The 222,910-nt window shown below is 64.9% G+C and carries 222 protein-coding genes, 2 pseudogenes and 1 riboswitch (1 of these 225 running past the window's edge); of the genes and pseudogenes, 118 read left to right on the top strand and 106 right to left on the bottom strand.

The window, feature by feature from the left end:
* The first annotated feature begins 92 nt into the window (after positions 1-92).
* On the top strand, positions 93-599 hold the full coding sequence (locus AB7245_RS40660) for a GFA family protein (protein WP_041954128.1): 507 nt from the start codon (positions 93-95) through the stop codon (positions 597-599).
* Here AB7245_RS40660 and AB7245_RS40655 read toward each other — a convergent pair.
* On the bottom strand, positions 553-984 hold the full coding sequence (locus AB7245_RS40655) for a TfoX/Sxy family protein (RefSeq protein WP_085403415.1): 432 nt from the start codon (positions 982-984) through the stop codon (positions 553-555). The two genes, AB7245_RS40660 and AB7245_RS40655, sit on opposite strands and share 47 nt — an antisense overlap.
* A 151-nt stretch (positions 985-1,135) precedes the next feature.
* Here AB7245_RS40655 and AB7245_RS40650 point away from each other — a divergent pair, with 151 nt between their 5' ends.
* Positions 1,136-2,797, top strand: coding sequence for a thiamine pyrophosphate-binding protein (locus AB7245_RS40650; protein ID WP_085403414.1), 1,662 nt, complete (start codon positions 1,136-1,138; stop codon positions 2,795-2,797).
* A gap of 229 nt (positions 2,798-3,026) precedes the next feature.
* Here AB7245_RS40650 and AB7245_RS40645 read toward each other — a convergent pair whose 3' ends face one another.
* Positions 3,027-4,406 (bottom strand): LLM class flavin-dependent oxidoreductase, encoded by a 1,380-nt coding sequence (locus AB7245_RS40645; RefSeq protein ID WP_085403413.1) that lies wholly within the window; start codon positions 4,404-4,406, stop codon positions 3,027-3,029.
* Between the two features lie 284 nt (positions 4,407-4,690).
* Between AB7245_RS40645 and AB7245_RS40640 the strand changes: the two genes are divergently transcribed.
* The 6 genes from AB7245_RS40640 (at position 4,691) to AB7245_RS40615 (ending at position 10,424) form a co-directional block, all read left to right on the top strand.
* Positions 4,691-6,076, top strand: a complete 1,386-nt coding sequence (locus AB7245_RS40640; RefSeq protein WP_085403412.1) for a M20 family metallopeptidase — start codon at positions 4,691-4,693, stop codon at positions 6,074-6,076.
* Positions 6,077-6,176: 100 nt separating this feature from the next.
* Entirely contained in the window at positions 6,177-7,088 is a 912-nt protein-coding gene (locus tag AB7245_RS40635; RefSeq protein ID WP_063985668.1) for an amino acid ABC transporter substrate-binding protein, read from the top strand.
* 116 nt (positions 7,089-7,204) lie between these two features.
* On the top strand, positions 7,205-7,936 hold the full coding sequence (locus AB7245_RS40630; RefSeq protein ID WP_085403411.1) for an amino acid ABC transporter permease: 732 nt from the start codon (positions 7,205-7,207) through the stop codon (positions 7,934-7,936).
* Positions 7,937-7,940: 4 nt separating this feature from the next.
* Positions 7,941-8,633, top strand: coding sequence for an amino acid ABC transporter permease (locus AB7245_RS40625; protein ID WP_063985666.1), 693 nt, complete (start codon positions 7,941-7,943; stop codon positions 8,631-8,633).
* A gap of 12 nt (positions 8,634-8,645) precedes the next feature.
* Entirely contained in the window at positions 8,646-9,377 is a 732-nt protein-coding gene (locus AB7245_RS40620; RefSeq protein WP_014491857.1) for an amino acid ABC transporter ATP-binding protein, read from the top strand.
* 186 nt (positions 9,378-9,563) lie between these two features.
* A complete protein-coding gene (locus AB7245_RS40615; RefSeq protein ID WP_063985665.1) occupies positions 9,564-10,424 on the top strand; it encodes a D-amino-acid transaminase in 861 nt (286 codons plus the stop codon).
* 143 nt (positions 10,425-10,567) lie between these two features.
* Here AB7245_RS40615 and AB7245_RS40610 read toward each other — a convergent pair whose 3' ends face one another.
* The 3 genes from AB7245_RS40610 to AB7245_RS40600 all read right to left on the bottom strand — a co-directional run bounded on the left by AB7245_RS40610 (position 10,568) and on the right by AB7245_RS40600 (position 13,953).
* Complete coding sequence (locus AB7245_RS40610; protein ID WP_007615070.1) at positions 10,568-11,029, bottom strand: carboxymuconolactone decarboxylase family protein; 462 nt, start codon at positions 11,027-11,029, stop codon at positions 10,568-10,570.
* A gap of 40 nt (positions 11,030-11,069) precedes the next feature.
* Positions 11,070-12,686, bottom strand: a complete 1,617-nt coding sequence (locus tag AB7245_RS40605) for an MDR family MFS transporter (protein ID WP_085403410.1) — start codon at positions 12,684-12,686, stop codon at positions 11,070-11,072.
* Positions 12,687-12,801: 115 nt separating this feature from the next.
* A complete protein-coding gene (locus tag AB7245_RS40600) occupies positions 12,802-13,953 on the bottom strand; it encodes an HlyD family secretion protein (RefSeq protein ID WP_085403409.1) in 1,152 nt (383 codons plus the stop codon).
* Between the two features lie 141 nt (positions 13,954-14,094).
* On the opposite strand from AB7245_RS40600, the gene AB7245_RS40595 reads away from it, so the two are divergent.
* Positions 14,095-15,003 carry a LysR family transcriptional regulator gene (locus AB7245_RS40595; RefSeq protein ID WP_085403408.1) on the top strand — a complete coding sequence of 303 codons (909 nt, stop codon included), beginning with the start codon at positions 14,095-14,097 and terminating at the stop codon, positions 15,001-15,003.
* Positions 15,004-15,253: 250 nt separating this feature from the next.
* Here AB7245_RS40595 and iaaH read toward each other — a convergent pair whose 3' ends face one another.
* Complete coding sequence (iaaH, locus tag AB7245_RS40590) at positions 15,254-16,672, bottom strand: indoleacetamide hydrolase (protein ID WP_085403407.1); 1,419 nt, start codon at positions 16,670-16,672, stop codon at positions 15,254-15,256.
* Between the two features lie 76 nt (positions 16,673-16,748).
* Complete coding sequence (locus AB7245_RS40585) at positions 16,749-20,198, bottom strand: indolepyruvate ferredoxin oxidoreductase family protein (protein ID WP_085403406.1); 3,450 nt, start codon at positions 20,196-20,198, stop codon at positions 16,749-16,751.
* Between the two features lie 152 nt (positions 20,199-20,350).
* On the opposite strand from AB7245_RS40585, the gene AB7245_RS40580 reads away from it, so the two are divergent.
* Positions 20,351-20,806, top strand: a complete 456-nt coding sequence (locus AB7245_RS40580) for an Lrp/AsnC family transcriptional regulator (RefSeq protein WP_014491864.1) — start codon at positions 20,351-20,353, stop codon at positions 20,804-20,806.
* A gap of 245 nt (positions 20,807-21,051) precedes the next feature.
* On the opposite strand, the pseudogene AB7245_RS40575 reads toward AB7245_RS40580, so the two are convergent.
* From AB7245_RS40575 to AB7245_RS40565, 3 genes and pseudogenes are all read right to left on the bottom strand, one after another.
* Positions 21,052-21,823, bottom strand: a pseudogene (locus AB7245_RS40575) (fumarylacetoacetate hydrolase family protein).
* Positions 21,824-21,837: 14 nt separating this feature from the next.
* The gene (locus AB7245_RS40570; RefSeq protein ID WP_085403404.1) at positions 21,838-23,205 is read right to left on the bottom strand and encodes an LLM class flavin-dependent oxidoreductase; all 1,368 of its coding nucleotides are present in this window, start codon (positions 23,203-23,205) and stop codon (positions 21,838-21,840) included.
* Between the two features lie 19 nt (positions 23,206-23,224).
* Positions 23,225-24,277 carry an Ldh family oxidoreductase gene (locus AB7245_RS40565; protein ID WP_085403403.1) on the bottom strand — a complete coding sequence of 351 codons (1,053 nt, stop codon included), beginning with the start codon at positions 24,275-24,277 and terminating at the stop codon, positions 23,225-23,227.
* Positions 24,278-24,572: 295 nt separating this feature from the next.
* Between AB7245_RS40565 and AB7245_RS40560 the strand changes: the two genes are divergently transcribed.
* A complete protein-coding gene (locus AB7245_RS40560; RefSeq protein ID WP_085403402.1) occupies positions 24,573-28,688 on the top strand; it encodes a bifunctional diguanylate cyclase/phosphodiesterase in 4,116 nt (1,371 codons plus the stop codon).
* On the opposite strand, the gene AB7245_RS40555 is transcribed toward AB7245_RS40560, so the two are convergent.
* The 5 genes from AB7245_RS40555 to AB7245_RS40535 form a co-directional block, all read right to left on the bottom strand.
* Positions 28,662-29,003: a hypothetical protein gene (locus AB7245_RS40555; RefSeq protein WP_063985656.1), complete on the bottom strand. Its 342-nt coding sequence runs from the start codon at positions 29,001-29,003 to the stop codon at positions 28,662-28,664. The genes AB7245_RS40560 and AB7245_RS40555 overlap by 27 nt on opposite strands.
* A gap of 223 nt (positions 29,004-29,226) precedes the next feature.
* Positions 29,227-30,219 carry a UDP-glucose 4-epimerase GalE gene (gene galE, locus AB7245_RS40550; protein WP_085403401.1) on the bottom strand — a complete coding sequence of 331 codons (993 nt, stop codon included), beginning with the start codon at positions 30,217-30,219 and terminating at the stop codon, positions 29,227-29,229.
* Positions 30,220-30,238: 19 nt separating this feature from the next.
* Positions 30,239-31,045, bottom strand: a complete 807-nt coding sequence (locus AB7245_RS40545) for a WecB/TagA/CpsF family glycosyltransferase (RefSeq protein ID WP_085403400.1) — start codon at positions 31,043-31,045, stop codon at positions 30,239-30,241.
* The gene (locus tag AB7245_RS40540; RefSeq protein ID WP_085403399.1) at positions 31,038-33,416 is read right to left on the bottom strand and encodes an exopolysaccharide transport family protein; all 2,379 of its coding nucleotides are present in this window, start codon (positions 33,414-33,416) and stop codon (positions 31,038-31,040) included. The genes AB7245_RS40545 and AB7245_RS40540 overlap by 8 nt, the downstream gene beginning before the upstream one ends.
* 282 nt (positions 33,417-33,698) lie before the next feature.
* On the bottom strand, positions 33,699-34,499 hold the full coding sequence (locus AB7245_RS40535; protein WP_085403398.1) for a class I SAM-dependent methyltransferase: 801 nt from the start codon (positions 34,497-34,499) through the stop codon (positions 33,699-33,701).
* A gap of 396 nt (positions 34,500-34,895) precedes the next feature.
* Between AB7245_RS40535 and AB7245_RS40530 the strand changes: the two genes are divergently transcribed.
* Positions 34,896-35,924, top strand: coding sequence for a glycosyltransferase family 2 protein (locus AB7245_RS40530; protein WP_085403397.1), 1,029 nt, complete (start codon positions 34,896-34,898; stop codon positions 35,922-35,924).
* A gap of 6 nt (positions 35,925-35,930) precedes the next feature.
* On the opposite strand, the gene AB7245_RS40525 is transcribed toward AB7245_RS40530, so the two are convergent.
* The gene (locus AB7245_RS40525) at positions 35,931-36,917 is read right to left on the bottom strand and encodes a glycosyltransferase (RefSeq protein ID WP_085403441.1); all 987 of its coding nucleotides are present in this window, start codon (positions 36,915-36,917) and stop codon (positions 35,931-35,933) included.
* A gap of 248 nt (positions 36,918-37,165) precedes the next feature.
* Here AB7245_RS40525 and AB7245_RS40520 point away from each other — a divergent pair, with 248 nt between their 5' ends.
* From AB7245_RS40520 to AB7245_RS40510, 3 genes are all read left to right on the top strand, one after another.
* Entirely contained in the window at positions 37,166-38,233 is a 1,068-nt protein-coding gene (locus tag AB7245_RS40520; RefSeq protein WP_439035592.1) for a glycosyltransferase, read from the top strand.
* Positions 38,234-38,272: 39 nt separating this feature from the next.
* Positions 38,273-39,625, top strand: a complete 1,353-nt coding sequence (locus AB7245_RS40515) for an O-antigen ligase family protein (RefSeq protein WP_085403396.1) — start codon at positions 38,273-38,275, stop codon at positions 39,623-39,625.
* Between the two features lie 117 nt (positions 39,626-39,742).
* Positions 39,743-40,885, top strand: a complete 1,143-nt coding sequence (locus tag AB7245_RS40510; protein WP_085403395.1) for a GNAT family N-acetyltransferase — start codon at positions 39,743-39,745, stop codon at positions 40,883-40,885.
* Between the two features lie 21 nt (positions 40,886-40,906).
* Here the strand turns inward: AB7245_RS40510 and AB7245_RS40505 are convergent, their stop codons facing one another.
* Complete coding sequence (locus tag AB7245_RS40505; RefSeq protein WP_085403394.1) at positions 40,907-41,446, bottom strand: RBBP9/YdeN family alpha/beta hydrolase; 540 nt, start codon at positions 41,444-41,446, stop codon at positions 40,907-40,909.
* Positions 41,447-41,568: 122 nt separating this feature from the next.
* Between AB7245_RS40505 and AB7245_RS40500 the strand changes: the two genes are divergently transcribed.
* Positions 41,569-42,045 (top strand): Lrp/AsnC family transcriptional regulator, encoded by a 477-nt coding sequence (locus tag AB7245_RS40500; RefSeq protein ID WP_014491880.1) that lies wholly within the window; start codon positions 41,569-41,571, stop codon positions 42,043-42,045.
* A gap of 113 nt (positions 42,046-42,158) precedes the next feature.
* The gene (locus AB7245_RS40495; protein WP_085403439.1) at positions 42,159-43,043 is read left to right on the top strand and encodes a protein-L-isoaspartate O-methyltransferase family protein; all 885 of its coding nucleotides are present in this window, start codon (positions 42,159-42,161) and stop codon (positions 43,041-43,043) included.
* 265 nt (positions 43,044-43,308) lie between these two features.
* Here AB7245_RS40495 and wrbA read toward each other — a convergent pair whose 3' ends face one another.
* From wrbA to AB7245_RS40480, 3 genes are all read right to left on the bottom strand, one after another.
* Positions 43,309-43,908 (bottom strand): NAD(P)H:quinone oxidoreductase, encoded by a 600-nt coding sequence (gene wrbA / locus AB7245_RS40490; protein WP_071909485.1) that lies wholly within the window; start codon positions 43,906-43,908, stop codon positions 43,309-43,311.
* A gap of 165 nt (positions 43,909-44,073) precedes the next feature.
* Positions 44,074-44,772 carry a pirin family protein gene (locus AB7245_RS40485; protein ID WP_085403393.1) on the bottom strand — a complete coding sequence of 233 codons (699 nt, stop codon included), beginning with the start codon at positions 44,770-44,772 and terminating at the stop codon, positions 44,074-44,076.
* Positions 44,773-44,822: 50 nt separating this feature from the next.
* Entirely contained in the window at positions 44,823-45,575 is a 753-nt protein-coding gene (locus AB7245_RS40480; protein ID WP_028147961.1) for an SDR family NAD(P)-dependent oxidoreductase, read from the bottom strand.
* A gap of 118 nt (positions 45,576-45,693) precedes the next feature.
* On the opposite strand from AB7245_RS40480, the gene AB7245_RS40475 reads away from it, so the two are divergent.
* Together AB7245_RS40475 and AB7245_RS40470 are read left to right on the top strand one after the other, a co-directional pair.
* The gene (locus AB7245_RS40475) at positions 45,694-46,632 is read left to right on the top strand and encodes a LysR family transcriptional regulator (RefSeq protein WP_085403392.1); all 939 of its coding nucleotides are present in this window, start codon (positions 45,694-45,696) and stop codon (positions 46,630-46,632) included.
* A 129-nt stretch (positions 46,633-46,761) separates the two neighbouring features.
* Complete coding sequence (locus tag AB7245_RS40470) at positions 46,762-47,283, top strand: REP-associated tyrosine transposase (RefSeq protein WP_085403391.1); 522 nt, start codon at positions 46,762-46,764, stop codon at positions 47,281-47,283.
* A gap of 128 nt (positions 47,284-47,411) precedes the next feature.
* On the opposite strand, the gene AB7245_RS40465 is transcribed toward AB7245_RS40470, so the two are convergent.
* The gene (locus AB7245_RS40465; RefSeq protein WP_085403390.1) at positions 47,412-47,669 is read right to left on the bottom strand and encodes a hypothetical protein; all 258 of its coding nucleotides are present in this window, start codon (positions 47,667-47,669) and stop codon (positions 47,412-47,414) included.
* 150 nt (positions 47,670-47,819) lie between these two features.
* On the opposite strand from AB7245_RS40465, the gene AB7245_RS40460 reads away from it, so the two are divergent.
* On the top strand, positions 47,820-48,806 hold the full coding sequence (locus AB7245_RS40460; RefSeq protein WP_085403438.1) for a tripartite tricarboxylate transporter substrate binding protein: 987 nt from the start codon (positions 47,820-47,822) through the stop codon (positions 48,804-48,806).
* 95 nt (positions 48,807-48,901) lie between these two features.
* Positions 48,902-49,255 (top strand): hypothetical protein, encoded by a 354-nt coding sequence (locus tag AB7245_RS40455; RefSeq protein WP_085403389.1) that lies wholly within the window; start codon positions 48,902-48,904, stop codon positions 49,253-49,255.
* An 87-nt stretch (positions 49,256-49,342) separates the two neighbouring features.
* Here the strand turns inward: AB7245_RS40455 and AB7245_RS40450 are convergent, their stop codons facing one another.
* The 3 genes from AB7245_RS40450 to AB7245_RS40440 form a co-directional block, all read right to left on the bottom strand.
* The gene (locus tag AB7245_RS40450) at positions 49,343-50,194 is read right to left on the bottom strand and encodes an adenylate/guanylate cyclase domain-containing protein (protein ID WP_439035591.1); all 852 of its coding nucleotides are present in this window, start codon (positions 50,192-50,194) and stop codon (positions 49,343-49,345) included.
* 193 nt (positions 50,195-50,387) lie between these two features.
* On the bottom strand, positions 50,388-50,855 hold the full coding sequence (locus tag AB7245_RS40445) for a YbaK/EbsC family protein (RefSeq protein WP_014491890.1): 468 nt from the start codon (positions 50,853-50,855) through the stop codon (positions 50,388-50,390).
* Between the two features lie 41 nt (positions 50,856-50,896).
* Positions 50,897-51,628 carry a haloacid dehalogenase type II gene (locus AB7245_RS40440; protein ID WP_085403387.1) on the bottom strand — a complete coding sequence of 244 codons (732 nt, stop codon included), beginning with the start codon at positions 51,626-51,628 and terminating at the stop codon, positions 50,897-50,899.
* A 533-nt stretch (positions 51,629-52,161) separates the two neighbouring features.
* On the opposite strand from AB7245_RS40440, the gene AB7245_RS40435 reads away from it, so the two are divergent.
* Genes AB7245_RS40435 through AB7245_RS40425 form a run of 3 tightly spaced genes read left to right on the top strand, consistent with a single transcriptional unit; the run spans position 52,162 to position 53,959 of the window.
* A complete protein-coding gene (locus AB7245_RS40435) occupies positions 52,162-52,758 on the top strand; it encodes a superoxide dismutase (protein ID WP_028147969.1) in 597 nt (198 codons plus the stop codon).
* A 5-nt stretch (positions 52,759-52,763) separates the two neighbouring features.
* Positions 52,764-53,423: a hypothetical protein gene (locus AB7245_RS40430; RefSeq protein WP_354113968.1), complete on the top strand. Its 660-nt coding sequence runs from the start codon at positions 52,764-52,766 to the stop codon at positions 53,421-53,423.
* A 38-nt stretch (positions 53,424-53,461) separates the two neighbouring features.
* Positions 53,462-53,959: a GlcG/HbpS family heme-binding protein gene (locus tag AB7245_RS40425; RefSeq protein WP_085403385.1), complete on the top strand. Its 498-nt coding sequence runs from the start codon at positions 53,462-53,464 to the stop codon at positions 53,957-53,959.
* Between the two features lie 98 nt (positions 53,960-54,057).
* On the opposite strand, the gene AB7245_RS40420 is transcribed toward AB7245_RS40425, so the two are convergent.
* Complete coding sequence (locus tag AB7245_RS40420; protein WP_028147972.1) at positions 54,058-54,942, bottom strand: amidohydrolase family protein; 885 nt, start codon at positions 54,940-54,942, stop codon at positions 54,058-54,060.
* Positions 54,943-55,272: 330 nt separating this feature from the next.
* On the opposite strand from AB7245_RS40420, the gene ykgO reads away from it, so the two are divergent.
* The 3 genes from ykgO (at position 55,273) to AB7245_RS40405 (ending at position 56,546) form a co-directional block, all read left to right on the top strand.
* Positions 55,273-55,398 (top strand): type B 50S ribosomal protein L36, encoded by a 126-nt coding sequence (gene ykgO / locus AB7245_RS40415; RefSeq protein ID WP_006611362.1) that lies wholly within the window; start codon positions 55,273-55,275, stop codon positions 55,396-55,398.
* Between the two features lie 106 nt (positions 55,399-55,504).
* A complete protein-coding gene (locus tag AB7245_RS40410) occupies positions 55,505-56,161 on the top strand; it encodes a tetratricopeptide repeat protein (protein ID WP_094184308.1) in 657 nt (218 codons plus the stop codon).
* A 124-nt stretch (positions 56,162-56,285) separates the two neighbouring features.
* Positions 56,286-56,546, top strand: a complete 261-nt coding sequence (locus tag AB7245_RS40405; RefSeq protein WP_028147974.1) for a hypothetical protein — start codon at positions 56,286-56,288, stop codon at positions 56,544-56,546.
* A gap of 7 nt (positions 56,547-56,553) precedes the next feature.
* On the opposite strand, the gene AB7245_RS40400 is transcribed toward AB7245_RS40405, so the two are convergent.
* The gene (locus AB7245_RS40400; protein WP_063986707.1) at positions 56,554-56,736 is read right to left on the bottom strand and encodes a hypothetical protein; all 183 of its coding nucleotides are present in this window, start codon (positions 56,734-56,736) and stop codon (positions 56,554-56,556) included.
* Between the two features lie 329 nt (positions 56,737-57,065).
* Here AB7245_RS40400 and AB7245_RS40395 point away from each other — a divergent pair, with 329 nt between their 5' ends.
* Entirely contained in the window at positions 57,066-58,022 is a 957-nt protein-coding gene (locus AB7245_RS40395; RefSeq protein WP_085403384.1) for an alpha/beta fold hydrolase, read from the top strand.
* Between the two features lie 118 nt (positions 58,023-58,140).
* Here the strand turns inward: AB7245_RS40395 and cycA are convergent, their stop codons facing one another.
* On the bottom strand, positions 58,141-58,536 hold the full coding sequence (gene cycA / locus AB7245_RS40390; protein WP_014491900.1) for a cytochrome c-550 CycA: 396 nt from the start codon (positions 58,534-58,536) through the stop codon (positions 58,141-58,143).
* 264 nt (positions 58,537-58,800) lie between these two features.
* Between cycA and AB7245_RS40385 the strand changes: the two genes are divergently transcribed.
* Both AB7245_RS40385 and AB7245_RS40380 read left to right on the top strand, forming a co-directional pair.
* Positions 58,801-60,294, top strand: a complete 1,494-nt coding sequence (locus AB7245_RS40385) for an FAD-linked oxidase C-terminal domain-containing protein (protein WP_085403383.1) — start codon at positions 58,801-58,803, stop codon at positions 60,292-60,294.
* 26 nt (positions 60,295-60,320) lie between these two features.
* Positions 60,321-61,484, top strand: a complete 1,164-nt coding sequence (locus AB7245_RS40380) for an acyltransferase family protein (protein ID WP_085403382.1) — start codon at positions 60,321-60,323, stop codon at positions 61,482-61,484.
* A gap of 45 nt (positions 61,485-61,529) precedes the next feature.
* On the opposite strand, the gene AB7245_RS40375 is transcribed toward AB7245_RS40380, so the two are convergent.
* Positions 61,530-62,015, bottom strand: a complete 486-nt coding sequence (locus AB7245_RS40375) for a putative quinol monooxygenase (protein WP_094184315.1) — start codon at positions 62,013-62,015, stop codon at positions 61,530-61,532.
* Between the two features lie 221 nt (positions 62,016-62,236).
* Between AB7245_RS40375 and AB7245_RS40370 the strand changes: the two genes are divergently transcribed.
* The 4 genes from AB7245_RS40370 (at position 62,237) to AB7245_RS40355 (ending at position 66,719) form a co-directional block, all read left to right on the top strand.
* Entirely contained in the window at positions 62,237-63,475 is a 1,239-nt protein-coding gene (locus tag AB7245_RS40370) for an FAD-binding protein (RefSeq protein WP_085403381.1), read from the top strand.
* Positions 63,472-64,794 (top strand): glycolate oxidase subunit GlcF, encoded by a 1,323-nt coding sequence (glcF, locus tag AB7245_RS40365; RefSeq protein WP_085403380.1) that lies wholly within the window; start codon positions 63,472-63,474, stop codon positions 64,792-64,794. Before AB7245_RS40370 ends, glcF begins: the two co-directional genes overlap by 4 nt.
* 68 nt (positions 64,795-64,862) lie before the next feature.
* On the top strand, positions 64,863-65,237 hold the full coding sequence (locus tag AB7245_RS40360) for a histone (RefSeq protein ID WP_439035590.1): 375 nt from the start codon (positions 64,863-64,865) through the stop codon (positions 65,235-65,237).
* A 450-nt stretch (positions 65,238-65,687) separates the two neighbouring features.
* Positions 65,688-66,719 carry a TorF family putative porin gene (locus tag AB7245_RS40355; RefSeq protein ID WP_071909500.1) on the top strand — a complete coding sequence of 344 codons (1,032 nt, stop codon included), beginning with the start codon at positions 65,688-65,690 and terminating at the stop codon, positions 66,717-66,719.
* A gap of 255 nt (positions 66,720-66,974) precedes the next feature.
* Here AB7245_RS40355 and AB7245_RS40350 read toward each other — a convergent pair whose 3' ends face one another.
* A complete protein-coding gene (locus AB7245_RS40350) occupies positions 66,975-68,738 on the bottom strand; it encodes an ABC transporter ATP-binding protein/permease (RefSeq protein ID WP_085403379.1) in 1,764 nt (587 codons plus the stop codon).
* Between the two features lie 307 nt (positions 68,739-69,045).
* Between AB7245_RS40350 and AB7245_RS40345 the strand changes: the two genes are divergently transcribed.
* Together AB7245_RS40345 and AB7245_RS40340 are read left to right on the top strand one after the other, a co-directional pair.
* Positions 69,046-70,710 carry an L-lactate permease gene (locus tag AB7245_RS40345; protein ID WP_439035589.1) on the top strand — a complete coding sequence of 555 codons (1,665 nt, stop codon included), beginning with the start codon at positions 69,046-69,048 and terminating at the stop codon, positions 70,708-70,710.
* Between the two features lie 242 nt (positions 70,711-70,952).
* A complete protein-coding gene (locus tag AB7245_RS40340) occupies positions 70,953-71,351 on the top strand; it encodes an META domain-containing protein (protein ID WP_063985629.1) in 399 nt (132 codons plus the stop codon).
* A 135-nt stretch (positions 71,352-71,486) separates the two neighbouring features.
* Here the strand turns inward: AB7245_RS40340 and AB7245_RS40335 are convergent, their stop codons facing one another.
* The 3 genes from AB7245_RS40335 to AB7245_RS40325 all read right to left on the bottom strand — a co-directional run bounded on the left by AB7245_RS40335 (position 71,487) and on the right by AB7245_RS40325 (position 74,878).
* Entirely contained in the window at positions 71,487-72,698 is a 1,212-nt protein-coding gene (locus AB7245_RS40335) for a hypothetical protein (RefSeq protein WP_135214806.1), read from the bottom strand.
* A gap of 143 nt (positions 72,699-72,841) precedes the next feature.
* On the bottom strand, positions 72,842-74,473 hold the full coding sequence (gene groL, locus AB7245_RS40330; protein ID WP_071909505.1) for a chaperonin GroEL: 1,632 nt from the start codon (positions 74,471-74,473) through the stop codon (positions 72,842-72,844).
* A gap of 108 nt (positions 74,474-74,581) precedes the next feature.
* Complete coding sequence (locus AB7245_RS40325; RefSeq protein WP_014491914.1) at positions 74,582-74,878, bottom strand: co-chaperone GroES; 297 nt, start codon at positions 74,876-74,878, stop codon at positions 74,582-74,584.
* A gap of 329 nt (positions 74,879-75,207) precedes the next feature.
* Between AB7245_RS40325 and AB7245_RS40320 the strand changes: the two genes are divergently transcribed.
* Positions 75,208-75,729 (top strand): hypothetical protein, encoded by a 522-nt coding sequence (locus AB7245_RS40320; RefSeq protein WP_063985626.1) that lies wholly within the window; start codon positions 75,208-75,210, stop codon positions 75,727-75,729.
* Between the two features lie 208 nt (positions 75,730-75,937).
* On the opposite strand, the gene AB7245_RS40315 is transcribed toward AB7245_RS40320, so the two are convergent.
* On the bottom strand, positions 75,938-76,717 hold the full coding sequence (locus AB7245_RS40315) for a protein phosphatase CheZ (RefSeq protein WP_028157918.1): 780 nt from the start codon (positions 76,715-76,717) through the stop codon (positions 75,938-75,940).
* Between the two features lie 314 nt (positions 76,718-77,031).
* Here AB7245_RS40315 and AB7245_RS40310 point away from each other — a divergent pair, with 314 nt between their 5' ends.
* Positions 77,032-77,847 carry a L,D-transpeptidase gene (locus AB7245_RS40310; RefSeq protein WP_085403376.1) on the top strand — a complete coding sequence of 272 codons (816 nt, stop codon included), beginning with the start codon at positions 77,032-77,034 and terminating at the stop codon, positions 77,845-77,847.
* A gap of 73 nt (positions 77,848-77,920) precedes the next feature.
* Here AB7245_RS40310 and AB7245_RS40305 read toward each other — a convergent pair whose 3' ends face one another.
* The 6 genes from AB7245_RS40305 to AB7245_RS40280 all read right to left on the bottom strand — a co-directional run bounded on the left by AB7245_RS40305 (position 77,921) and on the right by AB7245_RS40280 (position 83,427).
* A complete protein-coding gene (locus AB7245_RS40305) occupies positions 77,921-78,781 on the bottom strand; it encodes a DUF2076 domain-containing protein (RefSeq protein WP_085403375.1) in 861 nt (286 codons plus the stop codon).
* A gap of 125 nt (positions 78,782-78,906) precedes the next feature.
* A complete protein-coding gene (locus tag AB7245_RS40300) occupies positions 78,907-79,752 on the bottom strand; it encodes a ChbG/HpnK family deacetylase (protein ID WP_085403374.1) in 846 nt (281 codons plus the stop codon).
* The gene (locus AB7245_RS40295) at positions 79,749-80,795 is read right to left on the bottom strand and encodes a glycosyltransferase family 2 protein (protein ID WP_063985621.1); all 1,047 of its coding nucleotides are present in this window, start codon (positions 80,793-80,795) and stop codon (positions 79,749-79,751) included. The genes AB7245_RS40300 and AB7245_RS40295 overlap by 4 nt, the downstream gene beginning before the upstream one ends.
* 85 nt (positions 80,796-80,880) lie before the next feature.
* The gene (gene hisG, locus AB7245_RS40290; RefSeq protein ID WP_028153072.1) at positions 80,881-81,858 is read right to left on the bottom strand and encodes an ATP phosphoribosyltransferase; all 978 of its coding nucleotides are present in this window, start codon (positions 81,856-81,858) and stop codon (positions 80,881-80,883) included.
* Between the two features lie 3 nt (positions 81,859-81,861).
* Positions 81,862-83,013: an ATP phosphoribosyltransferase regulatory subunit gene (locus tag AB7245_RS40285; protein WP_028157923.1), complete on the bottom strand. Its 1,152-nt coding sequence runs from the start codon at positions 83,011-83,013 to the stop codon at positions 81,862-81,864.
* A 195-nt stretch (positions 83,014-83,208) separates the two neighbouring features.
* On the bottom strand, positions 83,209-83,427 hold the full coding sequence (locus tag AB7245_RS40280) for a hypothetical protein (protein ID WP_225048619.1): 219 nt from the start codon (positions 83,425-83,427) through the stop codon (positions 83,209-83,211).
* Positions 83,428-83,627: 200 nt separating this feature from the next.
* Between AB7245_RS40280 and AB7245_RS40275 the strand changes: the two genes are divergently transcribed.
* Both AB7245_RS40275 and AB7245_RS40270 read left to right on the top strand, forming a co-directional pair.
* On the top strand, positions 83,628-84,134 hold the full coding sequence (locus AB7245_RS40275) for a hypothetical protein (RefSeq protein WP_063985619.1): 507 nt from the start codon (positions 83,628-83,630) through the stop codon (positions 84,132-84,134).
* A gap of 172 nt (positions 84,135-84,306) precedes the next feature.
* Positions 84,307-85,155 (top strand): helix-turn-helix domain-containing protein, encoded by an 849-nt coding sequence (locus AB7245_RS40270; protein WP_223153846.1) that lies wholly within the window; start codon positions 84,307-84,309, stop codon positions 85,153-85,155.
* Positions 85,156-85,206: 51 nt separating this feature from the next.
* On the opposite strand, the gene AB7245_RS40265 is transcribed toward AB7245_RS40270, so the two are convergent.
* On the bottom strand, positions 85,207-85,971 hold the full coding sequence (locus AB7245_RS40265) for a 16S rRNA (uracil(1498)-N(3))-methyltransferase (RefSeq protein WP_085403371.1): 765 nt from the start codon (positions 85,969-85,971) through the stop codon (positions 85,207-85,209).
* A 211-nt stretch (positions 85,972-86,182) separates the two neighbouring features.
* On the opposite strand from AB7245_RS40265, the gene AB7245_RS40260 reads away from it, so the two are divergent.
* Positions 86,183-86,842 carry a hypothetical protein gene (locus tag AB7245_RS40260; RefSeq protein WP_439035588.1) on the top strand — a complete coding sequence of 220 codons (660 nt, stop codon included), beginning with the start codon at positions 86,183-86,185 and terminating at the stop codon, positions 86,840-86,842.
* Positions 86,839-87,771 carry a 4-hydroxybenzoate octaprenyltransferase gene (ubiA, locus tag AB7245_RS40255; protein WP_063985616.1) on the top strand — a complete coding sequence of 311 codons (933 nt, stop codon included), beginning with the start codon at positions 86,839-86,841 and terminating at the stop codon, positions 87,769-87,771. Before AB7245_RS40260 ends, ubiA begins: the two co-directional genes overlap by 4 nt.
* A gap of 113 nt (positions 87,772-87,884) precedes the next feature.
* Here the strand turns inward: ubiA and AB7245_RS40250 are convergent, their stop codons facing one another.
* Complete coding sequence (locus AB7245_RS40250) at positions 87,885-88,403, bottom strand: DUF6101 family protein (protein WP_071909513.1); 519 nt, start codon at positions 88,401-88,403, stop codon at positions 87,885-87,887.
* A gap of 276 nt (positions 88,404-88,679) precedes the next feature.
* Between AB7245_RS40250 and AB7245_RS40245 the strand changes: the two genes are divergently transcribed.
* The 7 genes from AB7245_RS40245 (at position 88,680) to AB7245_RS40215 (ending at position 94,840) form a co-directional block, all read left to right on the top strand.
* Complete coding sequence (locus tag AB7245_RS40245) at positions 88,680-90,083, top strand: TldD/PmbA family protein (protein ID WP_071909514.1); 1,404 nt, start codon at positions 88,680-88,682, stop codon at positions 90,081-90,083.
* On the top strand, positions 90,070-90,888 hold the full coding sequence (locus AB7245_RS40240) for a 3'(2'),5'-bisphosphate nucleotidase CysQ (protein ID WP_085403368.1): 819 nt from the start codon (positions 90,070-90,072) through the stop codon (positions 90,886-90,888). Before AB7245_RS40245 ends, AB7245_RS40240 begins: the two co-directional genes overlap by 14 nt.
* A gap of 60 nt (positions 90,889-90,948) precedes the next feature.
* A complete protein-coding gene (locus AB7245_RS40235; RefSeq protein ID WP_014491932.1) occupies positions 90,949-91,191 on the top strand; it encodes a DUF4170 domain-containing protein in 243 nt (80 codons plus the stop codon).
* Complete coding sequence (locus AB7245_RS40230; protein ID WP_085403367.1) at positions 91,188-91,901, top strand: lysophospholipid acyltransferase family protein; 714 nt, start codon at positions 91,188-91,190, stop codon at positions 91,899-91,901. Before AB7245_RS40235 ends, AB7245_RS40230 begins: the two co-directional genes overlap by 4 nt.
* A complete protein-coding gene (locus AB7245_RS40225; RefSeq protein ID WP_085403366.1) occupies positions 91,864-93,198 on the top strand; it encodes a 3-deoxy-D-manno-octulosonic acid transferase in 1,335 nt (444 codons plus the stop codon). The genes AB7245_RS40230 and AB7245_RS40225 overlap by 38 nt, the downstream gene beginning before the upstream one ends.
* Entirely contained in the window at positions 93,191-94,207 is a 1,017-nt protein-coding gene (gene lpxK / locus AB7245_RS40220; RefSeq protein ID WP_071909517.1) for a tetraacyldisaccharide 4'-kinase, read from the top strand. Before AB7245_RS40225 ends, lpxK begins: the two co-directional genes overlap by 8 nt.
* 297 nt (positions 94,208-94,504) lie before the next feature.
* Positions 94,505-94,840 carry a GYD domain-containing protein gene (locus tag AB7245_RS40215; protein WP_063985608.1) on the top strand — a complete coding sequence of 112 codons (336 nt, stop codon included), beginning with the start codon at positions 94,505-94,507 and terminating at the stop codon, positions 94,838-94,840.
* Positions 94,841-95,223: 383 nt separating this feature from the next.
* Here the strand turns inward: AB7245_RS40215 and AB7245_RS40210 are convergent, their stop codons facing one another.
* Complete coding sequence (locus AB7245_RS40210) at positions 95,224-95,421, bottom strand: hypothetical protein (RefSeq protein WP_223153847.1); 198 nt, start codon at positions 95,419-95,421, stop codon at positions 95,224-95,226.
* 510 nt (positions 95,422-95,931) lie between these two features.
* Here AB7245_RS40210 and AB7245_RS40205 point away from each other — a divergent pair.
* A complete protein-coding gene (locus AB7245_RS40205; protein WP_085403365.1) occupies positions 95,932-96,246 on the top strand; it encodes a hypothetical protein in 315 nt (104 codons plus the stop codon).
* 146 nt (positions 96,247-96,392) lie between these two features.
* On the opposite strand, the gene AB7245_RS40200 is transcribed toward AB7245_RS40205, so the two are convergent.
* On the bottom strand, positions 96,393-96,620 hold the full coding sequence (locus AB7245_RS40200; protein ID WP_014491939.1) for a DUF2093 domain-containing protein: 228 nt from the start codon (positions 96,618-96,620) through the stop codon (positions 96,393-96,395).
* 194 nt (positions 96,621-96,814) lie between these two features.
* Here AB7245_RS40200 and AB7245_RS40195 point away from each other — a divergent pair, with 194 nt between their 5' ends.
* The 3 genes from AB7245_RS40195 to AB7245_RS40185 all read left to right on the top strand — a co-directional run bounded on the left by AB7245_RS40195 (position 96,815) and on the right by AB7245_RS40185 (position 99,350).
* Complete coding sequence (locus AB7245_RS40195) at positions 96,815-97,639, top strand: dienelactone hydrolase family protein (protein WP_085403364.1); 825 nt, start codon at positions 96,815-96,817, stop codon at positions 97,637-97,639.
* A 225-nt stretch (positions 97,640-97,864) separates the two neighbouring features.
* Positions 97,865-98,014, top strand: coding sequence for a hypothetical protein (locus AB7245_RS40190; RefSeq protein WP_008130160.1), 150 nt, complete (start codon positions 97,865-97,867; stop codon positions 98,012-98,014).
* Positions 98,015-98,174: 160 nt separating this feature from the next.
* Positions 98,175-99,350 carry an IS481 family transposase gene (locus tag AB7245_RS40185; RefSeq protein ID WP_085398134.1) on the top strand — a complete coding sequence of 392 codons (1,176 nt, stop codon included), beginning with the start codon at positions 98,175-98,177 and terminating at the stop codon, positions 99,348-99,350.
* A 119-nt stretch (positions 99,351-99,469) separates the two neighbouring features.
* On the opposite strand, the gene xseA is transcribed toward AB7245_RS40185, so the two are convergent.
* Positions 99,470-101,092 (bottom strand): exodeoxyribonuclease VII large subunit, encoded by a 1,623-nt coding sequence (xseA, locus tag AB7245_RS40180; protein WP_085403363.1) that lies wholly within the window; start codon positions 101,090-101,092, stop codon positions 99,470-99,472.
* A gap of 136 nt (positions 101,093-101,228) precedes the next feature.
* Between xseA and AB7245_RS40175 the strand changes: the two genes are divergently transcribed.
* From AB7245_RS40175 to AB7245_RS40155, 5 genes are all read left to right on the top strand, one after another.
* Positions 101,229-102,239: an alpha/beta hydrolase gene (locus AB7245_RS40175; protein ID WP_085403362.1), complete on the top strand. Its 1,011-nt coding sequence runs from the start codon at positions 101,229-101,231 to the stop codon at positions 102,237-102,239.
* Positions 102,236-102,790, top strand: coding sequence for a hypothetical protein (locus tag AB7245_RS40170; protein ID WP_135214809.1), 555 nt, complete (start codon positions 102,236-102,238; stop codon positions 102,788-102,790). Before AB7245_RS40175 ends, AB7245_RS40170 begins: the two co-directional genes overlap by 4 nt.
* A gap of 3 nt (positions 102,791-102,793) precedes the next feature.
* A complete protein-coding gene (locus AB7245_RS40165; RefSeq protein WP_085403360.1) occupies positions 102,794-103,093 on the top strand; it encodes a winged helix-turn-helix domain-containing protein in 300 nt (99 codons plus the stop codon).
* A 223-nt stretch (positions 103,094-103,316) separates the two neighbouring features.
* On the top strand, positions 103,317-104,600 hold the full coding sequence (purD, locus tag AB7245_RS40160) for a phosphoribosylamine--glycine ligase (protein WP_439035587.1): 1,284 nt from the start codon (positions 103,317-103,319) through the stop codon (positions 104,598-104,600).
* A 215-nt stretch (positions 104,601-104,815) separates the two neighbouring features.
* Complete coding sequence (locus tag AB7245_RS40155; protein ID WP_085403434.1) at positions 104,816-105,718, top strand: alpha/beta fold hydrolase; 903 nt, start codon at positions 104,816-104,818, stop codon at positions 105,716-105,718.
* Between the two features lie 142 nt (positions 105,719-105,860).
* On the opposite strand, the gene AB7245_RS40150 is transcribed toward AB7245_RS40155, so the two are convergent.
* On the bottom strand, positions 105,861-106,319 hold the full coding sequence (locus AB7245_RS40150) for a nucleoside deaminase (RefSeq protein WP_071909524.1): 459 nt from the start codon (positions 106,317-106,319) through the stop codon (positions 105,861-105,863).
* Positions 106,320-106,438: 119 nt separating this feature from the next.
* On the opposite strand from AB7245_RS40150, the gene AB7245_RS40145 reads away from it, so the two are divergent.
* Together AB7245_RS40145 and rsmD are read left to right on the top strand one after the other, a co-directional pair.
* The gene (locus AB7245_RS40145; protein ID WP_439035586.1) at positions 106,439-108,598 is read left to right on the top strand and encodes a pseudouridine synthase; all 2,160 of its coding nucleotides are present in this window, start codon (positions 106,439-106,441) and stop codon (positions 108,596-108,598) included.
* Positions 108,599-109,153 (top strand): 16S rRNA (guanine(966)-N(2))-methyltransferase RsmD, encoded by a 555-nt coding sequence (gene rsmD, locus AB7245_RS40140; RefSeq protein WP_085403357.1) that lies wholly within the window; start codon positions 108,599-108,601, stop codon positions 109,151-109,153.
* 104 nt (positions 109,154-109,257) lie between these two features.
* On the opposite strand, the gene mutL is transcribed toward rsmD, so the two are convergent.
* Entirely contained in the window at positions 109,258-111,069 is a 1,812-nt protein-coding gene (gene mutL / locus AB7245_RS40135) for a DNA mismatch repair endonuclease MutL (RefSeq protein ID WP_135214811.1), read from the bottom strand.
* 241 nt (positions 111,070-111,310) lie between these two features.
* On the opposite strand from mutL, the gene AB7245_RS40130 reads away from it, so the two are divergent.
* Positions 111,311-111,628, top strand: coding sequence for a ribbon-helix-helix domain-containing protein (locus AB7245_RS40130; protein WP_085403355.1), 318 nt, complete (start codon positions 111,311-111,313; stop codon positions 111,626-111,628).
* Positions 111,629-111,888: 260 nt separating this feature from the next.
* Here the strand turns inward: AB7245_RS40130 and AB7245_RS40125 are convergent, their stop codons facing one another.
* Genes AB7245_RS40125 through AB7245_RS40110 form a run of 4 tightly spaced genes read right to left on the bottom strand, consistent with a single transcriptional unit; the run spans position 111,889 to position 114,863 of the window.
* The gene (locus AB7245_RS40125) at positions 111,889-113,457 is read right to left on the bottom strand and encodes a GMC family oxidoreductase (RefSeq protein ID WP_085403354.1); all 1,569 of its coding nucleotides are present in this window, start codon (positions 113,455-113,457) and stop codon (positions 111,889-111,891) included.
* 29 nt (positions 113,458-113,486) lie between these two features.
* Positions 113,487-114,035: a hypothetical protein gene (locus AB7245_RS40120; RefSeq protein WP_063985596.1), complete on the bottom strand. Its 549-nt coding sequence runs from the start codon at positions 114,033-114,035 to the stop codon at positions 113,487-113,489.
* Positions 114,036-114,080: 45 nt separating this feature from the next.
* On the bottom strand, positions 114,081-114,476 hold the full coding sequence (locus AB7245_RS40115) for a VOC family protein (RefSeq protein ID WP_085403353.1): 396 nt from the start codon (positions 114,474-114,476) through the stop codon (positions 114,081-114,083).
* Entirely contained in the window at positions 114,477-114,863 is a 387-nt protein-coding gene (locus AB7245_RS40110) for a c-type cytochrome (RefSeq protein ID WP_085403433.1), read from the bottom strand.
* A gap of 302 nt (positions 114,864-115,165) precedes the next feature.
* On the opposite strand from AB7245_RS40110, the gene AB7245_RS40105 reads away from it, so the two are divergent.
* Positions 115,166-115,471 (top strand): hypothetical protein, encoded by a 306-nt coding sequence (locus AB7245_RS40105; RefSeq protein WP_085403352.1) that lies wholly within the window; start codon positions 115,166-115,168, stop codon positions 115,469-115,471.
* A 70-nt stretch (positions 115,472-115,541) separates the two neighbouring features.
* On the opposite strand, the gene arfB is transcribed toward AB7245_RS40105, so the two are convergent.
* The 7 genes from arfB to AB7245_RS40070 all read right to left on the bottom strand — a co-directional run bounded on the left by arfB (position 115,542) and on the right by AB7245_RS40070 (position 124,563).
* Complete coding sequence (gene arfB / locus AB7245_RS40100; protein WP_063985592.1) at positions 115,542-115,961, bottom strand: alternative ribosome rescue aminoacyl-tRNA hydrolase ArfB; 420 nt, start codon at positions 115,959-115,961, stop codon at positions 115,542-115,544.
* Between the two features lie 116 nt (positions 115,962-116,077).
* Complete coding sequence (locus AB7245_RS40095) at positions 116,078-117,445, bottom strand: M16 family metallopeptidase (RefSeq protein ID WP_085403351.1); 1,368 nt, start codon at positions 117,443-117,445, stop codon at positions 116,078-116,080.
* Positions 117,442-118,836, bottom strand: coding sequence for a M16 family metallopeptidase (locus AB7245_RS40090; RefSeq protein ID WP_420480971.1), 1,395 nt, complete (start codon positions 118,834-118,836; stop codon positions 117,442-117,444). Before AB7245_RS40090 ends, AB7245_RS40095 begins: the two co-directional genes overlap by 4 nt.
* Positions 118,837-119,040: 204 nt before the next feature.
* Entirely contained in the window at positions 119,041-119,763 is a 723-nt protein-coding gene (locus tag AB7245_RS40085; protein ID WP_085403350.1) for a hypothetical protein, read from the bottom strand.
* A gap of 106 nt (positions 119,764-119,869) precedes the next feature.
* A complete protein-coding gene (gene lspA, locus AB7245_RS40080) occupies positions 119,870-120,364 on the bottom strand; it encodes a signal peptidase II (protein WP_085403349.1) in 495 nt (164 codons plus the stop codon).
* A 9-nt stretch (positions 120,365-120,373) separates the two neighbouring features.
* The gene (gene ileS / locus AB7245_RS40075; protein WP_135214812.1) at positions 120,374-123,373 is read right to left on the bottom strand and encodes an isoleucine--tRNA ligase; all 3,000 of its coding nucleotides are present in this window, start codon (positions 123,371-123,373) and stop codon (positions 120,374-120,376) included.
* A 218-nt stretch (positions 123,374-123,591) separates the two neighbouring features.
* Complete coding sequence (locus AB7245_RS40070; protein WP_085403347.1) at positions 123,592-124,563, bottom strand: bifunctional riboflavin kinase/FAD synthetase; 972 nt, start codon at positions 124,561-124,563, stop codon at positions 123,592-123,594.
* A gap of 230 nt (positions 124,564-124,793) precedes the next feature.
* On the opposite strand from AB7245_RS40070, the gene AB7245_RS40065 reads away from it, so the two are divergent.
* Positions 124,794-125,189, top strand: a complete 396-nt coding sequence (locus AB7245_RS40065) for a response regulator (protein ID WP_007596883.1) — start codon at positions 124,794-124,796, stop codon at positions 125,187-125,189.
* A gap of 215 nt (positions 125,190-125,404) precedes the next feature.
* Here AB7245_RS40065 and AB7245_RS40060 read toward each other — a convergent pair whose 3' ends face one another.
* The 3 genes from AB7245_RS40060 to AB7245_RS40050 form a co-directional block, all read right to left on the bottom strand.
* A complete protein-coding gene (locus AB7245_RS40060; RefSeq protein WP_063985586.1) occupies positions 125,405-126,259 on the bottom strand; it encodes a TIGR01459 family HAD-type hydrolase in 855 nt (284 codons plus the stop codon).
* A gap of 15 nt (positions 126,260-126,274) precedes the next feature.
* Positions 126,275-127,750 carry an EAL domain-containing protein gene (locus tag AB7245_RS40055; RefSeq protein WP_439035585.1) on the bottom strand — a complete coding sequence of 492 codons (1,476 nt, stop codon included), beginning with the start codon at positions 127,748-127,750 and terminating at the stop codon, positions 126,275-126,277.
* Between the two features lie 230 nt (positions 127,751-127,980).
* The gene (locus AB7245_RS40050) at positions 127,981-129,543 is read right to left on the bottom strand and encodes a winged helix-turn-helix domain-containing tetratricopeptide repeat protein (RefSeq protein WP_085403346.1); all 1,563 of its coding nucleotides are present in this window, start codon (positions 129,541-129,543) and stop codon (positions 127,981-127,983) included.
* Between the two features lie 120 nt (positions 129,544-129,663).
* Here AB7245_RS40050 and AB7245_RS40045 point away from each other — a divergent pair, with 120 nt between their 5' ends.
* Complete coding sequence (locus AB7245_RS40045) at positions 129,664-130,503, top strand: class I SAM-dependent methyltransferase (RefSeq protein ID WP_063985583.1); 840 nt, start codon at positions 129,664-129,666, stop codon at positions 130,501-130,503.
* Positions 130,504-130,552: 49 nt separating this feature from the next.
* Here the strand turns inward: AB7245_RS40045 and AB7245_RS40040 are convergent, their stop codons facing one another.
* From AB7245_RS40040 to uvrC, 7 genes are all read right to left on the bottom strand, one after another.
* Complete coding sequence (locus AB7245_RS40040) at positions 130,553-131,683, bottom strand: YihY/virulence factor BrkB family protein (RefSeq protein WP_085403345.1); 1,131 nt, start codon at positions 131,681-131,683, stop codon at positions 130,553-130,555.
* A gap of 1 nt (position 131,684) precedes the next feature.
* A complete protein-coding gene (locus AB7245_RS40035; RefSeq protein WP_085403344.1) occupies positions 131,685-132,272 on the bottom strand; it encodes a hypothetical protein in 588 nt (195 codons plus the stop codon).
* 90 nt (positions 132,273-132,362) lie between these two features.
* Complete coding sequence (gene prmB / locus AB7245_RS40030; protein WP_071909540.1) at positions 132,363-133,322, bottom strand: 50S ribosomal protein L3 N(5)-glutamine methyltransferase; 960 nt, start codon at positions 133,320-133,322, stop codon at positions 132,363-132,365.
* Complete coding sequence (locus tag AB7245_RS40025; protein WP_071909541.1) at positions 133,322-133,819, bottom strand: molybdenum cofactor biosynthesis protein MoaE; 498 nt, start codon at positions 133,817-133,819, stop codon at positions 133,322-133,324. The genes prmB and AB7245_RS40025 overlap by 1 nt, the downstream gene beginning before the upstream one ends.
* Positions 133,820-133,822: 3 nt before the next feature.
* The gene (gene moaD / locus AB7245_RS40020) at positions 133,823-134,074 is read right to left on the bottom strand and encodes a molybdopterin converting factor subunit 1 (protein WP_015688556.1); all 252 of its coding nucleotides are present in this window, start codon (positions 134,072-134,074) and stop codon (positions 133,823-133,825) included.
* On the bottom strand, positions 134,071-134,688 hold the full coding sequence (gene pgsA, locus AB7245_RS40015; protein ID WP_014491974.1) for a CDP-diacylglycerol--glycerol-3-phosphate 3-phosphatidyltransferase: 618 nt from the start codon (positions 134,686-134,688) through the stop codon (positions 134,071-134,073). The genes moaD and pgsA overlap by 4 nt, the downstream gene beginning before the upstream one ends.
* Positions 134,689-134,784: 96 nt before the next feature.
* Complete coding sequence (gene uvrC, locus AB7245_RS40010) at positions 134,785-136,848, bottom strand: excinuclease ABC subunit UvrC (protein WP_085403343.1); 2,064 nt, start codon at positions 136,846-136,848, stop codon at positions 134,785-134,787.
* A gap of 249 nt (positions 136,849-137,097) precedes the next feature.
* On the opposite strand from uvrC, the gene AB7245_RS40005 reads away from it, so the two are divergent.
* Positions 137,098-137,721 carry an outer membrane protein gene (locus tag AB7245_RS40005; RefSeq protein ID WP_014491976.1) on the top strand — a complete coding sequence of 208 codons (624 nt, stop codon included), beginning with the start codon at positions 137,098-137,100 and terminating at the stop codon, positions 137,719-137,721.
* 85 nt (positions 137,722-137,806) lie between these two features.
* On the opposite strand, the gene AB7245_RS40000 is transcribed toward AB7245_RS40005, so the two are convergent.
* The 4 genes from AB7245_RS40000 to AB7245_RS39985 form a co-directional block, all read right to left on the bottom strand.
* Complete coding sequence (locus tag AB7245_RS40000; RefSeq protein ID WP_063986700.1) at positions 137,807-138,022, bottom strand: cold-shock protein; 216 nt, start codon at positions 138,020-138,022, stop codon at positions 137,807-137,809.
* A gap of 254 nt (positions 138,023-138,276) precedes the next feature.
* Entirely contained in the window at positions 138,277-139,137 is an 861-nt protein-coding gene (locus AB7245_RS39995; RefSeq protein ID WP_085403342.1) for a 23S rRNA (adenine(2030)-N(6))-methyltransferase RlmJ, read from the bottom strand.
* 179 nt (positions 139,138-139,316) lie between these two features.
* Positions 139,317-140,036, bottom strand: coding sequence for a ribonuclease T2 family protein (locus AB7245_RS39990; RefSeq protein ID WP_085403341.1), 720 nt, complete (start codon positions 140,034-140,036; stop codon positions 139,317-139,319).
* Between the two features lie 122 nt (positions 140,037-140,158).
* Positions 140,159-140,620, bottom strand: a complete 462-nt coding sequence (locus AB7245_RS39985; RefSeq protein WP_439035584.1) for a hypothetical protein — start codon at positions 140,618-140,620, stop codon at positions 140,159-140,161.
* A 183-nt stretch (positions 140,621-140,803) separates the two neighbouring features.
* Here AB7245_RS39985 and AB7245_RS39980 point away from each other — a divergent pair, with 183 nt between their 5' ends.
* Both AB7245_RS39980 and AB7245_RS39975 read left to right on the top strand, forming a co-directional pair.
* Positions 140,804-141,097 (top strand): hypothetical protein, encoded by a 294-nt coding sequence (locus AB7245_RS39980; protein ID WP_063985576.1) that lies wholly within the window; start codon positions 140,804-140,806, stop codon positions 141,095-141,097.
* A 30-nt stretch (positions 141,098-141,127) separates the two neighbouring features.
* Complete coding sequence (locus AB7245_RS39975; protein WP_063985575.1) at positions 141,128-141,658, top strand: DUF3617 domain-containing protein; 531 nt, start codon at positions 141,128-141,130, stop codon at positions 141,656-141,658.
* A 257-nt stretch (positions 141,659-141,915) separates the two neighbouring features.
* Here AB7245_RS39975 and AB7245_RS39970 read toward each other — a convergent pair whose 3' ends face one another.
* The 4 genes from AB7245_RS39970 to AB7245_RS39955 all read right to left on the bottom strand — a co-directional run bounded on the left by AB7245_RS39970 (position 141,916) and on the right by AB7245_RS39955 (position 145,635).
* On the bottom strand, positions 141,916-142,875 hold the full coding sequence (locus tag AB7245_RS39970) for an IS5 family transposase (RefSeq protein WP_085398127.1): 960 nt from the start codon (positions 142,873-142,875) through the stop codon (positions 141,916-141,918).
* 82 nt (positions 142,876-142,957) lie between these two features.
* Positions 142,958-144,346: an ATP-binding protein gene (locus AB7245_RS39965; RefSeq protein ID WP_028151545.1), complete on the bottom strand. Its 1,389-nt coding sequence runs from the start codon at positions 144,344-144,346 to the stop codon at positions 142,958-142,960.
* Between the two features lie 18 nt (positions 144,347-144,364).
* Entirely contained in the window at positions 144,365-145,096 is a 732-nt protein-coding gene (locus AB7245_RS39960; protein WP_028169830.1) for a response regulator, read from the bottom strand.
* On the bottom strand, positions 145,093-145,635 hold the full coding sequence (locus AB7245_RS39955; protein ID WP_063985573.1) for a MarR family winged helix-turn-helix transcriptional regulator: 543 nt from the start codon (positions 145,633-145,635) through the stop codon (positions 145,093-145,095). Before AB7245_RS39955 ends, AB7245_RS39960 begins: the two co-directional genes overlap by 4 nt.
* Before the next feature lie 336 nt (positions 145,636-145,971).
* Here AB7245_RS39955 and AB7245_RS39950 point away from each other — a divergent pair, with 336 nt between their 5' ends.
* The 5 genes from AB7245_RS39950 (at position 145,972) to AB7245_RS39930 (ending at position 150,357) form a co-directional block, all read left to right on the top strand.
* Positions 145,972-147,054, top strand: a complete 1,083-nt coding sequence (locus tag AB7245_RS39950) for a branched-chain amino acid aminotransferase (protein WP_085403340.1) — start codon at positions 145,972-145,974, stop codon at positions 147,052-147,054.
* Between the two features lie 138 nt (positions 147,055-147,192).
* Positions 147,193-147,717 (top strand): YegJ family protein, encoded by a 525-nt coding sequence (locus tag AB7245_RS39945; RefSeq protein WP_085403432.1) that lies wholly within the window; start codon positions 147,193-147,195, stop codon positions 147,715-147,717.
* Positions 147,718-147,801: 84 nt separating this feature from the next.
* Positions 147,802-149,454: a histidine--tRNA ligase gene (hisS, locus tag AB7245_RS39940; RefSeq protein WP_085403339.1), complete on the top strand. Its 1,653-nt coding sequence runs from the start codon at positions 147,802-147,804 to the stop codon at positions 149,452-149,454.
* A 55-nt stretch (positions 149,455-149,509) separates the two neighbouring features.
* Complete coding sequence (locus AB7245_RS39935; protein ID WP_071909549.1) at positions 149,510-149,758, top strand: tautomerase family protein; 249 nt, start codon at positions 149,510-149,512, stop codon at positions 149,756-149,758.
* A gap of 206 nt (positions 149,759-149,964) precedes the next feature.
* Positions 149,965-150,357: a thioesterase family protein gene (locus AB7245_RS39930; protein WP_063985570.1), complete on the top strand. Its 393-nt coding sequence runs from the start codon at positions 149,965-149,967 to the stop codon at positions 150,355-150,357.
* A 150-nt stretch (positions 150,358-150,507) separates the two neighbouring features.
* On the opposite strand, the gene proC is transcribed toward AB7245_RS39930, so the two are convergent.
* Positions 150,508-151,344: a pyrroline-5-carboxylate reductase gene (proC, locus tag AB7245_RS39925; RefSeq protein WP_244623315.1), complete on the bottom strand. Its 837-nt coding sequence runs from the start codon at positions 151,342-151,344 to the stop codon at positions 150,508-150,510.
* A gap of 191 nt (positions 151,345-151,535) precedes the next feature.
* On the bottom strand, positions 151,536-152,036 hold the full coding sequence (locus AB7245_RS39920) for a YbjN domain-containing protein (protein ID WP_028169834.1): 501 nt from the start codon (positions 152,034-152,036) through the stop codon (positions 151,536-151,538).
* A 387-nt stretch (positions 152,037-152,423) separates the two neighbouring features.
* A riboswitch (FMN riboswitch) is annotated at positions 152,424-152,599 on the top strand.
* A 74-nt stretch (positions 152,600-152,673) separates the two neighbouring features.
* Between AB7245_RS39920 and AB7245_RS39915 the strand changes: the two genes are divergently transcribed.
* The 9 genes from AB7245_RS39915 (at position 152,674) to AB7245_RS39875 (ending at position 162,088) form a co-directional block, all read left to right on the top strand.
* Complete coding sequence (locus AB7245_RS39915) at positions 152,674-153,231, top strand: 6,7-dimethyl-8-ribityllumazine synthase (RefSeq protein ID WP_071909551.1); 558 nt, start codon at positions 152,674-152,676, stop codon at positions 153,229-153,231.
* 100 nt (positions 153,232-153,331) lie between these two features.
* Entirely contained in the window at positions 153,332-154,534 is a 1,203-nt protein-coding gene (locus AB7245_RS39910) for an MHYT domain-containing protein (protein ID WP_085403431.1), read from the top strand.
* A gap of 365 nt (positions 154,535-154,899) precedes the next feature.
* Positions 154,900-155,763: an FAD binding domain-containing protein gene (locus AB7245_RS39905; protein WP_439035583.1), complete on the top strand. Its 864-nt coding sequence runs from the start codon at positions 154,900-154,902 to the stop codon at positions 155,761-155,763.
* A 13-nt stretch (positions 155,764-155,776) separates the two neighbouring features.
* Positions 155,777-156,277, top strand: a complete 501-nt coding sequence (locus AB7245_RS39900; RefSeq protein ID WP_063985567.1) for a (2Fe-2S)-binding protein — start codon at positions 155,777-155,779, stop codon at positions 156,275-156,277.
* The gene (locus AB7245_RS39895; protein ID WP_085398486.1) at positions 156,274-158,694 is read left to right on the top strand and encodes an aerobic carbon-monoxide dehydrogenase large subunit; all 2,421 of its coding nucleotides are present in this window, start codon (positions 156,274-156,276) and stop codon (positions 158,692-158,694) included. Before AB7245_RS39900 ends, AB7245_RS39895 begins: the two co-directional genes overlap by 4 nt.
* Before the next feature lie 2 nt (positions 158,695-158,696).
* Positions 158,697-159,563: an AAA family ATPase gene (locus AB7245_RS39890; RefSeq protein WP_085398487.1), complete on the top strand. Its 867-nt coding sequence runs from the start codon at positions 158,697-158,699 to the stop codon at positions 159,561-159,563.
* Entirely contained in the window at positions 159,560-160,768 is a 1,209-nt protein-coding gene (locus AB7245_RS39885; RefSeq protein WP_085398488.1) for a vWA domain-containing protein, read from the top strand. Before AB7245_RS39890 ends, AB7245_RS39885 begins: the two co-directional genes overlap by 4 nt.
* A gap of 11 nt (positions 160,769-160,779) precedes the next feature.
* Positions 160,780-161,619, top strand: a complete 840-nt coding sequence (locus AB7245_RS39880; RefSeq protein ID WP_085398489.1) for an XdhC family protein — start codon at positions 160,780-160,782, stop codon at positions 161,617-161,619.
* Positions 161,620-161,629: 10 nt separating this feature from the next.
* Positions 161,630-162,088: an SRPBCC family protein gene (locus tag AB7245_RS39875; RefSeq protein ID WP_085398490.1), complete on the top strand. Its 459-nt coding sequence runs from the start codon at positions 161,630-161,632 to the stop codon at positions 162,086-162,088.
* A 145-nt stretch (positions 162,089-162,233) separates the two neighbouring features.
* On the opposite strand, the gene AB7245_RS39870 is transcribed toward AB7245_RS39875, so the two are convergent.
* The 4 genes from AB7245_RS39870 to AB7245_RS39855 all read right to left on the bottom strand — a co-directional run bounded on the left by AB7245_RS39870 (position 162,234) and on the right by AB7245_RS39855 (position 166,309).
* Positions 162,234-163,268, bottom strand: coding sequence for a D-alanine--D-alanine ligase family protein (locus AB7245_RS39870; RefSeq protein WP_063985561.1), 1,035 nt, complete (start codon positions 163,266-163,268; stop codon positions 162,234-162,236).
* A complete protein-coding gene (locus tag AB7245_RS39865) occupies positions 163,265-164,293 on the bottom strand; it encodes a putative zinc-binding metallopeptidase (RefSeq protein WP_063985560.1) in 1,029 nt (342 codons plus the stop codon). Before AB7245_RS39865 ends, AB7245_RS39870 begins: the two co-directional genes overlap by 4 nt.
* Before the next feature lie 254 nt (positions 164,294-164,547).
* A complete protein-coding gene (locus AB7245_RS39860; RefSeq protein WP_028151562.1) occupies positions 164,548-165,501 on the bottom strand; it encodes a ribose-phosphate pyrophosphokinase in 954 nt (317 codons plus the stop codon).
* 193 nt (positions 165,502-165,694) lie between these two features.
* Positions 165,695-166,309 carry a hypothetical protein gene (locus tag AB7245_RS39855; RefSeq protein ID WP_085398491.1) on the bottom strand — a complete coding sequence of 205 codons (615 nt, stop codon included), beginning with the start codon at positions 166,307-166,309 and terminating at the stop codon, positions 165,695-165,697.
* A gap of 87 nt (positions 166,310-166,396) precedes the next feature.
* Here AB7245_RS39855 and AB7245_RS39850 point away from each other — a divergent pair, with 87 nt between their 5' ends.
* Positions 166,397-166,969 carry a hypothetical protein gene (locus AB7245_RS39850; RefSeq protein ID WP_135216021.1) on the top strand — a complete coding sequence of 191 codons (573 nt, stop codon included), beginning with the start codon at positions 166,397-166,399 and terminating at the stop codon, positions 166,967-166,969.
* Between the two features lie 38 nt (positions 166,970-167,007).
* On the opposite strand, the gene pgeF is transcribed toward AB7245_RS39850, so the two are convergent.
* From pgeF to AB7245_RS39830, 4 genes are read right to left on the bottom strand one after another with little or no spacing between them, the layout of a single operon-like run.
* The gene (gene pgeF / locus AB7245_RS39845) at positions 167,008-167,775 is read right to left on the bottom strand and encodes a peptidoglycan editing factor PgeF (RefSeq protein WP_085398493.1); all 768 of its coding nucleotides are present in this window, start codon (positions 167,773-167,775) and stop codon (positions 167,008-167,010) included.
* Complete coding sequence (locus AB7245_RS39840; protein ID WP_085398494.1) at positions 167,772-168,890, bottom strand: class I SAM-dependent methyltransferase; 1,119 nt, start codon at positions 168,888-168,890, stop codon at positions 167,772-167,774. The genes pgeF and AB7245_RS39840 overlap by 4 nt, the downstream gene beginning before the upstream one ends.
* Positions 168,891-168,911: 21 nt before the next feature.
* Positions 168,912-169,757: a prolipoprotein diacylglyceryl transferase gene (gene lgt, locus AB7245_RS39835; protein WP_085398495.1), complete on the bottom strand. Its 846-nt coding sequence runs from the start codon at positions 169,755-169,757 to the stop codon at positions 168,912-168,914.
* 14 nt (positions 169,758-169,771) lie between these two features.
* On the bottom strand, positions 169,772-170,503 hold the full coding sequence (locus tag AB7245_RS39830) for a dienelactone hydrolase family protein (RefSeq protein WP_085398497.1): 732 nt from the start codon (positions 170,501-170,503) through the stop codon (positions 169,772-169,774).
* Positions 170,504-170,670: 167 nt separating this feature from the next.
* Here AB7245_RS39830 and AB7245_RS39825 point away from each other — a divergent pair, with 167 nt between their 5' ends.
* From AB7245_RS39825 to ychF, 4 genes are all read left to right on the top strand, one after another.
* The gene (locus tag AB7245_RS39825; RefSeq protein WP_071909564.1) at positions 170,671-170,931 is read left to right on the top strand and encodes an accessory factor UbiK family protein; all 261 of its coding nucleotides are present in this window, start codon (positions 170,671-170,673) and stop codon (positions 170,929-170,931) included.
* A 198-nt stretch (positions 170,932-171,129) separates the two neighbouring features.
* Positions 171,130-171,846, top strand: a complete 717-nt coding sequence (locus AB7245_RS39820; protein WP_071909565.1) for a 50S ribosomal protein L25/general stress protein Ctc — start codon at positions 171,130-171,132, stop codon at positions 171,844-171,846.
* Positions 171,847-171,907: 61 nt separating this feature from the next.
* Positions 171,908-172,513 (top strand): aminoacyl-tRNA hydrolase, encoded by a 606-nt coding sequence (gene pth / locus AB7245_RS39815; RefSeq protein ID WP_085399290.1) that lies wholly within the window; start codon positions 171,908-171,910, stop codon positions 172,511-172,513.
* A gap of 54 nt (positions 172,514-172,567) precedes the next feature.
* Positions 172,568-173,665: a redox-regulated ATPase YchF gene (ychF, locus tag AB7245_RS39810; protein WP_135216022.1), complete on the top strand. Its 1,098-nt coding sequence runs from the start codon at positions 172,568-172,570 to the stop codon at positions 173,663-173,665.
* A gap of 160 nt (positions 173,666-173,825) precedes the next feature.
* Here the strand turns inward: ychF and AB7245_RS39805 are convergent, their stop codons facing one another.
* Positions 173,826-174,122 carry a DUF4282 domain-containing protein gene (locus tag AB7245_RS39805; RefSeq protein ID WP_063985551.1) on the bottom strand — a complete coding sequence of 99 codons (297 nt, stop codon included), beginning with the start codon at positions 174,120-174,122 and terminating at the stop codon, positions 173,826-173,828.
* Between the two features lie 156 nt (positions 174,123-174,278).
* On the opposite strand from AB7245_RS39805, the gene AB7245_RS39800 reads away from it, so the two are divergent.
* The 3 genes from AB7245_RS39800 to AB7245_RS39790 all read left to right on the top strand — a co-directional run bounded on the left by AB7245_RS39800 (position 174,279) and on the right by AB7245_RS39790 (position 175,556).
* Positions 174,279-174,731, top strand: a complete 453-nt coding sequence (locus tag AB7245_RS39800) for a MaoC family dehydratase (protein ID WP_085399292.1) — start codon at positions 174,279-174,281, stop codon at positions 174,729-174,731.
* Positions 174,731-175,210 carry a MaoC family dehydratase gene (locus AB7245_RS39795; protein ID WP_085399293.1) on the top strand — a complete coding sequence of 160 codons (480 nt, stop codon included), beginning with the start codon at positions 174,731-174,733 and terminating at the stop codon, positions 175,208-175,210. The genes AB7245_RS39800 and AB7245_RS39795 overlap by 1 nt, the downstream gene beginning before the upstream one ends.
* 199 nt (positions 175,211-175,409) lie before the next feature.
* On the top strand, positions 175,410-175,556 hold the full coding sequence (locus tag AB7245_RS39790) for a hypothetical protein (protein WP_166103493.1): 147 nt from the start codon (positions 175,410-175,412) through the stop codon (positions 175,554-175,556).
* 42 nt (positions 175,557-175,598) lie between these two features.
* Here AB7245_RS39790 and AB7245_RS39785 read toward each other — a convergent pair whose 3' ends face one another.
* The 6 genes from AB7245_RS39785 to AB7245_RS39760 form a co-directional block, all read right to left on the bottom strand.
* Positions 175,599-175,736, bottom strand: a complete 138-nt coding sequence (locus tag AB7245_RS39785; RefSeq protein WP_014492018.1) for a hypothetical protein — start codon at positions 175,734-175,736, stop codon at positions 175,599-175,601.
* Between the two features lie 171 nt (positions 175,737-175,907).
* Positions 175,908-177,083 (bottom strand): IS481 family transposase, encoded by a 1,176-nt coding sequence (locus tag AB7245_RS39780; protein ID WP_085398134.1) that lies wholly within the window; start codon positions 177,081-177,083, stop codon positions 175,908-175,910.
* A gap of 346 nt (positions 177,084-177,429) precedes the next feature.
* On the bottom strand, positions 177,430-177,852 hold the full coding sequence (locus AB7245_RS39775; RefSeq protein ID WP_071909569.1) for a hypothetical protein: 423 nt from the start codon (positions 177,850-177,852) through the stop codon (positions 177,430-177,432).
* A gap of 215 nt (positions 177,853-178,067) precedes the next feature.
* The gene (locus tag AB7245_RS39770; RefSeq protein ID WP_085399294.1) at positions 178,068-178,991 is read right to left on the bottom strand and encodes a hypothetical protein; all 924 of its coding nucleotides are present in this window, start codon (positions 178,989-178,991) and stop codon (positions 178,068-178,070) included.
* Positions 178,992-179,372: 381 nt separating this feature from the next.
* Positions 179,373-179,813, bottom strand: a complete 441-nt coding sequence (locus AB7245_RS39765; RefSeq protein WP_063985546.1) for a nuclear transport factor 2 family protein — start codon at positions 179,811-179,813, stop codon at positions 179,373-179,375.
* Positions 179,814-180,050: 237 nt separating this feature from the next.
* Positions 180,051-180,503 carry a nuclear transport factor 2 family protein gene (locus tag AB7245_RS39760; protein WP_085399295.1) on the bottom strand — a complete coding sequence of 151 codons (453 nt, stop codon included), beginning with the start codon at positions 180,501-180,503 and terminating at the stop codon, positions 180,051-180,053.
* 292 nt (positions 180,504-180,795) lie between these two features.
* Between AB7245_RS39760 and AB7245_RS39755 the strand changes: the two genes are divergently transcribed.
* Positions 180,796-181,032: a hypothetical protein gene (locus AB7245_RS39755; protein ID WP_028151579.1), complete on the top strand. Its 237-nt coding sequence runs from the start codon at positions 180,796-180,798 to the stop codon at positions 181,030-181,032.
* 97 nt (positions 181,033-181,129) lie between these two features.
* Here the strand turns inward: AB7245_RS39755 and uvrB are convergent, their stop codons facing one another.
* On the bottom strand, positions 181,130-184,102 hold the full coding sequence (gene uvrB, locus AB7245_RS39750; RefSeq protein WP_135216023.1) for an excinuclease ABC subunit UvrB: 2,973 nt from the start codon (positions 184,100-184,102) through the stop codon (positions 181,130-181,132).
* Positions 184,103-184,347: 245 nt separating this feature from the next.
* Here uvrB and AB7245_RS39745 point away from each other — a divergent pair, with 245 nt between their 5' ends.
* On the top strand, positions 184,348-185,904 hold the full coding sequence (locus AB7245_RS39745) for a hypothetical protein (RefSeq protein ID WP_135216024.1): 1,557 nt from the start codon (positions 184,348-184,350) through the stop codon (positions 185,902-185,904).
* Positions 185,905-185,919: 15 nt separating this feature from the next.
* On the opposite strand, the gene AB7245_RS39740 is transcribed toward AB7245_RS39745, so the two are convergent.
* The 4 genes from AB7245_RS39740 to AB7245_RS39725 form a co-directional block, all read right to left on the bottom strand.
* Positions 185,920-186,816, bottom strand: a complete 897-nt coding sequence (locus tag AB7245_RS39740) for an HAD family hydrolase (RefSeq protein ID WP_085399298.1) — start codon at positions 186,814-186,816, stop codon at positions 185,920-185,922.
* Between the two features lie 104 nt (positions 186,817-186,920).
* Positions 186,921-187,151 carry a hypothetical protein gene (locus AB7245_RS39735; RefSeq protein ID WP_063985544.1) on the bottom strand — a complete coding sequence of 77 codons (231 nt, stop codon included), beginning with the start codon at positions 187,149-187,151 and terminating at the stop codon, positions 186,921-186,923.
* A gap of 54 nt (positions 187,152-187,205) precedes the next feature.
* Positions 187,206-187,433 (bottom strand): hypothetical protein, encoded by a 228-nt coding sequence (locus tag AB7245_RS39730; RefSeq protein ID WP_439035582.1) that lies wholly within the window; start codon positions 187,431-187,433, stop codon positions 187,206-187,208.
* A gap of 124 nt (positions 187,434-187,557) precedes the next feature.
* On the bottom strand, positions 187,558-188,475 hold the full coding sequence (locus AB7245_RS39725; protein ID WP_063985542.1) for a LysR substrate-binding domain-containing protein: 918 nt from the start codon (positions 188,473-188,475) through the stop codon (positions 187,558-187,560).
* Between the two features lie 307 nt (positions 188,476-188,782).
* Between AB7245_RS39725 and AB7245_RS39720 the strand changes: the two are divergent.
* The 3 genes and pseudogenes from AB7245_RS39720 to AB7245_RS39710 all read left to right on the top strand — a co-directional run bounded on the left by AB7245_RS39720 (position 188,783) and on the right by AB7245_RS39710 (position 190,669).
* Positions 188,783-189,561, top strand: a pseudogene (locus AB7245_RS39720) (TSUP family transporter).
* Positions 189,558-189,788 carry a hypothetical protein gene (locus AB7245_RS39715; RefSeq protein WP_085399300.1) on the top strand — a complete coding sequence of 77 codons (231 nt, stop codon included), beginning with the start codon at positions 189,558-189,560 and terminating at the stop codon, positions 189,786-189,788. Before AB7245_RS39720 ends, AB7245_RS39715 begins: the two are co-directional and overlap by 4 nt.
* Before the next feature lie 185 nt (positions 189,789-189,973).
* On the top strand, positions 189,974-190,669 hold the full coding sequence (locus AB7245_RS39710; protein ID WP_439035581.1) for a glutathione S-transferase family protein: 696 nt from the start codon (positions 189,974-189,976) through the stop codon (positions 190,667-190,669).
* 172 nt (positions 190,670-190,841) lie between these two features.
* Here AB7245_RS39710 and AB7245_RS39705 read toward each other — a convergent pair whose 3' ends face one another.
* Positions 190,842-191,060 carry a cysteine-rich CWC family protein gene (locus AB7245_RS39705; RefSeq protein WP_085399301.1) on the bottom strand — a complete coding sequence of 73 codons (219 nt, stop codon included), beginning with the start codon at positions 191,058-191,060 and terminating at the stop codon, positions 190,842-190,844.
* A gap of 114 nt (positions 191,061-191,174) precedes the next feature.
* Between AB7245_RS39705 and AB7245_RS39700 the strand changes: the two genes are divergently transcribed.
* The 3 genes from AB7245_RS39700 (at position 191,175) to AB7245_RS39690 (ending at position 194,361) form a co-directional block, all read left to right on the top strand.
* Complete coding sequence (locus AB7245_RS39700; RefSeq protein WP_439035580.1) at positions 191,175-192,731, top strand: DUF1800 domain-containing protein; 1,557 nt, start codon at positions 191,175-191,177, stop codon at positions 192,729-192,731.
* 2 nt (positions 192,732-192,733) lie between these two features.
* Positions 192,734-193,951 carry a DUF1501 domain-containing protein gene (locus AB7245_RS39695; RefSeq protein WP_167768214.1) on the top strand — a complete coding sequence of 406 codons (1,218 nt, stop codon included), beginning with the start codon at positions 192,734-192,736 and terminating at the stop codon, positions 193,949-193,951.
* A gap of 86 nt (positions 193,952-194,037) precedes the next feature.
* Complete coding sequence (locus AB7245_RS39690) at positions 194,038-194,361, top strand: antibiotic biosynthesis monooxygenase family protein (protein ID WP_085399303.1); 324 nt, start codon at positions 194,038-194,040, stop codon at positions 194,359-194,361.
* A gap of 18 nt (positions 194,362-194,379) precedes the next feature.
* Here the strand turns inward: AB7245_RS39690 and AB7245_RS39685 are convergent, their stop codons facing one another.
* The 6 genes from AB7245_RS39685 to AB7245_RS39660 all read right to left on the bottom strand — a co-directional run bounded on the left by AB7245_RS39685 (position 194,380) and on the right by AB7245_RS39660 (position 198,280).
* Positions 194,380-195,321, bottom strand: coding sequence for an aldo/keto reductase (locus AB7245_RS39685; RefSeq protein WP_028151823.1), 942 nt, complete (start codon positions 195,319-195,321; stop codon positions 194,380-194,382).
* A 263-nt stretch (positions 195,322-195,584) separates the two neighbouring features.
* Entirely contained in the window at positions 195,585-196,040 is a 456-nt protein-coding gene (locus AB7245_RS39680; protein ID WP_085399304.1) for a GNAT family N-acetyltransferase, read from the bottom strand.
* An 87-nt stretch (positions 196,041-196,127) separates the two neighbouring features.
* Positions 196,128-196,940 (bottom strand): PAS-domain containing protein, encoded by an 813-nt coding sequence (locus tag AB7245_RS39675; protein WP_085399305.1) that lies wholly within the window; start codon positions 196,938-196,940, stop codon positions 196,128-196,130.
* Positions 196,941-197,068: 128 nt separating this feature from the next.
* Complete coding sequence (locus AB7245_RS39670; RefSeq protein WP_162137015.1) at positions 197,069-197,215, bottom strand: hypothetical protein; 147 nt, start codon at positions 197,213-197,215, stop codon at positions 197,069-197,071.
* An 85-nt stretch (positions 197,216-197,300) separates the two neighbouring features.
* Positions 197,301-197,477, bottom strand: a complete 177-nt coding sequence (locus tag AB7245_RS39665; RefSeq protein ID WP_167768215.1) for a hypothetical protein — start codon at positions 197,475-197,477, stop codon at positions 197,301-197,303.
* A gap of 152 nt (positions 197,478-197,629) precedes the next feature.
* Complete coding sequence (locus AB7245_RS39660) at positions 197,630-198,280, bottom strand: glutathione S-transferase family protein (protein WP_071909583.1); 651 nt, start codon at positions 198,278-198,280, stop codon at positions 197,630-197,632.
* 561 nt (positions 198,281-198,841) lie between these two features.
* Here AB7245_RS39660 and AB7245_RS39655 point away from each other — a divergent pair.
* The 9 genes from AB7245_RS39655 (at position 198,842) to AB7245_RS39615 (ending at position 208,265) form a co-directional block, all read left to right on the top strand.
* Positions 198,842-200,044: a pyridoxal phosphate-dependent aminotransferase gene (locus AB7245_RS39655; RefSeq protein ID WP_039157959.1), complete on the top strand. Its 1,203-nt coding sequence runs from the start codon at positions 198,842-198,844 to the stop codon at positions 200,042-200,044.
* Positions 200,045-200,216: 172 nt separating this feature from the next.
* Positions 200,217-200,699: a DUF992 domain-containing protein gene (locus tag AB7245_RS39650; protein WP_085399306.1), complete on the top strand. Its 483-nt coding sequence runs from the start codon at positions 200,217-200,219 to the stop codon at positions 200,697-200,699.
* A 153-nt stretch (positions 200,700-200,852) separates the two neighbouring features.
* Positions 200,853-202,901 carry an elongation factor G gene (locus AB7245_RS39645; RefSeq protein WP_085399307.1) on the top strand — a complete coding sequence of 683 codons (2,049 nt, stop codon included), beginning with the start codon at positions 200,853-200,855 and terminating at the stop codon, positions 202,899-202,901.
* Positions 202,902-203,208: 307 nt separating this feature from the next.
* Complete coding sequence (locus tag AB7245_RS39640) at positions 203,209-203,481, top strand: helix-turn-helix domain-containing protein (RefSeq protein ID WP_014492044.1); 273 nt, start codon at positions 203,209-203,211, stop codon at positions 203,479-203,481.
* Between the two features lie 96 nt (positions 203,482-203,577).
* Positions 203,578-205,332 (top strand): SulP family inorganic anion transporter, encoded by a 1,755-nt coding sequence (locus AB7245_RS39635; protein ID WP_085399308.1) that lies wholly within the window; start codon positions 203,578-203,580, stop codon positions 205,330-205,332.
* A 66-nt stretch (positions 205,333-205,398) separates the two neighbouring features.
* A complete protein-coding gene (locus AB7245_RS39630) occupies positions 205,399-206,043 on the top strand; it encodes a YoaK family protein (RefSeq protein WP_085399309.1) in 645 nt (214 codons plus the stop codon).
* Positions 206,044-206,096: 53 nt separating this feature from the next.
* Complete coding sequence (locus AB7245_RS39625) at positions 206,097-206,936, top strand: shikimate dehydrogenase (protein ID WP_085399310.1); 840 nt, start codon at positions 206,097-206,099, stop codon at positions 206,934-206,936.
* Between the two features lie 67 nt (positions 206,937-207,003).
* Positions 207,004-207,630 (top strand): hypothetical protein, encoded by a 627-nt coding sequence (locus AB7245_RS39620; protein ID WP_085399311.1) that lies wholly within the window; start codon positions 207,004-207,006, stop codon positions 207,628-207,630.
* A 14-nt stretch (positions 207,631-207,644) separates the two neighbouring features.
* Positions 207,645-208,265 carry a hypothetical protein gene (locus AB7245_RS39615; protein WP_085399319.1) on the top strand — a complete coding sequence of 207 codons (621 nt, stop codon included), beginning with the start codon at positions 207,645-207,647 and terminating at the stop codon, positions 208,263-208,265.
* A 125-nt stretch (positions 208,266-208,390) separates the two neighbouring features.
* Here the strand turns inward: AB7245_RS39615 and AB7245_RS39610 are convergent, their stop codons facing one another.
* A complete protein-coding gene (locus tag AB7245_RS39610) occupies positions 208,391-209,527 on the bottom strand; it encodes an alpha-hydroxy acid oxidase (protein WP_014492050.1) in 1,137 nt (378 codons plus the stop codon).
* A 119-nt stretch (positions 209,528-209,646) separates the two neighbouring features.
* Between AB7245_RS39610 and AB7245_RS39605 the strand changes: the two genes are divergently transcribed.
* The 12 genes from AB7245_RS39605 to AB7245_RS39550 all read left to right on the top strand — a co-directional run bounded on the left by AB7245_RS39605 (position 209,647) and on the right by AB7245_RS39550 (position 222,768).
* On the top strand, positions 209,647-209,814 hold the full coding sequence (locus tag AB7245_RS39605; protein ID WP_166103414.1) for a hypothetical protein: 168 nt from the start codon (positions 209,647-209,649) through the stop codon (positions 209,812-209,814).
* Positions 209,815-210,032: 218 nt separating this feature from the next.
* Positions 210,033-211,376: a phosphoglucosamine mutase gene (gene glmM / locus AB7245_RS39600; RefSeq protein WP_063985528.1), complete on the top strand. Its 1,344-nt coding sequence runs from the start codon at positions 210,033-210,035 to the stop codon at positions 211,374-211,376.
* A 297-nt stretch (positions 211,377-211,673) separates the two neighbouring features.
* Complete coding sequence (locus AB7245_RS39595) at positions 211,674-212,924, top strand: MFS transporter (RefSeq protein ID WP_063985527.1); 1,251 nt, start codon at positions 211,674-211,676, stop codon at positions 212,922-212,924.
* A 229-nt stretch (positions 212,925-213,153) separates the two neighbouring features.
* A complete protein-coding gene (locus AB7245_RS39590) occupies positions 213,154-213,990 on the top strand; it encodes an outer membrane protein (RefSeq protein WP_028151808.1) in 837 nt (278 codons plus the stop codon).
* 168 nt (positions 213,991-214,158) lie between these two features.
* The gene (locus AB7245_RS39585; RefSeq protein ID WP_193560917.1) at positions 214,159-214,968 is read left to right on the top strand and encodes an outer membrane protein; all 810 of its coding nucleotides are present in this window, start codon (positions 214,159-214,161) and stop codon (positions 214,966-214,968) included.
* Positions 214,969-215,040: 72 nt separating this feature from the next.
* A complete protein-coding gene (locus AB7245_RS39580) occupies positions 215,041-215,631 on the top strand; it encodes a glutathione S-transferase family protein (RefSeq protein WP_085399312.1) in 591 nt (196 codons plus the stop codon).
* 30 nt (positions 215,632-215,661) lie between these two features.
* Entirely contained in the window at positions 215,662-216,126 is a 465-nt protein-coding gene (locus AB7245_RS39575) for a GNAT family N-acetyltransferase (RefSeq protein WP_085399313.1), read from the top strand.
* Positions 216,127-216,299: 173 nt separating this feature from the next.
* Positions 216,300-216,491, top strand: a complete 192-nt coding sequence (locus AB7245_RS39570; RefSeq protein ID WP_014492058.1) for a hypothetical protein — start codon at positions 216,300-216,302, stop codon at positions 216,489-216,491.
* Positions 216,492-216,570: 79 nt separating this feature from the next.
* Positions 216,571-217,743 carry a phosphoserine transaminase gene (locus AB7245_RS39565; protein WP_085399314.1) on the top strand — a complete coding sequence of 391 codons (1,173 nt, stop codon included), beginning with the start codon at positions 216,571-216,573 and terminating at the stop codon, positions 217,741-217,743.
* A gap of 238 nt (positions 217,744-217,981) precedes the next feature.
* On the top strand, positions 217,982-219,571 hold the full coding sequence (serA, locus tag AB7245_RS39560) for a phosphoglycerate dehydrogenase (RefSeq protein WP_085399315.1): 1,590 nt from the start codon (positions 217,982-217,984) through the stop codon (positions 219,569-219,571).
* A 201-nt stretch (positions 219,572-219,772) separates the two neighbouring features.
* Positions 219,773-220,945 carry a thiolase family protein gene (locus tag AB7245_RS39555; RefSeq protein ID WP_085399316.1) on the top strand — a complete coding sequence of 391 codons (1,173 nt, stop codon included), beginning with the start codon at positions 219,773-219,775 and terminating at the stop codon, positions 220,943-220,945.
* A 275-nt stretch (positions 220,946-221,220) separates the two neighbouring features.
* Entirely contained in the window at positions 221,221-222,768 is a 1,548-nt protein-coding gene (locus AB7245_RS39550) for an FAD-dependent monooxygenase (RefSeq protein ID WP_085399317.1), read from the top strand.
* Positions 222,769-222,847: 79 nt separating this feature from the next.
* Here the strand turns inward: AB7245_RS39550 and AB7245_RS39545 are convergent, their stop codons facing one another.
* On the bottom strand, positions 222,848-222,910 hold the final stretch of the coding sequence (locus tag AB7245_RS39545) for a PAS domain-containing protein (protein WP_354080188.1). 3,390 nt of this gene lie beyond the right edge of the window; 63 of the gene's 3,453 nt are visible here — the last part of the coding sequence; its start codon lies beyond the right edge, outside the window; its stop codon occupies positions 222,848-222,850.

Genomic DNA, 222,910 nt, shown 5'->3' with positions numbered 1-222,910 from the left:
CATTGCGAGCGTAGCGAAGCCATCCAGAGTCTTTCCGCAGAGGCAGTCTGGATTGCTTCGCTGCGCTCGCAATGACGACGGAAGGACCTACCATGGCCAAAGCCGCAGTCGCCGCAGGAACCGCCACCGGCCAATGCCTCTGCGGCAAGGTCACCTTCGAGATCGACGTCCCCGCGCGTTGGGCCTGGCATGATCATTCGGCCAGTAGCCGCCGTGCCCACGGCGCGGCCTATGCGACCTATGTCGGAAGCTGGAAGAAGCGCTTTCGCATCACCTCGGGGAAAACCGCGCTCGCCCGCTACGAGGACAAGGCCACCAGGACCGCGCGCAGCTTCTGCGCCCATTGCGGCACGCCGATCGCGTACGAGCGGCCGCGCGGACCGCACATGGTCAACATCCCCCGCGCACTATTCAACGAGCGCACCGGCCGCCAGCCGCTCTATCACATCGCGATCGAAGAGCTTCAGGAATGGGCCTATACCGGCGAGCCGCTGGTGCCGCTGAAGGGCTTTCCGGGCGTGGTCTGGCAGCGCTCGAAAAAGAAGAAGCGCGCTAGCGGCGAAGACCCTTTCGAGCTCGGCCGCGAGGAGGTGCTTTAGCCTTGGCGGCGACCTTGGTCTTCGCCGCAACAGCCTTCCGCGGCGCCGCTTTGCGTCCCGCCGCATTCGCCGCCACGAAGTCGAGCCCGCGCTTGACCCATTTTTTCAGATCGGCATCGCTCTGATAGCCGTCCGGCGCGACGCGCACAAAGCCGGTCATGATGCGCCCGCGCATTTCCATCGGGCTGGCGTGCGGCTCCTGCAGCATGCGTGCATGCGCGTCCGGGCCGACACGGATCAGCATGCCGCCGCGCCCGCTTACGGTGCAGCACATGGTGTTGTTCACCATGAAGCAGAGGCCGCCCATCATCTTCTTTTCCGCGACGTCTCGCTGACCCGCCAGCAATTTGCGCACCCGCGCCGCGGTGTTCTCGTCATAGGCCATCGCGTCTCCCCGTGCAGGTTTACGCCCGAGCATGTTCCCAGCTTGCCCGCGCCGACGCAAGTCTGCCATGACGGCGCTTCCTTGCGTGCCTCGGCCAAGTTCGGCCATCATGCCTCACCTTGCGGCAGCGCCCGCGGGGCCTGGAGGAAACATGAAGAACAAGATTACCGGCCGCTCCGCTTTTCTCGCGCTGCTCAAGGACGAGGGCATCACCCATCTGTTCGGCAATCCCGGCACCACTGAGCTGCCGATCATGCACGCGCTGAAGGACCATCCTGATCTCACCTATGTGATGGCAATGCAGGAGAGCCTGGTGGTGGCGATCGCGGATGGCTACAGCCGCGCCTCCGGCAAGCTCGTCGCCTGCAACGTCCATGTCGCGCCGGGGCTCGGCAACGCGATGGGCTCGCTCTACAACGCCCAGTTCACGGGCACGCCGATGATCCTGACCGCCGGCCAGCAGGAGCAGGGCCACGGCCTGATGGAGCCGGTGCTTTATGGCCCGCTGGTGCGTATGGCCGAGCCGCTGGTGAAATGGGCGGTCGAGGTGACGCGGCTGGAAGATCTGCCGCGCATCGTCCGCCGCGCCGCCAAGGTCGCGATGACGCCGCCGACCGGGCCGGTGTTCATCTCGCTGCCGGGCGACATCCTCAACAGCGAGGCCGGCATCGATCTCGGTCGCTCCACCCGGATCGATGCTCGCGTAAAGCCGTCGGACGAGGCGCTGAAGGCGTTTGCCGCGCGGCTGCTCAAGGCTGAACGTCCCGTCATCGTCACCATGGACGAGGTGGTCAAGAGCGATGCACTGAAGGAGGCCGCCGAACTCGCCGAGCTGCTTGGTGCGGCCGCCTATCAATCCTCGACGCCCTACGGCTCGCATTTCCTCTCGGAAAGCCCGAGCTTCCTCGGTACGCTGGCCCGCGTGCAGAAGGTCGCGCGCGACACACTCGCACCTTACGATCTTCTGATCGCGCTTGGCGGCGATCCCTTGCGCATGTCCGTCTACAGCGAAGTCGATGCGCTGCCGGATGGCCTGGGCATCGTGCAGATCGGCCTCGTCGATTGGGAGATCGCCAAGAACTACGGGGCTGAAATCGCGCTGAAGGCGGATCTGAAGGAAACGCTGCGGGCGCTGATCCCGATGCTGAAGGAGATGGGCGGCGCCGCGCTGGCAAGCCGTGCAAAGCAGCGCCTCGTCGAACTCGCGCCGAAGAACTGGACCGCGCGGCGTGCCGCGCTGGTCGAGCAGATCGGCAAGAGCGCCGGCCGCAGCCCCATCGATCCCGACTTCCTGGTGCTGCAAATGGTCGAGGCCATGCCCGATCATGCGATCCTCGTCGACGAAGGGCTCACCTCGAGCCGCCAGATCACGGCGCTGCGTCCGCACCGCGACCGCTTCGGCTATCATGGGCTTGCCTCCGGCGGCATCGGCTGGGGCCTGCCGGCCTCCGTCGGCGCCAGCATCGCCAATCCGGATCGCCCGGTGGTTTGCTTCTCCGGCGACGGCAGCGCGATGTATTCGATCCAGTCGCTGTGGACGGCGGCGCATCACAAGCTGCCGCTCAACGTCGTCATCGCCAACAATGGCGGCTACCGCATCATCAAGCAGCGCCTGCTCGCCTTCCATGGTGACGACAATTACGTCGGCATGGATTTCGTCGATCCGCCGGTGGATTTCGCAGGGATTGCGAAGGCGCTCGGCTGCGAGGCGATCAAGGTGAGTGATCCCCGCGAGTTGAAGGCGACGCTGGCGTCGGCGTTCGGTCGGCCGGGGACGAAGCTGATCGAGGTAATGGTGGACGGGAAGGTGTAGGGCAGCGCGCCATCGCGTCGGTGCTCGCCACGTTCTCAGCTGTCATCGCCCGACTTGATCGGGCGATCCAGTATTCCAGAGACGGCTGTGATTCCTCGATAGGCCGCGGCGTACTGGATGCCCCGGTCCCGGCTCCGCCAAGGCTACGCCGGGACCACAAGGGTACTCGGCCGCCGAAGCCTTTTGGCGAAGGCGGCAAGCCGGGGCATGACAGCGTACCTAGCGGCTTCTACCCCTTCTTCCCCACCCGATACCCCGCCGCCGGATGCGGTGCGTCGAGCCGCGCACGGCCGTCGCCGAACAGCTTCTCCCGCAGCGTGCCCTTTGCATATTCCGGCTTGTAGCGGCCGCGCTTGGTCAGCTCCGGCACCAGCATGTCGGCGATATCCTCGAAATCGCCGGGCGAGATCGCAAAGGCGACGTTGAGGCCGTCGACGTCAGTCTTCTCGAACCAATCCTCGATCTTGTCGGCGACGCTCTCGGGCGTGCCGACCACGACCGGGCCGGCGCCACCGATGCCGACATGCTCGATGACGTCGCGGACGGTCCAGACGCGGTCGGGGTCGCCGCGGGTGACGTTATCGAGTGCGCTGCGGCCGGCGTCGTTCTGGACGTGACGCACCTGCTGGTCGAGCTCGTAGCCGGAGAAGTCGATGCCGGTCCATCCCGACATCAGGGCCAGCGCGCCTTCCGGACTGATATGCGACCGGTAGTCGGCATACTTGGCCGCCGCTTCGGCTTCCGTGTTGCCGAGGATGATCGTCATCATGTTGAACATCAGGATCTCCGCCGGATTGCGGCCGAGCGCGGCGGCTTCCTGGCGGATCGCGGAGACGCGCGGCGCAATGATCTTGGCCGACGGTCCTGACATGAACACGCATTCGGCATGCTTCGCCGCGAATTGCCGGCCGCGCGGCGAGGTGCCGGCCTGGTACAGCACGGGCGTCCGCTGCGGCGATGGCTCGCTGAGATGGATGGTGTTGTTGATGCGGTAATTCGCGCTCTCATGATTGATGCGATGAACCTTGCTCGGATCGGTGAAGATGCCGCGCTTGCGGTCGCGCAGCACCGCGTCGTCCTCCCAGCTCCCTTCCCAGAGCTTGTAGACCACCTCCATATATTCGTCGGCGATGTCGTAGCGATCGTCGTGTCCGGTCTGCTTGTCCTTGCCGGCGCCGCGCGCGGCGCTGTCGAGATAGCCGGTGACGACATTCCAGCCGATCCGTCCCTCGGTGAGATGGTCGAGCGTCGACATCCGCCGCGCGAACGGGTAGGGCGGCTCGAAGGACAGGTTGCTGGTGACGCCGAAGCCGAGATTTTTCGTCACCGCCGCCATCGCCGAGAGCAGCAGCAGCGGCTCGTTCGACGGCGTCTGCGCTGCATTGCGCAAGGCCGCGTCAGGGCTGTTGCCATAGACGTCATAGACCCCGAGCACGTCGGCCAGGAACAAACCGTCGAAACGGCCGCGTTCCAGTGTCCTGGCGAGATCGATCCAGTAGGGCAGGCGGTTATATTCGGCGGTGCGATCGCGCGGGTGGGTCCACAGCCCGGGTGATTGATGCGCGACGCAATTCATCGCAAAGGCGTTGAGCCTGATCTGCTTGGCCATGACGATCCCCCGGCGCCCTATACCGAGCGCTCTTCGAATGATAAACGTGCGCCTCAACTTGGCGAAGTTCTTGCATATTCTTGGCCCTTGGCAAGGGCCAAGAATAGAAAGGCTTGCGCTTGGCAAGGCCAAAATCAGCGGCGCTCCCGCTCTTGGCAAGCCAATCTCAAGAGAGCAAGAACGAAATCGCAAGAGAACTACAAGAACTGTCCAAGTCCCCGCCACTTTCGAAGGCCACCCTGTCTCGGGTAGGGTCCTTCGCCTCGAAGTCCGAAAAGCAAATCATGACCAGAGCCGACGCCATCTCCCGCGCCCGTGAGGATTTCAAATCCGGCGCGTTCCTCGCTGAACTCGACCGCCGCGTCGCCTTCAAGACCGAGAGCCAGAATCCGTCGCGCGGCGCCGAACTGCGTTCCTATCTGGAACAGGAGATGATGCCCTCCTTTGCTGCGCTCGACTTTACCAGCCGCATCGTCGAATCCCCGAGCGGCAAGGCGCCGTTCCTGTTCGCCGAGCATCACGAGAGCGCGTCAGCGCCAACCGTGCTGATCTACGGCCATGGTGACGTCGTCGACGGCATGGAGGGGGAGTGGCGCGACGGCCGCGATCCCTGGCGCACGACGGTTGCGGGCACGCGGCTCTATGGCCGTGGCACCGCCGACAACAAGGGCCAGCACAGCATCAACATGGCAGCACTCCGCGCAGTGCGCGAGGCCCGCGGCGGCAAGCTCGGCTTCAACGCAAAATTCATCGTCGAAATGGGCGAGGAAATCGGCTCGCCCGACCTCGGCAAGGTCTGCGACCTCAATCGCGATGCGCTCAAGGCCGATTTGTTCATGGCCTCCGACGGACCGCGCCTGTCGGCCGACCGGCCGACCTTGTTCCTGGGCTGCCGCGGCGGCATCCGCATTCATCTCGACGTCAATCTGCGCGATGGCGGCCATCATTCCGGCAATTGGGGCGGCGTGCTCGCCAACCCCGCGACCATTCTCGTCAACGCGATCTCGACGCTGGTCGACGGCCATGGCCGGCTTCAACTCGACGCGCTGAAGCCGCCGCGGCTCACCAACCAGATCCGCAGCTATCTCGCCGACGTGCAGGTGGTGCCGACCGAGGACGAGCCGGCGCTCGCGGAGAACTGGGGCGAGGAAGGGCTGTCGGCCGCCGAGCGGCTCTATGCCTGGAACACGCTCGAAGTGCTGGCGATGTCGTCCGGAAATATCGAGAAGCCCGCGAATGCCATCCCCGGCCACGCCAATGCCGTGCTGCAACTGCGTTTCGTGGTCGGCACCAAGGTCGACGGCCTGATCGATGCGGTCCGCGCGCATCTGGTGCAAAAGGGCTTTCCGATGGTCGAGGTGCGGGCCGCCCAGAGCTTTGCGGCGTCGCGCACCGATTTCGACAGCCCCTGGATCACGTGGGCGGCGGATTCGGTGAAGGAGACCACCGGCAAGGCGCCGGCCGTTTTGCCGAATTTCGGCGGCTCGCTGCCCAACGACGTGTTTTCCGAGATCCTGGGCCTGCCGACGATCTGGGTCCCGCACTCCTATCCCGGCTGCTCCCAGCATGCGCCCAATGAGCACATCCTGCTGCCATTGACCGAAGAGGCCTTGACGGTGATGGCCGGGCTGTTCTGGGATCTCGGGGAATTGCCCAAGCCACTCGGCTGAGCCATTAACCTGAGCCGCAATCCAGCCGAAAGTCACATTCTAATCCGGCCCAATCTGTGCTTGCATCCGGGCCGCATCATCCTGAAAGGGGAATAAAAAAGTGAGACATTTCCGTAGCATCGGCCTCGCGCTCGCCGCGACCTTCGCCGTCAGCCAGGCCGGGGCCCAGGAGCTGACCGGCACGCTGAAGAACATCAAGGACACCGGCGCCATCACGCTCGGCTTCCGCGATTCCTCGATCCCGTTCTCCTATCTCGACGACAACCAGAAGCCCGTCGGGTTCGCGATGGACATCTGCTACAAGATCGTCGACGCCGTGAAGAAGGAGCTCAAGCTCGACAAGCTCGAGGTCAAGCTCAATCCGGTGACCTCGGCGACCCGTATTCCGCTGATGGCCAACGGCACGATCGACCTCGAATGCGGCTCGACCACCAACAATGCCGACCGCCAGAAGCAGGTGGCCTTCACCAACACGCACTATCTGACTGCCAGCCGCTACGTCTTCAAGAAGTCGAGCGGCCTGAAGTCGATCGACGATCTCAAGGGCAAGACGGTGGTCTCCACCGCCGGCACCACCAACATCAAGCAGCTCACCGAGGCCAATGTCGCGAAGAGCCTGGGTGCCAATATCATCCCGGCCAAAGACCATGCCGAGGCCTTCCTGATGGTCGAGACCGACCGCGCGGTCGCCTTCGTGATGGACGACGTTCTGCTCGCGAGCCTCGTTGCCGGCTCGAAGACGCCGGACGACTATGTCATCTCCAAGGACGCGTTCTCCAAGCCTGAGCCCTACGGCATCATGCTGCGCAAGGACGACGCGCCGTTCAAGAAGGTGGTCGATGCAGCAACCGCTGCGCTCTACACCTCCGGCGAGGGCCTGAAAATCTACGATAAGTGGTTCACGGCCAAGATCCCGCCGAAGGGCCTCAACCTCAACACCCCGATCTCGGCCGAGCTGAAGAACGAGTTCGCGAAACCTTCGGACTCGCCGAACCCGGACGACTATAAGTAAGATATAACCTCGGTCTCCGGATCGGGATCATGTCCGGCCACTCTTGACACCAGAGTGGCCGGACATTTGCATAGGCGCCGGGACATCCATAGCTGGCGCGTTCGCGCGGGGGACACGTGAACTACCACTGGAACTGGGGAATCTTCTTCGAGCCGAACCCGATGGGGACCGGCACCTATCTCGATATGCTGCTGTCGGGACTGGTGTTGACCCTCAAGACGGCGGCGCTCGCCTGGATCATCGCGCTGATCTTCGGCTCGCTCGTCGGCGTCATGCGCACGCTGCCGTCCAAGGGCGCCTACTGGTTCGGCTTCTGCTGGGTCGAGTTCTTCCGCAACATGCCGCTGCTGGTGCAGCTGTTCCTGTGGTTCTTCGTGCTGCCGGAATTGCTGCCGAAGGCCGCCGGCCTCTGGCTGAAGCAGCTGCCGAACGCGCCGTTCTGGACGGCCGCGATCGGCATCGGCTTCTTCATGTCGGCCCGCGTCGCGATACAATTGCAGGCCGGTATCGGCTCGCTGCCGCGCGGCCAAAAAATGGCGGCGACCGCGCTCGGGCTGACCACCATGCAAGGCTATCGCTACGTGCTGCTGCCGATGGCGTTCCGCATCATCCTGCCGCCGCTGACCTCCGAGTTCCTCAACACCATCAAGAACACGGCTGTCGCCATCACGATCGGCCTGATCGAATTGACTGGTCAGGCGCGCTCGATGCAGGAATTCTCGTTCCAGGTGTTCGAGGCTTTCACGGCAGCGACCCTGCTCTATCTCCTTGTCAACGCCATTGTCGTGACGGCGATGCGCTTCCTCGAGCGCTGGGTCGCGATCCCCGGCTACATCACGGGGAAATAGCACCATGTTCAGCAATCTCGATTTCGAGGTCATCCGCCGCTCGCTGCCCTATCTGTTCTACGAGGGCATGACCTTCACGGTGACGCTGACGGCGCTCGCCGCCTTCGGCGGCCTGATCTTCGGCACGGCGATCGCCCTGATGCGGCTGTCCGGCTACAAGACACTCGGGCGCATCGCGGGTGTCTATGTCGACTTCATGCGCTCGCTGCCGCTGGTGCTGGTGATCTTCTGGTTCTATTTCCTGGTGCCCTATATCGGGCAGTGGGTGACCGGCGCCTCGCGTCCGATCAGCGTCGGCGCGTTCGCATCCTCGCTCATCACCTTCATCATGTTCGAGGCGGCGTACTTCTCCGAGATCATGCGCGCCGGGATCCAGTCGATCTCGCGCGGCCAGCCGGCCGCCGCCAACGCGCTCGGCCTGACTTACGCGCAGACCATGCGCTACGTCGTGCTGCCGCAGGCGTTCCGCAACATGCTGCCGGTGTTGCTGACGCAGACCATCGTGCTGTTCCAGGACACCTCGCTGGTCTATGTGCTGTCGATCCCGGACTTCCTCGGCGCGGCCAGCAAGGTCGCGCAGCGCGATGGCCGTCTGGTCGAGATGTATCTGTTTGCCGCCGTCGTCTACTTCACCATTTCCTGCATCGCGTCTTTCGGCGTTCGCCGCCTCCAGTCGCGCATCGCCATCATTCGATAGAGCGCATCGGTCATGATCGAAATCAGCCACGTCAACAAATGGTACACCCCGACCTTCCAGGTGCTGACCGACTGCACCACCAGCGTGACCAAGGGCGAGGTCGTCGTGGTCTGCGGCCCCTCGGGCTCGGGCAAGTCGACGCTGATCAAATGCGTCAATGCGCTGGAGCCGTTCCAGGAGGGCGACATCAGCGTCGACGGCACCAAGGTCAATGACCCCAAGACCAATCTGCCGAAACTGCGTTCGCGCGTCGGCATGGTGTTCCAGCATTTCGAGCTGTTCCCGCATCTGAAGATCATCGACAACCTCTGCCTCGCGCAGCAGAAGGTGCTAGGACGGTCGTCCGACACGGCTGTGGCAAAGGGTATGCAGCTCCTGGACCGCGTCGGCTTGAAGGAGCAGGCGCAGAAATTTCCGGCGCAGCTCTCCGGCGGCCAGCAGCAGCGCGTCGCGATCGCCCGTGCGCTCGCCATGGACCCGATCGTCATGCTGTTCGATGAGCCGACCTCGGCGCTCGACCCCGAGATGGTGAGCGAGGTGCTCGACGTCATGGTCGATCTCGCCCGCGAAGGCATGACCATGATGGTCGTCACCCACGAGATGGGCTTTGCCCGCAAGGTCGCCAACCGCGTCATCTTCATGGACCGCGGCGAGATCGTCGAGGACGCGGCGAAGGAGGACTTCTTCGGCAAGCCGCGCAGCGACCGCGCGCAGAAGTTCCTGTCGAAGATTTTGTCGCATTAACCTCTGCTGTCGTTCCGGGACGCGCCTCTTGGCGCGGGCCCGGAATCCATAACCACCGGCCGGGGTTATGGATTCCGGGCTCGTCGCTTCGCGCCGCCCCGTAATGACGGGTTGAGGGTTTCGTGGCCCCAACAAATCCCGTATACGGGCAGGCAAATCCCCCTTTCCCTCCCCAGGAGACCTGCCTTGGACTCGATCGCCTACGTCAACGGCTCATTCGTCCCGCTCTCGGACGCCAAAATCTCGGTCCTCGATCGCGGCTTCCTGTTCGCCGACGGCATCTACGAGGTCTCGGCGGTGCTCGACGGCAAGCTGGTCGACAACGCTTCGCACCTGACGCGCCTGGAGCGCTCGGTGGGCGAGATCAAGCTGAAGTTGCCGGAGACGGTCGAGCGCATCACCGAGCTCCAGAAGGAGCTGATCGCGCGCAACAAGGTCGAGAACGGCCTCGTCTATCTGCAGGTCACGCGCGGCGCCGACAAGGGCCGCGACTTCGCCTTCCCCAAGGGCGACGTCAAGTCGAGCCTGGTGATGTTCACCTCCGAGAAGGACATCATCAACGCCGCCTCGGCCAAGACCGGCATCAACGTGATCACCGTGCCCGACATCCGGTGGGAGCGGCGCGACATCAAGAGCGTGGCACTGCTCGCGCAGGTTCTGGCGAAGCAGGCTGCGGCCGAAGCCGGTGCCGGCGAGGCCTGGATGCTGGAAGACGGCTACGTCACCGAGGGCGGTTCGTCCTCGGCGTTCATCCTGACCAAGGACGACGTCATCGTGACCCGCAAGAACTCCAACGCGATCCTGCCGGGCTGCACCCGCAAGGCCGTTGTGGCGCTCGCCGAAGAGCGTCAGCTTCGCGTCGAGGAACGTTCCTTCACGGTCGCCGAGGCGCTCGCCGCCAAGGAAGCCTTCGCCACCTCGGCGTCGCTGTTCGTCCAGCCGGTGGTTGCGATCGACGGCAAGAAGGTCGCCGATGGCAAGCCCGGCCCGATGGCCACGCGGCTGCGGGAGATTTATATCGAGTTCGCCAAGGCGACGGCGGTCTGAGCCGCACGCTCAGCTGTCATCGCCCGGCTTGACCGGGCGATCCAGTACGCTGCGGCCTCGCGGTTGAATCAGTACGGCCTCTGGAATACTGGATGCCCCGCCTTCGCGGGGCATGACAGTTGTGCGTGGGGAAACACCACCCCTCACGCCACGGACGCCTTCACCTTCACCGGATGCACCGCGCGGAACGCGATCGCGATTCGGTTCCAGGCATTGATCGCCCCGATCAGCATCGTCAGGTTCACCGTCTCCGCATCGGAGAATTGCGCGCGGACCTGCTCGTAGACGTCGTCCGGCGCGTGGGTCTCGGAGATCAGCGTCACTGATTCCGTCCAGGCGAGCGCGGCCCGCTCGCGATCGGTATAGAGCGGGGATTCGCGCCAGGCGTTGAGCAGATAGATGCGCTGTTCGGTCTCGCCGCGCTTGCGGGCGTCCTCGGTGTGCATGTTGATGCAGAAGGCGCAGCCGTTGATCTGCGACGCCCGGATCTTGACGAGCTCGATCAGCGATTTCTCGAGTCCCGTGGATTGGATCTGCTCCTCCAGCGCCATCAGCGCCTTCATCGTGTCGGGGGCGGCCTGGTAGAAGTTCATGCGGGGCTTCATGGTCGTTCTCCTTTGCTTGAGTTAGTCTCTTGGGTTGATCTCAGTGAGCTCCACCGGTCGAGGTCTGGCCGGGTTTCTTCAGGAAGAATACGGCGATCAGGGCCACGATCAGTGCCATGCCGAGCAGGTAGAAGGTGTCGCTGAAGGCGAAGATGTAAGCCTGCTTCTGCACGGTGTGGCCGATCGCGACATAGGCGCGATGCGCGGCGTCGGCGCGGTCGAGCACGCCGTGATTGATGAAATATTGGGTAAGCTGCTCCAGCCGCGTCCGCGTCGCCTGCTCGAACACCGAGACCGACTGCATCAGCACGTTGGAGTGATATTGCTCGCGCTTGGTCAGCACGGTCTGGAGCAGGGCGATGCCGACGGCGCCGCCGAGATTACGCATCATGTTGAACAGGCCCGAGGCCGAGCCAGCATTCTCCGCTTCGATGCCGGCGGTCGCCACAGCCGACAACGGCGCCATCACGAGCGCTTGGCCGATCGCACGGACGACATTGGGCCACAACAGCTGGTCGGCAGCGTAATCGTTGGTCATATAAATGTTCAGGAAGTTCGAGGCCGCGAACAGGACGAAGCCGACGCCGATGATGATCCGCGCGTCGAACTTCTGCATCAGGCGCGGCACCAGCGGGATCAGCACGAGTTGCGGCAGTCCGGTCCAGGCCAGCACCATGCCGATCTGCTCGGCATTGTAGCCCTGAATGCGCGCCAGATATTGCGGCAGGATGAACACCGAACCGTAGAGCGCGACACCGAGCAGGAAGTTCGCGAGCATGCCGAAGCCGAAATTGCGACGCACCAGCAGGCGCAAGTTGAGCAGCGGCTTCTTCGCCGTGAGCTCGATGATCAGGAAGGCGGTCAGCGCGGTGGCCGCGATGACCGACAGCTTGACGATGAAAGGCGAGCCGAACCAGTCGTCCTTGTTGCCCTCTTCCAGCACGGTCTGAAGCGCCGACAGGCCGATCGCCATGGTGATGATGCCGGCCCAATCGCCCTCGCGCAGCAGCGCAAGCTTCATGGGCTTGGCGTCGAGCGCGTACCAGAGCATGCCGACCATGATCGCGCCGGGCACGAGGTTGACGTAGAAGATGTACTGCCAGCCGAAATTCTCGGTGAGATAGCCGCCGATGGTCGGGCCGATCGCCGGTGCGAACGTCGCCGACAGCGCGAACAGCGCAAGGCCGACGGGCTGCTTGGTGCGCGGCAGCAGCGTGATGATGAGCGTGAAGGCCATCGGGATCAGCACGCCGCCGGTGAAACCTTGCACCGCGCGCAGCACGATCATTTGCGGCAGGTCCTGCGCCAGCGCGCAGGCCGCGGACAGAACCAGGAACAGGACCGCATTGGTGAGCAAATAGATGCGGATCGAGAACACCTGCGCGAGCCAGCCGGAGAGCGGGATCACGACGATCTCGGCGATCAGGTAGGAGGTCGAGATCCAGCCACCGTCGTCGATGCCGGCGCCGATCGCGCCCTGGATGTCGGCGAGCGAAGCGTTGACGATCTGGATATTCAGCACTGCCATGAAGGCGCCGAGAGTCGCGCCGATCACCGCGATCCAGGTTTTTGCGGAAACGGCCGGCGTGGCGGGCGCAGCAGGGGCGGGAATGCTGGCAGTGGAGGCGGCGTCGACGGTCGGTTGGAGCGTGCTCATGGAAGCCTCGTCTCGGTCACGGAGACAGGATGCATTAGGCGGTTGGTTTCGATAATCGAGGAAGTGTGGGAAGGATCGTCCGGCAGGACTTGATAATCTGCCGGTCTTCCCCGCCTCAGCCGCCGTTCGGGCGGGGTGTGTTGTCGGCGAGTCGCTTGGCCGTCTCGCGCTCGGCCAGCACCGTCGCCTTGGTGTCGATGGTCGGCACCGCCGACATGCCGGGCCTGAGCAGGCCGGTCAGGCTGTGGTCATCGAGCACGATCTTCACCGGCACGCGTTGCACGATCTTGGTGAAATTTCCGGTGGCGTTATCGGGCGGCAGCAGCGCGAATTCAAGTCCGCTGGCCGGCGAAAGGCTGTCGACGTGACCGCGAAGCGTGCGATTGCGAAAACTGTCGACCTGCAGCTCGACCGGCTGGCCCGCACGCACATGCGTGAGCTGCGTCTCCTTGAAGTTCGCGACGACATAGACCGCATCGAGCGGCACCACCGCCATCAATTGCGTGCCGGCCTGCACATACTGGCCGACGCGTAATGAGCGTGCGCCGACCGTGCCGTCCACCGGTGCGGTGATCTCGGTGTAGGACAGGTTCAGCTCTGCCTGCAGTGCGACCGCGCGGGCGCGGTCGAGCTGCGCCGTGGCCTGGGCGCGCTGGGTGGTGAGCACATCGACCTTGCGCTGTGCGGCCACCAGGCCCGACTTGGCGTGCTGCAATTGCGCGTTGCTGGCGCGCAGTGCCGCATCGGTCTGCTGCGCACGCTGGATCGTGCCGGAGCCCGACTTCATCAGGTCGTCGTAGCGGGCGCGTTCTTCCTGGGCGAATTTCAGATTGGCGTCGGCCGCGGCCACGTCGGCCGTGCTCTGCTCGATGATCGGCTGCTGCAGCTCGAGCTGGGCGTCGATGTTGCGCACCGAGGCTTCGCCGGCGGCGACGTCGGCGCGGGCCTGGTCGAGCGCGGCTTTGAAGTCGCGGTCGTCGATCTTGGCGAGGAGCTGGCCGGCCCGGACCTTCTCGTTGTCGCCAACCAGCACCTTCGCGATGTAGCCGGAAACCTTGGGTGCGATGATGGTGGAATCCGCCTTCACATAGGCGTCGTCGGTGGATTCGAGGTAGCGGCCGGTGCTCAGGTAGTTGTAGCCGAAGTCGCCGGCCGCGGCGATTCCGAGGGCCAGTGCCAAGCCGATGGCCGCCCGCTTGACCGCCTGCCGGGACGGGCGAAAGCTGAGTTTCTGATTGGTTTCAGTGACATAAGAAGCGCTCGACATGGCATCCTCGGAATTCCCAACCGCCCCGATCCGAACGGTGCGCCGTTGATGCCGGCAAGATGCGCTGTCTTCCCGCTTGTGATAATCCCGGAAGAAATGGAAGCATTATCCACCCATAGCGGATAATCCGGAGCCAGACCGATGGACCGCTTCACCAGTCTCACCGCCTTCGTCCGGGTGGTCGAAAATGGCGGATTTTCCGCCGCCGCCCGCCGGCTCAACATGTCCACGACCATGGTGAGCAACCACGTCCAGGCGCTGGAGGACCGGCTCGGGGTTCGTCTGCTGAACCGCACCACGCGAAAAGTGAGCCTCACCGAAATCGGCAAGGCCTATTACGACCGCTCGACCCAGATCCTCGCCGATCTCGAACAAGCCGATGACATCGCCGGCGCGCTGCAATCGACGCCGCGCGGCACGCTGCGCATTCACACCGCCACCCACATGGTGCCGTTCGTCGCGCCCGTGATGGCCGAATTCCTCGCGACCTATCCGGAGGTCAAGGTCGATCTGCGCATGGGCGAGACCAATGTCGACCTGATCGAGGAGGGCTTTGATCTCGCGCTGCGCATGGTCGCGCCGCCGGACTCCAGCCTGATCGTGCGGAGCCTGGCGACCTGGCGGCACGTGCTGTGCTGCTCGCACGGCTATATCGAGGCGCATGGGCGCGTGCAGACGCTCGAAGAACTCGCCGGGCACAATTGCGTACGCCACATCAACTATCCCTTCGACGAGTGGCGCTTCTTCGATCGCAAGGGCACGCCGGCCTCGGTGCGCGTCTCAGGCAATCTGATCACCAATAGCGGCGAAGCGCTGCGCGAGGCCGCGTTGCAGGGCGCCGGCATCAGTCTTGCGGCCGGCTTTCTGGTGGGTGATGACCTCGATGCGGGCCGGCTGGTGCGCCTCCTGCCGGAGTACCGGCCGGTCGAGATGTCGATGAACGCGGTCTATCCGCATCGGCATCATCTGTCGGCGAAGGTCAGGACCTTCATCGACATGCTCGTCCAGCACAGCGCCGAGCAGCAGAAGCTGATCAATCCGTATGCGTGAGACGTCATCGTTCCTCATCCTGAGGAGCGCGGAACGCGCGTCTCGAAGGATGAGGGCCCCGCTGGTGGCCTCGCCCTTCGAGACGCTTGCTTCGCAAGCTCCTCAGGGTGAGGAGGTGGATATGTGCTTGCCTCAAGTGCGGCGGCGGCAGAACTGTAGGGTGGGCAAAGGCGCGAAGCGCTGTGCCCACCATCTTTTCTAATCGGCACCAATGGTGGGCACGCTTCGCTTTGCCCACCCTACAATAGCGTTAGTGTGGCGCGGGCAGCCGCCCAAACACGCTGTCGAGCGCCATGCCGATCCCAAGCAGGCGGCGATCGCTGCCCGCCGGGCCATCCAGCTCAAGTCCGATCGGCAATTTGCTTGTCGCGCCAAGCGCGATCGGGATCTGGACGCCGGGAATGCCGGCATTGCTGCCGGGATCGGTGTTCTGGATGATCAGGCCGAAATTCTCGAGACTGCTGGCGTCCGGGTTGGAGGCAATTGCAACGCGCGGCGTGGTCGGGAAGGCGACGGCGTCGAGCTTGTTGCTGGCAAACGTATTGCCGTAGAGCGCCTGGAGCGCGGGGCGTGCGGTCTTGATCGCGGCGTCATAGATCGGCCTCGCGTCGAACAGCGCGTTGTCGGGTCCGGGCAGTTTTCGCGGGATCACCATGCCATCATAGATGCCTTTCACGTCGGCGCTGGAGATATTCTCTGCCAGCGCCTCGACGCTGAGGCCGGTCCCGGTGTGCTTGAGATAGGCGACCATGTCGTCATAGGCCTCATACAACGCGACGGGAAAGCTGACCTGGCCGTTGAGCTCGGCGAGCTCAGGCATCTCGATCTCGACGACCGTGACGCCCTGCGCCTTCACTTTTGCGATCGCCGCGTGGAACGCGGCTTCCGTATCGGCGTCGAGATTGGTCAGCATCGATCTTGCGATGCCGATCCGCACCTGCTTCAGATCAGCCGGCGTAACCTCGTCGCCGCCGGCGATCACGCGATCGAGCAGCGCGACATCTGCCATCGTCGCGGCCATAGGCCCCGCGGTGTCGCGGGTGTGCGAGATCGGCGCGATGCCAGCTTGCGGATAGCGCCCGACCGTCGGGCGCAACGCGGCGCATCCGTTCAGCGCGGCGGGGACCCGGACCGATCCGCCGGTGTCGGTGCCGAGCCCGCCCGCGACGATCCGCGCGCCGAGCGCGGCGCCCGTGCCGGACGAGGAGCCGCCGGCGATCAGCGTGCGGTCATAAGCGTTGCGCACGCCGAACTCCGCGCCGGTCTTGAACGCGGTGTTGTAGCCGGAGATGCCGAAGGCGAGCTCGTGCATGCTGGTCTTGCCGATGATGACGGCGCCTGCAGCCCGCAGCTTCGCGACTACGGGCGCATCGGCCTTCGGAACGTAGTCCTTCAGTGCCCGTGTGCCGGCGCTGCAGGGCAGTCCCGCGACCTCGATATTGTCCTTGATCACGATGGGCACGCCGCCGAGCGGTTTTGTCTTGTCGCCCGATGCGTCGAACGCAGCCGCGGCCTTCAGGGCGCCCGCCTCGTCCAGCGTGACGAAGGCATTGAGCTCGGCATGGGCTTTGGCGCGGCTCAGTGCTTCCGTCGTGAGTGCGGTGCTCGTGACTTTCCCGGCGCGCAGGTCGACGACGGCCTGACTCAGGGTCAACTGGTCGAAATCCATGATGCGTCATCCGATTGCAGGGGCGCCAACAGGGTGCCGCCTAAAGTCCGGAGGCTGAGGCCTCACTGGTGCCGCGTCAACCGTGGGCGTGCATCTTTTGCGTTACCGACGTCGTCAAATTCGTGAGCAGCCGCGCGACCTCGGGCTTCACCTTGGCGATCGCGGTGTCCTTCACTGGTCCGTAGCCGCGGATCTCCATCGGCGCCTTTGCGACGGCAACGAGGTCGGGTAGATGCGCTGCGTCGAGCTGCCCGAGCATGCGTTCGATCAGGCCTTCATACCAGGCGATCAATTCCCGTTCAGTGCGCCGCTCATCCGTGTAGCCGAACGGATCGAACGGTGTCCCGCGCAATCCCTTCAACCGCGCCAGCATCGCGAGCGGCATCTGGATCCACTGGCCGAAAGCGCGCTTGCGCGGACGGCCGCGTGCGTCAGGTTTTGACGGCAGGAACGGTGGCGCGAGGTGATATTGGACGCGAAAACCGTCCTCGAACTCGCGCTTCAGCTCGCCGAGGAAACCGCTCTGCATGTGCAGACGCGCCACCTCGTATTCGTCCTTGTAGGCCATCAGCTTGAACAGGGCGCGCGCGACCGCCTCGGTCAGCACCTCACTGCTCAGAGCGGCTTCGGCCCGGCGGACCCTCGCGACGGTCGCCCGATAGCGCATCGCATAGGCGGCGTCTTGATAGGCGGCGAGGAAATCGGCGCGGCGATCGATGATCTGATCGAGCGTCTCGGCTTCGGGCGCCTCGTCGCCCCCCGGCAAAAATTCCGGATCGGCTACGGCGATCCGGCCCCAGGCAAGGGCCTGCTTGTTGCGCTCGACCGCGACGCCGTTGAGCTCGATCGCGCGCAGCAGCGCCGGCAGCGCGACCGGAATCAGCCCGCGCTGCCAGGCGAAACCGAGCATGATGATGTTGGCATAGACGGCATCGCCGAGCAGCCGCTCGGCGAGCGCGTTGGCGTTGATGGTGTCGAGATTGTCGTTGCCAATGACTTGCCGGATCGCGCGCAGGCGGGCAGGCGAGGCGAGATCGGCGTCGCGGAAGCGGACGACGTCGCCGGTCGGCATCTCCGCGGTGTTGACCGCGGCGCGCATGCCGCGGCGATAGGTGCCGGACGCCTTAGGTGAGGAACTGACGACGAGGTCGCAGCCGATCAGCGCGTCGGCCGCGCCCTGGTCGATGCGGACCTGGTGCAGCGCGTCCGGACTTGACGCAAGGCGGATGAAGCTCAGCACGGGACCAAATTTCTGTGCAAAGCCGGTGAAATCCAGCACGGAGACGCCACGCCGCTCCAGATGCGCGGCCATGCCGATCAGCGCGCCGACCGTGATCACGCCGGTGCCGCCGACGCCGGTCACGAGCAAATCGTAGGGACGATCGAGCGTGGCGGGAGCGGGCAGGGGAAGCGTAGCCGCGCGACCGACTACGTCGATCTCGCTCGCACTCTTCTTCCGGCGCGTCGCGCCTTCGACGGTGACGAAGCTCGGGCAGAAGCCGTTGAGGCAGGAAAAATCCTTGTTGCAGGACGAGAGATTGATCTGGCGCTTGCGACCGAACGGCGTCTCCCTCGGCTCGACACTGAGGCAGTTGGATTCGACCGAGCAGTCGCCGCAGCCTTCGCAGACGAGATCGTTGATATAGGCAAAGCGCCTTGGGTCGGCCATCTGTCCGCGTTTGCGCCGGCGACGCTTCTCGGTGGCGCAGGTCTGTTGATAGATCAGGACAGAGACGCCGGAAATGTCTCGCAGCTCGCGCTGCACGGCGTCCATTTCCTCGCGAGGATGGATGGTCACGCCGATCGGCAGGTCTGCCGGCAAGAACTGCGCGGGATCGTCCGACACCAGCGCGATGCGCCCCACGCCTTCGGCGCGAACGCTGTGGGCGATAGCATGCACGCTGATGGGACCGTCGACCGGCTGGCCGCCGGTCATCGCCACGGCATCGTTGAACAGGATCTTGTAGGTGATGTTGGCCCTGGCGGCGATCGCCTGCCGGATCGCCATCGAGCCGGAGTGGTAGTAGGTGCCTTCGCCGAGATTCTGGAACACGTGCTTGTGGCCGGTGAAGCGAGACGACGCCGCCCAGTTGACGCCTTCGCCGCCCATCTGGATCAGCGAGGAGGTCTCGCGGTCCATCCAGCTCGCCATGAAATGGCAGCCGATGCCGGCCAGTGCCTTTGAGCCTTCCGGCACCTTCGTCGACGTGTTGTGCGGACATCCGGAGCAGAAATACGGCGTGCGCGTCGCACCGCTGACGTTGATCGCGCGCGCGGCCTCGGGCATCAAGCCGGCCGCGCGTGCGGCGAGATTGAGGCCTGGGAACATCGGATCGAGCCGGCGTGCGAGCACGCCAGCAAGCGCACGCGGCGACAATTCGCCGATCCAGGAGATCAGCCGCGCCCCTCGCTCGTCGTGCTTGCCGACCATGCGCTCGGGCTTTGAGCCTGGATAGTCGTAAAAATATTCCTTGAACTGGCTCTCGATGATGCCGCGCTTTTCCTCGACCACGAGGATCTCGCGCTTGCCCTTCACGAAGTCCATCGCGTCATGCAGCGCCAGCGGCCAGACCATGCCGACCTTGTAGACGTCGATCCCGATGTTGCGGCAGGCCGCTTCATCGAGGCCCATCAGCCGCAGGGCCTCCATCAGGTCGAGATGCGCCTTGCCCGTCGTGACGATGCCGTATGTGGCGTTGGGAATATCGTAGATGTGGCGATCGATCGGATTGGCTTTTGCAAAGGCGTAAACCGCGTGCTTCTTCGCCTCCAGCCGCTCCTCGATCTGGGGGCCCGGCAGGTCGGGCCAGCGATAGTGCAGGCCACCCGGCGGCGGAGTGAAATCGGGCGTGTTGAAGACGCGTGGCGGGCGCAGCGCGACGGATGCGCCTGACTCCACGATTTCCGAAATCGCCTTGAAGCCGACCCACATGCCGGAGAAGCGGCTCAGCGCGTAACCATATTCGCCGAATTCGAGATATTCGCTGACGCTTGCGGGGTGCAGCGTCGGCATGAACCAGCTCATGAAGGCGACATCGGACTGGTGCGGCATCGAGGAGGAGACGCAGCCATGGTCGTCGCCGGCGACGACCAGCACGCCGCCACGCGGCGAGGAGCCATAGGCGTTGCCGTGCTTGAGGGCGTCGCCGGAGCGATCGACGCCGGGGCCCTTGCCGTACCAGAGCCCGAACACGCCATCGACTTCGCGATCTGCCTGCGTCTCGACCTGCTGCGAGCCGAGCACTGCCGTTGCCGCGAGGTCCTCGTTCACCGCAGGGAGAAATTCGATGCGATCCCGCTTGAGCCGCTCCTGGATGCGCCAGAGCTCGAGATCGACGCCGCCGAGCGGCGAGCCGCGATAGCCGGAGATGAAGCCGGCGGTGTTCAGCCCGGCGGCGCGGTCGCGCCGCGCCTGGTCGAGCGTGATGCGGACGATGGCCTGCGTGCCCGTGAGGAAGACGCGGCCCTCCTCGCGGTCGTAGCGGTCTGAGAGCTCGTAGCTGTCGAGTGATGGAACGGCGTCCATGGCGGACCTCGTGCGGCATCCTGCCTGATGACGGTAGGGTATGCCGGGGAGGCTGGTAGGTCTTGCCTATTCACCCTGTCTTGATCGATAATTCGGTAAAATTTTGCGGAAAATGGCATGATTCGGTAGAAGTTACCGAATCGGGGGCTTCCATGATTGAAGAGCAGGACGCGCGGATTCTCGCCCATCTCCAGACGGACGGCCGCGCCACTAACCAGCAGCTCGCCGACGAGGTCGGCATGTCCACCTCGGCGTGCTGGCGCCGGGTGCGTGCGCTGGAGGAGGCCGGCGTCATCCAGGGCTATGCCGCGCTGATCGCGCGCGAGCAGGCGGGCTTTGCGATGTCAGCCATCCTGCATGTCTCGCTGGAGCGGCACGATGCCAAATTCGTCGACGAGTTCGTCGCGCGGGTGACCACGCGGCGCGAAGTGCTGGAGTGTTTCGCGACCACGGGCGACGCCGACTATCATTTGCGCGTCGTCGTGCAGGACATGGCGGCCTACAACAGGTTCCTCGACGAGTTCATGTTCCGCATTCCCGGCATCCGCTACGTGCGCAGCAACGTGGTGCTGAAGGAGATCAAGACGAGTGTGGCGCTGCCGTTTTGATTGCGCGGGAAGTGCCGTAGGGTAGGCAAAGGCGCATAGCGCCGTGCCCACCATCTCGCCTCGATTTGCGAAGGTGGTGGGCACGCTTCGCTTTGCCCACCCTACGGCACCGTTGATCTCGCGGCGTATACAACTCTATCTCCTCACCCTGAGGAGGCCGCGCAGCGGCCGTCTCGAAGGGCGAGGCCGAGAGCCGGGCCTTCATCCTTCGAGACGCTTGCTTCGCAAGCTCCTCAGGATGAGGACTACCGTTGCTCCCGCACAAACCTGTTCCGCAACGTCCCCACGCCCGTGATGTCGATCTCCACCACGTCGCCGTGCCCGATGTCAGGCGAGGCGCCGTCCGTGCCCATCCAGATCACGTCGCCGGGCCACAGCGTGAAGTACTTGGTCAGCTCGACCAGGAACGGCACGACGCCGAAGATCATGTCGTTGGTGTAGAAGCGGTTGGTCTCCTTGCCGTTGACCCGGACGACGGTTTCCATTTTCGCCAGATTGGCCTCGGTTTCGATCCACGGGCCCATCGGCTTGAACGTGTCGGCATTCTTCGAGCGCCACAGGCTGCGGTCGGCCTTCTGCCAGCTGCGTTCGCTGACGTCGTTGCCGATGGTGTAGCCGAACACGCAATCCATCGCATTCTGCTTGGTGAGATGCTTCACCTTCTTGCCGATCACGACGACGAGCTCGCCTTCATAGTGGATCTTGTCCGTCGCAAAGGACGGGATCACGACGTCCTCGTCATGCGCGATCAGCGCGTTCTGGGCGCGGTAGCCGATCTACGGCCGGCACCTCGCCGCGCTTGTCGGCGGCTTCCTTCAGGTGCTTCAGATAGTTCAAGCCCACGCAATAGAAGGTGCGCGGGATCAGCGGCAGCTCGATCCGAACCTGCGCCAGCGGATGCGTGCGCGAGGTGCGCTGCCATTCGCCAAAGGGATCGCCGTCGACCGCGATCACCTGGTCGCCCTCGGCAATTCCCCAGGAGGTCTTGTCCGAGGCAGTGAATTTCAGCCAGCGCATGTCGGATCCTCCAGTTATTCCGCGGCATCGCGCGGCTGTACCTTCCAGGCGCCGGCCACGGGCCGCTTCAGCCCGAGATTTTCCCGCAGCGTTTTGCCGCGATAGTCCTTCTGGAACAGGCCGCGGCGCTGCAATTCCGGTACGATATGTTGCACGAAATCGGCGTAGGAACCGGGCACATAGGTCGCGGCGATGACGAACCCATCACAGCCACGCTCGACGAACATCTCTTCCAGCCTGTCTGCGATCTCCTTGGGACCGCCGACCATGGCGTCGTGGACCTGGCCGCGGCCGGAGAAGGTGACGAAGTCGCGCGCGCTCGGATTGCTCTTGCCGGAATTCTTCAGCACACCGTCGCGGAGGCCCAGAATGCCCTGCATGCTCTTCAGATCGTCCGTCGTCAAAGGCTCGTCGAGGTCCTTGGAGGCGAAATCGTAGTTGAGCGCTTCGGCCAGCAGCGACAGCGCGTCGATCTCGAGCGGCAGTTTGTTGATCAGCGCCATCTTGTCCTCAGCCTCGGCCCTGGTCGCGGCGCAGACCGGCGTCGTCAAATTGCAAAGGCGCATCTGATCGGGATCGCGGCCAGCCTTGGCTGCCTCGTTTCGAACGGCGGCATAACCTTCCTTGGCACCAGCGAGATTGCGCGCAGCCGTGAAGATCACCTCACCCCAATGGCCGGCAAAGCGTTGGCCGCGGCCGGATGCGCCGGCCTGGATGATGACGGGATGGCCCTGGTCCGAGCGCGGCACGGTGAAGGGTCCGCGGGACTTGAAGGCCGCCCCCTTGTGATCGAGCCGCTTCACCTTGGCCGGATCGGCAAAACGGCCGCTCTTTTTGTCCATGATGAGCGCGCCGTCTTCCCAAGTGTCCCAATGCCCGAGCACGACTTCCATGAATTCGTCGGCGCGGTCGTAGCGCGAATCATGTTCGGGATGGGAATCGCGACCCATGTTGAGGGCCTCGCCGTCATTGAGCGAGGTGACGACGTTCCAGCCCGCGCGCCCGCCGGACATCAAATCGAGGGTCGCGAAGCGGCGGGCGACGTCGAAGGGCTCGTAATAGGTGGTCGAGCAAGTGGCGCCGAGGCCGAGCTTGTCGGTGACCATGCCCATCGTGGTCAGCACGATCAGCGGATCCATCTTCACGCAGCGGATGCCGTATTCGACGGTGTGGGCATGATCGTTGCCGTAGCGGTCCGGCATCGCCAGCCGATCGTCGAAGAACGCCATGTGGAACTTGCCGGCTTCGAGGATTTTCGCGATCTCTTGATAATAGTCCGCCGACATCGAATCGTCGCGCGAGTCCGGATGCCGCCACGAGCTCGGCAAATTCGTGCAGTTCTGCGCCTGGAGGAAGCCGACCAGTACCATCTGCCGCGTCATGCTGTTCTCCCAAATTCCGTCAGGCCAGATCAAGGACGGTGTCGAGCCGGTACTCGCCCGCCAGCGCGCGCAGCTTTTCCCAGGTCGCATCCTCGATCTCGATGCCGTCGCGCAGGCGTTGCTGCTCGCGCAACCCCTCGATCTCGCCGGGATAGTACACGCCCTTGCTCCCTTCGGAGGGTGGCGTCGATTTCAGATAGCGCGCGAATTCGGCGACCTCGCGCTTGAAATCCTTCAGCGGACGGAACGCGGCGACGTTGAACACGGCCATGAAGCAGCCGTCATTGTGACGTCCGGTCGGTTCGACGCCGAAGCCGAGGCCGGTGAGCAGGCCGCACAGCACCTCGACCATCGCGGCGAGACCGCTGCCCTTGTAGCCCTCGGTGCCGCCGAGCGGCAGCAGCGCGCCGCCCTTGCGATATTGCGTGGGGTCGGTGGTGTGCCGTCCCTCGGCATCGATGATCCAGCCCGTCGGAATCTCCTCGCCGCGGGCGACCGCGAGCTGGATCTTGCCGGCCGCAACCGCCGAGGTTGCCATGTCGAGATAGAACGGCGCGTCGAGATCGGACGGCACCGCGATCGAGATCGGGTTGGTGCCGAGCCGCGCCTCCTTGCCGCCGAACGGCGCCACGTGCTTCGGCGAGCGGCCGGAATCCGCCGTCGCAATCCCGATCATGCCTTCGCGCATCGCCATCAACGGATAGGCGGCGAGGCGGCCGACATGGCTTTGCCGGAACACGGTGCAGGCGGCGACGTTCGCCGTCTTCGCCTTCTCGATCGTCAGCGCCATCGCCTTGGCGTTGACGTGGAAGCCGAACCCCCACTGGCCGTCGATCACGGTCGTGGTCGGCGATTCCTGGACGATGGTCCATTTGGCGCCGGGCACGATGTGGCCGGCCTTGATGCGATCGATGTAGGTCGGAACCGCGATCACGCCGTGAGAGTCGTGACCGGCGAGGTTGGCGTTGACGCAGCCTGTGGCCACCGCATCGGCCTCTTCGTCGGAAGCTCCGGCGGCGCGGAGCAGCGCGGCGCTGATGAGCGTGAGGCGGTCGGTCTTGACGACGGGCATGGCGTTCCCTCGGCATTGTGCCCTTAACGGGCTGCTTGTTGGGAGCCATCGTCTCAAAGCGTGGGAGCGATATCAATCTCCCGTAAACCAATACAGGGCTGCAAAATCGTAAAGAGAGCGCGCCTTTCGTCGAAGAATCCTCCCGTGCGGCGGCATTCCCGACAGTTTGGCGCCGGCCGTTCGCAGCTCGTTCACTTTGATCGAGGGTTTGCAGCGCGCAATAACGACCACTTAGGCCGTCGCCGTTCATAAAGCACCCGGGAGAATTAGGCAGAAATGCCCGGGAGCTGAGACCGTGCAGACGACCCTCGCGCGCACCTTTGCAGCGTTGAGCGCCATCAACGAAGCGATCCTTTACGCGAAATCGCCGGACGAGCTGTACCAGAAGGTCTGCGACGCCGGGTTTTCGAGCGGAAACTTTTTGGCCGTTGCGGTTTTCCTGGTGGGGCCGGATGGCCGGCGGCTGTGCTTTGCGGCCGGTTGCGGCGATGACGTTGCGCGGCTGCGTTCGCTCGAGATCACGACCGACTCCGTCACGCCCGAGGGAGCGGGTGTCGGCGGCGAAGCCTTTCGCAATCAGAAGCTGAGCATCAGCAACGATTACCTGAATGATCCTCGCTCGCTGGCGTGGCGCGAGGGCGCAGCCAAGGCCCACATCGGCGCGGCGGCTGCGCTGCCGCTGCTCTGCAGCGGTAAGAGCGTCGGCGTGCTGTATGTGACCCGCAGGGAAGCCGGCTCGCTGAACGAGCAGATGGTGTCGCTGTTCGAGCGGATGTCGGCCAACATCTCCTATGCGCTCGACAATTTCGCGCGCGAGACCGCGCGGCAGACCAGCGAGCTCGCGACGCGGCGGCTCAACCGCATGTTTGGCGCGCTCAGCGCTACCAACGAAGCCATCCTGCGTGCGAAGACCGAGCGGGAATTGTATCAGCTCGTGTGCGACGCCTCGGTGCACGGCGGCAAGTCGCTGGCGACCTTCGTTCTGCTGAAGGAGCAGGACTCGCATTGGCTGAAGCCTGTCGCCGGCACCGGCGAGAATCTGGAGATCGTGGCCCGGACCCACTACTCCGTCGACCCCGAGAATCCCTATGGTCGCGGCATTTCCGGCGAGGTGTTTCGAACCCAGAAGCCCCATGTCGAACGCGATCTCGCGCGTCGCACCAGGGGAACGCCGTGGGAGCAGGCCAATCTCAACACGGGTGTTGCCGCCTGCATCGCGGCCCCCCTGATCCGGAACGGCGAGAGCATCGGCGTCATCCTGTCCTTCCTCAGCAAGTCCTGGGCGAAGGACGAGGGGGTCGTCGCACTCATGCTGCGCATCGCCGAGAACGTCTGCTTCGCGATCGACAATTTCGACCGTGAGGCCGAGAAGGCGCGGATCGCCGAGGAGGAAGACCGCCTGGCGCGCATGTACGCGGCGCTGAGCGCGACCAATGAGGCGATCCTGCGCGCACGCTCGCGGGCCGAGCTGTTCGACCTCGTTTGCGAAGCGACGGCGAAAGGCGCCAAGTTCACCTCGGCCAACATCGCGCTCGTCGATCACGATGCCGAGCTGCTTCGCGTCGTTGCTTGCTACGGGCCGAACGCGGATATGGTCCGAAATTTCAAATTCTCCACGTCCGACCAGGTGCCTGAAGGCCGAGGGCTGACGGGAACCGCTTTCCGCACGCGCCAGCCTTGCATCAGCAATGATGTGCAGTCCGACGACCGGATCGCGCCCTGGGCGGCCAACGCTCGTCGGAACGGCATCGGCTCCTCCGCGGCGCTGCCGCTGTTCAATGGCGACAGCGTCGAAGGCGTCTTCCTCTTCAACTCGCCGGAACGCGGCACGTTCACGCCCGAATTCGTCGAGCTGCTGCAACGGCTCCAGGCCAATGTCGCCTTCGCGCTCGAGAACTTCGATCGCGCCGACGAGAAGGCGAAGGCCGAAATGCAGCGCAACCGTCTTCGGGGCATGTTGGAGGCGCTGAGCGCGACCAACGAAGCGATCATGCGCGTGAAGTCCCGCGCCGAGTTGTTCGAAGCCGTGTGCGAGGCCGCCGTGCTCGGCGGCACGTTCACGTCTGCCACCATCGCCATGGTCGATCCGACGGGGCGCTATCTCGACATCGTCGTCACCAAGGGCGAGTGTCGCAGTCACGTCGAGAACTGGCGTTTCGGAACGTCTGCCGACGAGCCCGAAGGACGCGGGCTCGCCGGCACCGCATTTCGCACCAAGGCCCCTTGCGTCGCGAACGAGCTCCTCACGGACGTTCGTGCGACGCACTGGCGTCGCATCGCGCGGGATCAAGGGACGAAATCCGGCGGCTGCTTCCCGCTGCTGAAGAACGGCACCGATGCCGTCGGCGTCCTTCTGTTCCTTTCGCCGGACGAAGGCACATTCACGCCCGACCTCATCCAGTTGCTGGGGCGCCTCGCGGAGAACGTCTCTTTTGCGCTCGACAATTTCGCCCGGGCCGAGGAGCGGTCACGGGCCGAGGCGCAGAAGGAGCGCCTGACGCGCATGTTCGCCGCGCTGAGCGCCACCAATGAGGCGATCGTGCGGGCCAAGTCGCGCACCGAGCTGTTCGAGCTGGTGTGTCAGGCCGCGTCCACCGGCGGCAAGTTCACCTCGACGACCATTGCGCTCGCCAAGGCCGACAGCGACCAGCTCGCGATCGTCGCGGCCGCAGGGCCGTCCGCCGAGACCACGAGGAACGTTCGTCTCTCCATCGACGCCGACCGGCCCGAGGGGCGCGGCATGAGCGGCACCGCGTTCCGCACCCGGCAGCCCTGTGTCAGCAACGACTATGTCAACGACAGCCGTGTGAGCGCCTTCCACGCCGTCCTGCAAGGCGACGGCGCGCGCTCCGGCGCGGCGTTCCCGTTGATCACGCACGATCAGCCCGTCGGCGTCATGATCTACATGTCGACCGAGCAGGAGACTTTCACGGCCGAGTTCGTCGAGCTGTTGCAGCGCCTCGCCGACAACGTCTCCTTCGCGATGGAGAATTTCGATCGCGCCGACGAGAAGAACGAGGCCGACGAGCGGATCGAATACCTCGCCTCGCATGACAGCCTGACCGACCTGCCGAACCGCGAGACCTTCAACGGGCTGTTGCGGGAGGCGATCGACGAAGCTCAGCGCCACGATCACCGCTTCGCGGTGTTGTTCATCGATCTCGACCGCTTCAAGGTCATCAACGATTCGCTCGGCCATGAGGCCGGCGATCTGCTCCTGCTCGAAGTGGGGAGCCGGCTGCGCGGCGCGCTGCGGGAAACCGACGTTGTCGCACGCCTCGGCGGCGACGAGTTCGTGGTGATCCTCGACCAGTGCGGTGAGATCGACGACGTCCAGCGCATCGCGACCGGACTGCTCGTGGCGCTCGCCGAGCCCATGGAGCTGGCCGGCCACGAGTGCCACACCACGGCCTCGATCGGCATCGCGATGTATCCGGCCAACGGCTCCGACGTTCAGACGCTGACCAAGAACGCCGACATGGCGATGTATCTCGCCAAGGAAGACGGCAAGAACGGCTATCGCTTCTTCTCCAAGGAGGTGAAGACGCAGTCGATCGAGCGGCTGTCGCTCGAGAGCGCGTTGCGCCGGGCGCTGGAGCGCGAGCAGTTCTCGCTGAACTACCAGCCCAAGGTGGACATGGAGACCGGCCAGATCACCGGCGTGGAAGCGCTGCTGCGCTGGACGCACCCGGATCTCGGCAGCATCTCGCCGGCGCAATTCATTCCGCTTGCGGAAGAGACCGGGTTGATCGTTCCGATCGGCCGCTGGGTCGTGAAAGAGGCTTGCGCGCAGGCCATGGCCTGGCAGCGCCGCGGTCTGTTGCCGGTGTCGATGGCGGTCAACCTGTCGCCGCGACAGTTTGTCGACGAACATCTGTTGCAGGACGTCGACGAGGCGCTGGCGGCCTCCGGCATGTCGCCGGTGCTGCTCCAGCTCGAGGTCACCGAGAGCATGATGATGCGCAATGTCGGTCGCGCGCTGAAGGTGCTCGACGCCATCCAGAGCCGCGGCATCCGCCTCGCCATCGACGATTTCGGCACCGGCTATTCGTCGATGTCGCTGATGAAGCATTTTCCGATCGACACCATCAAGATCGACCGCTCCTTCGTGCGCGACCTGCCGCAGGATTCGGAGGACCAGGCGATCGCGCAGGCGATCATCAGCATGGGCAAGGCGCTCGGCATGACCGTGGTCGCCGAAGGTGTCGAGAACGCCGAGCAGGAGGCGTTCCTGCGCGCCCATGGCTGCGACGAGATGCAGGGCTTCCTCATCTCCAAACCGGTGCCGGCGCGGCAGATGGCCGAGCTGCTGCGGCCGATGGAGCTGCCTGTCGCGCCGCCGCTCCAGCCGGAGCCTGACCTCGCTGCGACCGAAGCCGCGGCGTTACGGCTGAAACGCGCTGTCATCTGACGGCTGCGGGTGCAGCTCGCGGACGTTGTCTTGCTTGATGTCCGCTTTGCGCGGAAAATCATCCGGCCAGGGCTGCGAGGTTTGCTCGGCGAACAGCTCGAGGAGGGCATGCGCACCTTCGGCAAAGCTCGAGCCGTCGCCGAGGCCCAGCTCACAACACCACACCTGTCGCATCGGCTCGTGCGCGTCGACCACCGCCATCGCCGGTCCCCACCACCAGGCCGGTGCGGGCGAGCGTTCGTCCTCCGGCACGGCGTGCCATAGGACGAGCTCGTCCATCACGCGCTCGAATTGCAGGCTTGCGGCCTGATGCATTCGCTCCGTGCTCCCTGGGCCGCGCCTGAAAGCAGGCCGATGCCCGGACTCGATCGTGGCCTTCGCTGTGAAGAACAGGCTCGCGCTATTGGCGGAGCCTCACATGCCGCTTCCATTGGCGGCCATAAGAGCAACATGCGGCGGTCGGGACATGCGCCGCCGCCGGCTGTGATCATCTCTTTAGCCGCTCGGGGGCCCGACCGGCAAGCCGTAATACGGGTGTCTAGCGCGTCCTGAGCGGATGCGCTGTCTGGTGCCAGGCCCAGGCAGTCCGGATCACCGTCTTTAGATCGGAATGGCGCGGCACGAAGTTCAGCACTTTTCGCGCGGCGGAGGCATCGGCGACCAGATAAGTGGGATCGCCGGCGCGACGCGGCTTCATGGTGTGCGGCACCTCGCGGCCGGTCTCCTGCCTGATGGCGTTCAGGATCTCGCGGACCGAAAAGCCGGAACCGGTGCCGAGATTGAAGCTGCCGCCGGCATGTCCCGTTTCCAGGAGCTTCAGTGCTGCGACATGCGCCGCAGCGAGGTCGGTGACGTGGATGTAGTCGCGGATCGCGGTGCCGTCGGGCGTGTCGTAATCGTCGCCGAACACGGCGAAGTCGACATGGCCCTGGAGCGCCATCATGGCGCGCGGAATGAGATGCGTTTCGTTGTCACGCAACTCGCCGATGCCGCCGGCCTGGTCGGCGCCGCTGGCGTTGAAATAGCGCAGGCAGAACGCGCCGAAGCCATAGGCTGCGCGATAATCGGCGAGCATGCGCTCGATCATCCATTTCGACGCGCCGTAGGGATTGATCGGTGCGCAGGGGAAGTCCTCCGGCAGCTCCTTGGAATCGGCGTTGCCGTAGACGGCGCCGGTCGAGGAGAACACGATGCGCTGGCAGCCTGCGTTGCGCATCGCCTGCAGCAGCGACAGCGTGCCCTGGACGTTGTTGATGTAGTATTTCTGCGGGTCGGTCATGGACTCGCCGACGAGGCTTGCCGCCGCGAAATGCATCACCGCCGTGACCTTGTGGTCGGCGAAGGCGCGCGCCAGCGCGGCGCCGTCGAGCAGGTCGCCCGTCACCAGCGGACCCGCGACGAAGCTGCGATGACCTGTCGAGAGATTGTCATAAACGACGGGCTGATAGCCGGCGGCAGACAGTGCGCGGCAGGCATGCGAGCCAATATAGCCCGCGCCCCCGGTGACGAGGACGGTCGGTCGGTCGGTCATGTCGTCTTCTACTCTTCTCTCAGCGATTGGAAGGCCGTTTGCGGCTGAAGAGAAGATAGAGCGCGCGAGGGTTGGTGGTCAAATAGCGCCAGAGCAGGCGGCGTGGCTCGAGCATTGTGCGCCAGGCCCATTCGAGCCCGATCTTCTGCATCCATTGCGGCGCGCGGGACCGGCTGCCCGATAAAAAGTTGAACAAGCCGCCGGATGTCTTGATAACGCCAACATTGGTCAGCAGCGGCGTGTATTGCTCGACGAATGCCTGCTCGTTGGGCACGCCGAGCGCGACCCAGAGGTAATCCGGCGCGAGCGCGTTGATCTCCTCGACTTTCGCGCGCAGGGCGTCGCCGCGCAGATAGCCGTGGCTGTACCCGACGATCTTGAGGTTTGGATACAGCTGCTGGACATTCGCGACCGCCGCGGCGTTCTCTTCCTCGCTGGCACCGAACATGTAGAAAGTGCGGCCGACGGCTTCGGCCTTGCGCGCGACCACGTGGAACAAATCGGTGGTGGCGACGCGCTCCGGCAGCGGAAACCAGGATTGCAGCTTTGACGCCGCGACCAGGGGCTGGCCATCGGCGTTGATGAGGTCGGCGCCGCGGAACAGGCGTTCGGTCTCCGGTTCGGTCGAGCAGCGCGCCAACACCTCGCCATTGGCCGAGGTCAGGTGCAGCGGACGGCCGATGCGATTGTCAGGATCGGTCGCCTCGATCATGAAATCGGCAGTTGCTTCCAGGTCGAGCGCGGCCATGCGAAGGCCGCCGATAGTGATCCGCGGCACGTCGGCGGTTGCGGCCCGGCCGTCCAGATTGACGCGGCGCTCAAGCATATTGTCTGCCTCGCTGGCGCGCTTGAGTTGCGGGGGTGAGCTCGTCGAGCACGACGCCGACGAGCTTGCGCTCGGCGCGGCCGAGCGTGTTCAGGATTTCTTCCAGGCCGTCGTTGATGTCGAGGCTGGTCGGCAGCACCGCCACCAGCGCGTCGGCGTCGTCGAGCAGCTTGCGGCTGGCCGCACCAAGCGGCGTCACGGGGCCGTCGAGGATCACGAGATCGTAGCCGCCGGCGGCGCGCGCCTGCTCGATGGCCTTGCGCATGGCTTCAGTCGCCTTGCCGGCATCGCCGTCGGCGGCCGGCAGCACCGAGATGCCGTTGACCGTCTTGATCTCGCGCGAGGCCTTGCTGCCGATCGAGAGCCAGCCGAGTCGGCTCGGCTCGCTCTTGCCGGGGCGGCTCACCTTGTTGGAGAGCGAGTGTGCCTGATGGTCGGCATCGATCATCAGCACGCGGGCGCCGTCGCGCGCGGCCGCGAGTGCGAAATTCAGCGCGGTCACGCTGCGCCCGGTGGTCTCGCCCGCGCCGACGAGCGCGATGACCGGCATGGCCTTGCCGCCGGCACGCCGGGCCACAGCAGTGCGCATGTCGCGCCAGGCGTTGAGCAGCGTCGTCAGCGGAAAGCCGGGGCGCAGCGTCGGCCAGCCAAGCCGGGTCAGATCGACACCGCCGCCGGTGGCGAGGATGGCGCCGAGCGTGTGAATGACGTCGGCCTCCTGGAGGCGCGCGATCAGCGGCTTTCCGATCAGCGTATTTTCGTCCATCTCCGGCTGCAGCGATGGCGCGGCGAGCTCCGGTAGAGATTGCGCAATTTCCGGAGCTCGCGGAGCCGGCTGCGGCTGGGCTACCTCCGGTGTCCGTGAAACCTCCGGCGCGCGCGGAGGCCGCGGTGCCGGCGTGCGCTCACGACGGGCCGGTGTGGGCGCTGCCGGCGCGGTCGCACCGGCGGACAGCAGCTCGGCCGCGACGAACCAGCTTGCAGCAGCGAGCGCGCCGAAGATGAAGCCGATCATGGCGAACATGCTCATCGCCGGCGGGAACGAGCGCCGCTGCGGCACGGTGGCTTCGCCGATGACGCGGGCCGCCGAGGTGTTCAGGGTCTCCTGCTCCTCGGTCTCGCGCGAGCGCTTGAGGAAGGATTGATAGACGTCGCGGCTGGCATCGGCCTCGCGTTCGAGCTCGCGCAGGCGCACGGCGGCCTGGCTCAGCTGGACGCTCTGCCGCTTCTGCGCTTCCAGCGCCCGGTTGAGCGAGGCTTCAAAGTCGCGGGCGCGCGTCAGATCGTTCTTGGCGGACTGCGCGAAGCGATCGATCTCTTCGTTGATGGTGCGCTTGAGATCCTCGACCTGCTTCTCGGTCTGGCGCAGCGCCGGATGCCGCGGGCCGAGCTCGCCGGCCTGCTCCGCATACTTCTTGCGCGCGTCGGCATATTGCGCGCGCAGGTTCGCGATGGTCGGCGATTGCAGCGCTTCCGAATTCGCGCCGGCATCGGCAGCGGTGCGCCGGCTCGCCTCGATCTGGTCGAGCCGCGCCTGTGCGTCCATCGTCGCCGCGCGGGCCGCGGAAAGCCGCTGGTTGCTGGCGGAGAGCTGCTGGTCGCTGATCAGCGCGTCCTGGGTGCCGACGAAATTGTTCTGGGCCTTGTAGGTGGCGAGCGCGGTCTCGGCACTGCGCAGCCGCTCGCGCAACTCCTTGAGGCGGCCGGAGAGATCGTTGGTGGCGCGCCGCGCGGCCGAAGCCTGCGAGTTGCGGGATTCGGCGAGGTAGGCATTTGTCAGCGTGTTGGCGAGCATCGCCGCTTTCGCCGGATCGGTCGACCAGACCTCGATGTCGACGATGAAGCTCTTCTCGGTCTTGCGGACCGTGATGTGCCTGTTCAGCGCGTCGAGCGCCGCGAGCTGCACTTCCTTCGTCTCCGCGGCGGAGGGCGCGCGGGGCTGAAGGCCGATCAGGCCGAGCAGCGACGACAGCAGGCTCCTGGCATCACCGCCGCCGCCGAATTCGGGATCCTTGTCCAGATTGGCCTGCTGGATCACCTGGAGCAGCACGCTGTTCGAGGTAATCAGGCGCGCCTGGCTCTCCACCACCATGGCCATGCCGGAGACGTCCTGGGCACGCGGCGTGAGCTCGCGATCGACGAGCTGAAGCTCGCGCGGGTCGACATAGAGCTGGGCGGTGGCGGTGTAGCGGGGCGTCACGCTCTTGCCCGCGGTGACGGCAAGCGTCGCGCCGAGGAGCGCGGCAGCGGCAATCGCGATCTTCCGCCGCCAGAGCAGATTGACGAGCTCCAGCACGTTGAAGCCGGCTTGAGACCTCTGCTGCGGGGCCTCCGGTCCGGCCCGATCTATCGGCTGGTTGTAGTCAAGCATAGTCCCCAGCTTTCATTCCAACGACCGCGGGCTGAGGGGTTACTCTTCGCTTTACGCCACGCACCCGGGATATAGGTGCCCAATCAACGCAACAGGGAAAATTAACCATACTCATTGAGGGACTATTCACCGAAATGGCAAACAAAGCGTTTAAGCGCATGCCACTCTTCGACGCGTCGCGGTGACGCTGAGGTCCCCAAGGAATTAACGGTTCGTTACCGCGCGCAGCGAGGCCGCCAGGCTTCGCTCGTCCTGCGATGGACCGCGCGCGTGTCATGATTGTCAGCGCTTCCGTAGGATGACGTGGTAATCGCCGCGGCGAACGTCGATCCTGTCCGGCAGCACGGCGTTCATCACGGCGGCGCCGGCATCGACCAGAGCGGCGAACAGCGGCTTGCGCCGGCGCATCTCGGGATAGCGCGGACTCTCGACCTCGCGGCGGTAGATCGTCTCGAGGCCGTTGGCCGCGGCGAATGCTTCGAGCCGCGGCAGCGTCACCAGCGGATGGAAGAAGGTCGGGAACGGCGGCTCGCCGGGCAGGCCGGCATCCTTGATGCCGCGGATATTCCGGTAGAACCAGACATGAAACCAGTGCGGCGAGTATTTGGTGACGACGCCCGACAGCGAGCGCGGATTGGGTGCGCCGATCAGGATCATTCCGCCGGGCTTGAGCGCGTCGCGGAAATTCAGGAGCGCGGCATCGACATGGGGCAGATGCTCGATCACGTTGTAGCAGATCACCAGATCGAAGGTTTCGCGTCCAAAGCTGTAAGTCTGCACGTCGCCGAGGATCGCCTCGTCCGCGTAGGTGTTGTTGCGGACCTGGTCCTCGTCGATGTCGACGACGGTGACCTTGCTGCGGTTGAGCAGTTCCGGTGGCAGGACGCTGCACGAGCCGCCGCCGGCCTCGTAGGTGGCGAGCTGGCCCTGCGGCAGCTCGCGGCGTAGCACGTCGTGGACGGCGAGCAGGCTGTCGCGGGCTTCGCCGGGGACCAGATCGTGCAGCGCCTGGGTGCGTGCACCGGCCGCTGGGATTTGAATCGCCGTGGCTGTCGCGAAATCGATCGAGGCTGGCTTGTTCATTTTTTCTGACCGCGCTTGTTCGACTCAAATTTACAGGAAAAATCTCGCATGCCCGAAGAGCAAATCCGATGCCGCGCCGCTTCACCGGTCGCGGTGCTTACGGTCGGGTTAATGCGGGGAGGCGTTAACTACGGCATTGTCCATGTTGCGCTGTCGTGCGCGTGATGGACTGCGAATTGCACTATCACGTATGCGGGGACTTGCAGGAGAAACGCGCAAAAGCGGTTAAGCGTATGAAGGGCGGGAGATCCGCGGCGTTGCGCCGTCGCGAGCCTCGGGCCCGCCGTTCATTTTGGGACTGATCTGTCCCGCGGCGATGTGCCGTCGCAGGACAGCGCCGATTACTGCGTGATTGACGCAGGGCTTTTTCAATACATATCGGACATCTAGGATGCCATGACGCTGATCCCGACAGACCTTTCCGCCAGCCGGATCTCGGATGCCGTGCGCGATCCCAACCGGGAGATCGCGGCTAGCTCCCGCGTCATCGACCTGTCGGTCGGCATCGTCGTCTGCATTCCCTGCTTCCGCCGCCCGCACCATCTGCGGCTGACACTGGACTCGCTCGTGAGCCAGCGCACCCCGCGCTCCTTCGCGGTGGTCATGGTCGAGAACGACGCGGCGGGGCGCGAAAGCGCGCCGGTTGCCGCGGAGTATCTGGCCGACGGCCGGCTCCAGGGCGTTTGCCTGGTCGAGAAGCGGCAGGGCAATTGCCAGGCGATCAACGCCGCCTTCGAGACGGCGCAGGCGCTGTTTCCCGCCGCGACCCGCTTCCTGATGATCGACGACGACGAGATCGCTTCGCCCGACTGGCTCGAGCTGATGGTTCGCACCGCGGAGGCGACCGGCGCCGACGTGGTCGGCGGGCCGGTGCTGCCGGTCTTCGACGACGACAGCAAGCCCTGGCTCGCACATCATCCCGCCTTCTGCCCCGCCTATGATTACAGCGGCGCGGTGCCGCTGATCTATGGCTGTGGCAACTGCCTGATCACGCGTGCGGCGTTCGAGCGGTTCGATCGTCCCGCGTTCGACCTGCGCTTCAATTTCCTCGGCGGCGGCGATTGCGATTTCTTCGTGCGGTGCCGCGATGCCGGCATGATCTTCCACTGGACGGCTGAGGCGGTCATCACCGAGACCGTGCCGCAAAGCCGCACCAGCCTCGGCTGGATCGCCAAGCGCGGCCTGCGTATTGGCGCTATCAATTATCGCGTGCAGTACAAGGCCGCACAGGGCGCGGGCGCGCGGGCGCGAGTGTTCGCGCAGATGCTCGGACGGCTGCCGCTGTCGCTGGCGCGTTCCGCTCGTCTTCTCGCGACATCGAAGGCCGTCGTCGCCATGCATCCCGCGCTGGTCGCGCTTGGCTCCATGCTCGCAGCATTCGGCTTCGCACCGAAGCCCTACGAAGCGTCGAAAATCGTATCTTGACGCGGGTTAGATGCCCAAACGGGCGAGGGCGACCCTGACCGCGGCGCGGGGCAGCGATTTGAGCGAGCGCCGGCCGACCATCCCGAGATAAGCCAAGGCGTCGCGATATCTGCCGAAGCGGACGGCCTGCATCGCCGAATAGGTGACGAGATGGACCTCGGCGGCCTGGCGCAGCCCGGCCGCCGTACCCTCGGGCAGTCTCGCCAGGATCAGCCCATCGTCGAACACCCGCGCGATCGCAGGGAAGAAGTCCTTCGGCGTCCGCACGGCCGCATTCATGGTGTTGGCGGTGTGCAGGCGATAGTCGAGCAGAAGCTTTGGTGCGAACTCGAACTCGCCGATGGCGGCGAGGCGGCACCAGCAATGCCAGTCCTCGCAATATCTGAGGGAAGGGTCGAAGCCGCCGATGGCGCGGAAGGCCTCCGCACGTGCGAGCGCGATGCCGCCATTGACGATGAAATTGCCGGCCGCGAGCCGCGCCAGCACGTCGCCGGACGGCTTGCGGCGTCCCTTCAGCAGGCCCCGCCGGCCGATCTGCCGTCCCTCGCTGTCGATCGTGTTGTAGTCGCCGTAGACGAGAACCGCGCGCGGAGCATTGCGGGCCGCCGCCAGCAGCGCCGCGACCGCACCGGGGCGCAGGCGGTCGTCGGCATCGAGGAAGAGCAGCCATTCGCCGCTCGCATATCGTGCGCCGAGATTGCGCGCGGCGGATACGCCGGCGGATTCGTTGGTCATCAGGCGCAGCCGCGGGTCACGAATGGCGCGGACGATGGCCGTGGTGGTGTCGCTCGAGCCGTCGTCGACGACGATCACTTCGGTGATCTCGCCTTGCGCCAGCGCGCTGGTGAGGGTTTCGCCGATATAGGCCGCAACGTTCTTGGCGGGAATGACGACGGACACCGATGTGGTTGAGCCGGCCGGCAGCGGGAGACGCGGCGCCGGAACGACGCGCGAGGTAGCCGGTAAATCGAGAACATCTTCGGCGGTGATCAGAGCCACGGCTCGCCTTTAGGGGTCTGTTAACCAGGGCGCATCTGCCGACTGGCATTGCGATCAATCGCAACATTGGCCCGCCGCGAATGATACTCGCATTACGGCCAAATCGTTGTCGCGAAGGCCTGCGTGTTTCTGGTTTCGTAGATTAGCGTTAAGCCGCGGGCATTAAGCCTGTCGCAAATTTGGAAGAGTGCGACAGCCGGTCCCATGCGAGAATGCCGACCTGTTTGCCGCGGATGGATCTAGTGCCCGCAAAGACGTTCGAACACGACCCCGATGCCATCGTCCTCAACCTCTTCTACGAGGACAAGGACGATCGCTGGTTTCCCGGCGACCGGCATCTGCGGCGCATGGCGCGCCGGATGCTGCTCGGTGAGCCGCGCATGAGCGGGCAGCTTCGCGTGTTCCTCAATCTCTGCGCAGGGCTCGACCGGCTCGGTATCCGCTACCGCGTCAACGATTACGGTTACATCGCGCAGCATCCCGACGAACTCGCCTGCATCATCGGCCGCACCTTCCTGCTCGACAAGTTCGCGTGGAAGAATCCGATCCTGCTCGGCGTTGCCGCCCACAATCATCCGCTGGACGATCCTGATCTGTTCAAGCGGCTGCCGGTGAAGAAGGTCGTGGTGCCCGGCCCTTGGTACGTCGACATGTACCGGCCGTACTGGCCCGACACGGAGGCCTGGCCGATCGGCATCGACACGGATCTCTGGGCGCCATCGGCGCCGTCGCAAAAGACCGTCGACGTCCTGATCTACGACAAGGTCCATTGGGACCGCGAGCGCTACGCGCCGGAGCTGATCGAGCCCGTCCGCGCCCGCCTCCTCAAGGAGGGCCGCTCGTTCACGGAATTGCGCTACGGCAGCTACAAGGAAGAAGACTATCAGGCCGCGCTGGCGCGCTCGCGCGCGATGATCTTCCTGTGCCAGAACGAGAGCCAGGGCATCGCCTATCAGCAGGCTCTGTCCTGCGGCGTGCCGGTGTTCGCCTGGGACCCCGGCGGCCCGTGGCGCGACCCGGATTATTATCCGCACCGCGTCCAGTTCGCGCCGGTGTCGTCGGTGCCGTATTGGGATGACCGCTGCGGCGCCAAGTTCATCGACATCGCGGGGTTCGCGGCGGGCTGGGATTGTTTCTGGGCCGGGTGCACCGCTGATGCGTTCGATCCGCGCGGCTTCGTGCTCGACAATCTCACGCTGGAGCAGCGGGCGCTGCAATATTACGAGATCGCGCGCAGCATCGTGGGGCCGCAGACGGCGTCGCGGGCCTCGGGCGTGCTGGTTGACGGATGCTTAACAGGGACGGGCTAACACTTCGAGTTTCCCCGGCTTCACCATTTGCCTCGAGCCATGGATCGCAGCGTCGCTGACATGACCGACGTGGAGACCCGAACGCTGGGCCACGTCCTGCACGATGGGCTCGCGGGGCTGAATGCCGCGCAGGCGGCGCGCTGTCTCGTCGCGGTTGCGGCGCTGCTGCTGGTGCTGATCACGCTCGATCCGTTTCCTGACCTTCGCAACGAGGATGTGACCACGGTCGTCGGCGGGCGCATGGCGCTCACCTATATCTCCTGGGGTCTGCTGGCTGCGGTCGCGATGCTGTTCGTCGCCGGCACCGATGCGCCTGCGCTGAAGAGCCTGGTGACGCCACTGCATCTTTGCCTGGTCGGCTGGCTGTTGATCAACATCGTCTTCTCCGAGAGTCGCGGCGTTTCGATCCAGCGCTTCGTGCTGGCGGTCAGCGTGACGTCGCTCGCCATGCTGTTGCCATTGCTGCCGCCGACACAGCGGACTTTCAACCTGTGCCTAGGCGGCGCCGCGCTCGTGCTGCTGGTGCTGTGCTATCTCGGCGTCTTCCTCGCGCCGCAATATTCGATGCACACCGCGCTCGATCTCACCGAGCCGCAGCTTGCCGGCGACTGGCGCGGCAGCTTCGGCCACAAGAACATCGCTTCGCCGGTGATGACCATCCTGGTCTATGTCGGTATTTATCTCTGCGGCGTCGGCTCGTTCGTGATGGGGCCCGCGATCGCCGCGCTTGCCGGCATCTTCCTGATCTTCACCGGCGGCAAGACATCGACGGTGCTGTGCCTTGCGATCTACGCGCTCGCCTCGCTGGTCTATGTCACGCCAGGCCTGTGGCTGAAGCGGCTCATCTGCTTCGTGCCGCTGATCGTGATGAACCTGCTGACGGTCGGCAGCGTCTTGAGCCCGGCACTCGGGGCGCTGACGCGGCTGCTTCCGCTCGATCCCACCTTCACCGGCCGTTCCGCGATCTGGGAATTCGCGCTCGCGGCCGTCGCCGAGAAGCCGATCATCGGTCACGGCTATGCGGCGTTCTGGGACGACGTGACCGCGCGGCAGACTGCCCAGGGGTCCGAATGGGCGACGTCCGCCGCGCACAGCCACAACAGCTATCTCGACCTCGCGGTCACCATCGGCTTGCCGGGGCTGTTGCTGGTGATTCTCGTCTTCGTGCTCGCACCGCTCGGCAATTTCCAGTCGGCCCAGGCTCACAACCATAGTCGCGCGCTGGCAAAATTGTTCCTCACCGTATGGCTGTTTGGCCTGTATTACGGCGCCACCGAGACCTTCCTGCTCGAACGGCAGAATCCGATCTGGTTCATGTTCGCGCTTGCAGTGGCTGGCCTGCATTTCCTCGCCAGGTTCCAATGCGTTGAACAGACGGAACCGGAGCGCTGACAGCTTGTCGCAGCCGAAGCGATAGTGATGTTGGCTTAACGATAAGCCGTTACGTCACTTGTGGTCTGCGACAAACATAATCTATCTGGAAACATTCAGTAATCGCATGTCCCGCGGATGACGTTTCTCAGCGTCGAGCAATCAGATGGTCTTGCGTCCAGCACGTCGGGAATCGCTGTCGATTTCGTGCGTGACTGGCGGCAGGCCGCATCGCGCCTGAGCGCGGGGCAGCGCACCGCATTCCAGCACGGTTACTGGCTCGGCGCATGGTACGAGGCGTTTCACGACTTTGCACCGCTGATCGCATTGATCTCCGATGCCGCGACCGGCAAGGACATCGCGGTGGTGCCGATGATCAGCCACATCAGGCGCGGCATCCGCATCGTCGAATTCGCCGATCTCGGCGTCTCCGACAACAACGCGCCGATCCTGGCGCTCGATGCCGCGTTGGACGCTGCGGCGACGGATGCGATCGGCAAGGCGCTGATCGACGCGGTGCGCGCCTTGCCCGACCGCTTCGATCTGCTGCGGCTGAAGAAGATGCCGGCCCATGTCGGTGGCAAGCCGAACCCACTGGTGTCGCTCGGACGGATCGGATCCTGCTCGCTCAACGGCAATCTCGTGCTGACGGGCGACGACTATGAGGCCTACCGGGCCTCGATCAAGCGCATGCAGATGCCGCGCTGCTGGCGGGTCTTCAGCCGTCATGCCGGCGCGCGGCTCGAGATCGCGGCGGATGTCGCGCGTGCGCGCGAGCTGCTGGACGTGATGGATGTCCAGCAGCAGGCCCGCATGCGAAAGCTCGGCTCGCGCTTCGTCCTCAACGACGACGCTCATGCCCGATTCTATCGCGAGGTCGCCCGTCAGGGTATCGCGGAGGGCTATGCCGTCATCTCGGCGCTGGTCTGCGACGAGGCCGTCGTCGCCACCACGTTCGGCGTCAGGTCTGGTGCGAGCTATTTCCTCCTGCGCATCAGCCACGCCGGCGATTCATGGTCGAACTGCTCGCCGGGGCTGCTCGTCACCGAACGGACCATGGCGGCGCTGCATGCAGAGGGCGTGCGCCGTTTCGATCTCAGCATCGGCAACCAGGACTACAAGCGCCGCTTCGGCGCCGCGAAGGTCGCATTGACCGATGTCAGCATCGCACTGTCCTGGCGCGGCGCTCCCTATGCATGGCGCGACCATACCGCGCAGAACCTGCGTCGCTATCCCAGGCTCGCCGCCTTCGCCAGCCGGGCGATACGCAAGATGCGGTGACGGAGGCCGCCCGCACCCGCGTCATCTCGAAAGGCCGGCACTGAAGGCGTCCAGCAGCGCGCGACCCTGCGGCCAGTCGCCGAGCCCGCTCGACGCATTGATGTGGCCAAGGGCGCCCAGCACGATCAGACCGGACTTCCAGGCACGCGCCCGCTGCTGCGTCTTATCGAGCCTGCCAAAGGGATCGTCGGTGCTGGCGATGATGAGCGAGGGGAAGCGCAGCGTACGGTCCGGTACCGGCTTGAACGCAGCCGCCTCCGCGGGAAAATTGGCGCCATCGGGATCGGGCACCGCGACCAGAAAAGCACCCGCGATCGTGGATGGGAAGCGCGTGGCCCAGTGCGCCACCAGCAGGCAAGCGAGGCTGTGTGCGACCAGCACCGGCGGCTTCGCGCAGCGCCCGACCACCTGTTCCAGGGATTGCTCCCAATCGGCGAGCTCCGGCCGGTCCCAGCTCGCCGGCTGAAACCGCGTGAAACGTGTATCGTTGCGCTCCCGGAGTGTCTGCCAATGAGTCTCTGCGGAGCCGCCGAGGCCGGGCAAGGTGATGATGTCGTGCATGATCGTCCCGTGATATCTGAGATGCACGTGCAGTGTGGCCGGTCTTGGTGCTGCGTCACATGGCAAGTCATCGGCGAAGGAGATCATCTGCCGATGATCTCAAGGTGGAATGGAGAATTGTCTTGGATCGCTTCGGAAGCATTGACACCAAGGATCTGAAGATCCTGGAGGCATTGCAGGCCAATGCGCGCGTGCCGCTGTCCGAGCTCGGCCGTTCCGTCGGGCTGTCTCAGCCGGCCATCTCCGAGCGCGTGAAGCGGCTCGAGGAAGCCGGGATTATCGAAGGCTACGGCGCCCGCATCAATCCGCGCGCGCTAGGGCTCGGCCTGATGGCGCTGGTCCGCCTGCGCACCTCGCATGAGCACATCAAGACCTGCCTCAAACGGTTCAGCGAGATTCCGCACATCGTCGAAGTCCATCGCGTGACCGGCGATGATTGCTTCGTGCTCAAGGTGCTGGTTCCGGCGCCGGAAGATCTGGAGACGATCGTGGATCGTATCGCCGGCTTCGGCGCTGTGACGACCTCGCTCGTGCTGCGGAGCGAGCCGGCGCGACCGATCGGTAAAGACCTCATCAGGAAGAAGACCGAACGCGGTTGAGGCGTGGCCCGCGCGATCGACATGTCACCGGGCTGTCACAAAGCCTTCGATTGCGCCGAGCTTCGATGATCGCGCGCTTTGTGCTATCGTCGCCTCCGCTTTCCGGAGGCGACATGGAAGATCGTTCGGCAAAATATCGCGCATTCTATGCGCAGTTGATCTGCGCCGCAGCCAAGACGACGGATCCCCGTATCGAACAGGCCTTTCGCACGGTCAGGCGCGAACCCTTCGTTGGGCCCGGACCGTGGTCGATCTCCGTCGGTGGTCATCCCTATGTCGTGACGCCCGACGATGACCCCGCCTTCCTCTATCAAAACACGCTTCTGGCGCTGGATCCGGCGCGCGGCCTCAATATCGGGATGCCGGGCGCGCACGCCTATTGGCTCAGCGGCTGCGGCGTGCGGGAAGGCGAGACGGTGATCCAGATCGGTGCCGGCAGCGGCTACTACACGGCCATTCTGGCCGAGCTCACGGGACCTTCGGGCCGTGTCCATGCCTATGAGATCGACGAACGCCTGGCGGCACTCGCGCGCGAAAATCTGAAGCACATCCCGCATGTCGAGCTGGAAGATCGCTCGGGCATCGCGTCCGATTTACCGGGAGCGGATGTGATCTACGTCTGTGCGGGCGCGGCGCAGCCGGCCACGGAATGGCTCGATGCGCTGCGGCCCGGCGGCCGGCTGGTGTTTCCGTTGGCGCCGGAGGGCATGCTCGGTGGCATGTTGATGATCACGCGCCCGGACGAGGGCGCGGTCTGGCCGGCGAAATTCCTGAGTCGAGCCCAGTTCATCGGCTGCGCGGGACTGCAGGACGCAGATGCCGGCCGGCGATTGGCCGAGGCGTTCGCCAAAGGATGGGAGAGCGTGCAGTCGCTGCGCAGAGAGGGCGCTCCGGACGAGATGTGCTGGTTTGCCGGTGAGGGCTGGTGGCTTTCGACGGCTGCGGCACCCGTCCAGACGAATTCAATCAAGCCGCACGCCGACCTCACGCAGGCGTGACTGATCGCTCGCGCCTTACGATTTCGCGCACCCGGCGCAATGCAGCCGGCCGCGCGAGGCGCGGAACAGGCTGCGGCAATACCAGCGCCGCGCCAATGCTTGCGCAGGCCTGCGGATCATCTGCGCGATCAACAAGAGTTCGAAAGCCATTCGTATCGCTTTTGGTCAAATATCCCGACCACGTAGATGGGGCGGCATTCCCGAATGAGAACGCCGCCCCCGTCGCATCAGCCATGCGGTCGTTCGCCAAGCCTAACTGCGAGGCTCAGCCGTGAAGTTTCCTGGCGGTCTCCGCGATCTGGCGGCCCTGATAGCGCGCGCCGGCGAGCTCGTTGGCGCTGGGCTGGCGGCTGCCGTCGCCGCCGGTGATCGTGGTGGCGCCGTAGGGGGCGCCACCGGTGACCTCGTCGAGCTTCATCTGGCCGGCGAAGCCGTAGTTCAGACCGACCACGACCATGCCGAAATGCAGCAAATTGGTGATGATCGAGAACAGCGTCGTCTCCTGGCCGCCATGCTGGGTCGCGCTCGCGGTGAAGGCGCCGCCGACCTTGCCGTGCAGCGCGCCCTTGGCCCAGAGCCCGCCGGCCTGGTCCAAAAAGTTCGCCATCTGCGAGGCCATGCGGCCGAAGCGGGTGCCGGTGCCGACGATGATTGCGTCGTAATTGACGAGGTCCTCAATCTTGGCGACGGGTGCTGCCTGATCGACCTTGTAATAGGACGCCTTGGCGACTTCGGCCGGCACCAGCTCGGGCACGCGCTTGATGTCGACGGTGGCGCCGGCCTCGCGCGCGCCTTCGGCAACAGCGTTGGCCATCGCTTCGATGTGGCCATAGGCGGAATAATAGAGGACGAGAACTTTGGTCATGGTGGTCTCCGTTGGGATCGATGTTGACTGTTTGTGGGGGACGTCATGCCCGGGCAGAAGCGCGAAGCGCGTCTTCGCGCTAGATGTCCCGGGCATCCACGTTCTTGTGCGCCCATGGTGGGGCGTGGATGGCCGGGACAAGCCCGGCCATGACGAAGCGCGTTGTTAAGCCGCGTCGACGAGCACGAGCTCGGAGTCTTCGAGCGCCGTGATCTTCAGCTTGTCCTCGTCGCGGATCGCGGCGCCGTCGCGGGCGTTGACGCGCACGCCGTTGATTTCGACCGCGCCTGCCGCCGGCACGAGATAGAGATGCCGCGACCTCTCGGGCTCATACTCCGCGCTCTCGCCGGCCTTCAGCGTGGTGGCGAGCACCCGTGCATCGGCGCGGATCGGCAGCGCATCGGTGTCACCTTCGATCCCGCTGGCGATGGTGACGAGCTTGCCGGTGCGGTCCGCCTTCGGAAACGGCTTCGAGCCCCAGGTCGGCTGGCCGCCACGCGCGGTCGGTTCGATCCAGATCTGGAAGATCCGGGTCTTGGTCGGCTCGAGATTGTATTCGGAGTGGCGAACACCGCTGCCGGCGCTCATCACCTGCACGTCGCCCGCTTCGGTGCGGCCCTCGTTGCCGAGGCTGTCCTGATGGGTGATCGCGCCCTCGCGCACATAGGTGATGATTTCCATGTTGGCGTGAGGATGGGCGGGAAAGCCGGTGTTCGGCGCGATCTCGTCGTCGTTCCACACCCGCAAGGCGCCGTGGCCCATGTTGTTCGGATCGTAGTGGCTGGCGAAGGAGAAATGGTGCTTGGCCTTGAGCCAGCCGTGATCGGCGCCGCCGAGCTTTGCGAAAGGTCTGAGTTCGATCATCTGCGTAATTCCTTTGTGTGATCCTTTGGGTTGAACGGCTGCCGCCTTGATCAGGCGCCGAACCCGCCGTCGACGTTGAGCACCGTGCCGGTGACGAAGGAGGCTTCCGGGCTTGCGAGGAACACGACGCCGGCGGCGACTTCCTCGGGGCGGCCGAAGCGCTGCAGCGCGTGCTGCTTGCGCTGCGTCTCGGCGAACTCGCCGCCGTCCTTCGGGTTCATGTCGGTGTCGATCGAGCCGGGCTGCACCACGTTGACGGTGATGCCGCGCGGGCCGAGGTCGCGTGCCGCGCCCTTGGTGTAGCCGACGACGGCCGCCTTGGTGGCGACGTAGTCGGCAAGCCCCGGGAACGAGGCGCGGTCGGCGAGCATGGAGCCGACGGTGACGATGCGGCCGCCTTCGCCCATCAATTGCGAAGCAGCGCGGATCGCCGCGATCACGCCGTGTACGTTGATGGAATCCTGCCGTTCAAGCGCGGCCGTGTCAGCCTTCGCATCGTCGATCGCGCCGCCGGCGGCAACGCCGGCATTGTTGACGAGGATGTCGAGATGGCCGAATTCCCTGGCGACGTCATTGACGAGCTGCGTCACGTCCTTGGCCGAGGCCTGATCGGCCTTGAAAGCGCGGGCCTTGACGCCGCGGGCCTTGAGCTCGGTAACGACCGCCTCGGCCTTTTCGGGCGAGGCGACATAGCTGATGGCGACATCCGCACCTTCATCGGCGAGAGCGCGGGCCGAGGCCGCGCCGATGCCGCGCGAGCCGCCGGTGACGAGGGCAACCTTGCCTGAGAGCTTCTTGGTCATTGGATTTCTCCATTTCCTGAATGTCTGATGCCCCTTGGATAAGCCTCCGCCTGTGGTATAGAAATAGAAACTGTTGAAACGCATTGTTTCCCAGAATACCCCAATTGGACCGGCGCACATGGCAAAACTTCCCGATTTCGAGGCGCTCGCGATTTTCGCAAAAGTCGTGGAATTACGGTCGTTTGCAGGGGCCGCGAGCGAGCTCGCGATGTCCAAGGCAACGGTGTCCAAGGCGGTCACGCGACTGGAGGAACGGCTCGGTGCCCGGCTGTTCAACCGCACCTCGCGGCGGCTGGCGCTGACCGATGCCGGGCACAAGCTCGCCGAACGCGCCACGCGTCTGCTCGTCGACGGCGAGGCGGCCGAGAACGAGGCGCTGGCGCAATCGGTGGCGCCGCGCGGCCTGGTCCGGCTCGCCGTGCCCATGACGTTCGGGATCAAGGCGGTGGCGCCGCTGCTGCCGGAGTTCTTCGAAACCTATCCGGAGGTCTCGGTCGATCTGCATCTGAGCGATGCGACCATCGATCTGATCGGCGAGGGTTTTGACATGGCGGTGCGGATCGCGCGGCTGCCGGACTCCTCGCTGATCGCGCGGCGGCTTTTCACCATGCCGCGCTTCACGGTGGCCGCGCCGTCCTATCTGAAGCGCCATGGACGGCCCACGCATCCGATGCATCTCGCCGAACACAAATGCTTCAGCTACGCCTATCTCTCGACGCCCAATGTCTGGAACTACACCAATTCGGCAGGCGAGCAGGCGAGCGTCCGTCCGGGCGGACAGCTTCGCGTCAACAACGGTGAAGCCGTGATGCCGGCGCTGATCGCCGGTCTCGGCATCGCCGAGCTGCCCGAGTTCATCGTCGGCGAGGCGATTTCGTCCGGCGAGGTTGAGGTGATCCTGAAAGACTGGAAGCAGGCGGAAGGCGCCGTGCATCTGGTGACGCCACCCGGCGGCCCGCGCCCCGCACGCGTCGAGGCGCTCGGCGATTTTCTCGCGGCGAAGCTGCCAGGCACGTGCAAGCGGCGGCCGAAGAAGGGTGTCAACAAAGCGGGGTAGATCCCTTGGTGGGCACGGCGCGTTGCGCCTTTGCCCACCCTACGTGATCTCGCTAGTCTATCCTGCAAACGGCTATCGTAGGGTGGGCAAAGCGAAGCGTGCCCACGCCTTTGCCTGATGGGATCGCAGATGTCTCGATATCGGCGCACACAAGGCAGCACATTCTTCTTTACGGTCGTGCTCGCCGATCGTTCAAGCACTCTGCTCGCGGATCATGTTGATCGCCTAAGACGAATTTACCAAACCGTTCAGCAGCGCCGACCGTTCGAGACCGTCGCGATCTGTATCCTGCCCGACCATCTCCATGCCATTTGGTCGCTCCCGGAGAATGATTCCGACTTTTCGTCGCGTTGGAATTTGATCAAGGGCGGTTTCTCGCGAGGATTGGAAGCGCAGGAGCGCTCGGCAAGCAAGTCACTCAAGCGCGAGAAGGGAATTTGGCAGCGCCGCTACTGGGAGCACGCGATTCGAGACGACGCGGACTTGGAGCGCCACGTCGATTACATCCACTTCAATCCAGTGAAGCATGGCCTCGTCACGCGTGTGCGCGATTGGTCGCTCAGCAGCTTCCATCGCTACGTCGACCAAGGCACTCTCCCCGTGGATTGGGGAGGGGATATGCGGGATATCGCGGGGCAGTTCGGAGAATGATGGTGGGCACGGCGCGCGAAGAGCGCGCCTTTGCCCACCCTACGAGATCTCGCTCGTCGATCCTCCGCACAACTATCGTAGGGTGGGCAAAGCGAAGCGTGCCCACCATTTCAGATTACGACTTCCGATCACGACACCTTCACGCCGTCGATTGCGACAATGCGCAAGGCTGGCTTCAGCGTCCCTTCCAGCTGCGTCTTCAATTCGTGCACACGTGGGTCGTTCGAGCGTGCCGCGCAGGCGGCGTATTGATGGACCGATTGCGCCAGCGCGCGCCGCGCTTCCGGCGTTCGCGTCAATTCGGGCTTTGAAAGCCGCAAGACGATCGCTGCGAGATTCACCAGCATCTCGTCCAGGGCGACGTCGATGGTCGCAAGATTCCGCATCACCCACTCCCTCAAGAGGGCAACAGCGGGTTCAGGGAAGCGTTCCGGGCCGGGCCGAACATGGTCAATACTTCGTAAACGCCTTGTTCTTGCCGCTCGGCCGGTTAGGCTGCCAGCGAAACAAAGAAAATCGGGGGCGAGGGGACTATGATGGATCGACGCGATCTCTTGCGCGCGGCTGCGGCATTGCCGTTGTTGCGGGCTGCTTTACCTGACAAGGCCTTCGCGCAAGCCTATCCGGTGCGCAACATCACCATGATCGTGCCGTTTCCGGCGGGCGGTCAGGCCGATCTTGCCGCGCGTCCGGTCGCGATGGCGCTGGAGCGGGTCCTCGGCAAGCCCGTCATTGTCGACAACCGCGCCGGTGGCGGCGGCGGATCGGTCGGCAATGCTGCGGCGGCGCGCGCGGAGCCCGACGGCTACACGCTGCTGATGACGCTGTCCTCGCTCGCGGTGCTCCCCGAGGCCGATCGCCTGTTCGACCGACCCGTTGCGTACGAAGTCTCGCAGTTCATGCCGATCGCGCGCGTCCTCGCCGATCCCACGCTGCTCGCGGTGCCGGCCTCGGCGCCGTGGAAGACGGCGCAGGATTTTGTCGAGGATGCGAAGAAGCGGCCGGGCCAAATCACTTACGGCTCGTCCGGTCCTTACGGGACGCTGCATGTCGCGATGGAGATGTTCGCGAGCAGCGCCGAGATCAAGTTGCTGCATGTTCCGTTCCGCGGCGCGGGCCCGGCGCTGACCGCGCTGCTCAGCGGCACCGTGCAGGCGATAGCAGCCGCGCCCGGCACCCTGAAGCCGCAGGTCGACGACGGCAAGCTGCGCGTGCTCGGCAATTGCGGCGCACAGCGCATCGCGAGCTTCCCCGACGTTCCGACCTTTCAGGAGCTCGGCTACAAGGACGTCGAGATGTACATCTGGGCCGGGCTCTTTGCACAGAGCGCTCTTCCTGCGCCGGTCGCGAGCCGCCTGCGCGAAGCGATGGCGAAGGTGATGACGAGTCCGGATGTGCTCAGGAGCTTCGAGGCCTCGGGCAGTCTGGCCGCCTATCAGGACGCGCCGGCATTCTCGCAATTCGTGGCGACGGACAGCGCGCGGCTGATCGCGGCGGTGAAGAAGATCGGCAAGGTGGAATAGGTTCCCGCCGCATTTTCACATTTTTTTGTTGGTTCAGAACCTGACCGCGTCTCATTGATTGAAGACAAATCAAGGAAAGCGAGAAGGATCGGGACATGCGAACAGAGCGAATTGCGATGGGTCTGGCGCTTGCAGTCAGCGGCATCGTCGCGCAGGGCGCGGCATCAGCCCAGGACTATCGCGGCACAATGGAACAGCAGATGGCGTGCACGCCGGATGTCTGGCGCCTGTGCAGCGACCAGATTCCGGACACGAACCGCATTGTGACCTGCCTGCAGCAGAACACGCCGCAGCTTTCGAGCGCATGCCGGGCGGTGTTCCAGTCGAACAACCAGGCCCAGCCGCAGCAGCCGGTCCCGCGCGGCCGGGCTGTGCCGCCGCCGCGCTACAACAATGCGCCGCCGCCTGTCGCCGCGCCACCACGTCCCTATGATGATGACAACGACTAGAGCATGATCCGGAAAAGTGTGATGCGATTTTCCGAAAAGGTCATGCTCAAGTCATGACCTGAAGCGACCGCCTCACTCCCGACTCGTTTAGCGATCCCGCTTGCTGTTCGGCTCGGGTCGCTGCCGGAGTGCTGTCCGCAAGAGGGCACCGAAGAGCAATGCTGCGACCGGCCAATGGAACCAGATCTTGTGCATGCCGGTGAAAACGTTGATCAGAATCAGAAAGCCCGAAACCGTGAGGGCCACTGCAACCGGGCGGGGCAGCTTCGCCAGCCAATCCGAGACGAAGCCCATCCAGGTGGATGGCTCGTGCCTGCTGTCAATCCATCGCGCGCCAGTTTCCGAATCTGCAACAGCCCGCCCCTGGGGAGGGAGGCTTTCGTCAGCCGGGAAGCTCCGTCGCCCAGCGCTTTGGCCGCTCATGGCCACGCGATAGCTGGTCATGGGAGCAACGTTCTTCATTGGTCGCTGGCCGAGACAGTCGAAGCCAACGGACAATTTGTTGTGCACCTGATCGTAGACGGAGCTTGAGATCACAACGCCGCCGGGTTCGGCGAGCTCTTGCAGCCGCGACGCGATATTGACTCCGTCGCCATAGATGTCGGACCCGTCCACCATCACATCGCCGAGGTTAATGCCGATGCGAAACCGCATCGGGTTCGCGTGAGGTGGGTCCGAATCCTGGTTGGAAATTTCCTGCTGAATTTCGACCGCACATTGCACGGCCTCGACGACGCTGGCGAACTCGGCGATCACAGCATCGCCCCAGGTATTCACGATCCGGCCGTCATGACGCTCCACCAGTCCCGCAAAGGCAGTGCGGTAGCGGCGCAGCGTCTCCAACGTTCCGGTCTCGTCTGCCTCCATGAGGCGAGAATAGCCCTGCACGTCAGCGCACAGGACGGTGGTCAATCGTCGTTTCACCTTGTCGTCGGTCATGGTCCATATGGTAGCCTCCCTGACCGGCAATTGCATCAGGCATCGCATCTGGCCCCATCGCGGCTCAACGACCGGTCGTCCAGTCCCGAAACCGTCATACTCGTGCAACGAATGCAGCCAGCCAGGTGCCAAAACCGACCTGGCGTGAGGTCGCCCTCCGCGCCGTGGTTCACGAGGACAGGCCGGAGCCGCCTTAAGGCCTGTGCTCGCAGACGTCGACCCATTCGGCCGCGGTGAGCTCCGCCATCCGCTCGGGCGTGATGCGCACGGCGCTGTGGGTCGAGCCTGCGGCCGGCACCACCACGTCGAACGCCTTCAGCGACACATCGCAATAAATCGGCAGCGGTGACTTCAGTCCGAACGGGCAGACGCCGCCGACCTCGTGGCCGGTGATCTCGGCAACCTCCTCCAGCCCCAGCATCTTCGGCTTGCCGCCGAACGCAGCCTTGACCTTCTTGTTGTCCATGCGCGAGGTGCCGGCGGCAACGATCAGGATCACACGCTCGCCGATGCGCAACGACAGGGTCTTGGCGATCCGGCCGGGCTCGACGCCATAGGCTTCGGCGGCCAGCGGCACCGTGGCCGAGCTGATCGGGGATTCGATGACGGAGATGTCGGGGGCTTTCTCGGCGAAGAAGGCGCGAACGGATTGAAGGCTCATTCCAAACAGCTCATTCCAGACTCATGGGCGGGCGGCGATGCTTAGGCGACCGTTGGCAGTTCCGAGAGCGCGCGGACACGATGATCCGGCGCGAACCCTAGCTCGTCCATCTGGGTCCGGATCGCCTTATACATCGTCAGCGGTGCCACGAGTTCGTTCTCGACGCAAGCCAGCGCCATCGCCTCGGGCGTCACACGTTCGATCCAGGCGACGTTCAGTCCGAACGACTTCGCGCCCGCGACATCCCAGGGATTGGACGAGACGAACAGAACCTCATCCGGCCTGGTGCCGAACACCTCGCCGATCAGCGTGTAGGCCTCTGGAGACGGCTTGAAGACCTTCTTCGCATCCACGCTGATGGTGGCATCGAGCAGACGGTCGAGCCCGGAATTGCGCACGAGCGCATTCAGCATGTCCGGACTGCCATTCGAGAGGATGGCGAGTTTTCGCGGCTTCAGCGCCGCAAGCGCGGCGGCTGCATCCGGATAGAGATCGAGATCCAGATATTTCTCGATCACCCGCTCGAACGCTTCGCCTTCATAGGCGAGGCCGAGCAGGCGCAGCGTATAGGCGAGCGAGTCGCGCGTGACGGCGGCAAAATCCTGGTAGCGCCGCATCAGCGAGCGCAACCAGGTGTATTCGAGCTGCTTGATCCGCCAGACCTGCGTGATGATCTCGCCATAGCCCGGAAAAGCATCCTCGGTGATCTCTGCGACGGACTGGATGTCGTAGAGCGTTCCGTAAGCGTCGAAGACGACGGCCTTGATGCTCATGGCTCGCTCCTTTGGGACTTTGCGGTGGCGCACGGACAATACCGAAACGGCCCGGTACTCGACAAGGTCGGAACCTTCTTCAAACAATCGTCACCCCGTCGACCTCGCGCAGCAGATTGACACTGCCGCCGGCAGGCGTTTAATTCAGGGTACGGGGATTTGCGATCTCCCCGCGAGGCGACATGCCCAAGTATCGCGTCCTGGTCACCAAGGACGCCGCATGTCTTCTTTCATCTCGATCTCATCAGAGAAATTGTCCCGTCAATTGGTGCCGCCAGCGCGCCGACCCTCGTCGATGTCCGTATCGACAAGGACCGCGCGGTCTATTTGCGCACTCGACAAGACGGCGAGCACCAAGAGCTAGCGAGCACACGGGGCAAGTCGGGGACGACGATGACGTGGAGGGCTCCATGACGACGAATACCGACCGCCGAGACTTCATCAGGTGCGTGGGGGCCGCCGCGGCATCGACCGCAATACTCGCGGGGACGCAAGCCCTTGCGCAAGCCAATCAGCCAACAGGAGCCAGGCCAATGACATACCAGCCCAAGCCGATGCCGTTCGATCCGAAATCCATTGCCGGCATCTCGGAGAAGGTGCTCGTCAGCCACTACGAGAACAACTATGTCGGTGCCGTAAAGCGACTCAACGCGATCGGAACGCAACTCGCCGAGCTCGACTTCGCGAAAGCTCCGAACTTCGTCATCAACGGCCTGAAGCGCGAGGAACTCGTCGCGTCAAACTCGATGATCCTCCACGAAATCTATTTCGACGGGCTCGGCGGTGCCGGCAAGCCGAGCACACCACTTGCCGACGCGATCGCGCGCGATTTCGGCAGCATGGAGCGGTGGCGCGCGGAGTTCTCCGCCATGGGCAAGGCCGAAGGCGGCGGCTCCGGCTGGGTGATTCTTTCTTACTCGCCGCGCGACAAGCGGCTGGTCAATCAGTGGGCCGCCGACCACACGACGACGCTGGCCGGCGGACGCCCAGTACTGGTGCTCGACATGTATGAGCACGCTTATCACATGGATTATGGCGCGGCGGCCGCGAAGTATGTCGACATCTACATGGAAGCGATCAAATGGGACAACGCTGCAACACTGTACGATCAATACAGGCGGGAAGCTTAGACGTCGTGCAAAAAACGAGCGTAGCGCTCTTAGGGGCGGCGTTGTTCCTATTGTTGGTTGAAGGAAACGCGATGGCAGAAACTGTAAATTTTGACAACGCAGCAACCGGCGCAGCGCCCGAAGGCTGGACGCTGACGATGACGGGTCGTGGCCAGCCCAAATGGACGGTCGAGGTGGAGTCGACGGCGCCAAGCAAGCCGAACGTCCTGAAACAATCCGGTCAGGCGACGTTTCCAGTGGCGCTCAGGAGCGGCACCAGCATCCTGGACGGGTTCGTCGAGGTCAAGTTCAAGGCGATCGCAGGCTCCGAGGATCGTGCGGCCGGTATTGTCTGGCGCGCAAAGGATGCCGACAATTACTATGTCGTGCGGGCCAACGCGCTTGAAGACAATGTTGTGCTCTACAAGACGATCAAGGGTGTTCGCAGCGCGCTCGATATTGTCGGCCGGAAAGGCGGCTATGGCGTCAAGGTATCGGTGCCGTCAGGTCAATGGCATTCCCTACGTTGCGAATTCGCGGGAAAGCTATTCAAGGTGACGTATGACGGCAAGCCGATGTTCGAGGTCGAGGACGAATCGATCAGGGACGCCGGCATGATCGGCTTGTGGACCAAGGCCGACAGTGTCACCGTATTCGACGACCTGACATACGGTGCGCTGAACTAGGTTAACATCGGCGTCGACCCTCTCACGTCGGAGAAACCATGCTCGCTCGAACCCTGCTTGCGGCCACCGTCCTGTTGATGCTCGCGCACCCGGCAATGGCGCAGGAGCCGCTCGCGACCTACAAATCCCTGAGTCCCGAGCTGGCGCTTGATCTGGCCCGGGCATCGCTTGGTGATTGCCGATCACGCGGGTACCAGGTCGCCGTCGCGGTCGTCGATCGCTTCGGGGGGACACAGGTGATCCTTCGTGACAGGTTCGCAGGTGCTCACACCGTTTCAACGGCCTCGGGCAAGGCGTGGACCGCAGCAACATTCCGTACCAGCACCACCGAACTGAATGCCGTCAGCCAACCTGGCATGCTGCAGGCCGGTATCCGCAATCTCCCCGGCACGGTCATTATAGGTGGCGGATTGATTGTCGAAGCGGGCGGTTCACTGGTCGGAGCCGTCGGTGTGTCTGGGGCGCCCGGCGGTGATGCTGACGAAGCCTGCGCCAGGGCCGGAATCGACGCTATACGCGACAAGCTGGAGTTTTAGGGCCGCCTTGCCCGCCTCAGCGAGGCCTTGAGCGCCTGAGCGTGAGGGCTTCGGCAACCGGTCGAAGCCCTCAATGCGCCGTGGCGATGAGTACGCGGCTAGATCCCCAGCAGCCTGCGCGCGTTGGCCTTCAGTACCTTCGGCCGGATCTCGTCGCGGATCTCGATCTTGGCGAAGTCCGACAGCCAGCGGTCCGGCGTGATCACCGGCCAGTCCGAGCCGAACAGCATCTTGTCCTGAAGGATCGAGTTGATGTAGCGCACCAGGATCGGCGGGAAATACTTTGGCGACCAGCCCGAGAGGTCGATGTAGACGTTCGGCTTGTGGGTCGCGACCGACAGCGCTTCCTCCTGCCAGGGGAAGGAGGGATGGGCGAGGATGATCTTGAGGTCGGGGAAATCTGCCGCGACGTCGTCCATGTACATCGGGTTCGAATATTTCAGCCGCATGCCCATCCCGCCGGGCATGCCCGAGCCGACGCCGGTCTGGCCGGTGTGGAATAGCGCGATCGCGCCGCCATTGTTGATCTCTTCGTAGAGCGGATAGGCCATGCGATCGTTGGCGTAGAAGCCCTGCATGGTCGGATGGAATTTGAAGCCGCGCACGCCGTATTCCTCGATCAGCTTGCGCGCCTCGCGCACACCGAGCTTGCCCTTGTGCGGGTCGATCGAGACGAAGGGAATGAGGACGTCGAGATGGTCGGAGGCGATCTCCAGCATCTCCTCATTTTTGTAGCGGCGGAAGCCGGTCTCGCGCTCGGCATCGACCGGAAAGATCACCGCGGCGATGTTCTTGGAGCGGTAGTAGGCCGCGGTCTCCGGCACGGTCGGCGGATGCTTGTGCGGCGACTTGAAGTAGTCCGCCATCTGCGCCTGGAAATCGTCATAGCCGTCGTCGGGATGGGTGCCGCAGGGCTCCTCGGCGTGGGTGTGGATGTCGATGGCGACGACATCGTCGATGTTGGGCAGCTTCAGCTTCGGCATTGGTTTCCTCCCGACGGGTTGACGAATTGATTATATGATATAACGAATTTGGCAAGGCACGTCGTCGAAGCGAAGCCCCAAGTCGACAAATGCGTAGATCGGGCCGATCCGGCCGTTTCTACTTTGCTTTCTACTTTGCATGGGGTTGTTTTCCAGAATTTGCTGGCCCGGAACCGGGCAGTTAACATTGACATCCGGTCCTCCCATGCCTTAAGAACCGCCCCGTCCCGGGCGGTCGGTCCGCCAGCGGGAAAGATCTCATTTTGCCACATTCGCGCGTGCCGAAACGGTAGTGCCGAACACGGCCTTTCGAACGTTCAGGATTCTGCCATGAAGGTCCGTAACTCGCTGAAATCGCTGCGCGGTCGCCATCGCGCCAACCGCCTGGTCCGCCGCAAGGGCCGAGTCTATGTGATCAACAAGGTGCAGCGCCGCTTCAAGGCTCGCCAGGGCTGATATTGCCCTCGCGGTCGCCTCCGCGCGCCCCGCAAGACCACGGCTCACACGAGTTTGACGCCGCCTTTGCTTTGCAAGGGCGGCTTTGCGCGTTTAGACTTTGCGCATGGCAGTGAGATTCCTGGCAGTGAGCTTCCCTTTCGCACGCACCCTGTGTCTGGCCCTTGTGCTGGGCGCCACTGGCCTTACGCCAGCCCTGGCGCAGAAAGAGCTGCCTGCCCCTCCCGGCAAGGAACAGAAGAAGCTGCCGGAGGCGCCGGCCAAGCTGCCCAAGGTCGACCGCAGCAAGAATCTCGATTTCCTGTTCGGCGCGCTCAAGGCCGCGCCCGACGAGGCCAGCGCCAAGCATGTCGAGGCGCGGATCTGGGCGATCTGGATCCAGACCCCGAGCGACACCGCATCGCTGTTGATGGCGCGGGCCAAGACCGCGGTCGACGCGCAGAAGATCGACATCGCGATCAAGCTGCTGGATTCGGTCATCAAGCTCAGGCCCGACTACATCGAGGCCTGGAACCGGCGCGCCACGCTCTACTACATGCAGAATGACTACGGCCGCTCGCTTGCCGACATCCGCGAGGTGTTGATCCGGGAGCCTCGCCATTTCGGCGCACTCGCAGGCCTCGGCATGATCATGCAGGAGGTCGGTGACGAGAAACGTGCGCTCGAGGCCTACCGCAAGGCGCTGGCCGTCAATCCGCACCTCGAGAAGATCCCCGAGCAGGTCAAGGCGCTGACCGAGAAGGTCGAAGGCCGCGACATCTAGCGGACAAGTTGATCATTTCCCGAGTGATTGCAGCGTGCGCGGATTAACCACGATCACACGTGCGGCGTTCTCAGGGGTATTGTTGAAGCGCGCGCAGGCCTACCTGCATGGCAGGAGCACGGCCATGAAGCGTTTGATCTTTGCAGGTGTATTGCTGCTCGCGTCGGGCTCGGTGAGCCTCGCCGACGGCTTGTTCTGGGTGGTCGGCAATCGCGCCACCGGCAAATGCAACATCGTAACCAGCAATCCCGTGATCATCGGCGACATCTGGTTCGGCGACGGTCCCTACAAATCCAGGGCCGATGCCAAGCTTGCCCGTTCGACGATCCGCGCCTGCCCTGCGGTCACACCCGACGAGGAAAAGGACGAGGACGGAACGAACTAGCCTGCACTTAGTGCAGGACGCTACCGGCGCGCTCGACAAGGCCGTGATCGGCGGCCGCGGCGTAAGCCTTTGCAAGCTCCGTCTCGAGATGCTCGTTGATCAGAAGCAGTGCCCGCACTGCACCGCGCAGGTCACCGTTGCAGCTCGCCACGATCTCGTCGATCGCAGTGTCTTTGGATCTGAAGCTCATCGACATTCTCCGGTTCAAATCAGGACAAATCCTGCCGGCCTTTCCCGCATCCCCTTGGAGTTTGCGAGGAGGATCGGCGCCCACCCGCGCCTAGATGGCGGAACCGACCGTGGCGATTATATGGAAGCCGCGATGACGACTGCATGAAGCTGGCCCGAGGCTTGCGCGCTGCGAGGAATTCCATTGATTTTATTGCGTTTTTTCCTGCTGGAATTATGCACATATCCACAGCCCCGGCATTTCAAGTGGAGCGCGGGATCTCACGGCGCGAAACTGCCGCCCGCTAGTCTCGTAACTGCCAGGTGCCCTGGATCGCCCGGATTCTCCCCATGATTGTGATGTCAGTCGTGACCGCGCTGGTTCTGCTGGCGCTGGCCACGCAGGCCGGCGTCCTCGCCGTGCAACGCGCCTTTCCGCCCCAGGGCCGGATGGTCGAGGTCGACGGCGCTGTGCTTCACGTCGTCGATATCGGTCCGCGCGGTTCAGGCATGCCGATCGTGATGCTGCACGGCGCGAGCTCCAATCTCGAAGCGATGCGGCGTCCGCTCGGCGACCTCCTTGCCAAAGACCATCGCGTCATCCTGATCGACCGTCCCGGTCACGGCTGGAGCACGCGGATGCGGCGGCAGGATTCGACGCCAGAGATCCAGGCCCGGATGATTGACGAGGCGCTTCGTAAGCTCGGGATCGATCGCGCGGTCTTCGTCGTGCATTCCTGGAGCGGTGCGCTCGGCGCGCGGATCGCGCTCGATCATCCCGGCCGCGTCGCCGGTCTCGTCATGCTGGCGCCGGTGACCCATCCCTGGCGCGGCGGCGTCGGCCGCTACAACGAGATCATCGCAACGCCGGTGATCGGCCGGCTGCTCGCCTATACCATCACGCTGCCGATGGGGTATTTCGTTGCCGAGGCCGGCGCGCGCAGCGTCTTCCTGCCGCAGACCATGCCGGATGGTTTCGTGCAGGACTCCGCGACGCCGCTGCTGCTGCGCCCGCGCGAGTTCATCGCCAATGCCTATGATTTGGTGACGCTGAAGGAAGCGGTGACGGCGCAGGCTGCGCGTTATGGCGAGATCAAGGCGCCGGTCACGATCATCGCCGGCGAGCCCGACAAGACGGTGAAGACCGCCATCCACGCGCGTCCCTTCGCCGCGATGGTGCCGGGTGCAAAGCTGATCGTGCTGCCCGATCTCGGCCACATGGTGCAGAACGCTGTGCCGGATCTGGTGAAGACGGAAATCGAGACGATGATCGGGAAAATCGTCCCTGCGCAGGCGGCCGCCGATTAAGGCGTTTTCGAGCGAAGTGGATACCGGTTCGCGTGAAGAAAACGCGTCGAAACAAGAAGCCCGAGCTTCGGTTCTGACTCAATCAGAACCGAAGCTCGGGCGGCCGCCGTTCACGCGCTTACTGCTTGATTTTCCCGTCCTTGTCGAACTGCGCGACGAAGGCCCAGAGATTGTTGATCTCGTTCTCGTTCTTGATGCCCGCGAACGCCATCTTGGTGCCGGGGATCTTGGCCTTGGGGTCCTTGATGTATTCCTTGAACGTGGCTTCATCCCAGGTGATGCCGGAATTCTTGTTCGCATCCGAATAATTGTAGTCCGGTGCGGTGCCTGACTTGCGGCCGTTGAGGCCGTTGAGCTCGGGGCCGACCTTGTTCTTGGCGCCTTCGCCGATGGCGTGGCAGGCCAGGCATTTGTTGAACGACGATTTGCCGGCCGCAACATCCTGCGCCATCGCGGCGGGTGCGGTGGCAGTCACGGTGAGGATCATCAGTGCGCCAAAAGTCAGTTTTGTCATCGGGTGCTCTTCGTCTCTTCCCTGGTGGGTCTAGGCTGGTCGGTCTTGCCTGGTCGGCAAACGACGGACCCGCCGGTTTTGGCAGGCCCGCCCGGCTTGGACAAGCCGCGAAACCATGACAGGTTTCATGCTGCCCTACTTGTCCCAGAGCGAACTCGCCGAAGATGGCCGCTCCGACTTTCGGATGGCCTACCCAAACAGGCGCGGACGTGGTTGATTTGCCGCGATAATTTGATCGTGGGCTACGAGTCGGAAGGATATGTTATGGCCATCATGATGCCCGCGAGCGACCAGGCCGTGCTGGCGCGCCGCGCTGAGATCGTGGCTGCATTGCGCGCAATCGTGCCCGGCGAGGGCGTGATCGACAGCGCCTCCGAGATGCGGGCCTACGAATCCGACGGGCTGACGGCCTATCGGCAGCCGCCGATGGTCGTGGTGCTGCCCGACACCACCGAGCAGGTCTCGCTCGTCCTGAAATATTGTGCCGGGCAGGGGATCAAGGTGGTTCCGCGCGGCTCCGGCACTTCGCTGTCCGGGGGCGCGCTGCCGCTGGAAGATGGCGTGCTGCTCGGGCTCGGCAAGTTCAAGCGGATCCGCGAGATCGATTTCGACAACCGCGTCGTCGTCACCGAGCCCGGCGTCACCAATCTCGCCATCAGCCAGGCGGTCGCGCATGCCGGCTTCTACTACGCCCCCGATCCGTCCTCGCAGATCGCCTGCTCGATCGGCGGCAATGTCGCGGAGAATTCCGGCGGCGTGCACTGCCTGAAATACGGCATGACCACCAACAACGTGCTCGGTTGCGAGATTGTCCTGATGAGCGGCGAGATCCTGCGCATCGGCGGCAAGTCGGCGGAGAACACCGGCTACGACCTGATGGGCGTCATCACCGGCTCGGAAGGTCTGCTCGGGGTCATCACCGAGATCACGGTGCGCATCCTGCAAAAGCCGGAGACGGCGCGGGCGCTGATGGTCGGCTTCGCGCAGGTTGAGGCGGCCGGCGAATGCGTGGCGCGCATCATCGGCGCCGGCATCATTCCCGGCGGCATGGAGATGATGGACAAGCCGGCGATCCACGCCGCCGAGGCCTTCGTTCATGCCGGCTATCCGCTCGACGTCGAAGCGCTGCTCATCATCGAGCTCGACGGTCCCAAGATCGAGGTCGACGAGCTGATCACGCGCGTCGAGACCATTGCGAATGCTTGCGGCTCGACCACCTGCCAGATCTCGACCTCCGAGGCCGAGCGCAATTTGTTCTGGGCCGGCCGCAAAGCGGCGTTTCCGGCCGTTGGCCGCATCTCGCCCGATTATCTCTGCATGGACGGCACGATCCCGCGCGGCGCGCTGCCGAAGGCGCTCGCCCGCATCCGCGAACTGTCGGAAAAGTACCAGCTCGGCTGCGCCAATGTGTTCCACGCCGGCGACGGCAATCTGCATCCGCTGATCCTCTACGATGCCAACAAGCCCGGCGAGATCGAGCGCGCCGAGGCCTTCGGCGCCGACATCCTGCGCGCCTGCGTCGAGTTCGGCGGCGTGCTCACCGGCGAGCACGGCGTCGGCATCGAGAAGCGCGACCTGATGCCGGAGATGTTCACCGAGATCGACCTCAACCAGCAGCAGCGCCTGAAATGCGCTTTTGACGCGCAGGGCCTGCTCAATCCCGGAAAGGTGTTTCCGACCCTGCATCGCTGCGCCGAGCTCGGCCGCATGCATGTGCACGCCGGGAAGGTGGCGTTTCCGGACATTCCGCGGTTCTGACGGTCGATACCCGGCATGGCGGCGACATGGCGGACGTTCGGATCAGTGTGACGAAAGAAGCGCCGGGCAGGCCGCTGGCGAAGTCGCGCCTGCTGTTCATCGACAACATCCGCTGGTCGATGATCATTCTCGTGCTGAGCATGCACGCAGCCGACACCTACAGTCCGTTCGGCAATTGGTACTATGTCGACCGGCGGGAGACCGGCTTCGGCACGGCCCTCTTCTTCGGCATCTATCAGAGCTTCCTCCAGGCCTTCTTCATGGCCGCGCTGTTCTTCATCGCCGGCTATTTCGCCGTCGGCGCCTTCGATCGGAAAGGACTTTCGAAATTTGCGCGTGATCGGCTGATCAGGCTCGGCTTGCCGACTTTGCTCTACATGTTGGTGATCGGCCCGCTGACGCAGTATTTTCTGTCATGGACTTGGGGCAAGGGCGGTTTCGGCCATCAATGGCTGACCCATCTGATGGACGGCGAATGGCTTTCCGAGACGGGACCGATGTGGTTTTGCGCGGTGCTGCTGCTGGTCTCGCTCCTCTATGGCCTGATCCGCCAGACCGGATGGCGGGAGCCCGAGGTTGCGCTGTGCGGCACGGGGATTGTTCTGTTCGTTGCGGCCATGGCGGCGTTCACCTTCGCCGTTCGCATCGCCATCCACGCCGATACCTCCGTGCTCAACGTTCACCCCGGCGATCTCCCGCAATACGCTCTCATGTTCGCAGCCGGCGCCGTCGGCTATCGCAGCAATTGGATGGTTGGGCTTGCCGAGCGCTCCTGTATCCGCTGGGGACTGCTCGCGCTGTCGCTCTCTGTGCCGCTGTTTGCAGCGCTCGTGCTGTTCGGGGGAGGCCTGCAGGGGGACACCGCGCTCTATGCAGGCGGCTTCAACGTCGTCAGTGCCGGGAAGTGCCTGTGGGAGGCGCTGGTCTGCGTCGGCATGGGTCTCTTGATGCTGGCCGTCTACCGCCGCTATTTCGACGCGCAAGGGCCGGTCGCCAAATGGCTCTCGGACAACGCCTTCGGCGTCTACCTGATCCATCCGCCGATCCTGGTCGGCTTTGCCCTGCTTCTGCACGCACTGCCGCTCTTCGCACTCACGAAGGCGCTCCTGCTGACCATGTTGGCCGCGATCGGCAGCTTGGCCGTCTCGGCACTGATCCTGCGCAGATCGCCGCTGCGCGCGATCATATAGTCGTATGCCGCGGTCCAGATCGAACCGCGGCATACGAGCTGGTGTTTACATGAGTGCGTATTGAGCCCGTTCGCGCTTCGCCAGCAGCGGCAGGGCTTCGCCGGCGATGCAGGTCTTGAAATGCGCGCTCTCCTGGTGCGCTTTGAACGCGGCCTCGTCGCGGAACAGCTCGTAGAACAGGAACTGGGCCGGATTGTCCCTGGCGCGCGAGATCAGGAACAGCTTGACGCCCTCCTCGCGCTGCGCCTCCGGCAGGAAGCGGTCGAGGATCGCGGCGACCTTGTCGGCCTCGCCGGGCTTGGCCTCCCATTGCGCGACGACGAGCAGGCCGCCGCCGTCGACGGCGTCGCTGAGGGATTTCTGCGTGGCATAGTGGTTCATGGTCCTTGCTCCTTGCTGCTGGGCTTGAGATGACGCCGCCGCCCATGGCGAGAGATAGATCGCCAGGACGGCTCCGAAGGCCCGGATCACCGACCTGCGGCTGAACGCTTCGTGGACGCGCGGCACCAGCCGCTGATGTGTCGATCGCATGCTTGTCTCCATCGGTTGGCCTCGATCGCGATCGGCGCAAGCTTGTAGCGAGGGCCTGCCGGCTTTGGTTCGCCGCTGGTCGAAGTGTCGATGTCGTGAACGCTTCGATCATGATCGAAGCGTCGTGGTCGCCCGTGCCGGATCCCCGACTGCACCGGCGCTGATCGCCGGCGTCACGCCGCATTTGATTTTGGCGGCGAATTTCGCTACCGCCTTTTCCCGTGGATACGCTCAGGGTCAGAGACGCCAAAGACGTCGAAGAGGTGGTGCGCGCGGCGATTGCCAACGAGCAGCCGCTCGAGATCATCGGTCATGGCAGCAAGCGCAGCATTGGCCACACAATGGCGACCAACGCCGTGCTCGACCTCTCCGCGCTGAATGCCGTCACCTCCTACGAACCCAACGAGCTGATCGTCACGCTCCAGGCCGGCGCCCCGCTGGCCGACGTGCTGTCGCTGATCGACGCCAAGAACCAGCAATTCGCCTTCGAGCCGATGAACACCGCGCCGCTGCTCGGCACGCCCGCGTTGGGTACCATCGGCGGCATGATCGCGGCCGGTCTCGCCGGTCCGCGGCGGATCAAGGCGGGCGGGGCGCGCGATCACCTGCTCGGGGCGCACGCCGTCTCCGGTTTCGGCGACAGCTTCAAGACCGGCGGCAAGGTGGTGAAGAACGTCACCGGCTACGACCTCTGCAAGCTGCTGGCGGGGTCCTGGGGCACGCTGTCGGTAATGACCGAGGTGACGCTCAAGGTGATGCCGAAGCCCGAAGCGGAGCGGACGCTGCTGCTGCGCGGGCTCGACGATGCCGTCGCCAACAAGGCGATGACCGCGGCGCTCGGCTCGCCCTTCGACGTCTCCGCCGCCGCGCATCTGCCGAAATCGGCCTTCCGGGCGAAGACCGACGGGCTGGGCGACATCGCCAGCCAGGGCGAAGCGCTAACCGTGCTGCGGCTCGAGGGCATCACGGCGTCCGCCGCGCACCGCGCCGGCTCGCTGCGCGAATTGCTGGCGCCGTTCGGAACCGCGACGCTGGTCGAGGATGTGGCCTCCGCCGCATTGTGGGCCACGATCCGCGACGTCCTGCCGTTCGCGGCCGGCGGTGCAGTTGGGGCCTGGCCGGTGTGGCGGATCGTTTGTCCGCCGGCTTCCGGCGCGGTGCTCGGGACCCAGCTGGCGCGCGAGACCGGCGGCGACATCATCTACGATTGGGGCGGCGGCCTGATCTGGGCCGCGCTGCCGCCGAAGGCTGACGCGCATGCCCCGGCCGTGCGCCAGCGTGCGGATGCTGTGGGCGGGCACGCCACGCTGATCCGGGCGGCCGAGGACGTCAGGCGCGGTGTCGACGTATTCCATCCGCAGGCGCCCGGCATTGCCGCGCTGAGCGATCGGGTCCGCGCCAGTTTCGATCCGAAAACCATTCTCAACCGGGGGCGGCTGACGCGGGGCGCTGCGGCATGAAGACCGAATTCTCACTGGCGCAGCTCGCCGACCCCGACATCGCGGAAGCCGACAAGATCCTGCGCGCCTGCGTCCATTGCGGCTTCTGCACTGCAACCTGTCCGACCTATGTGCTGCTCGGCGACGAGCTCGATAGCCCGCGCGGCCGCATCTACCTGATCAAGGAGATGCTGGAGAAGGACCAGACCCCGACGGCCGAGGTGGTCAAGCATGTCGACCGCTGCCTGTCGTGTCTGTCCTGCATGACGACCTGCCCCTCGGGGGTGAACTACATGCACCTCGTCGACCAGGCCCGGGTCAGGATCGAGCAGCGCTATCAGCGGCCGCTGACCGAGCGGCTGTTGCGCCAGGTGCTGGCCTTTGTCCTGCCGAATCCGCAGCTCTTCCGCACCAGCATGTGGCTGGCGCGCCTCGCCCGTCCGCTTGCCGTATTCCTGCCGACGCCGCGGCCGTCGGCGACGCCCGGCCTGATCCAGCGCCTCAAGGCGATGCTGGCGCTGGCGCCGAACCGTCTGCCGTCGCCCGGCCCGCTCCCCGGCAGCGTATTCGCGGCACTCGGCAAGAAGCGCGGCCGGGTCGCGCTGCTGCAAGGCTGTGCCCAGCAGGTGCTGGCGCCGCGCATCAACCAGGCCGCCATCAGCCTCCTCACCCGCCACGGCATCGAGGTTGTCCTGGTCCGGGACGAGCAGTGCTGCGGCGCGCTGACCCACCATCTGGGCAACGACCAGGATGCGTTGGCGCGGGCCCGCGCCAACGTCGCGGCGTGGCGAAAGGAAGCGGCCGGCGAGGGGCTCGACGCCATCCTGGTGACGGCCTCCGGCTGCGGCACGGTGATCAAGGACTACGGCTATCTCCTGCGCGAGGACACGGCGTTTGCCGCCGATGCAGCGCAGGTGTCCACGCTCGCCAAGGACATCACCGAATTCGTTGCCGGCCTCGAGCTCGCGACCACTACGCGACAGGACAATATCGTCGTCGCCTATCACTCCGCGTGTTCGTTGCAGCACGGGCAGAAAATCACGGGCCTTCCGAAAGAATTGCTTTCCAAGAATGGATTCGTGGTGAAAGATGTGCCGGAGAGCCATTTGTGTTGCGGCTCGGCGGGGACCTACAACATTCTCCAGCCCGAGCTTGCGGGCCGGTTGCGCGACCGCAAGGTCGCCAACATCGCAAGCGTCAAGCCGGACATGATTGCCGCGGGCAATATCGGCTGCATGGTGCAGATTGCCAGTGGCACGTCAGTTCCGGTCGTACACACGATTGAGCTTCTCGATTGGGCTACGGGCGGGTCGCGGCCGGCATTGAATGCCTCGAGCTAGCCTTCGTCCGGAGGTGACGGCTGAAGACGCCCGATCGACCATTGTTCGGCGGCAACAGGAGGACCACGATGGCGAAAGCGAAGAAGAAAAAAAGCAAGAAGGCCAAAAAGGCCAAGAAGGCTGTAGCGGCGAAGAAGACCGCGAAGAGGGCAGCCAAGAAGTCCGCGAAAAAGTCTGCCAAGAAGTCTGCGAAGAAATCTGCCAGGAAGGCCGCCCCGAAGAAGGCCGCCAAGAAGGCTGCGAAGAAGTCGGCCAAGAAGGCTGCCAAGCCGGCTGCACCGAAGAAGGCCGCAAAGAAAGCGGCGCCGAAGAAGGCGAACGCAGCTCCTGCGCCGAAGCCCTCAGCGCCGGTGGCGGCTCCGGCTCCGGAGCCCGCCGCCGAGACAAGCTGGGCGATGCCTTCGTCTTCTGCGGAGCCGACGCCGGCCGAAGGGCAGGGTTAGGCCCCGAGGGGCTCCCACGGTTAGGGTCCAAGTCAGGTCCAAGGTGAGGGCCAAGGCTGGGTCCATCCCGACGACAACGACCGACAACAGGAAGGCCGCGGCGGTGATGCTGCGGCCTTTTTGCATCGGCACAATGGTCGCCGCCCGGTTGTCGTTTCTCGCGTCAGTCCGATTCGTGGCACAGGCACCACTGCACCGGCGGCTCCCGTATTAATCCGGGCGGCTCTGTGCACTTTGGAATGAAAATAATGTGATCGAGAAGCAACACAGGCGGACAACCTTCTGTAGAATCGTCAGAACGCCTAAAAAGTCGGCAGATGCTCGTGATTTTTGCTTCACGGTTCGCATCCTCCCATCCAGATTGTCGCGGTAACGAAATTTTGCAGACACGTCGTACGCCCGGGGGGCTTCCGGGAAACCGACTGGGTAGAACTGGTGATGGGGATCGAAATGAAAAAAGTGGCTTTGTTGGCAACGGCGCTGGCAATGGTGACGGGTTCGGCTTTCGCGGCAGACATGCCGGTCAAGGCTCTGAAGGCCCCGCCGCCGCCCGCCTTTGACCCCTGGGATGTCGCCTTCGGCGCCGGCATCATGAGCGATTACATCTTCCGCGGCGTTACTCAGTCGAACCACAACCCGTCGGTCGCCGCCTATTTCGAGCCGCGCTACAACGTCAACAAGGACCTCCAGCTCTACGTCGGTGCGTCCGCGGAGAGCATCTCGTTCCCGAACCGCGCCGCGGCTGAAGTCGACATCTACGGCGGTATCCGCCCGACCTTCGGCATGTTCGCCTTCGACTTCGGTATCTGGGGCTACCTCTATCCGGGCGGAAGCTGCTTCGGTTCGCAGGGCACCCTCGCCCAGGGCAATTGCGGCACCGGCCTCGACAATTCGCAGGGCGCGATCGGCCTTCCGATCAACGGCAACTTCGCCAAGAAGGACGCAAGCTTCTACGAAGTCTATGCCAAGCTGAATCTCAACATCAACGACCAGTGGGTCGTTGGCTTCAACGAGTACTATTCGCCGAACTTCCTGAACCTCGGCGCCTGGGGTAACTACGCCTCGATCACCGCCAAGTGGACCGCGCCGAGCACCACGTTCGGTGCCAGCGGCGTCGGCATGTATGTGTCGGGTGAATTCGGCCGTCAGTGGCTCGGCACCTCCGACATCTTCTACGGCATTGCCGGCGACCCGCTGTACTCCAACGGCATCAAGGAGCCGAGCTACAACACCTGGAACGTCGGCGTCGGCTTCACCTACAAGGTGTTCACGCTCGATCTGCGCTACTACGACACCGACCTCTCGAAGGGTAACTGCAACGCCTTCACCAGCGACTTCTCGGCCACCAACTCCAGCCCCGGTTTCGTGACGCCGATCAATGGCGGCGCGAACGCGGCCACGGCGTTCGGCTCCAACTGGTGCAGCGCGGCCGGCGTCGCCAAGCTCTCGGTCGACCTGACGGCGATGACCAACCTGAAGTAAGTTTCTTCCCGAGACGACCTAACGAGGGCGGCAGAGCAATCTGCCGCCCTTTTGCTTTGGGCTTGGGCTCGTCTGTGAGAGCGCTCGGCCTGCATGGTTCGACACGCGCCGCCAGGCGGCGCTCCTCGCCATGAGGGTCGAGGATCTTGCCGCGATTACAGACCTCATCCTGAAGAGCCCGCCGGAGGCGGCGTCTCGAAGGGTGGCTGCAACGAAGGTCCTACCGAGGCTAGCCTCAGGCTTGGTTGTGTCACCTCAGCTCGCCGCGGTCGGCTCCGCCTGGGCCGGCTCGCCGTCCTTGCCGAGAACGTGGATCTCGCCGTCCTTCACCAACGCCACCTTGCGGGTGTGGAAGGCGTCGAGCGTCGAGCGGTGGCCGATCGAGACGATGGTGGCCTGCGGCAGCTTCTCCGCCAGCAGCCGGTACAGCCGGGCTTCCGATGGTTCGTCCAGCGACGCCGTGGCCTCGTCGAGGAACAGATAATCCGGCACGTGCAGGAGGGCGCGCGCGAGCCCCAGGCGCTGCTGCTCGCCGAGCGAGAGCGTCCTGTTCCAATGACCGTCCTCGTCGAGTCGCTCGGCCAGCTTCGGCATGCCGACCGCAATGAGTGCGTCCCGGATTTTCTCCGGTGCGACGGCGCCATGTTCTGCCGGGTAGATGACCGCGTCGCCTAGCGGGCCGATCGGGAAGTAGGGGCGCTGCGGTAGCATCATCAGCTTCGATTTCCCGGGTATGGCGATGGTGCCGGTGCCGAACGGCCAGACGCCGGCGATGGCCCGGAAAAGCGTCGACTTGCCGGAGCCCGACGGCCCGGTCACCAAGACCCGCTCCGCCGGTTGGATCGTGAAGGCATCGGCTGCGACCAGAGGCGCACCGTTCGGTAGCTTCACGAGCAGCTGCTTGAGCGCGATCGCCGTCGTGCTGCCGGATGGTGCAAGGCCGATGGTCGGCTCATGCGTCGGCGGGTGTGCGGCCGAGGCCACCGACATCTCGAAGCCGTCGAGACGGGCGACGATCGCGCGCCATTCCGCCAGCGCCCGGTAGGCCACCACGAAGAACGACAGCGCACCCTGGACGCTCGAGAAGGCCGATGCCGTCTGCATCATGTCGCCGAGCTGGATCTTCTTGGCGAAGAAGGCTGGCGCCACCAGCACGTAGGGAAAGATCACGGCAGCCTGCTGATAGCTCGCCGTGAACGCGGTGAGGCGCTTGGTCCGGCTCATGATGGCGTACCAGTTGCCGATCACGAAGCCGAAGCGACGGAAGAGACCGCCGCGTTCGGCGCCCTCGCCCTTGAGCAGCGCGATCTGCTCGGAATTCTCGCGGACGCGGACGAGGTTGAAGCGAAAGTCGGCCTCATAGCGCTGTTGCTCGAAATTGAGATTGACCAGCGGCGCTCCGATCCAGTGCGTCAGCGCGGTGCCGAAGATCGCGTAGATCAACGCGCCCCAGCACAAATAGCCGGGGATCATGAGATCGGTGCCGAACAGGTGCAGCGGCGCGGCGTTGGACAGGCCCCAGAGGATGATCACGAAGGAGAACAGCGTCACGATCGCCGAGAGCAGGCCCAGTCCGATCGTCAGGGTCTGCTCGACGAAGTTCTTGACGTCGTCGGTGATGCGCTGGTCAGGGTTGTCGGCCGCATCGCCCTTGAGCTGCATGCGGTAATGCGTGGAGCCGTCGAGCCATTCGCGGAGATAGTGTTGGGTGAGCCACTGCCGCCAGCGGATCTGGAGCCACTGGTTCAGGTACAGCTTGTAGACCGCCAGCGCGATCGCGGTGAAGGCGAGGCCGATGAAGATCCAGATCTGCGTGACGAAGGCGTCCCAGTCGCTGTTCTGGAGCGCGCTGTAGAACCGGTTCTGCCACTGGTTCACCAGCACGTCGATCGCGACCAGCGCCAGCTCGATTGCGATCACGGCGGCGAGCAGGCCGCAGCCTGCCCACTTGTCCTCCGAGCGGAAATAGGGGACGGCGATTCGCCAGACGATCGCGAGCGTGGCGCTGATGTTCTTCACAGAGCTCTGTCTCCTGAGGGGATGTGCACAACGGCCATAGGCCAAATGGCTGTGGCAACGGCAGAAAGCGCTTAGACTAAAGTCGCAAGTTCATCAATTTGCGTTGGCTTGTCGCAGCTTGCAACCCTAGCATGGGTACAACGGCGCGGGGTGGGGGCCTCCGGGACTTCGCGGGCTTGTGAGCGGACGGGAACCGCCGCACTCGCGAGGAATTCGCGTCCAGCTCGGGGGTTATCGCTTCCAGCGTCAAGCAGGTTCGGCTGTCCACGCGGGCCGCCTGCCGCAACAGGCGTGGGGGAGGAAGACCATGTGGAATCAAGTCTATGACCCGCTGCACAGCCCGGTGCTGTCGACGATCGCGGCGGCAATACCCGTCGTCACGCTGCTGATCCTGATCGCGAGCGGTCGCGTCCAGGCCCATATTGCTGCAATCATCGCCGTGATCGTGGCCAACCTGATCACGATCTTCGTGTTCACCATGCCGGCGAACATGTCGATCCGCGCCTCGATCCTCGGCATCGTGACCGGCTTCTTCCCGATCGGCTGGATCGTTCTCAACGTCATCTTCCTCTACCAGGTGACGGTCACCACCGGGCGCTTCGAGCTGCTCAAGCGCGCGGTCGGCGGCGTCACCGAGGACCGGCGGCTGCAATTGCTGCTGATCGCGTTCTCCTTCGGCGCGTTCTTCGAGGGAGCCTCGGGCTTCGGCACGCCGGTCGCCATCACGGGCGCCGTGCTGATCGGGCTCGGCTTCTCGCCGCTCGCGGCCTCCGGCCTGTCGCTGATCGCCAATACCGCGCCGGTCGCTTTTGGCGCGCTGGGCACGCCGATCCAGGGTCTTGCCTCGGTCACCGGGCTTGATCCCTACATCCTCGGCGCGATGGTCGGACGGCAGTTGCCGATCTTCGCTCTGATCGTGCCGTTCTGGGTGGTGTGGGCGTTTGCGGGTTGGAAGGGCATGAAGGACGTCTGGCCGGCGATCCTCGTCACCGGCGTGTCGTTCGCGGTCCCGCAATTCGTGATCTCGAACTTCATCAATCCCTGGATCGTCGACATCGGGGCGTCGCTGATCTCGATGGGCGCGCTGATCCTGTTCCTGAAGGTGTGGCAACCCAGGCAGCTCTGGTTGTCGCCGGCGCTGCGCGGGAACGATGAATCGGCCTCCACCATGGCTGCGGCCAAGCCGCTCGACAAGACGCCGCTGACGCAGAGCGAGCTGTTCAGCGCGCTGCTGCCGTGGATCATCGTCTGCATCGTGATGCTGGTCTGGGGCAATGGCGGCTTCAAGACCTGGGCGAACTCGATCTTCACCTGGAACTATCCCGTTCCCGAGCTGCATCAGATGATCAACAAGATGCCGCCGGTCGCGCCAGGGCCGACCAAAGAGAGCGCGGTGTTCGGCTTCACCTACCTGTCCTTCACCGGCACGGGCATGCTGATTGCCGCGATCATCTCCGGCTTCCTGATGGGTGTCGGTCCCGGCAGGCTGCTGATCCAATACGGCCGCACCATCCGGCTCTGCGCGATCTCGCTGATCACGATCTCGGCGATGCTCGCGATCGGTACGCTCACGCGGCTCTCCGGCGTCGACGCAACGCTCGGCCTCGCCTTTGCCGCAACCGGCGTGCTCTATCCCTTCTTCGGCACGCTGCTCGGCTGGTTGGGCGTGGCGCTGACGGGATCGGACACCGCTTCCAACGTGCTGTTCGGCAATCTGCAGAAGATTACGTCCGAGCAGCTCGGCCTGTCGCCGATCCTGATGGCTGCGGCGAACTCGTCCGGCGGCGTGATGGGCAAGATGATCGACGCGCAATCGATCGTCGTCGCCTCCACTGCCACCAACTGGTACGGCCATGAGGGCACGATCCTGCGCTTCGTGTTCTGGCACTCGATCGTGCTGGCCTCCCTGGTCGGCCTGTTCGTGACGTTGCAGGCCTATGTCTGGCCGTTCACGGCGATGGTGCTGAAGTAGCAGGTCACGCCTCGCTTCAACGCAAATCCCCGCAGGGCTTCGCTGCCTTGCGGGGATTTTTGCATCTAAAGCATGATCCGGAAAAGTGCGAAGCGGTTTTCCGAAAAGATCACGCTCAAACAACAACCTGAAGCGCGATGACGATTCGTCCCAATCTCATCGCGCTTTAGCCTCCGCGAACCTTCTCAACAGCGCCGCCGTCTTATAGAACGTGCCGCAAATCAGGTCGGTCGAGAGGTCTCATGGTTTCGCTCAAGCAGATGGCGTGTTTGGCGGTTGCAATGCTCGCGATGTCCACGCTCGCGCGTGCCGAGGACGGTTTTCCGTTCGGTACCGAGATGACGCTGGAGGCCCTGCCGCAGCCGGGCTCGAAGCGGATTCCGAACATCGAGATCGGCGACAATGGCGAAGTCGTGCTGGAGCTCTGGTGCAAGGGTGGCAAGGGCCAGTTCTCGGTCGCCGGCAACACGGTGATCTTCGTCCCCGGCCAGATCCAGGACCGTTCCTGTCCGCCGGCCAGGGCGCAGGCCGACGACGAACTCGTCGCGTCGCTCAGCAGCGTCGAGACCTGGAAGCGTCAGGGCGACGTACTGACACTGATCGGTCCCAAGCCGCTGCGCTTTCGCACGACGGGGAATTGAGGCGCGATCGCTGTCGTGCCCCGGCTTGACCGGGGCACCCAGTACGCCGCGGCCTCTCGATTCAACCACAACTGTCTCGGAGTACTGGATCGCCCGGTCAAGCCGGGCGATGACGGCGAGAGTGGGTGTCTACGCCTACTTCCACACCGACTTGTCGGCGTCCCAGCGCTGGCCTTTCAGCTCTTTCGCGAGCGCTTCGATCGAGCCGTTGTCGTCGGGCTGATCGCCTTCCTCGTCGGCCGAAGCGTCGTCCGAGAGATTGAGCTTGGCGCCGCTGCTCTCATCGGCGGTCGTGGTCGAGGGGCTGCCGATCCAAAGCATCAGTTTGTCGGTCGTGCCGGGCTTGTCGGGCGAGATGAGGCCTGCAACCTCGATCGTGTCGGTGAGCTCGAGTGCCGGAAAATCCTGGTTCGGCCGCTTGAAGACGAGCTTGAGCTTGCCGGTGGCCGGGTTGAAGCTGTGCGAGACCTGCTTTGCCGCAAGCGTCCGGCTCATCACGCCGGCGACGGCTGAGGCGAGCTTGTCCCGGCTGATCTTGTCGCCGTCGCGCCAGTCGGCCGCGGGAAAGCGGATGGTGCGGTCCATCTCGGTCATGCCCGCGGTCCAGCCCGCCGCGGTGACGCCGGGCATCGCCTTGAACTTCGCCAGCAGCGCGCCGGCGCGTTCCGGATCGACCGACATGTTGATGGTCTGCTCGCCGGCACGCAGCGCGTCGCAGCCGACGGTCAGGCTCGCCAGCGTCACCTCGACGTCCTGGCCCTTCAGGCTCTTCAGGAACTCGGTCGCCGCATCCAGCTTGACCTTGACCGCGATCGCTTCCGGAGAGACGTCGGTGAAATCCTTCGGCTGCGGCGTGATGCCGTCGTCGGAGGTCTGGTTGTCCTGAAATTCCTTCTCGCTGAGATCGGAATTGTCGGGCGAGGTGACCTCGGTCACGGCCTGGCCGATCGCGATCTGGCCGCGGAACTCGAACGTGTCGCCGGACTGTTTGCGCAGCAGCTTGACGGTGACGGGCGCCTTCTCGCCGAGGCTCTGGGTCGTGCCCGTCAGGTTCTGGCCCGCGACCTGGAGATTGACGACGAAGCGGTCCTTGCGGTCGGAATTCTTTGCGACGGGATAGCAGACGTCGAGCACGGCCGCCGTCACCGTCTTGCCCTGCCGCGTCTCCTTCAGGATCACGTCGGCATTGCCGTCCATCAGGCCGTCAATCGAGGTGAAATAGCGGGTCTCCGTCCCGCCCGGCGCCGTGGCCTTCGGCGACAGCTTCATCTGGGCCGATGCGACATCGGGCGAGACGGCAAGCAGGGCCGCCAAAAGGGCTGTCGAACAAACCAGAAGCGCACGCATCGATGAATCCTCGCGCAATCGAATCGGCGCGCCACCGTAGTGGGTTTTGGCCGCCGGTTGAATTGGAAAGCAGAAGGGGCAGGGTCGGCAAAAAAGAAGGCCGCCCGGAGGCGGCCTTCGCAACATTGTAACGGAACGGAGGCTTAGAAGCCGCCCATGCCGCCGCCGCCCGGCATGGCGGGCGGAGCTTCCTTCTTCGGCGTTTCGGCGACCATGGCCTCGGTGGTCACCAGCAGGCCGGCCACGGACGAGGCGTCCTGCAGCGCGGTGCGGACCACCTTGGCGGGATCGATGATGCCCTTCTCGACCATGTCGACATAGTCCTCGTTCTGGGCGTCGAAGCCGAAGGTCTCGGACTTGTTCTCCAGGATCTTGCCGACCACGATCGAGCCTTCCACGCCCGCGTTCTCGGAGATCTGGCGGATCGGGGCTTCCAGCGCCTTCAGCACGATGTTGATGCCGGCCTGGACGTCGGCATTGGCGTTGGTGAGACGGCCCACCGCCTTCTTGGCCCGCAGCAGCGCGACGCCGCCGCCGGGGACGATGCCTTCCTGCACCGCGGCGCGGGTGGCGTTGAGCGCGTCCTCGACGCGGTCCTTCTTCTCCTTGACCTCGATCTCGGTCGCGCCGCCGACGCGGATCACCGCGACGCCGCCGGCGAGCTTGGCGAGACGCTCCTGGAGCTTCTCACGGTCGTAGTCCGAGGTGGTCTCCTCGATCTGGGCCTTGATCTGGCCGACGCGGGCCTCGATCTCCGGCTTCTTGCCGGCGCCCTTGACGATCGTGGTGTTCTCCTTGTCGATCACGACCTTGCCGGCACGACCGAGCATCTTCACCGTGACGTTCTCGAGCTTCATGCCGAGGTCCTCGGAGATGAGCTGGCCGCCGGTGAGGATCGCGAGGTCCTCGAGCATGGCCTTGCGGCGGTCGCCGAAGCCCGGCGCCTTGACGGCGGCGACCTTGAGGCCGCCACGGAGGCGGTTGACGACCAGGGTGGCCAGCGCCTCGCCCTCGACGTCCTCGGCGATGATGACGAGCGGCTTGCCCGACTGCACCACGGCTTCCAGCACCGGCAGCATGGCCTGCAGGCCGGACAGCTTCTTCTCGTGCAGGAGGATGTAGGCGTCCTCGAACTCGGCGGTCATCTTCTCGGGGTTGGTGACGAAGTAGGGCGACAGATAGCCGCGGTCGAACTTCATGCCCTCGACGATGTCGACCTCGGTGTCGAGCGACTTGTTCTCCTCGACGGTGATGACGCCCTCGTTGCCGACCTTCTGCATCGCCTGGGCGATCATCTTGCCGATGGCGGCATCGCCGTTGGCCGAGATAGTGCCGACCTGGGCGACCTCGGAGGAGGCGGCGACCGGCTTGGCGCGCTTCTCGATGTCCTTGATGACAGCCGTAACCGCGGTGTCGATGCCGCGCTTGAGGTCCATCGGGTTCATGCCGGCGGCAACAGCCTTGGCGCCTTCGCGCACGATGGCCTGGGCCAGCACGGTCGCGGTGGTGGTGCCGTCACCCGCGGTGTCGTTGGTTTTGGAGGCGACTTCGCGCAGCATCTGCGCGCCCATGTTCTCGAACTTGTCCTCGAGCTCGATCTCCTTGGCGACGGTGACGCCGTCCTTGGTGATGCGGGGTGCGCCGAAGCTCTTCTCGATGACGACGTTGCGGCCCTTCGGACCGAGCGTCACCTTGACGGCGTTGGCGAGAATGTCGACGCCGCGCAGCATGCGTTCGCGCGCGTCTCCGGAAAACTTGACGTCTTTGGCAGCCATTTCTTCAATCCCTCGTGTTTCGTGATGTGTCTGCCGCTTGCGGAATGACCGAATGCCCGGATCGCGCGATCCGGGCATGACATTCAGCGGCTGTTCAGGCTGGCGGCTTTAGGCCATGACGCCCATGATGTCCGACTCCTTCATGATCAGGAGCTCTTCGTTGTCGATCTTGACCTCGGTGCCCGACCACTTGCCGAACAGCACGCGGTCGCCGACCTTGAGGTCGATCGGGATCAGCTTGCCGGCCTCGTCGCGGCCGCCGGGGCCGACGGCGACGACCTCGCCCTGGGACGGCTTTTCCTTGGCGGTGTCCGGAATGATGATGCCGCCCTTGGTCTTTTCCTCGGCGTCGATACGTTTGACCACGACACGGTCATGCAGCGGACGAAATTTGGATTTAGCCATGACGTTTCCCTTTGGAGGCTCGCTTCGGAAGGAATGGAAGTGGGTAGGGGCGGCGTCCGTCCACCCTCTTGCCGAGGATCGAACGGCGCGCTTAGCAATCGGGCTTTCCGAGTGCTAATAGTGCGCCCGGAAATATGGCTTGGCCGCGATCCTGTCAAGCAAGGGTGGTTAAGCGATTGGTGAGGCGGATATAGGATCGTGTCTATAGAAACATATTGGTCGCGCTGGCGTATAAAGGACGTCATTGCTCCGACAGCGGTTTTGCGCTTGGCTGCAGGAGGGATGCGGTCGGGGTCTCATTTGGGGGACGGTTTGCTCGGGGGAATGTCATGATCAGGTCAGCTCACGCACGCACGGTTGCCAATCTGGCGGCCGCCTCCTGCCTGGCGCTGCTGCTTGGCGCCTGTGGCGGCGGTATGAGCCTGCCGTCGTTCTCGTCGTCTTCGCCGCCGCCCGAGGCCGAGCCCGGCACCGGCCCGGAAATGCCGGCGAGCATCCGCGCCGACGAGATCGTCGGCCGCTGGGGTCTCGCCTCGTTCCAGAACCCGGCCGACCGTGCCCGCACCGAGGCCGCGGCCCGGGCGCAGTGCAAGAATCCCTACGTGATCACCGCCGGTTCCTCCGGCGGCGTGATCATGCATCTCGCCGACCAGGCGACGCCGCAGGAGCTGCGGCTGAAGGGCTCGCCCAGCGGCAAGAACTACATCGGCCCGGCGGGGCCCACCCCCGGCGAGCAGGACCGCGAGATCGTCTCCTTCGACGGCCGCGTCCTGATCACCCGCTTCATCGACAAGGACGCCGCCACCCGCTACGGCAACATGGTCTACGTCCGCTGCGCGCCAAGGGCGTAGTCTCTCTACTTCGTCATGCCCCGCGAAGGCGGGGCATCCAGTACGCCGCGGCTTTTCGGTTCTAGCCTCGCAGTTTCTGGAATACTGGATCGCCCGGTCATGTCCCGGGCTGAACATCAAGCCGGGCGATGACAGTGGAGGGGATGCTCCAAAAACAAAAAACGCCGGCTCTCGCCGGCGTTTTGTTTTTCCGTAATGCCGCGCCCGATCAGTCGAACAGCGCGTCGATGTCGTCCTGCGAGGCGTGGCCGACGTCGCCGGCGAGCTTGGGGCCGTTGAGGAGCTTTTCGTCCTCGCTGCGGGTGTCGGCCGGCGCGGGCACATGGGCCTTGATCGCGTCGACGCCGCCCCAGATCTCCATCATCGCATTGATGTGCTGCTCGATGAACTTCATCGTGGTCATGACCTTGCTGATGCGCTGGCCGGTCAGGTCCTGGAAGTTGCAGGCTTCGAAGATCGAGATGACGCGTTCCTGGATGTCGTCGGCGAGCCGCTTCTGCTGATCGGCCGATTGCACCTTGGACATCGCGCTGGCCGCCTGGTCGATCGATTCGGCGGCTTCGAGGATCTGCTGGGTCGCCTGCTCGGTGCCGCCGACGACCGCGCCGAGCTCGCCATTGACCTTGGCCATTTCGCCGCCGTCGAAGCTCTTGCCGTGCAGCGTCGCGATCTCGCGCTTGGTGCGATCGATGGCGTCGTGGATGAGGTCGAGCTCGACCTTCAGCTTCTCGCACTGCTCGATCTGCGCCCGGTAGGTATCGAGCATGGTACGAGCTTCAGAGAGCTCGTGGGCGGTGGAGGCGTCGATCGCCGCCATGGCCGCGCTGCCGGACAAGGGCACGGTGCCCTTCGCCATCTGTGCGCGGATCGCACGCAGCTCCGCCATGATCTCGTTATGCATCGGCGCAGCCTCCTCAATCATTTCGGGGCTGGGCATCTCGCCGACAATAGCCTCCTCGACACGAAAACGTTTGCGGTGAATAGCCATCAGGAACTCCCCCCACCTCACTCACGCGTCTTTGTAGACAGAAGCAATTTAACACGAGGTTCACAGCGGGAACTGTTGCGCGGCCGCACGCGACGGCGCGAAAGGAAGCGATTAACCATGGGCCTGCGGCGTTCATCGAAAATAAACGCTGATCGCCAAATTGCACCCTCGCTCGCGACGTGGTGAATCGAAACGGCTGATACGTTTACCAAACAAAACGGCTTTTGCTCTTTATTGACCACGTCGCGGTCGCCGGTCAGCCATCGGCTCTGCACGACGCATGGGATCTAGACGAAACAGTACAGAGTACGTCGATGTTCAAGAAAATGTCTGTCGCGCTGCTCGGCAGCGCTTGCACCTTCATTGCCGGCGCGAACAGCGCCAGCGCCTTCGACAATAGTGTGCCGAACGATCCGCCCGCGGTGCTCTACCAGCCGCAGGTGCAGCCGGCGCCGGTGCGTGTCGCCTCCAATGCGAATATGGGCGGCGGCTTCATCGAGTTCCTGTTCGGTGACGGTCCCGGCCGCGGCCCGGCCTACGCGCCGCAACAGCCGGTCTATCAGCAGCAGCCCGGCTATTACGACCAGCGCCGCCTGCCACCGATGGGCGAGCCGCAGATGCAGGGTGGATATCAGCAAGGCGCAGGTCTCCAGCAGGAGGCGGTCGATCCGCGCCAGCGTCCGTTCGATCCGAGATTCGAGAAGCAATCCGTCGACTATAGCGGCAAGGAAACTGCCGGCACCATCGTGGTCGATACGCCGAACAAGTTCCTCTATCTGGTCGAGGGCAACGGCCGGGCGATGCGCTACGGAATCGGCGTCGGCCGTCCCGGCTTCACCTGGTCCGGCGTGAAGTCGATCACGGCCAAGCGCGAATGGCCGGACTGGACGCCGCCGGCGGAAATGATCGCGCGCCGGCCCGACCTGCCGCGGCACATGGAAGGCGGCCCGGAAAATCCGCTCGGCGCGCGCGCGATGTATCTGGGCTCGACGCTCTATCGTATCCACGGCTCCAACGAGCCCTGGACCATCGGCACCAACGTCTCCTCAGGCTGCATCCGCATGCGTAACGAGGACGTCATCGACCTCTACGGCCGCGTCAATGTCGGCACCAAGGTCGTGGTGATGTGAGCGTCTGACGCTCGACATGAAAACGGCCGCCTCCCGGGCGGCCGTTTTTGTTTGTCGCGCTGATCGGGCAGCCTCACGCGTAGTCGCTGCCGCCATCGTCTCCGCCGCCGAAATCGCTGTCGTCGTCGGCTATGTCCATATTGCCGTTGTCGTGGTCGTTGTCGTCGTAGTTCTGATCGTTGTTGTTGTCCCGGTCGTTCGACGCCTGGTCGGTGAGGCCCTGGCGGGAACCGTCGTCGCGGTCGCGGTTGGAGCCAATGTCGTTGAGACCGGCATCGCGCGAGAGCGAGCCGCCGGACTGGTCGCTGCCGCCCCAGGGACTTCCACCAGCGCTGCGGTCGCCGAGCGCGTTGGTGTCGCCGAAGGCCTGCTGGTGCGATCCGCCCATCATGCCGCGGATGCTGGAGAGCAGCAGCGAACCGCCGACGACGCCGGCCGCGGCCGCCGCCGCCGTGCCGAGGAACGAGCCGCCGCCACCGCCCATCGGCGGAGCGCCATAGCCCTGACCCGGAGCTTGACCTGGACCTTGGCCGTAGGCCTGTCCATAAGGAGGCGGCGCGCCGTAACCGGGCTGTGCCTGCGGCATCGCCTGACCGGTGTTCCAGACCGGCCGCGCGTCACGCGGCGGCACGTTCGGAACCGAGCCGCGCGAGGGGCCTCCGCCGAACAGCGAGTCGCGCATGGTATCGAGGAAGCCGCCGGACTGCGCCTGCTCGGGCGCATGGGCCGCTTCCAGCTCCTGGATGCGGTTATGAGCACGCTTCAGCGCTTCGTCCTGCAATAGCGTGGTCTGCACCAGTGCGTAGACCGCGCCGGGGGCCTTGCGCAGCCCGTCGGAGATCGCGGCGATCGCGTCGGGATCCCGCGGTGCATTTTCCAGTTTCGAAAGCCGGTCGAAAAGCTCGTCGACGAGCTGGCGTTCCTGCGGCGTCATGATCAGTCTCCCTCGCTCAAACCAAGCGCGAGGCAGATGTAGGGTTCCATTGTGGCCCCAACAGTGCCGGCCGGATTAAATTTCGGTATGCGACAAGCTGCCCAGCGGCTTGCTTTCCGCCGGTTTCACCCCAGCGTGACGCCGCTGTCGGCCAGCAGGCGCGCAAACCCATCGCCTGAAAGATAAGCATGCTCGCGTTCGCGGACGTCGGTCATCGGATCGAGGCCGGTGAGGACATCGTCGACGAAGCCGGGGTGGCACATCACGAGGCCGCCATCGGGGAGGCCTTCCAGAAACTGCCGCATCAGCGCGCCGAAATCGGCCTCGCGCGCAAAATCATAGGCGCCGGCAAAGCCGGGATTGAAGCTGAGGCCGGCGCTGGCGGCGCGGCGGCGGAATTGCGCGCTCAGGATATCGAGCACCATGGCTTTTGGTGAGGCCAGCCGCTGCACGAGCGGCAGGTCGCGCCCGCCCTGGCGGACCCAGGCTTTCGGCGCGGCTTCGCTGACCGCATCGACAAAGCCGTCGCGCACCTGCGGATAGAGCTGCACATGCTGATGGCCGTCGACGAAGTCAGGCGCGCGCCCGAACGCTTCCGCGAACGCCGCCAGCTGCGCCCTGACCTCATTGCGAAAGAATTCGCGGTCGAGCCGGCGTGCAAGGCCGGCGCGCAGCAGTTTCGGGAACGGCATGAACATGTCGCCGTCCAGCGGTCGGAAATGCATGGTGAGCGGCCGGAACGGCGCCGACAAGGTCACGTGCAAGCCGATCGCGCAGCGCGGGCTCGCTTTCGCCGCCGTCTGGAGCGCCTCGATCTCGCCGCGCTCGATCGCCGGTCCCACCATCATCACCGAGGTGGCATTGAGACGGCCGCGTTCGATCAGGTCGCGGATGGCGCGATTGACGCCCGGGCTGATGCCGTAATCGTCGGCGCAGAGCCAGATCCGCCGCAGGCCCGCGGCCGCGCTCATTCGGCGGCCGTCCTCTTCGAGGCGTCGTCGGCCTTCCCGGTCTCGAAATGCTTTTCGCTGTGCTCGGCGACGAAGTAGATCGGGCGCGCCTTCAGCTCGGACAGGATCTTGCCGATATATTCGCCGACGATGCCGATCATGATGAGCTGCACGCCGCCGATGGTCATCAGGCCGATCACGAGCGAGGGATAGCCGGGCACCTGCTTGCCCGTGGTCCAGACTTCCCAGAGGATCGAGAGGCCGAACAGGAAGGCGCCGCCGGCGAGGATGACGCCGAGCAGGCTGGCGAAGCGCAGCGGTGCCACCGAGAACGAGGTCACCCCTTCGATCGAAAGACCGAGCAGGCGCGCGGCGCTGAAGGTCGTCACACCATGGGTGCGCGGCGCGGGCTCGTAATCGACGCGGATTTGGCGGAAGCCGATCCAGCTCGCGAGGCCTTTGAAGAAGCGGTTACGCTCCGGCAGCTGCCTGAGCGCTGCGACCGCGCGCGGCGACAGCAGGCGGAAGTCGCCGGCGTCTTCAGGAATCTTTTGGCGCGCGCCCCAATTGATCAGCGAATAGAACCCGCGCACGGCGACGCGGCGCAGGAAGGGCTCGTTGTCGCGATGCGCCTTGGCGGTATAGACGACGTCATAGCCGTCCTCGATCCAGTGCCGCACCAGCTGCTCGACCAGGGCCGGCGGATGCTGGCCGTCGCCGTCCATGAACATCACGGCGCCGAGCCGGGCATGGTCGAGGCCGGCCATCAGCGCGGCTTCCTTGCCGAAATTGCGCGACAGCGACACCACCTGAACGTCGACCGCGTCGGCCGGCAGCGACCGGGCGATCGAGAGCGTCGCGTCCGCGCTGCCGTCGTCGACATAGACGACTTCGCAACGCAAGCGATAGCGCTGCTGCAAGGTCTTGGCGAGATCGCAGATGCGCTGGTGCAGGGCGGCGAGGCCCGCCGCCTCGTTGTAGACGGGGACGACAATCGACAACCCCTTCGCGGCGGCACTGGCCGCGGTGGTCGTCATGCCGGAAACGTCAGAGCCCAGCGTCATTGATCAAGGTTCCAGAGGCGTCCATGGTTCTCAACAGCATATGGTAGCTGCCGTTTGCTGTCGCTACGCTGAACGGACCTGAGGCTCACTGCCGCAGGAATGCCTCGAGCTTGGCGAACAGCGGGTTCTCCCGGTCGAACACATAGTCGAGCGAAACCACCGAGACGGTCTCGGCGCCATGCTCGCGCAGGAAGCTCGCCAGCGCATAGAGCTGACCCGGCGGACAGTGCAGCGTCAGCATGCCCGACGAGGTCGGCCCTCCGAACGGGGCCTCGACGCCGAAGCGCTCGTGGGCTTCGCCGAGCAGGGCGGCGTCGCATTGCTGGAAGCGGGTGCGGACCTCGCGGTATTTGTTGGCCCGCGCCCTTGCTGCGATGTGATCGAGGATGACGCGCGCGGTCTCCCGCGCCTGCGGCGACCAGTCGGCATCCCTAGAGGCGACCAGATTGGCCTGGCTGCGCAGGATCACGCCGTCGTCGAGCACCCGCAAGCCGTTGGCGGCGAGCGTCGCACCGGTCGTGGTGATGTCGACGATCAGCTCGGCGCTGCCGGCCGCGGGCGCGCCTTCGGTCGCGCCCGCGCTTTCGACGATGCGGTAGTCGGTGATGCCGTGGCTCTGGAAGAAGGTGCGGGTGAGGTTGATGAACTTGGTCGCGACCCGCATCCGCATGTGATGCTGCTCGCGGAAGCCGGTGGTGACGTCGTCGAGGTCGGCCATGGTGCGGACGTCGATCCACGCCTGCGGCACCGCGACGACGACGTCGGCATAGCCGAAGCCGAGCCCGTCGATCAGGGACACGCGCTTGTCGGCATCCGCGATGTTCTCGCGCACCAGGTCTTCGCCGGTGACGCCGAGATGCGCAAAGCCGCGCGACAGTTGCGAAGCAATCTCGCTCGCCGAGAGATAGGCGACCTCGACATTGTCGAGGCCTGCGAGCGTGCCGCGATAGTCGCGCGCACCGCCGGCCTTCGACAGCTTGAGCCCGGCGCGGGCGAAGAACGCCTCGGTGTTTTCCTGCAGGCGGCCCTTGGAGGGAACGGCCAGGACGAATGGCGCGCTCATGACTTAAGCTCCCACCTTGCGGCCGATCCGGGTCAGCGCGTCGACCCAGACCGAGAAGCCGACCGCGGGGATCGGCTCGGCCGATCCGAGCTGGGTCATCAGCCCGTCATAGCGGCCGCCGGCCACCAGCGGCTCGGCGCCGTTGCCCCTGTGATGCAGCTCGAATTCGAAGCCGGTGTAATAGTCGAGGCCGCGTCCGAACGCGGTCGAAAAGCGCGTCTGCTTCACGTCGATGCCGCGCGCGGCCATGAAGCCGACCCGGCTTTCGAACTGGTCGACGGCAGCGCTGAGGTCGAGCTTCGCGTCCGTGGTGAGCGCGCGGAGTTCGGCGACGGCATCGTCGGGATTGCCCGCGATCGACAGGAAGCGCTTGAGCACGGCGATCGCCTCGCGCGGCAGCGCGCCGCCCTTCAGCGTCGACTGCTCCAGGAAACGGTCGGCGATCTCGGCCGTGGTGCGGCCCCCGACATTGGTGGTGCCGGCGATCGACATCAGATCGGTGACGAAGGCGAGCGCAGCCTTGCGGTCGGAGCCGGCGAGCGCGGCCAGCACACCCTCATATTCGCTGCGGGTCGCGGTGGTCGCGGCCGCCAGCTTCTCCAGATCTTTTTCCAGGCTGATCTTGCGGTTGAAATCCTTGACCAGGCGGCGGCGCCACACCGGATAGAGGTCGAGCGCATCGAGCAGGGCGTTGAACAGCGCCACGTCGCCGGTGCGAATCTCGACATCGCGGACACCGAAGGCCGCGGTCGCTTCCAGCGCCAGCGCCAGCATCTCGGCATCGGCCGCAGCGCGGTCCTGGCGGCCGAACGATTCGATGCCGGCCTGAAGAAACTCGCTGGCCTGGCCGCTGCGGTAGCGGAACACCGGGCCGAGATAGCTGAACCCGGCCGGCTGGCCGGCGCGGCTCGAGGTGAGGTAGTCGCGGGCGACGGGAATGGTCAGGTCCGGGCGCAGGCAAAGCTCCTCGCCGGACAGGTCCGTCGTCAGGTACAGGCTCTTGCGGATGTCCTCGCCGGAGAGGTCCAGGAACGGCTCGGCCGGTTGCAGAATCGCGGGCTCGGCCCTGACATAGCCGGCCTGCGCGAACGACAAGAGCAGCGTATCCGCCCAGGCGGCGGAGCCGGCAGCATTTGAGGTGGCAGTCGCGGTCATAACAGGGGTCCATCGTCCCGGTGGAACCGGGCAGGGCGAAAGAAGGGAGGCGAATTGGCGCAGGCCTTAGCATGGCGCGAAAGCGGTTTCGACCTCCAAAGGATCAATCGCTTAACGGCTTTGGAGGCGGGACGCAGCGATCTGTCAGAAGGTATTTTGGGTATTTTAATACCTAGGGCGGGAAGGGCTTGGTTTTCACTCAGTCTGGCCAGGGAGATCTCTGGGCGCATCGCCAAGCGATGCATCGGTCGAGGCGAAGGCAAGCCCTGCGGTTTCGGACGCGGCGTGATCTGCGAGCTCCTCGGCAAGCTCGAGAATTCTCTGCCTCCTGCTCGGGTCCCTTATGCCGAGAAATGCCTTGATGAGCCCGAGCTCCTCGCGTCGCCGCCTGTCCGATGCAACATCGTCGTCCATGGCCATGTCGTCCTGCGCGACAGCCTCATTGCCCGTCGCTGATTTTTGTCCGCGCATGCGACTCAATGCAGCAACCGCAAGCTCAACGTCACATTGAGAAATTGAGGAGGACAGGCAAGTCGTCGCATACTCATATTGGGTATGGCGGATGACCCGTTCGCTGCTGCCTTCGCTTACAATGTGAATGTTGGTTTCGATTCATGCGCAATGCATCAGACGCTATCCGGACGGTCTCGCGGCACACGCTGGCCTATATGCTGTTTTCGATCAGCGAGCTGTTCCGGCACTACGACGAATTCGATCCGCTGGACCTACTGATCGTTCATGCGATTCTCAACGCGAACGTCATCAATGTGATGAACGATCCGTCGCTGGACGAGAGATTCTCCAGCATTCACGCGGTCGAGCCGGATGCGATCAAGCAAGGGGTGTCCCGCGCGGCGCTCTCTCGCTTCCTCAGCCTGCCGCTCGAGACGGTTCGCCGTCGCGTGACGGGACTTAAGAGACGAAAGATTCTCGCCGAAACCAAGGCCGGGCTCATCGTGACCGAGCAGAACGCATTCAGGTTTGGAAACAATCACGAACTGCAGAAGACTAATATGCTGCTGCTCACAAAACTGCTTCGCGATCTCAAGCGCGCCGGCATCAACGGGCCGGATGATCTGCGTGCCCCCAAGGGCGCTGCATCGACAAGGAAGGCGAAGTAAGCGGCAGGATATGGATCAAAGCCTTCTCGATACTGCTCGCGATGGAACGCAAAGAACAGCATTAGACGGCTTGCTGTCGTTCCAGGGTCTCAAGCCATCCGCGGCTCTCGAGCTCCGATCGTACGACATCGATCATTTCGGAGAGAGTGAGAGATATGTCGGCGCATCCAGCATGCCGCTGTCGGCCGGGGCGACTGCAATCAAGCGTGCCCAGCTCAGCCTGCCGGTCCTGACGCTGTCTCTGGTGAAGACCTTCCCGCGGATCATCCGCGGTTATGATCTGGCGCACGCCATCGCGGTGGCGGTGCCGATGGACCATGTGACCTCCACCCGCATCAACGGGCAATCAATTGGCAGCTCCATACTCGTTCTCAAGGGGAGATCCGATTGCCTGGTCTATGAGCCGGCGGGGCGTTTGTGGGCTGTCGCCTATTTCAGCCCGCCCGAGCGCGAGCCCTGGTCTCAGCTGGATGACGGCTATCATTTGCTGAGTCCGGCATCGGAAGTACTTGCCTCCCTGCATGGCTCGATTTCCACGACGCTTGAAACCGCGGCACATGATCCAGACTTCCTGAACGAGCCGACGTCGCGAACGGCGGTCGAACAATCCCTGTTCGCCGCAATGGATGCTGCCATTCGGTCCAACGTGAAGCGCGGGCCCATGCACTCCACGACGGACAGCTATCAGCGGATCGTCGCAGAGATGGAACGATTGATCCGCCACGATCTCGCGATCTGGCACAAAACGACCGAACTGGCAGAGCGGGTGGGCGTGTCCGTTCGGACCCTCCAGAGTGCGACGCAGGCCATCTGCGGCATGAGCCCTCATCGCTACAGCCGGGTCTTGCGCCTCTGGTCGGTACGAAAGCAGCTGCGCACCGGCCCGGCTCGTCGCAGTGTGAAGGCCTGCGCAATCGGCCATGGCTTCTGGCATCTGAGCGAGTTCGCAGCGAGCTACAGGGCGGCTTTCGGAGAGCTGCCGTCCGAGACCCTGCATCGGTCGAAGCGAGAGGTCATCTGAAGCGCGAACCTGTAGAGCCGCCGCGCGCGAATCGACGTTAGGTTCGCTTGGTTAGGTGCCGTCCCAATCGCCCAGCACTGCCTGCACCAGCGCCAGCGCCGCCACCGCGGCCGTGTCGGCCCGCATGATCCGGGGTCCCAGCGCCAGCCGCAGGATTTTCGGCTGCCGCAGCAGCAGGGCGCGCTCTTCTTCGGCAAAGCCGCCTTCGGGGCCGATCAGCGCGTCGATGCCAATTCTGCCTTGGTCATGTCCGGCTTCGCGCGCGTCTTGCAGGCTCTGAATGGGGTTTTGGACCTCCGCCGCCTCATCGCAGAAGATGAGCAGCCGGTCGGCAGGGCGCTGACTGAGATACCGGTCCAGCGGCACCGGCTCGGCGACCGTGGCGATGCTGAGGATGCCGCATTGCTCGGCGGCCTCGACGACATTGGCGCGCATCCGCTCGGTGTTGACCCGCGAGGCCTGGGTGAAGCGGGTCAGGACCGGCTGAAGCGTGGCAGCGCCCATTTCGACGGCCTTCTGGACCATGTAGTCCAGCCGGGCATGCTTGAGCGGGGCAAAGACGTAGGTGAGGTCGGCGAGCCGGTCCTGCGGCCGGGCCTGCTGGAGGATGACGAGGCCGTCCGGCCGCTTGCGGCCTTCGATCGCGGCCTGCCACTCGCCGTCGCGGCCATTGAACGCCAAAACCTCGGCCCCGGCGGCCAGCCGCAGCACATTGCCGAGATAATTGCTCTGGTCGCGGTCGAGCGGAACCCTGGCGTCCTGGGCAAGGGGGACATCGACAAACAGGCGGGGGGCGCGAAAATCGTGGGAGGGCATCGTTCAAAGGTCCAATTTGCCGCCGTTATTAACCGAAAGCCGCCATTTCGGGGGTAAATATTGCCGAATCGGTGCGTCAGCGCGCCGCGCTCTTGCCCTATTCGACGGGTTGTTAAGGGCCGGCGGGAATCGTAAAATCGCGAGCACGCTGGTTGCGCTTCAATTGGGAAGACGCCAAGCCCCGTAAGCTCCTGCCGGAGAGACTGCCTTGATGATCCGTCAGTTGATGGTTCCGATCACTGCCGCCATGGTCACCTTGGGCGCCGCGGGTGCCCACGCGCAGGGCTTCCCTGCGCCGCTGCCTGGCCAAGCCCCAACCAGTTCCGCGTTTCCGCCCGTGAACGGCTCGGCGCCGAGCGCTTCGGTCGGTGCAGCGCCCCAAGGATCGTTTCCCGTCAACGGCGCCGCGCCCGTCGGTGGCGCAGGTGCCTTCAGCGCCGCCCCGCCGACGCAAGGCGGTCCCGGCGAGGACTGCATGAAAACCTTCATGCCGCTGCGCGAGGAAGCCGAGAAGCGCGGCAAGCTGATCAAGGCCGCGAGTGATCGTCACGCCGCGCCGGAAGAAGCCTGCAAGCTGATCCGCAATTTCAGCCAGGCTGAGACCAAGATGATCAAGTACATCGAGGCCAACGCCTCGAAGTGCGGGATTCCGGCGCAGGTCAGCGCGCAGATGAAGGACGGCCACAAGAACACCGAGGCCATGGCGACGAAGGTCTGCAACGTCGCGCAGCAGATGCAGAACCAGCCGCGCGGTCCGGCCGGTCCGTCGCTGAGCGAGGTGTTGGGTTCTGGCTCGGCGCCTGAGGCCAATGCCGGCAAGAAGGGTGGCAGCACCTTCGACACGCTCAACGGCAACGTCCTCACCCGATGAGTGACACATCCGCCCGCGTTGCCGATTCCACCGGCAACTGGGTCGATACGCTCGCGCCGCAATGGGCGCGGCCTTATTTGCGCCTGTCGCGCTTCGATCGTCCGATCGGCTCCTGGCTCCTGTTGATGCCGTGCTGGTGGTCGGCGGCGCTCGCGGCGGGCATGGCGCATGATGTCCGCGGCCTGCCGCTCACCATCGTGCTGTTCTTCATCGGCGCCTTCGTCATGCGCGGAGCAGGCTGCACCTGGAACGACATCACCGACCGCGATCTCGACGACAAGGTCGAGCGCACCCGCTCGCGGCCGCTGCCGTCGGGCCAGGTGACCACGAAGCAGGCGCTGGCCTTCATGGTCGCGCAGGCACTGACCGGTCTCGTGGTGCTGCTGCAATTCAACCGCTTCGCGGTCCTAACCGGCATTGCCTCGCTTTTGATCGTCGCGATCTATCCCTTCATGAAGCGCATCACCTGGTGGCCGCAGATCGTGCTCGGCCTCGCCTTCTCCTGGGGCGCGCTGATGGGATTTGCCGTCACCTTTGGTCGCATCGAATTGACCGCGCTGGTGCTCTATGCGGGATCGATTTCGTGGGTGATCGGCTATGACACGATCTATGCGCACCAGGACGCCGAGGACGACGCGCTGATCGGCATCAAGTCCACCGCGCGGCTGTTCGGCGCGCACACGCACCAGGCGCTGATCCTGTTCTACGGGCTTGCGGTGATGCTGATCGGCGTCGCGCTGGCCTCAGGCGATGCGCGCTGGCCGGCCTGGCTCGGGCTTGCGGCGTTCGCCGTGCATCTGGCCTCGCAGATCGTGCGGCTGGATATCAGCGACCCCTTGCTCTGCAAGCGCCTGTTCTTCTCGAACAAGTATGCGGGCTTCCTGCTGTTTGCGGGATTGCTGGTCGACGCGGTGATGCGGGCGGCGTAGCCCGTAGGGTGGACAAAGGCGCTCTTGCGCCGTGCCCGCCATCTTCCCGGGATTGAGATAAAAAAGGTGGGCACGCTTTCGCTTTGCCCACCCTACGGCACTGTGCGTGCCGTTCAATTCCTTGCGATGATCTCGCGTTCGCCCTGATGAACCGACAGCTCGCGCGTCATGGCGGTGCGCCGGCGCATCAAAAATTTCGGACGGCGGGCGCGGATCGCGTTGGCGCGGCGACGGCGCGGCGTGGGCTTGCGGGCACCTTCGTCGAGCTGCGGAAGCGCGAATAGCTCGCTCCAGATCGCCCAGGCCTCGGCGAGTTCGTCGCCATCGGTGCTGACCAGCAGCGGAACGGACAGCGAGGGATCGCGATGCACGAGGACGAGGGTCTGCGCCTCGTCATTGCCGCGCAACGCAACGCCGATGAAGTCGCTGACGCGGACGTTGATCGCCATCTGCATGCCGCGGACGGCACGGCGCAGCACGACACGCTCGCGATGAAGCTCGATCTGTCTGGTGTATCCGTCGGCGCGCGGATCGTGCGCATCGAAGCGGACCGGAAGGGAAAGAGGGTCGAGCCGCAAGCTGCGGCCCGACCCGGCGGGAGCGATCCCGCTTGTTGCTGTTTGACGCCTCACGGCTTTAGTTCTCCCCGCCGGGATTATGTTCCCGGTCGATGCGAGGACCTTAGCGCGCGCCGTTCCGAAACCACTTAAAAAGGCTGGTTAATCCAGCGTCACCGCCGCTCATGATTGACAAGACCTTGGCACGCATGATTGACGAGACGTTGCGCCGGACTTGCGAATCTGAGCTTTTTGCGGGCTGAAAACGCTTGAAGTCCGTACCAATTGGGCACATCTGGTGTTCAGGGCCGGTATCGCCCCGAAACCTCCCGCCGCAACAGGATTTCGTTTGTGAACCCTTCACCAAGCTCGACGCTTTCGCCCCAGGATTCGTCCAAAGCCAATCGCGACCTGTTCGATCAGACCGCGCTCTCCGATCTCGCGCAGCGGCTAGTCGAGGCGGCCAAGCGCGCCGGTGCGGATGCGGCCGATGCGGTCGCCGTGCGCGGCGTCTCGCAGGGCGTCGAGGTGCGTGACGGGCGCGTCGAGGAATCGGAACGCTCCGAGGGTGACGATGTCGGCCTGCGCGTGCTGGTCGGCCAGCGCCAGGCGGTGGTCTCGACCAACGACGTCAGCGGCGATGCCGTGACCAAGCTTGCCGAGCGCGCGGTGGCGATGGCGCGCGTCGCGCCCGACGACAAATATGTCGGCCTCGCCGATCCGGCGCTGCTCGCGCGCGACTTCCCCGATCTCGATCTGCTCGATCCCGACGTGCCCGCGACCTCCGAGCTCGAGCGCCGCGCGCTCGAAGCCGAGGCTGCCGCGCTCGCCGTGAAGGGGGTGACCAAGTCCGGCGGCGCCTCCGCCTCCGCCGGCATGGGCGGCATGGTGCTCGTCACCAGCACCGGCTTCCATGGTTCTTATTTGCGTTCCAGCCAGGGCATTTCGGCGACCGCGATATCGGGCGAAGGCACCGGCATGGAGCGTGACTACGACTTCACCTCGGCGCCGCACGGCGCCGATCTCCTGTCGCCGGAAGTCGTCGGCCGTTCCGCCGGCGAGCGTACCGTGGCGCGTTCCAATCCGCGCAAGGTCGAGACCTGCAAGGTGCCGGTCGTGTTCGATCCGCGCGTTGCGGGCTCGCTGGTCGGCCACGTCGTCGGTGCCATCAACGGCGCCTCGATCGCACGGAAGACCAGCTTCCTGAAGGACAAGCTCGGCCAGCAGCTGTTCGCAAAAAACATCCGCATCATCGACGATCCCCTGCGCAAGCGCGGCCTGCGCTCGCAGACGTTTGACGCCGAAGGCGTCGCGGTGAAGAAGATCGCGCTGATCGACGAGGGCGTGCTGACGACCTGGCTGCTCGACTGCGCGACCGCGCGCGAGCTCGGCCTCACTACCACCGGCCACGCCCATCGCGGCGTCTCGTCCTCGCCGTCGCCGGGACCGTACAATCTGCATCTCGAACCGGGCACGCCGACGCCGGCCGAACTGATCGCCGACATCAAGCAGGGCTTCTACGTCACCGACCTGATCGGCTCCGGCGTCAACGGCGTCACCGGCGATTACAGCCGCGGCGCCTCCGGCTTCTGGATCGAGAATGGCGAGCTGACCTATCCCGTCAGCGAGGTGACGATCGCGGGCCATCTGTTCGAGATCTTCAAATCGATGCAGCCGGCGAACAATCTCGAGTTCCGCTACGGCATCAATGCGCCGACGGTGCGCATCGAGGGTTTGACGCTTGGCGGACGCTGACGCGCATGCAACGGACGAAACCATCCTGACGCGCGACGCGGCGCTGCTGCAGGACGCGGTGCGGGAGGCAGGCAGCCTCGCGCAGTCGATGTTCCGCACCGAATTGAGGAAGTGGACCAAGGGCGCGTCCTCGCCGGTGTCGGAAGCCGACATTGCCGTCAACGATTTGCTCGAAGCGCGCCTGCGCTCGGCGACGCCCGATTATGGCTGGCTGTCCGAGGAGAGCGCCGACGACGAGGTGCGGCTGTCGCGGCGGCGGACCTGGGTGGTCGATCCCATCGACGGCACCCGCAATTATCTCGGCGGCCATGAAGAATGGTGCGTCAGCGTCGCGCTGGTCGAGGATGCCTCGCCGGTGCTGGCTGCGGTGTTCGCGCCCGCGACCGACGAGTTCTTCTTCGCGGCCCGCGGGCAGGGCACGACGCTCAACGGCAAAGCCGTGCGGGCGGCGTCCGGATCCGCGCTCGACTTCTCCCGCGTCGCCGGGCCGAAGCCGATGGTCGAGCGGCTCAATACGGCCGGCGGCGACATCAAGCTGCATCCGCGAATCGGTTCGCTCGCGCTGCGCCTGTGCCGGGTCGCCGATGGCGTGCTGGATGCGGCTTTTGCCGGGGGCAACAGCCATGATTGGGACCTTGCGGCGGCCGATTTGATCGTGCAGGAAGCGGATGGTAGGATGAGCGACCTCTCCGGAGATCCCATCCTCTATAACCGCCGGGAAGTCACGCACGGGGTGCTGGTGGCAGCGGGTCGCGATCGTCATGCGGGCATCGTCGCGCATTTTCGAAATCGGCCCTTGCCCTGAGTGCGTCCGCCGTGCTTCTCGAACACTGCTTTGCCGGGCAGCCCGTTAGGAACAGAACCCATGCCAGATAGTGCCCCGCAACAATTGCTGCATCTCGTCATCGGCGGCGAATTGCTCGATCTCGAGCACAACACCTTCAAGAACCTCGACGACGTCGAGATCGTCGGCCTCTATCCGAACTACGCGTCCGCTCACGTCGCCTGGCGCGCCAAGGCGCAGAGCACGGTCGACAACGCGCAGATGCGCTACTTCATCGTCCATCTCCATCGGCTGCTCGACCCGAATCAAGAACCGGCACGTTGAAAAAACTGCTTCGCAATACGCTGCGAAGCAGCTGGCTTCAGCGTGCCGTCGGGGTTCTGGCGGCCGAATATCTGCGTCTGGTCTGGCGGACCAACAAATTCACGTTCGATCCGCCTGACGTCTATGACATCGTCGAGCCGCAGATCCCCGCGATCTTCGCCTTCTGGCACGGCCAGCATTTCCTCACGCCCTTCATCAGGAATAAGGACTCCTACCGGGCCAAGGTCCTGATCTCGCGGCATCGCGACGGCGAGTTCAACGCGATCGCCGTCGAGCGGCTCGGCATCGGCCTCATCCGTGGTTCCGGTGACCACGGCGGCGCCTTCCACCGCAAGGGCGGGGTGGGCGCGTTCAGGGAAATGGTGCACACGCTCCAGGACGGTTGTAATGTCGCGCTGACCGCCGATGTCCCCAAACGCTCGCGCGTGGCCGGGCTCGGCATCATCATGCTGGCACGGGAATCGGGGCGGCCGATCATGCCTTTCGCGATGGCGACCAGCCGCTTCATCCGGCTCAAGAACTGGGACCGCACCACCATCAACCTGCCGTTCGGGCGGGGCGCATTGGTCGGGATCAAGGAAATCCACGTGCCGCCGGATGCCGACGCCGCCACCATGGAAGCGCTGCGGCTGGAGCTGGAAGAGACCTTGAACGAGGCGACCCGCCGCGCCTATGCGCAACTCGGCCGTCCGGGGCCCCAAGATGGCTAATTCGCTGCCGATAACGCTGCGGATGTACCGGCGCCTGGCCTCGGGCCTGGTGCCGCTTGCGCCGGCGCTGATCAAGCGGCGGCTGAAGCAGGGCAAGGAGGATCCCGCGCGCGTCGGCGAGCGGCGGGGCCTGTCCCGGGACGTGCGTCCGCACGGCCCCCTGGTCTGGATTCACGGCGCCAGCGTCGGCGAGGTGCTCGCCGCAGCCGCGCTGATCGAGCGCCTGCGCGACCTCAATCTTCGCATCCTGCTCACCTCGGGCACCGTCACCTCCGCCGCCGTCGTCGCAAAGCGGTTTCCGCCCGACGTCATCCATCAATACGTGCCGTATGATTCCCCGCGCTATGTCGCGCGCTTCCTCGATCACTGGAAGCCCTCGCTGGCGCTGTTCATCGAATCCGATTTGTGGCCGAACCTGATCCTGGCGGGCGCCGCACGCCGCCTGCCGATGGTGCTGATCAACGGGCGGATGTCGCCGCGCTCCTTCCCGCGCTGGCGGCGGATGTACGGCACCATCTCGGCGCTGCTGTCGCGGTTCGACATTTGCCTGGCGCAATCGAAGACCGATGCGGAGCGCTTCTCCGCGCTCGGCGGCCGCGACGTGGTCACCACGGGCAATCTCAAGCTCGACGTGGCCGCGCCGCCGGCCGATCCCGCCAAGCTCGAGCGGCTGATGGCGATGACGCGCGGCCGCCCGATCATCGTCGCGGCCTCGACCCATCCGGGCGAGGACGAGATGCTGGTCGCGGCGCATCGCAGCCTCGTCGGTTTCTTCCCGCAGCTTCTGACCGTGATCGTGCCACGGCATCCGGATCGCGGCACCTCGATTGCCGGCTTGATCACGGCGTCGGGCCTGAAGCCGGCGTTGCGCTCGCGCGAGGAATTGCCGACGGCCGCGACCGACGTCTATGTCGCCGACACCATGGGCGAGCTCGGCCTGTTCTACCGCCTCTCGCCGGTCGTGTTCATGGGCGGATCGCTGATCCGCCATGGCGGCCAGAATCCGATCGAGGCGATCAAGCTCGGCGCTGCGATCGTCCATGGTCCGCACGTCTTCAACTTCGCCGATGTCTACGAGGCGCTTGATAGCAGCGGCGGCGCGCGCCAGGCCGACACGCAGGAGACGCTGGTCAAGCAGCTCGGCCAGCTGCTGGCCGATCCCACGGTGCGCGACGGGATGCAGCGCGCAGGCTCAGGCGTGGTCGAGGATCTCGGCGGCGCGCTCAATCGCACGATGACGGCGCTCGAGCCTTATCTCCTGCAGCTCACCATCGAGATGGGGGCCGCCAATGCGTGAGCCGGCCTTCTGGTACCGGCCGCGTTCCTTCAAGTCTCATGCGTTACGGCCGTTGGGCTTGCTCTATGGCGCGATCACCGAACGGCGCATGCTGCGCCAGGGCTTTGACGCCGGCATCCCCGTGATCTGCGTCGGCAACTACCATGTCGGCGGCGCCGGCAAGACGCCGACCGTGCTCGCATTGACGAAGCTGTTGCGCGAGCTCGGCGAGACGCCGGTGGTGCTCAGCCGCGGTTATGGCGGGCGCCTCAAGGGTCCGGTCATGGTCGACCGCGAGCGCCACACCGCTTCCGACATCGGCGACGAGCCGTTGATGATGGTGCGCGACGTTCCTGTCGTGGTCGCGCACGACCGTCTCGAAGGCGTTGCGCTCGCGAAGTCGCGGGGCGCGACCGTGATCCTGATGGACGACGGTTTCCAGAACCCGCGCCTGCTGAAGGACGCCTCCCTGATCGTGATCGACAGCGAGCGCGGCCTCGGCAACGGCAAGGTGTTTCCGGCCGGTCCCTTGCGCGCGCCGCTGAAGGCGCAGCTCGCGCGCACCGATGCGCTGGTGCTGATCGGCAATGGCCATGCCGCCAACGATGTCGCGGCGGAGCTTGCGAAGCGCAACAAGCCGGAGCTGCGCGCGCGCCTGAAGCCGGATGCGGCCTCGGTCGCGCAACTCCTCGGCAAACGAGTCTTTGCGTTCGCCGGCATCGGCGATCCCGCGCGTTTCTTCCGCAGCTTGCGCGCCTGCGGCATCGAGGTCGCGCGCACGCGCCCCTTCGCCGATCACCACATGTTTTCGCAGAACGAGATCGCGGCGCTCGCAGCGGAGGCGCAGCGCGAGCAACTCACGCTGGTGACGACGGAAAAGGATCTTGCGCGCCTCCGCGGCCGCGAAGGCGTCCCCGACGGCATCGTGCCGTTCGCGGTGCAGCTCGAATTCGATGATCCGGCAGCGCTCCGGCAATTGATCAGCGATCATCTCTACAAGGCGCGCGAGCGGCGGTTCGGCAGGCGATGATTTCTTGATGATTTCTTGATGATTTCTTGGCGTGGGCAAAGCGCTCCGCCGTAGCCCAACACCGCGCGCCTTGCGATATGCGACATGTCGCGGCGGATGAATTGTCTTCCGCACGTTCGGGAGTTGATGTAGCCTCGCATGAGAGCCGTCACCGGGACGTGCCGAACTCCCGGCAATCATCGGCGGCGTTTATGCCCACGGCGGGCAACGTACCATCATCATTTCAGATGCGAGACCGTTACGATCAGTTCGGAACGGCCGGAGAGTTATTGCCAAAAGCTCAGAGGAGAACATGCCATGCATTTTTGCCTCACTGGACAATATACACCACGCGCTCTCAACGCCATTTTGGAAAACCCCACGATCAATCGCCAGGAGGCGGCGACAAAACTCATTGAAGCGGCCGGCGGCAAGCTGATTTCGATGTACAGCGTTGCTGCCGACGGTCCGGGCGTTTTGGTGATTTTCGATGTGCCTGATCCGAGCACGGCTCCGGCCATCTCCGGTCTGACCGTCACGGTGGGCACCCTGCAGAACGTGAAACTGACCCGGCTGTTCACGCAGGACGAGATCAAGCAGGTCCGCCAGAACGCGGCGAAGCTGCGCTCTTCGTATAGTCCGCCCGGAGGCTGACATCCGGATCTCAAGCGATGCCGCCGCAATCGTATCAGGCGGCGGCAACGCTTACCTCACAGCAAAAAGCAGGTCTGCGCGCTGAGGCGAGGCGAAGGCCTTCCGGCGTCCATCGACGGACGATGCGGGAGGGCGCGTGCTGTGTCCGGCGCCACAGGTCCGACTGAACGTGCTTGCCAGCGGACCCGTTCAGGGCGTGCAATCCCGGCTCAGCCCTCAGTCCCCTCACCAGGCTCCAACAGCCATCATTCCGATGATGGTCAGGCACGAGACGCAGGCCACCATGACAGTATAGCATTCGGGTGTATTCATCGCTTGCTCCCAAACTGCCGCCAATTGCTTGGTCACTGCTACGCGGGAGAGTTCGCCGGTCTCGGGCCGCTTCAATGCGGCACGCCGCGACCGGTCTTGCGTTGTGCGTCCGTCCTCTCATCGTCACCCTGATCCGCAAGATGATGATGCGCTTCGGAAGCTTCAGAGCGTTGAGCTATGATCAGAAGCTGTTTCCGCATTTCAGCGAGGCGGGCGCGGCAATATTCACGATAGAGCATGTCTAGTATGGTGGGCATGATCACCCCCATCGTTGACTTTCGATTTACAAAGTATCCACCGCGAATTTTCGAGGTGATCGTAGCCCGTCAGATGGCTCTTCCGATGTGAGCCCGTTCACAGACTGCGCCAATTCCAAAGCTCAATGGTCGTTTGGTTGACTTGATGGTCTGTGCGACAAAGCAGCAGGGCTAATTACCTAACGCGCACTCTAGCAGCGCTCTGTTTCACCAGAACTTCGTCAAACAACTTAAGGGCGCCGAACCGCAGCGAAAAATCCAACCACAGCGCGAAGTGACTTACCACGGAGTGCAAGCGCAATTCGTTGCAACGCGGATCGGCGCGACGGAGATCATTTCGGCGGCGAGGCGCGCAGTTCAGGTGCGCGCGAACATCGTCTCCATCCTCCTGCTGCGCGATAAGCTGTGCCGCTCATGCGGCGCCGGCAGGACAGCTACCCTTTGCTCACCCTGTAGCGGCCCGCCATTCAGGCGACATTCTTCGCCAGACGCCTATCGGTTCCAGACGATCAGGAGAATCCGATGAAACTGCCATCTGCAGCCGTCGCTGCCAGTCTTCTGTGTCTGATCATGGCGCCCGTGTTTGCGCAGACGCCGCCGACGACGGCTCCCGCTGCTCCAACCAGCACGGTGCCAGTCCCCGCGACCAAGCGCGTCACGTGCCTTGCGACGACGCAAAGCCTGAAGGGCCAGGACAAGCGCGATCAGATGCAGCTCTGCATGGCGCAGGCACGGGTCGATTGTCTGAAGCAGGCGATCGATCAGAAAGTGGTCGGTGAGACCAGGAAGACTTTCATCAAGACCTGTGTGGGCGCGGATGGTCCCGAGCCGCAATAGCCGCGCGATGCCACGAACTCGGTATCGTTGGGTGGGCAAGGCGAATTGTCCGCCGAAGCTGAGCGAGCGAAGGCGGAAGCGTGCCTACATTGTTCGTTGCGGTCGTGAAGAGATGGCGGGCACGGCGCGAGGCGCCTTTGCCCACCCTACGGCTGCGGCTTCAGCGCGCCGGGGAAATGCCGCTGCAGCACGGCGGCGGGCGTGGCGTAGGCCTCTTGCAGATCCACGCTCCAGTACTTCAATTCGTCGAGCGGAATCCGCGTGTCGGTGATCGCGCAACGGACGAAGGTCCCCGGCGAGATCACGCGGAAATCGCCGTCGAGATATTGCACCTGCGCTTCGCCATGGCCCGAGGGGCCGAACTTGTTCAGCACGGTCGAAAGTCTCCGTGGAAGGCCTCTCCGTGGAAAACCCTGGAGGGCACGATGTGTTGCACCGAATTTAGCATAGATAGGGTGGCTTGTCCGCCCGGTAAACCCACCGGTTTGTGATGTTTTGCCGCCGTTTCCGCATGATAGTGCTTCGCGCGAGGGATGGCCGGTTCCGGCATCTTCCACGGCAGAATCCGATGCGCCTTCGACTGACCGCCCTGTTCATGATGCTGCTGATGTCGGCCGCGCACGCCGCGCCGGCGCCGCAGCAGGTCGACATTCCGCTGTCGTCCGGAATCCTGCATGGGCAGCTCTACAAGCCCGATGGCGAGGGGCCGTTTCCGACCGTGATCGCGCTGCATGGCTGCGGCGGCCTCGGCAATCATTCAGAATCGGTGCTGCCGCGCTATCGCGACTGGGCGCTGCAACTGCTGAAGGCCGGCAACGCCGTTCTGCTGCCCGACAGCTACGGCTCGCGCGAGCTCGGGCCGCAATGCCGCGTCAAGGAGATGCACGTCAAGGCGCGGCGCGAGCGCGTCGCCGACATCGCGGCCTCGCGCGCCTGGCTGGTGAAGCAGAGTTGGGTCGCGCGCGACCGCGTCAGCCTGATCGGCTGGGCCAATGGTGCCAGCGCGCTGCTCTGGGCCGTGCGTCCGCAGAGCGCCGCGCGCGAAGCCGGGCCGGATTTTCGCGCGGCGATCGCGTTCTATCCGGATTGCCGGATCTCCGCCGGCCTCGGCTGGAGCGCGCGGGTGCCGACCCTGGTGCTGATCGGCGCCAATGACGACGTCTCGTCGCCGCCGGCCTGCCGCCAGATGGTCGACGGCGCGCGCGGCCGCAGCGCGCTCACGCGCATCGTGGTCTATCCCGGCGCCTATCACGATTTCGACCGCGCCAATACGCCGCTGCACGCAGCTGCCGGCACCACCGACGCCGCCGCGCCCGAGCACGGCCATCTCGGCACGGACGCAGAGGCGCGCGCGGAGTCGCAGAAGGAAGTCGCGGAGTGGCTGGCGCGGTGAGGGCGGTCCTGTAGCCCGGATGGAGCGGGCTTGTCCCGCCGTAGCTCGATAGAGCGAAGGCGGAAGCGGGGCCGCCCGAGGAACAACGTTAGGCGGACAGCCCCGCATCGACCACCGCCCTGCACGGAGTATGGCCGACCGTGAATCTACGTATCGCGTGTCGCGGCGGTTTCAGCAGGTGACGGCGCCTTAGTTCGACCACGATGTCGATTAAACGCAGTCCTCATGCGCAACCGCTTCGTCCTGTTCTCATCCGCACTGATCGTCTTCACCGTCGCGATCTTCCTATTCGAAGCCCACGCCGGCGCGCCGATGATCGCGCCGGAACATTGCGGCTTCTGGACCACGATCGACGCGGGATTGTCCTGCCGGTAGGCGGGCTGCGCTCGCAATGACGAGGTTGTGGCGACACGCGTCCCACACTGGCTGTCATCGCCCGGCTTGATGTTTAGCCCGGACAGATCACTGACGGGTGTTCGGAGACATAGCTGACACATCAACATTGGCTGGATTGGTCCGATTCGGGAGGCCGTCCATGCCTTGGAGCGAGGTGTCAGTGATGGATCAGCGCCACGAGTTTGTGCGGCTGGCTTTGCAGGAGGGCGCCAACCGGCGCGAACTGTGCCGTCGGTTCAACATCAGTCCTGACGTCGGCTACAAGTGGCTGGCGCGCTGGCAGGCCGGCGATCGGGAGCTGGCCGACTGTTCCCGGCGCCCGCATGCGATGCCCAAGCGGAGTGAGGCTGCGGTCGAGGCAGAAGTCCTGGCTGTACGCGACAAGCATCCGGCTTGGGGAGCACGGAAGATTGCCCATTGCCTGAAGCGGGGCGGGCAGACGGTGCCTGTGCCATCAACGGTGCACCAGATCCTGTGTCGGAACGACCGGATCAAACCGAGTGAGAATGCGCCGCCCAATCCGGGCCACCGGTTCGAGAAGGAAGCTCCCAACCTGCTGTGGCAGATGGACTTCAAGGGTCACCTGCCGCTCGCCAATGGGACGCGGTGCCATCCGCTAACGATCGTCGACGATCACTCGCGCTACGTGCTGTGCCTGAAGGCATGTGCCGACGAGCAGCGCCTCACCGTGCAGAATCACCTGTCGACGACGTTCCGCTGCTATGGCCTGCCGGAGGCCTTCTACACCGACAATGGCTCACCCTGGGGCGATACGTCCGGCATTCGTTGGACCGGACTGAAGGTGTGGCTGCTCAAGCTTGGCGTCAGGGTGGTGCACGCAAGGCCATGCCACCCACAGGCCCGCGGCAAGAACGAACGCTTCCATCGCACCCTGAAGGCCGAGGTGTTTGCAATGCGCCGCTTCCGAACTCTCCCGGAAGTCCAGCGCGCCTTCGACGCCTGGCGGCCGGTCTACAATCTGGAGCGGCCTCACCAAGGCCTCGATATGCAGGTCCCTGCCGATCGCTTCCGGCCAAGTGCTCGCCCCATGCCGGCCCGCGTTCCGAACGTCGAATACGACAGCGGCGAGATCGTGCGCAGGGTCTCATCGACAAGACCCTACATCTCCTTCAAGGGACACTTCTGGAAAGTTCCCCAGGCCTTCGCCCGCGAACGCCTTGCCATCCGGCCGCTGGATCGTGACGGCCACTACGGAATCTTCTTCGCCAGCTGGCAGGTCGCATCGATCGACTTGACCAATGGCCAACCTGTCAGTGATGTGTCCGAACAGGTGTCAGCCATGTCTCCGGGCTAAACACTTGACCGGGCGATCCAGTACTCCGAGACGTTAGTGATTGAGCCGAGAAGCCGCGGCGTACTGGATTCCCCGCATTCGCGGGGAATGACACTGAGGGCGGAACGCCGCCGTAGCGCTCAGAACAACGTGCCCTGATCCACCGGCTTGCCCGCGCGCTTCGGCGCAGGTTTTGCGTCTTGCGCGGCCGGCTTTGCTTGCGCCGGCGCACGCTTTGCCGTCGGCGCCGGGCGATCCGCATCCGCCGTCGCGCCGACACGGCCGTCCGCAAACTCGATCTCGAGGCGTGCGCCGGGACCAATCGCGTCGGCCGAATGCAAGGGATGGCCGGCCTCGTCCCGTACCAGAGCAAAGCCGCGCGCGAGCACGCCGCGATACGACAAGGCCGAGAGCAGCTTGCCGCTGTTCTCGATGCGGGCATCCAGCCGCTGTAACAGCGTGACAAGCGCGCGGTTGGCGCGCTCGGCCAGACGATGCGTGCGCTCGCGCTGGCGGGCAATTGCGTTGCGCTGCGCCTGCGCATTCGAAAGTTTCGAGGCGCGCAAGCGCACCTCCAGCCCGGCAAAACGGTCGCGCCGTTGCCGCAGCAGCGAGCGCGCGGACAGGCCGAGCCGCTCGCCGCACACGGTGAGGCGGTGATCGGCCTGCGAAATCTGCCCGTGCAGCACCCGCAGCGTCAGCTTTGCGCTCGCCGCGGTAAACCGGCGGAAATGCGCGTGCGTGTTGGCCTTGAGGCCGCGGGGTAGCGACGCGCCCGCTGAATCCAGCCGTTGCCGCGGGATCGCGAGCAGATCGCCCGCCGCGGGCAGGGCGCGCGCGGCGGCGCGCAGCTCGCTGCGGCGGCTCTCATGGGCACGCTGCCAATAGGCGCGGGTGCGCCGCGCGAGATCGGCGACCTCGACGAACAGATCGCTGCGCACCGGCACCGCCATCTCGGCCGCTGCCGTCGGCGTCGGCGCGCGCTTGTCGGCGACGAAGTCGATCAGCGTGATGTCGGTCTCGTGCCCGACCGCCGAGATCAGCGGGATCATGCTCTCGGCTGCCGCCCGCACCACGATCTCCTCGTTGAACGACCAGAGGTCCTCCAGCGAGCCGCCGCCGCGTGCCACGATCAGCACATCGGGCCGCGGAATCTTGCCGCCCTCGGGCAGCGCGTTGAAGCCGCGGATCGCGGCTGCGACCTGCTCGGCCGAGCCTTCACCCTGCACCTTGACCGGCCACACCAGTACGTGGCGGGGAAAGCGGTCCTCGAGCCGATGCAGGATGTCACGGATGACGGCGCCGGTCGGCGAGGTCACCACGCCGATCACCTCCGGCAGCCAGGGCAGCAACTGCTTGCGCGCCTCGTCGAACAGGCCCTCGGCGGCGAGCTTCTTCTTGCGCTCCTCCATCAGCGCCATCAGCGCGCCGATGCCGGCCGGCTCCAGCGCCTCGATCACGATCTGGTACTTCGAGGAGCCCGGATAAGTGGTGAGCTTGCCGGTGGCGATGACCTCGAGCCCTTCCTGGGGCTTGAAGCGCATCCGGCCGTGCACGCCCTTCCAGATCACCGCCTCGATCTTGGCGCTCTCGTCCTTGAGCGCGAAATAGCAGTGGCCGGAGGAGTGGGCGCCGCGGAAGCCGGAGATCTCGCCACGGACCCGGACATGGCCAAAGGCGTCCTCGACCGTCCGCTTCAGGGACTGCGAGAGCTCGGAGACGGTGAATTCGGGGGCGTTGAGCAGTGGTTCCGCAGGCGGCATCGGCAAACGATTCGGCATTTTGGGGTCAGACCCGACGTTAAGGATTTTCGCCGCGCGGCGCCAATCCTGGGATTGATATGGAGAGTACTCTGTAATATAGAGTTCTCTATAAATGATCAGTTCGAGGGAGTTTGCGATGGCGATGCGGCTGCTGCGGGGTTCTCTAAGCCTGTTGAAATGGGGCCTGTGCGCGGTTGGCGCAGTCGCGCTGCTGCTCACCGCCCTGATCGCGACGCCGCTGGAGCGGCCTGCGGAGATGCGCTCGGTCTCGGACTCCGCCAAGGGGATCGACTGGTCTACGCTGCCACCGCTCGAGCGCTTTCAGGCCCGCGATGGCACCTGGCTTGGCTTCCGGCACTACGCGCCGAAGGGGACGGCCACCGACCGCGGCGCCATCTTCATCCATGGATCGTCCGGTTCCTCCGGCACCGTGAACCATGCCCTGACGGCAGCATTCGCCGCGCACGGCGTCGAGACCTGGGCACTCGATACGCGCGGCCACGGCGCCTCCGGCACGCGCGGTGATATCGGCTATGTCGGCCAGCTCGAGGACGATCTGGTCGACTTCGTCGCCCATGTCCGCAAGAGCGCGCCCGATTTGCCACTGACCTTGATCGGTCATTCCGCCGGCGCCGGCTTCTCGTTGCGTGTTGCCGCGACGCCGATCATGCAGGACCTGTTCGTCCGCACTGTCCTGATCGCGCCCTATCTCGGCTACGACGCGCCGACCAACAAACCGCACGCCGGCGGTTGGGCCAATGCTGACCTTCCGCGCTACTTCGGGCTGGCGGCGCTGCGCAAGCTCGGCATCGACTGTTGTTCGCAGCTTCCAGTGCTGGCCTTCGCCGTGCCGGCGAATTCGGCCAAGTACCTCACCTCTACCTATTCCGACCGCCTGATGCGCAACTTTGCGACACGCGGTTATCGCCTCGATCTGCCCGGGGTGACACACCCGATGACGATTTTCGGCGGCGCCGACGATGAGATGATGATCTCGGACAAATATGCCGAGACCGTGCGGGCGGTGAAGCCGTCGATCGACGTCAAGATGATCGACGGCGTCAATCACATGGGCATGGTCACCAACCCGAAGGCGGTCAATGCAATCGCCGAGGACGTGGCAACGCGCGGAGCAGGCCAGTCATGATCGACAGCAAGGAGGCGTCTGCAGCGCTGGCCGACATCGACGACATCGTCCAGCGCGTGAAGCAATCGCAGCTCTACGAGCTCGCAAGCCTCGCCGCAGTCTGGTGGGGAGTCCTGGTATTCGCAGGCAATCTCGTGACCTGGCTCTGGCCGGTCTACGCGGTCCACGCCTGGGTTGCCGTGGACGTTCTGGGCGTCGGTGGTCTGGTCGGAATCCGGTTGCTCAATCCATCGCCCCGTCCGCATGGTGCCGCCTTCGATGTCAGGCTCGTTCTGGTCTTCGTGCTGTTCTTCGCCTTCGGCTATCTCTGCACCAACGTCGTCGGCCATTTCGGCCCACGCCAGCTCGGCGCGTTCTGGCCGCTCTACTTCATGCTGTTCTATACGCTGGCGGGTCTCTGGTTCGGCTACGCCTTCGTCGCGATCGGTCTTGGCATCGCTGCACTGACGTTGTTCGGCTTCTTCTACATCGGCGAGGCGTTCCCGCTCTGGATGGCCTTTGTCAACGGTGGCGGACTGATCCTCGGCGGCCTCTGGATGCGGCGGATCTAGCCAATGGCCGAGCTCGACGACATCATCCATCAGCCGTTGCGCCTCAAGATCATGGCGGCGCTGAACGCGCTGCCGGTCTCCGCTGGCCTGGAGTTCTCGCGATTGAAAAAGCTCACCGGCGCCACCGACGGCAATCTCGGCGCACATATCGAGACGCTGGCGAAGGCGGGCTACGTCTCGGTAGACAAGGCCTTCGTCGGCAAGAAGCCGCAGACCACAGTAACCGCCACCGCCGTCGGCCGCGGCGCCTTCGCGCGGCATGTGGCGACGTTGCAGGAGATCATTGCGGGGAGGCAGGTTTAGCGGCGATTGTCGTCCTCGGGCGTTCCCCTCTCTCCGCCGTCATTCCGGGGCGCGCCCCCTCGGGCGCGAGCCCGGAATCCATACTCACGATGGTGGTTATGGATTCCGGGCTCGCGGCTTCGCCACGCCCCCGGAATGACGGGGAGTGTGGGCGTTTCCCCTTGAGACCCGCCGCGATTCGTGCGACCTCCGCCCCAGCAAAACCCCTCATTTCGAGCCTTCGATGCACATTCTCCTGCTCGGTTCCGGCGGCCGCGAACATGCCCTGGCGTGGAAAATCGCAGCCTCCCCCCTGGTGACCAAATTCTGGTGCGCGCCCGGCAATGCCGGCATCGCGCGGGAGGCGGAATGCGTGGCGCTCGATGTCGCCGACCATGCCGCGGTGATCGATTTCTGCAAGACGAATGCGGTCGAGCTCGTGGTGGTCGGCCCGGAGACGCCGCTGGCCGCCGGCATCGTCGACGACCTCACCGCCGCCGGCATCAAGGCGTTCGGGCCGAGCGGGGTGGCGGCGCAGCTCGAGAGCTCCAAGGGCTTCACCAAGGCGCTGTGCACCGAATTCGGCATTCCGACCGGCGCCTACAAGCGCTTCACCAACGCCAATGATGCGCGTGCTTACGTCCAGAGCCAGGGTGCGCCGATCGTGGTCAAGGCCGACGGCCTTGCCGCCGGCAAGGGCGTCGTGGTCGCCAAGACCGTGCGCGAGGCCGAGGACGCCATCGCCATGATGTTCGAGGGCGCCTTTGGCGATGCCGGCGCCGAGGTCGTGATCGAGGAATTTCTGCCGGGCCGCGAGATCAGCTTCTTCGCGCTGTGCGACGGCGAGACCGCCATCCCTCTCGCTTCCGCGCAGGACCACAAGCGGGTGTTCGACCACGATCTCGGCCCGAACACCGGCGGCATGGGCGCCTATTCGCCGATGCCTTTGGTCACGCCCGCGATCCACGACGCGATCATGGCCAAGATCATCCTGCCGACGGTTGCCGGCATGAAGCAGCGCGGCACGCCGTTCCGCGGCATCCTCTATGCCGGGATCATGCTGACGACGCAGGGCCCAAAGCTGTTCGAGTTCAACGTCCGCTTCGGCGATCCCGAGTGCCAGGTGCTGATGCTGCGCATGATGTCCGACATCGTGCCGGCGTTCATCGCCGCCTGCGACGGGGAGCTTAAGCACTTCGATCTGCGCTGGTATCCGGAATCCGCGCTCACGGTGGTGATGGCGGCCAAGGGCTATCCCGGCGACTACCAGAAGGGCACGCGCATCGAGGGGCTCGATGACGCAGCCAAGGTCGACACCGCCGAGATCTTCCATGCGGGCACGGTCGAGAAGGACGGCGCGATCCTCGCCAATGGCGGCCGCGTGCTCAATGTCTGCGCGCTCGGCAAGACCGTGACGGAAGCGCAGGCGCGTGCCTATCAGGCCGTCGACCGCATCAACTGGCCGGAAGGCTTCTGCCGCCGCGACATCGGCTGGCAGGCGGTGGAAGCCGAGAAGGCCCGGGGCTGACAGGCTTTTTTCCGGACTGCGCGCACGCCGGCATCAAGATTGCCGCGTGCCACCGCTCCGCCACATCGACATTCCAAAATTGCGCAATCGCCTGTTGGGGTTAGCAACCCTCACAGGTGACCATCGTGCTACTGTGCATGGGGTTGTTTTCGACATTTTTGTTCGAGGCGGCCCGGGACTGACCAGACAGGACTGACCCGATAAGGATGCCGAAGATGTCCGATCTCGCCGACCTCTACCCCGGCTTCGCCTCCGAATGGATCAACACCTCCTTGGGCCGCATCTTCGCCCGCGTCGGCGGCAAGGGGCCGCCGCTGCTGTTGCTGCACGGCTTCTCCGAGACCAACGTGATGTGGCACCGCGTGGCGCCGCAGCTCGCCGACAAGTTCACGCTGATCATCGCCGATCTGCCGGGCTATGGCTGGTCCGACATGCCCGAGAGCGATGCACAGCACATCCCCTACAGCAAGCGCGCGATGGCCAAGGCGATGGTGGAAGCGATGGAGCAGCTCGGCCACGTCCACTTCGCGCTCGCCGGCCACGACCGCGGCGGCCGGGTGTCGTATCGGCTTGCGCTCGACCATCCCGGCCGGCTGTCGAAGCTCGCCGTGCTCGATATCCTGCCGACCTATAATTACTGGGAGCGGATGAACCGCGCCTACGCGCTGAAGATCTATCACTGGACCTTCCTCGCCCAGCCGGCGCCGCTGCCGGAGACGCTGATCTCGGGCAATGGCGAGTTCTTCCTGCGCTTCAAGATGGCGAGCCAGACCAAGTCGAAGACGCTGGACGCCATCGACGAGCGTGCACTCGAACATTACATCGCCCCGTTCCGCGATCCCGCCCGCGTGCATGCGATGTGCGAGGACTACCGCGCCGGCGCCTATTTCGATTACGACCTCGACAAGGCCGATTTCGAAGCCGGCAAGAAGATCACGATTCCCATGCTGGCCTTGTGGGGTGGCGCAGGCATCGCCCAGGCCGCCGCCACGCCGCTCGATACGTGGAAGCAATGGGCGACCAACGTCGACGGCATGCCGGTGGACTCCGGCCATTTCCTCACCGAGGAGAACCCGGACGTCACCGCAAAGGCGCTGCGCGAGTTCTTCGCAGGCTGAACTAAGCTGTCGCGACACACACAACTGTCATCGCCCGGCTTGACCGGGCGATCCAGTACTCCGAGACGGTGGTGGTTGATCGATAGGCCGCGGCGTACTGGATGCCCCGCCTTCGCGGGGCATGACGGCGGAATATGTGAATCTACCGCCGCTCGCGAAAAAAGTCCTTGAGCAGCCGCGCCGCCTCGCTCTCGCCGACCCCGGAATAGACATCCGGCGCATGATGGCAGGTTGGGGATGCAAAGAACCGCACGCCTGATTCCACCGCGCCGCCCTTGGGATCGGCGGCGCCGTAATAGAGCCGCCTGACCCTTGCAAAGGAGATCGCGCCCGCACACATGGTGCAGGGCTCCAGCGTCACGTAGAGGTCGCAGTCGACCAGGCGCTCGCTGCCGATCTTTTTGGCGGCCTCGCGCAGCGCAATGATCTCGGCATGGGCGGTCGGGTCGTAATCAGTCAGCGTCCGGTTCGCCGCGGTCGCGATGACCTCGTAATTGCGGACCACGACGCATCCGATCGGAACTTCGCCCGCCTTTCCGGCATTTTCGGCCGTTTTGAGCGCCAAATCCATGAAAGAGGGGGCTTTCAAGCCTCGTATCATCGCCAGAAACCTGCTAGTAGCTCCGCCTTCAGCAAGAGTGAATACCGGATTTGCCTGAGCATGCGGCTCGAAACGAGCGCGCACAATGCTTTCTGGCCACCCCCTAAGTGAGTTTATTCATGCCTCGCGACAGCGACAAAGACAACGATTCCCGCGGCCGGCGTGATCGAGGCCCGGGCAGGGGTGGCCCGCCCAAGGGCCGGTCCGGCAAGCCGCGTGGCCCTGAGAAGAAATTCGCCAAGCGCGGCCCTGAGGGCAGGAGCGACGCCCGCCCGCCCCGTGGCGACCGCGACAGCCGTCCGCCTCGCGCCGACCGCGGGGATCGTCCGTTCCGCAGCCGCGAGGAGGGCGATGCCCCGCGCCGCGATTTCAGCGACCGTCCGAAGTTCAAGCGCGACGACCGTGGTGGTGAGGAGCGCGGCGAGCGCAGCTTCAAGCCGCGTGGCGACCGCCCGTTCTCGGATCGCGGCGCGCGCGATGGCGAGAAGCGGCCGTTCAAACCGCGCGGTGATCGCCCGTCCTATGGCCGTGACGACCGTCCGCCGCGCAGCCGGGATCGCGACGATTCCCGTCCCGCCGGCCGGTTCGGCGACAAGAAGTTCGGCGACAAGCGGCCCTACGCGCCGCGTGGCGACCGCCCGGAACGCAAGTTCGACGGCGAGCGGAAGTTTTCGCGTGGTGCGCCGGATCGCGAGCGCGACCGTGGGGATCGCAGCGATCGCCCGCGTGACTTCGGTGACCGCCCGCGCGATCGTGGCGAGCGCAGCGATTCAAAGCCGTGGCAGAAGCGCGACGCGGGTCCGCGTGGCGATCGTCCGCCGCGTAAGGACTTCAGCAAGGGTCCGCGCAAGGATTTCGGCGGCCGTGACCGCAGCGAAGACAAGCCCTGGCAGAAGCGCGACGATCGGCAGGGTGGCGGCGATGACCGTCCGCGTTTCTCGCGCTCGCGCGACGATCGCGCGTCCGGCGATCGTCCGTTCCGCGAGCGGCCCAAGTTCGATCGGCCCAAGTTCGATCGTCCGCGCGACGACCGTCCGAAATTCGATCGGCCTCGTCGTGACAGCGATGGCGAACGCGGCGGTGACCGTCCCAAATTCAATCGTCCGCGCGAGCGCTCCGAGGGCCGCTCCGACTGGCACGAGCATCCGCGCAGCGAAGGCCGCTCCGGCGACCGTCCGCGCCGTGAAAACGAGGATGAGAGCAGGATCTTCGAGAAGCGCCCCGCCTTCGGTGGCCGCGGCGCCTATCGTGACCGTGATCGGGATTTCGAGGGCCGTCCGCGCCGTGACGAAGCACCGAAGCCGAAAAAGGCCGGCGAGCGTATCGCAAAAGTGCTGTCGCGTGCGGGCCTCGCCTCGCGCCGCGACGCCGAGGAGATGGTCACGCAGGGGCGCGTCGCCGTCAACGGTCGCGTCATCAATTCGCCGGCGCTCGACATCACCTCGAACGATGTCGTCACTGTCGACGGCAAGCCGTTGCCGGAGCGTGAGCGTACGCGGCTGTTCCTCTACCACAAGCCGCGCGGGCTGATGACGACGCATGACGACCCCGAGGGCCGTCCGACCGTGTTTGACAATCTGCCCGAAGGCCTGCCGCGGCTGATCTCGATCGGCCGGCTCGACTTCAACACCGAAGGCCTGCTGCTGCTCACCAACGACGGCGGGCTCGCGCGTACGCTCGAGTTGCCGGACACCGGCTGGCTGCGCCGCTACCGCGTCCGCGCCCATGGCGACGTCACCCAGGCGCAGCTCGACGAATTGAAGAACGGCATCGAGGTCGAGGGCGTCAAATACGGTCCGATCGAGGCGACGCTGGAGCGCGACCAGGGCGCCAATGTCTGGCTGGTGTTCGCGATCCGCGAAGGCAAGAACCGCGAGGTGCGCAACGTCTGCGCCCATCTCGGGCTCGAGGTGAACCGGCTGATCCGCGTGTCCTATGGACCGTTCCAGCTCGGCGAGGTCCCCGAAGGCCAGGTCGAGGAGATCAAGTCACGCGTGCTGCGCGATCAGCTCGGCGACAAGGTCATCGAGAAGTCGGGCGCGCAGTTCGACGTGCCGAAGAAATCTTCTTCACCCGACGGCGAAGCGCCACGCGAGAAGAAGCCTGCCAGCAAGCGTGACGTGATCAACGATCGCAAGGGCCGCCGCGTGCTGGTACAGCGCACCGGCAGCGAGGAGGCGCGCGAGCGCAACGAGGCCGAGGCCAACGGCTACGGCCCGCCGCGCCGGCCCAAGCGCGGCTATCACGGCAAGCGCGATCTGACGCCGCGGGAGGACTGATTGCGCGTCGTCGGCGGTCGTTTGAAGGGGCGCAATCTCGCCTCACCGTCCTCGCGCGACATCCGCCCCACGGCGGACCGGCTGCGCGAGTCCGTGTTCAACATCCTCGTGCACGCCTATGACGATCCGATCGAGGATGCGCGCGTGCTCGATCTCTTCGCCGGCACCGGTGCGCTCGGCATCGAGGCGTCCTCGCGCGGCGCGAAGTTCACGCTGTTCGTCGACAACGGCGCCGAGGCCCGCGCGCTGCTGCGCAACAATGTCGAGACGCTCGGCCTTGGCGGCGTGACCAAGGTCTATCGCCGCGATGCGACGGATCTTGGCCCTGCGCATCCCGTCGAGCCGTTCTCGCTGGTGTTCCTCGATCCGCCCTATGGCCAAGGATTTGCGGAGAAGGCGCTCGCGAGCTTGCGCGACGGCGGCTGGCTCATGCCGGGCGCGCTGCTCGTGGTGGAAGAGGCGAAGGCTGCGCAGTTCGTGACGCCTGAGGGCTTCGAGGAATTGGAGCGGCGGGCTTATGACGACACGGAGTTCGTGTTTTTGAAGAGGCCGTAGTCTCGCTGCCGTAGGGTGGGCAAAGGCGCAACGCGCCGTGCCCACCAACTTTCTGCGATCGCGGTAGGTGGTGGGCACGCTTCGCTTTGCCCACCCTACGAAGATCATCTCCGCCCGAACAGCTTCTCCACATCGCTCAGCTTCAGCTCGACATAGGTCGGGCGGCCGTGATTGCACTGGCCGGAGTTCGGGGTGTCCTCCATCTCGCGGAGCAGGGCGTTCATCTCCTCCGGCCGCAGCCGGCGGCCGGCGCGCACCGAGCCGTGGCAGGCCATGGTCGCGGCGACGTGCATCAGGCGGCGCTCCAGCGGCAGCGCCTCGTCCCATTCGGCCATGTGCTCGGAGAGATCGCGCAGCAGCCCGCCTGCATTGGTCTTGCCGAGCAGCGACGGCGTCTCGCGCACCGCGACCGCGCCGGGGCCGAAGGACTCGATGGCGAGGCCAAACGATGCGAGCTCTTCGCTGCGCTCCAGCAGGCGCTCCACCGTGGCCTCGTCCATCTCGACGATCTCGGGGATCAGGAGGATCTGCCGTTGCACGCCGTTGGCGGCGAGCGAGGCCTTCAGCCGCTCGTAGACGATGCGCTCATGCGCGGCATGCTGGTCGACGATGATAAGGCCGTCGCGAGTCTGCGAGACGATGTAGGTCTCGTGGATCTGGGTGCGCGCCGCGCCGAGCGGGCGGTCGACGAGGTCGCTGACGGGTTGGGTCTCGATCCGCACGTCCGCACTGGGCGCGCCGACATCGAATGCCGCCTGTGCGCGCTCGGCGAAGACGGGCGCAGCCGATCCGTCGAACGACGGCATCGGTGCGACCGGGGCGGATGGCGAGGCGCGCCAGTCCCAGCTCGCAGGCCGCGGCGTGAAGGCCGGCCGGAACGAGGACAACGCGCTCTCGCCACTGTTGGCGGCCGTGCGCCGGCCCTCGCGCGCGAGCGCGTCCTTCAATCCGTGCACGATCAGCGCGCGCACGAGGCCGGCATTGCGGAAGCGCACCTCGGTCTTGGCCGGATGCACGTTGGCATCGACCTCGCGCGGATCGAGCGTGACGAACAACGCCAGCACCGGATGGCGGTCGCGCGGCAGATAGTCGGCGTAGGCCCCGCGCACGGCGCCGAGGATCAGCTTGTCGCGCACGGGACGGCCGTTGACGAAGAGATATTGCCCGAGCGCGTTCGCCTTGGTCAGCGCCGGCGCCGCGGCATAGCCGGCGACCACGACGCCCTCGCGCTCGGCATGGACCTCGATGGCGTGGCTGCGGAATTCTGCGCCGAGGATATCGCCGAGCCGCGTCAGCCGTCCGGCGGCGCCAGGCAGCGCCGCGGTCCAGGTCACCGGCGCGCGCTCCTCGCCGGCCAGCGTGAAGGCGACGTCGGGCCGCGCCATGGCAAGGCGCCTGACCACCTCACGGATCGCCTCCGCCTCGGTGCGATCGGTCTTTAGGAATTTCAGCCGCGCGGGCGTTGCATAGAAGAGGTCGTTGACCTCGACGCGCGTGCCGTGGGCCAGCGCCGCCGGCATGATCTCGGACTTGTCGCCGCCCTCGACTGACAGCGCCCAGGCATGTGGTTCGCTCGCGTGCCGCGTCGTGATGGAGAGACGCGCGACGGAGCCGATCGAGGGCAGCGCCTCGCCGCGGAACCCGAGCGTGCGGATCTGGAGCAAATCCTCGTCGTCGAGCTTGGAGGTGGCATGGCGTTCGACCGCGAGCGCCAGGTCCTTCGCGGTCATGCCGCCACCGTCATCGGTGATGCCGATCCGCCGCCGCCCGCCGCCATCGGTGAAGACGTCGATCCGGCTGGCGCCGGCATCGATGGCGTTCTCGACCAGTTCCTTGACCACGCTTGCCGGACGTTCGACCACCTCGCCGGCGGCGATGCGGTTGACGATTTGCTCTGGCAGTTGGCGGACGGGCATGGGGCTTTCGATCTGGATTCGCTGACGGCGCTATTCTAGGCCGTGTTGCGTCAAAAGCATGTGTTGGGCAACAGCCGTGTGGCGGCCTGGGGAAGAGGGATGCCTATCACATTGAAGGGATTGGACGTTCGAGAAAATTGCGCAACCGGGACGGAGCGATCGTCCTGCTGCCGTCCTGATTGTGGGGGGCCGGGCAGCGGTGTAGCATCGTGAAAAAATGGCAACAGGACGGGAGGACGCCATGTGCAATTTCTTCGCGCACCAGCCCCAACGCAACTACGAATCCCAGACCCGCTCGTTGCGGATCGGCGGGCACTGCACCTCGATCCGGCTGGAAATGGCGTTCTGGGACACGCTGGAGGAGATCGCGGCCAAGGAGAGCATGAGCGTCGGCAAGTTCCTGACCACGCTCTACAACGAGGTGCTCGACCATCACGGCGAGGTCAATAATTTCGCCTCGCTGCTACGCTGCTCCTGCCTGATCTACCGCTCCCGGAGCGTGACGCAGGTGCAGGATTTCAAGGCAACCGTCGCGCCGATCCTTGATGCGGCCGAGTAGCTTTCCCGACAAAAGTGCGTAGCCCGGATGAAGCGAAGCGCAATCCGGGATTCAGCTCACCCGCGAGCACCCCGGATTATGCTTCGCTCCGTCCGGGCTACGATATTCTCTCCGCCGTCATTGCGAGGAGCCCGCGACAAAATTGCGTAGCAATTTTGCGCTAGTGCGACGAAGCAATCCAGACCGTCACCGCGGCGGGATTCTGGATTGCTTCGCTTCGCTCGCAATGACGGGAGCAGGAAACGGTTTCCTTTGAACCTTCAAATCTCCTTTTTCTGCATCGCCCCCGCAATGTAATCCGCCTGCCGGATCGCGAGTGCGACGATGGTCAGCGTTGGATTGCAGGCCGCCCCGCTGGTGAACTGACTGCCATCCGAGACGAACAGATTCTTGACGTCGTGGCTCTGCCCGAACTTGTTGACCACGCCATCCCGCGGCTTCTCGCTCATCCTGTTGGTGCCGAGATTGTGCGTGCTCGGATAGGGCGGCGTCGGATAGGTCACGGTGGCGCCGACGGCGTCATAGACCGCAGCACCCTGCTTGTAGGCATGTGCGCGCATCGCGAGATCGTTGGGATGGTCGTCGAAATGCACGCTCGCGACCGCTTGCCCGAACTTGTCCTTCACGCTCGGGTCGAGCGTGATGCGGTTGGTTTCCTGCGGCATGTCCTCGCCGACCAGCCACATGCCGGCCATCCTGGGATAGCCGTCGAGCGCTGCGGTGAACGGACGGCCCCAGGCGCCGGGATTGAGGAAGGCCGCCATGAACGGCAAGCCGATCGACAGCGTCTCCATCTCGTAGCCGCCGACGAAGCCGCGCTTCGGATTGTTGGCGGATTCATCACGGATAATGCCGGCCATAGTGGTGCCGCGATACATGTGCACCGACTTCTCGAACACGGCGTAGACGCTGCCGGTCATGTGCCGCATGTAGTTGCGCCCGACCTGGCCCGATGAATTGCCGAGGCCATCGGGGAACATGGTCGAGGCACTGTTCAACAGCAACCGCGGGCTTTCAATCGAGTTGCCGGCCACCGCGACGACGCGCGCCTTCTGGCGCTGCATCGCGCCACTCTCGTCGGCATAGACAACGCCGGTCACCTTGCCGGAGGCGTCGTGCTCGATCTTGACCGCCATGCTGCTCGGCCGCACTTCGAGATTACCGGTCGCCTCGCCCTTGGGGATCTCGGTGTAGAGCGTCGACCATTTCGCGCCGGATTTGCAGCCCTGGAAGCAGAAGCCGATCTGCTGGCAGGCGCCGCGGCCGTCACGCGGCTGGCTGTTGATGGCCATATTGCCGGTATGCACGGTCTTGTAGCCGAGCTTCTTCGCACCGGCCTCCAGCACCTTGAAATTATTGTTGCCGGGAAGTCCGGGAATGCCGTTGGTGCGGGTCACGCCCATCTTGTTCTCGGCCTTGGCGTACCATGGCTCGATCTCGGCGAGCGTCACCGGCCAGTCCAGCAGGTTCGCGCCGGGCAGGCCGCCGTAGGTGCTCTTCACCTTGAACTCATGCTCGTCGAAGCGCAGCGACGCGCCGGCCCAATGCGTGGTCGAGCCGCCGACCGCCTTGACGATCCAGGCGGGAAGGCCCGAAAAATCCTTGGCGACGCGCCATGTCCCCGACGTGGTGCGGGCATCGGTCCAGGCGAGCTGGGAAAAGCTCTCCCACTCGTCGTTGACGAAATCCTGGTTCTCGATGCGTGGGCCGGCTTCAAGGATGACCACCTTGACGCCCTTCTGCGCGAGCTCGTTGCCCAGCGTGCCGCCGCCGGCACCGGAGCCGACGATCACCACAACGCTGGAGTCGTTCAGATCGAATTTTGCCATATGCGTTCTCCTGAACCGTTGGGTGAGCCTTAAGCCTTCGGCAGCCAGTCGATGTCGGCAAAGCCGCGGTTGATGTAGCCGCCGTGCTCGGCGGAGGAGCCTTCGTAGCCGAACCGCGGCCAGACCTCTTTCTGGTTGTAGAGCGACACGACGAGGTCGCCGCGCACCTTCTGGAAGAAGTCGCTCTGCTCGATCTCCGTCAGCAGCACCACGCGGTCGGCTTCCCATGGCACTTCGGCGTAAGCCACCTTGTGGCGATCCCGCGCGTTCTGATCGAGCCGCGTGATGCCGTCGCTGATCAGAGACTTGACGGCGGGGTCCTTGGCCGCCTTGCCGTCCCACGGCTTGATCGCGGTGATGTAGTAGCTGTCGCCGAGGACGTCGTGCGGATAGATGTCGCGCGCGACCTTCAGCAGCGTCTTCATCGTTGCGGGCGAGAGCGTGCTGGCATCATCCGCCCAGGCATCCTCGATGCTGACGGCGACGCTGGTCGCGACAGCGACGACCGGAACGGCGGTCGCCGCGCCCTTGAGAAAGACGCGGCGGCTGTGCTTGCTTCGACGATCGACTTCTCTCATGGCATTCCTCCGTAGATTTTGTGATTTGGATTTTTGTGATTTTGATCAGCCGAAACGACCCCCTCGCTGGATCACCTCGATCTTGTAGCCATCGGGATCGCTGACGAAGAAGAAGCGCGCCAGCGTCTTGCCGTCGTGCTTGAAGTCGCGCAGCGGTCCCGGTGCGAGCTTCTCGCGCTCGAAGCGGGCATGTTCGGTATCGAGATCGTCGACCACCACGGCAATATGTCCGTAGCCGTCGCCGAGCTGGTACGGCTCCTTGCGATCGAAATTCACCGTCAGCTCCACCTCGAAAGGTGAGGAGGGGTGACGCAGGTAGATCAGGGCAAAGTCCGAAAATTTCAGATGGTCGGCGACCTCCAAGCCGAAGGCGCGCTTGTAGAAGTCGAGCGAGCGGGCCTCGTCGAGCACGCGGATCATGGAATGAACGGGCTTTGCCATTCAGTTCAGCTCCTTCAGGTAGGTGATGATGGCGGCGCGCGTCTCCGGCTTCGCCTGCCGGTAGACCATGGTCACGCCGGGAATGACGGCTTGCGGATTGCTCAGCCAGGCGTCGAGCCTGGTCTCGTCCCAGGCGAAGTCCGCTTTCGACAGCGCCTCTGAGTACTTAAAACCTTCGGTCTTGCCGGCGGGACGGCCAACGACCTTCACCAGTGCGGGGCCTTGCCGCGCCGGTTCTGACAGGTTTGTCGTGTGGCACACCGCGCATTGCTGCTTGAACAGCGTCGCGCCATCCGGCGGCTTGCCGGCCGGCAAGGGCATTTGCGCATCGGCAACCCGCGTCACCAGCACCATCGCGGTGCACAATCCAAGCACGACTGCGCGCATCGCCAAGAATCCGCCCATCCACATCAACGTGCGCAAACTCTAGGCGGCGTCAAAGATGCGGTGGTAGTAGCGGGCTGTTTCGATGCCGCGGAGACACTGGTGACCGCGTGTGTTCCGCAATGCCTTATATGCGGAGCACAATTCCGCGAAACTGCCGTCAAATCCCTAAACGATCACCACACCATGCGCATTGCATGACGATTGCGCCGCTTAAACTCCCTACGCGATGCGATGACCCGCTGCAGGTGAGCGGCGCAGGATGCAGCCGAGCCATTCGTCGCGGAAGAATCCAGGAGAAATGGATGAAGTTGGTGAAGACCTCGATGATCGCATGCGCTCTGTCGGCTCTCATTGCGACGCCGGTTCTCGCGCAAGGCGCGCCACCCGCCAAGACGGGCGGCACCGTGCAAAGCAAACCGATGCAAGGCAGCACAATGGGCAGCGGGGATGAGGAGATGAATGCTCAGCCGGGCGCTGCGGGCGAGAAGACGGGCATGAAGTCGACCAAAGGCACCAGGGGCACGGTCGGCACCACCGGTAGCGCTGCGCATAAGGGAACCGCCGACGATTCCGCGACGGGCGGTGCAGCCCCAGCCAAGCGCTACTAGTCCCGCCGGGGTGAAGCAAGCAGACTCCGGTCGCCCTGCGGCCGGAGTTTTTTTGACTGGGTCTGCTTTGTTAGTCGTCGAAGCGGCCGCCGCCGCGCCCTGCCTTGATGTCGCTGCGGCGCTTCTTGCCGTCGAGCCGGCGCTGCTTGGAGCCAAAGGTCGGCCGCGTGGCGCGGCGCGGCTTCGGCCGTATCATCGCTTCGGTCAGGATCTCGGTGAGCCGGTCGATGGCGTCCTGACGGTTGCGCTCCTGGGTGCGGAAGCGCTGGGCGTGGATCACGATCACGCCGTCCTTGGTCATGCGCTGGCCGGCGATGCGGGCGAGCCGGATCACCGCATCCTCCGGCAGGGTCAGCTTGCGCGTGTCGAAGCGCAGCTGGGCCGAGGTCGAGACCTTGTTGACGTTCTGCCCGCCCGGGCCGGAGGCGCGGACGAAGCCGATCTCGATATCGTCCTCGTCGATGACGAGATCGCGGGATATCCGCAGCATGATGGCACCATTCGTGATGTCCGGACATATCGCGGACGTCCACGTTCGGCAATGGCGCATCCTGGAAACGCAAATGGCCGGGCGAGCCCGGCCATTTCAGGAAATGTCAGGGGACGTCAGTTCGACTTCGTCGCCGGTGCCGCGGCCGGTTGCGCGGCGGCCTGTGGGGCGCGGCCGACGACCACGGTCAGGAGGCCCTGGCCCCAGAGGCGCTTGGCGGCCGCCTTGGCGTCGTCCAGTGTCACCGCATCGACGATGGCGTTTCGCTTCTCGATATAGTCGATCGGCAGCTTGTCCTGCTGGTATTGCAGCAGCGCCTGCGCGAGCTTCGAGGAGGTATCCAGCGCCAGCATCTGCGAGCCCTTGAGGTAGGACTTGGCTTCGTCGAGCTCCTTCTGCGTCGGGCCCTCCTCGGCGATGCGGCGCACTTCCTTGTCGATGGCGTCGATGGTGTCGCCGGCACGGTCGGCGCGGGTGCCGGTGTTGCCGATGAAGACCGCCGAATGCTCCATCCAGAGCAGCGATTCGAACACGGAATAAGCCAGCCCGCGCTTCTCGCGTACCTCGCGATAGAGCCGGGAGGACAATCCGCCGCCGCCCAGGATGTGGTTGACGACATAGGCGGCCATGAAGTTCGGATCGTTGCGCTTCACGCCGGGGCCGCCGAAGGTGATCACGGTCTGCGGCACGTCGAGCGGCACGAAGGCGCGCTGCGGCGGTTTTGCCGCCTCGACGTCGGCGACCGGCGTGAGATTGGCTTTTGCGGGCAGGCTACCAAAAGTGTGGTCGAGCAGCTTGCCGAGGGTGGCCGGATCGACGTCGCCGACCACCGCGATCTTCAGCCCGTCCTTCGCAATCACGCGGCCGACATAATCCTTCATGTCGGCGACCGTGATGGTCGGCACGCTGTCCAGCGTGCCATTGGTCTGCCGGCCATAGGGATGGTCGCCGAACGCGACCTCCAGGAATTTTCGGCTCGCCAGCGAGGACGGATTGGTGGTCTCGCGGCGCAGGCCCGAGATCACCTGTGAGCGGATGCGCTCGACGTCGGCGGTGTCGAAATGCGGCGAGGTCAGCGCGCTCCTGAGCAGGTCGAAGGCCTCGTCCTTGTTGTCGCGCAGCATCCGCAGGCTGCCGCGGAACGTATCGCGGGTGGCGCTGAAGGAGAGCTCGATGGCGCGGCGGTCGAGCCGCTCATGGAAGGTCTTGGAGTCGAGATCGCCGGAGCCTTCGTCGAGGAGATCACCGACCAGATTGGCGACGCCGGACTTGTCCTTGGGATCCTGCGCCGAGCCGCCGGCAAAGGAATATTCCATGGCGATCAGCGGCACCGTCGCATCCTGTACGAACCAGGCTTCGATGCCGCCCGGCGAAGTCAGGTGCTGGATCTTTGCGGCCGCCTGAGACGGCGACACCGTAGCCAGCGCGAGTGCCGCGCCGGTGGCAAGCGAGAATGCAACGCGTCGAAGGAAGGGATAGGTCACGAACGCTTCTCCTCACGCTTGGCGGCACTGGTGTCCTTGATCAGATAGCCCGTCACCGATCGCTTCTTCTCGAGCCATTTCTGCGCGACAGTGCGAACCTGCTCGGCGGTGACCGCGCGAATGCGGTCGGGCCAGCTCCTGATGTCCTCGATCGAAAGGCCCGTGGTCAGCGCGCCGCCATACCAGCGCGCCAGCACCGCCTGGTTGTCCTGGGCGTAGATCGCTTCCGCAATGAGCTGGGTCTTGACCCGCTCGAGGTCCTCGGCGCGGATCGGGTTCTGCGCGATGTCGGCGATGACGCCGTCGACCACTTGCTCGACATCGGCAAAGCTGACGCCCGGTTTCGGCGAGGCCGAGATCGCGAACTGGGTCGGGTCGAGCGAGATGCTCGAATAGCTGGCGCTGGCGGACACCGCGAGCGGCTTGTCGACCACGAGCGCGCGGTAGAGATAGGAATTGCTGCCGCTGCCCATCAGCTGCGCCAGCACGTCGAGGGCGGCGCTTTCACCGGCCGCGGCGGTGGTCGCCGACGGTACGAGATAATAGCGGCGCAGGCCCGGCTGCTCGACGCGCGGGTCGGCCAGCGTGACCGTGCGCGGCGCCGCCGGCTCCGGCTCCTGCGGACGGATGCGCCGCTCCGGGATCGCGGGCTGGGCCGGAATGGAGCCGAAATTCCGCTCGACCAGCGGGCGGATGTCGGCGGCTTCCACGTCGCCGGCGATCACGAGGATCGCGTTGTTCGGCGCGTAGAAGCGGCGGTAGAAGGCGAGCGCATCCTCGCGGTCGAGCTTCTCGATCTCCTGGTGCCAGCCGATCACCGGCCGGCCGTAGGGATGATTGAGATAGAGCGCGGCCATGATCTGCTCGTTGAGCCGCGCGTCCGGATTGTTGGCGACCCGCATGTTGTACTCTTCGAGCACGACGTCGCGCTCGGGCAGCACGTTCTCGTCCTTAAGGATCAGGCCGGTCATGCGATCGGCCTCGAACTCCATCATGGTCGGCAGCTGCTCTTTCGGCACGCGCTGGTAGTAGTTGGTGTAGTCGACCGAGGTCGAGGCGTTCTCGTTGCCGCCGACGCGGAGCACGGTCTGGGAGAATTCGCCGACCGGATGCTTCGAGGTGCCCTTGAACATCAGATGTTCGAGGAAGTGCGCGAGCCCGGACTTGCCCGGCGTCTCGTCGGCCGAGCCGACCTTGTACCAGATCATCTCCGTGACCACGGGCGTGCGGTGGTCCGGGATCACCACGACCTGCATGCCGTTGGCGAGCGTGAAGCTGGCGGGCGGGGCCGACGTCACCGTGGTCTGGGCGAGGGCGGCGCTGGCTGAGAGGACACTCGTCGAAAGCAGCGCGGCAAGGAGGCAGGCGGCCGATCGGTAAGAGGACATCATAATCCTTATGAAAAGGCCGAACCCGGATGTCCGGCTCGGAGGCACGGCATGCTACACCGTGCGGCTGAGGCTTCGCGTCACGAAGCAGAGAACTCAACGCGGTGGCAAGTTACTGATAAGCAATATGCAGACTGCGTCCGGCGTGCGTAAGCCGCCGGTGCCAGGATGCGCCTGTCAGGATGTCGCGGTGGGGCAGGAGCGCTATTATTCCTTTTCCTTGCCCGACATGATGTCGAAATAGGTCCGGCGCGACTTGTCCGGCCCTGCGCCATAGGCGTAGTTCGGCGAGGGGGTCTGGTAGCCCGGCGGCGGCTCGACCAGCGACGAACGCGGCGGCTCACTGGTGAATTTCTTCTCTTCGGAGCTGTTGCCGCCCTTCATCATGTTCCAGAGACCGCCGGCGTAGCCGAGTTCGGCGGGACTGAGCGACGGGTTGCCGTTGGTGCCCGGCTGGATCGGGTCATTGCTTGTACGGGGGGCTGCGGCGACCTCGCCGGCCTTCATCTCGGCGGGCGTCAGCGGTTGGGCCGCCTGCCAGTTCTCCGTCGCCTTGGTCGCCTTCTTGCGCGCTGCGATGGCTTCCTTGCGGCGCTTCTCTTCGGGGTCCTTCGGCCAGTTCGGAGCATTCTTGGCCTGGGTTGCCGGAGGCGGCAGGTCGAGCTTGGGCGGCACGACGAGCGGCGAGCGCTCGCGGTATTCGATGCCGGGCTTTTCCATGCTCTTGGCACCGATGCCGGACATCAGATTGTCGATGATCTTCTCTTCGAAGGTCATCCCGTCATCATCATCGTCGTCGTCACCGGCACGGACCGGGCCTGCCGTCATGACGAGGCCGATGCCGAGCGCGACAGCGGACAATTTCAACGCCCGCCAGAACCCCGCTTTGGGGTCTCGAACCATCGAACCGCTGGTCTCGGAGCTGCGCATCACTGTACCTGTTCCATATTGTGGCAGATTGCTGCACTTTGCCGCTCGCACGCGGCCAATCCTCGCAAAACGCAGGGTTCCACCTGCCGGTCCGTATCGGCCGGGATCAGGGCGCTTTTGCGGCGGGTACCCCCAGGAAGGAATCATACAATAGCGCCGCCACCCCGACAACGATGGCCACGTCCGCGAGGTTAAACACATACCAATTATAGGTATTTCCGCCGATCTCGATGTGGAACAGGGCGAAATCGACCACCGCGCCGTAGGCGAAGCGGTCGATGCCGTTGCCGATCGCGCCGCCGATGATCAGCCCGAGTGCGACCGTGGCGAGCAGGGTGTGCGAGCGGGCCATCCAGATGGCGAGGGCGACCACGGCGACGACCTTGACCGCCATCAGCGCGATCTGCGCCGACTGGCCGTCGTTCTGGAGCCAGCCGAAGCTGATGCCGATGTTCCAGGCCAGCACCAGGTCGAAGAACGGCGTCACCTTCACCACGCCACGGCGGGCGAGGTCGAACACGTTCAGGAGCCACAGCTTTGAGGCCTGATCGGCCACCAGCGTGACCACGGCCGCGAGGATGCCGGCGCGAAGCGGGGTCATGGCCGGGGATCAGACCCCCACCCCCAGCGCCTTCCATTCGCGCAGCGCCTGGGCGTCGCGCGGGGTGACGTCGGGGTATTCAGGGTCTTCACCGACCATAGGCGAGATCTTCCAGGAGCGGGCGCATTTGGTGCCCACGGCCTTCTCGACGACGACCGCGACGCCGGGCACGGCATCGAGACGGAACGCGCCCGCAGGCGCCTCGCCCTCACGCACCTCGTAGTTCGAGGTGATGCAGACCTCGGCGAGATCGGTGTCGAACAGCGTCGCCAGCATGTCGCGGTCGGCGACATAGATCACCGGTGAGGCCTCGAGCGACGAGCCGATGTTCTTGGCGGCACGTTCGAGCTCCAGCGCGCCGGTCACGACGCGGCGGACGTTGCGGATCGTCTCCCATTTCGCGGCGAGTTTGTCGTCGCGGAGCTTCTCGATGCCTTCGGGAAACAGGGTCAGATGGACGGAAGGCTCCGCGTTCGGCCGGAACATGCGCCAGGCTTCCTCGGTCGTGAAGCTCAGGATCGGCGCGAGCCATTTCAGGAGGGCATCGCACAACAGGTCGATCGTGGTGAGCGCGGCCTTGCGCGCCGGCGACGACGGCGGGTCGCAATAGAGCGTGTCCTTGCGGATATCGAAGTAGAACGCCGACAGCTCGGAGTTCATGAAGGCTGCCAAGCTCGCGACCACGGTCTTGTAGTCGAAGGCGGCATAGGCCTTGCGAACGGTTTCGGCATGGCCGGCCAGTTCGTGCAGCATCAGCCGCTCGAGCTCGGGCATCTCGGCATAGGCGACCTTCTCGCTCGCCTTGAAGTGATGCAGCGTACCGAGCATCCAGCGGATCGAGTTGCGCAGCTTGCGATAGGTCTCGATGGTGTTCTTCAGGATCTCCGGGCCGATGCGCTGGTCGTCGGCATAGTCGGTGGCGCAGACCCACAGGCGCAGGATGTCCGCGCCCGAATCCTTGATCACCTTCTGCGGCTCGACGGTGTTGCCGAGCGACTTCGACATCTTGCGGCCGTTCTCGTCGAGCGTGAAGCCGTGGGTGAGCACGATGTCGTAGGGCGCGCGGCCCCGCGTGCCTGCGCTTTCCAGCAGCGAGGAATGAAACCAGCCGCGATGCTGGTCGCTGCCTTCCAGATACATCACGGTGTCGTTGCCGCCGTCGATCTTGCGGACGATGTTGCCGAGCTGCGGGAAGTTCTGGCGATCCTCGAGCACGAAGGCGTGCGTGGAGCCCGAATCGAACCAGACGTCGCAGATGTCGTCGACCTTCTTCCAGTCCTCGCTCGCGCGGGACCCGAGGAAGCGCTCGCGGGCGCCGTCCATGTACCAGGCGTCGGCGCCTTCCTCCATGAAGGCTTCGGCGATGCGCTGGTTGACGATCTCGTCCTGCAGGATCTCTGCCGAGCCGTTGCTCTTCTCGCGCACGAACACGGCGATCGGCACGCCCCAGGCGCGCTGGCGCGAGATCACCCAGTCCGGACGATTGGCGATCATGCCGTTGATGCGGTTCTCGCCCGACGGCGGCACCCATTGCGTGACCGAGATCGCGTGCAGCGCGCGGGCGCGCAGCGTGTCGCCCTTCTTCGCATGGCCGTCATCGCTGATGTCCTTGTCCATCGCGATGAACCATTGCGGCGTGTTGCGGAAGATCACCGGCTTCTTCGAGCGCCAGGAGTGCGGATATTGATGCTTGAGGCGGCCGCGCGCGAGCAGCTTGCCGCCCTCGATCAGCGCCTTGATCACGGCCTCGTTGGCATCGCCCTTCTCGCCCTTGTCGTTGAGCACGCGCTTGCCGGTGAAGCCGGGGGCCTGCGCGGTGTAGGCGCCGTTCTCGTCGACGGTGTAGGGGATCGCGGTCGGGATGCCGCGCGCATCGAGCTCGCGGGTGTTGGCCGTCCAGACGTCGAAGTCCTCGCGGCCGTGGCTCGGCGCGGTGTGCACGAAGCCGGTGCCGGTGTCGTCGGTGACATGCTCGCCGGCGAGCAACGGCACGATGAACTCGTAACCGCCACCGAACCCGCGCAGGGGATGGGCGCATTCCACGGCGTCCAGCGTGTCGCCGGGAATGTCGCGCACCTTCTCATAGGACGTGACGCGCGCCTGCTTGAACACTTCTGCGGCGAGCGCATCGGCCAGGATCAGGAGATCGCCGGTCTTGGCCCAGTTGTCGGCGGGCGCATCCGTCACCTTGTAGAGTCCGTAGGCGATTTTCGGCGAGAACGAGATCGCGCGGTTGCCGGGCAGCGTCCAGGGCGTGGTGGTCCAGATCACGACCGAGGCACTGGCAAGTGCGCCATGCGCCGGTGACGTGACGGGAAACTTCACCCACACCATGTCGGAGGTGTAGTCCTCGTACTCGACCTCGGCTTCCGCAAGCGCGGTCTTCTCGACCACGCTCCACATCACCGGCTTGGAGCCGCGATACAGCGTGCCGTTGGCCGCGAACTTCATCAGCTCGCGGGCGATCTGCGCTTCGGCCGGATAGCTCATCGTCTGATAGGGATGATCCCAGTCGCCGATGATGCCGAGCCGCTTGAACTCCTCGCGCTGCACGTTGATCCAGTGCGTCGCATAGGCGCGGCATTCCTTGCGGAACGCCACCATCGCGGCGGAGTCGCGGAAGTCGGGCTTCTGCTTGCCCTTCTTGCGGTAGTTCTCCTCCTCGATCTTCCATTCGATCGGCAGGCCGTGGCAGTCCCAGCCCGGCACGTAATTGGAGTCGAAGCCGAGCATCTGCTGGCTCTTGGTCACGACGTCCTTGAGGATCTTGTTCAGCGCGTGCCCGATATGGATGTTGCCGTTGGCGTAGGGCGGGCCGTCATGCAGCACGAATTTGGCGCGGCCCTGGGCTTCCCGGCGCAGCTTGTCGTAGAGGCCGATGTCGTTCCAGTACTTCAGCAGTTCCGGCTCGCGCTGCGGCAGGCCGGCGCGCATCGGGAAATCCGTCTGCGGCAAATAAAGGGTCTTGGAATAGTCTTTGGCGTCGGACTTTTGCGGCTTTTCGGACATGGGGCTGACTGGCTCGGAAGGGCGCGGAAACGGATAGCGACTGGAATCGCGGGGTGAAACGACGAAATCCCGGTCTTGCGCCGAGCCTTCAGGCTCAGGCGGAAGCCGGGCCGCTAATCCCTATGATGCGCCGCGCAAACATGGGCTCTCCATAGCAGGGGCCCAAGGGAAGCGCAAAAGGTAGAAGCGCAAAAGGTTCGGCGGGCCGGATTTGGGCCTCAATCGATCACGCCAAGCCGCGGAAACGCGTCCGGGGCGGCGGCCAGCACGGCGCGGGCGCGGGCGGAATCGTCGTCCATCTGGCGGATCAGGGCCTCCAGGCTGTCGAATTTCAGCTCCTCGCGGATGAAGCCGACGAAGGCGCAGTCGAGCGCTTGTCCGTAGAGGTCGCCCTTGAAGTCGAACAGGAAGATTTCCAGCAGCGGCGCGCCATTATCAAAGGTCGGACGGCGGCCGAAGCTTGCCACCCCGTCCAGCCGCTCGGCGCCGCGGCCGACCCGCACCGCATAGATGCCGTGCTTGAGGCCGCAATTGGCATCGAGGCGGATGTTGGCGGTGGGATAGCCGAGGTCGCGGCCGCGCTTCTCGCCGTGGATCACCTCGCCGGTGATGAACCAGGGCGCGCCCAGCATGGTGGTGGCCTCGTCGATGAGGCCCTCGGCGAGCGCGATCCGGATGGCGCTGGAGGAGACCGGCCGCTCGTCGATGTCGACATGGGCCTGCACGTCAACCTCGATGCCGAGTCGAGGCGCCTCGTTGACCAGGAGGCTCGGCGAGCCGACGCGACCCTTGCCGAAATGGAAGTCGTAGCCGACCGCGATGCCGCTGACGCCGAGGCGTCCGATCAGGTCATGGTGAATGAAGTCTTGCGCGCTGGTCCCGGCCCTGGCCTTGTCGAAGGTCATGACCACGGCGCCGGCGAGCCCGGTGCCGGCTAAAAGCCGCAACTTGGCCGGCTCGTCCGTCAGGCGGAATTGCGGGGTGTTCGGGCTGAAAAACCGGCGCGGATGCGGCTCGAAGGTCAATGCCAGCGCAGGGCGGCCATGCGCCCGGCCCATCTCCAGGGCGGCTGCGATCACCGCACGATGGCCGAGATGAACGCCGTCGAAATTGCCCATGGCGACCACGGCGCCCCGCAAAACCGCGGAATCCGGCGTTGTGTCGCGGATAACGGTAAAATGCGGGACCATCAGGGGAATTCTCGAAGCGGCAGGACCGGCGGACCGTGGCTTGACCGACCGGACGAAGTCAAGCGGCAGGGGAGCGGCCGCATTGAACGTGATTTCAGTCCTTCGGAGGCGCTCCCAGTTAACGCGCTGTTTAACGCCTTGGTGCTAGTCCTTGAAATGCGGAACAGCGGGGCTCCGGCTCCGGTGGGTCCGATCGTAATATTTCCTGGGTTTGCGTTGGGGGAGTCGAGATGGCGGTTGATTTGTCGATGTCGGTTCTGGTGGTTGATGACTACAGCACCATGATCCGTATCATCAGGAATCTCCTGAAGCAGCTTGGCTTCGAGAATATCGATGATGCAAGCGACGGTTCGGCGGCGCTGAACAAGATGCGTGGCAAGAAGTACGGGCTCGTGATTTCCGATTGGAACATGGAGCCGATGACGGGTTACGACCTGCTGCGCGAAGTGCGCGCGGATCCGAACCTCGCCACCACGCCTTTCATCATGATCACTGCGGAATCGAAGACCGAGAACGTGATCGCGGCCAAGAAGGCCGGCGTGAACAACTACATCGTCAAGCCGTTCAACGCGGCGACGCTGAAGACCAAGATCGAAGCGGTCTTCCCGGACATGGCGAGCGCGTAAGCGCCGCCAGACCGCATAACAGCTCTCTATAGAGATCGTCATGCCCGGGCTTGTCCCGGGCATCCACGTTCTTGGATCCTGCAAATGAAGACGTGGATGGCCGGGGCGTAGGCGAGCGGAAGCGACGCCGTCCTTCGGACGGCTAAGCCCGGCCATGACGGCATTTGGGTCTAAGCAATTGGTCTAAGCCCCCAGCACCTGCGTGGGCTCCACCGTCACCACTTCAATTCGCGCATCAGCGCCTTCGGCGGGTGGCCGAACAACTCCATCACCGAATTCGGGTCGAGCTGGTCGAGGCCCTCGAACTCCTCGGCATGGATGCCGCGGGTGACGAACAGGCAGTCGATGCCGAATTCGCGCGCGCCGGTGAGGTCGGTGCGGACGGAATCGCCGATCGCCAGCACCTTTTTCCGGTCGATCATGTGGCCCTGGCGCTCGCCGGCGAGCATCATCGCGCGCTCGTAGATCGGGCGATGCGGCTTGCCGTAGAAGATCACCTCGCCGCCGAGTTCGCGATAGAGTTCCGCGATCGCGCCGGCGCAATAGATCAGCCGGTCGCCGCGCTCCACCACGATATCGGGGTTGGCACAGACCAGCGTCAGCTTGCGCTCGCGCGCCTTCAGCATCATGCCGCGATAGTCTTCCGCCGTCTCGGTCTCGTCGTCATAGAGGCCGGTGCAGACGATGTAGTCGGCTTCTTCCAGCGGCGCGGTCGTCGCATCGAGGCCGCGATAGATCGAGTTGTCGCGCTCGGGTCCGAGCCAGAACATCTTGCGGCCGGGATGCTCGGCGACATAGAGCCGCGTCAGGTCGCCCGACGAGACGATCGCGTCATAGGTCTCGTCCGCGACGCCGAGCTTGCGCAATTGCCGTTGGACGGAGTCGGCCGGGCGCGGGGCATTGGTGATCAGGATCACCGTACCGCCGCGGCTGCGATAGGTGTGCAGCGCCTCGCAGGCCTCGGGGAAGGATTCCAGGCCGTTGTGAACCACGCCCCAGATGTCGCTGAGCACAACGTCAACGCCGCCCACGAGCTCGCGCAGGCTTTCGGCGAAATGCAGCGTGGTCATGATGCGTGCGGCCGATCAGATCCGGCGCGCGAGCGCCGCGTTGCCGGTGATACGTTGGGCTGGAGGCGCTGAAGACGTGGCGCCTGGGCTGGGAGAAGCGGAGCCATTGGATCCCTGAATTTCCTGCGCCGGGTTCGGCGAGGCCCCGCCGGTAGCAGATGCCCCTTCAGGCCGCAATGGCCGGGGCGGCGCGAACAGGAACCCCTGACCGAACCGCACGTCAAAGTCGAGCAAATCGACCACTGCGCGCTCGCCCTCGATCCGTTCGGCGATCAGGTCGATGCCGAAGCGGCCGAGCAGGTCGGAGAGGTCGGAAGGGTGGATGTCCGAGGTCGAGGCCTGCCTGGGGTCGAGCAGGAGGGACGCCGGCACCTTGATGAAGCGCACGCCGCGATCGGCGAGCTCGCGCGGCTCGATCCTGAGGTCAGTGACATGGTCGATCGAGAAGCGGAAACCGCGCTGGGCGAGCGCCGCGAGGTTCTCGGTCTCGGCCGGGCCGAGATTGCGGAAGGTCGACTGCTTGAACTCCAGCACCAGCGAGGGCGCCAGCGCCCGGTTGGCTTCGAGGAAGTCGAGGCACTGCGCGAAGGTGGTGGAATTGCCGAGCGTGGAGGCCGCGACGTTGCAGAACACGCCGACATCCTTGTTGCGCACCATCAGGCGCCGCAGCACCTGCACACAGCGCAGCATCACCATGTTGTCGATGCGTCCGATCAGACCCGAGGCTTCGGCGATGCTGATGAATTCCTCGGCGGCGATCAGCTGGTCGCGCTCGTCGCGCAGGCGCGTCACGGCTTCGTAGAACCGCACCTTGCGCTGCGGCAGCGTCACCATCGGCTGGAGGAAGATGTCGATGCGGTTCTCGTCGATGGCGTTGCGCAGTGTCGCCAGTAACTGGGGCGGGTTGCGGCCATTGGCCGTCTGAACCGGAACGGCGGTGTGGGTCTGGATCGCCGGCGTTGGCCGCGGCGGCGGTGCGGGCAGCGGCGGAGGGGCGGCCGGCCGCTCCTCGAAGGCCGCAATCAGGTCGAGCGGCGCCTCCGGCTCTGGCCGGGCGACCGGAGCGGGGGCGGGGGTCGGCGCGGCCCCGGCCAAGAGGTCTTCATGGGCTGACACGGTGGTGGCGAGCTGCCTGACCAGCCCACCGAGCTCGTTGATCTCGCCGACCACTGACTGGATGCGGTCGGAGTTGGTCGAATTGGCCGAGGCGATGCGCCCCTCCATCGCCGCGAGCCGGCGGCCGAACTCGGCGACCTGGCGGGCGAGGTCGGCGGTGCCGCGCGAGAGGTCGGCGATCTGGCCGCCGACGTCACTGCGGTCGCGCAGCCGCATCGAGACCGCGTTGTAGAGGATCAGGAAGGTCAGCGCGGTCAGCGCCACGATGGCGGATTCGGTTCCGCTGATGCCGGCGACCGAGTAGAGGACAAGCCCGAGCGAGGCCGCGACCAGAACCATGCAGATGGCGATGAAGATCGTCGAAATGCGAATCATGCCGCGCGTTACGCCTCAAAGAGCTGACTGCCTCATCCGGGAAAACACGGGTCAGTGTGCGAACCCGTCACGCCTCATGCTCCCCCAAGCAAGGCGACCTTAACATCATTGTTGATTCGAGGGGATAGCGGCCTGTTCGCGGCGCCGGAGCATGATCCGGAAAAGTGTGTAGCGGTTTTCCCTCGCGACAAACGCGGAACGCGTTTGCGCGGAGATCATGCTCGGGCAGTCTAGGTCAGGCCGGCCCGGCGAAAGCCTTCGAGGTAGTGCTCGCGGTCGGCGGCGAGCTTGATCGGCATGAACTCGGCGATCCAGGCGAGCGAGACGTTGGGCTGGGCACGCTGGAGTTCCTTCAGCGCCGCGCGGGCGGTCTCGGTTTGCCCGGCCATCGCCGCGGCCGCGGTCAGCACCCGGTGCCCGCCGACGAAGTCACTGCGCTGGCGCAGGGCCTCCTGTGCGAGCCGGATCGCCTCCGCATAGTCCCTGCCGAGGAAACGGGCAAAGGCGGCGATGCCGAAATAGACGGGTGCATAGGGGTCGCGCGGGCTGAGGCGGATCGCCCGCCGCGCGGCCTCGTCGGCATCCCGCCAGCGGCCGCAATAGCTAAGCGTCAGGCCATAATAGCCCTGCGCCAGCGCAAAGTTCGGATTGAGCCGCAGCGCGGTCTCGAATTCGGCAAGTGAATCCTCGAACCGGCGTGCGAACAGATCGACATGGCCGAGCGCATTATGCGCCCAGGCATCCTGGTCGTCGGCGCGGATCGCGGCCCGTGCCGCGCGCTCGGCCACCGGCAGCGCCGCGGCCATCTCCATCCAGCCCATATGCGCCGTGAACATGTAGCTGGTGCCGAGCAGCCCGAGTGCCTTGCCGTAGTTCGGGTCGAGCGCGATGGCCTTTTCGAGCAGGGCTCGCGCCGCGACGTGGTCCTGCCGCGTCACGCGCCAGTAATGGGAGAGGGCGCGCATCAGAAGGTCCCAGGCGTCCAGGCTGTCGGGCGGCTTGCGCTCGGCGCGAAAATTCTCCGCGGCATAGAGCTGCGGCTCGATCGCTGCGACGATGCGTTCGGTGATCTCGTCCTGTACGGCGAAGACGTCGGCGAGCTCGCGGTCGTAGCGTTCGGCCCAGAGATGGCTGCCGGTGGCGACATCGTTGAGCTGCGCGGTGATGCGGACGCGATCGCCCTCCTTGCGGACGCTGCCCTCGACGACATAGCGCACGCCGAGCTCCTCGGCGACCTGCCGCAGGTGAACCGTGCGGCCCTTGTAGATGAAGGAGGAGTTGCGCGCGATCACGAAGAACCAGCGCAGCTTCGACAGCGCGGTGATGATGTCCTCGCTGATGCCGTCGGAGAAATAATCCTGCTCGGCCTCGCCGCTCATGTTGGTGAAGGGCAGGACGGCAATTGCGGGACGATCGGGCAGTGGCAATTCCGTCGGTATTGCGTCGGGCGGCTTGCCCGGCGCCGACGATGAGCCTGCTACGGAGCGTTCGGTCACTTCGCCGACGAACCGCACGCCCTTGCGCGCGACTGTGCGGATCAGCCGCTGATCTTCGCCATTGTCATTGACCGCGCGCCGCGCCGCGTTGATCCGGCTGGTCAGCGTCGATTCCGAGACGACGCGGCCGTTCCAGATCGCGTCGAGCAGATTGTCCCGCGTCACCACGCGCTCGCGGTTGCGGACCAGGTAAAGCAGGAGATCGAACACCTGGGGCTCGAGCGCGACGAGCGTCTCCGCCCGCCGCAATTCGCGGCGCGCGGGGTCGAGCACGAAATCTTCGAAATGAAATGTCACGCCGCCCTCGGCTCGCGCGGGGAAATCAAGGTGTTCTCAGCGTAAAATAACGCCACTCTCAAGGCCAGCGAGCCGCATGCGCCCTATCGTCCCGGCGTCTTCAACCGCAGGAGAATTGCCATGTCGACATCCGCCGCGCTCAAGCCGGCCCTCGCCCAGCCCGATCTCGCCGCCGTCAAGCAGCGCCAGCACAGCGCCTGGTCATCCGGCGACTATGCCATTGTCGGCACCACCTTGCAGATCGTCGGCGAGCAACTCTGCGAGGCGCTCGACTTGCGCGCCGGCAGCAAGGTGCTTGATGTCGCCGCCGGCAACGGCAATGCGACGCTGGCCGCCGCGCGGCGCTGGTGCGACGTCACATCGACCGATTATGTTCCCGCGTTGCTCAAGCGGGGACGCGAACGGGCCGCGGCGGAGCATCTGATGGTCGAATTCCGTGAAGCGGATGCCGAAGCGCTGCCGTTTGCGGATGCCAGCTACGACGTCGTGCTCTCGACCTTCGGCGTCATGTTCACGCCGGATCAGGACAAGGCGGCGTCCGAGCTCGCGCGGGTCTGCAAGTCCGGCGGCAAGATCGGCCTCGCCAACTGGACGCCCCAGGGCTTCATCGGTCAGCTCTTCAAGACCATCGGCAGGCATTTGCCGCCGCCAGCGGGCGTGAAGTCGCCGGCCTTGTGGGGCACGCCGGCACGGCTTGAGGAGATGTTCGGCAGCCAAGCCTCCGAGATCGCCGCCGAGCCGCGCATGTTCGCCTTCCGCTATCGCTCGCCGGAGCACTGGCTCGAGGTTTTCAAATCCTATTACGGGCCGATGCTGAAAGCGTTCGTGGCGCTGGAGGAGACCGGCCAGGCCGCGCTGCGGCGCGATCTCATGGCGCTGCTCGGCGAATTCAACCGTGCCGACGACGGTACGGTGGTGGTGCATAGCGAGTATCTGGAGGTCGTGATCAGCAAGCGCTGAATTGCCGTCGTGATCCGGTCAGGCCGAGCCCCGGCCTGACCGCCGGCAATCACGATGGCGCGGCTGCGCCGACCGTGTCGGCCGAGACGGCCTGCCGGGTGCCGAGCGGCTTGGGCGGTCCGGTGGTCGTATCCCGAAGGGTCTGCCGCTCGATCTCCGAGTTCAGCTCGGCCCCGAACATGATGACGATCGCCGACATCCACATCCACATCATCAAGCCGATCGCCGCGCCGAGCGAGCCGTAGGTCGCGTTGTAATTGGCGAATTCCGAGAGATACCAGGACAGGAGCGCCGAGCCGGCGATCCAGAGGATGGCGGCCGTCACCGCGCCGAGGCTCAGCCATTGCCAGCGTGGCGCGTCGCGGCTCGGTGCGAAGCGGTAGAGGACGGCAAGCGCGGCCAGCAGGATGACGAACAGCACCGGCCATCTCGCGAGAGCGACGATCAGCCTGCTTTCCGGCGCGATGCCGAGATGGTTGAGCGCGAGCGGGAAGGCGACCACGGTGCCCACCATCAGCAGCAGCGCCGCGATGCCGCCGACGGTGAAAGCCAACGACACCGTGTTCAGCCGGACGAAGCTGCGCTTTTCGCGCTCCTCATAGGCGACGTTGAGGGCATCGAAGATGGCTTTGACGCCCGCATTGGCGCTCCAGATCGCGAGCAAGAGGCCAAACAGGAAGGTGACACCCAGGGCGGTATTGCCGTTGGACACCACGCGCGTAACCTGGTCCTCGACGATCTGGAACGCGCCCTCGGGCAGCAGCATCGCGAGCGAATGCAGGTTGGAACTGATCGTCGAGGGATCCGCGAACAGGCCGTAGGATGAGACCAGCGCGGTCACGGCGGGAAAGACCGCGAGCAGCCCGAAGAAGACGACGCCGCCCGCAGTCGCGAGCAGGCGATCGTCGTCGATGCGCTGATAGGTGCGCCAGAAGATGTCTTTCCAGCCCGCCCACGGGATCGCGAAAGGGCTTTTCGCGTGCCGGCCGTGGCCAAGCTGCATCGCCGCGCCGGCCGGGCTCGTTTCCGGCGAGTTTGCTTCATTATTGCGATGGTCTTGCGGAGGCCCCGGCCGGATGGGGCCGGACTCCTGAAAGTAGCGTTCCGCGGACAGCACGAAGACGGCCGTGGCGGCGACCAGCAACCAACTGTCGAGGTGCTCGGTGCGCCGCGCGCGCATTTCAAGCGTCCAATCTGTGGCCGTGCCGCCGCCGCCGTGCGGCCGTGAAGCCCAGCAGCCCGACGGCTGCGAGCATCAGACCCAGCTGCACGGGCCGGTTGGTCCGAGCCGACACGGCGTTGCCGCCACGGCCACGTTCGCCCGGTGCGAGCGACACCAGCGGAATCGTCGTTGCGACCTCTTTCACCGCCTGCTTGACCGTTCCGCGCGGGATCCGCGGGGTGGCGATCGCGACGCGCATACGGCTGGCAAGCGGCACGATCGGCTTGTCCCGACGCTTTATTTGGACCAGAGCCACGCCGGCGCAGGATACGGCCAGCACCAGGAGCACGGCCGCGACGGCACCAAAGCCCCAGAATTGTCCCTGGGTGATTGCGACCCAACGATAAAGGGCCATCAGGCCGACAAAGAGGGTGGCGATCAGGAACAGCCCGGCCATTGCGAGCAGTCCTGCCGCGACCGCATAGGACGTCGCGCGGCCCGTGGCCTGATTGGTGCGGTCGCGCAAGTACGATCGCGCGGCGCGCTTGAGATGATTGATCTTGAGCGCCATGCCGGCGCGCAGCAATTCGCCCGATGGCGCGAGCATGCGGACATCCTCCGAGAACGAAAAAATCGTCGGGGGATGAACGTGGCGGAATTTGACTTGTTCCGCGCGGAGCGCGGCTGCCGGGACGGATCAGCCGAGATCGGCGGCCGCGATCCAGAACACCTCGCCCTCGGACTCCTCGGTGTCGAGCCAGAGCAGCGGCAGTTCCGGAAAGGCCTCGTCGACCAGTTCGCGGCCGCGGCCGATCTCGCAGATCAAGCCGCCATCCGGCGTCAGGTGATCGGGCGCATCGCGCAGGATGCGGCGCACCACGTCGAGACCGTCGGGGCCGCCGTCAAAGGCGAGCTTTGGTTCGGCCCGGCATTCCGGCGGCAGCGCGGCCATGCCTTCCGCATCGACGTAAGGCGGGTTGGTGATGATGAGGTCGTATCTGTTGTCGCCGAGCGGGGCGAACAGGTCGCCGCGATGCAGGCTGATCCGGTCATCGAGCCCGAATTCGCCGACATTTCGCGAGGCAACTTCGAGCGCGCCCTTGGAGATGTCGACGGCATCAACGGTGGCATTCGGGAAATGGTGCGCGGCGAGGATGGCGAGACATCCAGAGCCCGTGCAGAGATCGAGCACACGTTCGACGGCCGTGGGGTCGTCGATCAGCGAGCCCGCCTCGCCGTCGCCGCCGAAATGCGACTCCAGCAGTTCGCCGATGAAGGAGCGCGGAACGATGACGCGCTCGTCGACATAGAAGGGCAGGCCGCGCATGTAGATCTTGTTGACGAGATAGGCGGCCGGTTTGCGCGTGGTGACGCGCTGATGGATGAGGTTGACGATGGTCTTGCCTTCCGCCGACGTGACGCAGGCATGGGCAAAGATCTCGAACTGGTCGGGATGCAGATGCAGGGCTTCGCAGACCAGGAAGGCTGCTTCCGCGACCGGATCGGTCGTGCCATGGGCAAAGGCGAGCTTCGCCTCGGTGAAGCGGCTCACGGCGTAGCGCACGAAATCGATCAGCGTGAGCAACTCGCCGCGGCCGACCTTCGCGAGTTTCGGTGCCGCGCGGCCGCGCGTGGTCTTCTTGGATGCTCTTGCCATCAGGATCGGGTCCAGCGTGCGGCGGCCTCGTCGTCACGGGCGTGGGCTTCGACCCAGCCGGTGCCGGTGGCGCTCTCTTCCTTCTTCCAGAACGGCGCGCTGGTCTTGAGATAATCCATCAGGAACTCGGCCGCCTGGAACGCCGCCTGGCGGTGCTGCGACGCCGTGAGCACCAGCACGATGTTCTGGCCGGGCATGAACCGCCCGACGCGATGAATGATGGTGACGCCGTTCAGCGGCCAGCGCGATGTAGCTTCGTCGGCATGGCGCTTGATCTCTTCTTCCGCCATGCCGGGATAATGTTCGAGCGTGAGGGCGGCGATCTTCGCGCTGTTCTCGTCGCCGCGGCAGATGCCGGAAAAGCTTACGACCGCGCCGATGTCGGTGCGGCTCCCGGTCAGGATCGCGATCTCGCGCGCGATGTCGAAATCGTCCTGCTGGATGCGGATGGTGACGGGGCAGGGGCTGACGGGGGCGGTGCTTACGGGGGAGGTCATGGCCTAGCCGCCGGTCATCGGCGGGAAAAACGCGATCTCGCGGGCGCCCGCGATCGCGGCGTCCGATTTGACGTGGGCATGATCGATCGCGGTGCGGATCACCTTCGGCTTCTCGAAGGCGTAGGCATAGGCCTCGCTCCGGCCGGACAGCCAGGCGATCAGCTCCTCGACGGTGCGCACGGTCGCCGGCGGCTCTATGGTCTCCTCGGCCTTGCCGACGCGTTCGCGCACCCAGGCGAAGTACTTCACCTTCATGCCTCATCCTCCTTGATGAGGTGATGGATGCCGGCGCGGAAATAGTCGTAGCCGGTGTAGATGGTGAGGATCGCTGACGCCCAGAGCAGCGCCAGCCCGATCATCGAGACCACGGGCACCACCTCATCGCCGGCCGGGCCAGCGAGCAGGAAGCCGATGGCGATGAGCTGAACGGTCGTCTTCCACTTCGCAAGCTTGGTCACGGGAACGCTCACCCGCAGCGCGGCGAGATATTCGCGCAGGCCCGAGACCAGGATCTCGCGGCACAGGATCACGATGGCGGCCCATAGCGACCAGCCATGGATGATGCCGTCGGCGGCCAGCATCAGCAGGCAGGAGGCCACCAGCAGCTTGTCGGCGATCGGATCGAGCATCCGGCCGAACGCCGATTGCTGATTCCAGATCCGCGCGTAATAGCCGTCGAGGTAATCGGTCACTGCTGCCGCGATGAAGATGGCGACCGCGACCCAGCGCAGCCACAGCGGCTGATCCAGAATCGATTGTGCATAGATGCACCCGACCACGACCGGGATCGCGGCGATCCGGCCATAGGTCAGGATGTTCGGGAGGGACATCGCGCGGCTGGTCGTCCCTCGTGTCGTGGCGATGTTCATCCGTCCTACCAATACCGCTCGTGCCTGAAGGTCAACCGTCCCGCTCCCCAAATGAGGTGCAGCATGCGACGACCATATGACCGCGGCTCCCTTAGTTCACCCCGGCTGGGGATGGAAATAGTCGAAAATCCTGCGAGCGCTCTCGGCGCTCACCCCCGGAACCTTGCCGAGATCGGCGATCGAGGCCCGCTCGATCTCCTTCAGGGTTCCGAAATGGTGCAGCAAGGCACGTTTGCGTGACGGGCCGATGCCCGGAATCTCCTGCAAACCGGCCTCGCGGATGTCCTTCTTGCGCAGCTTGCGGTGCGAGCCGATGACGAAGCGGTGGGCCTCGTCGCGCAGGCGCTGGATGAAGTAAAGCACGGGATCGCGCGGCTCCAGCTTGATTGCCTCGCGCTCCGGCATGAACAGGGTTTCGCGGCCGGCATCCCGGTCCGGTCCCTTGGCGACCGACATCAGCGACACCTGGGTCAGGCCGAGATTCGTAAAGATCTCCCGGACGGCGTTGAGCTGGCCGCGACCGCCGTCGATGATCACGAGGTCGGGCCATTGCGGGAAGTCGTCGTCCTTGGCCTTGCCGGCGGCGTCCTCGGGCGGATTGATCAGGCGCTTGAAGCGGCGCTCCAGCACCTCTTTCATCATGCCGTAATCGTCGCCCGGCGTGAGCCCTTCCGACTTGATGTTGAACTTGCGGTACTGGTTCTTCACGAAACCATCGGGGCCGGCGACGATCATTGCGCCGACCGCATTGGTGCCCTGGATGTGGCTGTTGTCGTAGACCTCGATGCGCTTGGGCGAATGCGGCAGGCTCAGCGTCGTGGCCATGGCGTCGAGCAGCCGGCTCTGCGTCGCGGTGTCCGCGAGCTTGCGGCCGAGCGCCTCGCGCGCATTGGTCAGCGCGTGGGCGACCAGCTCCTTCTTCTCGCCGCGCTTGGGCGCCGTGACCTCGATCTTGTGGCCGGCCTTGATCGACAGCGCGTTGGCGAGCAGCTCGCTCTCCTCGATCTCGTGCGAGAGCAGGATGTTCTTCGGCGGCGGCTTGTCGTCGTAGAACTGGGCGAGGAACGACCCCAGCACTTCCTCCGGCGTATAGGTCTTCTCCGCGCGCGGGAAATAGGCGCGGTTGCCCCAGTTCTGTCCGGTGCGGAAGAAGAACACTTCGACGCAGGAGAAGCCGCCCTCCTGGTGGATGGCGAACACGTCGGCTTCTTCCACCGTGCGCGGATTGATGCCCTGCTGCGACTGGATCGCCGACAGCGCGGCGAGGCGGTCGCGGTAGAGTGCCGCGGTCTCGAATTCGAGCTCGCCGGAGGCCTTCTCCATCTCGCCGGCAAGCTCCTGCTTCACCGCTTGGCTCTTGCCGGAGAGGAAGTCAGTCGCCTCGCGCACCAGCGTCGTGTAGCCGGGGAAATCGATCTCGCGGGTACAGGGGCCGGCGCAGCGGCGGATCTGGTAGAGCAGGCAGGGCCGCGAGCGGCTCTCGAAGAAGGAATCGGTGCAGGAGCGGATCAGGAACGCGCGCTGCAAGGCGGTGATGGTGCGGTTGACCGCGCCGGCGGAAGCGAACGGGCCGAAATAGCGGCCGGGCCGCGACTGCGCACCACGATGCTTGAGGATCTGCGGCGCCCAATGGTCGCCGGTGATCAGGATGTAGGGAAACGACTTGTCGTCGCGCAGCTGCACGTTGAAGCGCGGCCGGAGCTGCTTGATGAGATTGGCTTCCAGGAGCAGCGCTTCGGTCTCGGTGTTGGTCGAGACGATCTCCACGGTCACCGTGGCTGCGATCATGCGCAGGATGCGCGCCGGTTGCGGCGCGCTCTGGCGCGCATAGTTCGACAGGCGCTTTTTGACGTTCTTGGCCTTGCCGACATAGAGCACGTCGGCATTGGCGCTGAGCATGCGATAGACGCCCGGCGAGGTGGGCGCGAGGCGGACCGCGCGCTCGATCGCTTCATGGCCGGTCGCCAGCGGCTCTTCGCCGACCGCGCCGCTCTCCTCCAGGATGTCAGGCAGCAGCGCGTCGTCCTCGTCCTCGCCAGCGGTGGTGGCGGGATCGAGGTCCGGCGGCGCCAGGCTCTCCGGCGGGGCGTCGGCCGTCGTGCCGCGCGGAGATTTGCGCGCGCGTGCGTCGTCCGGATTGTCGGTGGAATCGTGAGCCATGATGCGAATTTAAGCGCTGGGGGTGCCGATTTGAAGTTCCAGCCTTGCGGCACACACAGGATGGCGGCGCGGTTCCGGGTAACACTTGCTTAAGCCTGTTAAGAGCGTGGTAACCCGGCTTAACAGGCCTTTAACTTAAAACTCTCGATAAATCTTACGCGAAAAAGAGGAGGTTCCGTAACCATGCGATTTTGCCTTGCGCGGCGGCGCAGGCATCGCGGGGGGCGGCCGTTGCGTTGGAGAGTACCGATGAGGGGGTTCGTTGTAGGCGCAGCCGTGTTGGTTGCAGCCGGCTGGACAGCTTCGGCAGAGGCCGCCGATCTCAATTACGGGCAGGGTGCGCCCTACACCGTCAATCAGCCGCTCAATGCCTATAGTTGGGCCGGTCCGTATCTCGGTGCCAATCTCGGCTATGAGTGGGGCTCGGTGAGTAACTCGCCCGTCAAGCCCTCCGGTTTCGTCGGCGGTGTACAGGCCGGCTACAATTTCCAGAACGGTCCATGGGTGTTCGGCGTCGAGGGCGATATCCAGGCCGCGGGCGCTGATGACACCTTCGCGCCGTGGAAGTTCTCCAACCCCTGGTTCGGCACGCTGCGCGGCCGTGCGGGCTATGCCTTCAGCAACGTGCTGTTCTACGGCACCGCCGGCCTCGCCTTCGGCGAACTGCGCGCGCAGACATTCGGCTGGACGGAGTCGCACACCACCGCAGGCTGGACCATCGGTGCCGGCGCGGAAGTCGGCTTCGCGCCGAACTGGAGCGCCAAGCTCGAATATCTCTACATCGATCTGTCGACGAGCCAGTTCGCAATTACCGGCGTGTCAAACGGCTATAGCGCCAGCGTTGTGCGCGCCGGCGTGAACTATCACTTCTGATAGTTGAAGAAGAAAATACCGGACAATAGCCTCCCGGCCGCTCGCGGCCGGGATTTTTTTCGCCAGGTGTTCGCTCGAAAACGCTCTAGGAGACGATGACCAAATTGACTGCCTTTGGTCCCTTCCCCTTCTTGTCCGGCTCGACTTCAAAAGTAATGCGCTGTCCTTCGGCGAGATCTTTCAGTCCCGCCCGCTCCACAGCAGTAATGTGCACGAAGACGTCGCGCCCGCCGTCGTCGGGCTTGATGAAACCGTAGCCGCGCTCGCCGTTAAAAAACTTGACCGTTCCCGTCATGGCCATCGGGAAACTCCCCCTCATTGCTCCTCCGTCGCGACGCAGACTCACGTCACGACATGACCGGGCCTTACGAAGCCCGGGAGCTGGCCATCCTTGGGCGGACCTTTCTTTCGGTCCGATCGGATCTTTCTTAGGCCTTCACTCCGCCGCAACCATTCGCGGAAGCGGAACGTAAAGCCAGTCACGGAAACAGCATAATACGGTTCTCTGCAGATTGACTACCGCTCCTGCATCTTTTTCCCAAGAATGCCGGTGTGTTACGGCCTCGGCACCTCTAATCGGAATCTGGCAGCTCCGCCCTGTCCGAGCGGTATCTCCAGCTCGGGCAGGATCGTCTTGAGCTCGCCATGCAGCGTGTACGGCGGATTGACGATCAACAATCCGGCGGAGGTGAGGGCGGCGCCATCAAGCTGCGGCGCGACACTGAATTCGAGACGCAGACATTTTCCTGGCGGTTTTGCTGCGGCTGCGAGCCGCGCCACTGATTGCACCAGCGTGTCGGTGGCGCGTCGGCTCTTGGCCGGGTACCAGATTACATAGATACCGGTCGGCCATTTCACGAAAGCCGCCGAGAAGGCGTCGCCGAGCTTTTCGAACTCGTCTTTCGCCTCGAACGGCGGGTCGATCAGCACGAGCCCGCGCCGTTCCTTCGGTGGCACAAAGGCCGGCAGCGCGACCCAGCCGTCGAGATCGACCACGCGCGCCTGTTCGTCGCGGCGCAGCACACCGATCAGCGCCTTGCGCGCCTTCGGCTCAAGCTCGCAGGCAACGAGGCGGTCCTGCGGCCGCAGCAGGCCGCGCGTGATCAGCGGCGAACCCGGATAGGCCTTGAGTTCGCCCTTCGGATTGTAGGCACGAACGATGTCGAGATAGGGCTTGGCCAGCGCCACGGCGTCGTTCGACAGGCGCGCCTGCATCAGCCGCGCGATGCCGGTCAGCCATTCGCCGCTGCGGCGCGCCTCGTCGCTTTCGAGATCATAGAGGCCGGCGCCGGCATGGGTGTCGATGACACGGAATGCCCCCGGCTTGTCCTGGAGGTAAGTAATGATGCGCGCGAGCACGATGTGCTTGATGACATCGGCGAAGTTTCCGGCGTGGAAGGCGTGACGGTAGTTCATGAGACAGGACTACGCTACGTCACGGCTTGAGCAAAGCGGCATGCGCGTCTGTCCCGGACGCGCTGCAACGCTCTTAGCGTTGCGGGCCAGGGCCCGGGTCTGGATTCCCATGCAGCATAGGCCCCGATTCTGCAGCGCACCGCCGAAGCGGCGCGGCGTACGGGGCATGAGCAGTTGGACTAGCCACCTCTGATCGGCGGCATCGTCACCTGGTCGCGGCGGCAGGCGCGGCGCTCGATCTCCTCGCAGGCCCGGAATTGCAGGTCCTTGCTGAGGCAGATGCGGACCTCCGAGAGCCGGGTCCGGTTGCAGGTGACCGAGATGGCCGCGTTGCTCAGGCCCGCATTGGCCTTGATGAAGGCTTCCTCCACCTCGCCCGGCGCCACGGTCTTGGCCTGCGACAGTTCGAGATATTCCGCCGGGATCTTGATCGCGGCGCGCGCCTTTCGGATCGTCTCGAAATAATTGCGGCTGTCGAGCCCGGAGCAGGTGCCGTGCTTGTCCCACTCGTTGAAGATCAGCCCCGGCGCCGGCATCAAATCGAGCATCGAAGAGACGATGTTGCGGTTCAGGCGTGGCGAGGGCCGCTGGCAATATTCAGGGAAGCCATTCTCATATTGCGGCCACAGCCCGTGCACCACGAACGCGTAGGGCCGCCCGCTGCACTGCATCTGCGAGCGACCACCGCCGCCGCCGCGGTTGCGCTCGGACGCCTCCTCGCAGAAGGAGGGCGACCATGACAGCGACAGCACATAGAAGTCGAATTCGCCGGGCGCGTTCTGCCGTTTGTCCTGGGCCTTCGCGCCGCCCGGCAGCGCGACCAGCCCGGCGGCCAGAACCAGGGGGAGGGTCAGTGAGATCACGAGACGGGTGAACGAATGCAATCTAAAATGAAACATGGCGACGCCCCTCAACTAGACTGTGCAGTCAGCCTAGCAGGCAACAAGAACATTTCAAGAACAAAATTCGGGCCGGCCCGTCAGGCGCCTGATCAGTCCGATTCAGGCCTTTCGATCGAGCCTCAGGGCCTGGCGGCGCGGCAGGACGGATTGTAGGCCCAGTTGCGGTCGAGCCCGACCACGCACCATTCCACACCATTGCCGTAGCCGGAGAAGCCGCCATCCTCCATGATCGAGAAATGCACCTTGCGCACCTTTCCGTCATTGAGCATGGCGTCGCCGGTGCAATAGCGGCGCGGAATGTTGTCAGACTGCCAGGGCCGGAACGCGATCTCGTGAACGGCGGCGAAGCCGGTGATCTTCAACGAGGAATTCCAGAACGAGCTTTCCTTCTCCCAGAACTGGGTGGCGATGGTCGGCAGCGCCCTCTCGCAATCGACGACGGCGCCGTCATAGCGCGGCCCGTTCAGCCAGAAGTTCAGCTCCAGCGGATTGGCGGCCCTGGCCTCACCGAGCGACAGCGCCCCGAACATGAGGCCAAGCAAGGTGGCAAAGCGGAGCGATTTCAGGGGGAGGGCGCGCATGGGCAATCCGGACAGCTGGGTCTTGCGAAGGATGGACGGTGCCGCGAAGGCCGGGGCAGGTCAAGTGCAGCGCGGCAACACTTGGCCAAGAGTTGACCCCAACCTCGCAGCCGGCGGGGCATCAGTTCTTTTCATGGACCTCCCGGCACCGTAAACTGGTCCCAACCAATTGGAGTAACGGGAATGCGAATCATTGCGGCCGCGGGCTTTCTTGCCCTGGGGATGATGGCCAGCCAGTCGGCACGCGCCGATCTCCTTCCGGTGCCTCCGTTCAAGGGCAACGACACCGGCGGCATCATCGCTTATTCGCTGGCGACCCAGGCTGATGCGCGGCAGGTCGCGGTCGATCACTGCGCGCGCTACGGCAAGGTCGTGAAATTCCTCGCGGTGCAGGCCTTTGAGGGCGGCTATATCTCGTTCTCCTGCCGTTGGGTGCCCTATGGCGCTGCCCAACAGCCGATCCGTACGCTGTACTGAGGCGCTTTCGGAACGTCGGGAGCTTCCCACATGACGCGCAAGCTCGCTTTGCTCGGCTCGGCCCTTTGTCTTGTGGTGTCGGCAGGCAGCGCCAGCGCCGACGATCTGCCGGTGCGCAAGGCCGGTCTCTGGGAAATGAAGATGGTCAGGACCGGCACGCCCATGCCCGAGATGACCATGCAGCACTGCACCGACGAGACCGTCGACAAGGAGATGAACAACAACGTCTCCCCGATGGCCAAGCAGATCTGCGCCAAGCAGGACATCAAGAAGACCGCGACCGGCTATGTCAGTGATTCCGAGTGCAACGTCGCCGGCATCAGCACGACCTCGCATGCCGAGATCACCGGCGATTTCAACTCGGCCTATACGGTGAAGACCTCGTCGCATGCACAAGGCGGCGCCGCCGGCGCAGCAGGCCGCGACACCACGATGCAGCTCGAAGCCAAGTGGCTCGGGGCCTGCAAGCCCGACCAGAAGCCCGGCGACATCGTGATGCCCGGCGGCTTCAAGATGAACGTGCGCGACATGGACAAGTTGAAGGCGTTGCTGCCGAAGTAGGTTTGTCTTCCCCTCTCCCCTTGTGGGAGAGGGTGTCTCGCCGCGTAGCGGCGAGACGGGTGAGGGGTATCTCTCCGCGCGTGACTCTCTTACTTCTGAATTCGCGGAAACAACCCCTCATCCGGCGCTTCGCGCCACCTTCTCCCACAAGGGGCCTGTTGCGTTATCGGCTCTTGAGGCTGAAGACGTCAGGAGCGAGTGCCCTGGTCCCGGCAATTGCCTGGCAAGATCTGTAGTTGTCGCCCTGAGCGGGCAGCTCACGCGGCGATCGTGGCCCACCGCCTCATGTTGAAGGCGATCGAGGCGAGCAGGACTTGCCCGGTCGCCTTGATCAGACCGACGTAGCGGATGCAGGTCAGCCGCATGCGGCGTTTGAGAGTAGCGAAGGTGGTCTCGACCTGGGCTCGTCGACGCGCGATGAGGAGGTTGTAGCGTTTGAGCCTGGGCGGCAGTTCCGGGTGATGTCTGTTGGGCCGACGAGCGATGCGGGGCTTCTTGCCTTCCGCCTTCAGCCGGGCCCGTCGGGCATGGGTGTCGTAAGCCGCATCGGCCCAGACCACGGCTTCATCGCCGCGGATCAAAGCGTCCGCCGGTGTCGTATCGTTGACGTTAGCGGGTGTGGTCAACACCGCGCGGATCAAGCCGGATCCTTCGTCGACACCGACATGGGCCTTGTAGCCGAAGGTCGAGCCGCTTTTGCCCTGCCGTTTGGCAAACCGGGCATCAGGATCGTTTGAGGGGCGATCCTCCTTGGGCGGAGCCGAGACTGCCTGGATCAAGGTCGCATCCAGCATCGTGCCGCGCTTGAGGATCACGCCGGCATTCTCAAGCTGACGATCCAGTTCGCCAAACAGCTTCTCCAGCAGGCCTTGTTCAACGAGCTGGTTCCGGAAGCGGTTCAGGACCGTGTGGTCGGGCGTCGCATCCTCAAGGCTCAAACCGACGAAGCGCTTGAACGACAACCGGTCGCCCAGCGCTTCCTCGAGTTCGCGCTCCGAAAGACCATACAGCGACTGCAACAGCACAGCACGAAACAGCACCAGCACCGGATAGCCTGGTCGACCGGGCCCCCCTTCATCCCGCAAATGGCCGATCAGCTTCTCGAACCGGTACCACTTGACCAGGCCAGCCAGCCGATCCAGCGCCGCATTGGCGCCGGCTCCCTTCGGCATCAGCGCTTCCACAAAGCTCGGCTGTCCCGTCCGCTTGACCGCCATCGCTACCCTCCAAGGCTTTGCCCTAGGGAATCACAATTGACGAATTACGCAACAGGCCCACAAGGGGAGAAGGAAGAGCCGCCTACACCGGAATCCGGACACTCGCCCTTAATCCCCCCATCGGGCTGTCGCCGAGGGTGATGTCGCCGCCATGCGAGCGCGCGATGTCGCGGGCGATGGCTAGCCCCAAGCCGGTGCCGCCTTCGTCCTGGTTGCGGGCGTTGTCGAGCCGCAGGAACGGCTTGAACACCTCTTCGCGCAAGTGCGCGGGAATGCCGGGGCCGTCGTCCTCGACCGTGACGGTCAAATAACGGTGATCGCGCTGGCCGTTGATGGCGATGCTCTTGCCGTAGCGCGCCGCGTTGGTGACGAGGTTGGCGAGGCAGCGCTTGAACGAGGCCGGCTTCACGGTCACCACGGGCAGACCGTGGAACGCGACGGTCGCGGTGTGGCCGTGGCGCTCGGCGTCGCTGCGCAGCTCCTCGAGCGCCTGCGCCATGTCGGTCGGCTGCGACTGCTCGCCGGAATCGCCGCGGGCAAACGCAAGGTAGTCCTCCAGCATCATCGACATCTCGTCGACGTCCTTGCGCATGCCCTCAAGCTCTGGGTTGTCGCCAATCAGCGCCAGCTCGAGCTTGAACCGGGTCAGGATGGTGCGCAGATCGTGGCTGACGCCGGCTAGCATCGCGGTGCGCTGCTCCATCGTGCGCTCGATGCGTGACTTCATCTCGAGGAAGGCGACCGCCGCGCGCCGTACCTCGCGCGCGCCGCGCGGCCTGAAGTTCGGCGCCTCGCGGCCCTTGCCGAAACTCTCGGCGGCGTCTGCCAGCCGCAGGATCGGCTTGATCTGGTTGCGCAGGAACAGCACGGCTACGATCAGGAGGATCGAGGACGTGCCGACCATCCAGAACAGGAAGATCTCCGAGTTCGAGGCATAGGCGGCGCTACGCTGCGCGAACACGCGCATTACGGCATCGTCGAGCTGGATGCGGATCTCGACGAGGTTGGAGCGGCCGACGGTGTCGATCCAGAACGAGCGTCCGATCTGGCGGCCGAGCTGCACCGACAGCGTCTGGTCGAGCAGCGAGAAGAACGGTTTTGGGCCCGGCGGCGGCATGTCGCCGGCGGGGAGGAAGTCGACGACGAGGCCGAGGCGCTGCTGGGCGATGCGGCGGATCTCGTTGCGGTCCTTGTCCTGCGGATAGCCCTTGTAGACGTCGATCAGCGCGGCGATGTCCTGCACGACGGCAGCCGACAGGCGGCGCGTCACCGTGTTCCAGTGCCGCTCCATGAACACGAAGGCGACGACCGATTGCAGGATCACCATCGGCACGATCATGATGAGCAGCGCGCGGGCATAGAGGCCGGTCGGCATCCAGCCTTTGAATGCGTTGCCCATCCAGCCATTGGCGGCGGAGACGCGGCCGGCGGCGCTCTTCAACAGCGTCAGGCCGGTATCGATCGTGCTCATCGGTCGCGCTTCACTGCTTTATGGCGAGGCCACCAGGCGGTAGCCGATCCCGCGTACCGCCTGGAGGAACAGCGGATTGGCGGGGTCGGTCTCGATCTTGCGCCTGAGGCGGTTGATCTGCACGTCGACGGCGCGCTCGTTGACGCTGCCATTGCCGGTGAGCGCGCTGCGCGGCACGGTCTCGCCCGGGGTCTCCGAGAGAATCCGCAGCATCTCGCGTTCGCGGTCGGTGAGGTGAATGACCTCCTCGCCCTGGCGCAGCTCGCCGCGATCGAGATGGTAGACGTAAGGGCCGAACGCGATCTTCTCCACCGCGGCGGTTTGCGGCGGCGGTGCGGCGCGCTTGAGGATGTTGTTGATGCGCAGCGCAAGCTCGCGCGGCTCGAACGGTTTTGCCACGTAATCGTCGGCCCCGATCTGCAGGCCCTCGATGCGGGCTTCGGCCTCGTGCCGCGCCGTCAGCATCACGATCGGCACCGAGGAGGAGGTCCGGATGAAGCGGGCGAGATCGAAGCCGGTCTCGCCGGGCATCATGACGTCGAGGATCAGGAGATCGAAATGCAGCCCCATGAGCTTCGAGCGTGCATCGCCGGCGCTTGCGGCGGTAGTGACGCGATAACCTTCGCTGGCGAGGAAGCGCGACAACAGATCGCGGATGCGGCGGTCGTCGTCGACCAGCAGCAGATGCGGCGCATCGTCGGCCGGTTCTACCGGCGGGCGGGCGAGCGTGGCAGCGAACGGCACGTTCACTCCTTTCCGTCCTGATTGACGTTGGCGAAGATCGTCTCCAGCACCTTGTCCGGATCGTCGCGGTCGATCATCGCGCGCAGGAAACGCTTGACGGTATCGGCATCCTGCGGCGCCAACTCGGCGAGCGCCTTGGTGATCCGCGTGGTCTGGAGCCCGGCGAGCTTCTGCACCAGCGCCTCGCCCTTCGGCGTCGCGTAGAGCAGGCGCTGGCGGCGGTCATTGTCGCCGGTCTTCTGCACGATATAGCCCTCGTCCAGGAGCTGCTTGAGCACGCGGCCGAGCGACTGTTTTGTGATGCGCAGGACATCGAGCAGGTCGGCGACCTTGAGGCCGGGATAGCGATAGACGAAATGCATGACCCGGTGGTGGGCCCGGCCGAAGCCGAAAGCCTCCAGCTCCTGGTCGGGATCGCCGACGAAATCACGATAGGCGAAGAACAGCAGTTCGATGATATCCCAGCGCAAGTTGCCTCCATCGCCTGCGGCCGGCCGCGGCTCGGCTGCGTCTTGAGAGGGAGTTGCGAAATTTATGTCAGGCATATTGACGTATCTTGGGTTCAATGTTACAAAACGATCAGCCCGCACGAAATTTTAGATCGCTTCGCGTCGGGTGGCAGTTCTAGGAGCGGCCGGAGAGAGCCGGACAGGCGACGACGGCCGAAGCAGATCTACCGTGCGATTGTCGAGCGGCATTTCGGCAAAACATACTGGACTTCCGCGTTCCGCAAAAGCATGTCCTCGGCGACATGCTGGCCACGGAAACCGGCCGTAACAAGGCTGGCGGCGGTCCAGCCACAACCTAATCAAGCCAGCCGGGCCCAAACAGGGCAGGCGGGCGCCAGAACAGCGCCGCTACCGGCAGCGGGAGGCAAGGACATGAGTATGAAATTCGACATCCAGCCCGCATCCAATCCGACATCCGAGAAGGACCGCGTCGCCAAGCTGGTGGACCCCGGCTTCGGTCGGGTTTTCACCGATCACATGGCGATCGTCCGCTACAACCAGGCCAAGGGCGGCTGGTACGAAGCACGCATCGAGGCGCGCGCCAACTTCCAGCTCGATCCGGCCGGCGCGGTCCTGCACTACGCGCAGGAAATCTTCGAAGGCCTCAAGGCCTACAAGCGTGACGACGGCGGTGTGAACCTGTTCCGCCCCGACGCCAATGCGCGCCGCTTCAAGGATTCCGCCGACCGCATGGCGATGGCGCAGCTGCCCGAGGACGTCTTCATCGAGGCGGTGGAGCAGGTCGTGCGCATCGACCGCGCCTGGATGCCGGGTGGCGAGGGCAGCCTTTATCTGCGCCCCTTCATGATCGCGAGCGAGACCTTCCTCGGCGTCAAGCCGTCGTCCGAATACATCTTCGCGGTGATCGCTTCGCCGGTTGGCTCCTATTTCAAGGGCGGACCTGCGCCGGTCTCGATCTGGGTCTCGGAGAACTACACCCGCGCCGCGATCGGCGGCACCGGCGCCGTCAAGTGCGGCGGCAATTATGCCGCGAGCCTGCGTGCGCAGGCCGAAGCGATCCAGCACGGTTGCGATCAGGTCGTCTTCCTCGACGCGGTCGAGCGCCGCTACATCGAGGAGCTCGGCGGCATGAACGTCTTCTTCGTGTTCGAGGACGGCTCGCTCTCGACGCCGCCGCTCGGCACGATCCTGCCCGGCATCACCCGCGACTCCATCATCGCGCTCGCGAAGGATGCCGGCAAGACGGTGCGCGAGAAGCCGTACTCGCTCGACCAGTGGCGCAAGGATGCGGCGAGCGGCAAGCTGAAGGAAGCGTTCGCCTGCGGCACCGCTGCCGTGATCTCGCCGATCGGCAAGGTGCGTTCGGTGAGCGGCGATTTCGAGATCAGCGGCGGCGCCGCCGGCCCCGTCGCCACGGGCCTGCGCAAGCAGCTCATCGACATCCAGTACGGCCGCACCAACGATCCGCACAACTGGATCCGCAAGGTGTTTTGATCGACGGCGATTACGTTTCCCCTCTCGCACAAGGGAGAGGGGAAACGCGCAACGTTTGTGGCTTATTGCGCTATGAACGTGCTGCTGCCGACACGCGACAAAGCCAGGAGACATCGAAGCATCCTGGACATCGCGAACATGGCAACAAAACTCTCCCAGCCCATGAAATGGGTCGTTCTCGCCGCAATCACCGGCGTCAGCGTTTTCGGCATCCTGACCATCGGGCCCATGCCGGAGGTCGTAGCGCAAGACCGCTCGCCGATCGTCGACGTGCGCACCACCGATCCCGAGATGAACACCGCGATCGCGCGCGCCCGCGGTACGCTTCCCACCTTCTGGGCGTCCTATGACGCGCCAAAGCCGTCGGAGAGCGGGCACGCCTTGAAGGTGCGCTTTTCGACCCGCAGGGGCGGAGAGCATATCTGGATCGGTGACGTGAAGAAGCTGCCGAACGGTACCTATTCGGGCCTCTTCGCCAACGAGCCGCGCGATCTGCCGGGCAAACGGGCCGGCGACGCGGTCAAGTTCAGCGAAGCGGACATTTCAGACTGGATGTTCATGCGCAACGGCAAGATCGTCGGAGGCGAAACCATCAAGCCGACGCTGAAGTCGCTGCCAAAGGCCGACGCGGATGCCCTGAGGGCCCGGATGGAGCAGCCGTAGATTCTCTTCCCCTCTCCCCGCAAGCGGGGCGAAGTAAAGCGAACTTCGGTTGCCGCACCGCGCGTCGGCTGGTAAACGCCGCGCATGGCCGAGAAACCCAAAAAACCCCAGAAACTGAAGGCGCGCCTGCCGCGCGGGCTCGAGGATCGCGACCCCGCCGCGATCCGGGCGACGCGCGAGATGGTCGAGAAGATCCGCACCGTCTACGAGCTCTACGGGTTCGAGCCCGTGGAAACGCCGGCGATGGAATACACCGACGCGCTCGGCAAGTTCCTGCCCGATCAGGACCGTCCGAACGAGGGCGTGTTCTCGTTCCAGGACGACGACGAGCAGTGGATCAGCTTGCGCTACGATTTGACCGCGCCGCTCGCCCGCTATGTCGGCGAGCGATACGGCACCGACGGTCTGGTCCTGCCCTACCGCAGCTACCGCGTCGGCTACGTGTTCCGCAACGAGAAGCCCGGCCCCGGCCGTTTCCGCCAGTTCATGCAGTTCGATGCCGACACGGTCGGCTCGGCGACGCCGGCGGCGGATGCAGAGATGTGCATGATGGCCGCGGACACGATGGAGGCATTGGGAGTTCCTCGCGGCTCCTACGTAGTGAAGATCAATAGTCGCAAGATATTTGATGGGGTATTGGAATCCATTGGACTGGGCGGCGAAGAAAATGCGGTACGTAGGCTCACCGTTCTGAGGACAATCGATAAACTTGATAAGTTTTCAACCGACGACATCAGGAAACTGCTCGGACCTGGTCGTTGGGATGGCGGTGAGGAAGGCAAAGGGGATTTTACTAAGGGCGCGGGCCTTACTCCAGATCAAATGGAGATAGTCTTTCGTGTTGCAGGCGGACACAATGAGTCTTGGGTAAGAGTTGATAGCGACAACCAGCCCTACGAAGACGACTGGTGCTTAAGTCCCGCGCAGTTCAAACAGCATTTGTCCGACAATCAAGCTTGGGCCGCAGATGATGGTGCCCCCGGCTACTTCTTTTCTAACGACACTTTGCTCACAAATTGGCGACCACTTCTGAATTCTCCAACCGGATTACAGGGGCTAGAGGAGCTTGAGCAGATTTGTTCTATCTTGACGTCGGCTGGTTATGGCTCTCAGCGGATACGTATTGCTTCCGAAGTCGTCCGCGGTCTCGAATATTACACGGGTTCCGTACTTGAGGTCGAGCTGCTGCTCGAGACCAAGGATGAAAAGGGCCGGCCCGTGCGGTTCGGCTCCGTCGGTGGTGGCGGCCGCTACGACGGCCTCGTCTCGCGCTTCCGCGGCGAGCCGGTGCCGGCGACCGGTTTCTCGATCGGCGTATCACGGCTTCAGGCCGCGCTGACGCTCCTCGGCAAGCTCGACACGCGGCCCGAATTCGGCCCCGTCGTCGTCACCGTGTTCGATCGCGACCGCGTCGCCGACTATCAGAAAATGGTGGCGTCCTTGCGCGCTGCCGGCATCCGAGCCGAGCTCTATCTCGGCAATCCCAAGAACATGGGCAACCAGCTCAAATATGCCGACCGCCGCAACAGCCCTTGCGTGATCATCCAGGGCTCGGATGAAAAGGCGCGCGGCGAGCTGCAGATCAAGGATCTGATCGAAGGCGCCAAGGCCGCCGCCGCGATCGCCTCCAACCAGGAGTGGCGCGAGAGCCGCCCGGCGCAGTTCTCGTGCAGCGAAGCCGACCTCGTCGCCAAGGTGCGCGAAGTCCTGGGCCGCCATGACGTAAAGTGGGGATAGCCATTCCGGAAGGCCGTCACGCCCGGGCTTGTCCCCGGCATCCACGTCTTGTTTGATGGCGACCGTCAATGGCCGGTGTTCGGCCGCAAGGGAGAGAACGATGCCTGAGATTACCGTCAGCATGGCCGAAGGCCGCACCGACGAGCAGAAGGCCGGCATGATGCGCGACATCACCCAGGCCCTGGTGAAGAATCTCGGCGTCGATGCCGATGCCGTCGTCATCCAGATCAACGAAGCCCCGCTCCGTCACAAGATGAAGGGCGGCAAGACGTTTGTGGAGCGCGCGGCGGCTGCGAAGAAGTAGCCAGCGCTATATCGGCAGTCTCCACTGTCGTCCCCGCCGAGTGCGCAATTGCGCACGGGAGCGGGGACCCATAACCACAGGCAGTGGTTATTTGGCGAGCTGGTAACTCCGAGTCTTCGCCAAACTACTCCCTGTGGTTATGGGTCCCGGATCGGCGCTCCGCTTCGCTGCGCTTGTCCGGGACGACGGCGGAGTTTGAGGCCCCCATGGACGCACGCGACTTCATCAAGGTCGGCATGAGCGCCGAGCGCACGCTGGTGGTGCCGGCCGAGCGGACGGTCGGGCATTTCGTGCCCGGCATGCCCATGGTCTATGCGACGCCGATGATGATCCTGGAGATGGAGATGACGTCGGGCGATGCGATCCGCGCCGCGCTTCAGCCGGGCTGGGTCACCGTCGGCACCGAAGTCGACATCCGCCACCTCGCAGCCGCTCTCGTCGGTGCGACGGTGCGGACCACCGCGAAGGTGGTCGCGGTCGAGCGCCGCGTCATCCGTTTCGAGGTCGAGGCGTTCGAGGGCACGCGCAGGCTCGGCGAGGGCCGCCATGCGCGCGGGCTCGTGAATGTCGAGATGTTCAACAAGCGGCTCGGGGCGTAGCGGCGAGCGCGATGCCGTAGGGTGGGCAAAGGCGCGAAGCGCCGTGCCCACCATCTTTTCGGGATCGCGAACGAAGTTGGTGGGCACGCTTCCGCCTTCGCTCGTCGAGCTTCGGCGGACAAGCCGCTTTGCCCACCCTACGACACCTGCTTACTTCGCCAGCTCCTTCGACCGCTTCGTCGCGGCCGCGATTGCGCGGATCATCAGATCGCGCAGGCCCGGCTCGCCCATCAGCACGCCGAGTGCCGCGGCGGTGGTGCCGCCGGGCGAGGTGACGTTCTGGCGTAGCGTGCTGGAGGGAAGCTCCGACTGGTGCAGAAGTTCACCAGAGCCGGCGACGGTTTCGCGTGCAAGCTTCGTCGCCAGCGCCTCGGGCAGTCCGGCCTCGACGCCGGCGCGCGCGAGCTCTTCGGCGAGCAGGAACACATAGGCCGGGCCTGAGCCGGACACCGCGGTGACCGCATCCATCAGGCCTTCATCCTCGACCCATTCGACCGAGCCGGTGGCACGCAGCAGCGCATCGGCTACCGCGCGCTGCGTGGTGCTGACGTTCTTCGCCGCGACGGCGACCGTGATGCCGCGACCGATCGCGGCCGGCGTGTTCGGCATCGCGCGCACCACGGCGCCACCGCAGACCTCTTCGAGCGATGCGATCGTGGTTCCCGCCATGATCGAGACCACCGAGGTCTTGTCCGAGACGAATTGCTTCAGTTTGGCGCCGGCCTCGCGGAACATCTGCGGCTTCACCGCGACGACCAGAGTCTCGACCGTGCCGACGGCGCTGACATCGGGATTGAGCGCAACGCCGTTGGCGGCAAGCGCGGTGATCTCAGGTGAGATGTGCGGATCGATCACCGCGACGCGGCGCGGATCGAGCCCGCCCGAAAGCCATCCGGTCAGCATCGCGCCGCCCATCTTGCCGGCGCCGGCGAGGAGGATGGTGCCGGTGATGTTCTTGAGAGTGCTGCTGTCTGCCACTGTGGTCACCACAAACAAAGGTGTCGTCCCGGCGAAGGCCGGGACCCATAACCACAGGCGGTTCTAGTGGATGGAGGGCGGAGCAACAAGCATCGCGCGATACGGAGAAATCACGCGGTATGGGTCCGGATCTGCGCTCCGCCTGTCCGGCACGATGCTGAGGAGGGCGCGCGCGCCCCTCACCATCTTGGAGAGAGGCCTTACGCCTCTCCCACCGTGTCGAACATCGCCGCGTCCATCGCCTGCGCGGTGGTCTTGCCGGCCCACACCACGAACTGGAACGCCGGAAAGTAGCGCTCGCAAGCGTGGATGGCGCCGGCGAGCATGGCTTCGCATTGCGCGGTCGAGGCGGTGAGCCCGCCCGGCAGCACCAGGGCCTGGCGGTGCATGATCATGCCGGTGTTGGTCCACAGGTCGAAATGGCCGACCCACAATTGCTCGTTGACCGCAGCGACCAGCCGTTGCACTTCGCTCCGCCGTGCAACCGGAATCTTCATGTCGAAGGCGCAAGCCAGATGCAGCGCCTCGATCTCACCCATCCAGGTGAAGGAGATCTGATAGTCGGTCCATTGTCCCTTGGAGACAATCGTGAGCTCGTCTTCGCCGGAGCGTTCGAACGGCCAGTTGTTGCTGGCAGCGATGTCCTCGACCACCGCGAGCGGGTGATTTCTGGAATCGATAGTGCCTTCGAGCAGGGACATTCCGTCTCGACCTCTTGCCTTTTTGTTGTCTTTGATACGCACTCGGTCGGCCCGGCGCGCTCCCTCAACGTCGCTGTCGCGATCCCCTCGGATCAGCGCGAGCCTATCGCGGATCAAGTGATGTGATTTGCGGAATCTGCGCAACTGGCTGCCGAGTCCGTCCACAAGCCAGGACTCGTTCGTCCACAGCTCATCTCCGCCACAATTCTTAACGAATGAGAACAAATCGGAATCGGATTCGCCGATGGCGCGCCAATCGTTAATTCCGCCGGGCGAGGCCACACCCGTCATGGCGGCATGGGACCATGCGGTTTTTCATGCGGAACGCGCTTGCTGCGGCCGCCGGGTGGCGTCATATTTCCGGTCAGGCCGTTCATCCCGGGCGGCCGATGTTCTCAGGGCGGGGTGAAAGTCCCCACCGGCGGTAAGGGTCGCAAGGCCCAAGCCCGCGAGCGCCTTCCCCCAAGGATCTTCCTGAAAAGGAATTTTGCCGAAGGGAAGGGTCAGCAGATTCGGTGCAACTCCGAAGCCGACGGTTAAAGTCCGGATGAAAGAGAACGGTCGGTGGCAGACGCATCGCAAGGTGCGGCTGCTTGTCGTTCCGTGTGCCCTGATTCTGGTCCTTTGAAGGAAAGCCATGAATCAGATGTTGCAAGACCCCCAAACCGAAACTTCCGAAGTCACCCAACCGCCGGTTCCGCAGGATCCGGCACCCGAGCATCCGCGCTTCGCGAAACCGCAGCGGGTGGCCTTCGTGCAGGCCTGCTGGCACCGCGACGTGGTCGAGGAGGCCCGCATCGCCTTCGTGAAGGAGGCGGCCGCACGTCACCTCAATCATGTCGACGTGTTCGAGGTGCCGGGCTCGTTCGAGATCCCGCTGCATGCGCAGATCCTCGCCAAGACGCGGCGCTACACCGCGATCGTCGCGGCGGGCCTCGTCGTCGACGGCGGCATCTACCGACACGAGTTCGTCGCCGACACCGTGATCAAGGCGCTGATGGACGTGCAGCTGCGCACCGAGGTGCCGGTGTTCTCGGCGGTGCTGACGCCGCAGCAATTCCACGAGACCGAGGTGCACTACGATTTCTTCCGCAGGCATTTTGCGATCAAGGGCGTCGAGGTCGCCGCAGCCTGTGCCGAGACATTGCTCGGCCTGGAGCGCCTGCGCGGTCAGGTCGCGGCGGGCATTGTGTAGCCGTCCGCTCACACGCCGCTGATTGTCAATCCCGTCGCCGTCCCTATAAAGTCGGCGGCGGGAGGAGGCCGTGCCGTGGAGACGGGCGGCCGACAAGATCATGTTCGAAGGACACGATCCCTATCTCGTCGCGCTCTCTGTGGCGATCGCGAGTCTGGGTGGCTATACCGGCTTTGCGCTTGCTGCTCGCATCCGCAACACGCCCGGCGTCAGCAACCGCGTTCTGCTCGCGGGTGCGGCGGCATTTCTGGCCGTCGGCATCTGGACCATGCATTTCGTCGGCATGCTGGCCGCGCCGCTGCCGCCGGACACGGTCTATCTCGTTCTTCCCACCATCATCTCGTTCCTGATCTGCGCGCTGGTGGTCGGCATTTCTCTTTTCTTTGTCTCGATCGGCGAGCCATCCCTGAAGCGAGTGGCCTCGTCGGCGGTCCTGCTCGGCGTCGGCATCGCCAGCATGCATTATGTCGGCATTCATGGTCTCGCCGGTCACTTCGGCATCGTCCACGACCGGACCATGGTGCTGCTCTCGGTCGTGGTCGCGATCGTCACCGCCTATGGTGGTTTGCGCGCCTTCCTGGCGCAGCAGGAGGGCGTCCGGCTGATCGTCAGTTCGGTTGCGTTCGGCATCGCCGTCTCCGGCATGCATTACACGGCGATGCTCGGCATGCATTTCGAGCCGCTGACCGGCGCGGCGCATCACCATGCCGGCGGCGGTCTTGCCGCGTCGCAGCAAATCCTGTCGATCATCGTTGCGGTGCTGTGCTTCGTCATCGCAGCCGGCTTCCTGCTGTCGCTGGTTCCCGACCAGCGGCGTCAGACGTCGACCTCTGTTGCTGCCGAACCGGCTGCTTCGCCGGTCGCGGCGGCCGCCATCGAACTGATCGCTGCGCCGGCTGCAGCTCCGCGCCCGGTGGCCCCGCTCGGCGGTCTCGGCCAGCCGCCCCGCACGCCGGTTCCCCGGTTGCCGGTCGAGAGCGCCGACGGCACGCACTTCATCGAGACAGCCAATGTCCGCAGCGTCCGGGCCGATGCGCATTACACCCGTGTTCACGACGGCACCCGCGAGCGAATGTGCCCCTGGTCGATCTCGGAGGCCGAGGCCCAGCTCGATCCCTCGTTGTTCCTCCGGGTGCACCGCAGCCATATCGTTGCCATCCCCCATGTCGCATTGGTCCGCAAAGAGGGGGATGGCGCCGTGCTCGAGCTCGACGGTCCGTCGCCGCATCGGGTCCCGGTCAGCCGTGCCAAGATAGCTGAGGTGAAGGCAAGGTTGGGCCTAGCGAACCGGCGGCACGCGTAGAGTCGGGCCGCACGGGAGGCGCGTTCTTTCTTACCCTCCCCTGGAGGGGGAGGGTCGCTTCGCATGGAGCGGAGCGTAGTGCGGAGCGGGGTGGGGTGACGGTCCCTCCGCGATGAATACCCCCCGAGTGGAGAGATCACCCCACCCCGCCCGCGCTTCGCGCGGTCGACCCTCCCCCTCCAGGGGAGGGTAGGTGGCCGCCGCGCCATACGTCGCCTCACCTGACGCAATTCGTGCGTTCCCCGCCGCAACTCGTGCGAAATCCGCTGTTCCGTGCCCGAATGATTGCGGGTTGCCCCTCTCGGAGTGACCGTCCCCTCCAACGTCCGCGCCGTCACGCGCAAGAGGACGACGAGGAGGAGATGATGATCCCAGGCTCATTCAGCTATCACCGGCCGGCGAGTGTCGCCGATGCCGTCAAGCTCTTGGCAGACCTCGGCGAGGATGCCCGGCCGCTGGCCGGCGGGCACAGTCTGGTGCCGATGATGAAGCTTCGGCTCGCCACCCCCGCCCATCTGATCGACCTGCACGGCATCGCCGCCCTCAAGGGCATCAGCCGCGACGGCAACAATCTTGTCATCGGCGCGATGACCACCCAGCACGAGCTGCTGGCCTCCGACGAAATCGCCCAGTCGATGCCGATCCTGCATGAAGCGGCACTGCTGATCGCCGACCCGCAGGTGCGCTACCGCGGCACGATCGGCGGCAATGTCGCCAATGGGGATCCCGGCAATGACATGCCGGCGCTGATGATGACCTTGGGGGCAACCTATCGCCTCGAAGGCCCGGGTGGCTCCCGCGACGTCGCGGCGGCCGACTTCTATCAGGGCGCCTATTTCACCGCGCTCGAGCCCGGCGAGATCCTGACCTCCGTCTCGGTTCCCGTGCCCGCGGCCGGCCACGGCTACGCCTACGAAAAACTCAAGCGCAAGGTCGGTGACTACGCCACCGCCGCCGCCGCCGTGGTTCTCACCATGTCCGGCGGCAAGGTCGCGACCTGCGCGATCGGGCTCACCAACATCCACGAGACGCCGCTGCTGGCTGCCGATGCCGCCAAGGCCGTGATTGGCACCAGCCTCGATGCGGCGACGTTGAAGAAGGCCGCCGCTGCGGCCGCAGCGATCATGGCACCAGCTGCGGATGCCCGCGGCCCGGTCGAATACCGAAAACATGTCGGCGGCATCATGGTGACGCGCGCGCTTCAGCGCGCCGCCGCTGTCGCGAAGTAAGGGAGGGGGATCGATGGCTAAAACACACGTCACCATGAAGGTGAACGGCGCCGAGGTCGAAGGCCTCGTCGAGCCGCGCACGCTGCTGGTGCATTTCATCCGCGAGAATCTGCAGATGACCGGCACCCATATCGGCTGCGAGACCACGCATTGCGGCGCCTGCACCGTCGACATCGACGGCATGTCGGTGAAGTCCTGCACCATGTTCGCGGTGCAGGCCGATGGCTCCGACATCACCACGATCGAAGGCATGGCCAACGCCGACGGCACGCTGTCGGCCTTGCAGGAAGGTTTCCGCATGATGCACGGCCTGCAATGCGGCTTCTGCACGCCCGGCATGATCGTCCGCGCGCATCGGCTGCTGAAGGAAAATCCCTCGCCGAGCGAGCCGGAAATCCGGATGGGCATCTCCGGCAACATCTGCCGCTGCACCGGCTACCAGAACATCGTCAAAGCCATTCAATACGCCGCCGCAAAGATCAACGGCGTGGAATTCCAGGAGGCCGCAGAATGAACGACCTCACTCCCACGCGGGAACAACGCACCGCCGCACTCGAAGGCATGGGCTGCAAGCGCAAGCGCGTCGAGGACATCCGCTTCACCCAAGGCAAGGGCAATTACGTCGACGACGTCAAGCTGCCCGGCATGCTGCACGGCGACTTCGTCCGCTCGCCGCACCCGCATGCGCGCGTCAAGAAGATCGACGACAGCGCGGCGCTGAAGGTGCCCGGCGTGCTCGCGGTGATCACCGCCGAGACGCTGAAGACCGTGAACCTCGCCTGGATGCCGACCTTGGCCGGCGACGTGCAGATGGTTCTGGCCGACGGCAAGGTGCTGTTTCAGAATCAGGAGGTCGCCTTCGTCGTCGCCACCGACCGCTATGCGGCCGATGACGGCATCAACGCGGTCATCGTCGAATACGAGCCGCTGCCGCCGCTGGTCGATCCCTTCAAGGCGATGGACGCGAACGCGCCGGTGCTGCGCGAGGATCTCGTCGGCAAGATGTCCGGCGCGCATGGTCCGCGCAAGCACGACAACCACATCTTCGAGTGGACCGTCGGCGACAAGGACCTCACAGACGCCGCCTTTAGGAAGGCGGAGGTCACGATCAAGGAGATGATCTCTTATCACCGCACCCATCCGTCGCCGCTCGAAACCTGCCAGTGCGTCTGCTCTTTTGACAAGATCAAGGGCGAGCTGACGATCTACGGCACCTTCCAGGCCCCGCACGTGATCCGCACCGTGGTGGCGCTGATCGCAAAAATTCCGGAGCATAAGATCCACGTGATCGCGCCCGACATCGGCGGTGGCTTCGGCAACAAGGTCGGCGCCTATCCCGGTTATATCTGTGCGGCGGTGGCCTCCATCGTCACCGGCAAGCCGGTGAAATGGGTCGAGGACCGCATCGAGAACCTCACCGCGACCTCGTTCGCGCGCGACTATCACATGACCACCGAGATCGCCGCGACCAAGGACGGCAAGGTCACCGGCCTTCGCGTCCACGTGCTCGCCGATCACGGTGCGTTCGACGCCTGCGCCGACCCGTCGAAATGGCCGGCCGGCTTCTTCAACATCGTCACTGGCTCCTATGACTTCCCGACCGCACATCTGGCTGTCGATGGCGTCTACACCAACAAGGCGCCGGGCGGCGTCGCCTACCGTTGCTCGTTCCGCGTCACGGAGGCGGCCTACTGCATCGAGCGCGCCATGGATATTCTGGCGCAGAAGCTCAACATGGACCCCGCTGAACTCCGGCTGAAGAACTTCATCAAGCCGGAGCAGTTCCCCTATCACTCGGCGCTCGGCTGGGAATACGATTCCGGCGACTACCACACCGCCATGCGCAAGATGATGGAGACGACCGGCTACGCCGCGCTCCGGAAGGAGCAGGCGGAGAAGCGTGCCGCGTTCGCGCGGGGGGAGACCCGCGAGATCATGGGGCTCGGCATCTCCTTCTTCACCGAGATCGTCGGTGCTGGCCCGTCGAAGAACTGCGACATCCTCGGCATTGCGATGTTCGACTCCTGCGAGATCCGGATGCATCCGACCGGGGCCGGCATCGCGCGGGTCGGTTCAAAAAGCCAGGGCCAGGGCCACGAGACCACCTGGGCCCAGATCATCGCCACCGAGATCGGCATTCCCGCCGATAACATCATGGTGGAGGAGGGCAACACCGACACCGCGCCCTATGGGCTCGGCACTTACGGCTCACGCTCGACGCCGGTCGCGGGTGCCGCAATCGCCATGGCCGCGCGAAAGATCAAGGCCAAGGCGCAGATGATCGCGGCCTACAAGCTCGAGGTCCACGAGGACGATCTCGAATTCGACATCGACGGCTTCCGGGTGAAGGGCCTGCCGGAGAAGTTCATGTCGATGAAGGACATCTGCTGGGCGGCGTACAACTCGGTGCCGCCGGGCATGGAGCCGGGACTGGAAGCGGTGAGCTATTACGATCCGCCCAACATGACCTATCCGTTCGGCGCTTATCTCTGCGTGATGGACATCGACGTCGATACCGGCGTGTACAAGGTCCGGCGCTTCTATGCGCTCGACGATTGCGGCACCCGGATCAACCCGATGATCATCGAGGGGCAGGTGCATGGCGGCCTGACCGAAGCCTTCGCCATCGCGATGGGCCAGGAGATCCGCTACGACGAGGTAGGTAACGTCGTCACCGGCTCGTTTATGGATTTCTTCATGCCGACTGCGGTGGAGACGCCGCATTGGGAAACCGACTTCACCGTCACCCCGTCGCCGCATCACCCGATCGGCGCCAAGGGCGTCGGCGAAAGCCCGAATGTCGGCGGTGTGCCGGCCTTCTCCAATGCCGTCAACGACGCGTTCTCGTTCCTGGGCAGCACGCACATCCAGATGCCGCATGATTTCTGGCGCAACTGGAAGGCGGCGAAGGATCTGGGCGCGGTGGCGTAGCGATGAAGGGCCGTGATGAGATCGCGCAAGCGCTGGCCGCATCGGGCTATATCGCCGATGCGGACCTCGCGACTGCGATCTCGCTGATGCAATTGTTGCGGCGTCCGCTGCTGCTCGAGGGCGAGGCGGGCGTCGGCAAGACGGAAGTGGCGAAAGCACTTGCAAAAGTGCATGCGACCGAGCTGATCCGGCTGCAATGCTACGAGGGCCTAGATCAGTCCTCCGCGCTCTACGAGTGGAATTACCAGCGGCAATTGCTGGCGATCCAGGCCCATCGCGGCAGCGATAGCATCGAGGACCAGGTGTTCTCGGAAAAATACCTGCTCGAGCGCCCCTTGCTCGCCGCGATCCGTCGGCCGAAGGCGCCGGTGCTGCTGATCGACGAGATCGACCGCGCCGACGACGAGTTCGAGGCGTTCCTGCTGGAGCTGCTTTCGGACTTCCAGGTCTCGATCCCCGAGCTCGGCACCATTCCCGCAATCACCATCCCGCATGTCGTGCTGACCTCGAACGGCACGCGCGAGCTCTCCGACGCGTTGCGCCGGCGCTGCCTCTATCACTATGTCGACTATCCCGACGTCGACCGCGAGACCCGCATCATCCTGGCGCGCGTCATGGGCGCGAGCCCGTCGCTGTCGCTCCAGATCGCGCGCATGGTCGAGGGTGTGCGCAAGGAGGAGCTGCGAAAAGTCCCGGGCGTGGCGGAGACGCTGGATTGGGCGGCAGCTCTCGTCGGCCTCGACGTAACCAATCTTCACGACGCACCCGAGATTGTGCATGAGACGCTCGTCTGCCTGTTGAAGACTCACGAAGACCGCGCCCGTGTCACGCCAGAGGTGACACAGCGCCTGCTGGGAAAGGTCGCATGAGCTGCTGTGGCTCCAGCCCCGGATATGATGACCTCAACGAGGTCTCGCGCCTCGTCTCCGCGAAGCTTGCGGCGTTCCTGCGCACGCTACGCGAGGCCGGCTTTCGCGTCGGGCTCGCCGAAGGGCAGGATGCGGCGACGCTGATATCATCGGGCTATGCGGCGCGGCCGGGTCTGCTGCGCACGGCGTTCAAGCACCTGTTCTCGGCACGCAAATCCGACTGGGACAAGTTCGACGGTCTGTTCGACGCGTTCTGGTTGGGCAAGCGCGTGCGCTCGCGCTCCCGCACGATTGGATCAACACCGGGCGCCAGCAATCCCTCGCTGAAGAGCTTGCAGGATGCCGCGGCGGAGCAGGGCAGTAACCAGTCCGCCGTAGACCAGCTTCCGTCCTCCGACGACGCGCCGGAAGGCCGTTCCGGCGAGGGCCGCATGGAAGGTGCTTCACGCGCCGACAATTTTGCCGAGGTCGATTTCCGAAAGCTGAGCGATCCAGACCAGGTCGCGCAGGCCCATGAGGCCGCAGCAGCGCTCGCCAAGGCAATGCGGACGCGGCTGACCCGGCGCGATCTGGCGCGCCGGCGTGGCTACCGGCTTGATCTCCGCCGCACGATTCACCGCAACATCAGCCATGGCGGCGTTCCCATCAGCCTGGTGAAACGCCAGCGCAAGGACAAGCCGTTGCGGCTGGTCGTGCTGCTCGATGCCTCGGGCTCGATGAGCATGTACACGGCAGTCTTCTTGCGCTTCATCCACGGTGTGCTCGACCAGTTCCGTGAGGCCGAGGCGTTCCTGTTCCACACGCGCCTCGCCTACGTCTCCGACGCGATGAAGGAGAAGGACGCCGGCCGCGCGCTCGACCGGCTCTCGATCATGGCGCAAGGCGCGGGCGGCGGCACCAGGATCGGCGAGTGCTTGCAAACCTTCAATCGCTGGCACGCCGCGCGCGTGATCCATTCCCGCAGCTGCGTGATGATCGTGTCCGACGGCTACGAGACCGGCGATGCCGCATTGCTTGGCCGCGAGATGGCGGCGCTGCACCGGCGCTGTCGCCGCATTGTCTGGCTCAACCCGATGATGGCGTGGGAGGGCTACACGCCCGAAGCGCGGGGCATAAGAGCTGCGTTGCCGCATGTCGATCTCTATGCGCCCGCGAATTCGCTGAGCAGCCTGCGAGCGCTCGAACCCTATTTAGCGAAGCTTTGAGGAGGCTTCCGATGACCGCTCATGTCGAAGTGCTTGATGTAGTCGCTCAGATGAAGGCCGCCGAGCGTGCCTTCGTGCTCGCGACGGTGGTGCGCACGGTGTCGGTGACCGCGGCGAAGGCTGGCGCCAAGGCGATCATCGCCGCCGACGGCACCATCGTCGCGGGTTGGATCGGCGGGGGCTGCGCCAAGGGCGCGGTGCTGAAGGCGGCGCGCGAGGCGCTCGCCGATGGCGAGCCGCGCATGGTCTCGGTGCAGCCGGAGAACCTGCTGGCCGAGCTCGGCGTCAGCGCGGGGGAGAGCCGCGACGGCATCCGCTTTGCCAGCAACATGTGCCCGAGCAAGGGCACGATGGACATCTTCGTCGAGCCGGTGCTGCCGCATCCCTCGCTCGTCATTCTCGGTGCGAGCCCGGTGGCGCTGTCGCTTGCGGCGCAGGCGCGCGTGCTCGGCTATCACGTCACGTTTGCTGCGCCGTCCGCCGATCTCACGGCGCAGCCGGACGCCGACGCGGTCATCGATGGTTATCAGCTCGGCGAGCTCAACGACTCCAAGCGCTTCGTCGTCGTCTCGACGCAGGGCAAGGGCGACGAGGCCGCCTTGCGCGCGGCGGTCGCGACCAAAGCCTGTTATCACGCCTTCGTCGGCAGCCGCCGCAAGATGGCTTCGCTGCGCGCAAAACTCCTTGCAGAGAGCGCCAGCGCGGCTGCGATCGACGATTTCAAGGCGCCGGCCGGCCTCGATCTCGGCGCGATCACGCCGGAGGAGATCGCAATGTCGATCCTCGCCGAGATCACCAGAGAACGCCGGCGTGGCCAGCGCGCGGCCAATCAAACAGCAAGCAGAGAGTGAGACACCGATCATGCAGATGAACGACAGCCAGCGAATTCCCGCCTCACGCGAGCAGGTGTGGGCGGCGCTGAACGATCCCGCTGTGCTGAAGCAGTGCATCCCGGGCTGCCAGTCGCTCGAGGTGACCGCGCCGAACGAGATGACCGCGACGGTGGTCTTCAAGGTCGGCCCGGTGAAGGCGACGTTCAGCGGTAAGGTGACGCTGTCCGATTTCGATCCGCCCAACAGTTACCGTATCTCAGGAGAGGGCTCCGGCGGCGTCGCCGGCTTCGCCAAGGGTGGCGCGGTGGTGCGGTTGGAATCCGAGAGCGCCGACGTGACGGTGTTGCATTACGAAGTCGATGCGCAGATCGGTGGCAAGCTCGCGCAGTTGGGAGCACGGCTGATCAATTCGACCGCGACGAAGCTGGCGGGGGAGTTCTTCAAGTCATTTGCCGACGTGGTGAGCGCGAAGGCCGAGGCAGGCTAGCTGCCGTAGGGTGGGCAAATCGACTTGTCCGCCGTAGCTCGAAGAGCGAAGGCGGAAGCGAGCCTACCGTCTTCATCGCTACAAAAGAAGGTGGGCACGGCGCTTTGCGCCTTTGCCCACCCTACGATAGTCGCGCAAGCCGCCATCACCCCAACGACACCCCCGCCTTGGCCCGGCTGATCCCCAGCGTCAGGATGCGCTGCAGGAGATCCGGATATTTGAGCCCGGCATGTTGAGCCGCCGTGGCGAACTCCTGGCTCTTGGCGATCTCGGGGTTGGGATTGGCTTCGATGAAATACGGCGTGCCGTCGGCGGCGAGACGAAAATCGATGCGTGCGTAGCCGTCGAGGCCAAGCGCCCGGTAGATGCGCTTCGCGGCGCGCTGGATGCGCGCGGTGACTTCGGGCGCGAGGTCCTTGGCCGGCCCGTCGACGATGCCGAGCTTCTCCTGATAGTCGGTGTCGTGCTTGGCTTTCTCCGTGGCGATGTGCCGTGATCTGCGCCCGCCCATGCTGCCGAATTTCAGTTCCCAAACCGGCAGGACGCGCAGCCGGTTGTTGCCGAGCACGCCGACATAAAGCTCGCGCCCCTCGATGAACTGCTCGGCGATGGCGGCGGATTCGACCCGCTCGTGGATGAAGGCGACGCGCTCCACGAGCTTCTCGTCGGTATCGACGATCGAGGCCTGCGAGATGCCGAAGGACCCGTCCATGTTCAGGCTCTTGACGATCAGCGGCAGCGCAAGGCGCGTCGGGCGCTTCACCTTGCGGCGCATCGGGAAGACGGCGAAGGCCGGCGCTGCGATCCGGCGGTGATGCACCAGCGTCTTGGACAAATCCTTGCCGCGCGCCAGGATCAGGCCGCGCGGATTGCACCCGGTATAAGGGACCTTCATCAGCTCGAGATAGCTGGCGATGTGCTGGTCGTAGGCGACGTTGTTGTGGAATTCCTCGAGCAGCGTGAAGACCACGTGGGGCTTGAATTCTTCGATCGCCTCGCGGATCGGCTTGATCTCGTCCTGCGCACCGAGGGCGCGAACCTCGTGGCCGGCCGCACGCAAGGTGCTCACCACGTCGTATTCCGTCTTCCAGTTGTTGATTTCCTGCGGCGTGTATCCGTCGGAGGAGTCCGGAGGCATGAAGTCCGGATGCATCAGCACCAGAATGCGTGAGCGTCTCATAGCGCGATCCATTTGCGCCGAGACGGGCCAAACAGCGCGTGCATCGTCTTGGCGGTCACGAGGACGGTGAAATCGAGAACGAGCTTCTGTTCGGGGCCGACGGCGCGCAGATCGAGCTCACGGCAGCGGGAGATCATATCATCGAGCACGGCATCGAGCGTGAGCTGGTTCTCGCCCGTCCACCGCGCGACCAGCTGCCTGATCTGCGCGCGGTGCCGTCTGATCAGGGCCGAAGCCGGCTTTGAGCGGTGATGCCGTGGATCGGCTGAAAACAGCCGGGAGAGGTCGCGGTCGTAGGTCTTCGGCGCTGTGAAGGCGTAGAACGCCTGCTTCTTCTTGTAGTGGTCTTCGAGCGTCTGGCTGAGCCGGCCCAGCGTATCGACACGCTCCCGCGTCGTGATCAGCGGCCGCTTTCCCGCAATCTCGTGCATCAGCTCGTCGACATATTCGAGCTTCTTCAGCGCCGGCCATCCGGCATATCGCGTCCGCCAGTTCGAGCGTGGGCGCAGCCACACCGCGAAGGTCTCGGCGAAGTCTTCATCCGGATGGCTTTGCGCGTACCACAGCCGGAGGTGCTGGACGTAGCGCCTGCTGGCAGGATTGGGCCGGTAGTAGCGCGGGTAGTGTTTCGACGACGGGCCGAACAGCTGCTGCCAGCGCCGGCGGCGCTGCAGCTGATAGCCGTGCTGCACGGCATGGCCGGCCTCGTGACGGAGGATACCCATGCACTCGCGCCAGGTTCCGCCCTCGACGTCGAACATCATCTTCTTCTCGAGCTTCATCAGACGGGGATGGGCGAGATAGAAGGGGATGGCGATGCCCGGCACATCGCCCGGACTGAACCATTCGCTCGAGATCCATGTGTGCGGTCGCAGCCGGATGCCCCGCTCTTCGAGCTCCTCATGGAGCGTGCTGACGCAGTCCTCGAGCCAGGTGCCTTTGACCGTAACCCTCAGGCTGGAGAGGCGCTGCTTGAGCAACTCGTCATCCGACAGCTTCTCCCAGGCAAATTTCCGGCGCGGCATCAGGAATCCAGGGGGCAGGGATGACTCGGTATCCGGATGATGTCATGGGCGGCGGCGGGCAACAACCCGTGGGGCTGCGAAGCGGGCTGCGGCGCGTCAGCGCTCAACGCCGTAGGGTGGGCAAAGCGACTTGTCCGACGTAGCTCGGAGAGTGAAGGCGGAAGCGTGCCCACCACCTTCAATATAAAAAGAAAAGGTGGGCACGGCGCTTTGCGCCTTTGCCCACCCTACGAGACCTTCCGGGATCGGAAAAACTAGTCGAACAGGCTCGACACCGACTCTTCCGCCGCGGTGCGCGCGATGGCGTCCGAGATCAGGCTGGCGATCGGAAGCGTGCGGATGTTCGGAGCCTTGGTCACCGCCTCCGTCGGCAGGATCGAGTCGGTGATCACGAGCTCCTTCAGCTTCGAGCCCGCGATGCGGGCGGCCGCGCCGCCGGAGAGCACGCCGTGGGTGATATAGGCGTAGACGTCCTTGGCGCCCTTGGCGATCAGCGCGTCGGCCGCGTTCACCAGCGTGCCGCCGGAGTCCACGATGTCGTCGATCAGGATGCAGGTGTAGCCGGCGACGTCGCCGATCACGTTCATGACCTCGGATTCGCCCGCCCTCTCGCGGCGCTTGTCGACGATCGCGAGCGGGGTGTTGATGCGCTTGGCAAGGCCACGTGCGCGCGCCACGCCGCCGACGTCAGGCGAGATCACCATCGTCTTGGAGAGATCGAACTTGTCCTTGATGTCGCGCACCATCAGCGGTGCCGCGTAGAGATTGTCGGTCGGGATGTCGAAGAAGCCCTGGATCTGGCCGGCATGCAGGTCGAGCGTCATGACGCGGTCGACGCCGGCCTGCGTGATCAGGTTGGCGACGAGCTTGGCCGAGATCGGCGTGCGCGAACCCGATTTGCGGTCCTGCCGGGCGTAGCCGAAATAGGGCAGCACCGCGGTGATGCGGCGTGCCGAGGAGCGGCGCAGCGCATCGGTGATGATCAGCAGTTCCATCAGATGGTCGTTGGCGGGGAACGAGGTCGACTGGATGACGAAAGCATCCGAGCCACGGACGTTCTCCTGGATCTCGACGAAGATCTCCATGTCGGCGAAGCGCCGTACCACGGCCTTGGTTAGCGGCAGGTCGAGGCCTTGCGCGATCGCCTGCGCGAGAGCCGGGTTTGAGTTGCCGGCGACAAGCTTGATGGAGCCGTTCTTGGCCGACATGGACGCTTCCTCCCGCGCTTTGCTGGATACGACGTTCAACATCAGAGAATACCCACTGGAAGCACGGTTACGACGGGCGAGGAAATATCAGGCCGGGGCCTGCAATGGCAACCCGGCATGCTACGTTTTCCCTCCGAAATCCTGAGTCGGGCCAACGGTTTGGCCGCAACTTGGGGCCGTGGTTTCGCGGGGGTTATCGCTCGGCATAGCCCAGCGCCGAGGCCGGCATCTCGGCCGCCGGAGCCTCCGGGATCACGCTGGCCACCGCCGGTCCCCGCAAGCCGGGAACAGTGCTCGGCGCGTCCGGCGTTCCGTTGATCATGTTGGAAAGTCCGCTGAATCCGGCCTGGGCGATCTTCCGCAGCACGAGGTCGTCGGCGGCGCCCCAGGGATCGCGGCCGCCCTTGGCGGCGGTCAATTCCTCGCCAGAGAGGCGCAATGCCCGCTGCTGGTTGGCGTCGTAGACGTCCCAGACCCAGGCGATCACGGTCTTGCCGCGCACGATTTGGGCGGAGAGGTAACTGCGCACGCGATAGGCAGCCGTCCCCTCGCGGGAGACGACGGACAGGCTGCGCAGCTTGGATTCGCTGTCGAGCACGCCGACCATGCGGTCGAACACCTGCGGGGGCGGCCCGTCGATCGATTCGAAGGCCACGGTCGCCCCTGAGCCGGTACTCGGCGCCATCGCATAGGAGTTGGCGGCACCGCCGCCGCCGGCGCAGCCGCCAAGCGCGACCGCCGCTGCCAGCAGCATGACCGCCAGCACACGCGAACCCGCGCGGCCCAGGATGAATGACGCGTCCCTCATTATGGGGGGCAGCGATATCGTTAAAATCGATTAAGGTCTAGGGCAGGAAGGACACATCATTGGGCCGATCCGGCCGAGGAATTGTCGATGAGGGGAGCGACTTTGGGGGTAATCGTTGCCTGCCTCATCGTGGGGCGGGCCGCGGCGGCAGAAAGTGCGGCCGAGGCAATCCGGGCTTTCGGACTGACCGGTACCTGGTCGGTTGATTGCAAACGGGATCCGTATCAGGCCTGTGAGAACAACCGCTGTGGCGCGCGATTGACGTACATCGCGTCGTCCTCCGGAGCGCCGACGACAAGGAATGTGATCGGGACGTTCACACCTGGGCAAGTAAGGACATTCATCAGCGCGATCTATTCGGCGACGCGTATTGCCGACGACAAGATCAAGATCGTGTCGGTTCAGGACCCTCCACCCAGCACGACACTGATCTGGTGGCGTCAGCCGGGCGAGGTTTGGGAGATCGTTCTGCTCAAGGTCGGCGACAAATATCGGACTTTCTCCGCGCATCGCGACGATTGGAAGAAGATCGAAGTCGATGAAGGTTTCGAGGTCCGACCGCCGCCGCCGCCTCCACCAGCTCAAATGTACGTTGATTTGCCGACTAAATGGCTTCGCGGAAAGAATGAAACGCCATTGTTCGAAAGATGCAGCGACTAACCTAATGGGTTGCGGCAAGAACTAGGCCGAATTCGTTCTTAATTCTCCAGCGCGATCGCGTGGATGTGGCGGCCGTAATCCGGCTCCTTGCGATGTACCGAGCGGCGATAGCTGAAGAAGCGCTCGTCGGCATAGGTGTCCAGGCCAAGATCGTCGATCATCAGGATGCCGGCGGCTTCGAGCCGCTTCCGGATGAAGCCGGCGAGGTCGAACATCGCGTGTCCGGCGCGCACCGACGGGATGAAGAACATGGCGTTGTCCGCGTCCGCCTCGATGAAGCGGGCCACGAACTCGTTGCCGACCTCGTAGCTGTCCTGTCGGATCAAGGGGCCGATCGCGGCGATGATGCCGCTGCGCGTGGCGCCGAGCTTCTCCATCGCCGAGATCGTCTGTTCCAGCACGCCGGTCAGCGCGCCTTTCCAGCCGGCATGGGCGCCGCCGATCACGCGCGCGTTGGGATCGACGAACAGCACCGGCCCGCAATCGGCGGTGGAGACGCCGAGCGCGATGCCGGGTGTTTTCGTGACCAGCGCATCGCCCTTCGGCCGCGGTCCGCTCGGCCACGGCGCTTCGGCAATGAGGACATCGGGCGAATGGATCTGGTGCAGGCTGATGAAGCGCTCCGGGGCGACGCCGACATGCTCGGCCATGCGGCGGCGGTTCTCCGCGACATGCGCCGGATCGTCGTTGGAGCCGAGCCCGCCATTGAGCGCCGAATAAATCCCGCCTGAGACACCGCCCTCGCGGGTGAAGAAGGCATGGCGCAGGCCGGGCACGGCCGACAGCAGCGACGAAGCAAGCGTCATGAAGCGCCTCCGGCCCGTTCGAGATCGCTGAGGCCGGCGATGCCGGTCAGCCGCGGCTCGGAGATGCCGAGCACCTTGAACATCGAGCCCATGCCGCTGCGCCCGGTATCGGTCAGGCGCTTGAGCGCCACCGAAATGTCGGTGGCGACTTCAGGCGTCGCCTTCTGCATCAGGGCAGCTGCGCGGGTATCGATGCCGACGCGCTTGAGGAAATCGCCCTGCGTCACCGGGCCGTGCACACGGGCGCCGACATCCTCGGCCGCGCGCGCCAGGGCCTGGAAGTCGACATGGGCTGTGACGTCGGCCTGGCCCGGCGCCTTCAGGGGATCGGTGAAGGTGTGGCGCGCGATCGCCTGGAACGTGTCGCCGGCATCGCTGCGCAGATGGCCGTAATCGATGATCAGCGCCGCGCCGTCCTGGTCGCGCACGCGCGTGGCGAGCTTCATGATCTCGCCGTCGGGGCGCCATTCGAACACGGCGCCAACGGGAGCGGCGCGCACCAGAGGCGGCAGCAGCACGTCGAAGCGCGGCGTCGGGTCGGCGGCCGCGCCGAATTGAAGCTTGCCGTTGGGATCGATCTCGATCACGCGCTCGTGCCAGCCGTTCTCGCGCTTCACCATCTGGCGGATCGGCAGCACGTCGAAATATTCGTTGGCGAGGATGATGCTCGGCCCTTCGGGCACGTCGTCGATGCTGTCGTGCCAGGCGATGTTGCGCACGCCCGCCAGCGTCGCACTCTGCCGCTCGCGCAGCACCGGATTGACCTCGACCATGTGGACGTGAAGCGCCTGGTAGAGCGGCGGCAGCACGCGCAGTGCGCGCAGCGCATCCGCCATCATGGTGCCGCGGCCGGGGCCGAGCTCGATCAGCCGCAGGAATTGCGGCGAGCCCATCTGCTTCCACACCGAGGCGGTCCACAGCCCCAGGAGCTCGCCGAACATCTGGCTGACCTCGGGCGCGGTGGTGAAGTCGCCTTCGCGCCCGAGCGGATCGCGCGAGACGTAATAGCCATAGCGCGGATGCATCAGGCACAGTTCCATGTACCGCCAGACCGGCATGGGCCCTGAGGATTTGATCAGCGCCCTGATCTCGTTGAGTAGCGGCTGTTCGGTCACGGTCTGTCTTCTCGAAAGGAATTAACTGATAGCCCCGGCGGGCTTCGGCGCGCCGCGCCTGATAGCCAATACAATAAGTATGAGGCCTACAATAAGCATCGGGATCGACAACAGCATGCCCATGGTTAATCCGCCCCAGAGGAAGCCGAGCTGGACGTCCGGCTCGCGGAAATGCTCGCCGGCGATGCGGGTCAGGCCATAGATCAGGATGAAGGCGCCGAGGATCATGCCGGGCCGCTTCAGGGCGCCGAAACGGATCATGATCGCGAGCACGGTGAACAGCAGGATGCCCTCCATGCCGGCCTCATAGAGCTGGCTCGGATGGCGCGGCAGCTGCGTCGGATCGTTGGGGAAGATCATCGCCCAGGGCAGGCTGGGGTCGGCGGCGCGGCCCCACAATTCGCCATTGATGAAATTGGCGATGCGCCCGAGCAGCAGCCCGACCGGGGCGACTGCCGTGGTGATGTCGCCCAGCGACAGGATCGAGATGCGGTTGCGATAGGCAAACCACATCACCGCGACGACGCAGCCGAGGAAGCCGCCATGGAAGGACATGCCGCCCTCCCACAATTTGAAGATCGCGGCGGGGTGATCGATGAAGAAGGGCAGATTGTAGAACAGCACGTAGCCGGTGCGGCCGCCGAGGATGATGCCGAGCGTGACCCACAGGATGAAGTCGTCGATCTGCACCAGCGACATCGGCGCGGGGCCGCTCCACAGGCGCTCTTTCTTCAGCAGCGAGCGCGCATAGAGCCAGCCGAACACGATGCCGCTGATATAGGCCAGCGCATACCAGCGGATCGCGAACGGACCGATCTCGATGGCGATCGGCTTGAAGGCGGGAAAGTCGATGAGCAGAAAGGGCATCAGGCCTTCAAGACTTAAACGAGATTGCGGCGATAGAGCGCCAGCAGACGCTCCCAATGCCGCTCGGCAGCGTCGCGGTCGTAGACCGGACGCTTGGGGAAGGCGAAGCCGTGATGCGTGCCGGGATAGATCTCGACCTCGGCCTTGGCACCGCTCATGCCCTGCTTGACCTTCTCGATGACCTCGGCGGGCGCGTAGATGTCGGTCTCGGCGCAGGCGAAATAGAGCTCGGCCTTGGTCTTGCCTGAGGCGAGATGCGGGCTGTTGTCTTCGTCGGTCGCCAGATGCGTTCCGTAGATCGAGGCGGCGGCCTTGACGCGGTCGGCAAAGTGCGTGGCCGCGTTGACGGCGTAACGGCCGCTCATGCAATAGCCGACGGTGCCGACGATTTTCGTATTGGCAGCCGCCTGGCCCTCGGCATAGGTGAGCAGGGCCCTGGTGTCCTCCATGATCATGGGAATGTTGAGCGAGGCCATGAGCTGGAACATGCGCTTGCGCTCGGGTGCATTCGGATCGGCCGGCAGCGCGCCGAGCTCCATCACGCCGGAGCGGTAGTAGAGGTTCGGCAGCATCACGTAATAGCCCGAGGTGGCGAGCCGGCGCGCCATGTCGCGCAGCTCCTCGCGGATCGCCGGCGCATCCATGTAGAACAGGATGATCGGAAACGGCCCGCCGCGTTCGGGATGGGTGATGAAGGTTGCGGTGTGGCCGTCCTTGGTGGGAATCGCGATCTGCTGATCGATCATCTCGTGCGCCTTCTGATTCTTGTTATGCAGGGACGTTGAATACGATTGCAAGGAAACCGGGGCATGACAAGGATACCGCCGATCGGCCCTTGAACCGTTTCGCCCGGATTGCCATTGTCTTTTCGCGCGTTCGCGCAAAGTTTATCTGAGGCCGCCAGGAGACCGACATGACCCAGACCAACAACCGGTTTTTCGACGAGATCGGCCGCCTGATGAACGACGCCGCCGGTGCCGCCCAGGGCGTCAAGCGCGAGTTCGACACCGTGATGCGCACCCAGGCCGAGAAATTCCTGCGCGACATGGACCTCGTCAAGCGCGAGGAGTTCGAGGCGGTCAAGGACATGGCCCGCCTCGCCCGCGAGGAGAACGAGGCCCTGAAGGCGCGCATCGTGGCGCTGGAGGCCAAGTTCGGCGGAACGCCGACATAAGGCCGCCGTTCTCGCTTACCCTCCCCTCCAGGGGAGGGTGGGGACCCCGCCGGGCGGGCCATTCTCCTTGTCATTTCCGCATCTTCCGGGTAAAAGCCCGCCAAGTTCGCGGCCCCCGCACCCCTGGAGGCTTGCTGCGAACTGCACCATGGGCCGCGCTGCGGCCCATTAACTTTTGCAAAAACAAGGACTTAGACTATGGCGACGACCGTCAAGGAATTGAAGGCGACCGCACGTCCGAAGAGCGGCAAGGGGGCCGCCCGGGCTGAGCGTCGCGCCGGGAAAGTGCCCGGAGTGATCTATGGCAACAAGCAACCCCCGCTCCCGATCTCGGTTGACGATCGTGAACTGCGCCAGCGCATCCTCGCCGGCCGGTTCCTCACCACCCTGGTCGACATCGACCTCGAGGGCAAGAAGCACCGCGTGATCCCGCGTGACTATCACCTTGATCCGGTCAAGGATTTCCCGATCCATGTCGACTTCATGCGTCTCGGCGAAGGTGCCACCATCCGCATCAGCGTTCCCTTGCATGTGGTGAAAGCGGAAGGTTCGCCCGGCGTGAAGCGCGGCGGCGCCGTCAACATCGTCGCGCATTCGATCGAGCTCGAATGCGGCGTCGAGAGCATCCCGCAATTCATCGAGGCTGATGTCGGCTCACTCGAAATCGGTCACTCGCTGCATCTGTCGGACATCAAGCTGCCGGCCGGCGTGAAGGCGCTGACCCGCGAGGACGCGACCCTCGTCACCATCGTGCCGCCGTCCGGCTACGCCGAAGAGCAGAAGGCCGCGGCTGCGGCTGCAGCTCCGGGCGCTGCTGCGGCTGCTCCGGCGGCTGGCGCTGCGGCTCCGGCTGCGGGTGCTGCTGCTCCGGCTGCGGCTGCCAAGGCTCCCGCCGGCGGCGACAAGAAGAAGTAATCTCTCAAAGAGCTGGGCGCGCGGTCCTTGATCGCGCGCCGAGCGAGGGGCGCGCCGCGTCATGCGACTCTTTGTTGGGCTCGGCAATCCCGGCGCGAAATACGCACGTAACCGGCACAATATCGGCTTCATGGCCGTCGACGAGATCGCGCGGCGGCATGGCTTTGCACCATGGCGCCGCAGGTTTCAGGGCGAGACCTCGGAAGGTGCGCTCGGTACTGAGCGCATCATCCTGCTCAAGCCGACAACCTACATGAATGACTCCGGCCGCAGCGTTCAGGAGGCGGCAAGCTTCTTCAAGATCGCGCCCGGCGACGTCACCGTGTTCCATGACGAGCTCGAACTGCCGCCGGGCAAGGTGCGGGTGAAGATCGGCGGCGGCATCGCCGGCCATAACGGCCTGCGCTCGATCTCCGCGCACATCGGCAACGAGTATCGCCGGGTCCGGCTCGGCATCGGTCATCCCGGCGTCAAGGAACTGGTGCACGGCCACGTGCTGTCGGACTTCGCCAAGGCCGACAACGACTGGGTGGCGACGCTGTGCGAGGCGGTGGCCGAGCACGCGGCACTGGTTGCCAAAGGCACGGACGCGACCTTCGCCAACAGGGTGCATCTCGCCATGCAGGCGAAGGGCTTTTTGACCAAGGACGAGAACGGCAAGGAATAGGGCACCGTTTTCTCCGTCAGGCCCGGCCATGACGAATACGGATAGAGGACGACCATGGGATTTAAATGCGGGATCGTCGGGTTGCCGAATGTCGGCAAGTCGACCTTGTTCAATGCGCTGACCGAGACGGCCGCGGCGCAGGCCGCGAACTATCCGTTCTGCACCATCGAGCCGAATGTCGGCGAAGTCGCCGTGCCCGATCCGCGGCTCGACAAGCTCTCGGCCATCGCCAAATCGGCGCAGATCATCCCGACCCGGCTGACCTTCGTCGACATCGCCGGCCTCGTGCGCGGCGCCTCCAAGGGTGAAGGCCTCGGCAACCAGTTCCTCGCCAACATCCGCGAGGTCGACGCCATCGCGCATGTCGTGCGCTGCTTCGAGGATTCCGACATCACGCATGTCGAGGGCAAGATCGCCCCGCTCGCCGACATCGAGACCATCGAGACCGAGCTGATGCTCGCCGACCTCGACAGCCTCGAGAAGCGCGTCGACAACCTCACGAAGAAAGCCAAGGGCAACGACAAGGACGCCAAGGAGCAGCTCGACCTCGTCAACCGCACGCTGGTGCTGCTGCGCGAGGGCAAGCCCGCCCGCCTCGTCGAGCGCAAGGCGGAGGAGGAGCGCGCCTTCGGGATGCTCGGCCTGCTGTCGTCGAAGCCGGTGCTCTACGTCTGCAACGTCGAGGAAGGCTCGGCCGCCACGGGTAATTCGTTCTCCAAGGCGGTGGAGGAGCAGGCGGCCAAGGAAGGCGCCGTTGCCGTCGTCATCTCCGCCAAGATCGAATCCGAGATCGCCACCATTTCACGCGAGGAACGCGCCGACTTCCTGGAGACGCTGGGTCTCGAAGAGGCCGGCCTCGATCGCCTGATCCGCGCCGGCTACACCCTGCTCGACCTCATCACCTATTTCACGGTGGGCCCGAAGGAAGCGCGCGCCTGGACCATCTATCGCGGCACCAAGGCCCCGGGCGCGGCCGGCGTGATCCACACCGACTTCGAGAAGGGTTTTATCCGCGCCGAGACGATGGCGTATGAGGACTATGTCGCGCTGAACGGCGAAGCCGGCGCCCGCGATGCCGGCAAGCTGCGTCTCGAAGGCAAGGAATACGTCGTCGCCGACGGCGACGTGATGCATTTCAGGTTCAATACGTAAGACGCGAAAGAGCGGTGCTGTAGGGTGGGCAAAGCGACTTGTCCGCCGTAGCTCGAAGAGCGAAGGCGGAAGCGTGCCCACCACGTCTCTCTCAAATCGCGAAAGGATGGTGGGCACGGCGCTTTGCGCCTTTGCCCACCCTACGGCACCTGCAGCCGCCTCACCGCGCCCCGCCGCCCTGGTCGCGGATCGCGCCGAGATGCTCGTTGATGCGGAAGACGATCAGGATCAGCTCCGCGGCGATGCGCGAGAACACGATGCCGACAACGATGCTCGCGATCGATGACAGCAGCACCAGGAAGCCGCCGAACGGGCTGATCGCCATCGTCGCGAGACCGGAGAAGATTCCGGAAAGGCCGAACAGGCAGATCAGTGCGATCACCAGCCAGTAGAAGGTCTTGATGATCGTAGGGGTTATGAATCGGTCCCATTGAAACAGGTCGCTGAATGAAAACATTGCTCTCCCCAGGGCAAATCGGGCCTCGGCCTGCCGGTTGATCCGACTCAAGACCAACGCCGACACCCCATATGTAGCACGAGCCATGCGGGCCGGCGGGTTGAGATTGCCGCAAAGTGCGGCCACAATCTGTCATTCCCTCAAAGCATTCCCGAGATGACCCTGACCTTCGAAGATTTCCCGCCCGGCCGGTTCGGAACATTCGGCCCGCGCCATGTCACCCGCGACGAGATCTTGGCTTTCGCCGCCGAGTTCGATCCGCAGCCGATGCACCTCGATGAGGAGGCCGCGGCCAACAGCATGCTGCGCGGCCTGTCCGGCTCGGGCTGGCACCTCTGCTCGCTGATGATGCGGATGATGGCCGATGGCTTCATCACACGCGCCGCTTCGCTCGGCTCGCCCGGCGTCGACGAGGTGCGCTGGCTGTCACCCTTGCGGCCCGGCGACGATCTCATGCTCGACGTCGACGTGCTGGAGGCGCGCGCCTCGAAGAGCCGGCCGGAGCTCGGCATCGTCAAGTTCAAATGCACGGTGCGCAACGCCAAGGACGAGGCGCTGTGCGAGATGACCTCGCCGATCCTGATCAAGCGGCGCGAGAGAGCAGTCTGATGCCCTTCTTCGAGGAGATCGAGATCGGCCACCGCCGCGAGATCGGCGCCTATACGTTCACCGCGGAGTCCATCAAGATTTTCGCCGCAAAGTTCGATCCACAGCGCTTCCATCTCGACGAGGAGGAAGGCAAGAACTCGCTGTTCGGCGGCCTTGCGGCCTCGGGCTGGCATGTCGGCTCGGCCTGCATGAGCCTGCTTGTCGCGGATGGCCAGCGTCTGGCGCGTGAGGCCGCTTCGCGCGGCGAGGAGGTCGCGGTGTGGGGGCCGTCGCCGGGCTTTCGCGACCTGCGCTGGATCAGGCCGGTGCTCGCCGGCGACACCGTCGCCTACGTCAACGAAGTCATCGACAAGCGCAGCTCCGCCTCGCGCCCCGGCTGGGGCATTCTGACGGCCCGCACCACCGGCACCAACCAGCGCGGCGAGGAGGTCTATTCCATCACCGCCAGCGCCTTCGTGCCGATGCGGAAGGGCGGTTAGACCTGTTCCAGGATGAACGGTCCAAATGTATGCGCGAGTGTTGCCCGCGCGCTATGGACGCGATTCCGGGCGGCTGCCATAAGCCTGCTCAACATGATGACCCGCGAAGCAGTTGGCGGAACCATCGAGTTGCTAACCAATTATGAACCTGTCGCTGTCTAATTGAAACGAATTGGGCAGAGAACAGGGGACGAGGACCATGGCAGACCGCGGCGCACTCAAGCTGGTGGGATTTATCTTTGCGACCGCGACGCTGGCAGTGATGCTGGTCGCCGGCATGGTGGTGAAGGGCTATGCCGATGGCGGCTACACCCTGGAAGCCTCGACGGTCGACGCGAGCCGTTAAGGGCTCGTTAACTCTTCGGGGCCGGACGTCCGGCCTCCGCCGTCAGCGGCTATAGACGAACGCCAGCACCGCGATCGCCACCGCCAGCAATCCGACGAAGCGCAGCATGATCGTGCCGAACTGGTTCGGCGCGGGCCGCAGCGGGATAGGGTCCGTGTTGTCGGGCCGAATGCTTTCCATCTGAAATGTCCCCAGGCCCGGCCGCAAGGCTGCGGGCGCTTGGCATTGGTCGGCGCTGGGGCGCGGAGGGTTCAAAGCGAACCGGGTCGGCTGCATTGACTGCGTGAACGCATGTCCACTGCCTCAATCTTTCGCAGCCACACCCTCCGCTGTCATGCCCCGGCTTGATGTTTAGCCCGGAGACATGGCTGACACCTGTTCGGACACATCACTGACAGGTTGGCCATTGGTCAAGTCGATCGATGCGACCTGCCAGCTGGCGAAGAAGATTCCGTAGTGGCCGTCACGATCCAGCGGCCGGATGGCAAGGCGTTCGCGGGCGAAGGCCTGGGGAACTTTCCAGAAGTGTCCCTTGAAGGAGATGTAGGGTCTTGTCGATGAGACCCTGCGCACGATCTCGCCGCTGTCGTATTCGACGTTCGGAACGCGGGCCGGCATGGGGCGAGCACTTGGCCGGAAGCGATCGGCAGGGACCTGCATATCGAGGCCTTGGTGAGGCCGCTCCAGATTGTAGACCGGCCGCCAGGCGTCGAAGGCGCGCTGGACTTCCGGGAGAGTTCGGAAGCGGCGCATTGCAAACACCTCGGCCTTCAGGGTGCGATGGAAGCGTTCGTTCTTGCCGCGGGCCTGTGGGTGGCATGGCCTTGCGTGCACCACCCTGACGCCAAGCTTGAGCAGCCACACCTTCAGTCCGGTCCAACGAATGCCGGACGTATCGCCCCAGGGTGAGCCATTGTCGGTGTAGAAGGCCTCCGGCAGGCCATAGCAGCGGAACGTCGTCGACAGGTGATTCTGCACGGTGAGGCGCTGCTCGTCGGCACATGCCTTCAGGCACAGCACGTAGCGCGAGTGATCGTCGACGATCGTTAGCGGATGGCACCGCGTCCCATTGGCGAGCGGCAGGTGACCCTTGAAGTCCATCTGCCACAGCAGGTTGGGAGCTTCCTTCTCGAACCGGTGGCCCGGATTGGGCGGCGCATTCTCACTCGGTTTGATCCGGTCGTTCCGACACAGGATCTGGTGCACCGTTGATGGCACAGGCACCGTCTGCCCGCCCCGCTTCAGGCAATGGGCAATCTTCCGTGCTCCCCAAGCCGGATGCTTGTCGCGTACAGCCAGGACTTCTGCCTCGACCGCAGCCTCACTCCGCTTGGGCATCGCATGCGGGCGCCGGGAACAGTCGGCCAGCTCCCGATCGCCGGCCTGCCAGCGCGCCAGCCACTTGTAGCCGACGTCAGGACTGATGTTGAACCGACGGCACAGTTCGCGCCGGTTGGCGCCCTCCTGCAAAGCCAGCCGCACAAACTCGTGGCGCTGATCCATCACTGACACCTCGCTCCAAGGCATGGACGGCCTCCCGAATCGGACCAATCCAGCCAATGTTGATGTGTCAGCTATGTCTCCGAACACCCGTCAGTGATCTGTCCGGGCTAAACACTTGACCGGGGCATCCAGTACGCCGCGGCGTCCCGGCTCTTGCCTCATTGTCTCTGGAATACTGGATCGCCCGATCCCGTCTCCGCCAAGGGCTTCGCCGGGCCAAGAACTCACTCGGCCGCCGAAGCCTTAGCGAAGGCGGCAAGTCGGGCGATGACACCTATCGTGGGGAGCTTGTGCGCACCCAACTCCCCGCGAATCAAAACCGCCGCGTCCTTTGCGGAACGCGGCGGCCGGTGATGCTTGACGTGAGTGATCAGCTGTTGCGCAGGCCGTCGGCGGCGCGCTTCCACTGCGCGACGTTGTCGGCGATCATGCGGGTCGACTTCATCGCGGCCTGGCTGAGCTGGGCGTAGCCGGAGATCTCGCGCTGGACGCGCTGGCCCTCGGCATGGAGCAGGTCGCGCAGGCTCTCGAGCTCGGAGATCAGGTTCTCGATCTCGGCGAGCGAGGTGCCGGCGACGCGCTGGATCAGCGAGTTGACGTTGGTGACGGTGGCTTCCGCGCTCGGATCGAGCGGCGGCGTGTCGGTGGTTCCCGATGCCGGCCGGCGCAGATAGGCGATGTCGTTGCGGACGAAGTCGCGGATGCCGGCTTCGACTTCCGTCACTGCGGCGAGGTTGGTGTCGACCGTCTCGGTCTCGGTGGGTTCGGTCTTTTCCGGACGCATGGCGTTCATCGTTATTCCCCTGTTCGCGTTGAGCGCAGCGCGAGTGTCCCCCGCACGACGAGTTCGGTCATCCGACTAGGGCGTCGGATTTTGACCGCAACTTGGCCGAGATACGGCAAGGGCGGACGATTCGGGGGCTTTGCCGTGGCGTATGGTTACGAGAGTCTGAACTGCTGGGAAAACGAACCTATCCCGGGATGATGGCAGAGGGGGGCGCAGGACTGCTACCAGCTCTTCTTGAAGCCCGCCGTCAGGCTCTTGTTGATCGCGCCCTGCGAGGTCTCGCCGACCGAGCCGGAGACGGTGACGTTGTCGAACAGCTTTTGCTCGGCGCCGACCTTGCGCAGCCATTTGTCGTCGGTGGTCGACAGCGACTGGCCGGCGGTGATGCTGGTGCCGGTGTCGGTGAGGGTGACCTTGGCGCTCTGCTCGGTCTCGTAATTGCGCGTGATGTGGCCGCCGATGCCGGGCACCGCGGTGGTGCCCTGCTGGTTGACGCTGTAGCCGTTCTGGAGCGTCAGCGACGTGTCGCTCGACAGCGGCACCGACTTGATCAGCGACGCCCCGATCTTGCTCTGCTCGGCGCCGGGATCGACGCGGGCTTCCACCGCGGTCTTGTCCCAGATCGAGCCGGCGCCCGGCGCGGTCGCGGCCGCCCAGGCGCTGCCGGAGGATTGCGGCAGGCTGCCGCCATTGGTGGCTTTCTGCGCCAGCAGCTCGGACATCGTCCGCGGCTCGCTCGTCACCGTCATGTCGGCGCCGATGCGGGCGTCCCAGAACGAGGAGACCGACTGCTTCACCGTCACCGCGGAGGAGCCGTTGGCGTTCGCGTTCGACGACCAGTTCAGGCCGTCCTTGGCCGCGGCCTGGGCGCGCTTCTTGGCGGCCATGACGTCGTTGCCGGTACCGGCGTCGACCGCGAGTTGACTCCAGTCGAGCTTGTCGACGTCGATGCCCTTTAAAATGTCGGGGTCGTTGACGTCGGGAGCTGCGGCGGTCTCCGTGGCTTCGGTCTCGGCCTCGTCGTCAGGCGCAGCCGCCGAGAAGGGCGGGATGATCTGCGCCGAGACCGTCAGAACCGAGCCCAAAATGAATGCGGCCGCCAGCACCGGCAGCCTGGTCCAGCCAAAACCTGTCGAGAATTCCATCGTCCTGCCCGCGAGCCCAGCGCATGCCTGCCGCCACTATAATGCGGCCTTCGGTGATGACCATGCGCCATTCCGTCCGCTCAACACATGGTGATCTATCGTTGCGAAATTGTGGCGGCTCGCCTCGGCCAGAGCATGATCCGGACCCGAAGGGCCGCGCCAGCGCAAAGTGTGCAGCGGTTTTCCCTCGCGACAAACGCGGAACGCGTTTGCGCGGAGATCATGCTCAAACCACTGGAATGGCGAACCAACGGGCCGCGCGAAAGGCGCGCCCGATGACGAGCTTCGCCACGACGGCATCCGGCGGGGCTGGAGGCCAGGACGCGGGTCGGGCGAGCATCAATCATCGGTCCCGGCAAGCGGGGCCCGTTGGCGTCCCCCTCAGCCGACGCGGGTCATCTTCGGCAGATGAATGGCGCGGCCGAGTGCCTGTTCAACCAGATCGAAGGTGTCGACCAGCACGCGCATGCTGATCAGCTTGCCCGCCCTGAACTGGGCGAACTGCGCCACCCGCAAGCTGATCGGCTTGTCGGAATCCAGCGCGGTCAGCGAATAGCGCAGCATCGAGGCGGCGGAATCCACGCCGAGCATGATGCTCTCGCGGTCGAAGCGGCGGACGTGGAAATTGTCGGCGAGCTGGCGGATGACGTCGAGCACGGCGTCCCGGCCCTGGCGCGCGCCGAGGAACGGAAACATGTCGATCGGGCCGTAGATCGCCCACTCGACGTCCTCGTCGATCAGGGCCTCGATGTCCCTGAAATCCCGGTCGTTCACCGCGCGATGCAACGCGCGCGAGAAACGCCAGAGGCTGTGCTCTGTCATTTGGGGGCGTCCTGAAGCTGGCTTGCAGAAAAAACGGAAAGCAACCCCATGCACAGAAAAGGTGCGGGGGCCGCTCAATTCATTCGTATACAAATAAAATAGGCGATTTCGGCCAAAACGCAATTCACGTTTTCGCAATGCACAATTGATGCGGGTTTGTGAGATTTACAACAGAACCCCGTAATCTCCCGGTCTCTGCTCCACCTCTGCCCGTCAGAACGGGGCGAGCGCGAAGGATCATCCCCCGTCCGCCCGCGCGCCCACGATCAGCGGCCCGATCTCCCGCTCCAGCACCTGCTGCACCAGATCGTAGGAATCGATGATCTCGCGGATCTGCGCCACCAGTCCGCCCCGGAAGCTGTAGAACACCGCCATGTCGAACTGCACGACGCGATCGTTGCTGCGCTTCTTGAAGTAGGTGTGCATGTAGGTCGCGACCTCGTCGCCCTCGGCGAGGATGTGCGGCGCCCTGTAGCGGATTTCGGAATAGCGCGACCAGACGGTCTGCCACAGATCGCGCAGCTGCTGCTTGCCGTGGCGCGGCACCATGTGCGGCAGTACGTCGATCGGCGCGTGGGTAAGAAAGTCGACGTCGTCGGTGCAGCACGACAGCGCGGCCTCGATATCGCCGCGCGCAAAGCTGTCCAGCAGATGCAGCACGCGTTGCCTGTTCAGCGATCCAACCGTCATGCCGCTCCCGCCCTCGTGGGGTGTCGATTGCAAACGCCAATGCGCGCTCTGCGGGTCCAGCAATCCGCAAAAACAATGGTGTCCGGATCATATGACGCGCCGATGCAAAGCCCGGTTCATGAAATGCAATTAAAGCTTGTGTTGATGGCCGCCTGCAAGAATTCGAGCGGGCTTTCGCGTCCCGCATGACGCCGCGTGCATGCCGGTGGGCGCGTCCGCCACGCACGGCACACGGGAACCCGCGCCCGTCGGTGCTCGTTGAGACACCGAAACCGATCCGGAGACATCGATCATGAAATCCCCGCTTCTCACCGTCGCCGCAGCACTTCTGATGCTGGGCGCGACCTCCGCCGCCAACGCCAAGGGCTGCATCAAGGGCGCCGTCGTCGGCGGCGTCGCCGGCCACTATGCCGGCCATCACGGCGTCCTGGGCGCCGCCGCCGGCTGCCTCTACGGCAGGCATCACGCCAAGGAGCAGGAAAAGCAGCAGCAACAGCAGGGTCAGGTAAACGGGCAGGGGAAGTTGTAGGCGCGAACGGCACCACATGCTCCCTCGTCATTCCGGGGCGCGCGAAGCGCGAGCCCGGAATCCATAACCACGACAAGCGCGGACGATACTCCGCCGCCTACCTCTTCTTCCACCCACCCCGCCGTCCCGGCTGTCCACCCGTCGACTTCGGCGCAGGTCCGAACTCCGGCCCGGACTGCCTCGAGTCCGTCGGCTGGATGATCCGGCTCGTGCTGCCGAACGGCTTTGCCGGCAGGCTCGGGTTCTCGCGATAGGGCAACGACTCCGGCCCGTGCATCTCGTCGAGATGCGGCTTGTGCACCTTCGAGCCGCTGCCGCCGCCGCTGGCTTTCAGTGCGGAGCTCACGGTCTTTTTCTTCATCGCGCTGACGGGGAGGTTGGCGGCGTCGCCGTACTTCTTGGTGCCGGCATAGGCGCCGGCCTTGCCCTGCACGGTGCGCTGCTTGACGGTGGGGTCGTCGACCACTGCGAGCTCGGTGGCGCGCAGGCGTTTGACTTCGTCGCGGAGGCGGGCGGCTTCCTCGAAGTTCAAATCGGCGGCGGCCTCGCGCATGCGGGTTTCGAGATCGGCGAGCACGGCTTCAAAATTGTGGCCGATCGAGATGACGTCGTCGGTCATGTCGTGGCCGCCGACCTCGACCAACACGTGGTCGCGCTCGTAGACGGAGTTGAGGATGTCGCCGATCTGCTTCTTCACGCTCTCCGGCGTGATGCCATTGGCGGTGTTGTACTCGACCTGCTTTTCGCGGCGCCGGTTGGTCTCGGCGATGGCGCGCTCCATCGAGCCCGTCATCTGGTCGGCATAGAGGATCACCTTGCCGTCGACGTTGCGCGCGGCGCGGCCGATGGTCTGAATCAAGGACGTTTCACTGCGCAAAAAGCCTTCCTTGTCGGCGTCCAGAATCGCGACCAGTGCGCATTCGGGAATGTCGAGACCCTCGCGGAGCAGGTTGATGCCGACCAGCGCGTCGAAGGCGCCCAAGCGAAGATCCCTGATGATCTCGATACGCTCGATGGTGTCGATATCGGAGTGCATGTAGCGAACGCGAATACCCTGCTCATGCAGATATTCGGTGAGATCCTCCGCCATGCGCTTTGTCAGCACCGTGATCAGCGAGCGATAGCCTGCCTGGGCGGTGGCGCGGACCTCGCCGACGAGATCGTCGACCTGGGTGCGGGCGGGGCGGATATTAACGGGAGGATCAATAAGTCCGGTCGGGCGAATGACCTGTTCGACGAACACGCCGCCGCTTTCGTTCAGCTCCCAGCCGCTCGGCGTCGCCGACACCGCGACCGTCTGCGGCCGCATCATGTCCCACTCCTCGAAGCGGAGCGGGCGGTTGTCCATGCAGGAGGGCAGGCGGAAGCCGTATTCGGCGAGCGTCGCCTTGCGGCGGAAGTCGCCGCGGAACATGCCGCCGATCTGCGGCACGGTGACGTGGCTTTCGTCGGCGAACACCAGCGCGTTGTCGGGGACGTATTCGAACAGCGTCGGCGGCGGCTCGCCGGGCAGGCGCCCGGTGAGATAGCGCGAATAGTTCTCGATGCCGGCGCAGCTTCCGGTCGCCTCCATCATCTCGAGATCGAAGGTGGTGCGCTGCTCCAGCCGCTGCGCTTCCAGCAGACGGCCCTGGTCGTGTAGCTGGTCGAGCCGCTGCTTCAGCTCCGATTTGATCGACTTGATCGCCTGCACCAGCGTCGGGCGCGGCGTCACATAGTGCGAGTTCGCATACATCTTGATGAATTCGAGCTCGTCCTGCTTGTGGCCGGTGAGCGGATCGAATTCCTCGATGGTCTCGATGGTGTCGCCGAACAGATTCACGCGCCAGGCGCGGTCTTCATAGTGCGCGGGGAAGATGTCGATGACGTCGCCGCGCACACGGAACGTGCCGCGGGTGAAATCGGCCTGGGTGCGCTTGTACTGGAGCGCGACGAGGTCGGCGATCAGCTGGCGCTGGTCGATGCGCTCGCCCTTCTTCAGCGCGAACGTCATCGCGGTGTAGGTCTCGACCGAGCCGATACCGTAGATGCAGGACACCGAGGCGACGATGATGACGTCGTCGCGCTCGAGCAGGGCGCGCGTCGCCGAGTGGCGCATGCGGTCGATCTGCTCGTTGATCGACGAGTCCTTTTCTATGTAGGTGTCCGTGCGCGGGACATAAGCCTCGGGCTGATAGTAGTCGTAATAGCTGACGAAATACTCGACCGCGTTATCAGGGAAGAAGCTCTTGAACTCGCCATAGAGCTGGGCGGCGAGCGTCTTGTTCGGCGCCAGGATAATGGCGGGACGCTGCGTCTTCTCGATCACTTGCGCCATGGTGTAGGTCTTGCCCGAGCCGGTGACGCCGAGCAGCACCTGCGAACGGTCGTTGCGCTCGATGCCCTCGACCAGCTCCTTGATCGCGGTCGGCTGATCGCCCCGCGGCTCATAGTGGGACTTAAGCTCGAAGCGCACGCCGCCTTCGGACTTTTCCGGGCGCGGCGGCCGGTGCGGCGTCCACACCTTGGTGGAGCCGTCGTCCCTGCGGAACTCCGGACGGCCCTCGCGGATCAGCGATTCCAGCGCATCCGCGGTCGCCTTGACCCCGAGCGCCTCCATTTTGTTGCGCGGCGGACGCGCCAGCGCTTCCGCATCGTCCTCCTCTGTCGGCATCCCGAGCTGCCGCGCCAGTTCCGGATCGAGCGTCGGGATCGTGGCCGCGGTGCCGTAATTGGCCTGCGGCGCCTCGTCGAAGCCGCCGCTCTCCGACGCACGCGCCCCCGGCGGCTGCGGATTGGGCCGCAGCGGCATCGGCTTAGTCAGATTCTTGGCATTATCCTGCGGAAAATCTCTCGGTGTCGAGGCGCGCGCCCGGTGCGCGGCGGCCTCGCCCCCGGCGCGGCGGTCGCGCGAATTGTCCGGCGGCGGCTGCAGCCCGGTGCCCGATCCCAGCCCGGCATCGCCGCGATTGATCGCGGGATTCAGAAGTTCGGCCAGCGCCGGCCCGATCGGCTGCACGTCGGGCCGATGTGCCTTCGAGTTCGGGGCTTTGGATTTGGGGGATTTCGGGGGAGCAGGTTTCTTCGCCATGCCCCGAATATGGGACGAGTCAGCGCTTCAGAAAAGGGCGAATGCCCTTCCGTGCTCAGGCTGCTGACAGCAGGTTGGCAGCAGGAGCCATGATCGCCCCGACGCGACAAATTTGTCGTTGCGTCGGACGGCGATGGCGCTACTTTAGGTAGTGTTTATTGCGCGATGATCTGACCATTTTCATGCATCTCGGCGGCGCTTTCGGCCGCAGGCGCGGCCAGTCGCCTCAACAGCGGGTAGATTCCATGACAATCAATTTCATCCCGAACGACCCCAATGCCGTGACCGACATGCCGCAACGGCAGCAGGACGCGCGGCCCGACCGTCCGGCCGGGCGTGCAAATTTCAACTATGAGGCTCACGCGGCCGAGGCCCCGTTCGGTGTCAATCAGCGGGACTTTCTGTTCTGGCAGAGCCGGGAAGCGGCGCTCGCCGCTGTGGAGGCCTGGGAGACCTATGCCGGCAACCTCGCCAGATGGTCGCAAGGGCCTCGCATCGACATCAGCCTGACCTACAATGACGGTGAAACGGTCGGCCCCCGGCGGTTGAATGCCTATTACGACACGCAAGGTGTTCGGTTCTTCGACTTCAACGACGGCACCACAACCACCTTCTCCGCGGCCAGCACCGACACGGTCAGCCATGAGGTCGGCCACGCCCTGCTCGATTCCCAGCGGCCGGAGCTGTTCAACAGCCCGCTACCTGAGGTCGGAGCGTTTCACGAAGCGTTCGGCGACGTGGTTGCCCTGCTGACCGCGCTGTCGGACCAGGCGACGCGGATCAAGCTGCTTCAGATCACGCCCGACCTGTCCCAGCCGAATTTCGTCGAGGCGAGTTCCGAATATCTGTCGGCCGCCATTCTCAAGCAGTTCGGCAACGTCAACCCCTCGAAGCCGCGGCGGGCGCTGAATACGTTCAAATGGCAGCTGCCCAGCACCTTGCCGGCCGGCAAGTTCGAAGATCCGCCCGAATTGCTCACGCGCGAGAGCCACAATTTCAGCCGCGTCTTCACCGGCGCATTCTATGACACGCTCCGCGGCGTGTTCGCGGCGAGCGGCGCCGGCAGCGAGGCGGCGCTGCTGACCGCCGCGCAGACCTGCGGCAGGCTGTTGGTCGAAGCGGTGCGGCAGACGCCGGAGACGGCGCGATATTTTCAGTCCGTGGGCCGGGCCATGGTCAAGGCCGACGGCCAGATCAACAACGGCGCCAATCGCGAGATCATCGGCAAGGCGTTCTCCGATCACGACATCATGCTCGGCAGCGCCGCCATGACCGCGCCGACGGCGGCGTTGGCGGGGCCGCCACCCAAGATCCTGAAGGCGAGCGCCACGATCGCGCCGAGCACGCTCTCGGATCTGCGCGAGCGGATCGGCGCGAAGGGCGCCAGATTCGCGATCCGCCCGCTCGCCATGCTCGGGGAGGGCGTGGCGGAAGCGGTGCATCGGCGCGAAGTCCCGCTCGGCGATATCGACACCAGACTTCGCGGCGTGGTCGCCTTCGCGGCGGAGCCGGTTCTGATCGGCCGCTCCGGCGCCCGTGCGGCGGTGCTCGGCGCGTTGCCAGAGCACAATCGCACGGAGGACGAGGTCGGCGCCTTCGTCGAGACGCTGCTCAGGAACGGTCGCATCGAGCTCGACGGCAAGCCGAAGGCGGCCGCAAAGACGGCGAAGAAGAAAGGGCTGGTGGCCGCCGCCGCGGCCGACGATGCGTCGTCGAACAATATTCGCACCCACGTCATCCGCACGGTCGGCGGCAAAAAGGTGCTGACCCGCATCCGCTTCCTGTGCGGCTGCTGCATTTGAGGCGGCGGTCTGCGGTCAAAAGGCCGTCAAGCGGCGGCGGCGCAGAATGCGCCGCCCCTCAGAATCCGTTTCCACCCGATAGGTCGGCAGCACGGGCGATGCGGGATCGGGCGGACCGTCGGCGATCTGCTTGTTGGCCGCGAGCGACTGCACATTCAGAATGGCCTCGGCCACGTCGTCAGGACGGGGCGTCGAGTGCACCGTGGTGATGCGACCGGCCGAATCGAGGCTCGCCGCGACCTCCACCGGCAACTCAACATGCACGTCGTTGAAGCTGCCGAGGTCGGGCGAATGCAGCTGCACCAGATTGCGTGCAGTGCCGCGGAGCTTGTTCGGGCTGAGGTCCTCGATGGATTGAAGCTTCAGGCCACGGTCGGCCAAAGCGGGTCTGAACACCGCTTCGCTGTTCTTGAAACCGGCGGCGCCAATGTCCTGCGAGATCAGCAAGGGGGCCTGCGACCAGGATGTGAAATCGGTGCCATATCGCAGGGTCTTCATCCCAAGTTTGCGGCAGGCCGCTATATGCTCGGCATTTTCCGTGATGAACAGCGCCTGATTCAAGCCGCCATCGACACCGGCGCGCTTAAAGGCTGTCTCGAACACCAAGGCATCGGGCTTTCTCGCGCCGGCATGGGTCGACAGCGTCACGCGTTCCTCGACCGGTTCGAAGAAGCGCCGCAGGCCGGTCCTGTCGAGCAACTCAAGGTATTCGGCAAAGGTCGCAGCGATCGCCCGTGATGTCCGCGGTTCAGGCATCGTGTAGTCCGAGACCAGGCACACGACCAGCGGCGCGTGGTCCGCCGTCTCGAAGGTCTCGATCACGCCGAGCGCGTCCTCGACGCCGGGAAACGGTTTTTCACTGGCGGAGTCGATCAGTGTATCGCCGAGATCGAGCAGCAGAGCCTTGATCATCCGTCATGCCTCGCCTGCGCGCGCGGTTGCTGCGCCAGCATAGCAGTTGCAGGGGCCGGATGGAATTGCGATTGCGAGCGTGCGACCGGATCGCCGGTCGCGCCTTACGCCGCCGGCGGCGGGGCCTCGTCGTCGTTGCTCGCCCGGTGCGGCTCGAGGATGTCGAGATGGATCCCGCCGCAATCGGTGCAGCGCATGGTCCAGTACTCGCACCCGGCGCGGCCGCCGATCACGCGAAGCACCGCGAGATCGCCATCGCATTCGGGACATTTCGACAGCACATTGCGGGCATAGATTCTCGGCCGCGGCGTGTCTTCGAATTCGATGACTGACATGACCGGTTCCCCCTTTATGCTGCGCTGTCCCTTGGTTCGCTTGGAGTCCCGCGCTTATTCGTCGTCGTGGTCGTCGGCCCGCTGGCGGAAGCGGTCGATGTGGTGCTTGGCATCGGCGATCGCCGCGTTCTGATCCGGCCAGGCGAAACCGACTTCCATGGCCGGAAACAGCACGCCGTCGATGGCGAGGGGGCTGAGATCGGCGCGGCGGATGCGGGCATGCCAGAGGCCTTTGCCGGCCTCGAAGGATTCGATGTCAAAGCCGTCGTAGATGGTCGTCATTGTAGTCCCCAAATGTTCCGTAAGTGTCTTGTTGAAGGGTCAGGGGACCACGTTTGGCGGGTTCAGTATGTGAAGCCATTCACAAGCGGCCGGCTTTTTTGCCCAGGGCCTCGTGGAACGGGCGTCAGTTCCGCGGCGCGGCGCGGCCGATCCGCCTGGCGGGGCGTGCGGCGGGCTCCGAGGCCGCCCGCATGATCCAGCGCCGGAACGCGGCGAAGTCGCGCTGCTCGGTCTGAAAACTGCGATACAGCAGGTACCAGCGCATGCCCTTGGGAACCGAGAGATCGAACGGCGCGACCAGCCGGCCGGCGGCGAGATCGTCGTCGATATAGGGCCGGATGCCCATGGCGATGCCGAGGCCGTCGGCGGCGGCCTGGAGCGCCTGGCCGTAGAACTGGAATTCCGGTCCGCGCGCGTTGATGCGGGTGAGGTTCGCCGCCTTGAGCCAGATCGGCCAATCCTCCGGCGAATGCGTGACGCGGATCAGGCCTGGCCCTTTGAGGTCGGCGGGCCGCTTCAGGCCGGTGGCGAGGCGAGGCACGCAGACCGGCGTGAGGTCGCCGGCGAATAGCGGCTCGGCGACCAGGCCGGGCCAGTCGCCGGTGCCGAGCTTGATGCCGCAGCTCCAGTCCTCGCCGAATGGGACCTCGGCACCACCGGTGGTGAAGCGCACCTCGATGTCGGGCTCCTCGCTGCGAAACTCCGACAGGCGCGGGATCAGCCAGCGCATCGCAAAGGTGTGGCCGACGCCGATGGTGAGCACGCGGACGCTGGAGGGCGCCGTCACCTGCGCGGTGAGGCTTGCCAGCGCGTCGAAGATCGGCGTCAGCCCGCCTTGATAGGCGCGGCCTGCCTGCGTCAGCACGAGCTTGTTGGCCTTGCGCTCGAACAGCGCGACGCCAAGACGTTCCTCCAGCAGATGCACCATGCGGCTGACGGCCGCCGCCGACACGCTGAGCTCGAGCCCGGCCGCCGCAAAACTGCCGGTCCGCGCCGCCGCCTCGAATGCCTTGATGCCGTTGAGAAACAGCAGCCGCCGCAAATGACCCACCCTCAGGAAAGCTGATGCAAGGCCAAGATAACTCAGTTTGCGCAGCCGGGGCAAGCGAGGCACAAGAATGAGAGTAATTCCAAGTTGTGTTTCGGGGCCGCCGCCGCGTTCTTCGCCTCTCCCCGCACGCGGGGAGAGGCCGGAGTTTGCGAGAGCAAATTCCGGGTGAGGGGGACTCTCCGCGAGTCCCTCTGCCACCTTCCTTGCGGAGACTCCCCCTCACCCCACCCTCTCCCCGCAAGCTGGGCGAGGGAGTGATGCAGCCTTCGTCCCTTACGTGCTTGCAGGAGAATCTCTCGTGACGCCCATCATGATCGCTGCCCTTGGATTGCTGATGGTCACCACCGCGTTCCTGTCGGGGCTGTTCGGCATGGCGGGCGGGCTGATCCTGATCGGCGTGCTGCTGGCGCTGATGCCGCTGCCGACCGCGATGGTGCTGCATGCGATCACGCAGATGGCCTCGAACGGCTGGCGCGCGTTCCTGTGGCGCGCGCATATCCGCTGGCGGCCGGTCGCGAACTACATGGTCGGCGCTGCCGTCGCGCTCGCGGCCTGGTCGCTCACCCGCTATGTGCCGGACAAGCCGATGGCGCTGCTGCTGCTCGGCATCACCCCGTTCATGGCGCGGCTGCTGCCGTCGAACATCAAGCCGGATCCCGACCGTCTCTGGCAGGGCACCGTCTATGGCACGATCTGCAGGGCTTGATGCTGATGACCGGCGTGTCCGGCCCGTTGCTCGACACCTTCTTCCTCGGCGGCGATTTCGGCCGGCGCGAGAAGGTGGCGACGAAGGCGATGTGCCAGCTCGTCAGCCATTTCACCAAGCTCGTCTATTTCGGCCGCATCATCGACCAGGCCGCGAGCCTCGATCCCGTGCTCGCCGGCGTCGCGATCGCAGCCTCTATGCTCGGCACCACGCTGGCGCGGCGCATCCTCGAAGCCATGACCGACCAGCAATTCGTGGCCTGGTCGAACAAGCTGATCACCACCATCGCTTGCTACTACATCGCCTATGGCGGCTGGCTCCTGCTTCGTACCCCGGTGCTGGCGGCTTTCGACAAGGGAGGTTTGCAATGAGCGAGATGGCCGACCCGCTGGTGCTGGACTTCGTCGAATGGATCGCGCGCGAGCCGCGCGCCTATGCCGAGGTGATCGCGACCTGGAAGACCTCATGCCCGCGTCTCACGATCTGGGAAGACGCCGCCGAGCGCGGCTACGTCACCCGCGAAACGATTGCAGGCGTGGGGCTGATCATCGCGGTGACGACGGACGGCGAGAAGTTGCTGCGCACGAACGGGCGGTGACACACACCTCCGCCGCCACATCGTCATTGCGAGCGCAAGCGAAGCAATCCAGAATGGGAGACCCTCACCCTGAGGAGCGCGCATCTTGCGCGCGTCTCGAAGGGCGAGGCCGAGATCGGGCCTTCATCCTTCGAGACGCGCGTTCCGCGCTCCTCAGGATGAGGCTCTGGCAGGGAAGGCCTTTCATGTCGCTCAAGCTCTTCGAACTCGTCGGTACCGATGCCGCGCGCCCGTTCAGCCCATATTGCTGGCGCACGCGGATGGCGCTGGCGCACAAGGGGCTGTCGGCGGAATCGCTGCCCTGGCGCTTCACCGAGAAGGGCGCGATTTCGCCGCACGGCTCGGAGAAGGTCCCGGTGCTCCTGCATCATGACAAGCCCGTGATCGATTCCTGGGCGATCGCGAACTATTTCGAAGACAATTTTCCAGACCAGCCGTCGCTGTTCGGCGGCGAGGGCGGCCGCGCCATGGCGCGCATGCTCAATGCCTGGGGCGACATCGCCATCGTCGGCGGCCTCTCTCTGCTGATCGTCGCCGACATCCCGAAAAACCTCGGCCAGGTCGACGCCGCCTATTTCCGCCAGTCGCGTGAGGCGCGGTTCGGCAAGCCCCTGGAAGAGGTCCAGGCGAGCCGCGAGACCGGCGTCGTCGCGTTCCGCAAGTCGCTCGAAGTAATGCGGCAGACGTTCAAGACGCAGGCCTATCTCGGCGGCAGCGCGCCGAACTATGCCGACTATATCGTGTTCGGCGGTTTTCAATGGGCGCGTGTGGTGAGCCCGTTCAGGCTGCTGGAAGTGGATGATCCCGTCTATGCGTGGCGCGAAAAACTGCTCGACGCGTTCGACGGCATGGCGCGGAAGTCGCCGGGGCACGCGGTGTAAGGCAGGCTCTCTCGACACCGTCGTCCCTGCGAACGCAGGGACCCATACCGCGTGATCTGAATGTTGCGGATGGTCGCATACCGAACGACGAGTCTTCGCCAAACGCCTTCCTGTGGTTATGGGTCCCTGCGTCCGCAGGGACGACACCGAGGTTGTGGCGATCCTCTCACGCTTAACGAGCCGCGCTCACCGCCTCCGCCGCCGCCTTCCTCAGACACTCCCGGCACAAACAATCCTCGCCCTTGACCGGCATCGGCAGGCGCGCCGTTTCCTCCGCGCACCAGCAGGTGCCCGAGAGATCGCAGCCGAATTCGGTGCCGCAACGGGAGCAGGCGAGGCGGCGCGGTTCCGGCAAGGGAAATTCGGAGGGAAATTCTTTCGGATTTGTCATGATTTGCCCAAAGGCTTCGCCGTCATTTTCATGCCGGGTTCATCTCCCGCTACGGTATATTAGGCGCTGCGCTCAGACTCGGAAAGCGGTTGGCAACGCGCGAAGGACACATCGATGGCCCGCGATTCGCAAGCTGCCCTCGTCGCGCTCAACCGTTTCGGTTTCGGAGCGCGCGGCGGGGCGTCCGGCGATCTCATCAACGCGGCCTCCGATCCGCGCGGCTTCGTGAAGGCGGAACTCGCGCGCCCCAACGGCGTGCTGCTGGAGGCGCCGGGCCTGCAATCGACACCGCAGCTGGGCCAGGCCGTGTTCGCCTATCAGGACCAGGTCAAGCAGGCGGGCGAGGCCGCAAAGGCTGCTGCGCCCGCTGAAGGGGCGCAGCAGGCACCGGCCGATCCGAAGCCGGGGCTGCGCCGCAATCTCTCGCTCAATGCGGCCGCGACCGAGATCGCCGGCCAGATGGCGGAGGCCAAGCCCGCCGACAATGCGGCGAAACCGGACGCCATGCAGCCCAACGCTGCCGCGCCCCCTGCCGCCAAGCCCGCGCCGCAGCCGCTCAACGTGATCCAGAAAACCTTTCGTGCCGAGGCGCTGGCGCGGTTGCAGCGCGCGACGCTGGTCGAGTGCGGCTTCACCGAGCGGCTGGTGGTGTTCTGGTCCAACCATTTCTGCATCTCCGCGAGCAAGGGCGAGCTGGCGCGGATCTGGGCCGGCGCGTTCGAGCGCGAGGCGATCCGGCCGCATGTGCTCGGGCGCTTCGCCGACATGCTGAGGGCGGTCGAGCAGCATCCGGCGATGCTGTTCTTCCTCGACAACCAGCAATCGCTCGGGCCGGACTCGCGCGCCGGGCAAAACCGCAAGCGCGGGCTGAACGAAAATCTCGCGCGCGAGATCATGGAGCTGCATACGCTCGGCGTCGGCGGCGGCTACACACAGGACGACGTCACCTCGCTCGCGCGCATCATCACCGGCTGGACCTTTGCCGGAAGGCAGGGGCAGCTCGGCACGCCCGGCTCCTTCGCGTTCAACGCCAACGCGCATCAGCCCGGGCCGCAGATGTTGCTCGGCAAGACCTACGAGCCGACCGGACTCGCGCAAGGCGAGGCCGCGCTCGCCGACATCGCGCGCCACCCTTCGACCGCCAATTTCATCGCCACCAAATTCGTCCGCCATTTCGTTGCCGACGATCCGCCGCCGGCCCTCGTGGCGCGATTGCGCGACGTCTTCGTCAAGACCGACGGTGATCTCAAGGCGATGGCGACGGCGCTCGTCGATTCCGACGAAGCGTGGAAGGCGCCGCTGACCAAGATGCGCTCGCCCTACGACTTCGTGGTCGCGAGTGGCCGGCTGCTCGCGCGCGTGCCGGAGGATCCCGGCGGCTATCTCAACAATCTCAATCTGCTCGGCCAGCCACTGTGGTCGCCGGCCGGTCCCAATGGCTTCCCGGATACCAGCGCGGCCTGGGCCGCACCCGAAGGCATCAAGCTCCGGCTCGACATCGCGGCACAAATGGGCGCGCGGCTTGGGCCCAATATCGATCCGCTCGACTTGCTCGAATTCGCCGCCGCTGATGCGGCGTCCATCGAGACGCGCAAAACCATCGAACGGGCGGAATCGCGCCAACAGGCATTGGCGCTGCTGCTGATGTCGCCGGAAATGCAGAGGAGATGATGATGATCGACTGCGTCGAGAACCGGCTCCTCACCTCGCGCCGCGGCCTCCTGCTCGGCGGCGCATCCTTCGCGGCATGGGCTTATTTGCCGAAATTCGCGCGCGCGGCCGGCGGGCGCGATCCGCGCTTGATCGTGGTGATCCTGCGCGGCGCGCTCGACGGGCTCTCGACCGTCGCGCCGCTCGGTGACCCCGATTATGCCGGCCTGCACGGCTCGATCGCGCTTGCCGCCGACGGCGCGCATCCCGCCATCATGCTCGATCCTTTCTTCGCGCTGCATCCGGCGATGCCGGAATTCGCGCGCATGTATCGCGACATGCATGCCGCGGTGATCCATGCTGTTGCGACGCCCTATCGCGACCGCTCGCATTTCGATGGCCAGGACGTGCTCGAAAGCGGCTATACCGGCCCCGGCCGCGTGCAATCCGGCTGGCTCAATCGCGCGCTCGAAGCGCTGCCGCGCGGCGAGCGTGTGTCGAGCGGGCTCGCGGTCGGGCCGACCACGCCACTGGTGCTGCGCGGCAATGCGCCGACCGTCGGCTGGGCGCCGGTGGCGCTGCCGCAAGCCGACGACGACACCGCGATGCGGCTGGTCGATCTCTATCGCCACCGCGATCCCGCGCTGGCTTCCGCGCTGTCGCAGGGCCTCCAGCTAGAGAAGGCCGCGAGTGGCGACGACATGAAGCCGAAGCCCGGCAATCAGGTCGCGCAGATGCGCCAGGTCGCGCGCGGCGCCGCAAAACTGATGGCGGCCGACGACGGCCCTCGCATTGCCGCGCTCGCCTTCGACGGCTGGGACACGCATGCCAATGAAGGCGGTCCGGTCGGGCGTCTGGCCTTCCTGCTCGGCGGCCTCGATGGCGCGCTTGCCGAGTTCGAAAGCGGCCTCGGCGAGCGCTGGCGCGACACCGCAATCGTCGTCGCCACCGAGTTCGGCCGCACCGCGCGCATCAACGGCACCGACGGCACCGATCACGGCACCGGAACGATCGCGCTGCTCGCCGGCGGCGCAGTGAAAGGCGGCCGCGTCATCTCCGACTGGCCCGGCCTCAAGCTCGCCAACCTCTACGAAGGCCGCGACCTCAAGCCGACCACGGATTTGCGCTCGGTAATCAAGGGCGTGCTGCAGGGACAGTTCGGCCTGTCCGATCGCGTGCTGGCGGAGACGGTGTTCCCGGACAGCGCCGCTGCGCGGCCGATGAAGGGACTGGTGGTGTAATAACAGCCACCGTCATTCCGGGCCCGCGCCTTGCGGTGTGTCCCGGAATGACGACATGATGAGCCGAGCATCAGGAGATCACCCCCATGTACATCGCCATGAACCGCTTCCGCGTCACCAAGGGCTCTGAAACCGCTTTCGAACAGGTCTGGCTCTCGCGCGACACGTTTCTCGACGGGGTGCCGGGCTTCGTCGAATTCCATTTGCTGCGCGGCCCCGAGCTCGAGGACCACACGCTTTATGCCTCACACACGATCTGGGCGAACCACGCCGCGTTCGAGGCCTGGACCAAGTCGGAGGCGTTTCGCGCGGCGCATCAGCGCGCTGGCGATAACAAGCCACTCTATCTCGGCCATCCCCAGTTCGAAGGCTTTGAGGTGATGCAGACGGTGGGACGCGGCGCGAAGTAACGCGCCGCGCTTTAAACATCAGCCCTGCGTGATCTTGTCGATCTCCGCCATCTCATCGGCGCTGAGCTTCCACGCGATCGCCTTGACGTTCTGCTCGATCTGCTCGACGCGGGTGGCGCCCGCGATGACGCTCGAGACCTGCGGGCGGCCGGCGAGCCACGAGAAGGCGAGCTCGAGCATCGAGTGTCCGCGCGCTTGCGCAAAGGCCTGCAGCTTCTCGACGATCGCCTCGTTGCGCGGGGTGACGTAGCGGTCGCGCAGTCGCGGAGTTTGGCCAAAGCGGGTGTCGCCGGGTGCGGACTCACCCTTTTTGTATTTGCCAGTCAGAAGTCCGCTTGCGAGCGGGAAGAACGGCAACAGGCCGAGCTTGTATTCCGTTGCTGCCGGCAGCAGGTCCTTCTCGATGTCGCGCACGACCAGGGAATATTCGTCCTGGCAGGAGACGAAGCGGCTGACATTCATCGCGCGCGCGACGTACTCGGCCTCGGCGATCCGCCACGCGGGAAAGTTCGAATTGCCGATGTAGCGGACCTTGCCCTGGCGGACGAGATCGTCGAGCGCGCGGAGACTCTCCTCGATCGGCGTCAGCGGGTCATAATCGTGCTGCTGGTAGAGATCGATGTAATCGGTCTTCAGCCGCTTCAGGCTCGCGTCCACGGCCGCCATGATGTAGCGGCGCGAAGCGCCCTGCTTGGTTCCGTCCTCCGCCATCGGCTTCGAGTATTTCGTCGCCAGCACGATGTCCTTGCGGCGATCGCCCAACACGGCGCCGAGCACGTTTTCCGAGCCGCCCATGGCCGAATAGATGTCGGCGGTGTCGAACAGCGTGATGCCGAGATCGAGCGCGCGATGGATCACCTTGCGCGAGGCCTCCAGGTCGATGCGCTGGCCAAAATTGTTGCAGCCGAGCCCGACCGCGGACACGCGCAGGCCGGAGGCGCCGAGATTACGAATTTCCATGGGAGGTCCTGTCAGGAGAAAGCGGGCCATTGTGGCTGCGCTGCCCGCTAGCGGCAAGGCGTCGCCTTGCGTTGCTGCCATGCTGCCGGGAACTGAAGCCAAAAAAAATGCGGCCCCTGTCAGACGCGGCGACTGACGGGGACCGCTTTGGGGCGCTTGATCGGTGACGGGGGGGCTGATCAGACGCAGGTGCAACGTAGTCCCGCTATGTTACGCGCGGGTGACAGGCAGAGTTATCCACAGGGACTGCGCGACTGCCGCGATCAGAAGATCTTGCGATAGACGATGAAGCCGGAGCGCTCGGCGACCTTGTCGTACAGGCTCTGCGCCGTGACGTTGGTCTCGTGCGTCTGCCAGTAGACCCGCGGGGACCCCGCGAGCTTTGCGCGCTCGTAGACGTCGTAGATCAGCGCCGAGGCGACGCCCTTGCCGCGCGAGGCCTCCAGCGTGAACAGGTCCTGCAGATAGCAGGACGGTTCGATCGCCGTGGTGCTGCGGTGAAACAGATAGTTCGTCATGCCGAGCAGCTTGCCGTCGCTCTCGGCGACCAGCCCATGCACCGGTTCATAGCCATCGAAGAAGCGCTGCCACGTCATCCGCGTGATTTCGGGGGCCAGCGCGGTCGGGCCGGAGCGGCCGTAGAAAGCGTTATAGCCATCCCACAACGGCAGCCATTGATCGTAGTCCTGTTTCGTGACGGAGCGAATGGTGAGCGACATGTGGGTTTCCGCGATCTCGGAGGACGCAAGGCGATGAAGCGTCCTTCATACGTGATGATCGCACTGCCGATCAATCGCGCCGTCGCATCACTCCGCGACGCGCAAGTACCGCATCAGCCTGCGGCCCGCGGGATCGCGCAGCGAGCGGTAGTACTCGGCGCGCGCGGGCGGGTCGGTGTGGCGCACGAGGTCGGTCACGGGCGTGTAGCCCAGCATGCGCCCGCCATCGGGCAGGACGGCGCAGACGAAGCGCAGCACCTCGCCATTGCGCAAGGCGATGTTGATCGGCGTGGCATCGCCGATCCGCACCATTTGCATCCGCTGCGCGATGAAGGTGCCGAGCTCATCCTCGGGCAGCTCGAACGCGCCGGTGTCGCGACCGTGATACATCAGCGCAATGAAGGGCGGCTTGCCGTCGGCCACTTCGTCCGGCAGCGCAAAATAGTCGCGAAATGCGCGGTTGATGAATTCGGCACGCGTTTCGGCGTCGAGCAGCACGATGCCGATATCGACCTGGTCGAGCGCGGCCGACAGCCGCGCGGCGGTGGCGTGGCTCTGGCGCTCGGCGGCGAATGTGCCGAGCAGCCGCTCGCGCATCAGGCCGGTGATTGCGGCCGTGCCGGCAGTCGTCACGGCGAGGAGGCCGAGCCGGACCAGATCCGCCGCCGCATAGCCCGGCAGGGCCCGATGGGCCAGAAAGAACAACGCCGCGCCGATCACCGCGACGGCGGCGCTGGTCATGGCGGAAGCGAGACCCGACAGTGAGCCGGCGAGCGCCACGATGCAGACGAACAGGGGCGCAGGCGAGGGAACATGGATATAGCGATCGAGCAGGATCGCCAGCAGCGCAATTGCCGCTGTCAGCGCCGGACCGGAGATCGCACGCCATCCGAACCGCATGGGCCAGTCTCGCTCCTCCCGAACGAGGTAAGGCCGCAACACTGGCCGATCGTTGCGCCCATGCGATGCGATTTCATGCGGTGCGCTTAAGGAGCACTTGCCGGCAAGGGCAAAGCTTTCGGATGATTTTAGGCCAAATGCGCGTGCCTGAGGCGCTGCTGCTGCGCCGGCGCATTCAGCGTCGACGTCCCCGAGCTCTTGCGCACGCCGGTGAAAATCAACAGCGATGCCGCGACCAGGATGGCCGCAGTCAGGGTGATTGCAACGACTACCACAGGCGATTTCATCGGTGTCCTGTCGCGATGCCGGTCGGCGCGGGCCGCGTGGCACCTTGAAGGCGGGTCCGGGATGAAACGGGGATCAGACCGGCAGACCCATCGCCATGGTCGCCTTGGTCGACAGCACAGTCAGGGTGACGATCAGGCACAGCGAGAGCGCGGCGACGGCGAGCGAGGCCACGACCGCGTTGGTCAGCCGGGAAGACGAAACGGTAGCGGTTTGGCCCCGAAAGCCTGCCGTGCCGGACGCCCGAATCATGGTCTAAATCCTTCAACGTGCGAGCGAATCACCCGCGACTCGAACAATTTCCCCGTTTCAACCGGCAATATTGGGGCGGCCATAGCGTCGAAAATGGCGAGAATGCGGCATAGGCTGTCCTTATGCCCGCTATTCCCGGAGCCAGCGCGCCGTCAGGCGCCCGCCGCGATACTGGCGGGGTCGTCGACGTCGGCGGGCCGCCAGTCCATCGCCACGAAGCCGGGTGCAGCTTCCACGCGCTTCAGCCAGTCCCGGATCGCCGGGAAGGTCGAGAGGTCGTAGTCGCAGCGCTCGGCGAGGTGGGTGTAGCCGTAGAGCGCGATGTCGGCGACCGTGAGCTGGCGGGCGGCGAAATAGGCGTTGGTCTTGAGGTGGTTCTCCATCACCTGGAGCGCGCCATAGCCGCGCTCCATCCAGTCTTCCAGGGAGTGGGTCTGGAGATCGCGGCCGCCCTTGACCAGCGACAGCCAGAAATAGGCGGCGCCGATGTTCGGCTCGAGCGCGTGCTGCTCGAAGAACATCCATTGCAGCGCCTCGGCGCGGTCAATGCGGTTCTCGGGCGCAAGCGGCGTGCCGACCGCGACGTACCAGAGGATGGCGTTGGACTCGGCGAGATAGCGGTCGTCGCCGACCTCGAGCAGCGGCACCTGTCCCGACGGGTTCTTGGTCAGAAAGTCGGGCGTGCGACTCTCGCCGCGCAGAATGTCCACCTCGACTGCTTCGTAAGGCACGCTCAACAGGGCCAGCGCAAGGCGGACCTTGTAGCTGTTGCCGGAGCGTTGCATCGAATAGAGCTTGTACATTCTGGAGTTCGTTCCGAGGACGGGAAGGCGCGGTGTTCGTTGCCCCGCACCGCGGCTAAACAATGATGCCGTTGCGAATCCGCCGCAAGACCCGCGCCATAGAAAAACTCGAAAACCCTACCGCACCGCAATGCCGCGAAAGATCATTTTCGTGCGACGCTGCAAATCGGATCACGCTTGCGTTAGCGCGCGGCCGCACGTTCGTGCGGGACGGTTGAACGATCGTGATCGCCTCGGCCGCTGACGGCCAAAGTCTTTCAAAGCAAATCGCTCAAAGGTTGTCTCAAGCGTCCTGTCGAGCGTCAGACTGCCGTCAGCTTCATGGCGGCGCGCAACGCGCAAAATTGCTCCGAGGACAGGCCTTGCCGGATATGAGGGATTCCGGCGGCAAAGTTACGGAAAATTGCGGGAAATCGCGCCTTGAAACGCTCCAGATCCGTAAACTTTTTCGAGATCGGACCGAAGTTTCTTGCAGCGCAGCGGCACACGTTTTAGGGTGGCTCATTCCCACAATCGGAGTCGTGAGGCCAAAGGGTTCACGACGCTTGTCAGGAGATGACGATGTCCTTCCTTGCCGCTGCGCTCGACCGTGTGAAGCCGTCCGCGACCATCGCGGTCACGGATAAAGCACGTGCGCTGAAAGCGGCGGGCCGCAACGTCATCGGCCTCGGCGCCGGCGAGCCCGACTTCGACACGCCCGCCAACATCAAGCTGGCTGCGATCCATGCCATCGAAGCCGGCAAGACCAAGTACACCGCCGTCGACGGCATTCCCGAGCTGAAGGAAGCCATCATCGGCAAGTTTCAGCGCGAGAACGGCGTGGCCTACAAGCCGAACCAGATCATCGTCGGCACCGGCGGCAAGCAGGTGCTGTACAACGCGCTGATGGCGACCATCAATCCGGGCGACGAGGTGATCATCCCCGCGCCGTACTGGGTCAGCTATCCCGAGATGGTGGCGCTCGCCGGCGGCGAGCCGGTGCCGGTGGTCTGCACCGCCGCGACCGGCTTCAAGCTGCAGGCCGAGGCGCTCGAGCGCGCGATCACGCCGAAGACCAAATGGGTGATCCTGTGCTCGCCGTCGAACCCGACCGGCGCGGCCTACACCAGGACCGAGCTGAAGGCGCTCACCGACGTGCTGGTCAGGCATCCGCATGTGTGGGTGATGACCGACGACATGTACGAGCACCTCGTCTATGACGACTTCCAGTTCACCACGGTCGCGCAGGTCGAGCCGAAACTCTACGACCGCACGCTCACCGTGAACGGCGTGTCGAAGGCCTATTGCATGACCGGCTGGCGCATCGGTTACGCCGGCGGTCCGGCGCAGCTGATCAAGGCGATGTCGACGATCCAGTCGCAGTCGACCTCGAACCCGTCGTCGATCGCACAATGGGCCGCGGTGGAAGCGCTGAACGGTCCGCAGGACTTCATCCCCGCCAACAACAAGGTGTTCAAGGAGCGCCGCGACCTCGTGGTCTCCATGCTCAACCAGGCCAAGGGCATCGAGTGCCCGCGTCCCGAAGGCGCGTTCTACGTCTATCCCTCCTGCGCCGGCACCATCGGCAAGACCGCACCGTCGGGCAAGGTGATCGACAATGACGAGACCTTCGTGACCGAGTTGCTGGAGACCGAAGGCGTCGCCGTGGTGCAGGGTTCGGCCTTCGGCCTCGGCCCGGCGTTCCGCATCTCCTACGCGACCAAGACCTCGGATCTCGAAGACGCCTGCAAGCGCATCCAGCGCTTCTGCGGTAATCTCCGCTGAGCCTGTCGCGAATACCTATCGAAAAGGCCCGCCTCCGGCGGGCCTTTTTATTGTTTGCACGCTTATCGTCACGCGTGATCTGGCACCACCACGGCTGTTGTGGCATAGACCATCGCGCAACACGGGTGGGGCGCTCTCTCTGCTCGCATCACATTCATCGCCGGAGATATTCATGCGCCGTTCGTTCATCCTCGCCGGGCTCGCCGCGGCCAGCCTCGTTGCCTCCGTCGCAAACAGCAGCGCGCAGCAGCAGCGGATGGTCCGGGTCGGCGTGCTCGAATGCCGCGGCGGCGCCAGCGTCGGCTTCATCGTGGGATCGGTGACCCATCTCGGCTGCGTCCTGCGTGCCGACGGTTTGCCGGAGGATCGCTACGTCGCGACCATCCGTAAAGTGGGCCTCGACATCGGCATCACCCAGGAGACCACGCTTGCATGGGGCGTGTTCGCGCCGGTCGATCGGCTCGGCCCCGGTGATCTCTCGGGCAACTATGCCGGCGCGCAGGGCAGCGCCTCAGTCGGCGTCGGTATCGGTGGCAACGCGCTGGTCGGTGGCTCCAACAATTCGATCGCGCTCCAGCCGCTCAGCGTACAGGGCCAGGTCGGCCTCAACGTCGCCGCCGGCCTCGAGAGTCTGGAACTCCGTCCGGGTCGTTGACAATTTCGCGTGTGCAGATCGCGTCGGTCCGACGCGATCTCGGCAACGACGCACCGCAGCGATTTTTGATGCTTGCCAAATCTCGGGGACGGGCAGAGCATCGGCGTTTGCCGACCCAATCATGGGCCGAGCTCCACACCAAGGAGGCGGCGAATGGGACAAGACGTCAGAAGTCCCCGAGGTCCACGGTGCATCGCACTGGTGGGCCCATTCCAAAGCGGTAAAACCACACTTCTCGAAGCAATACTGGCGCGAACGGGCGCAATCCCCCGCGCCGGCAGCGTCGACGCCGGAACATCCGTCGGCGACGCCTTCCCGGAGGCCCGTCATCACAAGATGACCGTCGGCCTGACTGCCGCCACCACGAGTTTCATGGGCGACAGCTACACCTTCCTCGATTGTCCCGGTTCCGTTGAGTTCGCCCACGACATGCGCGCAGCGCTTCCCGCTGTCGACGCCGCGGTCGTGGTCTGCGAGGCCGACGAGAAGAAGCTGCCGCAGCTTCAGATCATCCTGCGCGAGCTTGAGGAGCTGAAGATCCCGCGTTTCCTGTTCCTCAACAAGATCGACCGCGCCAACAAGCGCATCCGCGAGACGCTGGCGACACTCCAGCCCGCCTCGCGCGTACCGCTGGTGCTGCGCCAGATCCCGATCTGGAAGGGTGAGCTGATCGAGGGCTTCGTCGATCTCGCGCTGGAACGTGCGTTCGTCTACCGCGAGCACAAGGCCTCCGAGGTGGTCGCGCTCGAAGGCGGAGATCTCGATCGTGAGAAGGAGGCCCGCTTCTCGATGCTGGAGAAGCTCGCCGATCACGACGACGCGCTGATGGAGCAACTGCTCGAGGACATCCAGCCCCCGCGCGATGCGGTGTTCGACGATCTCGCCCGCGAATTGCGCGAGGGGCAGATCTGCCCCGTGCTGCTGGGTGCCGCCGCGCGCGAAAACGGCGTGCTGCGCCTGATGAAGGCCCTGCGCCACGAGGCGCCCGGCATCGAGGAGACTGCAAAGCGTCTCGGTGTGCCGGCCAGCAAGGAGGCGCTCGGCTACGTCTTCAAGACGCTGCATTCGCAGCACGGCGGAAAGCTGTCGCTGACGCGATTGCTCGCCGGCCATCTCGACGACGGAGCCACGCTGCAATCCGCCTCCGGCGGGAGCGGTCGCATCTCCGGCATCCTCGCCGTCAACGGCGCCTACGATACCAAGCGTGCCGCGGCCGAAGCCGGCGACACGGTTGCGCTCGCCAAGGTCGACCCGATCAAGACCGGCGACACGGTCTCGAGCGGCAAGTCCCCGCCGGCTGCGCTGTTCGCCCCGGAGCCGACGCCGCCGGTGCTCGCGATCTCGGTCGCCGCTACCGATCGCAAGGACGACGTCAAGCTCGGCCAGGCCCTTGCCCGGCTGCATGAGGAGGATCCTTCGCTCGGCGTCGTGATGAACGCCCAGACCCACGACACCGTGCTGTGGGGCCAGGGCGAAATGCATCTGCGCGTGGCGAGCGAGCGGCTGCGCGACCGCTTCGGCGTCAAGATCACCTCGCATCCACCCGCGATCGGCTACCAGGAGACCATCCGCAAGCCGATCGTTCAGCGCGGCCGCCACAAGAAGCAGTCCGGCGGTCACGGTCAGTTCGGCGATGTCGTGCTCGACATCAAGCCGCTGCCGCGCGGCGAGGGCTTCAAGTTCACCGAGAAGGTGGTCGGCGGCGCGGTGCCGCGCAACTATATCGGCGCGGTGGAAGAGGGTGTTGTCGACGGGCTCACACGCGGCCCACTCGGTTTCCCCGTCACCGATCTGCAGGTGACGCTGACCGACGGCTCCTATCACAGCGTCGACTCCTCCGACCTCGCCTTCCGGACGGCGGCGCGGGTCGGACTCAACGAAGGCCTGCCGCAATGCCAGTCGGTGCTGCTGGAGCCGATCCACGTGGTCGAGATCGTCTGCCCGACCGACGCCACCGCCAAGATCAACGCGATCCTGTCGGCGCGGCGCGGCCAGATCCTCGGCTTCGACACCCGTGACGGCTGGAGCGGATGGGACTGCGTCCGCGCCATGATGCCAGAAGCGGAGATCGGCGAGCTGATCGTCGAGCTGCGTTCGGCCACGGCTGGAGCCGGCAGCTTCACCCGTCAGTTCGACCACATGGCCGAGGTGACCGGCCGCGCCGCCGACCAGATCATCGCCGCGCATCAGCACGCGGCGTGATGTAAGGGAAGCACGGCTCTCTCACTCCCTCTCCCCGTTCTTTACGGGGAGAGGGGCTGTTTCCGCGCGCACCGTGAAAACTGGACTCACACAGCCTCCTCCTCTCCGTCATTGCGAGCGCAGCGAAGCAATCCAGAGTCTTTCCGCGGAGGGATTCTGGATTGCTTCGTCGCTTCGCTCCTCGCAATGACGGTGGAGACGGACGGGTCGTACGGCAAACTCCCTTGCGTTCGCCTTGCAATGATGTATTTTACATCATTGTACATGCTCCAGATATCACTTATAAACTCTGATACGTGAGGCCACGGTGATCACGTCGTTCCAGATGCGGGCAGCCCGCGCGCTGCTTGGCATTGACCAGAAAGCCCTGGCCGAGCTCGCCGGCGTTTCGCTGCCGACCATCCAGCGGATGGAGGCCAGCACCGGCAATGTGCGCGGAGTGGTCGAGACCTTGATCAAGGTGGTCGAGGCGTTCGACCGGGCCGGCGTCGAGCTGATCGGCGAGCAGGCCCGCAGCGACAGCGGCGGGCGGGGCGTTCGCCTGAAGGAGCCGGGACCGCCGCGCCGCGTGGGAGCATGATCGCGTTGATCGTGCTCGGGATGAGCTAGCGCATCGTCGCACGCGCGCGCTGCACGATGCACCGGAGCATTGTGGGCAGCGGAGCACTCTGCGGACATGAGCATCACTGGCGAACACGCAGGCAAGCTGCATCAGCTGCGTCGACCGACCTTTGCCGAACTCTATCTCCCCAAGCTCGTCACCGTCTGGCGCGAAGGCTACGGCCTCGCGGATCTCCGCGCCGATGTGTTCGCGGGCCTGACGGTTGCCATCGTCGCGCTGCCGCTGTCGATGGCGATCGCAATCGCCTCGGGCGTGACGCCGGACCGCGGGCTCTACACCGCTGTCGTCGGTGGCTTCATCGTGTCGCTGCTCGGCGGCAGTCGCTTCCAGATCGGCGGGCCCGCCGGCGCCTTCATCGTGCTGGTCGCGGTCACCGCGGAGCGGCACGGCGTCGACGGCGTCATCCTCGCCACCCTGATGGCGGGCATGGTCCTGATCGCCGCGGGCCTGTTGCGGATCGGCACCTACATCAAGTTCATTCCCTACCCCGTCACGGTCGGCTTCACCGCGGGCATCGCCGTGATCATCTTCGCCAGCCAGCTCCGCGATCTCGGCGGGATCACGCTGGCCGGGAAAGAGCCCAGCGAATTCGTGCCGAAACTCGTTGCGCTCGCCGCAGGCCTGCACACGATCAATCCCTCCGCCGTCGCGGTCGCGATCGTCAGCATTGCCGTCATCGCCGGCCTGCGGCGCTGGCGGCCGTCCTGGCCCGGCATCCTGATCGCGGTCGTGCTCGCGGCGGTCGCGACTGCCGTGCTGTCGCTGCCGGTCGAAACCATCGGCAGCCGGTTCGGCGGCATTCCGCGCGAATTGCCGTCGCCGGCTCTGCCGGCGTTCTCGTTTGCGAAGGCGATGGCCGTGCTGCCGGATGCGATCTCGTTCGCGCTGCTCGCCGCCATCGAATCGCTGCTGTCGGCGGTGGTGGCCGACGGCATGACCGGTCGCCGCCACCGCTCCAATTGCGAGCTGGTGGCGCAAGGCGCGGCCAACATCGGCTCGGCGTTGTTCGGCGGCATCTGCGTCACCGGCCTGATCGCGCGCACCGCCACCAACATCCGCGCCGGCGGACGCGGGCCGCTCGCGGGCATGCTGCATTCGGTCTTCCTGCTGCTGTTCATGCTGATCGCAGCGCCGCTCGCGAGCTACATCCCGCTGGCCGCGCTGGCCGCCGTGCTCGTCGTCGTCGCCTGGACCATGGCGGAGAAGCACGAATTCGCAACGCTCTTGCGCTCATCCTGGGGCGATGCCGTCGTACTGCTTGCGACCTTCCTGCTCACCATCTTCCGCGACCTGACCGAAGGCATCCTGGTCGGGTTCGCGCTCGGCGCGGTGCTGTTCATCCACCGCATGGCGGAGATGACGGGCATCGAGGAGCGCTCCCCGCTGGTGGCCGCCGATCGTCCCGATGACGGCAATGGCGAGCGCGTGCCTTACGATCCCGCGCTCGCCATCGATCGCGACGTGCTGGTCTACCGCATCACCGGCGCGTTCTTCTTCGGTGCCGCCTCGGCAATCGGAAACGTGCTCGACGGCATCGCCGACCAGCGCAAGGGTCTTGTGGTCGATTTCGCCGCGGTGCCGTTCCTGGATTCGACGGCCGCCAACGTGCTCGGTCGCGTCGCCGTCAAGGCGCACCGCCACGGCATCCGGCTGTTCATCACGGGGGCGTCGCCCGCGGTTCGCCGCGCGCTGCTCACCCACGGCGTGACGCCGCCGCGTGCGCGCTATCGCGCGACGATCGCGCGTGCCGTCGCCGACATCAAGGGAGGCGCGGCGCGGCCCGTGGCCGATGACGCGGCCGCGACCTGACGGCAGCGCACTTCTCAAGCCGGCCGATTTGATCGAGACTGCCGCGTCACGGCGGTGGTGCAGGGAATGCTGGATTCGCGTCGCAATATTGCGCTGGCCTGCACGCTCAGCATGCTGGCGGGCTATGTCGACGGCATCGGCTTCCTGCATCTCGGCGGCCTGTTCGTCTCGTTCATGAGCGGCAACTCCACGCGTCTCGGCGTCAGCCTTGCCGAAGCGCAGTGGTGGCAGGCCGCCAGCGCCCTGGGCCTGATCGCGCTGTTCGTGGCGGGAGCTGCGGCCGGCAGCCTCGTCGTGCTCGGCGGCGGGGCCGAGCGGCAGCCCTGGCTGCTCCTCATTGAAACCGGGCTGCTTGCGGGTGCCGGACTTTGCCATGCCTACGGCCTGTCGAACCTCGCGATCGCGGCCATCGTGCTCGCGATGGGCCTGGAGAACGCCGTGTTCCAGATCGACGGCGGCGCGGGCCTCGGCCTCACCTACGTCACGGGCGCGCTGGTCAAGGTCGGCCAGTTCCTCGCGGTAAGCCTCACCGGCGGGCCGCGCTGGAATTGGGCGCCGAACCTGCTGTTGTGGGCGGCGCTCGTTGCGGGCTCGGCGAGCGGCGCGCTCGGCTATGCCTGGATCAACCTCGCCGCGATCTGGTTCGCCGCCGCCGCGGCGCTGGCTTTGGCTGCGATCGCGGCCGCGGCGATGCGGCGGCCGCGCGCTTGACAGAGCCGGCGGGACGCGAAATGGATCGGCCTCGAACACGACCCGAGGGACAGATGACCGCGCTCAGGACTCCCGCAGCCTGTTTGATCGGATGGCCGGCCGCGCATTCGCGCTCGCCGCTGATCCATCGTTACTGGCTGCGCACGCTCGGGATCGAGGGAGGCTACGTCATCGAGGCGGTCCCGCCCGAGGATCTGCGCGACTTCGTGCTGCGGCTGTCGCTGCGCGGCTTCGTCGGCGCCAACGTCACCATCCCGCACAAGGAAGACGTGCTGGCGCTGTCCACGCCCGATGCGCGTGCCAGGGCCGTCGGCGCTGCGAACACGCTTTGGTTTGCCGACGGCGAGCTGCGCTCGACCAATACCGATGTCGAAGGCTTCATCGGCAATCTCGATGCCGGAGCGGCCGGTTGGGACAGCGCGGAAGAGGCATTGGTGCTCGGGGCCGGCGGTTCCTCGCGCGCGGTCGTGTTCGGCCTGCTCGAACGCGGCATCAAGCGCATCCACCTCGCCAACCGCACCGTCGCGCGCGCCGAGACGCTGGCAAAGCAATTCGGGCCGAACGTGCATCCGATTCCCTGGGACGGCATCAACGACGTGCTGCCGCGCGCAAGACTTCTCGTCAACACGACCTCGCTCGGCATGCACGGCCAGCCTTCACTCGATGTCGACGTGGCGCGCCTGCCGGACGGGGCGGTCGTCGCCGACCTCGTCTATGTTCCCCTGGTGACGCCGCTGCTGGCGGCTGCGAAGGCGCGCGGCCTGAACACCGCCGACGGTCTCGGCATGCTCCTGCATCAGGCGGTGCGCGGCTTCGAGCTGTGGTTCGGCCAAAGGCCTGCTGTCACGGCCGAGCTGCGTGCACTGGTCGAGGCCGATCTCACAAAGACTTGAAAGGGTAACGGCGAATAGCACCCCACCTCCGGAGTTCTATCCCCGTGGGGACAATCCGGAGACCGTCATGCCTGTTCAACGTGCAACTTTCACACGTCCGCTCATCGCCGTCGCGATGGTGGCCGCTTCCACCCTCTATGCCGTCGCGCAGAGGGCGCCGGTGCCGACGCGCGTGCGCGGCACGATCGAGAGCGTCAATGGCGACACCATGCAGGTCAAGTCGCGCAGCGGCGAGGACGTCAAGCTTCGCATCGCCTCTGACGTGAATGTGTCGGGCGTTACCAAAATTTCACTCGCCGACATCAAGGTCGGCTCCTTCGTCGGCGCCACCACGGTGCCGGGTCCGGACGGCGGCCAGAACGCGGTCGAGGTCCACGTGTTTCCGGAGAGCATGCGCGGCACCGGCGAGGGCTCGCGGCCCTATGACCTCAAGCCGAACTCCACCATGACCAACGCCACGGTGTCGGAGAGCGTGGTCGGCAATGACGGCCATACGCTGCTGGTGAAATACAAGGACGGCGAGAAGAAGGTGTTCGTGGCCGACAACACGCCGGTCGTGACCTTCGTGCCCGGCGACAAATCCGAGCTGAAGGCCGGGGCAAAAGTCGTCGCCTTCATGAAGCAGCTGCCGGACGGCTCGTTTGAAACCAACCGCGTCAGTGTCGGCCTCGACGGCCTGACACCGCCGATGTGAAGGAGAATCGCAACATGTCGAAATCAAGCTGGATGCCGCGCCTGTTCGTAGCGGCGTTCGCCGTCGCTTCCATGTTCTCCGCCTCGGCGCAGCAGTCGCCGACGGTCCGCATCCGCGGCACCATCGAGAGCGTCGACGGCAACACCCTCGGCATCAAGACGCGCGAAGGCAGCGACGTCAAGGTGCGCATGACCGACAACGTCGCGGTCTTCGCCGTGGTGAAGACCTCACTGTCGGAGATCAAGGAAGGCTCCTATATCGGCGTCACCGGCATGCCCCAGCCCGACGGCACGCAGAAGGCGATCGCGGTGCACATCTTCCCCGAGAACCAGCGCGGCGCGGCCGAAGGTTTTCGTCCCTGGGATGCGCGCGCCAACTCGACCATGACCAACGCGACCGTGGCGCAGACGGTGGAAGGCACCGACGGCCAGAACATCACCGTCAAGTACAAGGACGGCGAGAAGAAAGTGGTGGTGCCGCCGGATACGCCGATCGTCACCTTTGTCGCCAGCGACAAATCCGAGATCAAGCCCGGCGCCAAGCTGATCATCTTCGGCGCGGCGAAGAAGGAGGACGGCTCGCTCGAGGCCAACCGGGTCAATGTCGGTCGCGACGGGATTACGCCGCCGATGTGAGGGACTAGCGCTGAACTCGTAGGGTGGGCAAAGGCGCACTTGCGCCGTGCCCACCACTTTCCCGCGTTTCGCGAAATTGGTGGGCACGCTTCGCTTTGCCCACCCTACGGCGCTGCCGCTACGCCTCACACCGCAATGATGTGATCGTCGATCTCGTCGATCCTGTTGACGCCGCACAGGCCCATGGTCGTGAGCAGCTCCTTCTGGATGATGTCGATCGCCTTGGCGACGCCGGCCTGGCCGCCGGCACCGAGGCCATGGGCGTAGGCGCGGCCGATCATGCAGGACTTTGCGCCGAGCGCGAGCGCGCGCATCACGTCCTGGCCGGAGCGGACACCGCCGTCGAACATGATCTCCATCTGCGAGCCGACTGCGTCGACGATCTCCGGCAGCGCCTCGATCGAGGACGGTGCGCCGTCGAGCTGACGGCCGCCATGGTTGGAGACGACCAGCGCCTGGGCGCCCGTCTTCGCAGCGAGCTCGGCGTCCTCGACGTCGAGGATGCCCTTCAGGATCAGCTTGCCCGGCCAGATGCTGCGGATCCACTCGATGTCGTTCCAGTTCAGCGAGGTGTCGAACTGCGAGTTGATCCAGGTCGACAGCGAGGTGATGTCGTCGCTGACCTTCAGATGACCGGCGAGATTGCCGAAGGTGCGGCGCTTGCCCTGCAGCACGCCCGACACCCAGGCCGGCTTGGTGGCGAAATCGATCAGCTTCGACAGCGACCATTCCGGCGGCACCGTCATGCCGTTCTTGATGTCCTGGTGGCGCTGGCCGATCACCTGGAGATCGACGGTCAGCACGAGCGCGCTGCATTTCGCCGCCATCGCGCGCTGGATCAATTCCTTGATGAAGCCGCGGTCCTTCATCACGTAGAGCTGGAACCAGAACGGCTTCTCGACATTGGCGGCGATGTCCTCGATCGAGCAGATCGACATCGTCGACTGCGTGAACGGGATGCCGGCGGCCTGCGCGGCGCGGCAGGCGTGAATCTCGCCGTCGCCATGCTGCATGCCCAGGAGGCCGACGGGCGCCAATATCAACGGCATGGTCGAGGACTCGCCGAGGATCATGGTCGAGGTGTCGCGCCTGGAGACGTCGACAAGGACGCGCTGGCGGAACTTGATCGCCTGCATGTCCTCGCGGTTGGCGCGCAGCGTTTCCTCGGCATAGGAGCCGCGGTCGCAATAGTCGAAGAACGCCTTCGGCACGCGGCGCTGATGCAGCGTGCGAAGATCGTCGATACAGGTGATGTGCTTCATGAACGTTTCCCCGGCCCGTCTTGCATCAGAAGTCTTGCTTCAGAAGTCTTGCATCGGAAGATCGAGGGGTCATCTAGCATGGTTGGATGCACAGCCAAATCGTTTGGGAGGAGGGCGCCATGAGCAAACCGCGCGGCCAGCCGACACCGGAAGAGATCAAGGAGAAGCAGGATCTCGACGACGCGCTGGAGGAGGGTCTGGAAGAGACCTTCCCGGGGTCCGATCCCGTCAACGTCACCCAGCCGGCGCCGAGCCGCCAGGACGGCCATGTGAAGCGCTCCGACTAGGGGCGGGTTCCGCTCCGTTCCGCCCTGTCGGCCGGAAATATAGTGCTAACAATAAGTTACCGGGGCGCCTTGGGCCCGGTCCCGTAATGATTAATCACATTTTTTGAAGCCAAGTTGGCCGCGAAGGCATTATAACGTCTCAGCAAATCAGGGATGCGGGTCCCTTTCGGGCATCCCGTAGTTGTAGAGGGGTCCCTGGTTGTTGCGTGGGGGACGATATGAGCCGCAAATATTTCGGGACGGACGGGATCCGGGGCCGCGCCAACGGACTGATCACGCCGGAGCTCGCGCTCAAGGTCGGCCAGGCCGCAGGCCTTGCGTTTCAGCGTGGTGACCATCGCCACCGGGTCGTGATCGGCAAGGACACGCGTCTGTCCGGCTACATGATCGAATATGCGATGGTCGCGGGTTTTACCTCGGTCGGCATGGACGTGCTGCTGGTCGGCCCGATGCCGACGCCGGCGGTGGCGATGCTGACCAAGTCGATGCGCGCCGATCTCGGCGTGATGATCTCGGCCTCGCACAATCTGTTCGAGGACAACGGCATCAAGCTGTTCGGCCCGCAGGGCTTCAAGCTCTCCGACGACGTCGAGAAGCAGATCGAGCAGCTGCTCGACGAATCCCTCGACAAGCGGCTCGCTCAGAGCGCGAGCCTCGGCCGCGCCCGCCGTATCGACGGCGTGCATGACCGCTACATCGAATTCGCCAAGCGCACGCTGCCGCGCGATCTCTCGCTCGACGGCCTGCGCGTCGTGGTCGATTGCGCCAACGGCGCCGCTTACAGGGTGGTGCCGGAAGCGCTGTGGGAATTGGGCGCCGACGTCGTGCCGATCGGCGTCGAGCCCGACGGTTTCAACATCAACAAGGAATGCGGCTCGACCTCGCCGGAAACGCTGTCGAAGAAGGTGCGCGAGATGCGCGCCGACATCGGCATCGCGCTCGATGGCGACGCCGATCGCGTCATCCTGGTCGACGAGCGCGGCCACACCGTCGACGGCGACCAGCTGCTCGCGGTGATCGCGCAGAGCTGGAAGGAAGACGGCCGGCTGTCGCGGCCGGGCATCGTCGCCACCGTGATGTCCAATCTCGGCCTCGAACGCTTCCTCAAGGGGCAGGGGCTCGATCTCGTGCGCACGCCGGTCGGCGACCGCTACGTGCTCGAGCAGATGCTGAAAGGCGGCTACAATCTCGGCGGCGAGCAGTCCGGCCACATCATCCTGTCCGACTATGCCACCACCGGCGACGGCTTCGTTGCGGCGCTGCAGGTGCTGGCCGTGGTGCAGAAGCTGCGCCGGCCGGTGTCGGAGGTCTGCCACCGTTTCGACCCGCTGCCGCAGATCCTGAAGAACGTCCGCTACAAGAGCGGCAAGCCGCTCGAGGATTCCGACGTCAAATCGGCGATCTCCGACGGCGAGAAGCGGCTCAACGGCCACGGCCGCCTTCTGATCCGCTCGTCCGGCACCGAGCCCGTGATCCGCGTCATGGGCGAGGGCGAGGACCGCCTGCTGGTCGAGGACGTCGTCGACACCATCGTCTCCGCGCTCGGACAGGCGGCGGCCTGAGGCGCATCGCTACGCGAAGCACGATCGTAGCCCGGATGGAGCGCAGCGAAATCCGGGGATCGCGCCCGCGGACATAGACGTCCCGGATTACGCTTCGCTCCATCCGGGCTACGAAATCCCCGGACCCTGATGGTGAGGAGCCCGCCAACGGCGGGCGTCTCGAACCAAGCGGGGCGTGTCGCCTCGCAGTGAAACCGGCACGTGCATTCCAGCCATCGACGATTGGCGGTGGTTCGACTGCAGAGAGCATCGTAGTTAGGCGGTGCGGCAATCTGCCGTGCCCGCCGGGATGCTCCATTGAACAAGCCTGTCGTCGTCTCCGAGGAAACGCTGACCGAACCGGTCGTCGTCAGCGACGTGGCGCCCGCCGCCCGGGCTGCCGCCGGGCCGGCCTATGTCGTGCTTGCCGGCATCAGCTTCTCGCACTTCCTCAACGACACCATGCAATCGCTGATCGCCTCGGTGTATCCGATCCTGAAGGACACCTACGCGCTCGACTTCGCGCAGATCGGCATGATCACGCTGGCCTTCCAGTTCACGGCCTCGCTGCTCCAGCCGGTGGTCGGGCACTACACCGACAAGAAGGCGCAGCCCTATTCGCTGTCGATCGGCATGGCCTCGACCTTCTTCGGCCTGCTGCTGCTCAGCGCCGCGCACCAATATCTCGTCATCCTGATTGCTGCCGCGCTGGTCGGCCTCGGCTCGGCGGTGTTTCATCCTGAATCCGCGCGCATCGCGCGGCTCGCCTCCGGCGGTCGCTACGGTTTTGCGCAATCGGTGTTCCAGCTCGGCGGCAGCTTCGGCACGTCGATGGGACCGGTGCTGGCGGCGCTGATCGTGGTGCCGTTCGGGCAGGGCAGCATCGCATGGTTCTCCTCGATCGCGTTCCTCGCGATCCTCATCCTCTGGCGCATCGGCCGCTGGTACGAGCCGCAGATCAAGGCGAAGAAGACGGCGACGGTTCAGGCCCATCCCGACGCGCCGAGCTCGCGCCGCGTCGCGGTCGCGCTTGCCGTGCTGGTGGCGCTCTTGTTCTCGAAGCAGCTCTACGTCTCGAGCCTGTCGAGCTACTACATCTTCTATCTGATCGACCGCTTCGGCGTGTCGACGCAGGCGGCGCAGATCTATCTCTTCATCTTCCTCGCCGCGAATGCGGTCGGCGCGTTCTTCGGCGGTCCGCTGGGCGATCGCTTCGGCCGCAAGATCGTGATCTGGATCTCGATCCTCGGCGCGCTGCCGTTCACGCTGGCGCTGCCTTATGCCGGGCTCTATGCGAGCGCGGTGCTGTCGGTGATCATCGGCCTGATCATCTCCTCGACGACGTCGTCGATCATCGTGTTCGCACAGGAGCTGGTGCCGCACCGCTTCGGCATGATCTCGGGCGTGTTCTTCGGTGTTGCCTTCGGCATCGGCGGCTTGGGTGCCGCCGTGCTCGGCAAGCTCGCCGATCACACCTCGATCGAGTTCGTCTACCAGGTCTGTGCCTGGCTGCCGGCGATCGGCCTGCTTGCGGTGTTCCTGCCCAAGCTGCCGCGGCACCTGCGTTAACAAATCCTGTCTCGCTGCATTGCGGCTTCATCAATCGTTAGCAATTGGGGGCGCCGGGGCGCCGCATTTTTGCAACGCTTCTGCTGCATGCGCGCGAGTGGTGAGAAAAAATCAACCTTAAAAATTAGGGTTAAGTGGCGCTTAAACATTTGGTGCCATCGTCCTCCCGTGAGTTTCCAGAACGTGGGGCGTCAGCATTTTGCCTCACCGGCCATAAGGACGAAGCCAAATGCGTAGCGTTAAGTCTCTCCTTGCCGCAGGTGCGGCGACCCTCATCTCGTCGATGGCGTTCGCCGCCGATATGCCGATCGCCGCTCCGCCTCCCATGTACGCGCCGCCGGCTCCGCCCGCCGACTTCGGCGGCTGGTATCTCCGCGGCGACATCGGCATGACCAACCAGAGCGCCAAGCGGATCGACAGCGCGACCGCGCAGACGTTCCCGACCCAGACCGTGGGCCTCGGCTTCGACAGCTCGCCGCTGTTCGACCTCGGCGTTGGTTATCGCTTCAACAACTGGTTCCGCACCGACGTGATCGGCCAGTATCGCGGCAAGGCCAATCTGCACGGTTCGGACAATGTCACGCTCAGCGCGACCGACTTCGAAGCCAACAACTACTCCGGCAGCAAGTCCGAGTGGGTCGTCATGGCCAACGCCTATGTCGATCTCGGCACCTGGTGGTGCATCACCCCCTTCATCGGCGCCGGTGTCGGCGGTTCCTACAACAAGCTCAGCGGCTTCCGTGACGACGGCACCCGGATCAATCCCGGCGGGCTCTCCAACAGCGTGACCTACTTCGCCGACAACGGTAAGTGGAATTTCGCCTGGGCCGCCCATGCCGGTCTCGCCTACAAGGTCAGCCCCGGCCTCACCGTCGAACTCGCCTACAGCTACATGGATCTCGGCGACGCCAATCCCGGCAACTTCCGCGCCTACGACAACAGCATCTCGGGCCCGTCGACGATCAAGGTCAAGGACATCACCTCGCATGACGTGAAGCTCGGCGTGCGTTGGGATCTGAGCAGCCCGCCGGCCTACATGCCGCCGCCGCTCGTCACCAAGGGCTGATCGTCAGCTCCATCGCTTAACGTCTCTTAACGGCGCGGGATCATCCCGCGCCGTTTTGCTTTGCATATTTTTCATGGCGGGCGGCGACGAAAACGTCAGACGCAACCATTGGTTAAGGTTAACGAGCCATGATCACGAGTGAAAGTTCGAGTTCGATGGAGCGTTGCAATGCGTAGGCTGATGTTGGCGGCGGCGATGTTGGGGACGGCGTCTGCCGCGCAAGCGGCCGACATGCCGGATCTGCCCATCCTGCGCGGCTCGTTCACCGACGGCCTGACCAACTCGCGGCCGAATTGGGAGGGCGGCTACGTCGGCGCCCAGGCCGGTTACGGGGCCTCCGACGAGAACTTCAACGGTTCGACCAACAACATGATGGCGGCGCTGCTGGCCGACACGTTGATCGAGTCGGAAATGGGTGTCTCGCAGTGGAATCTGGGCCTCGGCAAGGCCTCCCGCCGCACCACCGGATACGGCTTCTTCGCCGGCTACAATGCCCAGTGGGACGATGTCGTCCTCAGCCTGGAAGCAAGCTACCTCCACGGCTCCTTCGGCGGATCGGCCACGGCCAGCGAAGCCCGCAGCAACCAATTGTCCGACGGTAACGTGCACTCGGTCACGGCGAGCTCGACGTCTTCGATCGCGATCAAGGATATGGCAACATTCCGCGGCAGGGCCGGTTATGCGTGGGGATGCTTCCTGCCCTACATGTTCGCCGGACTCGCGCTCGGAAATGCCGACATCACGCGGTCTGTGAGTGCGCAGGATTTCGTGACCCCGGCCGGCGTTCTGCAGGGGCCGATCTCCTCGACCGACGTGCAGCACAACCATCTGATCTACGGCTACAGCGCCGGTCTCGGCGTGGACATCAATCTCGTGGGCGGTCTCTTCATGCGCGCCGAGTGGGAATATATCCGCTTCGCCGCCCAAGTGGACACCAACATCAACACCGTTCGCGCGGGCCTCGGCTACAAGTTCTGATCTTGTGCGCCGGGGCAATTGACAGGCCCGGTCAGTCCTGATGCTCTGTCGCTCCAAAACGGGGCGACGGCGATGAAGATCTACGGCGACACGAATTCCGGCAATTGCCTCAAGGTGAAGTGGGTCTGCGACAAGCTCGCGCTGCCTTACCAATGGATCGAGATCGACACCCGCAAGGGCGAGACGCGCACGCCGCAATTCCTTAAAATGAACGGCGCCGGCCAGGTGCCGACCGTCGAACTCGACGACGGCCGCACGCTGGCGCAGTCCAATGCCATCATCCGCTATCTCGCCCGCGACAGCGCGCTCGTTCCGCGCGATGCCTTCACTGCGGCCAAGATGGACGAATGGCTGTTCTGGGAACAGTACAGCCACGAGCCCTATATCGCGGTGTGCCGCTTCCAGCTGGTCTATCTCGGCAAGGATGCGTCCGAGCTCGATCCTGACAAGGTCAAGCGCGGCTATGCGGCGCTCGACCGCATGGAGCAGCATCTTGCGGCGAGCCGCTTCCTCGCCGGCGACCTGATTTCGCTCGCCGACGTCTCGCTGCTCGCCTATACCCGCCTCGCGCATGAAGGTGGCTTCGATCTCGGCCGCCATGCCGCCATCCGCCGCTGGATCGGCGAGGCCGAAGCCTGGCTCGGCCTTCCACCGGCGCGCTGAGAGTCGCGCTGATTCTTGGAGTTTCCCGACATGAACGAGAAGTCCGTCTCCATCCGTCCCGCGCGCCGCGAGGACGTTGCGGCGATCGTCGCCATGCTTGCCGACGATCATCTCGGGCGTGCCCGCGAGCGCGTCGAGGATCCCTTGCCTGAGTCCTATTACCAGGCGTTCGAGCAGGTCGCGCGCGATCAAAATCTCACGCTCGTGGTGGCAGAGAGCGAGGGCAGGGTGGTCGGCTGCCTGCAGCTCGCGATCTTGCCGGGCATCAGCACGCAAGGCGGCATCCGCGGTCTGCTCGAAGATGTCCGCGTTGCTTCCGATTGTCGCAGCCGCGGCATCGGCGAGCAGCTGGTGCAATGGGCGGTCGCGGAAGCGAAAGCGCGCGGCTGCAATCTGGTCGAACTGCTGACGCATCAGACGCGAACAGATGCGCAGCGCTTCTACAAGCGGCTCGGGTTCGCTGCGAGTCACGTCGGCATGACTGTCCGCTTTTGACGCAGCTCGTCGCGAGCCTTGCGCGATCAGCAAATTCGGATCGCGCATTCGTTCATATTAAGAGCCGGTAAACTACCCAGCCGTCGTTCACGTTGAGCCGGGAACGAACGGTGCTACGGCAGCGTCAGACACCGGGCTCGGTCGGTTCGGGGATTTCGATGACAAGCTATTCCATGATCAAGGTCGGCAACGATTACGTCGTGCAGGCCAATGACAAATGCATTTTGAAAGTCGGCAGCCGCCGTCGTGCAGCGCAATTGATCAGCGATGCCACGGACTTGCTGAACGCGCTTGCCGTGGTGGAATCCCCCAAGATTGCGCCGGAAGCGCCTTCACTCCAGCGTGAGACGCCGGAACTTCCTTGACGACTCTTCCCGTTTCCCGTATCAGCCGCGGCGGGACACCTCCCCCCAACGGGAGGCTTACTATCTGGAAGGGTAGATCATGACTGTAGCGAAGCCCGCTTCGCGGCCGAACGTGCCGCATTTCTCCTCCGGCCCCTGCGCCAAGCGCCCCGGCTGGAACGCCCAAAATCTCAAGGACGCAGCGCTCGGCCGCTCGCATCGCGCGAAGGTCGGCAAGACCAAGCTCAAGCTCGCGATCGATCTGACGCGCGAAGTGCTTGAAGTGCCCGCCGATTATCGCATCGGCATCGTGCCGGCCTCCGACACCGGCGCGGTCGAGATGGCGCTGTGGTCGCTGCTCGGTGCACGGCCCGTCACCACGCTCGCCTGGGAATCCTTCGGCGAAGGTTGGGTCAGCGACATCGTCAAGGAATTGAAGCTTAAGGACGTCACCAAGCTCAACGCTGCTTACGGTGAGATCCCCGATCTCTCGAAGGTCGATCCCAACAGCGACGTCGTCTTCACCTGGAACGGCACCACCTCCGGCGTACGCGTGCCGAACGCCAACTGGATCAGCGCGACCCGCGAAGGCCTGACCATTTGCGACGCGACCTCGGCCGCGTTTGCGCAGCCGCTCGACTGGGCCAAGCTCGATGTCGTCACCTTCTCCTGGCAGAAGGCGCTCGGCGGTGAAGCCGCGCACGGCATGCTGATCCTGTCGCCCCGCGCAGTGGAGCGGCTCGAGACCTACAAGCCGGCCTGGCCGCTGCCAAAAATCTTCCGCATGACCAAGGGCGGCAAGATCAACGAAGGCATCTTCGTCGGCGAGACCATCAACACGCCGTCGATGCTGTGCGTCGAGGACTATCTCGATGCGCTGAACTGGGCCAAGTCGATCGGCGGCCTGAAGGCGCTGATCGCGCGCGCCGATGCCAACACCAAGGTGCTGGCCGACTGGAAGGCGAAGACGCCCTGGATCGACTTCCTGGCCAAGGACGCCGCCATCCGCTCCAACACCTCGGTGTGCCTGAAGTTCACCGATCCCGCGATCACCTCGCTCTCCGAGGACGCGCAGGCCGACTTCTCCAAGAAGCTGGTCGCGCTGGTCGAGAAGGAAGGCGCGGGCTACGACTTCGCCTACTACCGCGATGCACCGGCCGGCCTGCGCATCTGGTGCGGCGCCACCGTCGAGGCGAAGGACGTCGAGCTGCTCACGCAGTGGATCGACTGGGCGTTTGCCGAGACCAAGGCGCAGCTCGCCAAGGCGGCTTAGTTTTTTTCACCTCTCCCCGTTCTTGCGGGGAGAGGTCGGATCGCGCCTGGCGATGCGAACCATCGTCCAGCAGCAGTCCGGGTGAGGAGCTCTCTCCGCTTGCACCTTCGCCTGTGGCTGCCGCTCACCCCAACCCTCTCCCCGTAAGAACGGGGAGAGCGGGAAGACAAAGCTTCTTCACTCAATTCCGGCCGTCGCAGGCCGATCCTCCCGTTAGGGAAGGCGAAGGATCATCCCCATGACCAAACCCAAAGTTCTCATTTCCGACGCGCTCTCTCCCGCTGCCGTGCAGATCTTTAGGGATCGCGGCGTCGAGGTCGACTTCCAGCCCAATCTCGGCAAGGACAAGGACAAGCTTGCCGAGATCATCGGCAATTACGACGGTCTCGCGATCCGCTCCGCGACCAAGGCGACCGCAAAAATCCTGGAGAAGGCGACCAACCTCAAGGTGATCGGCCGCGCCGGCATCGGCGTCGACAATGTCGAGATTCCCGCCGCCACGGCCAAGGGCATCATCGTGATGAACACGCCGTTCGGCAATTCGATCACGACCGCCGAGCACGCCATCACGCTGATGCTGGCGCTCGCCCGCGAGATCCCGCAGGCCGACGCTTCGACCCAGGCCGGCAAGTGGGAGAAGAACCGCTTCATGGGCGTCGAGATCACCGGCAAGGTGCTCGGCGTCGTCGGTTGCGGCAACATCGGCTCGATCGTCGCCGACCGCGCGCTCGGCCTCCGCATGAAGGTCGTCGCCTTCGATCCGTTCCTGTCGCCGGAGCGCGCCAAGGACATCGGTGTCGAGAAGGTCGAGCTCGACGATCTCTTGAAGCGCGCCGATTTCATCACGCTGCACACCCCGCTCACCGAGAAGACCAAGAACATCATCGACGCATCCGCGATCGCCAAGATGAAGAAGGGCGTGCGCCTGATCAACTGTGCCCGCGGCGGCCTCGTCGACGAGCAGGCGGTGGTCGATGCGCTCAATTCCAAGCACATCGCGGGCGCCGCCTTCGACGTCTTCGTCGAGGAGCCCGCCAACGCGAACGTGCTGTTCGGCCATCCCAACGTGATCTGCACGCCGCATCTCGGCGCCTCCACCACGGAAGCGCAGGAGAACGTCGCGCTCCAGGTCGCCGAGCAGATGTCGGATTACCTGCTCACCGGCGCGATCTCGAACGCCGTCAACTTCCCGTCGATCACGGCGGAAGAGGCGCCGAAGCTGAAGCCGTTCATCTCGCTCGCCGAGAAGCTCGGCTCGTTCGCCGGCCAGCTCACCGAATCCGGCATCCTCAAGGTGCAGATCACCTATGAGGGCCACGTCGCCGAGATGAAGATCAAGGCGATCACCTCGGCCGTGCTGTCGGGCCTGCTGCGGCCGATGCTCGGCGAGGTCAACGTGGTGTCGGCCCCCGTCGTCGCCAAGGAGCGCGGCATGGTGGTGGACGAGATCGTGCGCGCCGCCCAGAGCGACTATGAGAGCCTGATTACCGTCACGGTGGCAACGGAGCGCCAAGAGCGCTCGGTCTCCGGCACCGTGTATCATGACGGCAAGCCGCGCCTCGTCGACGTCAAGGGCATCCGCGTCGACGCCGAGTTCGGCAAGTCGATGATCTACGTGACCAACGAGGACAAGCCGGGCTTCATCGGCAAGTTCGCGAGCCTCCTCGGCGACGCCAAGATCAACATCGCAACCTTCCATCTCGGCCGCGTCGCGCCGGGCTCCGATGCCATCGCGCTGATCGAGGTCGACGGCGTCGTGCCGCCCGATCTGCTCGCCAAGGTGCAGGCCCTGCCGCAGGTCAAGCAGGTCAAGGCACTGACGTTCTGAGGCGCTCGCGCGCCACGGAATGACGGCCGTCATATATTCCGACCTGCGGAACAACCACGCCGCCCTCCCGAGAGGGCGGCGTTTTTGTTGATGCTGCGGCCCGCTTTATTTCTCCCAAGCCAGTCGAACTTTGTGTACCAATGGCGCCCAAGAACGCCTCGTACCAACGCCTCCGTACCATTGTTCGAAAGGGAGAAAACAATGCGTGAAGCCGTCATCGTTTCCTATGCACGCACGGGCCTCGCCAAGTCCGGCCGCGGCGGGTTCAACATCACGCCGCCGATGTCGCTGGCCGCGCATGCCATTCATCACGCGGTCGACCGCGCCGGCGTCGAGAAGGACTATGTCGAGGATTGCTATCTCGGCAATTGCGCCCATGGCGCGCCGAACATCGGCCGCCAGGCCGCGCTGCTCGCCGGCCTGCCTACGACCACGGCCGGCGTTTCCGTGAACCGCTTCTGCTCGTCGGGCCTGCAGACCATCGCGATGGCCGCCAACTCGATCCGCTCCGACGGCGCCGACTGCATCGTTGCCGGCGGCGTCGAGAGCATCTCGATTCCGGGCGGCGGCTCGCCGAAGGAATCGATCGATCCGGAGTTGCTCAAGGTCGCGCCCGATATCTTCATGGCGATGATCGACACCGCTGACATCGTCGCCGAGCGCTACAAGCTCAGCCGCGAATACCAGGACGAGTTCTCGCTGGAATCGCAGCGCCGCATGGCCGCGGCCCAGCAGGCGAACAAGTTCAAGGACGAGATCGTCCCGATGAAGACCAGGATGAAGGTCGTCGACAAGCAGACCAAGGCGGAATCGATCGTCGACTACGTCGTCGATCGCGACGAGTGCAATCGCCCCGAGACCACGCTGGAAGGCCTCGCCAAGCTCGAGCCGGTGAAGGGCCCCGGTAAGTTCGTCACCGCCGGCAATGCCAGCCAACTCTCGGACGGCGCCGCCGCGGTGGTGCTGATGGAAGCCAAGGATGCCGAGAAGCGCGGCCTCAAGCCGCTCGGCCGGTTCGTCGCCTGGGCAACGGCCGGCTGCGAGCCCGACGAGATGGGCATCGGCCCGGTGTTCGCGATCCCGAAGCTGCTGAAGCGCACCGGCCTGAAGATCGACGACATCGATCTGTGGGAGCTCAACGAGGCCTTCGCCAGCCAGTGCCTCTACTCGCGCGACAAGCTCGGCATCGATCCCGCCAAGTACAACGTCAATGGCGGCTCGATCGCGATCGGTCATCCCTTCGGCATGACCGGCGCGCGTCTCACTGGCCACATCCTCCAGGAAGGTGCGCGCCGCAAGGCCAAGTGGGGCGTCGTGACCATGTGCATCGGCGGCGGCCAGGGCGGCGCCGGCCTGTTCGAGATCTACAGCTGAGATAAGCCACATGAATGTGAAAAGGCACGGCGCCGCAAGCGCCGTGCCTTTTTCGTTGCGGATCGATCGTCACGAAACTATACAGTTCGTGTCGGAAAAGGCAGATTTGGTCTGGTAAGCCCAAATCCTTTCGGTAACGAAAGCTCTGGTCTTTGGCCTTGTGCACGAGATCCCCGCGACGAACATCGGACGCCACCAGGGCGCCCAATCGTTCGTCCGTGTGATTCTCAAGCCCAGGGAACGCTCCGGTCGAACATCGACCTCAGGAGCGTCCCATGCACGATCAATCTTCGAATCCATACGACGTCGTCATTGCCGGTGCCGGTCCCGTCGGCCTGTTTCTCGCGTGCGAGTTGCGGCTCGCTGGTCTCCAGGTTCTGGTGCTGGAGCAATCGCAAGATTCGCATTCGGCCCTGAAGCAACTCCCGTTTGGCCTGCGCGGTCTTTCGCTCCCCACACTCGAGGCCTTTCACCGGCGCGGCCTGCTGGAACAGATTGTGGCCGCGCAGCAGCTTGCCTCAGGCGCGATCAAGAGCTCAGCCCACTGGATGCAGCAGACGCGACGGCCCGCGGGTCATTTCGCCGGCATCCAGTTCTATCAGGACAACATCGATGTCACGAAGTGGTCCTGGCGTCTGCCAACGTCGGCCGATGCCAACCTTGCCGTCGATATGGAAACGCTCGAATCCGTTCTGGCTGCGCGCGCATGCAGCATGGGCGTCGAGATCCGGCGCGGTTTTGGCGTGAATGCCGTTGTCGCCTCGAGCAAAGACGTGACAGTGCAGGCGGCCGGCGAGACCTTCCGGGCACGCTGGCTCGTCGGATGCGACGGCGCCCGCAGCACGGTACGCAAGACTGGCGGCTTTGACTTCGTCGGCACCGACCCCGAGTTCACGGGCTATTCCATCGATGTCGAGCTGGCCGATCCGGACAAGCTTCGTCACGGCCGCAACTACACGCTCGCCGGCATGTATACCTATGCGCAGCCCGGGACGATCGCGATGGTCGATTTCGACGGCGGAGCTTTCCACCGGACCGAGCCGATCACGCGCGAGCATGTGCAGAGCGTCCTGCGTCGCGTCTCCTGCACCGACGTCACCGTCACGGCGCTTCGGCTCGCCGCCACCTGGACGGATCGGGCCCATCAGGCAACCACGTATCGCAGAGGGCGGGTGCTCCTCGCGGGCGACGCTGCTCACATCCATTCGCCGCTGGGCGGCCAGGGCCTCAATCTCGGTCTCGGCGATGCGATGAACCTGGGCTGGAAACTGGCGGCGACGATCCGCAGGCAAGCACCGGCCGATCTCCTCGACAGCTATTCGCGCGAGCGGCATCCTGTGGGCGCGCAAATCCTCGACTGGTCGCGCGCGCAGGTCGCGATCATGCGGCCGACGCCGAGCGCCCGCGCACTTCAGGCCATCATTCGCGATCTCGTCGAGACCCGCGACGGTGCCACCTATTTCGCCGAGCGCGTGCGCGGCGTTTCGCTCCGCTACGATCTCGGTGGCAGCCATCCGCTTGTCGGCCGGAGTGCTCCCGATTTCGAATTGCGCGACGGGACGACGGTTGGAGAACGCCTCAGGACGTCGAAAGGCCTGCTGCTGGATTTCGACGCGCGTTCACCGCTTCAGGCGCTGGCAAGTCGCTGGGGCGACCGGATCACCTATGTCGCGAGCGAGGCGAGGGATCGGCTGGGTCTGAGCGCCGTGCTGCTGCGTCCCGATGGCTTCGTCGCGTGGGCCAGTGACGGCATATCCGACGATAAGGAGGCTGCTCAGGCGGCGGCGAGATGGTTCGGTGACCCCACGATCACGTCTGCGTAGCCCGCATGCGCGGAGCGATATGCGGGACCTTCCCGGGTATCGCTTCGCTCACCTCGGCTACGTAGCTGTTCCGCCGCCCCTACGCCCCCACCGCCGCCGGTGCGAACACCACCTCGATCAGCGTGCCGGAATTGGCCGCGCT

The sequence above is a fragment of the Bradyrhizobium sp. 604_D8_N2_3 genome (genome assembly GCF_051810765.1).
In the GTDB taxonomy this organism is placed as follows: Bacteria; Pseudomonadota; Alphaproteobacteria; order Rhizobiales; family Xanthobacteraceae; genus Bradyrhizobium; species Bradyrhizobium barranii.
Note: the sequence above shows the minus strand (reverse complement) of the source record. Positions and strands in the feature narration are given on the sequence as shown.

Excerpts from the sequence above, each read along its gene's own strand:
- lpxK (WP_071909517.1), top strand. The coding sequence starts at position 93,191 with ATGCGTGAGCCGGCCTTCTGGTACCGGCCGCGTTCCTTCAAGTCTCAT.
- AB7245_RS40455 (WP_085403389.1), top strand. The coding sequence starts at position 48,902 with ATGCGAACAGAGCGAATTGCGATGGGTCTGGCGCTTGCAGTCAGCGGC.
- AB7245_RS39895 (WP_085398486.1), top strand. The coding sequence starts at position 156,274 with ATGAACGACCTCACTCCCACGCGGGAACAACGCACCGCCGCACTCGAA.
- xseA (WP_085403363.1), bottom strand. The coding sequence starts at position 101,092 with ATGCCGCCTGCGGAACCACTGCTCAACGCCCCCGAATTCACCGTCTCC.
- AB7245_RS40265 (WP_085403371.1), bottom strand. The coding sequence starts at position 85,971 with ATGCCCTCCCACGATTTTCGCGCCCCCCGCCTGTTTGTCGATGTCCCC.
- AB7245_RS40360 (WP_439035590.1), top strand. The coding sequence starts at position 64,863 with ATGGCGAAAGCGAAGAAGAAAAAAAGCAAGAAGGCCAAAAAGGCCAAG.
- hisS (WP_085403339.1), top strand. The coding sequence starts at position 147,802 with ATGGCCGAGAAACCCAAAAAACCCCAGAAACTGAAGGCGCGCCTGCCG.
- AB7245_RS40130 (WP_085403355.1), top strand. The coding sequence starts at position 111,311 with ATGTGCAATTTCTTCGCGCACCAGCCCCAACGCAACTACGAATCCCAG.
- AB7245_RS39850 (WP_135216021.1), top strand. The coding sequence starts at position 166,397 with ATGAGGGGAGCGACTTTGGGGGTAATCGTTGCCTGCCTCATCGTGGGG.
- arfB (WP_063985592.1), bottom strand. The coding sequence starts at position 115,961 with ATGCTGCGGATATCCCGCGATCTCGTCATCGACGAGGACGATATCGAG.
- AB7245_RS40055 (WP_439035585.1), bottom strand. The coding sequence starts at position 127,750 with ATGATTCGCATTTCGACGATCTTCATCGCCATCTGCATGGTTCTGGTC.
- AB7245_RS39755 (WP_028151579.1), top strand. The coding sequence starts at position 180,796 with ATGAAATCCCCGCTTCTCACCGTCGCCGCAGCACTTCTGATGCTGGGC.
- AB7245_RS40295 (WP_063985621.1), bottom strand. The coding sequence starts at position 80,795 with ATGACGCTGGGCTCTGACGTTTCCGGCATGACGACCACCGCGGCCAGT.
- AB7245_RS39790 (WP_166103493.1), top strand. The coding sequence starts at position 175,410 with ATGGCAGACCGCGGCGCACTCAAGCTGGTGGGATTTATCTTTGCGACC.
- AB7245_RS40090 (WP_420480971.1), bottom strand. The coding sequence starts at position 118,836 with ATGATGTCCTCTTACCGATCGGCCGCCTGCCTCCTTGCCGCGCTGCTT.
- AB7245_RS39620 (WP_085399311.1), top strand. The coding sequence starts at position 207,004 with ATGCCTGTTCAACGTGCAACTTTCACACGTCCGCTCATCGCCGTCGCG.
- AB7245_RS40325 (WP_014491914.1), bottom strand. The coding sequence starts at position 74,878 with ATGGCTAAATCCAAATTTCGTCCGCTGCATGACCGTGTCGTGGTCAAA.
- AB7245_RS39745 (WP_135216024.1), top strand. The coding sequence starts at position 184,348 with ATGACAATCAATTTCATCCCGAACGACCCCAATGCCGTGACCGACATG.
- pgeF (WP_085398493.1), bottom strand. The coding sequence starts at position 167,775 with ATGACGCTTGCTTCGTCGCTGCTGTCGGCCGTGCCCGGCCTGCGCCAT.
- AB7245_RS39950 (WP_085403340.1), top strand. The coding sequence starts at position 145,972 with ATGAGTATGAAATTCGACATCCAGCCCGCATCCAATCCGACATCCGAG.
- AB7245_RS39675 (WP_085399305.1), bottom strand. The coding sequence starts at position 196,940 with ATGCGGTTCGGATGGCGTGCGATCTCCGGTCCGGCGCTGACAGCGGCA.
- AB7245_RS39685 (WP_028151823.1), bottom strand. The coding sequence starts at position 195,321 with ATGGAAATTCGTAATCTCGGCGCCTCCGGCCTGCGCGTGTCCGCGGTC.
- uvrC (WP_085403343.1), bottom strand. The coding sequence starts at position 136,848 with ATGGCTCACGATTCCACCGACAATCCGGACGACGCACGCGCGCGCAAA.
- AB7245_RS39550 (WP_085399317.1), top strand. The coding sequence starts at position 221,221 with ATGCACGATCAATCTTCGAATCCATACGACGTCGTCATTGCCGGTGCC.
- AB7245_RS40650 (WP_085403414.1), top strand. The coding sequence starts at position 1,136 with ATGAAGAACAAGATTACCGGCCGCTCCGCTTTTCTCGCGCTGCTCAAG.
- AB7245_RS39645 (WP_085399307.1), top strand. The coding sequence starts at position 200,853 with ATGGGACAAGACGTCAGAAGTCCCCGAGGTCCACGGTGCATCGCACTG.
- AB7245_RS40625 (WP_063985666.1), top strand. The coding sequence starts at position 7,941 with ATGTTCAGCAATCTCGATTTCGAGGTCATCCGCCGCTCGCTGCCCTAT.
- AB7245_RS39785 (WP_014492018.1), bottom strand. The coding sequence starts at position 175,736 with ATGGAAAGCATTCGGCCCGACAACACGGACCCTATCCCGCTGCGGCCC.
- AB7245_RS40175 (WP_085403362.1), top strand. The coding sequence starts at position 101,229 with ATGGCGATGCGGCTGCTGCGGGGTTCTCTAAGCCTGTTGAAATGGGGC.
- AB7245_RS40215 (WP_063985608.1), top strand. The coding sequence starts at position 94,505 with ATGCATTTTTGCCTCACTGGACAATATACACCACGCGCTCTCAACGCC.
- AB7245_RS40125 (WP_085403354.1), bottom strand. The coding sequence starts at position 113,457 with ATGGCAAAATTCGATCTGAACGACTCCAGCGTTGTGGTGATCGTCGGC.
- AB7245_RS39660 (WP_071909583.1), bottom strand. The coding sequence starts at position 198,280 with ATGTACAAGCTCTATTCGATGCAACGCTCCGGCAACAGCTACAAGGTC.
- AB7245_RS40405 (WP_028147974.1), top strand. The coding sequence starts at position 56,286 with ATGAAGCGTTTGATCTTTGCAGGTGTATTGCTGCTCGCGTCGGGCTCG.
- AB7245_RS39855 (WP_085398491.1), bottom strand. The coding sequence starts at position 166,309 with ATGAGGGACGCGTCATTCATCCTGGGCCGCGCGGGTTCGCGTGTGCTG.
- AB7245_RS40470 (WP_085403391.1), top strand. The coding sequence starts at position 46,762 with ATGTCTCGATATCGGCGCACACAAGGCAGCACATTCTTCTTTACGGTC.
- AB7245_RS40485 (WP_085403393.1), bottom strand. The coding sequence starts at position 44,772 with ATGATCGAACTCAGACCTTTCGCAAAGCTCGGCGGCGCCGATCACGGC.
- AB7245_RS39805 (WP_063985551.1), bottom strand. The coding sequence starts at position 174,122 with ATGTTTTCATTCAGCGACCTGTTTCAATGGGACCGATTCATAACCCCT.
- mutL (WP_135214811.1), bottom strand. The coding sequence starts at position 111,069 with ATGCCCGTCCGCCAACTGCCAGAGCAAATCGTCAACCGCATCGCCGCC.
- AB7245_RS40440 (WP_085403387.1), bottom strand. The coding sequence starts at position 51,628 with ATGAGCATCAAGGCCGTCGTCTTCGACGCTTACGGAACGCTCTACGAC.
- AB7245_RS40585 (WP_085403406.1), bottom strand. The coding sequence starts at position 20,198 with ATGGACGCCGTTCCATCACTCGACAGCTACGAGCTCTCAGACCGCTAC.
- AB7245_RS39705 (WP_085399301.1), bottom strand. The coding sequence starts at position 191,060 with ATGACAAATCCGAAAGAATTTCCCTCCGAATTTCCCTTGCCGGAACCG.
- glmM (WP_063985528.1), top strand. The coding sequence starts at position 210,033 with ATGAGCCGCAAATATTTCGGGACGGACGGGATCCGGGGCCGCGCCAAC.
- AB7245_RS39870 (WP_063985561.1), bottom strand. The coding sequence starts at position 163,268 with ATGAGACGCTCACGCATTCTGGTGCTGATGCATCCGGACTTCATGCCT.
- AB7245_RS39630 (WP_085399309.1), top strand. The coding sequence starts at position 205,399 with ATGCTGGATTCGCGTCGCAATATTGCGCTGGCCTGCACGCTCAGCATG.
- AB7245_RS39625 (WP_085399310.1), top strand. The coding sequence starts at position 206,097 with ATGACCGCGCTCAGGACTCCCGCAGCCTGTTTGATCGGATGGCCGGCC.
- wrbA (WP_071909485.1), bottom strand. The coding sequence starts at position 43,908 with ATGACCAAAGTTCTCGTCCTCTATTATTCCGCCTATGGCCACATCGAA.
- AB7245_RS39860 (WP_028151562.1), bottom strand. The coding sequence starts at position 165,501 with ATGTCGGCCAAGAACGGCTCCATCAAGCTTGTCGCCGGCAACTCAAAC.
- AB7245_RS39990 (WP_085403341.1), bottom strand. The coding sequence starts at position 140,036 with ATGTTTCATTTTAGATTGCATTCGTTCACCCGTCTCGTGATCTCACTG.
- AB7245_RS39735 (WP_063985544.1), bottom strand. The coding sequence starts at position 187,151 with ATGTCAGTCATCGAATTCGAAGACACGCCGCGGCCGAGAATCTATGCC.
- AB7245_RS39905 (WP_439035583.1), top strand. The coding sequence starts at position 154,900 with ATGATCCCAGGCTCATTCAGCTATCACCGGCCGGCGAGTGTCGCCGAT.
- AB7245_RS39975 (WP_063985575.1), top strand. The coding sequence starts at position 141,128 with ATGACGCGCAAGCTCGCTTTGCTCGGCTCGGCCCTTTGTCTTGTGGTG.
- AB7245_RS39910 (WP_085403431.1), top strand. The coding sequence starts at position 153,332 with ATGTTCGAAGGACACGATCCCTATCTCGTCGCGCTCTCTGTGGCGATC.
- AB7245_RS40280 (WP_225048619.1), bottom strand. The coding sequence starts at position 83,427 with ATGGACGACGATGTTGCATCGGACAGGCGGCGACGCGAGGAGCTCGGG.
- AB7245_RS40185 (WP_085398134.1), top strand. The coding sequence starts at position 98,175 with ATGCCTTGGAGCGAGGTGTCAGTGATGGATCAGCGCCACGAGTTTGTG.
- AB7245_RS39885 (WP_085398488.1), top strand. The coding sequence starts at position 159,560 with ATGAGCTGCTGTGGCTCCAGCCCCGGATATGATGACCTCAACGAGGTC.
- uvrB (WP_135216023.1), bottom strand. The coding sequence starts at position 184,102 with ATGGCGAAGAAACCTGCTCCCCCGAAATCCCCCAAATCCAAAGCCCCG.
- AB7245_RS40480 (WP_028147961.1), bottom strand. The coding sequence starts at position 45,575 with ATGACCAAGAAGCTCTCAGGCAAGGTTGCCCTCGTCACCGGCGGCTCG.
- AB7245_RS39570 (WP_014492058.1), top strand. The coding sequence starts at position 216,300 with ATGATCAAGGTCGGCAACGATTACGTCGTGCAGGCCAATGACAAATGC.
- AB7245_RS39800 (WP_085399292.1), top strand. The coding sequence starts at position 174,279 with ATGACCCTGACCTTCGAAGATTTCCCGCCCGGCCGGTTCGGAACATTC.
- AB7245_RS40535 (WP_085403398.1), bottom strand. The coding sequence starts at position 34,499 with ATGAACAAGCCAGCCTCGATCGATTTCGCGACAGCCACGGCGATTCAA.
- AB7245_RS39590 (WP_028151808.1), top strand. The coding sequence starts at position 213,154 with ATGCGTAGCGTTAAGTCTCTCCTTGCCGCAGGTGCGGCGACCCTCATC.
- AB7245_RS39585 (WP_193560917.1), top strand. The coding sequence starts at position 214,159 with ATGCGTAGGCTGATGTTGGCGGCGGCGATGTTGGGGACGGCGTCTGCC.
- AB7245_RS39615 (WP_085399319.1), top strand. The coding sequence starts at position 207,645 with ATGTCGAAATCAAGCTGGATGCCGCGCCTGTTCGTAGCGGCGTTCGCC.
- AB7245_RS40065 (WP_007596883.1), top strand. The coding sequence starts at position 124,794 with ATGGCGGTTGATTTGTCGATGTCGGTTCTGGTGGTTGATGACTACAGC.
- AB7245_RS39610 (WP_014492050.1), bottom strand. The coding sequence starts at position 209,527 with ATGAAGCACATCACCTGTATCGACGATCTTCGCACGCTGCATCAGCGC.
- AB7245_RS39555 (WP_085399316.1), top strand. The coding sequence starts at position 219,773 with ATGCGTGAAGCCGTCATCGTTTCCTATGCACGCACGGGCCTCGCCAAG.
- AB7245_RS40225 (WP_085403366.1), top strand. The coding sequence starts at position 91,864 with ATGCGCAACTCGGCCGTCCGGGGCCCCAAGATGGCTAATTCGCTGCCG.
- AB7245_RS40005 (WP_014491976.1), top strand. The coding sequence starts at position 137,098 with ATGAGGGGGTTCGTTGTAGGCGCAGCCGTGTTGGTTGCAGCCGGCTGG.
- AB7245_RS39680 (WP_085399304.1), bottom strand. The coding sequence starts at position 196,040 with ATGTCGCTCACCATTCGCTCCGTCACGAAACAGGACTACGATCAATGG.
- AB7245_RS40115 (WP_085403353.1), bottom strand. The coding sequence starts at position 114,476 with ATGGCAAAGCCCGTTCATTCCATGATCCGCGTGCTCGACGAGGCCCGC.
- ykgO (WP_006611362.1), top strand. The coding sequence starts at position 55,273 with ATGAAGGTCCGTAACTCGCTGAAATCGCTGCGCGGTCGCCATCGCGCC.
- AB7245_RS40320 (WP_063985626.1), top strand. The coding sequence starts at position 75,208 with ATGATCAGGTCAGCTCACGCACGCACGGTTGCCAATCTGGCGGCCGCC.
- AB7245_RS40425 (WP_085403385.1), top strand. The coding sequence starts at position 53,462 with ATGCTCGCTCGAACCCTGCTTGCGGCCACCGTCCTGTTGATGCTCGCG.
- AB7245_RS40235 (WP_014491932.1), top strand. The coding sequence starts at position 90,949 with ATGCCAGATAGTGCCCCGCAACAATTGCTGCATCTCGTCATCGGCGGC.
- AB7245_RS40505 (WP_085403394.1), bottom strand. The coding sequence starts at position 41,446 with ATGCACGACATCATCACCTTGCCCGGCCTCGGCGGCTCCGCAGAGACT.
- AB7245_RS39575 (WP_085399313.1), top strand. The coding sequence starts at position 215,662 with ATGAACGAGAAGTCCGTCTCCATCCGTCCCGCGCGCCGCGAGGACGTT.
- AB7245_RS39635 (WP_085399308.1), top strand. The coding sequence starts at position 203,578 with ATGAGCATCACTGGCGAACACGCAGGCAAGCTGCATCAGCTGCGTCGA.
- AB7245_RS39830 (WP_085398497.1), bottom strand. The coding sequence starts at position 170,503 with ATGATCGATCAGCAGATCGCGATTCCCACCAAGGACGGCCACACCGCA.
- AB7245_RS40345 (WP_439035589.1), top strand. The coding sequence starts at position 69,046 with ATGTGGAATCAAGTCTATGACCCGCTGCACAGCCCGGTGCTGTCGACG.
- AB7245_RS40060 (WP_063985586.1), bottom strand. The coding sequence starts at position 126,259 with ATGACCACGCTGCATTTCGCCGAAAGCCTGCGCGAGCTCGTGGGCGGC.
- AB7245_RS40145 (WP_439035586.1), top strand. The coding sequence starts at position 106,439 with ATGCCTCGCGACAGCGACAAAGACAACGATTCCCGCGGCCGGCGTGAT.
- lgt (WP_085398495.1), bottom strand. The coding sequence starts at position 169,757 with ATGCCCTTTCTGCTCATCGACTTTCCCGCCTTCAAGCCGATCGCCATC.
- AB7245_RS40580 (WP_014491864.1), top strand. The coding sequence starts at position 20,351 with ATGATTGAAGAGCAGGACGCGCGGATTCTCGCCCATCTCCAGACGGAC.
- AB7245_RS39980 (WP_063985576.1), top strand. The coding sequence starts at position 140,804 with ATGCGAATCATTGCGGCCGCGGGCTTTCTTGCCCTGGGGATGATGGCC.
- AB7245_RS40260 (WP_439035588.1), top strand. The coding sequence starts at position 86,183 with ATGATCCGTCAGTTGATGGTTCCGATCACTGCCGCCATGGTCACCTTG.
- AB7245_RS39760 (WP_085399295.1), bottom strand. The coding sequence starts at position 180,503 with ATGACGGTTGGATCGCTGAACAGGCAACGCGTGCTGCATCTGCTGGAC.
- purD (WP_439035587.1), top strand. The coding sequence starts at position 103,317 with ATGCACATTCTCCTGCTCGGTTCCGGCGGCCGCGAACATGCCCTGGCG.
- AB7245_RS40270 (WP_223153846.1), top strand. The coding sequence starts at position 84,307 with ATGCCGCTGTCGGCCGGGGCGACTGCAATCAAGCGTGCCCAGCTCAGC.
- AB7245_RS40150 (WP_071909524.1), bottom strand. The coding sequence starts at position 106,319 with ATGATACGAGGCTTGAAAGCCCCCTCTTTCATGGATTTGGCGCTCAAA.
- AB7245_RS40495 (WP_085403439.1), top strand. The coding sequence starts at position 42,159 with ATGGAAGATCGTTCGGCAAAATATCGCGCATTCTATGCGCAGTTGATC.
- AB7245_RS40445 (WP_014491890.1), bottom strand. The coding sequence starts at position 50,855 with ATGAGCCTTCAATCCGTTCGCGCCTTCTTCGCCGAGAAAGCCCCCGAC.
- AB7245_RS40335 (WP_135214806.1), bottom strand. The coding sequence starts at position 72,698 with ATGCGTGCGCTTCTGGTTTGTTCGACAGCCCTTTTGGCGGCCCTGCTT.
- AB7245_RS39875 (WP_085398490.1), top strand. The coding sequence starts at position 161,630 with ATGCAGATGAACGACAGCCAGCGAATTCCCGCCTCACGCGAGCAGGTG.
- AB7245_RS40210 (WP_223153847.1), bottom strand. The coding sequence starts at position 95,421 with ATGGGGGTGATCATGCCCACCATACTAGACATGCTCTATCGTGAATAT.
- AB7245_RS40285 (WP_028157923.1), bottom strand. The coding sequence starts at position 83,013 with ATGACCGCGACTGCCACCTCAAATGCTGCCGGCTCCGCCGCCTGGGCG.
- AB7245_RS40385 (WP_085403383.1), top strand. The coding sequence starts at position 58,801 with ATGGCCATCATGATGCCCGCGAGCGACCAGGCCGTGCTGGCGCGCCGC.
- AB7245_RS40565 (WP_085403403.1), bottom strand. The coding sequence starts at position 24,277 with ATGCCCGTCGTCAAGACCGACCGCCTCACGCTCATCAGCGCCGCGCTG.
- AB7245_RS40305 (WP_085403375.1), bottom strand. The coding sequence starts at position 78,781 with ATGACGCCGCAGGAACGCCAGCTCGTCGACGAGCTTTTCGACCGGCTT.
- AB7245_RS39730 (WP_439035582.1), bottom strand. The coding sequence starts at position 187,433 with ATGACGACCATCTACGACGGCTTTGACATCGAATCCTTCGAGGCCGGC.
- AB7245_RS39880 (WP_085398489.1), top strand. The coding sequence starts at position 160,780 with ATGACCGCTCATGTCGAAGTGCTTGATGTAGTCGCTCAGATGAAGGCC.
- AB7245_RS39690 (WP_085399303.1), top strand. The coding sequence starts at position 194,038 with ATGTACATCGCCATGAACCGCTTCCGCGTCACCAAGGGCTCTGAAACC.
- AB7245_RS39795 (WP_085399293.1), top strand. The coding sequence starts at position 174,731 with ATGCCCTTCTTCGAGGAGATCGAGATCGGCCACCGCCGCGAGATCGGC.
- AB7245_RS39605 (WP_166103414.1), top strand. The coding sequence starts at position 209,647 with ATGAGCAAACCGCGCGGCCAGCCGACACCGGAAGAGATCAAGGAGAAG.
- AB7245_RS39770 (WP_085399294.1), bottom strand. The coding sequence starts at position 178,991 with ATGGAATTCTCGACAGGTTTTGGCTGGACCAGGCTGCCGGTGCTGGCG.
- AB7245_RS40410 (WP_094184308.1), top strand. The coding sequence starts at position 55,505 with ATGGCAGTGAGATTCCTGGCAGTGAGCTTCCCTTTCGCACGCACCCTG.
- AB7245_RS40515 (WP_085403396.1), top strand. The coding sequence starts at position 38,273 with ATGGATCGCAGCGTCGCTGACATGACCGACGTGGAGACCCGAACGCTG.
- AB7245_RS39865 (WP_063985560.1), bottom strand. The coding sequence starts at position 164,293 with ATGCCGCGCCGGAAATTTGCCTGGGAGAAGCTGTCGGATGACGAGTTG.
- AB7245_RS40540 (WP_085403399.1), bottom strand. The coding sequence starts at position 33,416 with ATGCTTGACTACAACCAGCCGATAGATCGGGCCGGACCGGAGGCCCCG.
- AB7245_RS40300 (WP_085403374.1), bottom strand. The coding sequence starts at position 79,752 with ATGAGCGCGGCCGCGGGCCTGCGGCGGATCTGGCTCTGCGCCGACGAT.
- AB7245_RS40595 (WP_085403408.1), top strand. The coding sequence starts at position 14,095 with ATGGACCGCTTCACCAGTCTCACCGCCTTCGTCCGGGTGGTCGAAAAT.
- AB7245_RS39890 (WP_085398487.1), top strand. The coding sequence starts at position 158,697 with ATGAAGGGCCGTGATGAGATCGCGCAAGCGCTGGCCGCATCGGGCTAT.
- AB7245_RS40105 (WP_085403352.1), top strand. The coding sequence starts at position 115,166 with ATGAAGTTGGTGAAGACCTCGATGATCGCATGCGCTCTGTCGGCTCTC.
- prmB (WP_071909540.1), bottom strand. The coding sequence starts at position 133,322 with ATGGCAAGAGCATCCAAGAAGACCACGCGCGGCCGCGCGGCACCGAAA.
- AB7245_RS39965 (WP_028151545.1), bottom strand. The coding sequence starts at position 144,346 with ATGAGCACGATCGATACCGGCCTGACGCTGTTGAAGAGCGCCGCCGGC.
- AB7245_RS40555 (WP_063985656.1), bottom strand. The coding sequence starts at position 29,003 with ATGCATCAGGCCGCAAGCCTGCAATTCGAGCGCGTGATGGACGAGCTC.
- AB7245_RS40605 (WP_085403410.1), bottom strand. The coding sequence starts at position 12,686 with ATGAGCACGCTCCAACCGACCGTCGACGCCGCCTCCACTGCCAGCATT.
- AB7245_RS40120 (WP_063985596.1), bottom strand. The coding sequence starts at position 114,035 with ATGAGAGAAGTCGATCGTCGAAGCAAGCACAGCCGCCGCGTCTTTCTC.
- AB7245_RS40165 (WP_085403360.1), top strand. The coding sequence starts at position 102,794 with ATGGCCGAGCTCGACGACATCATCCATCAGCCGTTGCGCCTCAAGATC.
- AB7245_RS39935 (WP_071909549.1), top strand. The coding sequence starts at position 149,510 with ATGGCGACCGTCAATGGCCGGTGTTCGGCCGCAAGGGAGAGAACGATG.
- AB7245_RS40310 (WP_085403376.1), top strand. The coding sequence starts at position 77,032 with ATGTTCAAGAAAATGTCTGTCGCGCTGCTCGGCAGCGCTTGCACCTTC.
- AB7245_RS40380 (WP_085403382.1), top strand. The coding sequence starts at position 60,321 with ATGGCGGACGTTCGGATCAGTGTGACGAAAGAAGCGCCGGGCAGGCCG.
- AB7245_RS40620 (WP_014491857.1), top strand. The coding sequence starts at position 8,646 with ATGATCGAAATCAGCCACGTCAACAAATGGTACACCCCGACCTTCCAG.
- AB7245_RS39775 (WP_071909569.1), bottom strand. The coding sequence starts at position 177,852 with ATGAACGCCATGCGTCCGGAAAAGACCGAACCCACCGAGACCGAGACG.
- pth (WP_085399290.1), top strand. The coding sequence starts at position 171,908 with ATGCGACTCTTTGTTGGGCTCGGCAATCCCGGCGCGAAATACGCACGT.
- AB7245_RS40450 (WP_439035591.1), bottom strand. The coding sequence starts at position 50,194 with ATGACCGACGACAAGGTGAAACGACGATTGACCACCGTCCTGTGCGCT.
- AB7245_RS40340 (WP_063985629.1), top strand. The coding sequence starts at position 70,953 with ATGGTTTCGCTCAAGCAGATGGCGTGTTTGGCGGTTGCAATGCTCGCG.
- AB7245_RS40025 (WP_071909541.1), bottom strand. The coding sequence starts at position 133,819 with ATGACCTCCCCCGTAAGCACCGCCCCCGTCAGCCCCTGCCCCGTCACC.
- AB7245_RS40000 (WP_063986700.1), bottom strand. The coding sequence starts at position 138,022 with ATGGCCATGACGGGAACGGTCAAGTTTTTTAACGGCGAGCGCGGCTAC.
- AB7245_RS40355 (WP_071909500.1), top strand. The coding sequence starts at position 65,688 with ATGAAAAAAGTGGCTTTGTTGGCAACGGCGCTGGCAATGGTGACGGGT.
- AB7245_RS40045 (WP_063985583.1), top strand. The coding sequence starts at position 129,664 with ATGTCGACATCCGCCGCGCTCAAGCCGGCCCTCGCCCAGCCCGATCTC.
- AB7245_RS40465 (WP_085403390.1), bottom strand. The coding sequence starts at position 47,669 with ATGCGGAATCTTGCGACCATCGACGTCGCCCTGGACGAGATGCTGGTG.
- cycA (WP_014491900.1), bottom strand. The coding sequence starts at position 58,536 with ATGACAAAACTGACTTTTGGCGCACTGATGATCCTCACCGTGACTGCC.
- AB7245_RS39820 (WP_071909565.1), top strand. The coding sequence starts at position 171,130 with ATGGCGACGACCGTCAAGGAATTGAAGGCGACCGCACGTCCGAAGAGC.
- AB7245_RS40110 (WP_085403433.1), bottom strand. The coding sequence starts at position 114,863 with ATGCGCGCAGTCGTGCTTGGATTGTGCACCGCGATGGTGCTGGTGACG.
- AB7245_RS39565 (WP_085399314.1), top strand. The coding sequence starts at position 216,571 with ATGACTGTAGCGAAGCCCGCTTCGCGGCCGAACGTGCCGCATTTCTCC.
- pgsA (WP_014491974.1), bottom strand. The coding sequence starts at position 134,688 with ATGAACATCGCCACGACACGAGGGACGACCAGCCGCGCGATGTCCCTC.
- AB7245_RS40655 (WP_085403415.1), bottom strand. The coding sequence starts at position 984 with ATGGCCTATGACGAGAACACCGCGGCGCGGGTGCGCAAATTGCTGGCG.
- AB7245_RS40660 (WP_041954128.1), top strand. The coding sequence starts at position 93 with ATGGCCAAAGCCGCAGTCGCCGCAGGAACCGCCACCGGCCAATGCCTC.
- AB7245_RS40645 (WP_085403413.1), bottom strand. The coding sequence starts at position 4,406 with ATGGCCAAGCAGATCAGGCTCAACGCCTTTGCGATGAATTGCGTCGCG.
- serA (WP_085399315.1), top strand. The coding sequence starts at position 217,982 with ATGACCAAACCCAAAGTTCTCATTTCCGACGCGCTCTCTCCCGCTGCC.
- AB7245_RS39780 (WP_085398134.1), bottom strand. The coding sequence starts at position 177,083 with ATGCCTTGGAGCGAGGTGTCAGTGATGGATCAGCGCCACGAGTTTGTG.
- AB7245_RS40420 (WP_028147972.1), bottom strand. The coding sequence starts at position 54,942 with ATGCCGAAGCTGAAGCTGCCCAACATCGACGATGTCGTCGCCATCGAC.
- AB7245_RS40475 (WP_085403392.1), top strand. The coding sequence starts at position 45,694 with ATGGCAAAACTTCCCGATTTCGAGGCGCTCGCGATTTTCGCAAAAGTC.
- AB7245_RS39985 (WP_439035584.1), bottom strand. The coding sequence starts at position 140,620 with ATGCGCGCCCTCCCCCTGAAATCGCTCCGCTTTGCCACCTTGCTTGGC.
- AB7245_RS39710 (WP_439035581.1), top strand. The coding sequence starts at position 189,974 with ATGTCGCTCAAGCTCTTCGAACTCGTCGGTACCGATGCCGCGCGCCCG.
- AB7245_RS40190 (WP_008130160.1), top strand. The coding sequence starts at position 97,865 with ATGCGCAACCGCTTCGTCCTGTTCTCATCCGCACTGATCGTCTTCACC.
- ubiA (WP_063985616.1), top strand. The coding sequence starts at position 86,839 with ATGAGTGACACATCCGCCCGCGTTGCCGATTCCACCGGCAACTGGGTC.
- hisG (WP_028153072.1), bottom strand. The coding sequence starts at position 81,858 with ATGAGCGCGCCATTCGTCCTGGCCGTTCCCTCCAAGGGCCGCCTGCAG.
- AB7245_RS40035 (WP_085403344.1), bottom strand. The coding sequence starts at position 132,272 with ATGCTCGCGCCATCGGGCGAATTGCTGCGCGCCGGCATGGCGCTCAAG.
- AB7245_RS40610 (WP_007615070.1), bottom strand. The coding sequence starts at position 11,029 with ATGAAGCCCCGCATGAACTTCTACCAGGCCGCCCCCGACACGATGAAG.
- AB7245_RS40640 (WP_085403412.1), top strand. The coding sequence starts at position 4,691 with ATGACCAGAGCCGACGCCATCTCCCGCGCCCGTGAGGATTTCAAATCC.
- AB7245_RS39930 (WP_063985570.1), top strand. The coding sequence starts at position 149,965 with ATGGACGCACGCGACTTCATCAAGGTCGGCATGAGCGCCGAGCGCACG.
- AB7245_RS39765 (WP_063985546.1), bottom strand. The coding sequence starts at position 179,813 with ATGACAGAGCACAGCCTCTGGCGTTTCTCGCGCGCGTTGCATCGCGCG.
- AB7245_RS39970 (WP_085398127.1), bottom strand. The coding sequence starts at position 142,875 with ATGGCGGTCAAGCGGACGGGACAGCCGAGCTTTGTGGAAGCGCTGATG.
- AB7245_RS39655 (WP_039157959.1), top strand. The coding sequence starts at position 198,842 with ATGTCCTTCCTTGCCGCTGCGCTCGACCGTGTGAAGCCGTCCGCGACC.
- AB7245_RS40545 (WP_085403400.1), bottom strand. The coding sequence starts at position 31,045 with ATGCTTGAGCGCCGCGTCAATCTGGACGGCCGGGCCGCAACCGCCGAC.
- AB7245_RS40275 (WP_063985619.1), top strand. The coding sequence starts at position 83,628 with ATGCGCAATGCATCAGACGCTATCCGGACGGTCTCGCGGCACACGCTG.
- AB7245_RS39945 (WP_085403432.1), top strand. The coding sequence starts at position 147,193 with ATGGCAACAAAACTCTCCCAGCCCATGAAATGGGTCGTTCTCGCCGCA.
- ileS (WP_135214812.1), bottom strand. The coding sequence starts at position 123,373 with ATGTCCGAAAAGCCGCAAAAGTCCGACGCCAAAGACTATTCCAAGACC.
- galE (WP_085403401.1), bottom strand. The coding sequence starts at position 30,219 with ATGACCGACCGACCGACCGTCCTCGTCACCGGGGGCGCGGGCTATATT.
- AB7245_RS39825 (WP_071909564.1), top strand. The coding sequence starts at position 170,671 with ATGACCCAGACCAACAACCGGTTTTTCGACGAGATCGGCCGCCTGATG.
- AB7245_RS40460 (WP_085403438.1), top strand. The coding sequence starts at position 47,820 with ATGGATCGACGCGATCTCTTGCGCGCGGCTGCGGCATTGCCGTTGTTG.
- AB7245_RS39740 (WP_085399298.1), bottom strand. The coding sequence starts at position 186,816 with ATGATCAAGGCTCTGCTGCTCGATCTCGGCGATACACTGATCGACTCC.
- AB7245_RS40155 (WP_085403434.1), top strand. The coding sequence starts at position 104,816 with ATGTCCGATCTCGCCGACCTCTACCCCGGCTTCGCCTCCGAATGGATC.
- AB7245_RS39900 (WP_063985567.1), top strand. The coding sequence starts at position 155,777 with ATGGCTAAAACACACGTCACCATGAAGGTGAACGGCGCCGAGGTCGAA.
- moaD (WP_015688556.1), bottom strand. The coding sequence starts at position 134,074 with ATGAAGGTGAAGTACTTCGCCTGGGTGCGCGAACGCGTCGGCAAGGCC.
- AB7245_RS39665 (WP_167768215.1), bottom strand. The coding sequence starts at position 197,477 with ATGATTCGGGCGTCCGGCACGGCAGGCTTTCGGGGCCAAACCGCTACC.
- AB7245_RS39580 (WP_085399312.1), top strand. The coding sequence starts at position 215,041 with ATGAAGATCTACGGCGACACGAATTCCGGCAATTGCCTCAAGGTGAAG.
- AB7245_RS40205 (WP_085403365.1), top strand. The coding sequence starts at position 95,932 with ATGAAACTGCCATCTGCAGCCGTCGCTGCCAGTCTTCTGTGTCTGATC.
- AB7245_RS39955 (WP_063985573.1), bottom strand. The coding sequence starts at position 145,635 with ATGCCTGACATAAATTTCGCAACTCCCTCTCAAGACGCAGCCGAGCCG.
- AB7245_RS39995 (WP_085403342.1), bottom strand. The coding sequence starts at position 139,137 with ATGAACTACCGTCACGCCTTCCACGCCGGAAACTTCGCCGATGTCATC.
- AB7245_RS40600 (WP_085403409.1), bottom strand. The coding sequence starts at position 13,953 with ATGTCGAGCGCTTCTTATGTCACTGAAACCAATCAGAAACTCAGCTTT.
- AB7245_RS39915 (WP_071909551.1), top strand. The coding sequence starts at position 152,674 with ATGAATCAGATGTTGCAAGACCCCCAAACCGAAACTTCCGAAGTCACC.
- AB7245_RS40400 (WP_063986707.1), bottom strand. The coding sequence starts at position 56,736 with ATGAGCTTCAGATCCAAAGACACTGCGATCGACGAGATCGTGGCGAGC.
- AB7245_RS40435 (WP_028147969.1), top strand. The coding sequence starts at position 52,162 with ATGACATACCAGCCCAAGCCGATGCCGTTCGATCCGAAATCCATTGCC.
- AB7245_RS39920 (WP_028169834.1), bottom strand. The coding sequence starts at position 152,036 with ATGTCCCTGCTCGAAGGCACTATCGATTCCAGAAATCACCCGCTCGCG.
- AB7245_RS40395 (WP_085403384.1), top strand. The coding sequence starts at position 57,066 with ATGATTGTGATGTCAGTCGTGACCGCGCTGGTTCTGCTGGCGCTGGCC.
- AB7245_RS40085 (WP_085403350.1), bottom strand. The coding sequence starts at position 119,763 with ATGCGCAGCTCCGAGACCAGCGGTTCGATGGTTCGAGACCCCAAAGCG.
- AB7245_RS39650 (WP_085399306.1), top strand. The coding sequence starts at position 200,217 with ATGCGCCGTTCGTTCATCCTCGCCGGGCTCGCCGCGGCCAGCCTCGTT.
- AB7245_RS40315 (WP_028157918.1), bottom strand. The coding sequence starts at position 76,717 with ATGGCTATTCACCGCAAACGTTTTCGTGTCGAGGAGGCTATTGTCGGC.
- AB7245_RS40195 (WP_085403364.1), top strand. The coding sequence starts at position 96,815 with ATGCGCCTTCGACTGACCGCCCTGTTCATGATGCTGCTGATGTCGGCC.
- AB7245_RS40570 (WP_085403404.1), bottom strand. The coding sequence starts at position 23,205 with ATGACGCGGCAGATGGTACTGGTCGGCTTCCTCCAGGCGCAGAACTGC.
- AB7245_RS40070 (WP_085403347.1), bottom strand. The coding sequence starts at position 124,563 with ATGGTCCCGCATTTTACCGTTATCCGCGACACAACGCCGGATTCCGCG.
- AB7245_RS39700 (WP_439035580.1), top strand. The coding sequence starts at position 191,175 with ATGGCCCGCGATTCGCAAGCTGCCCTCGTCGCGCTCAACCGTTTCGGT.
- AB7245_RS39695 (WP_167768214.1), top strand. The coding sequence starts at position 192,734 with ATGATCGACTGCGTCGAGAACCGGCTCCTCACCTCGCGCCGCGGCCTC.
- glcF (WP_085403380.1), top strand. The coding sequence starts at position 63,472 with ATGAAGACCGAATTCTCACTGGCGCAGCTCGCCGACCCCGACATCGCG.
- AB7245_RS40375 (WP_094184315.1), bottom strand. The coding sequence starts at position 62,015 with ATGCGATCGACACATCAGCGGCTGGTGCCGCGCGTCCACGAAGCGTTC.
- ychF (WP_135216022.1), top strand. The coding sequence starts at position 172,568 with ATGGGATTTAAATGCGGGATCGTCGGGTTGCCGAATGTCGGCAAGTCG.
- iaaH (WP_085403407.1), bottom strand. The coding sequence starts at position 16,672 with ATGGATTTCGACCAGTTGACCCTGAGTCAGGCCGTCGTCGACCTGCGC.
- AB7245_RS39715 (WP_085399300.1), top strand. The coding sequence starts at position 189,558 with ATGAGCGAGATGGCCGACCCGCTGGTGCTGGACTTCGTCGAATGGATC.
- lspA (WP_085403349.1), bottom strand. The coding sequence starts at position 120,364 with ATGACCCCGCTTCGCGCCGGCATCCTCGCGGCCGTGGTCACGCTGGTG.
- AB7245_RS40530 (WP_085403397.1), top strand. The coding sequence starts at position 34,896 with ATGACGCTGATCCCGACAGACCTTTCCGCCAGCCGGATCTCGGATGCC.
- AB7245_RS40040 (WP_085403345.1), bottom strand. The coding sequence starts at position 131,683 with ATGCGCGCGCGGCGCACCGAGCACCTCGACAGTTGGTTGCTGGTCGCC.
- AB7245_RS40510 (WP_085403395.1), top strand. The coding sequence starts at position 39,743 with ATGACGTTTCTCAGCGTCGAGCAATCAGATGGTCTTGCGTCCAGCACG.
- AB7245_RS40170 (WP_135214809.1), top strand. The coding sequence starts at position 102,236 with ATGATCGACAGCAAGGAGGCGTCTGCAGCGCTGGCCGACATCGACGAC.
- groL (WP_071909505.1), bottom strand. The coding sequence starts at position 74,473 with ATGGCTGCCAAAGACGTCAAGTTTTCCGGAGACGCGCGCGAACGCATG.